The organism is Nocardia fusca NBRC 14340 (assembly GCF_001618425.1).
Classification (GTDB): Bacteria; Actinomycetota; Actinomycetes; order Mycobacteriales; family Mycobacteriaceae; genus Nocardia; species Nocardia fusca.
Genome location: NZ_BDCU01000016.1, coordinates 1 through 227,543 on the forward strand (window position 1 = coordinate 1; position 227,543 = coordinate 227,543).

The window sequence follows — 227,543 nt, forward strand, 5'->3', positions numbered from 1 at the left end:
GCCTCCATCTTGGGTTGTGCGCTGACTGTGCGTCGGTGGCTCCGGGGCTCGTGTGGTCCTCAGCCTGTCAGTCGTGCGTGGCTGTCAGGCTGGTGAAGTCGAGTCGTTCGACAGGTATCTCGTACAGGTCGCCGTCGGCCATCGAGACGAGTTCGTCCCAGGTCAGGGCGGTGTCGGTTCCGGGAATGTGCCATCCGCGGGGCCCGAAAGCCCAGGGGTCGTTGTTGTTGGTGTAGATGTCGTCGCCGTGGCGGATTCGCTCGACATTGGTGGGTTCGGGGTCGCCGGGCAGGAACTGTCGCGGGGGTGGGGTGTAGGTGCGGAAGTGCGCAACGGCTTCGGCGATGCGAGCGATTGCCCGCCGGAACCCGTTGACGCTGCGTGCTGCCTGTTCGGTGTCGTCGGTGGTCGTGGCCTCGGCGAGCCAGTTCCAGTTCTGGTCGAGGGCGCGGAGAAGACTGCGCAGGTGTAGGAGCGGTTCCGGCAACTCGCTGTCGTGCGGCGTGTAATGCAATCGCTCGACCTCGTAGTACTCGTCGGTGCCCCCTCGCCGGGTCGGACGTGCCCGGTCTGTGTTGATGGCCTCTCGCGCGCACACGGTACCGCACACCGCCCAGCGTGCCGCTGTGTTGTAGTGAGGTTTCTGTCCGAGAGTGCGCGAGTATCCTGGCTGCTCGTTGTGCGGGTCGTTGCGGTCGAGCGTTTCACTGCCGCCGATGGTCCAGCGGCGCACGATCTTCTGCGGTGGTTCCCCGCACACGGCGCAGCTCTTCAAACGCAGGTGTTCGAGGCGTCGGGATTCCCCGATACCGAATTCATCGTCGTCGTCGGGCGCGTAGTCGTCGTCGTAGCGGTCGCTGTGTGCTTCCGGGAGTCCCGGCGGATCCCAGGCCAGAGCCAGAGAGCGCAGGGTCGCCGGCAAGTGGTCTAGGGCGAGGTCGTGTTCGACGGTGGCCTCCATGACGATATTGCGGACCGTGGGATGCGAGAGCCCGACGAGTTTGGCCAGCGAGCGATAGCTGTCGCCCCCGCCGTCCCACGCCGCGATCCGGCGCAGCAGCTCGTCACGTTCGCTGCGGTCAGCGCTCATCAGCCCTGCCACGATCTGCAGGCGATCGCGCACTCGGGCACGCGCGGCATCACGCAACTCGGTCACGTACTCCATGCCGCCGTCGATCACGACCCGGTTCCCGGCCCGGCGTGGCGTGATCCGCTCCCGCACCTTGTCCACGACCGCGGGCAGGTCCTTGTCCGGCAGGTCGGCATCGACGAGCTGGACGAGTAACCTGTGGTCGGCGTCGTCGATCTCGTGGATTTCGAGGATTGGCCAGTCGGCCAGCAGCTCGGTCAGCCGACGACCGATCTCGTCGCGGGCGGCCGCGGCGTCGGGCGTGAGACGCTGGTGCCAGCCGCGTGGGGATTCGGTCACGGTCAACCCGTCCGCGACGTCGGCGGCCAAGGGGTCGATCTGTTCGGCGAGCATGGCGAAGAACTCGTCGTCGAGGACGACCCTCGGGATGGGCCACCGCACCGTCCGTGCGCGCTCGTCGTGCCGACTTGCCCGCGCCGCGTCCTCACATCGAGCGGTCAGTTCCGGGAGCTCTCCGGAATCGGGGTCGGGCACGAACAATTCGATGACCGCCGGCGGTGGCCGGTGCTCGCCGGTCTCGGGATCGAACCACTCCGGTGCATGCTCGCGGTCGGCGAAACGCAGATCCGGCCACAGCGCTTCCGGATCCGCCACACCCACCACACGCCGACCAAACACCCCGTCACGTTGCATGGAAGGAAGTGTTACATACATCAAGCGGTGCTGTGTGCGTCGGAAGAAAATTTTACACCCATGGGATTGGTTGGGTTGCTGTCCTATCGGATGCGGACACGCACCGCCGCGCTGCTGATGATCGCACCAGACCCCGACATCGACGCCTGCGCCGGAGCTTGGTGCACCCATTGCTCAGCGGGCGCAATCCCACCTGCGGTTCGGGACACCGCCTCCGGGACAGGCCATCGCGCACGTCATCGGCCGACCAGCCACACCGAAGAGCGCAGCCCGGGAAGCGACGCGGCCGTTCTTTCACTGCGCTGCTGATGCGTCCTCGGCTCCGCTGGTGATTCCTTCTTCAGAGGTGTTCAGCGGCACCGCGAACCGATGAATGGTCCCGTCATCGCTACGGAAGCGAACGACCGCGCCCCCGAACTCAGCGGCAATGGCCTCCTGGTCCATGCCGACGTTCAAGCTCTCGGGATCCGGGAACTCTTCCCCGAGAATCCGTGTAGCACCCGCCAGAATCCCCAGCACGTCTTCGTTGATGGCGTCCATCACCACGTCCAATGGGACAAACTTCTCAGGGCTGTCGTTGACCTGCAATGACGGTGAATACTCGAATGTCGGGTGGACAGCGAAGTCGGTTGAGTTGGCGGGGCGCCGAAATCTCAGACGCGCTACCACCGATCCATCCGACACTTCGCCCGCGATGCGTTCGTCGTCGATGATCTCGTACTCGCTGTCGGTGATGATCGGGCCGGCATCGAAGGCTGTCCGACCGACGATATGTACCGCGCGGTGTTTGTCCACGTTGGACAGCCAACGCAGCGAATCCAACGGGACTCGGTCGGGTTGATCGGCGTGGAACGGCTGCACTGCCTCGACCAGCTCCCAGAATTCCGGTGCCACCAGGTGCTGAAGGTCCTTGGCTTTCGACTTGAACTTGTCTTTGTCGCCGTACAGCGGGAACGTGACCAGCTGCGGTCTGGCCGGCATGCCCGTCGCGGTGATAGTGGCAGCCCAGAACGTATGATCGAGCGCCGCGCGGAGATTGGTGAGGATGTCGCCCACAAGGACGCTCCACCGTTCCGGATACGGCTGTCGGACCCGGAGCACCCAGTACATCTTCACCAGCGGATCGGACCGATTGCCAGCGTTGTCGAAGCGGATGTAGTCGTAGGTATCGCCGCGGGAGAACTCCCGCAGCTCGCGGGCCAGGCCTCGCTGGTGCTCCACACCTCTGGCCCACTTGATCCACGCCGATCGCATCACCCCGCGATCCTACGGGCGTCTCGGACAACCTCGAGGCCCAGCTCGGTCGGCGGCTACCGTGGTTCCGGTCGACTGCGGATCAGCCCTTTGTTGCGAGGTCGTGCAGGCAGTCGGCGGGCCAGGGCTATTGGCGGCTTCGAGCTTTGGCCCCTTGGGCGTCATAGTCCCTCTTATTTCAAAGGAACACCTGGACGGCCACCGCGCCCAGTCATCAGGCTCTCCACGTATCGCCACCAAGCAGCTGCACTAGCAAGCTTCCGCATCACCGGCGGCGTCGGGCCAGTTGGAAGTGCGAAGCGATTCAATTTCATTTTGCTGCATGATTCCGCGATCGGGTTTCAGGCACGCAGTCCGCAATTGTCGACCAGCGGACCTCAATCACGGAAGCGTCCTGATCGCGTGCCTTTCCACGGCAACAGGAGCAGCAGAAATAGACTCAGCCTGGCCGTCGGGTGTGGGAGTCAGTGGCCCAGGGATATGCTCACAGAACCCGATCGCACCAACTTCAAAGGGGGATTCCGCCCGTGCCCGAAAACCTTCAGCCCGCCGCGTCTTCTGGGCCGGACCCCGCAGGCGGCGCCCAGCTCGAGGATGCGCTCCGCGCCGCTGATCGAGCCGAGCCCTCGAATTTTGAGCGTCTCGTACATCTCGGCCGCTCGGACACGATGGCCAACTTCACTGCGGCGCTGATCGAAGCGAAGGGGCAGAGCAACTGATCGACACCTCCGAGAACAGCGGTCTGCCAATCCGCCAGCCACCCCGGGTGCGGACCCTCGAATTCCGGCCAGCGCTGCGCGACTGCTTCGTTCAAGGTCGGCAGCTGTTCGGCGCCGGCCCACATCGGATCCGCGGCCAGGAACCGGACCCGGCCACATCTGCTGATCATCGCCGCCGCGCACAGCGGGAACGCCAACCATGCGGCCTCGGGTGAGACGGCGATATTCCGTACTGGCGGCCACCGCCTGGGTCGGTGGGGATGGCAACAACTCCGTCAGTGCGGCTGCTGACCCACCGCCGAGTTTTTCTGACCGGAGCGCACTGACACGCAGGCCTGCCACAACACGCCCCATACCCCATCGACCATCACCGGAGAGCGGGCGGATTGAGCATGGACGAAAGCCGCCACCGCGCGCGGAGTCAGCGTCCAGACCTGTATGAATCGCTGGGCCAGCGGAATGGCCTCAGCAAAGCGCGCGTTTGAAGCTTTGGCGTCTGCCGTCGAGCTGGGGTTGCCGAACCCTGCGCTCGCCGCCCTGTGTAGCTCGGCGTGGCCGGGTGTTTCGGACCCGGGACCGACCAGCAGAGACATTTGCGGCACACCGCGATCGTCCCGGGCGTCGGGCGGGCATTCCTTGCTCAACAGACGTGCGAACGCGAACGCCAGATGGATATTCGCCAGCCCGGGGTGCTGCCGGTCCAGTGTTTGCAGCACCGGCCCAGCCAAGGCATTCGCGGCCAGCTTCGAAGCCGTCGTCGGATCCTGCCGGTTCGCATGTACGCCGAGTAGTTCCTCGGCGACGGCTCCCACCGCCTGGTCGATCGGACTCGCGTTATCCACCACCTCAGGCTACAAGGCATGGTTGAACCCGGAGAATCGATTGGCCGCCGCCGTAGCAGCTGAGTGCTGGGGTCGACCGACTGGCCGCGGGATGCGCGTGGTGGTCACACCACCGTGTAGGCCGTCACTGGCGTTCGTCCGGATCTGCACCCACTACTTCGCGCACGCCGCCTGGCTCGAAGACGGGCAATTGCTGCGTGACGCCCACCACCTCGCCGCCATACCGGGGGTACTCATCCACGGCCGCCTCGACCTGTCCGCACCATTGCGCACAGCGTGGGAGCTCGCACGCGCCTGGTCCGGCGCCGAACTACGGATCATCGAGGACTCGGGGCATACCGGCAGCCCCGAGCTGTCGGTGAGCATCCTCGACGCGATCGCCCGCTTCGCCACCTGAATCCGGCCGTCGACTGCTTCCGCACCGAGCACGGGCCTCGCGTACGCGCCCTCCTGGTCACCGCGCTCAGCAGCGTACTCGCCCGGGCCGATATCGCCGGCCGCTACTTCCGACCGGTGAGTAGCCGGCTACGGCCTTTTGTGCAGTGCGGACAAAGACACTTTACCCATTTGTGCCACGTGCCCATATATTCGGTAATTCCTGGTGAATCCATTGCGCATAAGAATCGAGCCGGAAGGTTTCTTCGACCCGGTCCCGAATTGGTGAACACTCGCACCCGCCGTCGCCACAGGCGTCCCCCACGAGAAACGTGAACAATCACTCCTGGATGTTCGACAGCCGAGTGCGCCCGAGCCTCCCATGAGGTTCGGGCGCACTACCCGATCCGGTCGTCAGGACTCGAGCGACGCGACCACACAGGCCAGGAACTGGCTGTAACCAGCGGATTCCATCATGCACTGGTCGGCGACGACATCGAGATCGACACGGGGCGGAGCGGCATCGTGGCGCTGCGCGGAGGCCGCAGCCGCCGAAATCATGACAGCAGCGGAGGCTGCCACCACGGGGAGACCGACGAATTTCACAACGGTACTGAACATGTTATTTCCCTTCGGGGACGGTCACCGGTGACGGCTGCGCACTCGGTGTCGGCGTGGTTTCCAAGATGCGGCATTGTCGCGCACAATTTGTCCACCGCGGAATATGTTATACCCGGGGGAATATTTCGGCAGCACGAGAAATTCCCACCGCTGACCGGACCTCCTTTCCGGCCGCCTGTAGGAAGCGGCGGGACACCCCCACGGGCTGCCGGCCGTGAATCTCCGTCCGTCCAGGAGAGAGCGGAGTCGATGCCCGGCCGGCGCCGGCCGCCCCGGGCCGCCACGAGCCATTCACAGATAGCGGACGCCGTGCCATACGGAATCCTTCATGATCCGCTCACCCAGATCGAGCGCATCACCGGTGAGTGCAGCGAGTTCCGCCGGAGTCGGGATGGTCTCGCTGTTCACCTGAAGCCGACCGCGATAGTCCTCCAGCAGACTCTTGTCGGCGGCCGAGATCGTCCCGCTGTCGACGACGGCGTCGAGACGGGTCCGGATATTCGCCAGGGACGCGGCGAGCAGATCGCGGCGCGAATTCCACTGATAGCCTTCCTTCGCCCAGACCAGCCCGCCGTCGTCTTCGGTTTTCACCTCGATACGGGCCACTCCGCAACGCCGGTAGTACTCCTCGAGTGACGCAGACAGCGAGCGTGCGAATCCCTGCTTCCGATACCCTTCCTTGAGCCGCATACTTTCGTTGCACACCACCAGATCTCCTCGGCTGTCCCGGCGGAAGCTTCGGAACACAGCCCCACATGGGCACCTCTGGCTGTGCACCGACCCCACCATGCACACGTCTGGATCGAAGATCAGGTAGTGATCCGCATGTTCGCAGGTAGCCGTACGCGGATCGGTCCGTTGTCTCCCGAGGCAGGACCGGCACCGTCTACCGTTGCACCCTGATGATCGACCACCGACCCCCCGAACGATACGAATCCGTACCACAGCGAGTGGTGGACGGTGTCCGCGCCGCGGCGTGGGGTGGAGTGGTGCTACCTCGGACGAGGATCAGCGACTACTTGGCATTCCCGGTGGTAGAGATCGATACACAGGTCTGGGAGGAGCGCGTCGCCGGAGGACGCGGCCCAGAACTCGATCGATCCACCCTGGGAATATGGGAATCCTGGACAACCGATATGGGGGCCTCGCCGCCCCGTCCGGCCGTGTCGATCATCGGCTTCGTCTCGGCGACTCATAAACCCGCGGACGCATTGAACGCGCTCGACTCACTCGCCGGCTACGGCGCCGGGCTATGGCTCACCTCCGGCGCCCGCGGCCCCACCGCATGGACACTGTCGGAATTCGACCTCGCCGAGGTCTGCGTTGTTCGTGAACAGACCGGCGATTTCGATGTTCTCGTAGAAGGACGACGCGGTCCGGTCACCACCGCGCGACGGATGGCATCGCTGCGGCACAAGGAGGAGCTGCTGTTCGGGTGGGCACTCACCACGGGGTACTCGCCTGCGAATGCGGGGTCGACGACACCCATGCATTGAGTGCCTTCGCCGGCCTCCACATCCCGCTTTTCCTTCTTGCGATCACCTCGTGGTTCCGCTGAGCGACAGCGCACATCGTTTTCCACTCGCTACCTCGCTCCCCGGCCGGGTACATCATGAGGCTTTTCGCCAGTTCGGCCTGAGCAGCGAGTGAGTGTTCGAAGGCCGCCTCTTCGGGATCCGTTCGGGACCAGATCCAGTCGAGTGACCGCCCCAGGCACACGCTACAGTCGCATTTCCACACCTCGAGACCTGGATTTCGGCTGATTCCATCCTCGATCGTGGTGAGCCGCTTGTAGGACAACAACGCGGGGACATACGCTGCCGGTGGTGGCATGAACCCACCAGCGCTATCTGTCACCGGATATATATGGCGAAATGCAGTTTTGGTACCTACCGATACCGCGACGGCGCCGTGTGCCAGGGCACCCAGCACGGACGTGTCCGACCGTAGCAGTAGTGCAGGCACCGGGCAGCGCAGCACGGCGATCAAGCCCGAGACCGCGGCTTCCGTCGCAAGTGGATCTCCTTCGGACTCGAGCATCAGTGCGACAGGTTTACCAGCGGCGGCGAGCTCGGTGATCAACGCTTCGTGATCGATTGTCAGCCACTGCATCGCCAGTGGTAGCGCCGTGACCAACTGCGGCGAGTCCGATCCCCAGGCGAGGACCGCACGCAGAGCGGCCAGATCGTGGGCGGGAATATACCCGGAGTCGGTGAGTGCCCACCGCAACCCGAGTTTCACCTGCAGATTGATCCACCCGGTAGTCATGCAGCGGGCGCCTATCCTGCGGGTCCTGCCGCTATAGCGATTCGCGTCGAGCAGAACGGCTGCGTGCCGGTTCACATGCCGAATACGGCGAATCGCCGTTCTCGCATCCGTCTCGCTGCGTGTGGTGATCACCGCGCCCACATTGTCGGATACGGTCAGTGACGCAAGTGCCTCTGCCGCCGACGCGGGTGCGTGCGCCATGAACGGCGGCCCGAAGTTCGGTGGCCTGTCGGATTCGTCGAAGATCAGCGCATCCTGGAATCCGTTCACGATCTCACACCCCGAGGTCACTGCGAAATATGCCCTCTCCCAAAGTAACTCGAGGGAACTACCAATTCGGGCGATATGCCGGGTTTTGACCTGCGGACGCGGGTGATTCCCAGCGGCCGGCTGCAGATCGGGCACGACGTATCACACCGGGTCGGCATCCTTCTTTGCCATACTGCCTGTATGCGGTGGCTGAGCGGAGCGATCGTCGCCGGCGGCGCCGGGATGGCCGGGTGGGGATGGTGGCTCGGACAGCGGCAGGGGCTTGTCTTCAGGTTGAACCCGGAAAGTAGCGCATCGAAGTCACTGACGACCAATGGCACCGGTCAATACCTATACCCCCTGGTGTCATTGGCCATCATGCTGCTGATAGCAGGATCGCTCCAGCGGCGCCGGGAGGACATCCGCATCGGCTGGGCGGCCTGGCGGGAGCATCCGGTGGCACTTTCCCTCGGAGCGCTCGTCTGGGCTGCCGCGCCTTGGTGTTGTTTGCTGCTCGGCCTGCTTCTTCGCGACTGGGCGGGAGGCGTGCCGGCGGGTCGTCATCTGTCCCGTTGGCTGCTGGCCGACCGGCCGTTCTTCTGGTTCATCGGCGTACTGTGCACGGTTCTGTCCGTTCACCTCATCGCGGCCGGTCCCTGGCTGACGGACTATCTCTGCCGTGTGCTGCGCTACCAGCGTCGGTTCCGGCGACTGCAGCGACAGGGAAAGCAGGAAACGCTGGCGCGGGAGGTCCTGAAGCTCGGCGAAGAGATCGCCGAGCGGCCGTATCGCGAACAGATACTGATCGGCCTGCTGCTGCGCATCGATGCCGGCGGCCCCCACCACGAACTCTGGGACAGCGTGCTACGCACGGTGTCCCGCATGCCGCGGCTGGACGAGCCGGGCCGGCTGTTCCGGCTCAGCCCACTGTGGAAAGTACAGGTGAGAATGCGTCTGGTCCTTGCCGAGGCTCTGATGAGTGAGTATCACCGCACCCAGGCAAGTCCGCACTTGGACACGGCCTTGCGGATCCTGGAGGGGCTCCACCGCTGCCCTCCGGTGCTTGCCGGACGCGCTGCGCGTGCCGGGATCGCGCTGACCCTCGCGTGGGCTCTGGGGTTGCGCCACACACGAAACCCCGGCGCCGACGCCGGAGGCCTGGGCCGGGCCCTCGCCCTGGCAGAGCAGGCCGCCATCGTGCTCCCGGCGGAGGCGGCGGGCGGGGTGGTCGGCCGGCTTCTGGTCAAGCAGTACGAGCGGCAAGCGGACGTGGCCACGCTGTCCCGCGCAATCGACGCACTCCGGTCGGCCGGCCCGTCATCCGCACTGATCTGGGCACTGGTGCTCCGGCACCGGACAGCTGCGAATGGCAGCGACCTGATGGAGGCCGGTGCTATCGCCCGGGACTTGGCCGCCGAAGCTCCGGACGGCGAGGAGGGGCTGTTCGTGCTGCTGTTCACGGCGATCCAGTCGCCGGCGTGGCGATTCGGATCGGAGCGTGCTCTGGTGGTGGACCTGCTGGACGTGCTGGACGCCCTGCCGACGGTCTCCTTTCCGCTGAACGCGGTGACCGCCATGTGCAGAGCCGCTCTCGCCCTGGACGAAGACCACGAGATGGCCCTCTCCTGGTACGAGCGGGCCCTGATGCTGACCGAACAGTCCGCCTCCCTCGGGCTGAGCCTCCATGACCGGAAGGTTGTGCTCGGCACCGGAGTCCTGTCTCCTCCTTCGGTCGCGGATATCGCCCTGTCCATGGGCCAAGCCGGGCGGGCCGTGGAGTTGCTGGAACTGAGCCGGACCGTCATCTGGGCGCAGACCCGCCGGTTGCGTCGTATCGGGCCGCCGCTCGGCGTGCCGGCACGGCTGACAGAGCTCCGCAGCGAGCTGGACAACCCACGCTATCCCGGGCCGGGAAGCCGCGATCTGCTGTCCGGGCACCGCGCGGCCAGGGCTCGTGCCGAGCTGGCCGCCGAATGGGAGAGTCTGACCGCCGAGCACGATTCCGGCCGGCGCATGGGCTTCTCCGAGCTCCGGGAGGCGGCCCACGGTGGGCCCGTCGTCATCGTCAACATCAGCGATACTGGCTGCGCCGCAGTGGTCGTGCTGGCCGATCGTGATCCCGTACACATAGGACTTCCCCTCGCGGACCACGCCGAGCTGGCCGCCCGGGCGGGGGGCCTGCTCGTCGCCACCATCCGGGGCATGAACGCCCGCGCTCTCGCCCGCCTTCTCTGGGACACCATCGCTGCCCCCGTGTTAGAGGTGGTCGAGCCGTATCTCGGCCCGGACCGCCGGGTGTGGTGGTGCCCGACCGGCCCCTTGTCCGCCGTTCCCCTGCATTTGGCCGGTCATCACGATCAGAAGAACGGCCCCGCGCTGATCGACCACGTCGTCTCCTCTTATACGCCCAGCCTGTGGGCGCTGCGGGACGCCCGCCGGACCGGGCCGGATGTCGTGGTTCCCACCCGGCCCTCGACGATGCTGGTCGCCTCGCTGCGCGAGACCCCCGGCATGCCCGAACTCGAGCACGCCGAAGAAGAGGCGGCGATCGTCTCGTCCCGATTCCCGGCGGTCAGAGCGTTGGGCGAGCAAGAGGTCACTGTCGCCGCGATACGAGCCGCGCTGCACGACCACCCGTGGGTACACATCGCCTGCCACGGCGATGAGAACGGGCTTGTTCTGCACGACGGACATCTCGGCCTGGACGAACTGGCGGATATGAAACCGACCGGTGAGCGGCTGGCGTTCCTGTCGGCCTGTGTCTCGGCGCTCCCGGACGCCCGGGCCGTGGACGAGGTGCTCCATCCGGCCGCCGCGTTCCACCTGAACGGCTTCTCCCACGTGATCGGGACCATGTGGCAGATCAACAGCGCGGACGGGCCTACAGTCGCGGACGACTTCTACCGCATGCTGCTGGCCGAGAGATGCGGCCCCGCTCTGGCACTCCACCATGCCCAGCATCGGCTCCGCGAAGGATTCCGGGCCGACCCCGCGCGCTGGGCCCCGTTCGTGCATATCGGTCCCTGAAATGGCCAGTGCTGGTGCACAGTTGGCACATGCCCTCCTTTTTCCGACGACGTGCCCGCCAGAACGAAGCCGCTCCGGCTCCGTCGCAGCCTCCGGAATCGAGTGCGCCGCCGCAGGACCCCACGCTGGCTCATGCCTGGTTCTGCGAGCGACTGCCGCACTTGCGCGCCGAAGCGGACAAGTACGGCTGGCGCCGGGAGCTGGAAGGCCAGGTGACGGCTGTACGGGACGGGCGACCTGCCGACGAGGCGCTCGCGGCACTGCTGCTGGACTCGTCCGGCACCGTTCGTGGTACCGAAGAGGTGCCCCTCCGAGACGTGTGGGACCCGAATCCGATCGGGCAACGCTTCCATTGCCCGCGTGTCCTGTGCCCACCACGTGGTCGCGGCCAGGACGCGCGCGAGCCGTGGTGTCACCTCGAAGACCGACCGTTACAGCCCACCACCTACCGACTCGACCCCTAGGTGTAATGACCATGGACGCCCTTCTCACCGGTCTGGGGGCCAAATTCGCCGAGCGGTGGATCACCCTGCTCGCACTACCCGGCCTGCTCTTTGCGCTCACGCTGACGCTGTCCTGGTGGCTGCACCCGCTCGGCGCGGCGCATGCCCTCGACCCGGCCCTGCTCAGTGACCGCCTGGACCAGGCGCCGCCACGGTGGCCGGCAAATACTTCGCACCGGGTGGTGCTCGCCGCGCTGGTGACGCTTAGCGCGGCGGCCTCGGCCGGCGCCGCTGCGGAATTGAGCCGTGCCATCGCACAACTGTGGCTGGGACGCGGTGTGCTGAGCGGCAAGATGCTGGGCGTTTTCCGCCGCCGACGCATCCGGCAGGCCCAGAACGCGGCCCCGCCGAACCATCGGGCCGGTTACCTCCCCGACCGGGCGACCCGCATCGGAGACCACCTGCGACTCGCCGAGAAGCGGGTGGACGCCCAGTACCGGGTGGCGCTGATCCGGATCTGGCCTCGATTGTGGCAACTGTGCGACGACAGTCAACGCAGCCCCGTCCAGCTTGCCTGGGACCGGTACACCACAGCCTCGGTGCGGGCGGCATGGTCCCTCGGCTACCTGGCGCTGGGCCTCCTGTGGTGGCCGACCGCCATCGTCGGAGTCACCCTCTACCTTTCGGCCTGGGCCGCCGCCCGCCGCGCGGCCGCCGAACTCGGCCTCCTCGTCGAGGCACTGACCGACGTCAAACTTCCGGAACTGGCTTCTGCCCTGGGAGTGCCTCTGCCACACGGCCGGCTCACCCAGGCCGACAGCCACGCCGTCGAAAGCATCCTGGACAAGGGCACGTACCTCCCCGGGCCCTCGGATACCGGCGATCGTCGATGAGACCGGATAGCGGCGACGGCCGCCGACCTGAAAAGCGGCCGCCGACAGCAACCAGGACCACCGGTCGACACCGGTTCGAGGCAGACGGCGTATGCCGCGATTCTGAAACTCACCCACTGGACCTTATTCCGCTGTCGGGCCTTCCTGGTGACGCGAGGAATGCTGCGGCGACCGGCCTCGATTCGCCGGGGCAGCTGGTTGCCGATCACCCCCGGGAGACAGCGATCAGGAAACCGACCGGAGGTCCGACACGGTGGGCACGATCGCCGACAGTTCGCGCCATTCCCGCAACGGCACACTGGCCGGATCGGTGCCCACGACCTGCAGGCAGACATGGTCGGCGCCCGCCGACAGATGTCGGCGCACCCGTTCCTCGATCGCATTCAGATCGCCATATGCCATGATCGCGTCGACCAGCCGGCCGCTGGGACCGGCGATATCGTCGTCACCGAAACCCAGCCTGCGCAGATTCGCCGCCTGATGCGGGGCGCCGGACGCGTATGCGGCGACATAGGATCGGGCACGCTCACGAGCGCGACCGATATCGGGGTCGAATACGATCGGTTGCTCCACGCCGAGAAACGACTCCGGGCCCATCACCGCCCTGGCATGAGCCGTATGTTCGACCGGAACGAAGTAGGGGTGCGCTCCCCAGGTCCGTTGCGCCGCCAGTGCCAGCATCTTCGGCCCCAGAGCTCCTACCACCCGCCGAACCGGAAGAGCCGGGACCGGCCCATGCGAGGGCACCGCATCCATCGCGTCCAGATACCCGCCCATCAAAGCCAAGGGCCGGCCACCGGCGGGGATCGTGAATCCACCGGCCGTGATCGGCCGGCCCCCGACACGATGTCCTCCGAGCCCCAGGAGATAACGACCGGGGAATGCTTCACCGAGCGCCCGCTCAGCCGTGGCCATCGAGATCGGGTCCCGCAGTGCGACATTGGCGATTCCCGATGCCACCACGATCCTTCGGGTGGCCGACAGCAACAGCCAGGCCTGCCCGATGGCGTCCCGGCCGAGCCCTTCGCCATACCAGAGCGCGCCGAAACCCAACTCCTCGATCTCCGCGGCGGCATCGCGCACCGCTGCCGCCGGCTGCCGATCGAAGGCCCACGTCCATACCCCGACGACACCGGGGTCCTGTTGATTCATCCGATCCTCCAGCACTCGTAACGGAGAGGTTCTCCGGTACTACCCGGATACAATATGGAGAACTTCTCCGGTTCACAAGAGGTATTGATGAGATCGCACGCGCGGCGCAACTACGACCAGATCTTGCAGGCAGCGACCGTGGTGTTCGCCGACTCCGGCCCCGACGCATCCCTCAACGAGATCGCCCGCCGGGCGGGTGTGGGGCCGGGAACTCTGTACCGGCACTTCCCGAATCGCCAGTCTCTGCAGGCTGCCGTGTTGCGAGAACGCGTCGAGAATCTGTGCGGGGAGGGCGCCGATCTCCTGCGCCTGCCCGACGCCGGCATCGCCCTGGTGCGGTGGTTGTATTTGCTACTACTGCACGCCCGTAGCGATAAAGGGCTCGGAGCGGCGGCACTCACCGGCAGCACCGATCAGAGCGCGCAGTGCCGGACAGCCATCGTGGAAACAGCCGCCCACTTGGTCGCGCGCGCAAAGGACAGCGGCACAGTCCGAAGTGACACCTCCGCCGACGACCTCGTACACCTGGTAGCCGGCATAGGCCTGGCCACCGAGTACCAGCCCGACTCCGCCCGGGCCGAACGGCTCCTCGACACCGTGCTCAGAGGAATCGGCATGGTGGAGATACCGGGCCAGGGAATCGGGTCTCGACGGCAGGCAGGAGCGGCTATCGAGCCGCCTGCATGCGGCTCAGCGCCGCGAGTGCCGCGGTGAGGTGCTCGATGTGGCGTGGGTCGCTCGACCGCAACTCCAGGAACTCGCGATCCTCGCCCGCATCACGCAGCTGTGTCAGCCACGTGACCAGCGCGGCAGTGCCCGCGGGGGTCGGGACGAAGAGGGTCCCGCCGCACGCCGGGTCCGCGAGCTGTGCGGTGTCTCCGGTGAGGATCTCGGCGAGCGCCAGGGCCGTCACGTCGTACAAATACTCGTCTTCGGTGGGATCGCCGCCGAGCAACCCCGCCGTGCGGGCGGCGTTCACCAGTTCGTCGGCCGTGACCTGATCCCGGCCCTCGGACATCTCCTCGACCAGGGCCAGCACTTCCAGACCCTCGTCGCTCTGCAGCGCCTTGACGCCCCATGCACCCACAGCCCTCACTCCAGCGACGGCCTCGGGCGGTCATCGCCCGCTCACACCGCCGACACCCGGCACGACGCCCACGCAGGTTTTCCTCCCGGCGAACGCCGCCGGCCCCGCGCCATGGCCGGGCCGCAGACGGCCCGGATCGGGCAGCAGCGGCGAACTGTCGGCGGTCACTGCGACGCGGGCGGGATACTCTGCTCGTACCGGAAGACGTTGCCGGGGTCGTACTTCGCCTTGATCCTCCGCAGCCGCTCGAAACGCTGCCTCCCCCAGTAGGCGGTCTCCCACTGCTGCATTCCGACGTTCGGCACGTTGACGTAGGCGCCATCCACGTAGGGCCGTAGTGCCTGGCTGAACTCAGCTGTCCAGGCCTGGGCCTGCGAGGTCAGCGGGTTGCCGACGCCTGGTTGCGCCGAACGGGTGCCCCAGCCTGCGCCGATCTCGCCGTAGAACAGCGCGTCGCGATGCGCGAACGCCGTGCCGCCGGGGGGCTCCCTCCGGATCGCCCCACCGAAGGCATCGACGAAGTAGTTGCTCTGCTCGGTGGGAGCGTTTCGCATGAAGTCGCCGATGATGTCGATCGCCTTCTCCGGGAAAAGCTCTTTGACGAACTGCGAGAAGAACTTCCAGTTCGCGGGCTCTTGTTCGAGCGGGAGCTGGGCTCCCGCGAAGATATCGCCCCAGTTACCGACCTGCACCGTGACATCGGGCGTGCCGGCCGACAGGATCGGAGCCAGCATCTCTGTGGCCTGTGCCGCCGCCCCCTCCACAAGCCACGCGGACAGCAGGATCTGAGATTTGCGGACCTCGAGCTCCGATCCCAGACGGCTGTCGGCGGCCGGTACCGTGCGCTGCCATCCCTCGAAGATCCGGTGCAGGTCACCGAGTCCGTCCCATGTCGCCTGCACATAGGCGAGAGACGCGAGCGGATACACCTGGTAGGTGAGTTGTGTGACGATCCCGAAGTTGCCGTTTCCCGCCCCGCGCAGCGCCCAGAGCAGGTCCGAGTGGTGCTCCGAGTCCGCGTTGATCACCTCGGCGCAGTCGTGACCCGCCGGAACGACGATTTCGGCTGCCATCAGGCTGTCGCAGGCCATGCCGAGCCGGCGATTGAGGGGCCCGAGGCCACCACCGAGTGTCGCACCGCACACGCTGACGCTGCCCTCACTTCCGGTCGTGACCGCAAGGTCGTGCTTCGCGAGCGTCGTCACCGCTTCCAGCTGGGTCAGCCCGGCGCCGACCGTCACGAGGCGAGCGCCGGGGTCGATCCGGACCGACTTCAACCGGCTGACGTCGATCACGATGCCGTTGTCGACGTTCGACCAGCCTTCGAGGGCGTGGCGGCCGCTGCGCACCCGCAGCGCGACGTTGTGCTGCCGCGCCCACGTGAGTGCGTTCACCACGTCCTGGGTTTGCTGTGCGAAGACGATGGCCAGCGGATAGTGGGAAAAGAGCTGGTCCCAGCCGAGTCGCGCCTCCGTGTACGCCGCGTCACCGGGGCGGACGATGTGGCCGGTCAGCGTCGCGGGCGGACACCCCGAGCTGTTACCCGAGTGGCCCGCGGACACAACTCCCGGGGCGCTCGTGCTCGTGGTCTCCGGGGCGTCCGCGGCCGTGAGGCCCGCAACACCGATCGCTCCGACGCCGACGGTGGCCGATGTCCTGAGCAGGTCACGGCGAGAAAGTTCGTTCAAGTTCGAATCCTCTCGATCGGGCTACGCAGTGCCCGGCTGCCGAGAGAACTCTTACCCGCCGGCCACCGGGCAGTCCTTTGTGGTCGATCCCCGCACGGTAACGGGGTGATGTGGCGGGGCCTATCACTTGGGCGGCGGGGCGTCGCCGGTCAGGCCGAGTCGAGGTCGAAGGCTGGATCAGGCACGCGCCGCGCTGGAGACGCTTCGTAGTACCCGCGCCGACGTCGACCTGCCGATGTGTCTTTTCTACCTATCCGGCGATCCTCGATTCGTCGGTGGTCAGCGGCTCCGACGTAGCGGGATCGAGGGGTTCTCGCCGCGTGCGGTCGCGAACCGCGCCACGGAACGCGTGGCGAGCCGACGAGACCCCGGCCGGCCTCCGGCCGGGACTCGGAAGATCTAAGACCGGCCTCCGCGCGGTAGGGAGGTCGGTGGAAAGGGTTGCCGTCGGTCGCGGCAGAAACTTTTCTGAGCCGGCCGACACGAACAGAAACGGTGTCTGCGATGACCGAAGTACTGCCACTGGCCTACGGGTACCTGCGCGACGATCTACTCAGCGAACGCGGCTCGGCGGAAGGCATGCTCCAAGCTGCTGCGAACGCGCTCGGCTACGAGCTGGGCACAGTGTTCCACGAACCGCGGCCGTGGCGCGAGGGGCTTCCCCCCGCGTTCGTCGATCTGCTCCTGGAATGCCGGCGGGCTGCCGCGAACGCGGTGATCACACCGCACGGCCATCTGTCCGAGACGGTATCCCGACCCGTCCTGCGGACGGCCCTGGAAGCGCATGGCGAATTGGTCGTGCACGAGGTCGGTTCCTGATGCCGGGCGCCTGCAATGGCTGAGTCACCGGTCCCACCGGCTTCGGGTGCGGTCTGGCCGGTCGGGCATGCTGTGACATTGCTGAGAGATCCGCTGGCATTTTTGTCGTCCCTGGCGAATGACGGCAGTGAGCTCGTGAAGATACGGATCGGCCCCGGGGCCGCTGTCGTGGTGTGCGACCCGGACCTCACCGATCGAGTCCTTCGTGATGATCGCACTTTCGACAAGGGCGGCCCGCTGTTCGACACAGCGCGGAAGGTGGTGGGTGACAACGTGATCACCTGTCCGCACCGTATGCATCGTCGGCAGCGATCGTTGATCCAGCCGACGTTCGCCCGCGCACGACTCGCGAATTACGGCCGAGCGATGACGGCCGAGGCCGATGCCATGACCGCCGCCTGGAACGACGGTGAGGTCGTGGATATGCTGGCCGAGACATTGCGCCTGGCCACACAAACTGTGATGGCGACCATGTTCTCCGGCGCACTGGCACCGCACGTCCGCGATCGAGCGTTGGCCGATGTCACGGTGGTTGTCACCGGGTTGTACCGGCAGATGCTGGCGCCGCCGCTGGTGAATCGGTTACCCACGCCCGGCAATCGCCGGTATGGGCGAGCGCACGCACGCCTTCGCGAGTTGATGGCGCACATTGTCGCTGAGCGGCGGATCGACGGCACCGACCACGGGGACCTGGTTTCGGCCATGCTCTCGGCCCGACTCCCCGCCGAAACAGCCGCGCCCATCGACAGCGGCGGCGGCATGACCGACAGCCAGATCTGCGATCAGCTCCTGGCTTTCTTCATCGCCGGGTCGGAGACCACCGCGAGCGCGCTCGCTTGGGCGTTGCATCTGCTCGTGGCCCATCCCGAGATAGAGGAACGGCTGCATCAGGAGACGGCCCGAGTCCTCGCCGGCGCTCCCGCCCGCTGCCGGGACCTGCCCGACCTGCCGCTGACGGGGCACATCATCACCGAAGCACTGCGGCTCTATCCACCCGGCTGGCTGTTCACCAGAACAGTCACCACCGATACTCGACTGGGCGGCTACGACCTGCCCGCCGGAACCTCTGTGGTGTACAGCCCCTATATCCTGCATCGTCGCAACGATCTCTATCGGAACCCGAATCGCTTCGATCCCGACCGATGGGACACCCCGCAACCGCCGATTCGGCGGAAGGAGTTCGTGGCATTCGGCGCCGGCCCGCGGCGCTGCCCGGGCGAGGCCTTCGCTCTCACCGAACTGTCACTGGCGCTGGCCACGATCGCCGGCCGGTGGCGGATTCGCCATCGAGTCGGCACCCGCGCCCGTCCTGCGGTGGCGATGGCACTGCACCCCCGCGACCTGCGCATCCGCGTCCATTCCGCCAGGTGTGGCGGTGCTCTACCGTCGGCGGGAGGCCACCGATGACGGTTTTCGAACAGCCTGCTCTGCCGGGGATCTTCTGCCCTATCGAATCCGACATTCATCCTGCGGTCGAGACGATCGAAAACCGGTCGATCGAGTGGTTGAGGGCCGGCAAGTTCCTCGAGGATCGCCACCAGGGGCGCGCCCTGATCGCGACCAAGTCGGCCGAGTTCATGGCGAGAATGGCACCTCACGGCTGTGCCGATCGACTGCAGATCGCTTCCGATTGGGCCTATTGGGGATTCGCATTCGACGATCGCTTCGACCGTGGCCCGCTGTCGAAGGATCTCGGTGGGTTCGTGTCCTATGCCACCAGGATCGTACGCGTGCTGGAGGCGCCGGGATCGGCGTTGCTGGAGCCCGATCCGCTGGTGAGCGGCCTCCTCGATATCTCGGCACGATTCGCCGAATGTGTGACGCCGGTTCAGCACCGTCGATGGGTTCAGGCCCACCGTGCCTGGTTGTTCGGGGTCTGCGCCGAGATGAGTGCGACGACGACGCCGAGCGTGGACGAGTACCTCGCCATCCGGATCAACAACGCCGCGGGCGAGATCGTCACCGTCATCACCGAACTGGTGAACGAATACGAACCTCCGGCGGCGGAGTTGGAGCTGCCTCGGGTCCGGGCACTCACCGAGATGGCACGGGTGCTCGCGGCCCTGGACAACGACTTGCACTCCCATCCCAAGACAGTGGCGTTGAACGAGACCAACCAACACAATCTGCTGACGGTGATCGCAGCGCGCCATGCCTGTGGGCCGGACGAGGCCATCGCACGAGCGGTGTGGTTGCGTGACCGGATCATGTGCCGGTTTCTCGTCGCGGGCGCACAGACGAGCGGGCTGAGCACCGACACCCGTCGCTATCTCCAGGGCCTGCGCCATGTGGTCCGCGGCAATCTCGATTGGGCGCTCGACGTCGAACGTTACAGAGTCGACGGTCGATCCGTGGCCGACTGTTTCACCATCAACGACTCCCCTACCGATTCCTCACCCGATCCCCCGGGGATTTCGTCGATCAACTGGTGGTGGCAGGTATGACGCGCGACCGGCCGGACAACGGCTCGCGGCAGGTGGTCCGGTACCGGCGACCACCGCGTTCTTTCGGCTATGTCCGGGACCTTGCTCCGCTAGGCTACCCGTGTGTCGGCAGGAGGAAGGTCTGTCAGCGGATTTCCGCCCGCGGCTGCCAGCGATTTCGTGGGCCGCGATCGGGAGCTGGAAAAAATCGGGATGGCGTTGCTGGGCAGTACTCGCCTGGTGACATTGATCGGTGCGGGTGGCATCGGAAAGACCCGATTGGCGACCGAGGCCGCACAGCGCTTCCAACGGGCACGGCGCGTCCCGGTGCACTGGGTGCGGCTGGCGGTACTGCCGCGGGGCGCGGAGGCGACAGCGGTGGAGGAACAGGTCGCGGGCTCGGTGATCGAGGCCGATTTCTCCGGGAGATCGGCATGGGACGCGGTACTGGGCACGCTGCGCCGCCGCGACGCGGCCGGGCGTGATGCGCAGACGATCCTGGTCATGGACAACTGTGAACATGTGCTCGACGGTGCGGGCGCAGTGATCGCCGGCCTACTCGACGCGGCACCCGGGCTCACCGTACTGGCCACCAGCCGCGAGGCGATCGGGTGGGTCGACGAACAGCTGGTGCCGGTGCCCGCGCTTTCGCATGAGCAGGCGCTGGCCCTGTTCCGTGCCCGCGCCGACCTCGTCGGGCATACCCTCGCCGATGAGGAAAGCGACCTGGCCGCCGCGATCTGCCGGCGTGTACACAATCACCCGCTCTATATCCGGCTGGCGGCCGCACGACTGTCGCGTCAGCCGCTGCCGATGATCCTGCGTGATCTCAGCGGTGAGGCGGGCGACCGGCGATTGCAGTGGCAGAACGGACCCAGAGTCGGAGCGGACGTCCGGCACCGGGGCATCCGCGATGTCATCGCGTGGTCCTACGATCTCTGCCGGGACAAAGAAAAGCTGTTGTTCGATCGCCTGTCGGTGTTCGCGGCCGGGTACGACATCGGCACCGACAGCGCCGACGCGGCCGGACAGGACGTCGGCGCCGAACTGGAAGCCATCGAAGCCGTCTGCGCCGACGACGACACCGGCCGCGCGGACGGATTGGTCCGTGCCGAGATCGAAGACCTGCTGCTGCGGTTGGTGGATCAGTCCCTGGTGTCGATCCACCTGACCGAGACCACGGTGCGTTTTTCGATGGCCGAAACCATTCGGCTCTTCGCCCAGCAACGCCTGCAAGACCACGGTGCGGAGGCCGACCGGCTGGCGCGCAGGCACCGCCGCTACTACCGCGACAAGGTGGCTGCGGCCCGAGCCGGCTGGTTCGGGCCCGACGAGCAGGCGCTGCTCGAGTGGGCCCGGGTGGCCTGGGACAATCTGCAGTTGGCCCTGGAGAGCAGTATCGCCACGCCGGGCGAGGCGGCGGTCGGACTCGAGATCGCCGCCGGGATCATCGCCTTACGCATTCCGTTCTTCACCGGCTCGCTGCGGGAACCACGCCGGTGGGCCGAGCGCGCACTCGCGGCAACCCGGGACCTCGACCCCGAGCCGGTGCCGCTGCAGGTCGTGGCGATGTCACTGATCGCCTGGATCAGCATGTGCCAGGGGGTGCACCGCGAGGCCGAACGGATGCTCGACGAATGCGTCGCCCGCTGCGTGCCCGGCGCCGCGGACCGAGCGCGCTGGCGCGCGGAACCCGAGGTGGATCTCGGGCTCCCCGCCGCGGTCGAATTCGCCCGAGGCGCCGAGCTGATGCTGATCCGCCGCGATACGCGGGCGATCACCGTGCTGGCCCGGTCGCGGGCGCGTTTCACCGCCGAGGGAGACGAGGGCGGTGCCGCGATGAGCGAACTGTTCGAAGCGCTGGCCGCCGCATTCTTCGGCACCGCCGAACAAGCGCTGGAAACCTGCCGCGCCCACCTCCGCAACGCCGAGAGCTCCGGTGCCCGGTGGGCGATCTGCTGGGCGAGGCTGGCATGGGCGATCGCGGCGAGTAAACACGGCGACGCGGGCGAGGCGCTCGCCGTGGGGCGCGCGACATTGTCCGATCAGCTCGCGATGCGCGACCGGTGGGGCGCGGTGTGGGCCGTGCACATCCAGGCGTGGACGCTGGCCCGCCTGGTCGTCGCCGCCGGCGATGAGCCCTCCGCGGCCGTGACGGCCCGGGCACGCGATATCGCCCGCCTGCTCGGCGGCGGGGCCACGCTCCGCGAAGGGCTCGGCGTGGATATCGCCCACCTCGGCCCGTTCGCCACCGAAACCGAATTCGCCGCGGACACCGCCCGGACAATACTGAACGACGACGCCTTCGCGGAGGCGGAGCGGGAAGGTGCGCTGTTGCGGCCGGAATTCGGCGAAGTGGCGCAGCTGGCACTGGGCAACCTGTCCATGGACCGTTTGCCCGTCGAACATCCGGTCCGGCGCAGCCGCCCCTCACCGTGGCAGCAACTGTCGACGGCCGAGCAGGAGGTCGCCGTACTCGCCGCGGCGGGATGGACCAATACGGCCATCGCGGTCCGGCGTGGCAGCTCCTCCAAGACTGTCGACGCGCAAATGGCCGCCGTACTCCACAAATTGATGATCGGCTCCCGAGCAGCTATCCGCTCCCTCGTCCCGGCCGATCGACAGGAGCAGGTGAACGAGGAAGCCGCACGCAGGCCACAGCGCGGCCGCCCGAATCCTCGTCTTCGCTGACCGGAGGTGGAAGGCCGCTCTGTCAGGCGGGATTGCGCCCGGGCGCCGAGTGTCGTGAATATGCTCCGATTCCGTCGCAAGCCGCGCCGCCCCCGACCGGTTCGGTCGCATATGCCTTGCGCGGACGATGATTTCGCCTTCCTACTACCGGTTCGTTGGTAACATGCGTGCGGCGAACCGGCCACTACGTCGGCGGAAGACAAGGGGCGTTGATGGAAGTGGAGGACGTCCACCATGCGTACGGCAGGCGGTCGGTGTTGCGCGGTATCGACATCGTGTTGCCCGCCGGGGCGCTGGTAGGAATCGTCGGCGAGAACGGCGTCGGCAAGTCGACGTTGTTGAAGGTGCTCTCCGGAGAGTTGCGACCGGACCGCGGGGTGGTCCGGCACCGTGGACGGTTCGGTTACTGCCCCCAACAGGTGGTTCTGAACGATGCGTTCACAGTTCGCCAGCACCTGGAATTCTTCGCCGCGGCCTACGCCGTCCCGGACCTGCGGCGGGCCGAGCGAACCATGGAAATCCTGCGCTTCTCCGAGTATGCCGGTGAGCGAGTCGCCACGCTGAGCGGCGGCACCCGGCAGAAGCTCAACCTCACGCTCGCGGTGATGCACGATCCGCAGGTCCTGTTACTCGACGAGCCGTATCAGGGTTTCGACTGGGAAACGTATCTGCGTTTCTGGGATCTGGTCGCGGAATTCCGTGACACCGGCCGATCGGTGCTGGTCGTCTCGCATCTGGCACACGACACCGACAGGCTGGATCAAGTGTGGCGGTTGCACGAGGGCGTTCTCCGGAGCAGACAGGAGACAGCCGGATGAGCGACGGTGTGCGACTTTTCCTGATCGCTACGCGCTACGGCCTCGTCGAGCACGCGCGTAACCGGTTCGCCATGGTGTTGGTGGCCGTCTTCGTTCCCGTTCTGATCACTCTGGTGCATCTGGCCGTCACGGATATCGAGGTCCCGTTCCGGCTTCGGGACACCGGTCTCGTGCTGCGCGCCGATGGGAATGAGCTCGCCCAGATCAGCGGCGCCCTCACCGCGGTCTCGCTGATCATCGGCTTCATGATGTTCGCGGCGACTTTCAGCAGCGGAGCTTTCGACCGGCGTCTGTCGATGGCCGGATTTCCCCGGGTGGCACTGGCTCTCGCGAAAATCGCCTGCCTGGTGGTGGCCTCGTTGGTGGTCTGCGCCTACGCCACCGCTGTCATCTGCTACTACTGGTCGCCGCAACGGCCGGTCCAACTCGCTGCGGCGCTGTTCTGCGCGGCGATGACCTACGGGGCGCTCGGTGTCGCCCTCGGCGCACTGCTGCGCCGCGAAGTGGAGGGCATGTTCGCCATAGCGATGATCAGCTGTTTCGACATGGCTGTGCAGAACCCCATCGCCAGCAGCGGCGCGGACAGCGAATTCGTACGCTTGCTGCCTTCCTACGGTGCGATGCAGGCCTCGACCGCCGCCGGTTTCGCCGACACCACGCCCCTCGCGGGTTTCGCCGTGCAACTGGTCTGGTTCACCGCGAGCGCCCTCGCCGGACTGGTCGCTTTCCATCTGCGCACCCGCTCGTCCCTCGGACCCACGAGGTGGATTCACGTATCCGGATTCCGTCTCGTCGGGCCGGCGAGGTCCGGTCGGCCGGCGAAACACTGAGTCCTGTCCCGGACTGTCCAGTGGTGGACAGCCCGGGACAGACGCGCTCTTGCTGTGCCGGCTGCGGGAACTACAGCACGGCAGGAGCCGGCTCGGCGGCCCGGTAGTAGACCTCACGGCGCAAGCGTTCCAGGTCGGGCGTCGCAGAAGTCGCGGAATTCGACGTCGGCGTGTACCTATCGCTCTCGCGCCCCCACAGCCCCATTCTCGCCATACTCCCGTACATCTCCGCGTAGTCCTTCCCCCGGCCCGACAGGCCGGGCAGCACGCGGAAGAGGGTGGGGAGGTAGCGGATCGCTGCCTCGAACTGGGCGCGATGCTCGGCGACCTGCCGACGCACCTGCTCGACGGCTTCGGCGCGGGTGCAGCCCGTCTCGTGACGGACCGCCCTGACCAGGTTGTAGGGGACTCGATCGGCCTCGTCCTGCGCCAACCCGACCAGGTCGTTCTCCACGAAGGTCACCCAGAAGCCGAGTTCCTCGAGACGGCGGATGACGGGGTGGTTGCGAAGTTTCGCGGGCAGTTCCCGGTCGTGATACATCTCCATGACGGCGATGGCGGTTTCCAGCCCACTGGTCGACATCCGCAGTGGCAGGTAGTCGGCCGTGGAAGGAACATAGCCGTTGATGCGATGGTGGGCTTCGCGTTCGGCGGCTTCGAACCACTCCTCGATGCCGTCGAGGAACCGCTCCTGCCAGCGGGCGGTCCGGCCCTCGCGCAGGCGCGGCCACAAGCTGGCCCACGCCGTCGGAATCGCGCCCGGCCGCCACGGTGCCTCCGGATCCTGGCGCAGTGTCGCCACCATGCCACGCCTCAGCGCGGTCACATCTTCCGGATCGGTCAGCTGCGGATCCTCGAAGAGGTCGTCCCACATGAGGACCAGCACGGCCATGCCGTAGGCGGTCTGTTCGCGGGACACGTCCGCCGCCGGCGCCAGAATTCGTGCCCGGCTCCGGATCGCTCCGGTCCACCGGTGGTAGTCGGCCTCGGCCGCAGAGGTAGCGAGGCCGGTATCGACCAACCAGCTGGTCAACCATTCCGCGACCCGCGGTGGAAGGTCGCCGACCGGAGCCTCGGGTACCCGCGTGAGGGGTTGGGAGACCGCGAGGTGAGAAGGGCGCCGGTCGAGAATCGACCGGATGTAAGCGGTCATCGCCCGGCGGGCGTCCGAGGCAACGGACAGCTCGGCGAGCCCACCGGCGGCCTTGTCCAGGAATTCGTCGGCCACCGCCCGGGCTTCGTCGACCGCGCCGGAGGCGATGACCAGCTCCCGGGCCTGTGCGGCTTGCTCCCCCGTCATTCTGCCGCGCAGCAGGCGGGCCAGGTCCCCGTCGTGGGCGGCCGCGCGGATCACCGGAAGTGTGTAGATGCCCTCGGGCAGATCCGCATTGACGGGCTTGCCCATTTCCTCGGCGGTCGAGGTCAGGTCGAGGATGTCGTCATACAGCTGGTAGGCCAGTCCGAAGTGTCGGCCGAACAGCGCCAACGCCTCTTCTTCGTCCGCGGAGCGGCCGGCCTGCATCGCGCCCACCCGGCACGCCAGCGACAACACCGCCGCCGTCTTACCGTCGATCGTGTCCAGGTAGGACTGCTCGCTGCGGGAGGGCACGTAGAGGTCGGCGGCCTCGATCACCATGCCCGCGCACATCTGCTCGCCCGCGATCGTCGCCGCGAGAACCTCGCGCGGGCCGAGTTCGGCCAGCATGCGCAGGCCCGAGAACGTCACCGCGTCCCCACCCAATACGGCCATATGCGATCCCCACACCGCGTTGGCGCTGGGGCGACCTCGGCGCTGGTCCGCGTGGTCGACGACATCGTCGTGGTAGAGCGACCCCAGATGCATCATCTCCACGGCGGCAGCGGCGCGCACCGCCCGGTCGGCCGCCGGCGTCTCGGGATCGGTGAGCAGGTAGTACGACAGTAGGGTCAGAGTCGGGCGGACCAGACGGCGCGAGGTGCCCGGCCCTTCGTCTGTGAGTGCGGTCAGTTCCGGTCTGTTCTCCAGTCGAACAGGTCCGAGAACGTCGCGGACGCGGTCCAGGTCCGCCTCCAGATGCGGGAAGACAGCCGAGTCGATTTCACGTGGCACGAGGGCACTCCTGACTTGCTGGATCGGTCATCTACGAACACCGCCGGTCAGTCTGTCACCACCCGCGCGCAAAAATGTTGGTATCGAACGACTTCGACGTTCCCCACAACGGTCCGGCGACCGCCACAGGGTGGTGGTGCCCGCCGCGCCCCGAACGCCGGCTGCGGGAGGGTCGTGACGCCGACGGCCGGTTGCGGGTGTCCCGCGGTGATTTCGCACTGGACCGGAACCCGCAGCCGGCGTGGTGGGTGCAGGCCCGACCCTCGGAATTCCGAATCGCTCGGTCACCGAGTGGCCGAGGAGGCCGCCCGGCGGCGAGCCGGCTCAGCCGGCAGTGGAGGCGCGCTCGACCAGATATGGGCGGAAACAGATGTGCTCCGGTCGCGCTGCCCCCTCTGCCGCCGCGGCGACCAGCAGGTCGACGGCGACGGAGCCGATCTCGGCCCGAGGTTGACGAATCGAGGTGAGCGGGACGACCGCGGACTGAGCGAAGTCGATATCGTCGTAGCCGACCAGCGCGACGTCGCCGGGTACCTCGACGCCGTGCAGTGTGAGGGCCTGCAGCACACCGATCGCGAGCAGGTCGTTGACGCAGAACACGGCGTCGGGCCGGTCACCGGGGGGCCGGGCGGCGATACGCTCGCCGGCGGCGCGACCGGCGAGCACGGTCATGGCCGGGGTGTCGACGACAGTGAGCGTGACGCCCGGATGTTCGGCCGCGGCGCGTCGGGCGCCGGCCCGGCGATCCGCCACCTGCGTCAGCGAGGCCGGACCTCCGATCACTGCGATGTGCCGGCGGCCGCCGGCACAGAGGTGTCGCACGGCCAGCTCGCCGCCGGCGATATCGTCCACGGCGACCGAGGAGAACGGCGTGCCCTGCCCGTCACGGTCCACCAGCACCACCGGCACACCGCGGTTGTGCAAGGCGACGAGCCGGCGCTGATCCTCCCCGGACGGCGAGATGAGGAGCCCGAAAACCCGCTGTTCGTCGAAAGTTTCGAGGTAGCGACGTTCGCGGTGCGGATCGTCGTCGCTGGAGCCCAGCAGCACGACGAGGTCGTGTTCGGCGGCGCGCTGCTGAGCGGCGCGGGCCACGTCGGAGAAGAAGGGGTTGCCGATATCGAGCACCACCAGGCCGACGCACCGGGAGCGGCCCGCCTTGAGCTGACGAGCCGCATCGTTGCGGACGAAACCCAGCCGATCGATGGCGGCGAGAACCCGGTCGACGGTGGCGGGTGCGACCTTGTCGGGCGCGTTAAGCACATTGGAGACGGTGCCGACCGAGACCGACGCCGCAGCGGCGACCTCCCGCATGCTCACCACCGGCGCCGGCACCTCCTCTGTCCGCGCAGGCCTCGCCGCGGCCTGCTCACACTCGATCTTGGCCGGGTATCGGGCGCGGGGCAAGCCTGGTCAGCTGGGTCACGTGCTGTGGGGTCAGTTCCTCCAGGCAGGTGACGCCGAGCAACCGCATGGTGCGCTCGACCTGTCCGGTGAGAATTTCCACCGCTCGGTTCACCCCGGCTTCGCCGCCGGCCATCAGGCCGTAGAGGTAGGCGCGGCCGATGAGGGTGAAGCGGGCGCCGAGCGCTATCGAGGCCACGATATCGGCGCCGGACATGATGCCGGTGTCGAGGATGATCTCGGTGTCACGCCCGAGTTCCCGGGCGACCTCGGGCAGCAGGTGGAACGGTACGGGTGCCCGGTCGAGTTGGCGGCCGCCGTGGTTGGAGAGCACGAGTCCGTCGACGCCGGTGTCCACCACCGCCCGGGCGTCGGTGAGGGTCTGGATGCCCTTGACGACCACCTTGCCGGGCCACTGGTCGCGGATCCACGCCAGGTCCTCGAAATTCACCGTCGGGTCGAACATGGAGTCGAGCAGCTCTGCCACGGTCCCCGACCAGCGATCCAGCGAGGCGAAGGCCAACGGTTCGGTGGTGAGGAAGTCGATCCACCAGCGCGGCCGGGGCAGCGCGTCGAGCACGGTGGAGGGGGTGAGTGCGGGTGGGATCGACATTCCGTTGCGGGTGTCGCGCAGCCGGGCGCCGGCCACCGGGACGTCCACCGTCACCAGCAGGGTGTCGAAGCCCGCGGCGGCGGCGCGCTCGACCAGCGCCATGGAGCGGTCCCGGTCCTTCCACATGTAGAGCTGGAACCAGTTACGGCCGTGCGGGTTCGCCGCGGCCACATCCTCGATGGAAGCGGTGCCCATGGTGGAGAGCGAGAACGGGATGCCGGTGCGGCCCGCCACCCGGGCGCCGGCGTATTCGCCCTCCGTCTGCATCATCCGGGTGAAGCCGGTGGGGGCGATACCGAACGGTAGCGAAACCGGTGCGCCGAGGACTTCCCAGCCGGTGGTGACCTTGGAGACGTCGCGCAGGATCGCCGGGTGGAATTCGATATCGCGGAACGCCTGCCGCGCGCGGTCCAGGGAGATCTCACCTTCCGCGGCGCCGTCGGTGTAGTCGAAGGCGGCACGCGGGGTACGCCGTTTGGCGATACGGCGTAGGTCCTCGATGGTGAGCGCCGCGTCCAGCCGCCGCGCAACGCCGACGCGCGGCTTCTTGAACTGCATCAGCGGCGCGAGATCACGAGGTTTGGGTAGCTGTCGTTTCATCAGCCTGCTTTCCTCACGGGTTCGGTGCGCGGCTCGTAGCGCCGCGGCGGGAATGCGGCGGTCACCTCGGCGCGCAGCGCGTCCACATCGCCGTGCAGCAGGCCGTGGGTGCGGGCCTGCACCAGTATGTTTCCGAGCGAGGTCGCCTCGACGGGGCCGGCCAGTACCGGCACACCGGCGTGCTCGGCCAGCAACCGGCACAGCAGCCGGTTGCGGGCGCCACCGCCCACCAGGTGGATCGTGCGCACCGGGATACCGGTCAACTCCTGAGCGGTCCGCACTCCGGCGGCGAAGGCGGCGGCGAGGCTCTCCACAATGGCACGCACCATCGGGACGGGGCCGTCCGGCGCCGGCAGTGCCCGGACCGTGTACCAGTCGGCGATCCGGGCGGGCATATCGCCGGGGGTGAGGAACACCGGGTCGTCCACGTCGAATACGGCCGCCGGAGCGGGAGCATCGGCGGCCGCGGCCAGCAATCGGGCGAGGTCCACTGTGTTGTCGGTGCGCTGCCAGTGCCGCACCGACTCACTGAGCAGCCACAAACCCATGACATTGCGCAGGTAGCGGGTGCGCCCGTCGAGTCCGGCCTCGTTGGTGAAGTTGGCCTCCCGACCTGCCGCCGAAACCAGCGGCGCGGGCAGTTCCACTCCGGCCAGCCCCCAGGTGCCGCAGGAGATATAGGCGGCGGTGTCCGGCGCCATCGGTACCGCGGCCACGGCGGACGCCGTGTCGTGCGAGGCGACGGTGCTCAATGTCAACGCCCGGTCCAGCCCGAAAGCCGCCGCTACTCCGGGTAGTACCGGGCCCAGCGTCGTGCCGGGTTCGACCACGTCCGGGAACAGGTTCGGCAGACTCAGCCGGGTCCGCACCTCGTCGTCCCAGCGGCCGTCCAGCCCGAGCAATCCGGTGGTGGAGGCGTTGGTGCGCTCGGTGACCCGGACACCGGTCAGCCAGTAGCCGAGCAGGTCCGGGATCAGCAACGCCTCGTCCGCGGGTTCCAGTGCGCCCGAGAGTTTCTCGGTGGCGAGCTGGTAGATCGTGGTGAAGGGCAGGAATTGCAGGCCGTTCCGCCGGTACAGCTCGTCCGGGTCCACGACCGCGTGCACTGCCGCCACACCGGCGGCCGAACGGGTGTCGCGGTAGTGGTGGGGCAGTCCGAGCGGCGCGCCGTGCCGGAGCAGACCGTAATCTATTGCCCACGAGTCGATCCCGGCGCCCAGCAGGCCCGGTTCCAACCGGGCGGCCTCGGCCAGGCCGCGTCCGATATGCCGGTACAGACCGGGAAGATCCCAGTGCAGGGCCTCTCGATCGCCGTGCCACAGCGGCAGTGGGTCGTTGGCGAACCGGGCGACCTGCCGCATGGCGATGCGGCCGGGACCGACCCGGGCCAGCATGACCCGGCCGCTGGTGGCACCGAGATCGACAGCGGCGACCGCGCCGGTGGCGCTCATCGCAGGAACGCCGCGGCGACCCCGGCGTCGACCGGCACGTGCAGCCCGGTGGTGTGCGAGAAATCCGGACTGCACAGCGCGAACGCGGCATTGGCGATGTGTTCGGGCAGCACCTCCCGCTTGAGCAGGGTGCGCTGGGCGTAGAAGGCGCCCAGTTCGGACTCCTCCACGCCGTACACGGCCGCGCGCTGCGCACCCCAGCCGCCGGCGAAGATTCCGGAGCCGCGCACCACACCGTCGGGGTTGATGCCGTTCACCTTCACGCCGTGCTCACCGAGTTCGGCGGCCAGCAGCCGCACCTGGTGCGCCTGATCGGCCTTGGCGGCGGAGTAGGCGATATTGTTCGGCCCGGCGAAGACCGAGTTCTTCGACGAGATGTAGAGGATGTCGCCACCCATGCGCTGATCGATCAGCGCCCGCGCCGCCGCCTTGGACACCAGGAACGAACCCTTGGCCATGACGTCGTGCTGCAGGTCCCAGTCCGCCTCGGTGGTCTCCAGCAGCGATTTCGACAACGAGAGACCGGCGTTGTTGACCACCAGGTCCAGGCCGCCGAACGCGAGCACCGCCGCGTCCACGGCGGCACGGACCTGTCCCGCATCGGTGACATCGGCGCCGATACCGACCGCCACGTCGGCCGAGCCGATCTCGGCGGCGACCTCGGCGGCCTTCGCTCCGTCGCGGTCCGCGACCACCACGCAGGCGCCCTCGGCGGCCAGCCGCTGCGCGATGGCCTTGCCGATACCGGAAGCCGCACCAGTGACCAGTGCGATCCGGGTGGCGAGCGGCTTGGGCTTCGGGCGCCGCGCCAGCTTGGCCTCCTCCAGTGCCCAGTACTCGATGCGGAATTTCTCCGACTCGTCGATCGGCTGGTACCGGGACACCGACTCGGCGCCTCGCATGACATTGATCGCGTTCAGGTAGAACTCACCGGCCACCCGCGCGGTCTGCTTGTCCGCACCGTAGCTGAACATGCCGACGCCCGGGATCAACACAATGGCCGGGTCGGCGCCACGCATCGCCGGCGAGTCCGGGGCGGCGTGCCGCTCGTAGTAGGCCCGGTACTCCGCCCGGTAGGTCTCGTGCAGCTCGGTGAGCCGCTGCGTGCACTGCTCGATCGAGGCGTCGGCGGGCAGGTCCAGCACCAGCGGCGCCACCTTGGTGCGCAGGAAGTGGTCCGGACAGCTGGTGCCCAGTGCGGCCAGTCGCGGATGCTCGGCGCGGGAAAGGAACTCGAGCACCGGCGCGGTATCGGTGAAATGCCCGACCTGGCGGCGGTCGGTGGAGGCCAGACCGCGCAGGAACGGCGCCAGCGCCGCCGCCTTCGCCCGGCGCTGCGACTCCGGCAGCGCCTCGTATCCGGGCAGTACCGGTCCGAACGGTTCCGGCTTCCCGTTCGCCGCCAGGTATTGCTCGATGGTGTCGATGATCTCCCGCGAGTGCGCCTCGGCCTCGTCGGAGGTATCGCCCCACGCGGTGATGCCGTGCCCGCCGAGGATCGTGCCGACGGCCTGCGGGTTACGTCGCCGGATCTCGGCGATATCGAGGCCGAGCTGGAAACCGGGGCGCCGCCAGGGCACCCACACCACCCGGTCGCCGAAGATCTTCTCGGTCAACTCCGGGCCGTCGACGGCGGTGGCCAGCGCGATCCCGGAGTCGGGGTGCAGATGGTCCACGTGCGCGGCCTCCACCAGACCGTGCATGGCGGTGTCGATGGAGGGGGCGGCGCCGCCGCGGCCGTGCAGGGTGTAGTCGAACGCGGCGACCATCTCGTCTTCACGGTCCACACCCGGGTAGACGCCGGTCAGGGCGCGCAGGCGGTCCAGCCGCAGCACCGCCAGGCCCGCCTCGGTGAGTGTGCCGAGGTCGCCGCCGGAGCCCTTGACCCACATCAGCTCGACGGGCTCGCCGGTCACCGGGTCGGTGTCGGTGCCCTTGGCGGAGGTGTTGCCGCCCGCGTAGTTGGTGTTCTTCGGGTCGGCGCCGAGCCGGTTGGAGCGGGCGACGAGTTCCGCGACCGTGGGGTGGGTCATGACAGATATTTCCTCTTTCTGGTGGTCGGTGTGGTCAGGCGCCCCAGGAGGCGGCGGGCCCGGTGCGTTCGGCGGCGAGCCGCTGCTGCTGTCCGGAGCGGGCGTAGGCGGCCATCGGGTCCTCCGGCAGGCCGCGCTCGGCGCGCCGCGCCGCCAGTCGCGGCCGGACATCGGTGTAGAAGGCGTCCATGAACACGGCGTGGGCGCCGAGCACATCCCCGGACTCCTGCGCGGCAGTAAGTGCGTCGAGATCGACCAGCGCGGCCCGCGCCGTCATCTCCTCGACATTGAGCACCGAGCGGAGCTGGCCGGGGATCTTGTCCTCGATGTTGTGGCACTGGTCCAGCATCAGGGCCACCCCGTTCTCCGGCGCCAGCCCGCCGCCGCGCAGCACCTCGAACAGGATGCGGAACAGCTGGAACGGGTCCGCGGCGCCGACGATGAGATCGTCGTCGGCGTAGAAACGGGAGTTGAAGTCGAAGGACCCCAGCTTCCGCAGCCGCAGCAACTGCGCCACGATGAACTCGATATTGGTGCCCGGCGCGTGATGGCCGGTGTCCAGGCAGACCACCGCCCGCTCCCCCAGCGCGCTGACCTGGGCGTAGGCGGTACCCCAGTCCGGCACATCGGTCATGTACATGGCCGGTTCGAAGAATTTGTACTCGAGCACCAGCCGCTGGTTCGGGCCGACGTGTTCGTAGATGGCCGACAGCGATTCCGCGAGCCGGTCCTGACGGCCCCGGATATCGCCCTGCCCCGGATAGTTGGTGCCGTCGGCGAGCCAGATCTTCAGATCCCGGGAGCCGGTCTGCGCCATGACCTCCAGGCAGGCCAGGTGATGGTCGATCGCCTTCTGGCGGATTCGCTTGTCGGTGTGGGTCAGGCTGCCGAACTTGTAGTCGTCGTCCTGGAAGGTGTTGGAGTTGATCGTGCCCAGCCGCACGCCGAGGTCTGCGGCGTATCGGCCGAGTGCGGCATAGTCGTCGACCGTGTCCCACGGGATGTGCAACGCCACGGCCGGCGCGAGACCGGTGAGCCGGTGCACGGTGGCCGCGTCGGCGATCTTCTCCTGCACCGTGCGGGCCGTCCCCGGGGTCCCGAACACTTTGAACCGGGTACCGGAATTACCGAAGGCCCAGGAAGGCAGTTCGATGGCGAGGGATTCCAGGGCGGTGTCGAGGGACACGGGCGATATTCCTTTCGCAACGGACAGGTTCGACATCTCAGTGGCCTCCCACCGGAGCGCCCTCGAGACCGCGGCCGAGCCCCGTATCGGGAAGCACCCCGGCGCCCTCGGATCCGGTGACCGGGCTGCCGTAGCGTTCCTCCTCGATCTCGCGCAGCGTCTTGCCCTGCGTGCGCGGGGCGAAGACCGCGCCGATCGCCAGGGCCACGGTGAGCAGGCCGATCAGCAGCAGACCGACCACGGTGAGCCCGGTGGCGGCCAGCATGGTGGGGAAGAAGTAACTCAGCAGGCCGGTCGCCGAGCGCACCACGAAGAACATGAAACCCTGCGCACTGGCGCGGTAGGGAGTGGCGAAGAGTTCGCTGGTCCACAGGCTGTAGAAAGCCTGCGCACCGATACCGCTGGAGACGCCCCACAACACCGCGAAGATCAGCAGCGTCGGCATCCCGGCGTCGGTGAAGAACACCAGTACGCACCAGGCCAGCACACCGAGCGCCGCGCCGATCACATACAGCAGTCGCTGGGAGATCCGGTCGGCGTAGGCCATGAACCCGAAGTAGGTCGCCGCGACGGTGCAGCCCCACACCAGCACCTGCAGCAGATTCTGCGCAACCGCGCTGTGTACCCCCGCGCTGTCGTAGACCCGCGGCATGAAGATACCGGCCTGACCGGCGACGGTGTTCCAGAAACCGTAGATGCCCATCAGCACGAGCAACGCGGTGATATTGATCCGGCGGGAGAAGAGCCCACGCAACCCCTGCCCGCCGGTGGCCGACCGCACCGGCGCCGCCGCATCGGATCCCGCTTCGTCCTGCCAGATCTTGGATTCGGCCAGACCCTGCCGGATCCACCAGACCACCGCCGCCACCACGAACAGGTGCAGGAAGATCAGTCTCGACCCGAGCAACCCCATCGGCGCCAGCACGGCGGCCAGCGCGAAACCGACCAACGGCCCGACCGACCAGGCCAGTTGCGCAGTGCCGACATGGCGGGCACGGTCGGTGGTGGGCGCCTGCTCGGCGATATAGGTCCAGGAGGCCGGCACCCCCGCACCCACCGCGATACCGGTGATCACGAACGCGGCCAGCAGCATCCCGAAGTTCATCGCGAACGTCGCGAGCAGCACGCCCGCCATGTACACCAGCAGGTCGTAGGTGTAGATCGCCTTACGTCCGAAGCGGTCGCACAGCGGCCCGCCGATACCTGCGCCGATCGCCGCACCGAAGGCGTTGGCACTCAACGCGGCCAGCAATCCGACGGCGAAATTGCTGATGCCGAACGCGTCCTGCCAGAAGGTCAGGCTCGTGGCGATGGCGATGATGGAACCCGCCTCGATGTAATTGGACATCGCGACGGATATCGTCGCTTTCCACCCGGTGGTGGTTCGTGCGCCTACCTTCATGGTCTTCCTCGGGGTTTAGCAGGGTTCTCAGGGGGAAGTCGGGGCGAGCCGTCGGCTCAGTCCAGGTGGAAGTACTCGGTGAGGCGGTGCATCGTCTCGTCCGGCCGCGCACCCGGCTCCCCCGGCGCGGGCGCCTGGAAGTACTCGGCCATCGTCGCCTGCCAGCGCGTATTGACCTCGGTGGCCGCCATCGCGGCCTGGGCCCGGGCGAAGTCCGGCGTCTCCAGGTAGCCCACGACCAGGCCGTCTTCCGGCCGGAGGAACAGCGAGTAGTTCGTCCAGCCCGCCGCTCGCAGCGCATCCAGCATGTCCGGCCACACCGTGGCGTGGGCGGCCAGATAGTCGTCGGTCCGTTCCGGGCGCAAGGTCAGCAGGAAACAGACTCGTTCGATGGTATCGGGCATCGGGGTTCCGCCTCATCGTTGAAACGTTTCAATATGTGATCGGAGCCACCGTACGGCCTGGATGGTGACGCAGTCAACCCCCGCCGGTAGCCGACCGCGGATCGGGTACCGGCTGCGCCCACACACCGCCGGTGCGCTTCCGTGCCCCCGGACCCGGACGGCCTACGGTCGACTGCGGTGAGATCGCCGATGCGGCGGTCACCGCCGGTGATCGGCAACCCGGCCACACTCCACGGTCACTCCCCCGGCTTCCGCCCGAGCGAGAAACCCAGGGGAACCGCGGTTGGGAGTCGTCGCGGCGGCGATCGGTTCCCTACGCGCCGGCCTCAGCGCAGGACGCCCGCGATCTCACGGGCGGTGACTTTGGCGAGGTCGACGAAGAACGGAACCCGCTCATCGATCATCAGCTCGACCGGCCCGCGCAGCCCGAGTGCGAACCGGACCTGTCCCGACTCGTCGCATATCGGCACACCGATGGTCCGGAATCCGTGCACGAGCTCTTCGTCGTTGAACGCGTAGCCGCGTTCCCGGGTATGAGCGAGTTCCTTGCCGAGCTCCACCGGCCCGGAAATCGACCGCGCGGTGCCACGGTCGTACGGCAACCGGGTCAACTCGTCCTCGCCGGTCTGCGCCCAGGCCAAGAGCACCTTGCCGAGTGCGCTGGCATGGAGTGGAAGCCGGAGACCTTGCAGTTCATGGCCGTCCGCTTCGCGCCAGCTGCTGGTTCCCAGCAGCACCGCGTCGTTACCGTGCCGCGCGGCGATGGAGGCTTTTGCGCCCGTGATCCTCGCCAGCTCCTCGAGGTGCGGTTCCGCGAGGTGGATGCGGTGCTGCCGATAGGCGATCTGACCGTATTCGGCCAGCGCGGTCCCCAATCGGTACCGGCTGGGTGAGTCCATCTTGTCCAGGAAGCCCGCCTCGACGAGTGCGGAGAGCAGGCGATGGGTAGTGCTCACCGGCAGGTCCAGCCGCCGCGCGATTTCGGAGACACCGAGGTCTTCGCCGTTACGGAAGCAGGCGAGGACGGCCAGAGCGCGTGTGACGGACTGGAGTTGGCCGTGGGCGGGGGATCTGGACTCCACATGGTGAAGCTAGCACGGAAGGCGAGCGATTCGGGCACCATATTTTCCGGATTGTGGAAAGACATAACTCGACCGCAACAATTTCCGGCTGCTGGTCGTGGCTCGTATCCGAGTATTTTCGCTGTTTCCGCGCACTGTGGCGAACAAACATACATCCGGTTCTCGCGTCAAGCTTTCCGGTCAACGGAATGGTAAGGGTGGGCACCCGCATGACTGCCGCATAGCTTCCTCGAGTACCAGCCCTCGCCCGACCAGGAGCCGATTCCGATGCGTCCCTACCGCCGACCACCTCGAGTGCGCGCCGCTCTCGCGATCCTCCCCGTCGTTGCGCTGGTTGCCGCCGCGTGTGGCTCCGGCGGAGCCGACTCGGACGATTCCGCAGCGGGCGGTGCACCCACCTTCGTCCTCAAGGTCACCGACGAAGGCAATTCCGGTCCGCTCGCCGTCGCCAAGCGAGACGGCACTTTCGACGAAGCGCTCGCTCCGCTGGGTGCGAAGGTCGAGTGGGTCAACGCGCCGCCTTCGTTCAGCGCCAACCTCAAGTTGTTCAACGCCGGCGAGCTCGATGTCTCCGGTGGCGCCTACAGCCCGGTCGTCGGCGCGCTCTCGAAGGATGTCGGCGTGCGGATCATCGCGGTCGCCGACCCGGTGGATCAGGATCAGGCGGGCATCATCGCCTCGCCGGACTCGGGGATCCGGAAGGTAGAAGACCTCGTCGGTAAGCGAATCGCGGTCAATCCGGCGGGTAAGGGTGAGTACATCACGCTGAAGGCATTGGAGCAGGCCGGGATTCCGTTCGACCGGGTCGAACGGGTGCCGCTGCAGATATCGGACGCCGCCTCCGCCTTCTCCACCGGACAGGTCGACGCGTGGGCATCGTTCAACGATCCGTACGCGGAAGCCAAGGCCCGCGGGGCCGTCGAGATCGCGACCGAGGCCACCGTCGGCTCGACGGACAATACGATCGTCGCGTTCCGCACCGAGGTGCTCGACAAGCGGCCGGACGTCGCCGCGAAGTATCTCGAGACGTTGCAGCACCTGGTCGAACGTCAGCGGGCCAACCCCGAGGACTTCGAGAACGTGTTCGAGAAGGCCGGGCCGCGAGCCCTGTCCGGTGAACGGCTCGAGCGTGCGATCGACCTCGGCCGGCGGGCGTCGGTGCCGCACTACCCGACCGCTGAGGACGCAGCCGACCTGCAGGGAGTGGCGGATCTGTTCTACGAGAACGGTGTGATCACCCGGCCCGTCACCGCGGCGGACGTCTTCTACCCGCTCGCGGAAAAACTCGCCGCCGCCGGAAACCGGCCCGCACCGACCACGGGGAAATGAGATGGCCGTCGTAACGACACCGCGCGCGAAAGGAGAACCCGGTCGGAGCCGCGGGGAACCCGGCCTCGAGGTGCCGCGATACCGGGCCGGCCGGCGCCGACCCCGATGGGTATCGATCCCGCTGCGTTTTCTCGTGCCCGCCCTGCTCGTCGCGGTGTGGTGGATCGGTTCGGCGACCGGAGTGATCCCCGAGGAGATCCTGGCCGGTCCACCGAAGGTGTGGACGGCTTTCGCGGAGTTGTACGAAACGGGACAGCTCGTCGACTTCTCGATCGCGTCGTTCAATCGTGCCGCTCTCGGGGTGTTGTTCGGGGTCGCGGCCGGGTTGATTCTCGGTGTCCTCTCCGGGTTGTCGAGCCTCGGTGAGGAACTCGTGGATTCGACCATGCAGATCAACCGAGCGGTTCCGTTCCTCGCGTTGGTTCCCCTTTTCATCGCCTGGTTCGGTATCGACGAGACCTTCAAGGTGCTCTTGATCGCGTTCGCCACGGTCGGGCCCATGTACGCCTACACCTATCTCGGCGTCCGCAATGTCGATCGCAAGATGGTCGAAGCGGCGCGGAGCTTCGGATCGAGGGGCCCGCGTCTGGTGTTCGAGGTGATCCTGCCGTCGGCGCTTCCCGGGGTGCTGATGGCACTGCGGATATGCCTGTCCATCGCGATCACCGGCCTGATCGCGGCAGAGCAGGTGGGAACCCGGGAAGGGATCGGCTATCTGGTGACCCTCGCACAGGAGTACAACCGCACCGACTACATGGTGCTCTGCGTAGTGCTGTACGCGGTGCTGGGCCTGATCTTCGACGGAGTGGTCCGGATCATCGAACGGTTCGCGATGCCGTGGCGCGGACAGGTGGCTACCCGATGAGCCCCGAAGCACCCTTGCCTCCGCTGTCCACCCGGACCCGGAGCCCGGCGTCGGCCACCGCCCGCAGGGCAGGTGAGCCGGTGGCGGTGTCGATCGCGGGCCTGCGCAAGAAGTTCGGTGCCACAACCGTTCTCGACGGGATAGACCTGGAGATCCGCCGGGGTGAGTTCGTCGTCCTGCTCGGTCCGTCCGGAACCGGGAAGACCACCCTGCTGCGGCTGCTGACGGGTCTCGAGAAACCGGATGGAGGAGAGATCCTCGTCCCGGCACGCCGGACGACCGTCTACCAGGAGCCGCGACTGATCCCGTCGAAACGGGTTCTCGGCAACGTCACCATCGGTCAGCGCCGCACCACCGAGACCAGGGAGCGCGCCACCCGCGCGCTGGCCGAGGTCAACCTCGAGGGCAAGGCGCGCCAGTCGCCGGCGACTCTGTCGGGCGGCGAGGCACAGCGGGTGGCGCTGGCCCGGGCTCTGGTTCGCGAACCGGAACTGCTGCTGCTCGACGAGCCGTTCGCGGCGCTCGACGCGCTGACCCGGCTCCAGATGCAGGATCTGGTGGGCGACCTCGTCGCGCGGCACCGGCCGGCGGTGCTCCTGGTGACCCACGATGTCGACGAAGCGGTCCGGCTGGCCGACCGGGTACTGATCCTCAACGAGGGCCGGTTCGCGGTCGATATCGATATCGACCTCGCCCGCCCCCGGGACCGCACCGATCCCGAGTCCCTGCGCTACCGCGCGGCATTCCTGGCCGAGCTGGGTGTCGGCCGCACCTCTTCCCCCACGACCTTTTCAAGGAGCACGCGATGACCGCTGCCGCCGACCCTGTTCTCGACACTCTCTGGTACACGCGGTGCCCCGTGCCCACCGCGAGCGGCTTGGCCCACAGTCTCGGCTGGCTGGGCGAGACCGCCGCCGCGGCCGGGATCGGCCTGGGAGTGTTGCAGGATGCCGGTCCCGAACTGGCGCCGCGACACTTCGACCATCAGCTGCCGGGCCTGATCCGCGAGGGCGGCAATGTGCCCGCCCTCGCGGCGCGGGCCGCGGGTTCACCCACCCGGCTGATCGGCCTGACCTGGATCGACGAGGCACAAGCGATCCTGGTGGCACCCGATTCGCCTGCTTCCGGACCGGGTGATCTGGCCGGGCTGCGGATCGCGGTACCCGCCTGGGCGCAGGACCGGGCACGCAGTTTCCCCCGGGCGATGGCTCTCCACGGATTCGCGAGTGCGCTCGCACTCGGTGGGCTCACCTTCGCCGACGTCCGGCCCGTCGAGGTCGCGGTCGAGCGCGACCCGCAGGTACGGGGCGAGAAAGCAACGGGTCGCAGAATCACCACCTGGGGTGTGGAGGCGCTGCTCGCCGGTGACGTCGATGCGATCTATGTCAAGGGCGCCCGCGCTCAGGAGGTCGCGCGCGAACACGGCCTGCGTACCGCGGTCGATCTCGATACCACCGAATCGAAGCGCTCGCGCGTCAACAATGGCACCCCGCGCCCGATCACCGTGCACGCGGACCTGCTGGAGTCGCGCCCCGATCTGGTGGTCGGGTTCCTCACACAGACGCTGCGGGCCGCGAACTGGGCCGCCGGCAACCTCGACGAGGTCCGCGCCGTACTGGCCGGGGAGACCTTCTCCGGCGCGGCGGGCGTCCAGGCCGCGTACGGCGACACATTCCACCGTGGCCTGCACCCGACGCTGTCCGACGAGCGGATCGAACTGCTCGACGTGCAGAAACAGTTCCTCTACACCCACGGCTTCCTCGCCACGGACTTCGATCTCGCCTCGTGGGTCGCCCCCGAACCGCTGCGGCAGGCGAGCGCGCGGCTCGCCGCCGAAAAAGAGGCATCGTCGTGACCGAGTTCCTGTGGGAGCTTCCGGTTCGCGGGGACGGCCGCCACGTCGGCTCCGTCTCCGCGCACCGCGGCGGATTCGATTTCCTCGACCAGGTCGTGCTCGCCGCCGAACTGTCCGGACTCGACGGTGTCGTCGCTCCCTACGACCCGGAGGGTGAGGAATCGTGGGTGGTCGCCGGCTCCGCCCTGCGGCAGACTCGGCACCTGCGGGTCGGCGTCGAATTCCATCCCGCGTTCGGGACACCCGTGTACGCGGCCAAGTTGTCGGCCACCCTGCAACGACTCTCGAACGGCCGGCTCGACTGGCGGTTGCGCGTCGAAACCGACGCCGGCGACGCCGCGGCTCGCGGTGACCGGGTCACCGGCGCCGATCGTTACCGACGGGCGGCCGAATTCCTCACCGTCGCACGGGGCGTGTGGAACGAGGAGCAGGTGTTGCCCGGACGGTTCGGGGGTACCGGCTTCGAGTTCGCCGGCGAATACTACGACGTCATCGATGGCGGATTTCGTGGCATCCTGTCGGGTCTGCCATTTCCCCGTGTCCATCTGTCCGGCAATTCGACCGAGGCGATCGAACTGTCGGCCGGGCACGGCGACGTGCACGTGTTCACCGAGACCGCGGACGGCGTCGACGACGCGGTGGCGTCCTTGCGGGATGCGGCGAGCAGATCCGGGCGCACCGTGCGTGCGGGACTCGCCTTGCCTGTCATCGCCCGGGAGACCGAGGACGAGGCGTGGGCGCGCGTCCTGCGCCAGTGGCGCGAGGTTCATCCGGAGGCGGATGACGCCGAGGTCCGGGCACTCGCACTCGACGACTTCCGCTGGCCGGGCTTCGACCGCATCGGTTACACCCGGTCGATCGGCCTGGTCGGCAGTTACGAACAAGTGGCGCAGGCACTCGCGGACTACCGCACGCGCGGCATCGAGACAGTCGAACTGACCGGGCACCCACACATCGAGGAACTGCACCGGGCCGGAGAACACCTGCTCCACCTCGCCGACCCGGCCGGCCGCACTCTCGCAGGACAGGAGAACCACGCGTGAGCACGGACTTCTATTGGCGCATCGGAATGGAGGGCGACCATGCGTCGTTGCGCACGCCACGTCGCTACAACCGGGGGCATGCCGGCGGCCACGGGCCGGGCAATATCGCACCCGCCATCCGGGGCGGCAGGTTGGACGGATACAGCTATATCGACCATATGGCCGCGGTGGTGAAGGCTTCGGAGTCCGCGGGATTCGTCGGTGGACTGTTGCCCTCCTTTCCGATCACCGAGGACCCGTGGGCCACCGCGTCCGCACTCGCCCGGGAAACCGATACCTACCGCTTCATGGTGGCGTTCCAGCCCGGCTTCCTGCACCCGCTGCAGGCCGCCCGGATGTCGGCGAGCCTGCAACGTGCCACCGGGGGACGCCTGGTCTACAACATCATCAGCGGCGGCGGTGGGGCACCGCAGTTGTGGTGGGGCGACAAGGTGGCGCACGACGACCGCTATGCGCGCACCTCGGAGTTCCTCGATGTGCTGCGCGGAGTGTGGGACGGCACACCCTTCGACTACACGGGGCGGTTCTTCCGGACCGAGGGCGCGGCACTGCCACCTCTGCTGGCGGGCCGGCCGTTCCCCGAGGTGTACTTCTCCGGGTCGTCCGGGGCCGCGGTCGACGCCGCGGGCCGGCACGCCGACTACTACCTGTCGTGGCTCGAACCGTTCGACGACCTGCGGGCGAAGTTCGACGGGGTCCGCGCACATTCCGAGAAATCCGGCCGCGCACCGAAGTTCGCGGTCCGCATCGACATCGTTGCCCGGCATACCGAAGAGGCCGCGTGGACGGAGATCGAGAAGGGGTGGGCATCCGTCGACCGTGCGGCAGCCGACCGGGCCGCCCAGGGCGACTCCGTCGGTGCCGCCCGGATCAAAGGCTGGGTGCCGCAGCACATCACCGGTTACCGCGACCTCGAAGTCCAGCCCAATGTGTGGTGCGGGTTCAGCCTCATCCGCGGCGGGCCGGCATTCGGGCTCGTGGGCAGCTACGAGCAGATCGCCGAACGCCTCGACCAATTGATCGATCTCGGCGTGGACGCGTTCATCCTCGCCGGCAATCCCCACCTCGAAGAGGCCTACCGCGTGGGCGAAGAAGTGCTGCCACTCCTCCGGCGCACCACTCCCACCCCGGTTCGCGCTCTTTCCACCCGATAGGAGAAACAATATGACCGGCACCGAAACCCGGGTCACCCCCGCGGTCGAGGCTTTCGTCGACGACGCGCGCCGCGCCGCCGACACCGCTTTCCGCGTTTTCCGCGAGACCGGGACCGTTTCCGCCAACGGCACCGTGAACTTCGTCGAGCGGGTCCCCGGCGAAGAACTGGCGGTCGCGCTCAACGAGCCCGGACCGTGGGCGCAGGACCGGAGCGCGAAGCCGATCCTCGCGTCGTTCGACGGAGAGGTGCTGGCCGGTGACGGTCCCGCCGGGTTCGTCACCGGTTACGCCAGGGTGTTCCGCGCACACCCCGAGATCACCTCGATCGTGCACGTGCACACGCCCTGGCTGGGCGGATGGGCCCAGACCCACCGGACCCTGCGCATCAAGTACGCGGCCTCGCAGCGGCTGACCCTTTCCCGCGATATCCCCGCACATATCGACCGCAGCCAGGCCCCCGGCGACTTCATTCTCGACCGCCTCGTCGACGATCCGGACCTCGTCGCGATCTTCGAGGCCAACGGCGGGGTCAACGTGATCGGCCGGTCGGGTCTGCTGGACCTCGCCAAATTCGTGGTCCTGCTCGAAGAGGGCGCCCGGTACCAGGCGCTCGGTGAACTCGTCGGCGGAGCTGTCGACTTCGACCCGACGAACCTCGTGGCCCAGTGGGGTCGCAGTGGATTACTCGACGAGGCCCGCCGCCGCGGTCTCGTCTGACATACAGCCGAAAAGGAGCTCTCCCATGACTATTCGTATCGGCTACTTCCCGAACAACAACTCGTTGTTCGTGCTGCGCCACAACGGCCTGCTCGAACCTCACCTTCGCGACGTCGAGTGGGTGGACCTACGCGAACTCCCGGCCCCGACTCGGGCCGATCCCCGCACCGGGCTGCCGACACTGCACTCGGACTGGTTGTTCGAGGAAGGCGGGTACGACTTCATCGGCACCGGGTTCACCCCGCCGATCACCGGCCTGGGCCAGGGACGCGACCTGGTGTATGTCGGAATCTCCGGCCCGCGCGTCGAGAACGGGCGGTTGGTGAGCCTGGCGAACTCCGGTATCCGCACCGTCGCCGATCTGCCCGGTAAGCGGGTCGGCATCGCACACGGTTCGTGGCAGACCACCCTGGCCTTGCTCGCTCTCGACCGCGCGGGCAAGCGCTGGTCCGATATCGTCCCGGTCGATATCGACGTGAACGACGGGGGCCCGGCCCTGGTGCGCGGCGATATCGACGCGTGGGCCGGTGCCTACCCGGCGCTGGCGGAGGTCGAGGCCACCGCGCAGCTACACACGCTCGTCGACACCGACGGTCTCTTCAGCCACCCGTCGTTGTGGTTCGTCCGACGCGAGTTCGCCGAGAATCATCGCCCGGAACTCGAAGCCATCGTCACGGCCCTGCGGGAATCGGATGCGTGGATCGTCGCCAACCCGCGCGAGGCGGCGCGTTTCTTCGTCGACGATGCGCAGCGGCGCGGCGGCACCGCTGATCTCGATCGCTGGGAGGCGGCGTTGCGCGGACGCCCCTTCGGGATCGGCCCGGTCACCGATGAATTCCTCGATGAGCAGCAGCGTTCGGCAGACCTGTTGCACGCCAACGGCCTTCTGCCCCGAACGGTCGATGTCCGCGCCGCGGTCCTGCCCTGGATCGGAGAGGTCGTCGCGGCCGGTCGTCCGGTCACAGCGGCCTGAATATCTAGTAGCCCTTCGGCGACCGGTTGGTCGCTGCCCGGCGTTCGGCCTCCTTGGCCTGGACCCGTTCGTCCTCGGCGCGCACGGCGGCATAGCTTTCGCGTTCGCGGATCAGCCACTCCGGCGGGTCCGCGAGAAACGCGGCGATCTCGTCGGCGGTGAGCGAATCGGATACTCCGGCCCGGGTCAGGCCACTATTGGAGATACCGAGCTTACGGGCCACGATATCGCGCGGGAACGGTCCGGTGCGGCGCAGCTCGGTGAGCCACTGCGGCGGGTTCGCCCGGAGCTCGTCCAGCTCGGCCCGGGAAATCGGGTTGTTCCGGAAATCTTCGGGAGCCGCCGGAAGATAGATGCCGAGCTTGTTCGCCGCGGTCAGCGGCTTCATCCTCTGCGGTTTCTGTTCCAGGCTCACCGGAACAGGGTATCGGGCCGCCGAGCCGGTCCGGACTCCGCGGTGCCATACGCTTGCCGGTATGAGCCGGTTCCCCTCGATCGATGTGCAGCGCCTGCGCTGGTTTGCCGCAGTCGCGGAGGAACTGCACTTCGCACGCGCCGCGAAGGCGTTGCACATCTCCCGCCAGAAGCTCAGCCACACGGTCATCGATCTGGAGACCGAGCTCGGCACGAAGCTGTTCGTACCGGGAGCGCAGCCGACCCGGCTGACCGATGCGGGACGAGAGCTGCTGCGGGAGGCGCGTGACCTCATTGCGCGTACCGAGAACGAGGCGGGCACCGCGGCGGTCGCTGCCCCGGCCACGCTGCGGGTCGGCTTCGTGCCCGGCGTCACCGTCAGCAAATGGGAGCGGATCTGGGGGCGGCGGTTCCCGGATACCCCGCTCGAGCTGGTCGCTGTGGCCCAGGCCGACCAGGAGCCGGCACTGCGCGAGGGCCGGGTCGACATGTGCTTCGTCCGCTTGCCGATCGACCGCGGCGATATGAACGCGATCCCGCTCTACCGTGAGTTGCCCGTCGTCGTGATACCCAAGGACCACGAGATTTCACTGTTCGACCAGGTCGGCATGGCCGATCTCGCGAACGAGCGCCTGCAGGACACCGCTGATATCGACGCCGCCGGAGCCACCATCGAACTGGTCGCCGCCGGAGTAGGCGTCGCCATCGTGCCGCATTCGATCGCCCGCCTGCACCACCGGCGCGACGTCGTCTACCGCACGGTGACCGATACCGACGACACCGAAATCGCCCTGGTCTGGCCGTCGGCCCGGACCACCGAGCTGGTCGAGGAGTTCATCGGGGTCGTACGCGGCCGCTCGGAACACAGCTCCCGGTCCCCCGCCGGAAAAGGCACCGAACCAGACCCGCGGAAGTCGCACGCTCCGGCGAAACGACCGCGCCCCGCGAGGAAACCGATCCCCTCCAGGAAGAAGCCGGCGCGGGGGCGCAAACGCTAGCGCCCCGCTCCACAGACCGGACAACCAGACCAGGAAAGCCGCCGTACGAGATCGGATCGACTCACCCGCCCGAAACCGCGCAACGGTGACTACGCCGAACCTGCGGGGGCATGATCCGGGAAATCGGCACTGCGGCCGACCGCGGCCCAGCGCCGGGCTTCTGCGTCACGTTCGGCACCGGCGGCCAACGCCTGTTCCACCGCGCCGCCGCCCAGCAGCAGCCGTCGCGGCGGCTCGGCAGCGCCGACCACATCGACGATGATCTCCGCTGCCCGGGCGGGGTCGCCGGGCTGCTTCCCGTCGGTCGCGCGACGCATGTCGTGTATCCGTCCCACGGTCTCGCGATAGTCCGGGCCCGGCTCACGCATCCGCATGGACGAACCCTGCCAGTCGGTGCGGAACGCACCGGGTTCCACGATGATCACCTGCACACCGAACGGTTGCACTTCGGCGGCCAGCACCTCGGAGAAACCCTCCACCGCGAACTTCGCTGTTTGATACGCCCCCATGCCCGGCGTTCCGCCGACCCGGCCGCCGACGGACGAGAACTGGACGAAGACACCGGAGCGCTGGGCCCGCAGTATCGGCAGGGCCGCGCGGGTCACGTTGACGACCCCGAACAGGTTGGCCTCGATCTGGGCGCGGAAATCGTCGAGGTCCATCTCCTCGATCGCGGCACTGTCGGCGTAGCCGGCGTTGTTGACGACCACATCGATCCGCCCGAATTCGGCGACGGCGAATTCTACGGCGGCCGCGGCCGCGGCCGCATCGGTGACGTCGAGCGGGAAAGCCCGGGCTCGACCGTCACTGCGGTCGACGACTGCCCGCAGTTGTTCCGGCTGTCGTGCCGTCGCCACGACCCGGTCCCCGTGGGCGAGCGCCGCGCGAACCAGTTCCGCGCCGAACCCCCGTGAACTACCGGTCACGAACCAGACCTTCGAAGTATCGGACATTTCCTGTGCTCCTTCCGGGCGGAATTGCGTGTCATGAGGCCGGTCCGCGTTCGGACGGCGTCGCTGATGTTCCCGGCACAGGACGAGGGGGAGGTCGATCCATCCGATCCGGTGCCGGGTTGTCGGGTGTCTTCGATGTGCTGCTGATGGGGCAGGTCCTCGCCACCCATGGGCCGATCGGTCCCGGACGAGGCGGCGGCACAGGTGTTCATCGGCGCCGATCGCGATAGGTCTCGAGCAGGCGCAGCCAGATCTCGCTGATGCTCGGGAACGACGGGACGGCGTGCCAGAGACGATCGATCGGTATCTCGCCGATGATCGCGACAGTCGCCGAGTGTAGTAGCTCGGCCACACCCGGCCCGGCGAACGTCGCACCGACGATCACGCGACGGTCCGGATCGACCAGGATCCGCGCCTGCCCTCGGTAGTCCGGGAGGTACTGCAGGGCGCCCGCGACGCGGCCGATGTCGTAGTCGACCACGTCGACCGGCCGCCCCGCCCGTTCCGCTTCCTCGGTCGTGAGGCCGACGGCGGCAACCTCCGGGTCCGTGAACACCACCTGCGGGACCGCCATCAGATCGGCGGTGCCCAGATGCCTGCCCCACGGTTCGCGATCCAGCGCGCTACCGCGAGCTCGGTCGGCGATGACGGCGCCCGCGATCCGCGCCTGATATTTGCCCTGGTGGGTGAGCAATCCCCGGCGGTTGACGTCGCCCACCGCGTACAGCCATTCGCCGGCGACCGCCGGCACGGTGAAGGTGTCGTCGGTGTGGAGCCACTGCCCCGGAATCAGACCGACGCTCTCCAGTCCGATGTCCTCGGTGCGGGGGCCGCGCCCGGTCGCGAGCAGTAGTTCGTCGGCGATGATCCGGCCGCCGTCGGCGAGGGTGAGATGCACGGTGTCGTCCGGGCCGCCCGCACGTTCGGCGTGCGTGACGGTGGTGCCGAACCGGAGCTCGGCGCCCGCCCCACGCAGCCGCTCGGCGACCAGTTCGGCGGCGAACGGTTCGACGCGCGGAAGCAGCCTGCTCTCCCGCGCGATGAGCGTGACCCGGGATCCGAGCGCCTGCCATGCCGTGGCCATCTCGGTGGCGACCACCCCCGCGCCGAGCACGGCCAGTCGGGATGGCACGGCGCGGGCGCTGGTGGCTTCCCGGCTCGGCCAGGGGCGCAGCGAGTCCAGCCCCGGCAGCGGCGGCAGCGCTGCGCGGCTGCCGGTGCATACGACCACCGCGTACCGGGCGGTCAGCTGCACGGCCGGTCCGTCGGGTGTTTCCACCGTGACCCGCCGCTCGCCGGTGATCCGGCCGTGCCCACGGAGCAGGGTGATACCCGCGGACTTCAACCAGGCGACCTGATCGTGATCGTCCCAGTCGGCGGACATCCGATCCCGGTATGCCAGGACAGCCCCGGCGTCGATCGGCCGGGCGAGTGCGGCGCCGACCCCGGGCATCCGCGCGGCTTCGGCGTAGAGCAGAGCCGGTCGCAGCAGCGCCTTGCTGGGTTCGCAGGCCCAGTAGGAACATTCGCCGCCGACCAGTTCGGATTCGACGATCACCGTACGCAGTCCGGCGGCGCTCGTCCGGTCGGCGACGTTTTCACCCGCCGGCCCCGCCCCGAGAACCACGACGTCGTAGATCCGGGAAAGGTTGTCGCTCATCGTGGTTTCGTCTCTCGCAGTGTCGAACATGATGGCTGTCGAATCGGTGGTCAGCGGCCGGGGAGCCGCTGGGTGACTTCCTGCAGGAACCAGCTGTTGCCGTCGGGGTCGGCGAAGGCGGCGAACGAGCCGTAACTGGCACGCTGCGGATGCACACCGGCCGAGCGGTGCGCGGTGCCCGCGTGATGGAACACGCCGGAATCATCGTGGAACGGGCCTTGCACCTCGACGCCGCGCTCGCGCAGTTCGGCTACCGCCCGCTCGATATCGGCGACGACCAGATGCAACCCCTGCAGTGATCCCGGCGCCGCGGTGGTCACGCCGGTGCCGAAGAGGATCGAGCAACCCGAACCGCCGCCGGGGGTCACACGGCGCGCAACGGGCCGGCGAAGGATTTGCGTAGCGAGGACGGGCCGACCAGGGGCAGCAGCGCGGCCAGGATCCGGCTCTTCAGCGTTCTCGGGGTCCGGGTCAGTTCGACCTCGACGCGGGAGCCCGCTCCCGCCGGGACGGCGCGGAAGATCCAGCCGCCGCCCGCGCCGAAGAGCTTGGAGTCCAGGGTGCGGATGGTGACGGTGGTGCCCGCCGGATCCCATTCGTAGCGGGCGCGCTCCCAAGCGGCCGCGGTGCCTTCGGTGACTTCGGCCCAGGTCTGGCCGCGGTCGTGCACCGTGAAGTGTTCGGTATCGATGGTCGGCCACGCGGCGGGGCGGGTGGGCCCGAAGTCGGTGAGGACTCCCAGCACCTCGGCGGGGCTCAGGGTGGACTGCAGATGGAAACGGATCGTGGTCACGGTGCTACTCCTCGATATCTGATGCGGGGACCGGGCCGGTCGTCGGTGGTGCGGCGGTTCCGTCTCGGCGGTTTCCGGCTACCTGTCGAGCATTGCCGGGCGGGGTGGTGCGGCGAATCCGTCGGATGACGCCGCGGTGACGTACCTCGTGCGCATCCTGCGCACCGGGACCGGCCGCGCAGAGCGTCGCCGGTGTGCGCCGCGGAGCTCTCAGAGGTGGCCGGCGTCGATGATCGCCCGGGCGAAGGGCCGCGGCGCCTCCTGCGGCACGTTGTGCCCGATCCCGTCGAGCACTCGGTGCTCGTATCGGCCGGTGAACCTGGCCCGATAGGCTGCCCCGTCCTTGGTGGCGCCGTCGAAATCGCTGGCGACGGTGACAGTGGGCACGGTGATCGCCGGGGCGGCGGCGAGCTGCAGTTCGTAGCCGTCGTACTGTGGCTCACCCGGCGCCAGGCCCAGGCGCCAGCGGTAGTTGTGGACGACGATGTCGACGTGGTCCGGGTTGTCGAACGCGGTGGCGCTGCGATCGTAGGTGGCGTCGTCGAAATCCCATGCGGGGGACGCGGTGCGCCAGATCAGCTTGTTGAACTCGTGCCGGTTGCGGAGGTAGCCGAGCCGACCGCGTTCGGTGGCGAAGTAGTACTGGTACCACCAACCGAGTTCGGCCTGTGGCGGCAGCGGCTGCTGGTTGCCGGTCAGCGAGGTGACCAGGTATCCGCTCACCGACACCAGCGCCTGGCAGCGGTGCGGCCACAGGGCGGCGACGATGTCGGCGGTGCGGGAGCCCCAGTCGAAACCACCGAGAATCGCCGCGTCGATATGCAACGCGTCCATGAGATCGACGACGTCACGGGCGATCGCCGACTGCTGGCCGTTGCGGACGGTGCGGTCGGAGAGGAATGTGGTCGGCCCGTAGCCGCGCAGGTAGGGCACGATCACCCGGTACCCCTCGGCCGCCAGCAGGGGGCCCACGTCGGCGTAGCTGTGCGGGTCGTAGGGCCAACCGTGCAGCAACAGCACGGGAACGCCGGTGGCGGGTCCGTACTCGACATATCCGACGTTCAGTAGCCCGGCCCCGGACCTGTTGCACCGCGGGCAGGCCGGTAACGGCCCCCGATCCGACCCGCAGCGCAGCACCCGGCGCGGTGGCCGGTGGCACGAACTCCTCGGCCGAGCAGGCGCCGAGCGAGGTCACCGCGACCCCGGCCGCGCCCACCGCGAGGGCTCCGCCGAACAGTCGTCGTCTGCTGATGGCCATCACAACTCCCTCGTCGAACACACGATTCGTGACCGCATCGGGCCACATCGATGACGCTAGGGAGCACAGGGGCGGCGCCGCGTCCGTCGGATGACGTAATCGGTGACGGTATGCCCGGCGACGACCCGGTCACCGTCGCGCGAACTCACTCGGTGCCGGGTGCGGCCGGCAGCACGGCGGCGAGTTCGGTGCGGGAGCTGACGCCGAGTTTGGGGAAAATACGGTGCAGGTGGGTACTGACGGTGCGATGCGAGAGGTAGAGCCGCTGCCCGATCTCCCGATTGGTCAGCCCCTGGGCGGCCAGCCGGGCGATGGCCAGTTCGTGCGGGGTGAGCCGTTCGCCGATATCGGGGCCCCGCTCCGGGCTCGCCTCGCCGGCGCCCCGCAACTCCAGGCGCGCCCGTTCGCTCCACGCGGTGAAGCCGAGCGCGTCGAAGGTTTCCCTGGCGGTGCGCAGCGGGTTCCGGGAGTCGACCACGCGCCGCTGCCGGCGCAGCCATTCGCCGTAGGCCAGGTGCGCTCGCGCACGTTCGGCCGGCCACCCGGTGAGGTCGGCCGCCAGCACCTCGGCGAACCGGTCGCCGGCGGTCTCGCCGGCGAGCAGGGCGCGGGCGTAGCGCAGTCCGATGTGCAGGGCCGGTGAGCCGGTGCGTGCCGCGGCAGGCGTCACGGTGTCCAGCAGGTTCCGCAGCGCCTCGGTGCGGCCGGAACGGACCGCCGCGTCCGCGAGGTCGGCGAGGAAGTACGCGCGCAGCGCCGGGGTGTGGGCCGGATCGGCGGGATCGTGCATGCGGGCGAGGTCGGTGTAGGCGTCGTCGGCGCGGCCCTCGCCGAGCGCTGCCAGTCCGCGTGCCAGCGCGACCGTCGCCAGCACCGGCCGCGCGCCGGAGGCCAGCCCGATCCGCTCCGCGTCCGTGGCCAGCGTCGCGGCCCGCTCGCGGTTCCCGCGCAGGGCGGCGATCTCGGCCCGCACGGCGACGGCCAGCCCACCCATGAACGGTTGGCCGGTCTCGTCGGCGAGGGCCTCGGCCTCGGCCGCTATCGGCTCGGCGGTGATCACATCGCCGAGCCGGGTCAGGCACCATGCCTGGACCGCCAGCGCGCGGGGCAGCAGCCCCAATCGCCCGGTGGCGCGCAGCCCGGGAGCGGCCGCGGCGGCATAGCGGGCGGCCAGATCGAAGGCACCGACCTGGAGTGCGGCGCTACCGAGGAACCGGTCGACCTCGGGGTCGCGCCCGGTGGCCGAGATCTGTCCACGCAGGTACCCGAGAACGGTCGTACCGCATTCGACCGGCGCGACGTAGGCGGTGATCGCGACCCGGCGCGGATCGTCCTTGGCCACCGGCAGACCCTCCACGACAGCGAGCAGGGCTCGCCGGACCTCGGGGCCCGGTTCGGACCAGAAACACCGCATGGCCGCGCCCCACAGGATGCGCAGCGCCGCGTCGTCGTGACCGTCGGCGGCGACCCGCGCCGCCAGCTCCGCCAAGTCGCCGATGCGGGAAGGGTCTTCGCGTACGCCGTCGTCGAATCCGCTGAGCAGCCGATGCGCCGTGGCGTCCTGGGGCGGGGTCAGTTCGAGGGTGCGCGCGGTGCGCACCAAACGTTCGGCGGTATCTCTGCTCCCGGAATCCACCGCCAGTTCGGCGGCGCGCAGCAGCCGGTCCGCGCGGTGCCCGGCGGAGCCGACGACAGCGGCCCGTTCCAGTGCTGCGGCCGCGGCGCCCCGGTGCCGGGCGCGGCCCGCCACCTCTTCCAGCTCTCGAGCGACCTCCTCGTCGTGACCGGCCACACCCGCCGCACGCTGCCAGGCGCGGCGGTCCGGGGCGTCGCGCAGAATCTCGGCGAGCGCCCGGTGCGCGCGCCCGCGCTCTTCGGCGGTCGCCGTGGCGGCGAGCGCGGACCGGATGAGCGGATGCCGGAATACCACCGTCCCGGAAACGAGGGCGATCAGCCGCGCCTCGACCGCCGGCGCCAGGACATCGGGCGAGAGGTCGCGGCCCAGCAGCAGCCCGGCCGCGGCAAGGATCTCGCTGCGGGCACCGCCGTCGTCGAGCGCCGCGACGAGCAGCGCTGTCGCGGCGGGCCCGGGCAGGGCCTGTGCCCTGGCCGCGAAGGCACGGCGCAGCCGGTCGGTCATCGGGAGGGTCGCCGGGAGCTCGGCGAGGTCGGCCGCCGACGTCGCCAGTTCGATCAGGGCGAGGGGGTTGCCGTCCGCTTCCGCCAGTACCCGTTCGCGTACCGGCGCGGACAGCCGCGGCGCGGCCACGCCGAGCAGCGCGGTCGCGTGTGCGGCCGACAGCGCGGTGAGGCGCATCGGAGTCAGTCCGGCGGCGGCGAGCGGTGACGTGGCACCGTCGCGTACGGTCGCCAGCACAGTGATCGGTTCGGTGTGAATGCGACGGGCGAGGAAGGCGAGGACCTGGGCGCTCGCGGAGTCCAGCCAGTGCACATCCTCGGCGACGACGAGCAGGGCCTGCTCGGCGGCGGCGTCGGACAGCAGGGTGAGCGCGGCCAATCCGACCAGGTGCACGCTCGGCTCACCCTCGGCGTCGGACAGACCGAAAGCGCATGCGAGCGCGTCGTATTGGCGGGCGGGCAGCCCCGCGAACGCGGCGCGCAGCGGATACAACAGCCGGTGCAGCCCGGCATAGCCGAAGTGCCGCTCGGCTTCGGTTCCCGCGGTCCGCAGCACCCGCACCGACGCCGCCGCCGCGACCGTCTCCTCGACCAGCGCCGACTTTCCGATTCCGGGTTCGCCCTCGATCAGCACGCCGGTGCGGTCCCGCGGATCGAAGAGGAGCGCGTCCAGCTCCTTGCGCTCGGTATCCCGGCCGAACAGCGACATCGTGGGCACTCCTGTTCCGGTCCGCGCCCGGCGGACCCGTCCGCGACCCTACTCGAGCGAACCGGTCACCCGGGGCGGCATACAGCGTGTCCGCCGGTAGTCTTCCGCGTCACCCGCCTGCTCGGGTCGGACAGGACACCGTCCGGAACCACGGCCGGGGCAGCCATGGCCGCTGTGCCGGGACAACGGTTTCCGGACTGCACGGGTCGCCCCGAGTGATTCGCTTCGCCATCGGCGCGGCTGCCCTCGGAATCATCGCGAGCGCGACGATCCGGGCAGCGCCACCGGCCTCGGCCACGGTCACCGGCATCACACCCTCGTTCACCCGCGGCACCCACAGCTACGAAACGACCTGTACCTACACCGGGAGCGTGACGGTCGACGACCGGCCGCAGTATCCGCGTGCCGAACACCGCTATCGAGCCAGCAGGGTGATGCTGGCGGCAACGATCCACGCGATCCAGCCGAGCCATCCCACCAGGCCGATCAGCGCGAGGCGGCTGGTCCCTTCGGCATTGTGCGAACTCGCCGAGGATGCGAGGAAGAGCAGCGTGGCGGCGGCGAAGCCGAGCCACTGCTGCCATGGCGGCAGGAAACCGGTCTCGGCGGCGGCGAGACCGAATCCCAGCAGCGCGATCGCCAGGAAGACCTGATTGAAGCCGAACAGCACATTGTGCAGGGCCCACAGGCCGGAAGTCGACGCGTGGTCACGTGCGGTCGCGGCGAGCCCGAACCGCAACGCCTCCACACAGCTGAAGGCGACGTTCTGCATCAGAACACCACCGAATCCCAGCAGCAGCCACATGGTGGGCGCCGCCGGAGATTCCCACATCGCCGACGCCATACCCGCAGCGAAAAGCGTGGTGCACAGCCAGGTCAGCGGGGCGAGCACCGAGGGGCGTTTCAACGCGTCACCGACCGCGGCCAGCGCGTCCACCACTTCGTCCATGCCCTGCCCCGACATCGGTAGCGGCAGCCGGGCGCGCACGTAGACGAGATTGACCACCACGGCCGTGAGCACGAATCCGATTCCGCCCAGGCCCGCTGCGCTCGACTCGATCACGGTACCGGCCTCCCATATTGGTTTTACGAATGTTATTTTGAATATAGGTAGCGGAAGATCGGAGGCGCAAGTGACCACTTCACCACCTCGCCGCAGCTACGACTCGCTGCGGCGGCAAGCGCAAGCCCAACGCACACGGGCGGAGATCGCCGAGGCGGCTCGCCGCCTGTTCGTCACGCGGGGCTGGGGGCCCACGACCGTGCGGGAAGTGGCCCAGGAGGCCGGGGTGTCGGTACCGACGGTCTATGCCGCGTACGGGAACAAGACCGGACTGGTGTGGGCCCTGGTGGAGGCGGCCGACCTACCGGCCGATCCGGCCCGGCTGCTGGGCGAGCTGGAGTCGGCGGCGGATCCGGCGCGGCAACTCGCCGCAATGGCCGGCTACGACCGCAGGCTCTTCGAACGCTCCGGTGACCTCATCGGCCTGATCCGCGAGGCCGGGCGCACCGAGCCCGACCTGGCCACCCTCTACACGCAGGTCCGCCGGGCCGCCGACCGCATCCGCGAGGAGGTGTTCTCGAGCTGGCCGGCGGGCACACTTCGCGCCGAGGTGGACCTGACCACCGCCGTCGACACCTACGCCGCACTGTGCAATATCGACGCCTACACCGTGCTCACCGGCGAACGCGGCTGGTCCCCGGAACGGGTCGAGCAGTGGTGGGGTCACGTACTCACCCGCCAGCTACTCGACCGATGACCGCGGACTGCGCCACGGGGCACCCGGCCCCCGCGATCACCACCTCGGCCGCCACCGCGCAGACGATCGCCGACGCGAACCCCGCGGCCTGTACCCGGTCGTCGCCGAGTACATCAGGTGACCGACGACTGCTCCCCGGTGAAGAAATCACCCAGGGCGCGAGCGATCGGGCCGGGCGCACTCTCGGTAGGGATATGATCGGCTCCGGGAATGCGGACCAGCCCGGTATTCGGAATCTCCGCGGCGAACTTCTCGGCATAGTGGATGCCTTCGAACCTGTCGTCCGCACCCCAGATCAGCAATTTGGGTGTCCGGCAACGCCGTAGCAGGGGCACGAGATCGAGGGTGTAGCGGTTGTCGGCCGCGCCCGCCAGTGCGAGCCAGGAGCGGCGGACCCGCGCGTCGGCCCACGGGTCCACATACTCGGTGATCAGTTCTTCGGTGGCGGCATTCGCGAGCGCCGACGCCACGGCCTTCCGGCGGGCATCCAGCAACTCTTCGGCCGTCGTGGCGGCGGCCACCACCGGGTCGCGGAATCGTGCGACATGTGGTGCGGGCCAGGAGTCGTAGAGGACCGAGTTGACCAGCGCGAGCCGGGACACCTCCAGCCCGTCGTGGACCAGGAGATGCTGGGCGACGGCGCCGCCGATGTCGTGGCCGCCCAGGGCGATCGGGCCGGTGATCCCCATCGCGGAGACGAACCGCCGCACCCATCCGGCCAGCGCGGGCACCGTGGCGGTCGCCGTGGTGAGTTCGCCTCCCGATCGCCCCAGTCCGGGGAGGTCGACCGCGAGGGGCCGCAGGCCCGCCGCCGCGAGGCCGTCCAGTATCGGAAGCCACACGCGACTCCAGTACGTTCCGTGGAGCAGCAGCACCGCGGGCCCGTCCTGCTCCACGGTCAGGTAGCCGGCCGCGGCGCCGTCGACCTGAACTGCGGTCCGCCGTACGCGCGGTGGAATGGTTGCACACATGGCTCCAGCGTGACCCGGCGGGCGTCCGCCGGACGAGAGTCCGGAAAGACATCATCGGGTACATTCCTGCCATTGCGCCGACGGCGCCGGAAAGATCACCGATTGAAAGCGCGACCTCCGGGTACGTCGCAGATATCCACCAGGACCGAACATTCGGAGGTAGATATCGTGGCCGAGAAGCAGACTGGCCCGCGGGAAGGACTGGAAGGCGTCGTCGAGGGCGTGAAGGGCAAGGCCAAGGAAGTAGGCGGCACCCTCCTCGACAACAAGGACCTGCGCGACGAGGGCATCGCCCAGCAGGACAAGGCCGAAGCACAGCGTGAGGTCGCGGAGAAGGAAGCCGAAGCCGAGAAGGCACGCTCCGAGGCCGACGTTCAGGAAGCACGGCAGCGGTCACATCAGGGGCGGTAGCAGCGATTCCGCCGACGGTGTCCCGAGCGCCTTCCACACGGCGCGCCGGCCACCGAACGCCTGACGGCGGCCGCCCGGAGAAGTCCGGGCGGCCGCCGTCGTCCTGTACGCGGGAATCCCGGCCCGAGCCGGCTCAGCGGCGGACGCGACGCCAGTTCCAGGAGCGGCCTCCGGCCCCGGCGCGCGCACCGGTACCGAAGCCCGCGAGATGCAGGGCGAGAAGCAACAGTCCGACGGTGACGAGGGTGCCGCCGGTGATGGAGTCACCGAGGCTGGCATCCGTCAGATCGAATAGGAGCGCGAGACCGAACGCGACGGCGGCGGCAATGGCGAGCATGAGAACCTCCTGATGTTCCACCGGAACCGACGACACCCGAGCGGGTTCGTCGACTTCCTATGTCGCACATACCCGCAAAACGCCCCGGCACACGGTGGGCGCCGGAATCGCCGGGCGCCGCCTGCTACGCGGTGGGCTCGTCCACGCCGAAGCGGGCGGCCAGGTCGTCCCGCTGCCGCCGGAGGAATTCCGCGTCCACCACCGCTCCGTGTCCGGGCACGTATACCCCGTCCGCACCACCCAGCTCGAGCAACCGGTCGAGCGCGGCGGGCCACTGCGTCCCGACGGCGTCGGGACCGGCCTGCGGCTCGCCCGATTCCTCGACGAGGTCACCGCAGAACACCACGGTGGGGACGCCGGGCACCACGACCGCGAGATCGTGCCCGGTATGTCCGGGGCCGATACGGACCAGCAGAATATCGCGACCGGCGCCGCGCCCCAGCGCGGTCACGTCCCGGACGTACTCGCCGGGCCGGACGAGCGCGTCGGCGGCCGCCCGGGCCGCCGCCGGGTCGAGTCCGTTGTGCACGGCGTCGGCGTACAGCTCCGCGCGCCCTTCCCGGTACAGCGCCTGCGCACCGTCGGCGGCGAAGATCGGCGCGGGCCCGAATGCCGCCGCACCGAAGACATGGTCGAAGTGATGATGGGTCAGCGCGACACCGGTGACGGCCCGGCCCGCCAGCTGCTGCACCCGGTCCCGCACCCGGGCGCCCTCCTCGAGACTCGACCCGGTATCGACCACGAACGCGAAGTCCTCCCCCACGATCAACCCGGCCGTACAGTCCCATACCGGCAACCGGCATCGGCCCACTCCCTCCGCGAGCCGCTCCCAACCCAACTCTTCCCATGTCACCGTCATAGCGAAACGCTAGCGGGCGGCCCCGCCGCGGAGAACGCGACCAGCGGGTACCGAGCGGCGGAGAGCGATCCCGAGTGAGCGTGACCGAGCGCTCATCCTAAAAGTCCATTCAGTTTCTATAACATTCCATATGGACTGTTAGTGTGGGAGGAATGAGCGAAGTAGTGGAAACCGCGACCGGCCGGGCGGGCCGCCGTGAATGGGCGGCGCTGGCCGCCCTGGTCAGCGTGGTGCTGTTGCTCGCCATCGACGGAACCGTGCTCTATCTCGCGGTACCGGCGCTGACCGCCGATATCCGGCCGAGCGCGACGCAACTCCTGTGGATCGGCGACATCTACGGATTCGTGCTGGCCGGACTGCTCATCACCATGGGCAATCTCGCTGACCGGATCGGGCGCAAACGTCTCCTGCTGATCGGCGCGGGCGCGTTCGGCGCCGCCTCCGTCCTCGCCGCACTGGCGCCGAACGCCGAAACCCTCATCGCCGCGCGGGCGCTGCTCGGGGTGGCCGGGGCAACGCTGATGCCGTCGACCCTGTCCATCGTGCGTGCCGTGTTCACCGATCCGCGGCAACGGACGACGGCGATCGCCGTATGGTCGGCCGGTGCCACCGCCGGCGCGGCGGCCGGGCCGTTGGTCGGCGGTCTGCTGCTCGAACATTTCTGGTGGGGTTCGGTGTTCCTCATCAATGTGCCGGTCATGGCCGTCGTCCTGGTGGCGGGCGCGCTGTTGTTACCGGAATCCCGCGGCACCGGCGCACATGCGGTGGACTGGCTGTCCTCGGTGCTGTCCATCGTCGCCATGGTGCCGCTGGTCTACGCGGTGAAACACTGGGCCGGCACCGGCCTCGACCCGACGGTTGCGGTGGCGGCGCTGATCGGGGTGGCCGGTGGCCTGCTCTTCCTGCGCAGACAGTCGCGGTTGGCCCTTCCGCTGGTGGATATCTCACTGTTCCGGATGCCCGCGTTCAGCGGTGCGGTGCTCTCCACCGCACTGTCGATCTTCGCGTTTCTCGGGCTGCTGTTCTTCTTCTCCCAGTACCTGCAACTCGTCCGCGGGTACGGCCCGCTGCAGGCCGGGCTGGCCGAACTGCCGACCACGCTGGCTTCCCTGGCCGTGATCGCCGTGGTCGGCGTACTGGTGGCCCGGTTCGGGGCCGGGCGGACGATCGGCGGCGCGTTGCTGGTGGCCGCCGTCGGTCTCGCCGGGATCGGCTGGGCCGCCACCTCGGCCGGTTTCTGGGGTCTCGGTATCGCGCTGGCGGTCCTGGGCCTCGGTGTCGGCGTGGCCATGACGCTGTCGACGGACGCGGTGGTCACCGCGGTGCCGCAGGAGCGGGCGGGCGCCGCCTCGTCCATTGCCGAGACCGCTTACGAAATGGGCGGCGCACTGGGTATCGCGGTGCTGGGTTCGATCCAGCTGGCGCGGTACCGCGCGAACCTGGAGCTGGGACCAGGCACCGATCCGGGTGCGGCCGCCGCGGCCCGGGATTCGCTCGCGGGCGCGGCGGGGGTCGCGGGCGATTCCGATATCTTCACCCGTGCGGCACACGCCTTCACCACCGCGCTGCAGTCCACGTCGTATCTCGCGGCGGCCCTGCTCGTGGTCGCGGGCGTAGTGGCCTGGCGCGTCATCCCGTCGCACCGGCGGGCCGCGGATAAGGAGCAGAGGCAGCATGAGCCGGTCTGACCAGGGGCTCACCCGAGACAAGGAACGCACCCGGCTGGCCGTGCTCGAGGCCGCGGAACGGATGTTCGCCGAACGCGGCGGCCGGGTGAGCCTGAGTGATATCGCCGCGGCGGCCGGCGTGACGAAGGGGGGTCTCATGCACCACTTCCCGAACCGGGACGCGCTGCTGGCCGGGGTCACCGAACATCTGATCGAGAAAGTGTGGGCCGAGGTACACGAGCGCATCGACCTGTCCGAGAACCGGCCGGGGAAATTCACCCGCGGTTATGTCCGCGCCCTGACCAACGGTAGCGAGTCCGTCGAGCGGGCGTTCAGCCCGACCGGCCTGATCGTCACCCTGGGCACCGCCCCCCACCTCGAGAAACTGTACGCCGACGACGCGCGGCGGCTGGACGAGGCATTCGCCGCCGACGGCCTCGCCCCCGGGACGACGTCGGTGATCCGCTACGCGGCCGAGGGGCTGGCCACCGCAGCCAACAGTCCCTATCTCACCGCCGCCCAGCTCGAATCGGCACGCGCGGAACTGCTCGCCATGACCGAAACCGCAGCGCCGGACAACGGGTGAGCCCGCGAATTCGCGTGCCGGTCACCGGTAGCGGCGCAGCGGTGGGTTCGCCCGCCCTCGGCCGCCCGAGCGCGGAATCGGGGTCGTAACGTGCCGGGTATGACTGATCTGCGGGCCGCTGAGCGCAGCGGCGGGACGGCACTGCGCGGACGGGCTGTAGGGATCGCCGCGGCGGCCGGGCTCGCCGCGGCGATGGGCGTGGGGCGCTTCGTGTTCACACCGTTGCTGCCCATCATGACCGCCTCGGCCGGGATCAGTGCCGGCGACGGCGCGGTGATCGCGACCGGCAACTATGCCGGCTACCTGTTCGGCGCGGTATTGCTCACTCGGCGACCGCGATTGAGCATGCGCTCGACGTTCCTGGCGTGGTCGGTGGTGCTCGTCGCCAGTGAGGCCGGGATGGCGGCTACCGCGCAGGTGGCAGTGGCGACCGGGCTCCGGTTCGTGGCGGGGGCGGCCAGCGCGGCGATCTTCATCGCCTGCGCGGCCACGGTGGCACACCACCGCCAAGAGGGTGCTTCGCCTGCCGTGGCGTTCGCGGGGGTCGGTCTCGGGATCGCGATCTCCGGTGTCTACACCCTGCTCGCCGCCCCGCTCTTGTCATGGCAGGGTCTGTGGCTCGATTCGGCGGTGCTGACCGCGCTGCTGCTCGCGCCGGCGTGGTTACTGGATATCCGCTCCGAATCCGGGCCGGCCGACAGCGCGGGCGATACCGCGATCGACACCGGGCGTACCGGTGCCGGGCAGGCGCCGCGGGCGTGGCGGCTGCTCCTGGGGTCGTACTTCGCCGAAGGAGTCGGCTACATCATCATCGGCACCTTCCTGGTGGCCGCGGTGGCCGGAACCGGGAGTTCGTCGGCGGGCGCGCTGGTGTGGACGCTCGTCGGGCTGGCCGCGGCGCCCGCCACTCTGGCCTGGCACCGCATCGCGGGCCGGATCGGGACCGGGCCCGCGCTGGTCACGGCTCTCGCGGTGCAGGCCGCGGGCGCCGCGGTCGCGGCGGCCTCGGGCAGCGTCGCCGCCGCGGCGGTCGCCGCGGTCGCGTTCGGGGCCACATTCATGGGCGTGGTGGTACTCACCCTCGACTACGCCCGCCGGCTGCACGTCCCGCGCGCCGCAGCGACGCTGACCGCGGTCTACGCGATCGGGCAGGTGCTCGGTCCGCTGCTCGTGATCCCGGTCGTCGGCCACTCCTTCGCCACCGCGTTCACCGTCGCGGCGGTGGTCATCGCGATGTCGGCGATACTGGCGTTTGCCGCCGCCCGGGCCCGGCCCGCTCCTCGATAGGACGCCGGCCGGTCGGCGGCACTACGGCGTGCGTTGTCGTCTCGCGATCAGACCCCCCGGCCGGTGCGCTGCTGGAGTTCGTCGATCAGCTGTGACGCCTGTGCCTTGGTCAGCCCCTCCGGCACCTGCTGCCCGGCTTCCTGGGCCAGGGTGTGCAGATAGGACTCCTGCGGGCCGGTCATCGGTTCGTCGCCGGTGGTCCACTGGTCCCGGTCCTTTTCCGGCTGCTGCTGCACCATCACCGCTCCTCTCCACGGCAGAACGAGTGTTCGAAACCCGCGTACCCGGATCGCCCGGCTTCAACCACACCTCCACCGCGTTGCGTCCGCGAGCGGACGGCGGCAGCCACGGCCGCGACGGTGCGGGCGCTCGTCCGGAGCCGAACACACCGGTCCGGTGTGATCCGGCCGGATTGCGGGACGCACGTCGGCGGCCCCCGCACCGAGCATTCGCGGGCCGGGGCACCGGCACTGGGAACATCGCCGGTCGCCACCGGCCGCTGTTCCGGTAGTGTCCGCGCTTCCCGTCGTTGCCCGAACCGCCGAATGTGAGGTTGCTCTTCCAGATGACGAATACCGACGACGATCGGGCACGGCGCGAATTCGCATTGCAGGTGTTCGGGCATATGCGCGCGGCAGGTATCACCGATGTCTCCTACGACACCGACGAATTCGCCGTCCGATACCACGACGGCGACGCTGTCCTGTATCTCGCGAACCTCTTCACGGAGGCGCGCGACCGATCGCCGGAGGAAACGCGGGAGTGGTTGGCCCGGATCGTGCCCGCGCTGGTGACGCCCGCGACGCCACCCGAGAGCTGGGCGGAGGTACGCCCGCTGCTGCGACCGGTACTGCGGCCTTCGACCTACGCACTGGAGGACGAGGGTTCGCGGATACGACGCCCGCTGTTCCCGTTCGTGGACGAGTTGCTGGCCATCGACTACCCGGATGTCATCGGTTTCCCCGACGAGACGAAGCTCGCCGAATGGGGGGTGACGGCGGAAGAAGCGTTGACGGTGGCCCGGGAGAACCTGGCCGCGGTGGTGCCGGTGGCGGAACTACCCGGCGACGGCATCGTGAAGATAGCGGTCGACGAGGCCGATTACCTGTCATCCTGGATCCTGGTGCCGGATTGGCTGCTCGTCTCGACGACGAACTTCGAGTATCCGCCGGTCGCCTTCGTTCCGGATCAGCGGAGCCTGCTGATCGTTCCCGGCCATCCGGAGCTGTTGTCCGAGGCCTTCGAAGCGGTCGAACAGGAGTACCGGGAGGCGGCACGGCCGCTCTCGCCCCAGGGCTACACCCTCGACGAATCCGGCCTGGTGATTCCCCTGGACCGGATGACCACCGCGAACGACGCCGAAGTCGCCCGGGCCCGCGCGGTGCTGGCCGGGGCGGAATACCAAGCCCAGCAGCAATGGCTCGAGGAGCACTATCGGGACGAGCTGGAGGTGATCTACGTGAGCAGTCTGATGGTGGCCGAACGCGAAGACGGTATCCATACCGTCACGGTCTGGGGCGAGGGTGTCGACGCCGCCCTGCCGGTAGCCGATTTCCTCGCGTTCGCCACCGACGACGAACGGACCATCATGGTGCCGTTCGACACCGCCGTCGATCTCACCGGAATCACCCCGATGCCCGGTATCCACCCGCCACGCTTCCGCACCGGCGGATGGCCCGATCCCGCGGTGTTCGAACGTCTCACGGAGGCCGCGGTCGCGTTCTGACAGCAGCGAAACGAGGGCGGTGGCCGCGGGATCGGTCCGGCGGCGCCCGCTCACTCATTCCCGGAGTTCGGAACGGATCACGTTCTTCAATACCTTGCCGACTTTCGAGCGCGGTAGATCCGGCCAGATCTCCACCTGCTTGGGAGCTTTCACGCTGCCGATACGCTGCTTGACGAACGAGATCAGCTCGTCGGTGGTCACCGTATGCCCCGGCCGCAGGCGCACCACCGCGGTGACTCGTTCACCCCACTTCTCGTCGGGGAGGCCTACCACCGCGCTCTCGGCCACCGCCGCGTGCGCGAGGACGGCCTGCTCGACTTCGGCGGAGTAGACATTGAATCCACCGGTGATGATCATGTCCTTGGCGCGGTCGACGACAAAAAGGAAATTGTCCTCGTCCAGATAACCGATATCACCGGTATGGTGCCAGCCGTACGCGCTGACTTCCGCTGTCGCGGCAGGGTTCTCGTGGTAGCCGTCCATAACCAGCGGGCCCCGCACCACGATCTCACCGCGCTCGCCGGGCGGCAGGAGCGTGCCCCGCTCGTCCATGATGGCGACCGTCGTCAGTGGCGTGGGCCGACCGGCCGAGGCGAGACGCTCGGTGGCGACCGAGCCGTCGGGCCGGAAATGATCGGCCGGTGCGAGGGTGGCGATCATATTCGGTGCTTCGGTCTGGCCGAACAACTGTCCGAGGACCGGGCCGATACGCGCCAAGGCCTCTTCGAGCCGGGTCGGCGACATCGGTGCGGCGCCGTACCACAGGCAGCGCAGCGACGACAGATCGGTGCGATCGAGATCGGGATGATCGAGCAGGCCGTAGATCACCGTCGGGGGCAGGAACGCGTGGGTGATCCGGTGTCGCGCGGCGAGGGCGAGGAACTGCCCGATATCGGGCGCGGGCATGATGACGATCTCACCGCCGAGGCCGAGGATCGGGAAGGTGAGAACGCCCGCCGAATGGGTGAGCGGCGCGAGGGCGAGGTAGCGTGGACGGTCGCCGAACGGATAGCTCATCAGCGCCAGCGCGGTCGAGGTCATCATATTGAGCTCGGTCAGCCGCACCCCCTTCGGTCGGCCGGTGGTCCCGCCGGTTCCGGCGAGCATGCACAGCCCGTCCGCCGGGCGCCGGCGCATGTCGGGTTCGGCACGGTGCGCGGCCAGCCACGTATCGAACGCGATCGCGCCCTCGGTGTCGCCGTCCAGGCAGACCAGCCACTCCAGCCGAGGTAGCCGGTCGCGGATACGGGCCACCAGGCCGGCGAAGCTCTTCTGGAAGAAGAGCAGCCGGCAGCCGAACAGGTCGAAGAGCCGACGGTTCTCCTCGGCCTCGTTGCGCGGGTTGACCGGGCACCACACCGCACCGGCGCGCGATATGCCGAAGACGCAGGTCAGGGCGAGCGGGTCGTTGGCCGACAGGACCGCGACCCGGTCTCCGGCCTCGATCCCGGTGTGCTGCAGGGCGCCGGCGACGGCCACCGAATCGTCATATACCTCACCGTAGGTGCGTGTTGTTCCGCCGGAGGTGAGGCAGGGGGCCGCGCGGCCGAGCGAGACCCCCTTGTCGAGATAGTCCGCGAGTCGCATCGTCAGCGGTGCACCGTGACGATGGGATCGAGGACGAGCCCGAACGCGCGCAGCGTGCCGAGCAGTTCCCGATGCCCGAATGCCCGGCAGCTCGAGGCGAACCCGGTCACCCGCGGGGACTCCTGCAACAGGGCGGCCGCGGCATGGGCGTTGAGCAGCGCGGTCTGTTTGTAGTTGCAGTTGCCGTGGATCAGGCAGTGTGCCCGGCCCAACGGCCCGGAGGCGTACACCGAGTCGAGCGAGGTGTTGATCCGCGGATTCTCCCGCGGCGGCATCTCGCTGCGGATGGCGGCGGACTGTTCGTCGATGATGCGGTACTTCTCCGCCTCCGACTTCCCGTCCATCTGCGCCAGGGCCGCCGCCACCAGTTGTGGCACACCGAGCATCAGCGGGCGGTTCATGACACCGCCGAGCGCGCGCACATTCGCGACCCGCGGATCGTTCTTGAACCACACCGGATGCGAGGTACCGCCCCACGGCAGCGCCAGGCCGAGTTCGTGCTGCCCGGGCACCACCACCTGGTAGAGCCCTTCGTCGACCGGCCACTCCACGTACTCGTTCTGCTCGAGGTAGTAGGCCTCGGCGAAAGCGGCATTGGTGAGGATCGTGTTGGTGGAGGCGACGGTCGGGTGCCCTTTCCAGAACACCTCGATATCGAGGGTGTCCAGGCCGGGGTTCTCCAGGCAGATATTGGCCGCGATCTCACCGATGGTGTACATCTGCGCCAGGCCCGGGGTGAGCAACAGTGCGCGGGAGGCGAATTCGGCACCGTACCGTTCCTGGGCGTCGATCATCCAGTTCTGCTCACCGTTGGTATCGGTGTAGTGCGCGCCGATCTCCAGGCACGCCTCGACCACCGGATGCCCGTACCGGGCGAACGGACCGACCGTGTTGAGCACGACCCGCGCGCCCCGGAATGCCTCGGCCAGCGCCGCGCTCGTGTGCTCGACCTCGGCGATCTCGTGGTCCACGGTGTCGATACCGGGCACCGCGTCGACCGCCGCTTTCAGCCGCGCGTGGTCGCGGCCCGCGGCCAGGAAGGGAATACCGTACTCGCGCAGGTATTCACAGATCAGCCGGCCGGTGTAGCCGGAGGCGCCGTAGACGACGACCTGTTTGTCGGTAGGCATGGTGGTGTTCTCTCCTCGTCATCGGATGGAAGGTGAGCGGTGGGCGGAACGGGGCTGTCGCTACATGCCCATTCCGCCGTCGACCGGCAGTCCGGCACCGGTGATGAACTTCGCCGCGTCGGAGGCGAGGAATACGACCGCGTCGGCCATATCGTCGACCTGGCCCAGCCGGCCCAGCGGCGTGAGTTCGGCGACCGCCTGCGCCGCGGCCTCCGGGGAGGGGAACAATCCCAGTTCGGCACAGTCGACAGCGAGTTTGTTCCCCATCGCGGTGGGGGTCAGGGCGGGATAGATCGAGTTGACGCGCACGCCGTAGCCGAGTTTGCCGGACTCCGCGGCAGCCACCCTGGTCAGCCGGTCGATCCCCGATTTGGTGGCCGAATAGACGCTGATCCCGGGAAACGCGATCGTCGCGGCGACCGAGGCGATGTTCACCACGGCCCCACCGCGCCCGGCGGCCCCGCCCGGCCGCATGGCCCGGAACGCGTGTTTGATACCGAGCGCGGTGCCGAGCAGATTGACATCGAGCATGGTGCGGGCCTGTTCGGGATCGAGATCGGCCAGCAGGCTGGTGACCTCCACACCCGCGTTGTTGACCACGATGTCCAGCCCGCCCAGCGCGCCGACGGTCGTGGTGACCGCACGTTCCCACGCGCCGTCGTCGGTGACGTCCAGCGAGACGAGTTCGGCCCGGCTCCCCTGCGCCCGCAGTTTCTCGACCATCGCGGCGCCGCCGTCGGCGTCGATATCGGCGATCGCCACCGCCGCGCCGGCCTCGGTCAGCGCTTGGGCCATCCCCGCCCCCAGCCCGCGCGCACCCCCGGTGACCAGCGCAGCGCGTCCGCCCAGGTCGTAACTCGTCATATCCGTTCCTCTCTCGAAAGCAGGCGACACTGTGATCTGAGCCACAAAACCGACGTGGTGTGTCGCAAGCCACAGTAGGGCGGAATCTTGACAGTCGTCAAGGAAAATCTTGACAGTCGTCCAAAGGTTGGCAGTCGTCGTGGCCTTACACTCAGGAGGAGCCGGGCAGATGAGATCCGAACCGAGAAGATTGCAAACGAGTGACACAGGCCGCTGATCCCAGATCCCGCATAGACGAGCGCGCTCGCGACAAGTTCGCGGCGAAGCGCACCGAGCTCGCGCTGGCCACCCTGCACACGCTCGCCGAGCGTGGCTACGCCCATACGAGCCTGCGGGAGATCGCGCAGAACTCCGAATACTCCCACGGGGTCCTGCACTACTATTTCCGCGACAAGATCGACCTGCTCGTGCATGCCGTCCGGCAATACGAGGCGGTCTGCGTGACCCGCTACGACGATGTCATCGCCTCCGCGCACGACGCCGACGAGCTGCGCGCCGAGTTCATCGCCACGTTCTCGGCCACGCTCGTGGCCGACGCCGCCATCCACCGGCTCTGGTACGACCTGCGCAACCAGAGCCTGTTCGACAATTCGTTCCGCGACGACGTACTCGAGATCGAGGCCCGCCGCGAGGACATGATCTGGCGGGTCGTCTCCCGCTACTGCGAACACCGGGGCAGCGCCCCCACACTCACGCCCGCCGTCGCGTACACGACCATAGATGGGATCTTCCAGCGCGCGCTGCTCCACCAACTGGCGGGACGCACCGACGGCGCCGAGACCGTGCGCGATCAGCTGGATTCGGTATTCGCCCTGCTCGGCGCCCCGCAGTAGCAAAGCGGGACGGCGCCGAGCGCGCTGCTACCTCAGCGCTACTCCGCGGCGGCGGACCGGCGGAAATATCCGCGGGCGGAACCGGGTATCCACAGCAGCGTGAGCACCACCGCGGAGACCGTCCACCCGAAGATCAACGCCGCGTGTACGCCGGCGTCCGGAAAAAGTACCCACACCACGAAACGTCCGGCGAGCTGGCAGCCCACAACACAGTCACAGTGACACGCGCCCAGCTGCGGCCGCGCAGGAGCGCGGCATAGATCGGGGCGCCGATCTAGACCGTGCCGATATTCCATCCCACCGGTGGGACGAGTAGGACGAGCACGTGATCGACGGCGTGCACGCCGATACCCGCGGCGGCGAGTCGCACGGTGAGCGGTGTGGCCATGGTGGAACCTTCGGGTGCGTAAGCGAATGCACACGCTCGGGCACTTACACTCGCCATCATGAGTAGCTGGGTACTTCCCGCCTTCCTGGGGTTGGGACTCGCGGCCGCCTGCGGCTTCCGCGCTTTCCTGCCGTTGCTGGTACTCAGCGCTGCCGCGCATTTCGGTGTGCTCGGCCTGGATCTCAACGAGTCGTTCGCCTGGCTCGGCTCGACCGGGGCGCTGCTCGCGTTGTCGGTCGCGGCCGCTGCCGAGATCCTGGGCGACCTCATCCCGTTCGTCGACAATTTCTTGTCGCTCATCGGCAATGTCAGCGGCCCGATCGCGGGAGCGATAGCCGCCGGGTCGGTGTTCGAGGCGGCAGATCCGGCCACCGCGGCGATCGCGGGAATCATTGTCGGCGCCCCCACCGCACTCACCTTCAGCGCGACCCAGACCGGTGTCCGCGCGGCCAGTACCGCCACGACGGGCGGCATCGCGAATCCGGTGGTGTCGATCGTCGAGGATGTGCTGGCCTTCCTCCTGGTCGCCCTGGCGATAGTGCTGCCGGTCCTGGTGCCGGTCGTGCTGGGGGCGTTGCTGTTCGTCGCGTGGCGCGCGGTGCGCAGATTCCGCCGCCGGAAACCGGCGTCCGCGCGGCCGGTCGTGACGCAGTCCTCGCGATCGAGCTAGATCCGGGCTCCACCACCGGTCGCCCGATTCGAGGTCGAGAGGCGCTCGAGTTCTTCCATCGCCATCTCGGACGGGGCCGCACCACCACGAGCCCGACGGGCCCCGGCGATCGGCGACCGCGGTCAGGAGTCGGAATCCGGCAGGTCCTCGGTGGGGATATACCGGTTCAGTCGATCCGGATCGAGGTCGAGCTCGGCCTCGGTGACCACGCCGTCGGCCAGCATGTGCAGTACCCATTGCGACTTACCGTTGTTCTTGGCGCGGTAGAGACCTGTATCGGCGGCATCGATCAGGGTTTCGGCCTGGCCGCTCTGCACAGTGGTCAGCACGGCGCCGATACTGGCCGAAACCTGCACCCGGTGGCTGTTGGTGGTCACCGGATCGGCCAGGGCGCCCAGCAGGCTGTCCGCCACCCGGCCCATCTTCCAGGCGTCGACCGGCGGCGGCACCAACGCGACGAATTCGTCGCCGCCGATCCGGGCCACCAGGCAGTCCATGTCCTGCACACTCGTGTGCAGGCGGTCGGCGACCGCGGTGAGCACCCGGTCGCCGGTGCCGTGGCCGTATCGGTCGTTGATGTGTTTGAAGCGGTCCAGGTCCACGAAGCACAAACCGATCTGCTCGTGGCCTCCCGCCTCGTTCATCACGGCGTCGAGCCGCTCCAGCAACTGGCGCCGGTTGGGTAGGCCGGTGAGTGGGTCGTGCCGGGCCTGGCGGTGTAGTTCCTGGCGCATGCGGTGCTGTTCGGTGACATCCTCGCCCACCGCCAGCAGGTAGTTCGGGTGGCCCGCCGCGCCCTCGACGAAGGTGATGGAGAAGGAGGCCCATCCGTAGCTGCCGTCGACGCGGCCGATCTGCTGTTCCAGTTTCACCGTGCCCCCGCGCTTGGGCACCAGCTTTTCATAGACGAGCCTACGGATACGCTCCCGGTCCTCGGGGTGGGCGAATTCGTAGACCGAGATACCGCGGAGCTCATCGACCGGGACGCCGATCATATCGGCGAGCTTCTGGTTCGCGTCGAGCAGAATGCCGTTGGTGTCGCCAACGGCGATGGCCACTGCCGCGTTCTCGAACACCACCCGGTAACGCGCGTCCGACTGCCGGGTCGGCTCGGCCTGTTCGGCGTGGTGGGCGGCGATCCGCCGCTGCCGGTGTGTTCCGTACCCCTCGCCCAGTTTGGTGAGGAGAATCGACATCCGCGTCACGGCGGTCGGGCCGGCATCCGGCTCGAGGAGACCCCACAGGATCGGTGCCGAAACGGCGGGTACATCGTCGACACCCACCTCCATGGTGGCCAGGGCCGCGCCGACCCTGGCCCCCGCGGTGGCGTCGAACTGGGTCGAGGTGAGGGCTTTTGCCAGATCGTCGACCAGCCAGTGCAGGAACTGGTCGGCAGCCGGGTCGGCCGGGGCGGAGTCACCGGGCGCCCGCAGTGCCCGCGACCACGAGCGGACCAGTTCATCGTGCCCCGAACCGTCCATCACACCCCTTCGTTCATCCAGTGCCCGACACCACCGCAGCTACAGGTCACCCCTGCCGGGCATCACCACCCCGACTGAGGCCATCCTTCCCTATCACGCCGCACCGTTGCTACTCGGCCGGAGGTTGTTCTCGGCAAATATGCCGACGCCTTTGTACCGGGTCGTCATCAATTGCCACACCCAGGTGGCCTGGACACAGCCGTCCAGGTCGGCGAGATGGGTCCGGACCGGCCCCGCCAGGCCGCTGTCGGTGATACCGGGTTCGGCGCAGCGCGCCGTGAGCGCGGCGTGCAACCCGCGGAACTCGGTGAGCCGGTCGCGGATCACGCCGGCGGCGGCGTGCACGGCATCGGCCAGCGTCGCCTGCGGGTCGTTCAGGAAGCACACCGGTATCAGATTGAAATCGGAGCGGTCGACTATGCACTCCTTCTCGAAGGAGAACATATCGTTCATCAGGGCACCGATCTCTGCCGTCAGCACCTGTAATCGGTGCACATCGTCCGCGAGCCCCGCCGCGGCCAATCGCTCCCGGTCGAGGTAGCTGTCCCGCCCGAATTCGCACAGGGCGATGGCCGGGAACATGCCCGACACCTGGGCCCGGAGATCGATGTATTCGTCCGTGGCCAGCAGGTCACGGCGGGACCGAGCGTTCTGGTCCCGGATCGCGGTGCGCAGATGCTCGACGGTCGACTCCAGGAACAGATCGAGCCACTGCTGATCCGCGTCCTGAGCGTGCAGCCGGGAGAGGAACTCGACCGTCGCCGTTTCGATCGGCGAGGCGTCCTCCGGCGCGGTGCGCGATTCGAGCAGGCGGCACAGCCGGTCGAGTTCGGTTCGTGCCCGGTGTTGTTCACCTCTGGACAGATGCCCGAACTTCTCCCGGCCCACAGTATCGTTGAGCCAGAACAGGATCGCGTTGAACAGGCCGATGGTGGTCAACCGGTCCGCGCTGATCGGGCCCGGATGTAGATACGGCGTCATACTGTTGTAGTGCGCGCCGCCCGGCTCCAGCCAGATGCCCCGGGCGCGGCAATATTTCTCCACCTCCGCGCAGGATTGCGCGCCGAATTGACTCGGCCTGAATTCCCTGCTGTACTCTGCGATATCGCAGTCGGGCGTGCTGAACAGTTCCTGTAACGACCAGGGCCTGTCCGCGTGAACCCGAGTGTCTCGTTGCGCGCGCATATCCGCGATTCTCCGCTCGAGCGCCGGTGTGTATCGAGAAGCCACGACGACTCTCCTCCCGCATGATCCAAACCCTTCCAGCTTGGTACACAGCGGCGGTTGTGTCACCCCATCGGTCTTCCCGCACACAGGATCCCGCACAGCGCGGTCCCGCCGAGACGCGGGACCCGGCTCCTCCGCTAGCCTCGATAGACCTCGACATAGGCGTTGGTCGCCACCGCGACGACACCGGGACCCATTCCCGTACAACCCGTCGTGATGCGCTGACCCGTCGGCGTGAAGGGATAGCTGAGCGCCGCGTAGGGGCCGACGGCGTACAGCGGGAACGGTCCACTGGCGTAGAGGCCGACACAATCGACGTGCAGGACGTAGTTGCTGCCTCCGTCGGGTCCGCAGGTTGCCGACGCGCCGAACAGGTCTCGCTCGACGACGCAATCCTGCGGCGCCGCCGTCGCTGTGCCGGAACCGACGACCGCGACGAAGGCCAGGCCCGAAATACCGGCGGCGGCAACGCGTGCGGCGGCAAAAATCTTCTGTTTCATAAGGACTCCTCTCGAAAGAGCTTCGGCCGGGAACGGCTCCACGTTACTGCGGCGGGGATCCTGCACACTCCGCCGCGAGGTCGGGCAGCCTGTCGGGCGGCCGCTCTCGGCCGGGGGCGGCGGGTACGGCCGGCCGGTGACCACCCCGGGCGCCACCGCCCCCGGCGCTGTCACCGGATGCCGCCACCTGTACCGGATGGCCGTCGTCGTCGGTGAGGAACGACGCCAGTTCCCGTCCTTGTTCGGCGACCGCGGCACGTTCGGCTCGGGAGAGGCGGCGCAGCGGCGTGACGGTCAGGGCATCGGCACGGCAGGTCCAGGTCGCCGCGACCCGGCCGTCGACCAGCACGACCCGCTCGCCGGCGACCGAGAGGCCGCGGTGGGCATGGTCGATGATCCGGCTACGGTCGTGGTAGCCGAGGATCGCGTTGTCGAACGCGGGCAGGAACCGCACCGGGGCGGGGGTGTCCGGATCAGGGCGTGGTGCGTCCGGGAGGTCGAGGAGTTCGCGGCCCTGCTCGTCGCGGAAGGTGAGCAGCTCGTCGCGGGTCGCGGCCACCGCGGCGGGAAGCCCGGCGAGGCCGCACCATGCGCGCAGATCGGCCACCGCGGCGGGCCCGAACGCGGCGAGATAGCGCTGTACCAGCGCTTTTCCGACAGGATCGGTGCCGTCCGGGGCGGGTGGGTCGACCTCGCGCCCCAGCCAGGCGGCAAGGGGCACGGTGCGTGCGCCGGACGTGCGGCGCCACAACCCGCGCGGCGGCAGCTGCACCGTCGGGACGAGTGCGGCGATCACCAGTTCGCCGAGTGGCCGCGGCCCGGCGGCCGGCCAGCGTACGGCGAGTTCCCGGCCGAGTTCGGGCATGGTGCGGGATCGACCGTCGGCCAGCAGTTCTCCGGCCGCGGTCGCCAGTTCATCGAGGTCCACTCCGGTGAGCTCGCGGCGGTAGACCCCGATCACCTTCTGGCGCAGCATGGTGTCGTGGCGGGCCCGCCACGCCAGCGCGTCGGCAGCGGTGACCAGATGAACCGTGCGGCGCATGAGCTGGGTACGCACCACCTGCCGTGTCGTGAGCAGCTCATCGAGGTGCGCCGGATCGAAGGCACGTAGCCGCGACCACAGCCCGACGAAGGGTTCCTGCGGTTCCTGGGCCTGTAATCCGCACAGATGTGCGACAGCATCGGACACCGGCAGATCGGCACGGTCCAGCAGGAACTGCCGGGCGAGAGTGGCCCGGTTGAGTGCGCGGGCGGACAGGACGGTCATCGGGTCAGGCCGCCGCTCGCTCGGCGGCCGGACGCCACCGTAACGCGGGGAGTTCGACGGCGGGTGGTACGTACGCCACATCGAGCGGGCCGAGATCCGTACCGGGCGCGACGATGCGATCTATCCGGTCGAGCACCTCGTCGTCGAGGGTGACCGCGGCACCGGCCAACAGATCGTCGAGCTGCGCCGGGGTGCGCGGGCCGATGATCGCGGAGGTGATCTCGGGATGGGTGACGGCGAACGCCATCGCCGAATGGGCCGGGGAGAGGCCGGCTTCGGCGGCCGGCGGGACGAGTTCTTCCACGGCATCCAGTTTGCGCTCTTCCGAGATACCGCCGGGTCCGTACACGTCGGCGGTATCGACGAAGTCGATCCCCGCGTCCAGTGCGCGATGGACGATCCGGACGGATTGGGCACGGTCGAAATTTTCCGCCGGACCGAACATCATGGTGCCGAGGCAGTAGGGGCCGACCTGTATTCCGGTGCGACCGAGGGGGCGCGTTCTCATCGTGGCGGTGTCCTGTCGGTGTCGTTTCCTGGGCATGGCGGACAGCGATGGGCCACCGGCGCGGATGCCCCGGTGGCCCACCGGATCACCCGTTGTATTCGCTGACGACGTCGAGGACCCAGACGACACCGAAACGGTCCTGCAGCATCCCGTAGACGGGCGCCCAGCCCGCCGGGCCCAGCGGGACGACCACTGTCGCCCCCGCGGTGAGCTTTTCCCAATACCCGGTGACTTCTTCGACCGTCTCACCGCGCACAGAGACGAAGAACGCGTTCTTGCCGGGGTCGTGGGCGATCGACGAGGGAACGTCGTAGGCCATCACGTGGAACCCGTTGTCGGCCTGCACCTGGCCCCACGAGATCTGTTCGGCCTCGGCCTCCGCGGTGACGCTGCCGGCGTCTTTGTGGGTGACGGCGGCGAGGTGACCGCCGAACACCGACTGATAGAACTCCAGCGCCGCGCGGGCGTCGCCGCGGAAGTTCAGGTGAGTGGTGGTGGTGAGGGACACGGTTGCTCCTGATTCGGCTCGGTGGCTTACCGGAGCAACATTCGCAGGGGTAGTGGACAGGATGTGTCCTCTACTTCGGCGAGAATGAAAAAATGCCGAAAACCTCCGCCCGGCTGCTGGCGCTGCTGTCCCTGTTGCAGGCACGCCGGGACTGGCCGGGAACGCAGTTGGCCGAACGGCTGGAGGTCAGTGCGCGGACCGTACGCCGCGATGTCGACCGTCTGCGCGAACTGGGCTATCCCATCGTCACCACCAAGGGCCCGGACGGCGGATACCGGCTCGGCGCCGGCAGCCGGCTCCCCCCGCTGCTGTTCGACGACGAGCAGGCCGTCGCCCTCACCGTCGCACTGCAGCTCGCCACCAACGCGGGCGCCGGCATCGAAGAATCCGCGGCGCGCGCGCTGAACACGATCCGCCAGGTGCTGCCCGCGCACCTACGCCACCGCATCGACGCCCTCCGGATCACCACCGTCGCACCACCGGCGAGTCGGCCCGCGCCGGAGGTGCGCACCGCCGTACTCACCACTCTGGGCACCGCCGTCCACCACAGCGAAGTGCTGCGCTTCGACTACACCGCCACCTCACCACAGACCCGTGACGACCAGGCGCCGATCCCGCCCCGCCGGGTGGAGCCCCACCATCTCGTCAGCTGGAGTGGACGCTGGTACCTCGTCGCCTGGGACCTCGACCGCGCCGACTGGCGGACCTTCCGGGCCGACCGGATCGACCCGCGCACCCCCACCGGCCCGCGCTTCACTCCGCGCGCACTCCCGCCGACGGGCGATATCGCGACCTTCCTGATCAGCAGATTCCGCGGCACGGACGCGACCGGCGACTGGCCCTGCCGCGGCGAGGTGATCCTGCACCTCGCCGCGGCCGACGTGGCACCGTACCTGCACGACGGGGTAGTGGAGGCACTGAGCCCCGACCGGTGCCGGGTCGCCGTCGGCTCGTGGTCGTGGACGGCGCTCGCCGGCGACCTGGGCAGGTTCGACGCCGATATCGAGGTCCTGGGCCCACCCGAACTCACCGCCGCGTTCGCCCGGCTGGCCCACCGCTACACCGGAGCGGCGAACAGCGGATCCAGCGCGTGCTCGACCCCGGCACCTGCACGGGAAGGCGAACCATGAGGTCGTCCGACCGCGCTCCGTGAACGCTGGGCCCCGGGGTATCGGCCACCGCCGCGAACAGCGTCGGTAGCGCACCGTCGTCGCTCTGCGCCGGCAGGCCGGCCACGGCGTTCTGCACGCGGTGACGCACCCGCGGCCGGCTGGCCGTCGGGTTTCAGCAGGTTCTCGGCGAACTCGTGGACATCGCGGCCGAACAGTTCCCGCGCGGAGCCCGGCCCACCTGGACTCTCCCGGCCCCGCTGCCGCGGGCAGGCGCGGGCCTGTCAGAAGCCGCCGCCATCGAAACCACCGCCATCGAAACCGCCCCCATCGTCGTGACCGCCGTCGCCGCCGCCCGGTCCGCCGTAACCCTGATCGCCGGCGGCGAGTCCGTCCGCATAGCCCTCCCCGAAGCCCTGTTCGAAACCTTCGGCGCCGTAACCCACGCCGGCCATCCCCGAGAACAGCGAGGTGAACAGCAGGGCCGAGCCGACTCCCCAGACACCGGCGACCATCGCCGGTTTCCACCAGGGCTCGGAATACCAGCCGGCGGGGACAGGACGGCCCGCGACGCGCCCGCCCGGGTAGTAGTTCGGCGTCCCGGCCGAAGGACGCGGAGACGCGGCGATCCGGCGATTGTCGAAGTCGATCACCCGATCTTCGCTGACCTCACCCGCGGTGGCCTGCCCCGCCAATTCGGGTACGGCGGGGCCGGGATCCATCTCCATGGCGATCCGCGCGGCCCGGATGTAGTAGAGCCCCTCGACCGCGGTCTGTTTCGCCAGCCGGGCCTGAACCGGGGTTCTGGCCTGGTCGACCTGCGAACCCGCCGCGGTGTGGCGTTCCGCGGCGTCGGCGAGTGCTTGCTGCGCGGCCGGGTTGCTGCCGGACAGGTGGTAGATCTGACCGCCGAGGCGCTCGTTGACCTGGCGGGCCTCGGCGAGCGCATCGGCCAATTCGGTCGCCGCGCGCAGACTGTTCTGCCGGGACCGCCACACCAGGATCGACGCCACCAGCACGACCGCCACCGCGATCAGTAGCCACTCCATGGTCACGCACTCCTCTTGTCGGCGGAGTACCGTGCCGACCAGCGTACTCGCCGGACAGCAGCCCACGACCCGCACGGACGGACGGTCCAGCGGGGACCGAGCGGGGCGGGATCCGGGGATCTTTACGAGGGGTTCACCCGCTGTGTCGGCCCGGGCAGGGCGTGGTGTGCGGAGAACGCCGCAGCAAGTAAGGATAGGGTAACCTTTTTAGAGACGATCTTGGTGTGCCGGACGCCGCGGCAGGCCATCCACTGAAACGAGGGGGTTCCCGATGACCGCCGGCCAGACACTCGACCGCGCCGAAAACGCTTCCGGCAGAGACCAGGACCTGGCCATCGATATCGGCCTGCTGATGCTGCGGCTGGCTTTCGGGCTGCTGTTCGCCGCCCACGGCGCACAGAAGCTGTTCGGCTGGTTCGGCGGCGAGGGACTCGCGGCCAACAATGCCGGGTTCGAGCAGATGGGCTTCGACCCCGGCGCCTTGTTCGGCACCCTGGCCGGGCTCAGCGAACTCGCCGGCGGGCTACTGCTGGCCTGCGGAGCATTCACTCCCCTGGGGGCAGCGATGGTATTGGGCACCGGGATCGTCATCATCCATACCGGATTCGGCAAGGGGCTTCTCGGCGGCTACGAGATGGGCCTGCTCTTCGCGGTGGTCGCGGCAGCGGTCGCGTTCACCGGGCCCGGCCGGCTGTCCGTGGACGCGGGCCGCCCCTGGGCGCGCACCGGGCCGGCCTGGGGCGTGATCTCGGTGGCCCTCGCCGTGGTGGCCGCGGTGATCACTCTGGTTTTCAAGGCAGTGCTGTAACCCGTGGACGGTTCGCGCTGAATTCGACCGCACCCGACGGGAAGATCAGGTGCGACTCCCGGAGAAGACGCGGCGTCACGGCGATTCGGAGCGAATCGTCACAACACCTGCCGCACAGACGATCTCGAATGCACAACGTGGCGGGAAAGCTCAAAAGTTGATCTAGATTGCGGTCCTCTTCGTTGCTAGGCTGTTGCTGCCGACGAGGACGGTCACATCCACTCGGCGGCACGAACCCAGTTGGTACCAGGAGCCTTTCACCACGCGTCGCCGTCCGGCGATCCGTCACCCATTATTCGGCAACGTGTCCGAAAGGCGTCCTATCGAGGAAGAAGGCCGCGGAGATTTCGAGACGAGAATGCTCCGCCGGTCCAGGAGTTTCCACATGAATCTGGACGACGCACTACGTGAGGGCATGGCCGTGGACGGTGCGATCGGTATCGCACTCGTCGATGCGGGCAGCGGAATGCTGCTGGCGAAACAGGGTGGCAGTTCCGTTTTCGATCTCGATGTCGCCGGCGCGGTGAACACCGAGGTCCTGCGCGCGAAGCTGCGCGCGATCGAGGCATTGCAATTGAACGACTCCGTCCAGGACATCCTCGTTTCCCTCGACGCCCAGTACCACATCATCATGCCGCTGGCGCGCCACGCCGAAGAGCAACTCTTCCTCTATCTGGCGCTGGACCGCTCCCGTGCCAACCTGGCTCTCGCCCGCCACCAGCTCCGTCGCGTCGAACAAGCGATCAGACTATGAACAGCGGGCCCGGACGCCGGGATGTGCTGCTCAGCGACCCCGCGATCGTGGGCCGTCTGTTGCAGCAGGCGTGCGACGAGATCGACGGCATCGAGCACGCCATCATGACCAGCCGCGACGGTCTCCTCATCGCCGCGAACAAGGAATCCACTGGCGACGACACCGCCGATACCCTCGCGGACCGCGCCTCGGCGATGGCCGCGGCCGGTGCGGGAATCGGTGACCATTTCACTCAACTGGTATCCCACGGCCGGCTCCAGGGTTCCATATTCGAGGCCGAACAGGGCTGCGTGGGCGTATTCCCGATCAGCACCACCCTGCTGCTCGTCGTGACCAGCCGGACCTCGGTCAGCATGGGCCGTTTCAGTGTTGCCGCCAAACGGACATTGCAGTTACTGCAATCCCCCGACCCCTGACCCGGGTGCGATGACAGGTTGCCGCCATCGTCGGTGCCGAGGATGTCCACGTCGTCGTACGGCGGGCGCCCGACGGGCCGGGCAGGTGGACGGGCAGAATATGCCCGGTGAGCGCAACCTTGCAGGCCAGCGGTCTGTCGGCCGGACACGCCGAACGCACCCTGTTCGCCGACCTCGATTTCACCCTCGCACCCGGCGACGTGGTCGGCCTGGTCGGCGTCAACGGTGCCGGTAAATCGACGCTGTTGCGCATACTCGCCGACGGCGCCCCGGACGAGGGCACGATCACCCTGAGCCCGCCGGATGCCACCGTCGGCTACCTGGCGCAGGAACCCGAACGGATCGACGGCGAGACCGTGCTCGGGTTCCTGGCTCGCCGCACCGGCGTCGCGCATGCCCAGCGGGACATGGACACGGCCGCCGAACGACTCGGCGAGGGCGGCGCCGACGACTACTCCCCCGCCCTCGAACGCTGGCTCGCGCTCGGCGGAGCCGACCTCGACCAGCGCGCCGGGGAGATCGCCGCCGAACTCGGGCTCACCGGCAACCTCGCGGGCGGATTGGATACGCCGATGACCGGTCTGTCCGGCGGGCAGGCGGCCCGCGCCGGTCTCGCCTCGGTACTGCTGTCGCGCTTCGATATCCTGCTGCTCGACGAACCCACCAACGACCTCGATCTGGACGGTCTCGAACGCCTCGAACGTTTCGTCACCGGGGTCCGGACCCCGCTCATGATCATCAGCCACGACCGGGAATTCCTGACCCGCACCGTGAACAGCGTGCTCGAACTCGATCTCGCCCAGCAGCAGATCGGCTTCTACGACGGCGGCTACGACGTCTACCTGGCGGAGCGCGAGATCGCGCGCCGGCATGCCCGCGAATCCTACGACGAATACGCGGCCACCCGGGCCGGACTGGAAGCCCGGGCACAGATGCAACGCAACTGGCTGGAACACGGTGTGCGCAACGCACGCCGTAAGAGCAAGAACGACTCCGACAAGGCCGGTCGCAAAACCCGCGCCGAATCCACCGAGAAGCAAGCCGCCAAGGCCCGCCAGACGCAACGGCGTATCGAACGGCTCGACGTGGTGGAGGAACCGCGCAAGGAGTGGGAGCTGCGGATGACGATCGCGACCGCGCCGCGCAGCGGTACCGTCGTCGCGACGGCCGGGGCTGCCACCGTCACGCGCGGAGAATTTACGCTCGGGCCGGTGACCACCCGGATCGACTGGGCCGACCGCATCGTCGTCTCCGGCGCGAACGGCTCCGGCAAATCCACTCTGCTGGCCCTGTTGCTCGGCAAGATCGCCCCCGAAACAGGCACCGCGGCACTGGGTTCCGGCGTGCGGATCGGCGAGGTCGACCAGGCACGCGGCCTGTTCCGCGGGGAGGCCACTCTCGCGGCCACCTTCGGCGCGGCAATGCCCGACCTGCCGGATGCCGAGGTGCGCACCCTGCTCGCCAAGTTCGGTCTGCGCGGCCCGCACGTCAACCGCGCCTGCGACACCCTGTCCCCCGGCGAGCGCACCCGGGCCGCACTGGCACTGCTCCAGGCCCGCGGCGTGAACCTGCTCGTCCTGGACGAGCCGACCAACCATCTCGATCTGCCCGCCATCGAGCAGCTCGAGCAGGCCGTCGACTCTTTCACCGGCACACTCCTGCTGGTGACGCACGACCGGCGGATGCTGGACTCGGTGCGCGCGACCCGGCGCTGGCACCTGGCCGACGGGCAGCTCATCGAGGAGTAGGTGGGTGCCGAGGGCAGCCCCGGCACCGTCCTCGGCGTCGTACGGTTCGTCGGTCAGTCCGGACAGGGCCTCCCCCGACGCGAACGCGGCCGGCTCGTCGCCGACCGATTCGTGCGTCTTCTCCTCGGGGACGCGGCCGAACCAAACCCCGGGAGCAGCGGTTTTTCGTGCGGCCCGATGGTGGATATCGCGGATCCGGGCCGATGCCGCAGACTGACCGGTAATGGAACTGCCCGCACTCCCCGACCTACCGATTCGTGACGTTCTCGATCATATCGTCGAGACGTTGACCGAACGCGGGACCGCCGTGCTGGTCGCGCCGCCGGGGACCGGGAAGACGACCCTGGTGCCCTTGGCGCTGGCGCAGCGCGCCACCGGGCGGGTGGTCGTGGCCGAGCCGCGACGGTTGGCGGCTCGGGCCGCGGCCGGGCGGATGGCCGCGCTGCTGGGCGAGCAGGTGGGTGAGACCGTCGGCTACTCGGTCCGAGGGGATCGACGAGTAGGGCGGCAGACCCGCATCGAGATCGTCACGTCCGGATTGCTGGTACGCCGGCTACAGGACGATCCCGAATTGACGGGGGTCGAGGTCGTCGTACTCGACGAGTGTCACGAACGGCATCTCGACGCGGATCTGCTGCTGGCGCTGCTGCTGGACGCCCGGGCCGGATTGCGACCGGAGCTGCGGGTGCTCGCGACCTCGGCGACCGTTGCCGCCGAACGCCTGTCGACGCTGCTCGACGGGAACCCCGCGGCGCCGGTCGTGCAGGTCCGGGGTCGCACCCATCCGGTGGATACGACATATCTTCCGTCGTTACCACGGGAGCGGATCGACGCACACGTCGCGCGCGCCACCCGGTCCGCGCTCGCCGCGACCGTGGGCGATGTCCTGGTCTTCCTCCCCGGAGCGGCCGAAATACGCAGGGTGACAGCATTGCTGGCCGGCCTCGACGATGTCGATATCGTGCCGTTGCACGGCAGACTCTCCGCAACGGCGCAGGACACGGCGTTACGGCCCGGGCTCCGGCGGCGGGTGGTGCTGGCCACCGCGGTGGCGGAGTCGAGTCTGACGGTGCCGGGAGTGCGGGCGGTGGTGGATTCGGGACTCGCCCGGGTGCCGCGCATCGATCGGGCCCGGGGGCTGTCCGGTCTCGCCACCGTACGGGTCTCGGCGGCAGTGGCCGAGCAGCGCGCCGGGCGGGCCGGGCGTGAGGCACCCGGGCGCGTATGGCGATGCTGGCCCGCATACGAGCACGGCACCCTGCCGGCCTTTCCGGAGCCGGAGATCCGGACAGCGGATCTGACGCGTTTGGCGCTGGAACTGACGTGCTGGGGCACAAGCGACGGACAGGGCCTCACCTGGTGGGACGCGCCGCCGGCCGGTGGATTGACAGCCGGCCGGGAGGTATTGCGCGCATTGGGGGCTGTCGGCACAGACGGTGCGGTGACCGACCGTGGCCGGCGCATGGCCCGGATCGGACTGCATCCCCGGCTGGCGCGGGCGTTGCTCGACGGCGCGGCCGTGGTCGGTCCGCGGGCGGCCGCGGAGGTCGTCACCGTCCTCGACGACGACACTCATCTGTCCGGTGTCGATCTCACGGCCGGCCTCCGGGCGCTGCGCCGCGAACGGCCGGCGCGCTGGCGGCGGGAGGTCGAACGGCTGGCCCGCTCGGTCGAGGGGCCGGAGGGGGACGACGATCCGGCTCTCATCGTCGCGCTGGCCCATCCGGAACGGCTGGCCCGGCGGCGCGGTGCGGGTTCGAGCAGTTATCTCATGGCCGGCGGTACCGCGGTGACGCTGCCGCCCGGAGCCGGAACAGGTGATGCCGAGTGGCTGGCGATCGGTGTCGCGACACGCGATCCCGGCCGGGCCGAGGGCGTCGTACGGTTGGCCGCGGTCGCCGATGAACAGCTGGCCCGCCGAGCCGCATCGAACCTGCTGACCACCGTCGACGAAATAGATTGGCTCGACGGTGAGGTGGTCGCGCGGCGTATCGAGCGCCTGGGTGCGATCACGTTGTCGGCCGGCGCGATATCCGACCCCGACCCCGAACTGCTCGGCGCGGCGATACGGCGCGGGCTGAACTCGACCGGTCTCGGTCTCCTGTCCTGGAATTCCGAGGCGATCGCCCTACGTCAGCGCCTCGACTTCCTGCACCGGACGCTCGGCGCCCCCTGGCCGGCGGTCGACGACGCGTCACTGCTCGCCGCCGCGGACACCTGGCTCGGCCCCGAACTCGCCGCCGCCCGCCGGCGCGCCGACCTCGAACGTATCGACGCCGGCCAGGCGCTGCGTCGCCTGCTGCCCTGGCCGGAGGCCGCCCGCATGGACGAGCTGGCTCCCGAACGGACAGAGGTCCCGTCCGGTAGCCGCCCCCGGCTCGACTACTCGGCCGACCCGCCGGTACTCGCGGTCAAGGTGCAGGAAGTCTTCGGCTGGACGGACACGCCACGCCTGGCCGACGGCCGGGTGCCCATCGTGCTGCATCTGCTCTCCCCCGCCCAGCGCCCGATCGCGGTGACCGCGGATCTCACCTCGTTCTGGCGGACCGGCTGGCCCGGGGTCCGCGCCGATCTACGCGGCCGCTACCCCAAACATGCCTGGCCGGAAGACCCGGCCACCGTGCCCGCCCACCGGGGCACCGCCCGCAATGCCGGGCGTGACCGGCCGGGATCTCCGCGCTGACCCCACGCTCCGGCCGCTTACACGGCCCGCCGGCCCTCGCTCTCCGGTGACGCCGCCGGCGGCGACCGGCCGAAGGCAGCGGGGTGATTGCGCCGTGATTGCCGGTACGCGCAGACTTGAGTCCGGGCAACGGTCCGGCTCAGCGCGCACCGGGAGGTCAGGGGTGACGATTCATCGCACACTCACGCTCATCGCAGCCGTGTTGCTCGCCGTGGCGGGCTGCGGTGACGATACCGGCCCCCGGACCGGTGACGCAGGAGCTCCGGCGGCGCCCACTCCGCCGCCGGAGTTCTGGTCGCAATCCGCCGCCACCCCGCAGCAGCATGCGGCCGTCGCCGAAGCGACCCGGCAGATCGACGTCTGCGCGCTGATCCCCCGCGACACCCTCGATGAGCTGGGACTCGGTGATATCCAGAGCGTTACCGTCGGCCTGTACTCGTGCCGGGCCGCTCTCGGTCCCGCTGCTGCGGGTGACGCCGCCACGCTCACCTGGCATTCGACCTTGCTGCCCACCCTCACCCCGAACCGCGGGCGCAGCGAACAACTCGGCGATGTGAGCACCCTGGTCGTCCCGGGCCGTGACGACGATCCACGCGCTTGCGGCGCCACCGGCCGCTTCCCGGCAGGCGCCGCGTTCTACCTCAGCGTCTCGGTTCCGGACCGCGATTCATGCGCGGTAGCCGACAGTTTGCTACCCGGTATGATCGAGCGCTGGCGGCAGTCACCGGCCCAGGGCACCTCACCCGATACCGTGCCCACGGTGCTGCTCGGCGCCGACCCGTGCGCGGTGCGCACGAAACTGATCGGCACCGCCGATACCGATGAGCGCCGGCTGACCCAATGCCTGTTCCGGTACCGCGACGAAACCGTCACGGTGGTCTACGACTACCGTGTTCCCGACCAGTTGCGGACCCGCAGCACCGAAGAGAAGATCGACGACCGCGTCGTATTCCGCACCACTTCGCTCTACGACAGCAGTATCCCGATCTACTCGACCGTTGTCGGTCCCGAATTGCCTTCCGGCAGTACTGCTTTCGTCTCCCGAATTCCGGTGGTCGAGGTCACCTCGGCCACCGATGACGTCGCCCGCGAGGTGATGTCGCGGGTTCTGACACTCTTCCCGCAGTGAGAGTCCCGGCGGCCCGGCCCTCGTACGCGCGCGTGCCGCTCCGGACCTACCGCGGCAGGAACTGATAGTCCAGGAGCCCGCATAGTCGGGGAGCCGGGGTCCGGCGGCGATCGAGCCCTGGGCCCCGGCCCAGGTACCGAGTTCGGTGAGCTTCGCGGCGAGATCCGCATTCAATTGCAGACGCCACCGGCACCGGCGAGATCTGCGCCCGGGCGCGGGTCCCCGCGGCCTGGGTGCACAACAGCCGCGGCGATACCGAGGTACCGGTCGTCGGCGGCGACCATGTCGGCGCCGGCCGGCTCGCCGCCGGCCATCTCATCGACGTACACCGGTGCGAGAAGCTGGTTTTCGTCGGCGGCTTCACCGCCGGGGACGTGCGCCACGGTGACCGCGAAACCGTCGCGCAGCGATTACGGGGCTTCACCGCCGCTCTCGGCGGCCACGGCCACGCCATCCGCACCGACCTGACCGCCGCCACTGCGTACACCGCGGTCGGCACCTATCTACGCGGATGCCCGGAGCCCCCGCAGGGCATGGCGTCGGAACCCAGCGCCCAATCCGCCGCCGCGATGCGCGCGGTCACCGACGCCGGACTGCGCATACCGGAGGATGTACGAATCGTCGGATTCGACGGCGCGACCGCCGACTACTTCGGGCAGATCACCCTCACTTCGGTGCGCCGGCCGGTCGACCTCATCACCCGTCGTGCGCTCGCCCGCCTGCTCGACCCGCCGGACGGCCGTGGCATGGAGCGATCCGGCCCGAAGGATGTCGCCCTCGGTGTCGGCGAATCGTGTGGGTGCCACCCCCTGCCGGCACACCTCGGCGCCCACTGAGAGCTGTCCGCCCCGAGCGGCACGAATCCGGCACGGCGACTACCCGACCGGTCCGTCCGCCGCACCGCGGTCGGCGCGGTGGTCTCGGTGCTCGGGGCCGGCCGCGCGGGACCGGGACGGACCGCCGGAGCACGGACGATCGCGGGCCACGTGGACACCGGTGCCGCGGCCCCCGGTGCGCGGAGCCAACCTCACCGCTGTTCATGATGCCCACGGCACCGGCCGTGGTGGCCGGAACCGGGCCGGTATGCCCGGAACCACCTGTCGGGCGCGGTTCACGGCTCGGGATCGCCCGGGCGAGGATCGGCCCCGGGGGGCTCGGCGCGCAACGCGGCGAGTGCGAGCCGGGCATAGCGACGCCAGATATCGGGATCCCGGATATCGAGATCGATCAGGGCGCGCGCCGCACCGGAGACCAGGACCTGGATATCCATTCCGGTGGCGTCGGCGCGCAGGCTGCCCTGCGCGCGCCCCAGCGCCAGGATCTGCTCCAGATGCTGTTCCAGGCGTTCGTCGCCGAGCCCTTCGACCCCGCTGAGCACCTCGATCATCAGCCGGTCCTCGGCCAGCCGGGTGGTGACCTGTTCCAGCAGCGCCTCGAGCGCGCGGTAGGCGTCGGTGCGCGCCGCCTCGGCGGCGTCGGTGGCGAGCTGGTGGAACCAGTCGAGGTGCATCCGCGCCAGCGCGCGCACCAGGTCGGATTTGGTCGGGTAACTGCGGTAGACGGTCGCCTTGCCCACGCCGGCGCGCGCGGCCACCTGCGGGATGGTGGCCCCGATTCCGTACTCGGTGAACACTTCGATCGCCGCGGTCAGCACGCGTTCGTGGTTCTGCCGGGCATCGGCCCGGCGCCCGGCCCAGCTCGCGGCGTCGTCGGTGTTCGTCGCGTCGCGCTCGGAAGTCGGCATGGTGGTCATCGTGCCGCCCGCACGCCCGCCGGATGCGACGGGTCGGATTGAGACCCACGTCTCATCGCGGGGGTCGAGGTGAGTTGCTCCACATCCGCCTCCCTGAAGTGGACCCTCGGGTCCGGTTGCTCCTACCCTCGAGCATAACCGGACTACATGGTCCACATAGTCACTTGGAGGAGCACGCATGGCGTGGCAGTTGTTCCGGCTCGGCCGGTGGTCGTTCGTCCACCGCAGGGTGGTAGCGGCCGTCTGGGTGGCGCTGCTCGCCGTCCTGGCGGTCGGGGCGGCGACATTGTCGGGGAAGACGAGCGAGAAGTTCGAGCTGCCCGGTATCGAGTCCACGCAGGCGTTCGAACTCATCGAGGAACGCAGTCCGCAGGCGAAACCCGACGGCGCGACCGCGCGGGTGGTATTCGAAGCGCCCGCGGGCCGGTCGCTGACCGAACCCGGCTACAGCTCGGCGATCACCGCGGCACTGCGCGGGCTGACCACCGAGAATGTGCAATCGGTGACGGATCCGGTCACCGGGGGCACCATCTCCGAGGACGGCCGGGTCGGCTACGCCGCCGTCAGTTACAGCAAGACATCCAACGAACTCCTCGATTCCGACCGGACCGCGCTGGAGAACGCCGCGCACACCGCACAGGACGCGGGGCTGCACGTCGCCGTCGGCGGTGACGCGCTCACCGAATTCGAGATGCCCCTCGCCGAGGTGATCGGCGTCGCGGTCGCGCTGGTGGTACTGGCGATCACCTTCGGATCGCTGGTGGCCGCGGGTATGCCGCTGCTGACCGCACTGGCCGGAGTCGGAATCGGGATGCTCGCCATCACCACGCTGACCGGATTCGTCGAGCTCAGCTCGGTGACACCGGCACTGGGCACCATGCTCGGACTGGCGGTCGGCATCGACTACGCGCTGTTCATCATGTCCCGGTACCAGAGCGAGGTCCGTGCGGGCCGCTCACTGGAGGAGGCCGCCGGCCGCGCGGTCGGTACCGCGGGCTCCGCGGTGGTCTTCGCCGGACTCACCGTCGTCATCGCCCTGGTCGGACTGGCCGTGTGCAATATCGGGTTCCTCACCCAGATGGGTCTGGGCGGCGCGTTCACCGTCGCGATCGCCGTGCTCATCTCGCTCACCCTGCTCCCGGCCATCCTCGGCTTCGCCGGCGACAAGGTCATGCGCGGACGCCCGCGCTACCTGGCGAAGGAAACCGGCGGCGCGGAGTTCCGCACCCACGGTCGCCGCTGGGTGGAGGGGATCTCCCGGCGTAAATGGCCCGCGCTGGCCGGCGGTATCGCTCTCGCCGCCGTGGCCGCCCTCCCGATGACGTCCATGCAGCTGGCGCTCCCCGACGACTCCAGCAAGCCCGCCGGGAGCGACGCCCGGGTGGCCTACGACCTGATCGCCGACAACTTCGGCGCCGGCGCCAACGGTCCGCTCGTCGTGGTCGTCGACACCGCGAACGCCCCCGACCCGGCCGCGGCCGTGCAGACGGCCACCGGCCACCTGCAGGCGCTGGCCGCGCGGGCGGGCTCGGATATCGCCACCGTCGTCCCGGCGGTCACCAGCGCCGCCCCGCAGGCCCAGCAGGCCTTCACCCAGCAACTCGCGACGGTCCGGTTCGCCACTCTCACGGTGATCCCCGCCTCCGGTCCCTCGGACCAGGCCACCAAGGATCTCGTCGCCGAGATCCGCGCCGCCGTCGCCGATCTGCCCGCCGAGACCGGCGCCCGCGCACTGGTCACCGGGCAAACCGCGGTCGGGGTCGATATCGCCGACAAACTGACCCAGGTGTTCCCGATCTACCTCGCCGTGGTGGTGGGGCTGGCGATCTTCCTGCTGATCGCGGTGTTCCGCTCGATCTGGGTACCGATCAAGGCGGCGCTGGGCTTCCTGCTCTCGGTCGGCGTCTCGCTCGGCGCCACCGTCGCGGTCTTCCAATGGGGCCGGCTGAACCAGCTCATCGGCCTCGACAGCACCGGGCCGGTCCTGTTCATCCTGCCGATCCTGTTGACCGGCATCCTGTTCGGTCTCGCCATGGACTACGAGGTGTTCCTGGTCAGCCGGATGCGCGAGGCCTACGTCCACGGAGCTCCGGCCCGCCGCGCCGTGCTCGAGGGGTTCACCCACAGTGCCCGCGTGGTGGTCGCCGCCGCGATCATCATGGTCGGCGTCTTCGCCGGGTTCGCGCTCACCGACGATGTCATCCTCAAGACCATCGGTTTCGCGCTCGCGGTCGGCGTGCTCGCCGATGCCTTCCTGGTGCGCATGCTCATCGTGCCCGCGTTCATGTTGATCGTGGGCGAGCGGATCTGGTGGATGCCGAAGTGGCTGGCCCCGCTCGTGCCCACCTTCGATATCGAGGGCGAGAAACTCACCGAACGGCTCGACGGCTCCTCCGGTGCGCCCACCGAGGAACGGGTGCTGGCCGCCCACTGATCCGGCCCGGCCGCGCCGATCCATTGCCCGATCGGCCGGATCGGTCTGCTCGCCGCAGTGTTCCGGTGCTGCCGCGGTCGCCTCGGACGAGGCGACCGCGGTCCGGGCACGTTCCGGACCCCGGCGATCCCCGACCCCCGCAACTCGCCGAGTACCTCCGGCTGCGCTCGGCCGAGACCGGGCGCTTTCGACACCGCGGTGATGCTGCGCTCGGATGCAGGGATACGCCGAGCAGCGGCGGGCAAAGGCAGAGCGTGGCGCGAGGATTAGGACTCGCCTACGCCGGTGGATTTCTCGACGCGCGAGACCGACCGGCCGGCGCCCGCAGGCCTGGCTCCGTCCTCGATTCGCCGGGCCGGGCACCGCGGTTCGGCTTGACCTGGAGTGCGCTCCAACTTCTAGCCTGTGGTCATGCGATTCGCGTTCAAGACCTCACCGCAGGACACCACCTGGGCCGATATGCTGGCCGTCTGGCGGGCCGCCGACGATATCGAGATCTACGAATCCGGATGGACCTTCGACCACTTCTATCCGATCTTCTCCGATTCCACCGGGCCGTGCCTGGAGGGCTGGACCACGCTGACCGCGCTGGCCCAGGCCACCGAACGCCTGCGGCTCGGCACCATGGTGACCGGCGTGCACTACCGGCATCCTGCGGTGCTGGCCAATATGGCCGCCTCGCTCGACATCATCTCCGGCGGTCGTCTCGAACTCGGGATCGGCGCCGGCTGGAACGAGGAGGAGTCCGGCGCCTACGGCATCCCGCTCGGCACGATCACCGAGCGCATGGACCGGTTCGAGGAGGCCTGCCAGGTACTCATCGGACTGCTGAGCCGGGAAACCACCGATTTCGACGGCACGTTCTATCAGCTCACCGGCGCCCGCAACGAACCCAAGGGCCCGCAGCGCCCGCATCCGCCGATCTGCATCGGCGGCAACGGTGAGAAGCGCACCCTCCGGATCACCGCCCGCTACGCCCAGCACTGGAATTTCGTCAACGGCACCACCGAGGAATTCGCGCGCAAACGCGATGTCCTGGCGGCGCACTGCGCCGATATCGGCCGCGATCCGAAGGAGATCCTGCTCTCGGCGCAGCGACGGCTCGACCCGGGCCTCGGCTACGGAGAGCTGATCGAGTGGGCGGCCGCGCTGGGTGCCGAAGGGCTGGATCTCGCGATCGTCTACCTGCCGCCGCCGCACGATCCGGCGGTGCTGGAGCCGCTGGCCGAGGCCATCCGGGATTCCGGGCTCGCGTCGTGAACCGGCCCCGGACGGCTCACCCCCGTATCTGCTGAACAGTTGTGCGTCGTGGGGGCGAGCCTGCGGACGCGCTCAGGTGGTGCGGGCGATGACCTGCTCGGCGAACCGGGACAGGTTGGCGATCTTGGTGTCCAGGCTCTCGGTGTCCTGCTCGCGGGTGTAGGGGTTGCGGAAGCCGACGATCACATCGGTGACACCCTTGTCCTCCAGACGCTTCACGCCGTCCACGGTGAAACCGTCCAGCGAGATGACATGGACCTCGAAATCGTCACGCGTTCCGTATTCCGCGCGCAACGCGTCGAGTTCGGCGAGCAGCCGGTCCAGTTCCGCCGGATCGCCGCCGGCGTGCATCCAACCGTCACCGTGCCGGGCGGCCCGGCGCAGCGCGGGACGGCTGTGCCCGCCGATGAGCAACGGAATCGGCGCGGTGGGTACCGGCGCGATCTTGATCGGCGGCAGGTCGTAGAACTCACCGTGGAATTCGAAATAGCCACCGGCGGTGAGCCCGCGGACGATCTCGAGACATTCGTCCATGCGCTTACCGCGCTTGTCGAACGGCACGTCGAAGATCTCGAAATCGTCGGGCCACGGGCTGATCCCGACACCCAGCCCGAGCCGGTTGCCGCTCAGCGCCGCCACCGACGCCGCCTGCTTGGCCACCAGCACCGGTGGGCGGATCGGCAGCTTCAGGACGAACGGGGTGAACCGCAGGGTGGTGGTGGCCGCGGCCAGGGCTGCGGCGAGGACGAAGGTCTCGACGAAGGGCTTGTCCTCCAGGAAATCCCGGCTGCCGTCGGGGGTGTAGGGATAGCTGGCATCGGAATCGCGCGGATAGGCGATGCTGTCGGCCAGCACCATCGAGGTGTACCCGGCCGCCTCGGCGGCCTGCGCCAAGGGGATGTAGTAGGACGGGTCGGTCATGGTCTCGGCGTAGGTGAACCGCATAATCGGCCTTTCTGCTGATCGGTCGGGTGAAGTAGAACACGTGCTAGTTTTTCGCGATGGCAAAACTGATCATCGCGCTGCACGGCACCGGCCTCGGCGCCCGGCTGGCCGCGCCGGAACTCCGGAACGCCCTGGCCACCGCGGGGGCGACGGCCGTCGCGCTGAACCTCGACGACGCCGATGTGGCACCCGCGATGATGCGCTTCGGCCCCGCCGCACGGATCACCGCGCTGGTCTCGGTATGGACCGACGGCGACCCCGCCGCCGCTGTCGACGTGGTGTCCGACGCGGCCGAGGAACCCGCCCCGCACGCTTATCGGGTCCGCGAACACATCCGCCTGGACCCGCTGCCGGTACCCGACGGCACCCGCAGCGACGCCCTGGCCAATATCGCGCTGCTCCGCCGGCCCGAGTCGATGCCCCGGGCGCAATACCTGCGGTACTGGCTGGTCCACCACACCCCGATCGCGATCCGCACCCAGAACACCGTGGCCTATATCCAGAACGTCGTCGAGGAGGCACTCACCCCGTCGGCACCGGATATCGCGGCCGTCGTCGAGGAACATTTCCCCATGGCGGCGATGACCGACCCGCACGCGTTCTACGGCAGCGGTGGTGACAAAACCGAACTCGACCGCCGGATCACCGAACTGATGGCCAGCGTCGCCCGCTTCGGCGCGGACACCGGGCTGGATCTGGTGCCCACCAGCCGCTATCACTGGAACCTCTGAGAACACGGCTCGGCGGCGGCCGTCGGCGCTGTAGTGGCATCCGTGAGCGCGAGCCGGTGGCCGCCGACCGCGAGGGTGTCGACGGCTCCGGCCGTGGGAGCCCGGCTCGGGGCGCGGACGGAAAGCCCCTACCCGCCGGGGCGGTGCCGGGGCGGCCCGCTCACCCGCCTTGCAGATCACCCGAGTGAAGAATCGGCAACCTCGCGAGTTCCCGGCCCGCGGCGTGTGGGTCACGCACGAAGTTGGTCGTGGTCGGCGACGAAGGCGAGGAAACGCGGAATGATCTGTCCCGGATTCGCCCACAGCAGATCGTGTCCCACGCCGGGGTAGATACCGGTTTCGGCCGCCGGCATGTGCGTGCGAGCGCGAGCCGCCCCGCGTTCGGGATCGCTGACGACCGTTTCGGCGCCGAAGAGCACCAGAGCGGGGACGGTGATCGCGGCCAGCTGTTCGTCTGTGAAGGGGCGATCCCAGGGCATCGCTGCCCGGAATTTCCGGATCGCGGTGGCGAGTTCGAACTCCTCGTCGGTCATCTCGTAACCCGGCATCAGCCACCGGTTGAACTTGCGCATCCGCTCGGGCGTCGGCCGCGCCCCCGCCATGATGAACTTGAACAGCAGACCAGGGCGTGGCTTGGCGAAGGTCGCAGCGCTCGGCTCCAACATGGTCAGGCTCGCCAGGCGATCGCAACGGTGCACCGCGATCGCGCCGGCCAGCCAGGCCCCCAAGGAGTTCCCGGCCAGATGGACGCGATCTTCCCCCAGCCCGTCGAGCACGTCGGCCATCCACTGCGCGATATCGCCGGTGTCGCGCAGTGGTGCGGTCTGCACGCAGCATCCGGCCCAGCCGATGACGTCCGGTGTGTACACGACGCGGTCGCGCGCCAGCTCCTCGACGAACCGGAACCACACCTGGCCATTGCCCCCGATACCCGGCAGCAGCACGATCGGTGCGCCGTCCCCCGCGCCGGACTTGCGTACCCGTGTCGTTCCGAAAGCTGTTTCGACGTCGATATTCGTCGACGGCACCGGCCACTTCGCGGCCACAGCGTCGTAGGCGCGCAGAAAGGCAGTCTTCGCTTCCGCACTGGTGAATTGCCCGATCCTCGGCATGATCTCCCTCTCCCGGCTTTTGATATGAACATACCATAAAAATGGTATGGGTATACCATCAAAGCTTCGGGGCAAACCGACCCGAGGGAAGGCGAGGACTCGTGCCACGATTGGTCGACCACGAAGCGCGCCGGCGGGAAATCACCGATGCGGTCCGCCGCGTGATCGTGTCCGGGGGTCTGACCGCGGTCACTTTCCAGACAGTCGCCGCCGAAGCCGGTATCTCGGTCCGGCTGGTGCAGTACTACTTCGGCACCAAGAAGGAATTCCTCCTGGCCACCCATCAGTCGGTGATGTACGACGCCGGCACCCGCTTCGCCCAGCGAATGGCAACGCACTCCGGGGACACCTCACCCCGCCAGATCATCCGCATGGTGCTGATCGAACTGCTCCCCCTGGACGAACAGCGCCGACAGGAGGCCATCGTGCTGGGAGCCTTCAACACCGCAGCGATCGCCGGACAAGGCATCACCGCCGACGAAACGTTGACAGCGCCCCGCGCCCTGGTCACGATCATCGCCGACCAACTCGGCAAGGCCGGGCGCGCCGGCAGGCCCCCCGAACGCGCCGAACTGGATGCCGAACTCATCCTCGCGACCATCGCAGGGATCGCCCAAGGAATGCTGCCCGGCCACTACACCGCCCGGACCGCGGTCGAACTCGTCGACCGTCTCCTCGATCTCACCTTCGCACCGACATCCGGTATCGAACCGGATACCCGGGCGCCGGGAACTACTTGACCCACGCGCCCGAAGGGCGAGAACCGCTCTCGGACTCGATCGGTCAGCGCGCACAACAGTGCCGCATCGGCCATCACCGAGCGATCACCTGCGCAGCCGGGGAGGGAACCGGTGACCTCGTTTCGCCGGTGCGTGTCCGGGCACGGTAACCGAACCCGTCCCGGCGGTTCAGCGAATTGTGCCCGCCCCCGCGATGAGCGGTAGATCGAGGGGCGTGACCCAGCCGGGCGGCAGTTCGTTGACGGCCGGGACGGCGTTGAGGGCGCGCATACCGGTGGCCAGGCAGCCCGCGATCGCCGGGGTGCGGCCCGAACCATCGGTGAAACGGAACGAGGTCTCCTGCGAAATCGACGGGCTGCCGACGATATCCACGCGATAGACGTCGTCGCGGGTGCCCGACGGCCAGTCCGGCGCGGCATCGTGACCGATCCGGTTGACGTGTTCGAGGGTGATCACCTCGCGGCCGCGGTGGATACCGTTGATGGTGAACCGGATGGCCGCGACCGTGCCCGCCCGGACGGCGCCCTTCGCCGACGGGCGGTCCACGGGGGTGACCCACTTGTCCCACGTCGTGGTGATGCGGTCCAGCTGTATCCCCGCGGCCTCGGCGATCATCGGCACGGTCGGGCCCCACGCCATGATCAGCAGATCGGGATGTTCGAGCAGGGCGGTGAATTCCGGGGGTTTGCCGATACCCATCTCGAATTCGTAGTCGCCCTCGTAATCGGTGTAGTCCAGCAACTCCGAGGCCCGCACCGACTGCACCTCACCGCACAGGCCCATCAGGGTCATCGGGAACAGGTCGTTGGCGAATCCCGGATCGATACCCGTGGTGAAACAGGAGGCTCCGCCCACCAGGCAGGCCTCGGTGATCGGGTCCCGCCAGGCGCGGGGTGTCTTGTCCATCGCCGGCCAGACCCAGGGCGTCATGGCGGTGGAACACACATCTATTCCGGCGCGCAGGAATGCTTCGATCACCCGGATGTTCTCGTCGGCGAACTGGGCGGTGGGGCCGTAGTGCACCACCGCGTGGGGTCGCAGGGCGATCAATTCGCCGATCGAATCCGTCGCCACCGTCCCGGTTTCCGGGGCGCCGCACAGGTCGCCGGCGTCGAGGCCGACCTTCGCCGGGTTGCTCACGCCGACCCCGGCCAGCTCGAATCGCGGGTGGCGCAGGATCTCGGCCAGCACCATCGATCCGACGGTGCCGGTCCCCCACAGCACGATCCGCTTCTTGTCCTCGGTCACGGTTGCTCCTCACCCGGTCAACGATGGAATTCGCCACAGTCCACGGTCAGCATCTGCCCGGTGACCGCGCTGGCCAGATCGCTGGCGAGGAAGAGTGCCGCGCGGGCGACTTCTTCCGGTCCGGCGAGGCGCAACAGGTCCGTGGGCGCGGCCTTCTCGCGGTAGATATCGTCGTGGCTCACTCCGGCCTGCGTGGCCAGCCAGTCGAAGTACGCCTTGTTGATGTCCTCGTACACGTACGACGGTGCGACGCTGTTGACCCTGATACCGCGCGGACCCAATTCCGTCGCCAGCGACGAGGCGAGATGCGCCAGTGCGCCTTTCGACAATTTGTACCCGGAGTACTCGGGTTGTGAACTGTAGGACACGCACGAGTTGAGCATGATGATCGAGCCCCGGGTCGCCGCGAGCGCGTCCGCGAACAGCGCCGACAGACGCAACGGCGCGAAGACGTTCGTCTCGTTGGCGGCGCGCAGCGCGGCGAGATCGATCCCGGTGATCGGGTCCATGGGCGGGATGGCGAAGGCATTGTTGATCAGGCAGTCGACCCGGCCGAATTCGGCCTGTACCCGCTCGGCCAGACCGGCCCGCTGCTCCTCGTCGGTGATATCGGCCGGGACCGGCACCACCGTCGCGCCGTCCGCCCGGATCTTCTCGGCCAGCCGCTCGAGCTTGCGCTCGGTTCGACTGACCAGCACGAGGTGGGCACCCATGGCAGCGGCCTCTACGGCGAGCGCGGTGCCCAGACCTGGACCGACGCCGGAGATCACGACGACTCTGTCCTGTAGCAGGGGTACCGGCCGATAGGCCCGATCGGCGGTGGCGGGGTCAGCGGACACGCCTGCTCCTCCCAGTACACAGCGGTTACACAGTGTAACGACTTTGTTGTGACAGACTGTAACGACTCCTGCTCCTGTGAACAAGGACCGATTCTGTGACCGCACGCCATCGTCTGGGCCCGCACCGCGACCCCGCCGTGGACCGGGCGGTACTCGAGGCCGCCCGCGATCTGCTGGTCGAGCGGGGTTACACCGCGACCTCCATCGATGCGATCGCCACCCGGGCGGGCGTCAGCCGGCCGGCGATCTACCGGCGCTGGCCGTCCAAGGCACACCTGATCGCCAAGGCCGTGTTCCCCGATGTCGGCACGGCGGAGGTCGCCCCCGACCTGGTCACCGAGGTGCGCAAGGTGATCCGGGGGACGATCCAGTTGTTCGGCTCGGCCGAAGCCCGCGCGGCCATGCCCGGCCTCATGTCCGATATGCGCGCGGATCCGAGCCTGTACGAGAAACTCTCGGCCCGGCTGGATACGCCGACCCGGCAGGAGCTGGCGGACTATCTGGCGGCGGGCCGCACCGCCGCCGGCCCCGTGGCGGATGCGAACACCCTGCTGGACACCATCGCGGGGGCGGCCCTGTTCGCCATGTGTATCCGCGATATCGACAATCTGGACGGTTTCGCCGCGGCGCTGGAAGACCTACTGCTCCACGGGATCGCCGGACGACGCGACGACGCCGCCCGATCCGGCGATCACGGTGGAGCGGAGAGCTGAGGCCTGCGACGGCCGGTCGGTCACCCCGCCGGACGGCGGGTCGTGAGCCGACGCACCCGGCCGCCCCGGGACACCGTCCGGCAGGGAATTCGCCGGTGTGACAGGATCATTCGGTTCGTGATGCCGTACCGAGAAGGGCCCTGGTTTGGATCTGCGTTTCGGAGCCGACACACTGCACCGGGTCCGGCGCGCCGTACTGGCGCTCGCGGTCGGCGCCGGAGTCCTCGGTGCACCGGCGCCGGCCGTCGCCGAGGACGGTATCGACCCCTATCTCGACCGCGCCGCCGAATCGGCGGACACCCCGTCGCTGTTCTGGTCCGACTGCCAGGACGGGTTCCAGTGCGCGACCGCCCAGGTGCCGCTGGACTACAACCGGCCGCGGGATGAGCGGATCGAGTTGGCGGTCATCAAACTGCCCGCCACCGATCCGGGCCGGCGCATCGGCACCCTCTTCGTGCACTTCGGCGGCCCCGGGGCCTCCGGGGTCGACCGGCTGCGCGAACGAGGCCGGTGGTCGTGGCTGTTCTCCGAGGAATTACGGGCCCGATTCGACGTGGTCTCGTGGGACACCCGTGCGGTGTCGCGTAGCGCCCCGGTGCACTGTTTTCCGACGGAGGACGAACAGACGGCCTTCCTCGCCGCCATGCCGGCGATGCCGGCCACCCCGGCCGAGGAGCCGCCGTTCTACGACTGGTCCGCCCGGTTCGCCGAGCGCTGCGCGCAGCAGGCGGGGCCGATCCTGAACCATGCGTCGACCGCCGACACCGCCCGCGATCTCGACCTGTTGCGCCGCGCGGTCGGCGACCCGCTGCTCACCTATCACGGCATCTCCTACGGCACCCAGGTCGGTGCCGTGTACGCGAATATGTTCCCCGGCCGGGTCCGGGCCATGGTGTTCGACGGATCGCTGGACTTCGAGGGCAATGTCGACGGCCACGACGGACAGGGCACCAAGGTGCCGCTGGACACCCGGCAGAACGTGGCCGACGCCATCTCCGCCACGTTCGACGCTTTCCTGCGCCAGTGTTCGGAGGCCGGTCCGGGCTGCGCGTTCTCCGCCGGCGATCCGAAACTGAAGTGGATCACACTCATCGAGCGGGCCCGGCTGGCCCCCATCGAGCTGGACGGCCGCGCGTGGACGTATTCGACGATCGTCAACGCGGCCGCCGGCCTGTCACAGCCGTCCACCTTCCCCGACCTCGCCACACTGCTGCAGCGATTGTTCGACGCGGGCACCGCCCTCCCGGGCCTGGTGCGGGCCAGTGCCTCGTACACGGGCAATCGCACCGAGGCCTACCACGCGATCCAGTGCACCGACAGCACCGTGCCCACCGACCTCGGCGTCTACAGTCGCGCCGCGGTCTCGGAGGACCAGCGGGTGCCCTACTTCGGGCGCGTCGCTGTGTTCAGCAGTATCACCTGCGCGTTCTGGCACGGTCACGCCGCCGACCGGTACACCGGGCCGTGGAACCGGCACACCGCGGCACCGATCCTGGTGCTCAACAACAGGTTCGATCCGGCGACACCGCTGGCCGGCGCCTACGACGGCGCCGCACAGCTGGCCCGGGCCCGGGTCGTGGTCACCGAAGGGGTGGGCCACAGCAGCATGTACGTGCCCAGCACCTGCACCGAACTGGTCAAACGGGAGTATCTGTTCACCGGCGGCCTCCCACCCGAGGACACCCACTGCGCGGCCGACGGGTCGCCATTCGACCGGGGCCCTGTCCGGTAATTCATCGCAACCACAGCACGATCGCGGCGATGGTTGTCACCGGCTTGGCGCCCGGTGATCAGTGCGCGCATCGGCAGACCGCGGCCATCGACGGCGAGGTGGATCCGGTGCTCAGCCCGCCTCGTGACCGTCCGAGCGCTACACCGTCGAGGCCGACCCCGGCGCCACTCAGTGATGACCGCCGATGGCGCGACCCCGGTTCGTCTCGGCGGCGGCGTCCCCATCGGCATCGTATGGATCGCTGGGCACCTTACTGCCTGGCGATGACGCGGCACCTGATTCGTGCCGAACAGCCTAGGATCATGTACCAAATGGATGGTTCGGATTTCCTCGGCCTCGACCCGGCCACGGCGCCCACACGGGGCCGGACGGCCTGGCTGGCCCAGCAGATCCGCACCGCGGTCGCGGACGGCACACTCACACCAGGCGCCCGACTGCCCGCAACCCGCGAGCTGGCAAAAGAGCTGTCGGTGTCACGCGGGACCGTGGTCGAAGCGTACCGCCGCCTCACCGAAGAAGGGCTGCTGGTCACCAATGCCGGCGGAGGTACCGCCGTCGCCGGCCTCGTTCCCGCCCCGGCCGTCGTAGCAACGCCGACTCCGGAGCCAGGGCGATCGAGCGAGCTGCTGAACATCTCCGAAGGGGCGCCCGACCTGAGCGCCTTCCCGCGTGCCGCCTGGTTGCGAGCAGAACGCCGAGTGCTCGCCACAGCGACCGCGCGTGATCTCGGGTACGCCGACCCGCAAGGAACACCCCAGCTCCGCGAGGCGTTGGCCAGGTGGTTGGCGCGGAGCCGTGGCATCCGCGCCGCACCGGAACGGATCATTGTCACCGCCGGCGTGACCGGCGCACTGAGCCTGCTCTCCCAGACACTCTGTGATCGTGGGATCACTGGATGTGCTGTCGAAGACCCTGGTGCGGAGGGTAACCGCCGCATCCTGAACTATTGGCTGGATACCCTCCACCCGATCGCTGTGGATGAGGACGGACTCGACGTGGCCGCACTCGCCTGCACGAGCGCGCGGGTCGCCCTGGTCACGCCGGCGCATCAGTTCCCGACTGGAGTGGTCCTTTCGCCGGGACGGCGCCGGGAGTTGATCGCCTGGGCCGAGAACATCGACGGGTTCGTGATCGAGGACGACTACGACTCCGAATACCGCTACGACCGGGCGCCCGTACGGGCCATGCACGCAATGGCGGCCCAGCGGATCGTCCACATCTCCAGCCTGTCCAAGGTGCTGGCCCCCGCCTTACGGATCGGGTGGATGATCGCCCCGGACAGCCTGCACCCTGAGCTGGTCTGCAAACGCTGGGCCACCGACCTCGGCTCACCGGCACTCCCGCAGCTCACCCTGGCAGAACTCATCGACACCGGTGTACTGGAACGTCACCTGCGCAGCATGCGTCTGCGGCACCGGCGGCGCCGCGATGCCGCCGTCGCCGCCGTTCAGCGGTATCTCCACGGTTGCCGAGTCGAAGGCGTCGCGGCGGGTCTGCATCTCCTCGTGCTGCTACCCGACCACGTGGATGATGCCGCCGTCGCGGGACGGGCGCGTGCGGCGGGAATCGCGGTGCAACCTCTGTCCGCTCATCGCTTCACCCGAGGAGGGCCGGGCCTGGTGATCGGATACGGGCCCCACTCTGCGCCTCGACTTGAAGCAGCGATCAAAATCCTCGGTGAACTCACCCCCGGTGGATGAGTAGAGCATCTGTCATCGCCCAGCCAGGGCGAGCATCACAGCCGGCACCACGAAGGTCGCCGCGAAGCCGCGCCCCAGCCACCGCATCACCATCGGACGGCCGACCACATACCGTCGCAGCCATCCCGCGCACACCCCGTAGGCGGCGAAGATCACCACCGTGATCGCCATGAACACCAACCCCAGCATGAGCATACGCAGCACCGCGCCGCCCGCCGCAGGGGTCACGAACATCGGCAGGAACACGAAGAAAAAGATCGTCAGCTTCGGGTTCAGCAAGTTCGCCAGCACCGCGCTGCCGATCACGCGCCACGCCGACCGCGACTCCGACGACATATCGGTGTCGGTCTCAGGGGCAAATACGCCGGTCTGCCGCCACATGCCCCAGGCCATGTACAGCAAATAGGTGACGCCCAGCCACCTGACCGCCTCGAACGCCACCGGACTCGCCGCCAGCAGAGCCGCCGCGCCCGTCAACGCCAGCGCCATGTGCGGAACAATCCCCAGCGTGCATCCCAGCGCAGCGATCAGGCCGGCCCGCGCGCCGCGAGCCATCCCGGCCGCGGCCGTGAACAACGCCCCCGTCCCCGGCGTTGCCGTCACCACAATCGAAGTCACCCAGAACTCAACACTCACCCCCATGAGAGTGCCAACGATATGGACCGGTACTCAGCTCCAATCATGTTCTGAATTAGTAGACCAAATCTGTCATCCGGCCGGTCGGCTCGCACTACCTGCCGCAAACCACCTACCCGTCCGAGACCCACAGAAGTGCTCACCGGGCGCGATCCGGTCGCCGTTCGACCAGCGCTGCGGCGCGCGCGGTACCGGGTGAAGCCCTGCCCGCGGCAACGATCCCACCCCCGCTACAGCAGTCCTATATCCGAGCTCGTAACGCCGACCTGCGATCATCGTATGGAGACACTATCGCGGTGTCCGAACGTATGCCTCGAGACCATTGGTGCGGGTGTCCGAGACCCTCCGGCTCGGAACAACCGTGCTCATGCTGTCCGCACCAGCACGGACGTGATTCGGCGGACGATCGGCAGCACGAGCAGCAGGGTGGGGAAGGCGATGGGCCACGATACGGCCCAGGACCGCAACCACACGCCGACCGCGAGCCCGTCACTCATCAGGGTGCTGACAAGCGAGACGAGGCAGGTCATCAACAGGGACAGCAGCAGCGGCAACACCAGCGATGCGGCGCGGGCGGGCAGCTTCAACCGGTCGAAGTCGAGGGGGGAAGGAAGATTCGCGGAATTCATCGATGCTCCGTAGCGATCGTCGGCAGCGGACATACCAGGTGGCAGGGCCGGTGCGTTGGTTGACGTGAACGCTTACGGCGACTGAATATCGCGGGTCCGAGCATAAGCGGACCGATTTCCGAAACGCAACCCCGCCGGCCCCACTCGGCCCACCGATAGGCATGGCGGCGCTGCCCCAGCCGCCCCAGTGCAGACAACTTTTCTCAGCCGCGAGAAGCGGTTGGGCGGTGGTGGGCCCTATTTCGGTGTCAGGAAGCCGCCGATCTTCTGCTCGAGGAGTTCGGCCAGCCGTAGCGGGGTGCGGTCCTCGAACATCGGACCGATGAGCTGCACTCCCACCGGCAGACCCGCGGGGGACCGGCCCGCGGGTATGGCGGTGGCGGGCAGGCCGGGCATGGTGGCCACACCGGCCCAGACGAGCTGGTCGAAGTACGGGTACTCGACGCCGTCGATGTCGATGTGCCGGTTCTCCAGACCTCCGTGGTGGTCGTGTGGGAAGGCGGGCGTGGGCGTGATGGGGCATACCACGGCGTCGAATTCGGCGAACAGCTGCCGCCAGCCGTGGCGGTGGAGTTCGCGACGGTTGTTCGCCTCGACCCAGTCGCGGTGGCCGAGCACCATGCCGCGCAGCCGCGCCGCATCGAGACTCCGGTCGTCCGCGCTCAGGGCGGCGGCGTGGGTCCGCAGCTGTTCGTATACGTCGATGGGAAGGCTTGCGGCGGCGTTCGACATCATCAGCAGCATGTAGAGCGTCGCCGCTTCGGTCGGATCGGGCAGCAGGGGACTGCGCCGTTCGACCCGGGCGCCTTCGTCCACGAGCGCCTCGGCGACCCGGTTCACGCCCGCCCGCACCGCCGATCCGGTTGGAATGAGTGGATGGTCCTCGATGATCAGGACACGGAAGTCGGCAAGCCGGTCGTGCCGCGCGGGCGGCAGTGCGACATCGTAGGCGACGCCGTGGGTCAGCGGGTCCGGTCCGGCCATCACGTCGAGCAGCAGCGCGAGGTCGCGGGCGGTGCGGGCCATCGGACCGACGACAGCGAGGTCGTGGTCGACCGGCAAGGCCGGCGCGGACGGCGCGACCATGCCGCGGGTCGGCGCCAGCCCGAGTGTCGGCTTGTGCGCGTAGATGCCGCAGAAATGCGCGGGGGTGCGCAGCGAACCGGCCAGGTCGGAGCCGATGGACAGCGCGCCGAAGCCGGACGCCAGGGCCGCCGCCGAACCGCCGGACGACCCACCCGACGTACGGCCGTGATCCCACGGATTGTTGGTGGTGCCGTAGATCTCGTTGAAGCTCTGGATATCTCGCAGCATCAACGGCACATTGGTCTTACCGAGGACCACCGCGCCGGCCGCCTTCAGCCGCGATACCTGTACCGCGTCCTCGGTCGGTACGTAGTTCGCGTGCTGCGGCATGCCCCAGGTCGTGGGCAGCCCGGCCATGTCGTAGGACTCCTTGACCGTCACCGGAATGCCGAGCAGCGGCCGGTCCTCGCCGCGGGCGCGCGCCTGGTCGGCATCGCGTGCGGCGGCCCGCGCGCGGTCGAAGTCCGGTACACAGATCGCGTTGATCGCTGGGTCGTCGCGCTCGATACGGGCGATCGCCTCATCGGTCAGTTCCACCGACGTCACTTCACCGGCATACAAGGCGGCCGCTAGTTCTTCCGCCGACCGAAAATTCCACTCCATGAATTCGACGTTATTGGCCTGCCGGAGAGGGCATAAAATGCCGCTTCGCACAATGGAAAGTCGAACGAATTACCTGCACCGGTGAAGTCACCCGCTCGTTCTGTCATCGAGGACATCCCACCCCAGGTCACAGCGTCGGCAGCGGGCCGAGTCCATGAGCACAGGGCATAAGAATGCGGCGCCGTACAACGGGATAGATGTCTCAATACTCATTCACGTTCCTCAGGAGCAGGCTTCCGATCGGCTTTCCGAGTTGTTGACCGAAACCATTGCCCGGACTCGCTCATGCACCGTTCGCGGTGAACCGCCGGTGCGGCCGGGGCAGTGAGATGGTGTTTTCCTGGGAAAACTGGCACGCTGCCGCCATGCTGCACGTTCCGTACCGGGGGTCGGGCCCCTACTGCTACGCGAATTCGCTGGCCATGATGATGGGCGTTGATGCCCCTGAACCGGCGGTGATCGAGACCGTGACCGGCAGCCCGTTCGGTATGCAACTCGTCGGTGGCGCGCTGCCGTTCTTCGATCCTTACGGCTGGACTCCCGAAACCGGTGTGCAGGATGCCCTGGCCGCGCTCGGCTGGACCGCGCGCACTCTCAGCGACGGCGAGCCCGGGGCTGCGCTCGGCCGACTCGCGTCGCTGCTGGAGGCCGGGCCGGTCATGGTGGGCCCGATCGAAATGGGACATCTGCGTTATCAGCCGGGCATGACCGGCCCCATCGGCGCCGACCACTACCTCGTCGCCGTCGGTATCGAGCGCGATCACCTCACTGTGCACGATCCGCAGGGCTACCCGTACGCACGGCTGCCGCTGCCCGACTTCATGAACGCCTGGCGCGCCCACACCCTGACCTACGGCCGGCCGTACACGACACGCACCGAGTTCACCCGGCTCGCCCGCGTCAGCGCCGATGCCGCTATCACTGCGGTGCTGCCGCGAGCGGTAGCCTGGCTCGCCGCCGAGCCGACTCATCCCATGCCGGCGGGCAGCCTCGCCAACGGTGACGCCGCTCTCGCGCTGGCCGACCTACTCGACGCCGGCGACAACGACGTTCGCGAACACCTCGTCCACTTCGCCATCCGTGTCGGCGCGCGGCGCCTCACCGATGCCGCCACCTGCCTGCACCGGGCAGGATTCACCGACGCGGCAGCCACGATAGACCGCCAGGCCCGGCTCGTCGGCTCCCTTCAGCAATCCGTGGTCACCGGTGACACCCCTACCGCCGTAGACACTTTGCGCGCGCTGGCGCCGACCTACGACAACCTGCGGACCGACCTCCAACACAGCCTCTGAGCTCGCGAACCGGGCTCCGTGTCGCCGCGGTCTGGGCAGCGCTCTGCTCAGCGATGCGTGCCACGCCTCTGGATAGGGTGGTCGGGTGGGTGTTTACCGTGAATATCGGCCGCCGACCGGGTTGGAGGCGGTAGCGGCCTGTGTGTGGGAAAGTGACGCTCTGGTCGGCGGGACGCAGCGTGTGGTTCCGGATGGGTGCGTCGACCTGGTCTGGCTCGGTACCCAGCTCCTTGTGGTCGGCGCCGATACGAAACCGCTGGTGTGGCAGGCGACCGGCGAGTCCGCCGGCGGTATCCGGCTCCGGCCGGGAATGGCCGGTGCCGTCCTGGGCATCCCCGCCGATGAAGTACGCGACCAGCAGATTCCGCTGTCGCTGCTCTGGCCGGGCGTCGCGGACTGGGCCGATGAGCGCGCGACCGCGGACCTATCGACGCGTCTCCGGCTGCTGACCGAGGCCGTGTTGGACAGGAAGGCCGGACCGGACCCGCTCGTCGACGCCGCTGTCTCCCGGTTGAGCATTTGTGGTGCGCGTGTCGCGGCTGTCGCCGATGACCTGGGTGTCAGCGAGCGCCACCTCCACCGCCGAGTCACCGCGGCGGTCGGCTACGGTCCCAAGTTCTTGGCCCGGGTGATCCGGCTGCGCGGACTCCTCGCGCTGGGGGCGGGCTCACTGGCCGACCGCGCGCATGTAGTGGGTTATGCCAGCCAGGCGCATATGGCAGCGGAAGTGCGGCGCCTCACCGGCCTCACGCCTGTCCGTTTCTTGAAAGACGCCACGCTCACCGCCGCCTAGCCTCCGGTGCATGAGTATCGACCTGCAAGCCGCCCGGCATTTCATCGAATCCGGCGCCCGTGTCCTGGAACGCCACCAGCTCACCGTCCTTCTCGACAACGGACCCGTCGAGCCGGTACTGACCGCGCTCGCGGCGTATCAGAACGACGACGGCGGATTCGGCCATGCCCTGGAACCGGACGTGCGGTGCCCCGACAGCCAGCCCGCGGCGGCACTGGCGGCCCTCGACGTGCTCACCCACATCAACGCCACCCATACCCCCATGGTCACCGCGGTCGCCGACTGGATCGCCACCATCGCCCACCCCGACGGTGGTATCCCTACCGTGCTGCCCTCGGCAGACGGTCACCCCCACGCGCCCTGGATGACACCGAGCCCCGAGTCGGGATTCCTCACCTACGCCCTCGCCGCCGGACTGTGGCAACTCGGCGCACGGACTTCGTGGCTCGACACAGCGACGACCTGGTGCTGGAACCAGATCGAGGCAATCGACAAGCCGGTCGGCTACACCGTCGAATTCGCCCTGCAGTTCCTCGACGCGGTCCCCGACCCCGCCCGCGCCGCCGCAGCCATCGAGCTGCTACGTCCGGCGATCCGCGCCGACGGCACGGTGCCCGTCGAAGGAGGAATCGAGAACGAACACATCAAACCCCTCGATCTTTCCCCTCGGCCCATCGCGCCGAGCCGGGCCCTGTTCGACGACACAACGATCGCCGCCGAACTCGATCGACTCGAACACGAACAACTCGCCGACGGCGGCTGGGACTTCCACTTCCTGCACTACTCCCCCGGCCAGACCGTGGAATGGCGCGGCCTGACCACACTGGCCGCGCTCCGAACCCTGCACGAACACCGACGGATCTGACCCGCACCACTGTTTTCCGGGCGGAGCGGAGAACAGTGTGCCGTACCGTTGTGCCGGGGCGGGCTATGTGAAGGAGTTTTCTGAGATGGCCGGACGCCCGTTGTCCGTCGCGGAATGCGACAGCCTGTGGCAGGCCTGGACTCCCGCCGAAGCCGCTGAACGGCTCGCGGGCACCGCGCCATGCTGGTATGTCGCAGCCGGGTGGGCGCTGGACCTGTTTGTCGGTGGTCTCGGACGTGCGCACTCCGATCTCGAAATCGGCGTCTCGAGTGAGCGGTTCGGCGAAATTCTGAACGCGTTCCCGGGCTTCGAATGGGACGTCGTCGGCGACGGATGTGTTTGGCCGTTTCCCGAGGAAGCGGACAGTCAGCATCAGACATGGCTACGCGAACCGACGACCGGACTGTATCGCCTGGACGTGTTCCGCGAGCCGTACCTGGGCGATCGATGGGTGTGCCGCCGCGACGCCTCGATCACCTTGCCCTACGACGAGCTGATCCTCCGTACCGCCGAGGGCATCCCCTATGTGATCCCTGAGGTCGTTCTCCTGTTCAAAGCGAAAGCCCGGCGAGCCAAAGACGAGAGCGACTTCCTGCGTGCGCTCCCCGCGATGGACCGGTCCCGGCGATCTCGACTGTTCGGGTGGCTATCGCGAGTTCACCCCGGCCATCCATGGCTGGCTACGCTTTCGGCCCACGGGAGTTGACAAATGCTCGCCGCCTGGCAGCACTCGGTCGGTGCAGGGCAGCGGTCCGCCTGCCATAGCGACGAGGCCCAGGATCGAGAGAGTCTGTGCCACTGGGGCGAGACGCGGGGCCTGCGGCCTGATCGGCCGGTTGTGGAGTTCAAAGGAGCCTCCGGCGGACTCGACCCATGTGTGAAGCATGACGGCTCACTCTTTGTTCGTTCGTCTGCCGGTTTCTTGCGCCGGTCATTGTCAACCACTTGTGCCCTTTATGAACGCCGGGTGTGTGCGGTGTCGCGCTCCGGGTGATCGAGCCGAGGCGGGTGCGGTGGTTACCGGCAGCAGTTGGGGTCGAGGACGACGCAGAGTGCGGCCAGGGCGTCGCGGTGGACGCGGTGGATAACGCTCATGCCCTGGCGTTCGGAGTTCACCAGCCCGGCTTTGCGGAGCTGACCGAGGTGGTGGCTGACCGTCGATTCGGATAACCCGACCGCGTCGGCGAGTTCGCCGCCGTTGCACCCGGTTTCCGAGCTGGCCAGCAACAGCGACATGAGTTTGACCCGGACCGGGTCGGCGAGAGCTTTCAGCCGCAGTGCGACATGCAGGGCGGCCTCGTCGTCGACAGGGCCGGCGGCCACGGGCGGGCAGCAGACCGGTGCGGTCATGTCGATCACAGGCAGCGCTTTGGGCATGAAATCCATCCTACCGGTGATATTGACTTATGTCGAAAAGGTGGCAGACTGGCGGCTGCCAGTAATTCGATATATGTCACACAGGTGGTGGTCATGATGTCACGTGTTCAGCTCGCACTCAACGTCGACGATCTGGAACAGGCCGTCGAGTTCTACTCGACCCTGTTCGGCACCGAGCCGGCGAAACGCAAGCCCGGCTATGCGAACTTCGCGGTCGCCGAGCCGCCGCTGAAGCTGGTGCTCATCGAGAACCCCGGTCACGGGGGCAGCGTGAACCATCTGGGGGTGGAGGTGGAGTCCTCGGAGAAGGTGCACGCCGAGATCGCGCGCTTGTCGGATGCGGGTCTGTTCACCGAAGAGCAGATCGCGACGACGTGTTGTTTCGCCACGCAGGACAAGGTGTGGGTGACCGGCCCGAGCAAAGAGCGGTGGGAGGTTTACACCGTGCTGGCCGATACCGAGCATTTCGGTACCGAACCGCGGTTCGCCGGGAAGGACGATGAGGAGGCGGTGCAGGCGTGCTGCGGCACCGGCGGCCCCGGCGAAGCCGCACCCGAGACGGAGGCCGAGTCGAAGGTGGCGTGCTGCGGACCGGCCGCCGCCCACTGAACGCCCGGGTCTCGGCGTGACCGATGTGGAGACCGCGCCCGCGGCAGCGGTGGAGGGGTTGCCGCGGGCGGGGCGCCGCCGGGTGCTGGCGGTGCTGTGCCTGACCCAGATCTCGAGTTGGGGGATCTTGTATTACGCGTTTCCGGTGTTGTCGGTGTCGATCACCGCCGAGACGGGGTGGTCGGCGCCGGTGATCACCGCGGCGTTCTCGCTCGGTCAGCTCGCGACCGCGCTCACCGGGATCCCGGTCGGCGCGCTCATCGACCGGACGGGCCCGCGGCGGGTGATGACCGCCGGATCGGTTCTCGGTGTCATCGCGCTGGTGGCGATCGCGGCCGCGCCGAACCTGCTCGTGTTCTATCTGGGCTGGCTGCTAGCGGGGGCGGCGATGGGGGCGGTGCTGTATCCGCCGGCGTTCGCGGCGCTGACCCGCTGGTGGGGGCCGCAGCGTGTGACCGCGCTGATGATCCTGACTCTGGCCGGTGGCCTGGCGTCCACGGTGTTCGCGCCGCTGACGGCCGCACTGGATGCGCACATCGAGTGGCGCGCCACCTATCTCGTCCTTGCTGCGGTCCTGGCGGTGGTGACGGTGCCGGTGCACTGGTTCGGATTGCGGGCGGTATGGCCGGACCCACCGGCCCCGACAGTGGCTGCGCATGCCGACCACCGCGGGATCGCGCGCAGCCCACGCTTCGCCGCGCTGGTCGTCACCATGTGTTTGGCCGCGTTCGCGAGCTTCGCCGGCATCTTCAACCTCGTCGCCCTGCTCCGGGAGCAGGGCTTCGGCCCGGGTTTGGCCGCGACCGCGCTCGGGCTCGGCGGCGCCGGGCAGGTTTTGGGCCGGATCGGGTATCTGCCGCTGGCCCGCTACACCGGTGTCACCGCCCGCACCGTGCTGGTCTTGGCCGCACTCGCCGCCTCCACCGCGCTGCTCGGGGTGGTGTCGGCGGTGATCGTGTTGATCGCGGTCGCGATCGGCGCCGGGCTGGTGCGCGGGATATTCACACTGATCCAGGCCACCGCGATCACCGACCGGTGGGGCGCCACCCATTACGGGCGCCTCAACGGGTTGTTGTCGGCGCCGGTGGTGATCGTGTCCGCGCTGGCTCCGTGGGCGGGCACGGTGCTCTCGGCCTGGACCGGCAGCTACGCCCACGCCTACCTCGTTCTCGGTGCGGTCGCCGCTGTCGCCGCGGTGCTCGCGCCCCTCACCGGTATCACCATTTCGAAGAAAGAGATCTTGTGACAGACGAATACGCATATGACGCGGTGGTCATCGGCGGCGGCCAATCCGGGCTGGCCGCCGCCCACTACCTCACCGGCCAGGGCTCGAGCACCGCGGTCCTGGAAGCCGCACCGGAAGCGACCGGTTCGTGGCCGCGCTATTACGACAGCCTGACCCTGTTCTCCCCGGCCCGCTACAGCAGTCTGCCCGGACGCCGGTTCCCCGGCGATCCGGACCGGTATCCGCACCGCGACGAGGTGATCGACTATCTGCGCTGCTACGCCGCGGGCCTGGACGCAGACATCCACGCCAGCACCCCGGTCGAGGCGGTGAGCGTCAGCGACGGTGCGGGTTTCGCGGTGACCACCGGATCCGGGGCGGTGTTCACCGCGCCGCGGGTGATCGCGGCAACCGGGTCGTTCGGTTCACCGTCCTTGCCTGCCATTGCCGGCCGGGAGGAGTTCGGGGGCAGGATCCTGCACGCCGGCGAGTACCGCAACCCAGCCGAGTTCGCGGGCCGGCGGGTGGTCGTGGTGGGAGCCGGGAACTCCGCGGTGCAGATCGCGGCCGAGCTGGCCGAACATGCCGAGGTGGTGTTGGCCAGCCGGGCGCCGGTGAAGTTCGTGCCGCAGCGCCCGCTGGGCCGCGACATGCACTTCTGGTTCACCATCACCGGATTCGACGCCGCCCCGCTGGGGCGGATCGTGAAGGAAGCACCGACGCAGCCGGTCTTCGACACCGGCCGCTACCGTGCCGCGCTGGACGCCGGGCGACCGGAGCGCCGGGAGATGTTCACCGCATTCGAACCTGAGGGTGTGGTGTGGCCGGACGGCACCCGCACGCCGGTGGATGCGGTTGTCTTCGCGACCGGGTACAACCCGCACCTGCCCTACCTGGTGGGGTCGGGGGCGCTGACCGATACCGGGATCCCGCGGCAGCGCCAGGGTGTGTCGACCACGCATCCCGGGCTGGGATTCCTCGGGTTGGAATGGCAACGGACCCCGTCGTCGAATTCGCTGCGCGGGGCCGGTCGGGACGCGGCCTACCTGGTACGCCGTCTGCAGCCCGCGGCACTGCGCCGCGGCGAGCACGCACGATGACCGCACCATCAGGATCGCTGGTGCGGGGCGGGGAGGTGATGTCGGCTGATGGCACCCCGACTGCGGTACCGAGCATCTCCGCGCGATACCGGGCAGCCGGATGTTCACCGGTCACCAGCGTCTCCTCGACCGTACGAACCGGGAGGTTCAGGCGTGAGCGGGCAGCAGCTCGGCGATGAGCGCTTCGACCCGCGCTCGGATTTCGTCGCGGATCGGGCGGACCGCTTCCACGCCTTTCCCGGCGGGGTCTTCCAGGTCCCAGTCGCGGTAGCTGATGCCGGGGAACACCGGGCAGGTGTCACCGCAGCCCATGGTGATCACCACATCCGAGGACTGCACCGCGTCGGAGGTGAGGATTTTCGGGGCCTGGGCGGTGATATCGATCCCGACCTCGGCCATGGCCTCGATCGCCGCGGGGTTGAGGTGTTCGGCGGGGGCGCTACCGGCGGAGCGGACCTCGATCGCCCCGTCGGCGAGGTGGGTGAGGAATCCGGCGGCCATCTGGGAGCGACCGGCATTGTGGACGCAGACGAACAACACACTCGGTGTGGTCACGGAAACAGCCTCTTTCACGCGATGGGGACGTCGAGCTCGGCGAGCAGGGCACGCACACGGGCGGCGATATCGTCACGGACCAGCCGCATCCGCTCCATACCCTCGATCCCGCGCTGCGAGGGTTCGGCGGTCTCCCACCGCCGCACCTGAACCCCGGCAGGGGCGTCGAGGTCGGCTTCGCGGCCGAGGACGATCACCAGGTCCACAATGTGCAGCAGCAGCGGATCCACCGCTTTCGGGTGCTCACCGCCGATATCGACCCCGGCCTCGGCGAGAGCGGCCACCGACAACGCGTTGAGCTTCGTGCCCGGGTCCGTGCCCGCTGACAGCGCGAGGACCTTCTCGCCGGCGGCCTGGCGCATCAATCCGGCCGCCATCTGCGACTTTCCGCTGTTGCGCACGCACACGAACAGCACCGTCGGGGCCGTGGTCACCGCGACCCCACCTCGGTCATCACCGCAGGAGTGCGGAACCGGTTACGCAGGGCCACCGACACATACACCAGCGCCACCAGGACCGGGACCTCGATAAGCGGGCCGACCACACCAGCCAAGGCTTGGCCGGAAGTCGCACCGTAGGTGGCGATCGCCACCGCGATGGCGAGCTCGAAGTTGTTGCCCGCCGCGGTGAACGCCAGCGTGGTCGTGCGCTCGTAACCCAGCCCCATCACCGCGCCCAGCAAGTAGCCCCCGCCCCACATGATCGCGAAATACGCCAGCAGCGGGACCGCGATCCGCACCACGTCGAGAGGCTGAGCGGTGATCCGCTCGCCTTGCAGGGCGAACAACACGACGATGGTGAACAGCAACCCGTAGAGGGCCCACGGCCCGATCCTCGGGATCAGCGTGGATTCGTACCAATCGCGGCCCTTGGCGCGTTCCCCGAACCGGCGGGTGAGATATCCCGCGAGCAGCGGGATCCCGAGGAAGATGAGCACCGATTTCGCGATCTGCCACGGTGAGGCCTCGATCGTGGTCTGCTCCAGACCCAGCCATCCGGGCAGCACCGAGAGGTAGAACCAGCCCAGGACCGCGAACATGACGACCTGGAAGATCGAGTTCAACGCCACCAGCACCGCAGCGGCTTCGCGATCGCCGCAGGCCAGGTCGTTCCAGATGATCACCATCGCGATGCAGCGCGCCAACCCGACGATGATCAGCCCGGTCCGATATTCGGGCAGGTCCGGCAGCAGCAGCCAGGCCAGGGCGAACATCAGCGCCGGGCCGAGCATCCAGTTCAGCACCAGCGACCCGATCAGGAGTCGGCGGTCACCGGTGACGGTGTCGAGGCGGTCGTAGCGGACCTTGGCCAGCACCGGATACATCATGATCAGCAACCCGAGCGCGATCGGCAGCGAGATGCCGTCGATCTCCACCGCGGCGAGCGCGTCGCCGAGGCCGGGGATCAGCCGGCCGAGCAGGAGCCCGGCGGCCATGGCGACACCGATCCACACCGGCAGGAACCGGTCCAGCGTCGACAGCTTGCCCACCACACTCTGCTCGGCGGCGGTGTCGGTGGCGCTCACGCAGTCACCGCCGCGGTCTCGCCGCTTTCCAGCAGCAGCGCGTCGGAGACCCGCTGCAATGCCTGCGGGACGACGCGGTAGTACACCCAGGAGGCGCGGCGTTCGCTGGTCAGCAGCCCGGCGGAGCGCAGTACCTTCAGGTGATGGGAGATGGTCGGCTGGGTGAGGTCGATGCCCTCGGACAGATCGCACACGCAGGCTTCCTGGCCGGCCCGCGACGCGATCGAGCTCAACAGTCGCAGCCGCACCGGGTCCGACAGCGCCTTGAACACCGTCGCCAACTCCACCGCGGCATCCACCGACAGCGGCTCCCGCACGCGCGGGGCGGGGTGGCAGGCCTCGACCGGTATCACCGGCAACTGCGACTTAGACATGAATCGATATTGACAAACATCTATACCATGACGCAAACAAACATCCGGTGAACACCCCACGCGCACGACCACGGCATCACGCGCCACCAGCGATATGCCTGATCGGCGGCGCGGTTACCAGGTACGCACCCCACCCGGCCCGACCGGAACAGTATCGGGTGAAACCCGCGTCCGATCAACGCCAGGACCGCGACCGCGAACGCGGCGTCGGTGGCCATCGGGATCCCCCACCCCCGGGCGGCGTCCCCGTGACCGAATGTGAACGCGACGAAAACCACGGCCGGAACGACAGCGCCGGTGACCGCGGCGACCATCGGCACCAGCGCCTGACGGATATCGCGGAACGCGCCGTGCACGAACTCCTGTTTCAGCTCCTGGGGAGTCTTCCCGCTCCAGCGATCCGCCTGCGGCCCCGTGCGAACATCTACCCGCGCTCCGGCCTGTAAGAGTGCTTGGACGCACTCGGGAGAACCGCAGTCTGCCGCCGCGCACAGCGGCGGCCAGTCGGCCGGCAGATCCGGGTGCATGCCATGGTCGAGTAGGAGCCGCACTGCCTTGGCATGGCCCTTGTGCGCGGCTTTCTCGAGGGCCCTCGGATCCACTTCGATACCCTGGGCCAGCAGGTAAGTGAGAATTTCGGTTCTGCCCCATTCCGCGGCCCAACCGAAAGAGACCCTCCCGGCGTAGTGACACTCGCCAGGTCGACACCCGTGTCGTGGGCACGTCGCACCTCGCCGGTGTCGGCGTGTATGACAGCCATGACGAGATCCAACTCTGCTGCACCGGCCACTGCATCAGCATCCCCTGGCCCGGCCTTCGCGGCCACCTCACACATTCGGATAGCCGAACGACTGGTAGGCGCCGGCCGGCGCGATATGCGGTGGCCCGTGGGGCGTGCTGTGAGCAGAATGCGGTTATGCCAACGAACTCGGTGCTGTCAAGAGCCCACGCTCTATGGGAAGGACTGGCTGCGGCACCGGTTTCGTTCTCCTCGACCGACCCCGTGGATGTGGCGATCTCGCCGCGAGCGATGATCTGCCCGCAGGGCTGGGCCGGCTTCGTCGTGCTGCAGGGGCGGGCAATCGTGACCGTGCCCAGTGCGTCCGCGGCAGCGGCGGTTCGCAGCGCCGTCGCAGAGTTGTCCGTCGAGGACCTCGTGGATCCCGGAATGCTCGGCCGTGTCCTGCCCCTGGCAGAAGTGCTGGGTCCGGCCACGCTGGCCTACCTCGACGAGCACGATTTCCGACAGGCGCCAACGGGTTCGGTGTCGGTCGATCGGCTTTCTGCCGAGCATCCCGATCTACGCCGGCTCGAAGTTCTGGCGGGTGAGTACGAATCGGAGGAAAGCGGGCTCCGCGAGATAACCTCCCCGGCCTTCGCCATCCGGATCCATGACGAAGTGGTCGCTGCCGCCGGATATCGCATGTGGCCGAGCCGGACTGCTCATTTGAGTGTGCTGACCGCTCCCGAGAACCGGGGGCGGGGATTGGCGCGCCTGACGGGTTCTGCGGCAGTGGCGCACGCACTGGAGGCTGGGCTGCTTCCCCAGTGGCGGGCCCGTGCTCCGCAGTCCAAACGTGTCGCGCTCGCTCTGGGATTTCGCGAACTCGGTGCCCAACTCAGCGCCAGACCGAGTTGACCGCTCCGCCGAATCGGCGTTCCGACACTCGGTGCAGTCCACCGGTGCTGTCCAAGAAATGATGGCGGCCTCAAAGGTCAGTGCATCACCGCTGTCCAGGTGTTCAGCGTTGACCTCGGCAGGGCTGCGGTATCCGTGGATCCTGCGGGGCCGGTGGTTGAGTTCGAGTTTCCTCTTTCTCGGTCCCTTCGGCGGCTCGGGCCGGCCGCGGGAACGGCCTGGTCTTTCGGCACGGCCGATACCAGAAACCACCGCAGGGCCGGAGTCCGGTCGGGGCCGGTCGCGGCGTGGTGCCGGCCGGGCCTCTACCGAATCAATCCGTTGCGGGGCCGGCCTCGGCCTCGATGCTCGCGCGGAGTCCGAGGATTTCGGCTTTCTGGGCCCTGAGGCGGGCGATTCCAGCGTCCAATCGGCTTACCCGCTCGTCGAGTTGTGTCAACGCGGTGTGCCGGTCGGCATCGGAGGCGCCGGCGGGATCGATGCATGCGACCTGCAGTATCGCAGATGCCTCGGACAGCGACAGGCCGGATGCCAGCAAGCAGCGTATGTGGTCCACGATCTGGATATCGTCGGCGCGGTAGTTGCGGTACCCGTTGGAGTCGCGTTCGGGCGAGAGAATCCCGGCTCCCTCATAGTGCCGGAGCATTCGCGGGGTCGCCCCGGTGGCATGGCTCAAATCGCGTATCCGCATCCAGCTGCCTCTCCTTGACATTGACGTTAGCGTCATACTTTAGTTTGGCCGGCATGACGAACGAAAGCAGTCGACCGAAGGTGATGCTCGTAGTTGCGCATCCGGACCACGACTCGGCTACCTGGGCCATTGCCCGGGCCATCGAGCAGGGCATCGAGTCCGATGGAAATACCACCGCCATAATCAATGACTTGGTGGCATCCGGTTTCGATCCGGTTTATCGAAAGGCGGATCTGGCGCACCACCGAGGGCTTTCGGAACTTCCCGCCGACGTCAGGCATGAGCAGGAACTGCTCGAATCGGCCGATGTGACCGTCGTCCTCTTTCCGGTCTACTGGTGGTCCATGCCAGCACTGGTCAAAGGCTGGTTCGACCGAGTGTTCGGGGCCTACGACGATGTTTCGCACGGTAGCCCCAGCGTGGTGAAGCAACTACATCTCGTCGCAAGTGCCGGTCTCGGTGAAGGTACGTTCGCACGGCACGGATACAAGACGGCGTTGACGACCCAGACGATGCACGGCATAGCCGACTACTCGCAGATCAGCGACTCATCCATCGAGTTTCTCTACGACACCGAATCCAAGGACTCGGCAGTCCACGAGCAACTGATCGCTCAGGGATACAAAATCGGCGTCGCGATGGCGCAGCGTGCGCACCTTGCGTACGACCCGGTCGCGGTCCCGTGAACGGGCGCCACGACCCAGACGCACGCCTACTCGCCTCGACCACGCCCGCGGCCTCCCGGAATCGCCGGCCGCCTCACAACACAGACTGCCGGCGGCCGTGACGTTCACCGGCGCTTCCTGGGCCGCCATATCGGTGATGGGAACGTGATTGGTTGCGGCCGTGCGAGGTTGGCAGAATGTGCGTGGTGACGGCAGGGGATGCGCAACGCGCGAGCGAGGGTGTCGACGGCTCACGGCGGCCGGACCCGGGTGAACACGAGGCGGGGGCGACAGCTACGACTTCCGAGGGGCGGCCGACCGCGGAAGCCGCGGCTTCGCCGGTGTCAGCGGATGGGGACCGGTCACCGGAATCGGCGTCGCGCACGGCCGGCCCTCAGGAGACGGCCGCGCCATCCGGTACGAAGTGGGTGAAGGCGGCCACGGTAGCGAGTGCTGCCGGCACGGTGATGGCCGCGTTCGCTGCGATGGGAGCGCTCTATTTCTCCAACAGCACGTTGAGCGCATCCAATGACCAACTCGGTCTGGCGCGCCAGACTGCACAATCCGAGCTACTCAAGTCAGCCGCCGAGCAGTTGGACTCGGACAAGGAAAGCGTCCGCCTCAGCGGGGTCTACCTGCTCGAACGCCTTGCTCAGGACTCAGCGGCCGATCAACCCACCGTCCGGCGGTTGCTCGAAGCATTCGTCCGCACCGAGACGACGACCAGGCGCTGCGAGATTCCCAGACAAGAAACGCCGGTGGACACCCAGGCCGCCTTGGACGTCATCGCGAAGTACGCTACCCTGCCGGACCCAACACCGCGGGTGAAACTTCAGGGAGCCTGCCTCGCCCAGGCCCACCTGTACAACGTGCAGCTCACCGGCGCGAACCTGGCCGGAGCGAACCTCACCGGCGCTGTGCTCAACGTCTCGCAGCTCCACGAGGCGAACCTCGAAGGCGCCTTGCTCCAGTTCTCGCATTCGGTCGCCACGATCTTCTCGGAAGCGAACCTCGCCGGCGCGAACCTTGCCGGCGCGAAACTTGCCGGCGCCAACCTGACCGGCGCTGATCTCGACAATGCGAACCTTCAAGGCGCCGACCTCTCCGGCGCAAACCTGGCCGGCGCGGACCTCTCGAACGCGAACCTCACAGGCGCGACCCTCTGGAACGCGAACCTGACCGGTGCGGATCTCCGCAGTGCGAACCTGACCGACGCCGCACTTCTCAGCGCAAACCTGGCCGGCGCGGACCTCATCGGCGCGCAGCTCCACAGCGCGCACCTCAACGATGCGCATCTCGATAATGCAATCCTCGCCGGCGCGAACCTGACCGGCGCCGATCTCACTGGCGCGGATCTTGATGGCACCAACCTCACTGACGTGGTCTACGACTTTCAGACCCGATGGCCTGATGGCTTCACCCCACCCTGATGTCCGGAACGTACTTGCACAGCGTGGTTCGCGAGACCCCAGCAGCCGAGCAATCGAGGACACCGACTCATCCGGCCGGGTCAGCAGTGCACACGCCTGCCGAACCTGTTCCTCGCTCGTGGCCGGTGGCCGGCCGAGTCGCTGCGAAGACGAGGAACGCCAACCGGCCCCCGGTGGTGGTGTCGAGGGCTTCGTGCAGCGACGCCGGTGACAGTGACGACGCCGCCAAGGGGCCCAGTGGGCTACTCGGCCGTGGGCATGGTGGCGGCGGTTGAGTCTCGATCGTCCAAGGCCGTCGGGAGGCCGGTGTCGTAGAGCGACAGCACATCTGATGTGCTTCTGAGGGCGTTCACGACCGAGGCAGCCGGGGAAACCATCAACTGCGGGTAGTCGATCTCGCCGACAGTGGGATCGATCGGCCACGCCAGCCGTTCATCGGTCAGGGAGAACTCGGCAGTGACCCCCCTCCTTGTTGCCCCGAGGATCCTGGCGATGCCAGCTGCCCTCCAGATACACGGCCACCAAGCCATGGAGGACGTAACCGTCACCGTGCGTGAGGCGCTGGTAGCAGAGCCCGGTTGGGATGCCTGCCACCCGCAGCAAGGCGGCGAGGAGATGGGACTTCGCGTAGCAGAGGCCGACCCGCTCGCGTAGTACTTCGCCGGCGGTCAAGGTCACCCGGGGGTCCCGAACGTCGTAGGAGTGCCCGACTTCGTCCCGCACCCAATGGAAGGCGGCCTGGGCGAACTCGATGTCATCAGAGGCACTTCGCCGCAGGTCATGAGCTAGCGAGAGCACAGCCCCGTCGTCGAGTTGAACGACGGAATCGCCGTCGAGGTACGCAGCTGGATGCTGAGCCTGGAGGGCAAAGGATCGTCCTGTCACACCGAAATTGTAGTTTCCGTGGGAGCGCCGGAACCTGGGCGATGCCCCGCCGATCATCGATGATCGAAGTCGTAGCAGTGTGCCGGGATGTCGAGGCGGGGATGTGCACAACATCGGACAGATCGGCGAGCATCGGGTGTGAGCGGCTGCGATCGAGCAGATAGGCCCACTTACGGCACCACTGCGGTCATCGCCGTGGAAGCCGCCCGGCGCCTCGCCTACCGGGTCACAGAGTCGGATACCACTCCCGGGATTGCGGACAGGAGCTGACCTATCTGCCCTTACGGTCGAAAGCGTGCAACGAAGCCGAAGTGGGAAGTGGCGCAGAAGATCTGCGTATCCGGCGACACCTGTCGGACTTCTGCACCAGGTCACCGCGACCGGCCCGACACGGGCTCATATCAATTCTCGACGATGGAGGTTCTCGAGATGCTCGATCATCTCGCAGTTCAATGTGCCGATCTCGCGGCCAGTGCCGCCTTCTACGATCGGGTACTCGCCCCGTTGGGAGGAACCCGGCTGGTCGACTTCGGCGAAGTCATCGGCTACGGGAATGCGAGCCCGCCCCAGCCCGTGTTCTGGTTGGGACCGCTGTCCGCCGGAGGCGGGTTCCGTGAATCGCATATCGCTTTCACCGCACCGAGCCGAACCGCGGTGCGCGCGTTCTTCCAGACAGCTGTGGACGCCGGCGCGCAGATTCTGCACGAGCCCCGGATCTGGCCGGAGTACCACTCGTCGTACTACGGGGCGTTCGTGCGAGACCCCGACGGCAACAACGTCGAAGCCGTATGTCACCACCCTGAATAACATCGGGTGACACGTGTCCATACATCGGGGCACAAGCGCTTCAACCTGCCCCAGAGGGCCGTCAGGATTTGAGACACGGTTCGACCGTGGGCCTTCGCTGCTCATTAGGCCGGAAACTGTCCTATATCGGCAGCACACTCGAATCATGAGCGAAACCGAATCGACCCTGAATCAGACCGACATCACCGACTACAACGATCCGAACGCGCCGTGGAACCAGGCGTGGGACCAGGAAGGCGGCATTGCCAACTGGAACGATGATGTGATCAAGGAGTTCCGGGAGAACTCGGGCAAAGGTGGGCGGCGCTTACGCGGGCGGGGACCTCATCCTGCTCACTACCACGGGAGCCAGGAGCGGTAAGCGACACACGACTCCGCTGGGACCCCTGTACCGGGACGACACCATGTATGTGAGTTCGTTCATCGAGGACAAGTACCCGGCCTGGTGGTACAACATCAAGGCGAATCCGCAGGTCACCATCGAGCTTCGGAACAAGACCTACCAGGCGACCGGCAAGGTGCTCGAAGGCGCGGACTACGACGAGTTCGCAGCCTGGGTGCTGGCCAACAACCCGCTGCTGGCGGATTTCCAGTCCAAGGTGGACCGGCCGATTCCGCTGGTCGTGTTGTCCCTCGACGGCGAGGGCTGAGCGGTCCCAGGAACCTCCGGCGGCGGTGCGTCGAATGGCACGCACTGGGCTGCGCAGCAGAACCAGGATGCCGCCGGAGGTCGCACTCAGTAGGTCGGTCATCCCGACAGCACGAGGGTAGAACTCGGCGGCAGCCACCGGATCGGCGCTCAGATGCTGTAACCGCCGCGGCGCCGCAACAGTTTCCGGCGCGTGCGTCCAGCCCCGCCGCGGGGCCCGTTGCCACAGCGACACCGCCGCACCGAGCGGATCGAGCAGTGTCGCGATCCGGCCGTCATCTCCGGCGTCGAAGGGCGGCAGGCAGCAGTCAGGGCTTGGACGAGACGATACGGACCGTCTTGACATTGAATCCAGCGAGACGTAGCGTCTTGTCTCGCCACAATGGATCGAGGAAGAGGAGGTGGAGTCAATGACCCGGGTATGGCTCATCACAGGAGCGTCACGAGGACTGGGCCGGGCGTTCACAGAAGCGGCGTTACAGGCGGGCGATCGGGTGATCGGGGCCGCGCGCAACGTCGAACCCCTCGCCGACCTGCTCCAGCAGTATCCCGACGACCTGGTACGGATACCGCTCGATGTCACCGACCGCGCGGCCGTGTTCGCGGCCGCGGAGCAGGCGGTCGCCGCCTTCGGGAGGCTCGACATCGTGGTCAACAACGCCGGCGCCATGCTTTTGGGCATGGTGGAGGAGGCGAGCGAGGAGCAGATCAGAGCCCACTTCGACGTCAACCTGTTCGGCGCAGTGTGGGTGACCCAGGCTGTACTTCCGTACCTGCGCGCGCAGGGCGGTGGGCGCATCCTGCAGGTCACCACGATGGGCACCGGTGGCGGGTTCCCCATGGTCGGCATGTACGCGGCCGGCAAGTCGGCGCTGGACTCGGTGAGCGAGGCCGTGGCGATGGAGGCCGAGCAGTTCGGCGTCAAGCTCACCATCGTCCAGATGGGCGGCTACGACACCGGCCTGTTCACCAAGGGCACCACGATGACGACGCCCGACCCGCACTACCAGGAACTGCGCGACAAACTGGTCGAGATGTGGGGCGAGGACGCCGGTCCCGCACCGGAGACCGCCGCTCCCGCCATCATGGAGCTGGTAGGCCTGGCGGACCCGCCGCGGCGCCTGATCGTCGGCTCCGAGTCGTTCGATGTGGTCCAACAGGACCTACAGGACCGCATGGCGCAGTATCGCGCCTGGGAGCACCTCAGCCGCACAGTGTCCGGGTGACCCTTACATCACGAACAGTCAACCCAACCGGCAGGGCCGATACCAGAACCGGCTACCGGCACCTCACCGGAAAGCCTCGACGTTCTCCTCGGCCCATTGCGCGAAGGTCCTGGCCACTGATCCCGTCACCCGTGGGACCGTGTCGCGCACCTGCAGCAGAGCGTCGTTGACGTCGCCGCCGGTCACGTCCAGGACTGCGTCGGCGGCTTCTTCGCCGAAGACCGTGACCATGCTCGGCCGGGCATCCTCCCGGGCGATCTCGGTGAACTCGATGTCCCGATTCAGCAGCCCGGCGATGGTTCCGACCTGCTGACGCGCACTGACCGATGCGGGGCCGGTCAGTGCATACCGTTGCCCCCGGTGGCCGGGCTCGGTCAGCGCGACCCGGACCACCGACGCAATGTCAGCGGGGTGAATCGTGGGGAGCCCGATGTCGGCATAGGGCGCCTGAACGGGCTGACGCGCTTGAATAGTCGATGCCCACATCAGGGCATTGGATGCGAACTGCGTCGGCCGCAGGATCGTCCAATCCATTCCACTGGCCTCGAGGAGCTTCTCGACCGCCGCGTTGTCGGCAGCGGGACCGAGGTGGGGATGGGTCTCCACGGTGATCGACGACACCAGCACCACATGCTCGACACCGGCCCGGCGAGCGAGGTCGATGATCTCGGCATCCGGTCCGAGTCGCGGCATGAGGAACATCGACAGCACCCCGTCCAGCGCGGCCGTCAGTGCGGAGAGATCGGCCAGATCGCCCTCGATTGCCTCGACGCCGGCCGGAAAGGCGGCTCCAGCGGCGTCACGGGTGAGTGCCCTGATCGGCCCGGAGCCGAACGCGCGCAACTCCTTCAGCAACGAACGTCCGATGTTCCCGGTGGCTCCCGTGACCAGAATCATGAGCATGTCCTCTCGTGTGGTGATCAACTGGACGCCACGCTAGAACCTCAACCTTTATATAGGTCAAGAAATGACCGATCACCCGACCGGCCGGACCCGTGCATCGTCGTGCGCACTCATGATCGATTCATGCCCTGGCGGCGTTCGTACCAACCTTGAAAACCCGCCACCACCAGAGCAGCGACGCCCACAGGCACGTAGTAGACCAGCACTCCGAACATCGAGTCCGTCGCTGGTAGCGCCAGCAGCGAAACCAGCAGAATCATCACGGCGACCAGCCACGAACACCCCCGCAACGCGGGTATGGCGGGCGTCGCGCAGAGAACTACCGGCACCGCCAGCAGCACGCCCAGCCCGGCGCCGTAGTGGGCGAACACAGAACGACCACACGCGGCATCCATATTCACGACTTCGCACGAAGAGATTTGGTACAGCGGCTCGGCGGCAACGAACACACCACCCCATACAGCGGTCGCGGCAGCCAGGACCAACCACACCATTCGCGGCCATGCCATGAACCGATTACACCTCATCGCTCCGCAACGGCCCGGCCCGCCGCCGGAGTACCTGCCACGAGGGTACGTACGCAAAATACTGCGCGTCCAGCCGTATTCTGCTGTGCCAGTGGCGTTCACGAGGCAACGCTGCCGGTCGCGAGGATTCGTGCGCATCGCTACGATCCGGGGTGACCCACCCGGAGCCGATCCGATGAAGGAACCCGCCGATGATCACCGACCCTACTCTCACCCGGATCGGCGAGGCGGTGACGCTGCACCATCACCAGGGGCAGCGTGCGGCCGCGCATGAGATGTTCGCGCAGATCTGGGACGATATCGGCGGCGAGCAGGGCGACCCCCTGCACATCTGCGTCCTGGCCCACGCGATGGCCGATGTGCAGAACGATGTGCGCCAGGAACTGACCTGGGACCTGCGTGCGCTCGCCGCCGCCGATCTGGTCACCGCCGAGCGGGTGGCGGAGGCCGGGGTAACGCTCTCGGTGACCGGCTTGTATCCATCGTTGCACCTCAATGTGGGCGAGTGCTATCGCAAGCTGGGCCATCTCGACCGTGCCCGGGAGCATCTCCAGCGGGCGCGAGAGACGATCGGCGCGCTCGGCGACGACGATTACGGGCAGCTAATCAGGGGTGGTCTGGAGCAACTGGCGCAACAGCTGTCCACCGAGTGATCACGGGGGCGGCCGCGCGATGCCCGGCGGCGGTACCTGCGCCTGCCGCCTCGTTGCGGGCGGCTCCGACGTCTCCCCCGATGTCCGGCCGGTAGGCGAGTTCATCTGCCGCTGGGTGTAATTCATGTGGTAGAGAGTGATGAGTTGGTGGGCGGCCAGCGAGTTCGTGATCATCTCCGGCCGTCTACGGGAGGATCAGCGGTGGGGCGGGCCGGAAGGTGACCGGAAGGGCGGTCAAGGCCCGGTGGAAAGGTCCGGGACGCCACCGCAAGTCCGTGACCGGACACGCGAGTTCCATATCGGGGAGTGCGTCCAGGAGATGGTCGATTGCGTCTTGGACGATGAGGTAGGCGATCGACCGGGCGGGGCAGCTGTGCGGTCCCGTGCTCCAGGCCAGGTGGGAGCGGTTTCCGGTCCGGTCGCGACCGGAGACGGCGGGGTCGGTGTTCGCGGCGGTGAGGCTGATCAGCACCGGCCGGTGCGCCGGTAGCCAGGTATCGCCGACCAGCACGGGGGTTCGGGGGTAGGTGGTGCAGAAGTTGGCCATCGGTGGGTCGTTGAACAGTACGTCGTCGAGTGCGTCGCGGGTGGAGAGGCTGCCGCTGATCAGGCCGCCGCCGAAGCGGTCGTCGGTGAGCATGAGTAGGACCGTGTTGGTGATCAGGTTGGACTGGGCTTCGCCGCCTGCTCCGTAGAAGCTCATCAGTTGCGCGAGGACTTCGGTGTCGTCGAGCCGGTGGGGGTGGGCGAGCAGGCGTGAGGTGGCGTCGTCGCCGGGGTGGGCGCGCTTGGCCGCGATCAGTTCACTCAGCGCGGTATGTACCAGCCGCATCCCCTCCGTGGCACCGACGGTATCGAAGCGGGCGGCCATCCCCGCCGTCACACGCTCCCCTATCTCGGGCGCACAGCCCATGATCCGGTTCAGGACCGCGAAAACCAGTGGGCGGGCGTAGTCGGTGACCAGGTCCGCGGTCCCGGACCGGCAGAAGCCGTTGATCAGCGAGGTCGCCGACCGTGCCACAGTGGACCGCAATTCGTGGCCGTCGACGGCGTCGATACTGCTTTTCGAGGCTTTTCGGTAGCGGTCGTGGGCGACCCCGGTGCTGTACCGCGCGGCCGGGAGCCAGCGCATCATCGGCAATACCGGTGAGTCGACGGGCACGGTGTCCTGCCAGGTGCGGGGGTCGGCGGGGAAATGCTCGGAATCGTGCAGGATGCGTACAGCTGTCTCGTATCCGAGCACCAGCGTGGCCGGTACTCCGGGCGCGAGTTCGACCGGTGCCAGGTCGCCGAATCGCTGTCGCATGGTGCGGTACGCGTGGTGCGGGTCGGCGGCGAATTCCGGGGTGTACAGGGGCACGCGCGGTCCGGAGGTGTCCGACGGCGAGACATGCGTGACCGGGCAGCGACCTGCCGGTCCCGTGGCGGGGAACGAGATCGAAGGTGGTGATGAAGACATGGCGGTTTCTTTCAGAGATGTCGGGGGCCCGGGCGCGGAACCGCTGCCCGGGCATGCTGACGACCGGCCCGCGTCCCTGGGCAGGGAGCCGAGGTGTGTCAGATCAAGCCGAGATCGCTCGAGAACGAGGCCAGCAAAGCGTCCTGTTCGCTCAACCGGCAGCGTCGGCTGATGTAGCCGTCGGGCCGGATCAGGCACAGGGCGTCGCCACCGGGTGTGCCGTACAGGGTGTGGACCCGGCGGCTGTCAGCGGTGAGGGCACCGTCCGGGGCGGGGGCGTGGTGGCCGGGTGGCGTGATGACAACCGGTTCGATCCGAGTCCTGAACAACTGGCGGGTACGGGTTATCAGCTTCGAGATGTCCGCGGCCGCCGGGGGTTCGCGATGGAGCACCAGCAGGGTGTACCCGGGGTGCTGTAGCAGCTGATGCAACCGCAGGTGCGGGCTGATTTCGACGTCGGGGGCCCGGCCGCCGGCGGCCGGGCCGTCCAACGGCCGGTGTGGCGATGTCGCGGTGCCGGCCGCGCTCTCGTAGCGGTAGGCGATGCCGGAGATCCGGGCCACCGCGCGTTCGGTGAAGCCGGGCGCGCAGGCGATGGCCAGGCGCTCGGCGATCGGGATGCCGTGGTTCATCAGCACCGAATGCAGTTCATGGGTGCCCGCGATGACCTGTTCGGCGATCGGTCGCCGCTCCGCCTCATAGGTATCGAGCAGGGTTTCGGCGGCTTCGCCCTTCACCACCGCCGCCAGCTTCCAGCCGAGGTTGAACGCATCCTGCATCGACGTGTTCTTCCCCTGCCCGCCCGCCGGCGAACGCTCGTGACCGGCATCCCCACACACCAGGACCCGGCCGTTGCGGTATCGCGAGGTAATTCGTCGCCGCGTCCGGAACACCGACGTCCACTCCGGCTCCCCCACCTCGATAGTGCCCGCGAAATGCGCATCGAGGACTTTCCCGAACGCCTCCACGGAGGTGTCGGCGTCGCGGCCGTCACTCTTCTCGCTGATCAGGACGCGCCACGCACCGCCCGGCAGCGCGGTGGTCAACAGCATGTGGTCCAGCGCGATCCGGTAATCGACACCGCCGACCTCGACCGCGCAACCCTGCAACCGCACGTCCATCATCCGCATCACCGTGTCGGCGTATTCGGCGCGGCTGACTTCGGCGCCCAGAGAGGCGGCGACGGTACCGTGCACGCCATCGCAGCCGATCAGCCAATCCGGCCACACCGTCTCCATCGCGCCGGTGACCGTATCCCGCAACGTGGCGGTCACCTCGCCGTCGTGATGGACGGTGGCCGAGACCAGTTCGGTGTGCCAGTCGATGACCCCACCCAACCTCGTAAAGCAGCGGCGCAGGATTTCCTCGGTGTCGCGCTGGCTGATGATCCGGTAATACGGGTAGTGGCTGTCGAGGCCGGTGAAATCCAGCCGCACCTTCTCCTCGGCGCCGGTGAAGTGGTAGTCCATCCACTCCCCGCGCAACCCTCGGTCCTGGAACTCCTCGACCACCCCGGCCAGCTCCAACAGCTCGAGAGTACGAGCGTGCACGGTGAACGACCGTGATGTCGTGACCGGTGCGCAGAGTTTGTCGATCACACGGCAGTCCACGCCGCGGCGCAATAATTCGATACCGAGGGTCAGGCCGCTCGGGCCCGCGCCGACGATCAGGACACCGAGATGAGAAGCAGACGAAAATGGCATGGCGCAACGCCCTCCAATAGCTCGAAATGGAGAAGGAATCGCGTGTCCCCCTGCGACACGCATGCGAAACGCTGTCGCGGCTACCGCAGCGACAGCACAGAAGTGGGTTTGTAGGCGAGCCCGCCCAGCATCAGAGCCTCCGGCGGACGAGCCTGCAAGGCCGGACCGGACGGCCACCAGTCATCCAGGCGTACCAAACCCGGCTCCAGTAATTTCAACCCACAGAAATAGGCGCAGATCTGTTCACGGGTTCGATACCAGCCCGACCCCAAACCACACTCGACGAACGCTCGCTGCAACCGCACCGCGAGACGGTGGAGTTCCGGATCTTCTTCGGCGGGATCCCAGAAATGGCTGATCGCCACATAGGACCCCCGGGGAAGCCGCTCGATGTATTCGCGCATCACCCCGGCCGGATCGAGAGCAGCATGCAGGTGGTGCAGCAGCCCGCACACGATCAGGCCGACCGGCCGATCCAGCTCGAGGTAGCCGAGCACCTCTCTGTTCTCCAGAAGCGTGCCCTTTTCCAGCAGATCGCCGCATACGAAATGGGTAGATGCGTTTTGTGCCAACATCGCTCGACCATGCGCAGCGCACAGAGGGTCGTTGTCTACGTAGACGACGCGGACTCTCCGATTTCCCAGCTGGGCGACCTCATGGGTGTTGACCACAGTCGGAAGCCCGGCGCCAACATCCAGGAATTGATCGATCCCGGCCTGCCCGGCCAGGTAGCGCACAACTCGATACAGCCAGTCCCGGTTCATCCGTGATACTTCGCGCTGCTGCGGTGCGACCGCCACGACTCGTTCAAAAGCCGCGCGATCGACGTCGTAGTTGTCTTTACCGCCCAAGCTGTAGTCGTAGACCCGGGCGACACTCGCTCGAGTTGTATCCGCGCCGACCGGGGCACGAGCGCCCGTCTCAGGTACGCGGATGGTTCGGGACATGAGGTCTGACCTCCAAAGTGGCGCTGGTCGAATGGGGTAGCCGATCGATATGGCGTCGCTGCCGCCGTTGCTGGTGGGCATGCGAGCGCCGTAGCCTCAATGCAACCGGCGACAGGTGGGCCCGGACCAGAGCAAGATCGCTGCAATGCTGTCTCGAGGTTGTCGCACGTAGCGTTCTGACCAGCGTATTCACTGTTCGAAGATCAGCAGGGGACATGGCATGGGTGTACGACGAAAGCGCTTCGCGCAGCGTCGCAGAGCCGTTGGCTTCAGCCAGGAACGATTCGCAGAACGACTGCGGGTCGACCGTTCTACTGTCGCCCGTTGGGAGGCGGGAGAGAACGAGCCGCTGCCGTGGTTACGCCCTGAACTCGCCCGTGTACTTCGCGTATCCGTCGACGAACTCGATGAGCTGCTCACAGAATCAGAAGAAGATGGTATGCCCGTGGACGGGCCGCTGCGTTACGCCTTGGATCATCCCGCCGGTGTCGATCTCCATGCTGCGGCGAGCCTGCGCGAGCGCGTGCAGAAGCTCGACCAGCGCTACGACAAGGTTGCCTCCACCACGCTGCTGGCAGACACCGGTCAATGTCTGGGCCAAGTGTCGTTCCTTCGGGCGCATGCTGCCACCAACCGTGTCCGGCGCGAGCTGTATGCGATCGAGGTAGAAGCGGCGACGCTCATGGGCCAACTCCTCTGGGACGCTTCCCAGCGCCGCGACCACAGCACCGCCTGCATGTACTTCAACCAAGCAATTGCAGTCGCCCGACAACTACACGACGCTGATGCGGAAGGGCTGGCGTTGCTCCGCATGAGCTTCGTCGCCCTGTACGGCGAAAAGAAGGACCCGCGCACCGGACTCGACCTGGCACTGCGGGCAGCGCAGGTCACCGACCGAACCAGCCACGTGCTGGCCGGACTGGGCGTTCTCCACGCCGCGGAGGCGTACGCCATGATCGGGCAGCGGCAGGACTGTGAGCGGTCCTTGGCCGATGCCGAAACGCATTTCGAGCAGATCAGCATGACCGATGCCGCAATGGACCTGTTCTCACCCACTCAGCACGGTCGCTTGGCCGGCTCGTGCTACCTGTTCCTCGAGGACGCCAAACGCGCCCAGCCGATCCTCGAGTCCACCGCCAAAAGGCTGCAAGATCAGTCGAAATCCCAAGCCATCGTGCTGGGCAACCTGGCAGTGGCCTATATCCGACAACAGAAAATCGAGGAGGCAGCCGCCGCTCTGCACAAAGCGATAGACGTCGTGGAGACCACCCGAGGAGGTGGCGGCATGAACGTTGTTTTTGGCGCCGCGCAAAGCCTTCGCCCATGGCGGAACGTCGCCGAAGTACAGGAAGTGTGCGATCGGCTACTCGGGCTGATGGTCTCGGCGTGAAGGATTGAAGATATGGACAGCACACGAACCAAGTACGCCATTCGGGAGCGTATGTGGGCACTGTTGGAGCAAGAGCAGGCGGCGCCGCCGGGTGTGCACGGTTACATACCGAGCTTTTTCGGGGCCGAGGCTGCCGCAAACCGCTTGGCCGAGTTGCCCGTGTGGAAGGGGGCGCGAGTAGTGAAAGCGGTACCGGACACAGCGCAACTCCCAGTCCGGGTCCGAGCCCTGGCCGAGGGCAAACTGGTCTACATGGCGGTGCCCAAGCTGGCCGAGCCACTGCCCTTTTACCTCCTGGATCCGCAGAACCTGACAGTGCCTGCGGACGAGGCGGCGTCGAGCGCGGTAGCAGCCTTCGTCGCCCCCAAGATCGGTGTCGAGGACATGCAGCCGGTCGACTTGATCATCTGCGGCAGCGTCGCCGTGAACCGGCGCGGGGTGCGGCTCGGAAAGGGTGCCGGTTACTCCGATATCGAGGTGGCGCTCCTGCAAGAAGCTAACTTGATCGGCCCGAGAACCACCATCGTCACTACAGTGCACCCGCTGCAGGTCGTCGACGAGGATCTTCCCGAAACCGGCCACGACTTCAGTGTCGACCTGATTGTCACGGCCGATGAGGTCATAGAATGTCGTCCCCCGCGCCGTCCCCACGGTTTGGTCTGGGACGAGTTGCAGCAGCATCAGATCGCATCGATTCCTGTCCTGGATGCGAGGCTGAAACAGCGTTCGAAATCCAAAGGAAATCCATCACAACGTTGACGCCTTCTTCCATCAACCGCGCAGGAATGCGAGAGTCGTAAAGCCTCGCGGGGAGACGTCCTGTCTGGCAGCCCCGAAAATCGGTGGCCTGGTGGCGGCGAGAACGGTTGACTGCTCAACCATGATTCCACTCGATACCCGTCCGCTGTTCCGGCGTGACAGGCAGTTGCTGCTCGGGCTGCTCCGGTCGTTGGACCCGGCCGACTGGAAGAAGCCGACGGTATGTCCCGGCTGGAGTGTGGCCGATGTGTCCGCGCACATACTCAACGACTACCTGCGGCGGATCTCGGGCAACCGCGACGCGCACGGCGGGGCCGTGTTCGCCGATGACGAGACCCTGCCGGCCTACTTGGCGCGCGTGAACGGGGGCCAGTCGCGGGATCACCGTCGAGGAGGGGCGTCAGCGCGCTGAACTGCGTGGTGACCCGGAACTGACGGAGTCGGCGACGACACTGCTCGCCGTGGTCGCCTGAATCGATACCCGGCTATAACAAGACCCAGGCGGACCGAGCGGTACCGCAATCTCCACTGCCGAGCCGACGATCGTCAGCGGAGTCGGTCGGCAAGTCGGGGCAGCAATGGCCGCTGGCCGGTGGTCAGCTTGTCGTGCGCGGTGGTCAGATCGAACCATTCGACCCGATCGACCTCGGGGAAAGCGCGGTACTCGCCCGATCGCGGCGGCCATTGCATCTCGAATGTCCCCGGCACCACCCGAGCCGGATCGAGCTCGCCTTCGACCGCCCACACCGTGACCTGCTTCTTGCTCCGCCCGCTGCCGTACCGCACCTCACCCAGCGCGATCCACTCCCCGTCGGGCACCGGCACGCCCAACTCCTCGTCGAATTCGCGGCCCGCGGCGGCACGGGCCTCCTCGGTCGCCGGCTCGTACTCACCCTTGGGGATCGACCACGCCCCCGAATCCTTACGCGCCCACAGCGGCCCGCCCATATGCCCCAGCAGCACTTGTACCTCCGGCTCACGACGAAAAAGCAGAACTCCGGCGCTGTACTTCATGGCGTGCAGTCTGCCGGAATGCATCCCCGATCAGTGCGAGGCCACGGGTCGTTTCAGCGCCGCGAGCAGTTTCGCGCGGTCCTCGGGCGAACCGGTCCACTGCGCATCGTCCTCGACGATATCGACCAGGGCGCGGAACACCACGTCGAGCAATCCGGGGAACCGGGCCTGCAGATCCGCGTAGCGCAGGCGCATCACCCTGGTACGTCCGGTGACCGTCGTCCGGGTGATACCTGCTTCGCGCAGGACCCGGTAGTGATGCGAGAGCGTGGACTTGTGCAATTCGATGTGCTGGCTGAGTTCGCCGCAGTTCTCGCCCTCGTCGGCGGCCAGGCAGGCCACCAGCTGTAGCCGGATCGGGTCGGACAGCGCGTGCATGACCGCTGCCAGCTCGAGGTCTGCGGTATCCGGGTGCGACAACTCGGCGGGCACGAACGCGCCTCCCCTCAGCTCTTGACAGTTTGAGAATCATACAACAATTATTGTTGGACAATTTTCAAACAATCAGGAGGCAGTATGTCCGGCAAAGCAGGCACACCCGTCGCGGTCCTGGGGCTGGGACTCATGGGTTCGGCGATCGCGAAGACCTTCCTGGCCGCGGGGCATCCGACGGTCGTGTGGAACCGCACCGGAGCGAAGGCCGATGCGCTGGTCGAACTCGGTGCCACCCGGGCGCCCTCGGCGGCCGCGGCCATCGCGGACGCTCCCCTCGTCGTCGTCTCGCTGCTCGACGACGACGCGGTGGGCGCGGCATTGCGCGACGCGGGTCCGCGGCTGCGCGGGCGGGTGCTGGTGAACCTCACCTCCTCGACTCCCGAGCAGTCGAGAAGGCGCGCCGAATGGGCCGGCCACCACGGTGCCGAGTACGTGGACGGCGCCGTCATGGCGGTGCCGCAGGGCATCGGCACACCGGACGCGGTGCTGCTGTACTCGGGCTCCGAAAGCGGTTACCGCGCAGCGGAACCGGCACTGAGCACACTCGCCGAAAAGGGCACCTACCTGGGCGCGGACCATGGGCGCGCGGCCGCGTTCGACGCCTCGCTGGTGCCGGTGTTCTGGCTCTCCTACTTCGGGGTGGCCCTGGGCATCGCACTCGCCGAGGCCGAAGGGATCAAAGGCAGCGAACTCGCCCCGTTCACACCCGCGGTGGTCTCACTGCTGCCCGATATGGCGGCGCAAACCGCCGCACAGGTCGAAGCCGGGCACTATCCCGGCGACGACACATCCATTTCCTCGGCCTACACCGCGTTCACCACACTCCGCGAAGTGATCGCGCGCCACGGCATCGACACCGGCGTACTCGACGCCACGGGCCAGGTCTTCCAGCGCGCGCTGGCGGCGGGCCACGGAGCCGAGGGGCTCGCCCGCCTTGTCCCGGTACTCGCCGGGGACCGCTGAGGGTTCACACCGACCTCGACGCCGAACGACTACCTGAACCCGATCGCCCATCAGGAGCTTTCGTGTAGTCCGGTCGCCGCGGCCCCTCGGAGCGACCACCGCTCGCAGGGCCGGGACGACCGGACTCCATCACCGGCCCCGGGCGGAAGCGGGGACGCGGGTGCGCGGAGGGATATCGATACTCTGGATCGGCTGCCCGGGCGTGCGGCGGATATCGGAATCCTCGCCGGTAGGTTGCGGGCTTTCCAAGTCCGCCGCCGCAACCGGAGTGCCGGCGGAGCCGGTCTCGTAGGCGCCGGCGACCAGCGCGGCCCGGAGGTGCCACAGGTCATCGGCGCTGGCGGGGTCCAGACCGGTGTACCGGGCGATACGCCGCAACCGGTAGTCCAGGGTGTTGGCGTGGATGCCCAGTACGCGGGCGGTGCGCCGGCGGTTGCGATCGTTGTCCAGATGCGTGGCCAGGGTATGCAGTAGGTCGGCATGGGGCAGCAGCGGTTCCAGGACTGTCGCCAGCCGCTTACGCGCGGGCCCGGGGCGGCTGATCTGGTATTCCACGGCCAGATCGGCCAACCGGTACAGACGGGCGGGCCGGCGCAGCCGCTGGGCGAGGTCGAGCAACTCGTGCGCGCGGCGCGTCGCGTCGGGCACGTCGTCGTGCCGCGCGTGGACCACGGTGGCGAGCAGCGGTCCGCGCACCGCGCTCTGCAGCCCGTCGAACAACCGGATGACGGCGAGATCATCGTGCGCCCGATCGGGAAGCAGGACCGTGCCACCGGCTTCACTGAGCCGGGCCAGCGGCATATCGCCGCCGCGGGCGAGTTCGGCGCGCACCCGGCGCAGCCGGCGCTGCGCGTACGCGGGGCCGTGCCCGTCGTCGCCGGCCTCGCCCGCCGGGCCCGTGAGGTCCAAGGCCAGGACCGCATAGGCCGTCGCCTCCCGGAAACCGCTCTCGCGCGCCGTTCCCGCCGTGCTCGTACCCGAGATCAGCGCGGTGGTCAGCGCCTCGGCACCGGCGTAGCGCGCGACGGTATGGGCCCGGAACTCACGCAGATAGGCCTGGGTGAAGGTGGTGATGACGCGATCGAGTACGTCGCCCAGGCGTTGACCCACGACCACCATCGCCGGACCGTCGGCGGTCCGGGCCCGCCGGGCGAGCAGATCCAGCACGAATCGGAACCCGCGGTGGATCGAATGCTGCACCGCCTCCAGTGCCACGCCCTCCGCGGCCCAATCCTCGATCTTCCGGTGCAGTGGTGCGGGCACCTCCCCCACGCCGCCGTCCTGTAGCGCCGCGGCCACCAGGTCCAGGCATCCGGCCACCACCTCGGCCGCGTCACGCCGCCCCACTCCGCACGGCATCAGCGCCGCCGGCTCGGCCCCGCCCTCGTCAGGGGCCAGATGGTCCAGTAATTGCTGGGACAATCGGTGACCACGGTGCAGATGCCCGACCGCGGGTATCCCGGCGATCTCCAGTTCCCGAGTTGCGTAAGGGCTGCCCGTCAGCACCGACCTCGACCTCCTTTGCCGACGCGTGCCCGGAGCCGGCGACAGCACCCGAACCCACGTCCATATCAGCAAAAACTGTAACCGGCGGTGAGCTGTACCACAACGCGCACTGTGTTCGCCCCGGTGGACGGGGACAGTTTCGAACCAACTACCTATTTGAATCAGCATCTACTGAGACAGTGTGGTTGAGTTAACCGTGATTCGGCTGGCGGACCGGTGCGCAGGAGGACGATGACGACTCAGCCCACACAGGAATACCGGGTCGCGGAACTGGCCGAAGCGGCCGGTGTCGCGGTGCGGACGATCCGCTACTACCAGGAGCGGGGCCTGCTCGACGCGCCACGGCGGCAGGGCCGCCACGCCTACTACAACCACACCCACCTCGAGCGGCTCCGACTCGTCGCCGATCTGCTCGCCCGCGGCCACAGCCTCGAAGGCATCGCCGACCTGCTCAGCAGCGCCGAGCGCGGCGGCGGGGTCTCCGAACTGCTGGGATTCGAATCGGCGGCCGCGGAGGCATGGGGCGACGAGGAGGTCACCATCGACCTCGAGCAGATGCTGATCCGCTTCGGCGACCAGGCCACCCCGGAGGCCATTTCCGAAGCCATCGCGCTCGGCTACCTGCGTGTGGAGGAGGACCGCTTCGTCTACTCCAGCGGACGGCTGCTCGAGGCCGCCACCGCGTTCGTCGCCACCGGAATTCCGCTGCGCTCGATACTCGCGCTGAGCTGGGAACTGGAGGCGGCGTTCGACCGGATGGCCTTCGCGTTCGTCCGGGAGTTCCGGACCCACCTACTCGGCCGGGTACTGGAGGACCCCTCCCCGGAACGGGTCGACCAACTCGCCGACGCCCTCGCCCGGCTCCGCCCGCCCGTGCGCCTGGTCGCGGACGAACTGCTGGCACGCGCCATGGACCGCCGTATCCACGCGGACTTGCCCGAGGTATCCCAGCAGCTCAGCGAGGCCGCCGCCGACCTCCCGCCGGATGGACCCCGCCCGTGATCGAATACGTACTGGCGGCGGCCGTCGTCGCGGAGGCCGCCGGCCTGATCGTGCTGTGGCGGTTGCTGGTGCGCAGCCGCCACGAAGTGGCCGAACTCCAGCGCAAGCCGGACACGCGACAGCTGTTGATGAACAGCGGGCGGGAGGCGGTGAAGACCGTCTGGCAGACCGCGAGCCTCGTGCGCGCGAAAGGTTTTCGCGCGGCGGTACTCAGCTCGATCGAGGACCTGGCCGGCTGGGCACAGGTCGAACGCCCAGATCTCGCGCGGCTGACCGCCGAGGGCGATGTCGTGATCGCCTTCTCCGATATCGAGGGATCGACCGCGCTCAACGAGCGGCTGGGTGACCGGGCCTGGGTCGCGCTGCTCGGCCGCCACGATCGGCTGATCCGCAGATCGGTCGCGGCACGCGGCGGTCATATCGTGAAAAGCCAGGGAGACGGCTTCATGATCGCCTTCGGCGACGCCGAGCAGGCGGTGCGGTGCGGCCTCGACGTCCAGGCGGCGATCGGCACCATCGCCGGGCGCGCGGGCGGTGTGCGCGTACGTATCGGTATCCACCTGGGCAGATCGGTGCGGCGTGGCGACGGCCTCTTCGGACGGAATGTGGCCATGGCCGCCCGGGTCGCCGGTCAGGCGCACGGCGGCGAGATCCTGGTCAGCGAGGAAGTACGCGACGCCGTGGCCGCTACCCCGGGTATCGCCGTCGCCGCCGCCCGCGAAGCCGAACTCAAAGGGTTTCGCGGCAGCTACCGCCTGTATGCGGTCGCCCCGGCGGATTGAAACCCGTCCGGGCCCGGCCGCGCGAAGGAGCCGGATCAGTTCGCCGGGGGCTCCGTCGGGAGCGGCAGCTGCTGCTCGCAGACGTGCTCGACGAATTCGCCCGTCGTCGCCGCGGGCAGGTGCCGCGCGATATCGGCCTCGGTGACGATCCCGATCAGGCGGCCTTCCTCGGTCACCGGCAGCCGCCGCAGCTGATACCGCTGCATCATCGACAGCGCGTCGGCCACGTCGATATCGGCGGCCGTCGTCTGCAATTCGTCGGCCTGGGCGAATTCTCCGGCGGTGGAGGTCGCCGGGTTGTGCCCGAGCGCCACGCAGTTCACCACGATGTCCCGGTCGGTCACGATCCCGACCGGCCGCCCCTCGCCGTCGCAGATCGGCAGAGCGCCCACATCGCGCTGCCGCATCTGCTGGGCAGCGGTGGCCATGGTGTCCCGCACGCTGATGCTGACCACTCCCGGATGCATGATGTCACGCACTGTGGTCATACTTCCTCCTTGTTTCGAGGTCGTTGCCTGTTGTCGCTCATCACGCTCCGGCGGTGCCGGCGCGGCGCCACCCGGTCGACTCCGGAAGGCCGCGCCCTCCTGGAACGCCTGGTGATAGGTCACCCCGTCCGCCGGCTACCAGCTCCCGAACACTTGCCGGGCACACTGAATACTCGCCTCGTTCTCCGCTGCGGAGCCGTTCCAACGATACGTCCACGAAACCACGAATTTCATCTGTCTCCCAGAGATGTTCCGAAGATGTTGTTCTCGCGCCGGGCGGCCCCCGGAAACGCGGACCACCGATGCGCCGGGCCGGACCCGGCTCCTTTCCCGCGCCTGTCCCGGCCCTGCTCACACCGTCGCCGCGATACCGCTGTGGACGGCCCCCGCGACGGCCGGGTAAGAGATTCCTCACCGAGCTGAACGCACGACTCTCCCGCCGAACCCGGGATCGGCACGGTGGACGTGGCCTCCGACCACGCCGCCGTCTACGCCGATATCGACATCTCCTGAGCAGCCCGCCGCCTCACCCGGCCGACAGGGACGCCAGGAAACAGGGCAGGGTCGGCGGATACTGCATGGTGCAGACGAGCCCGGTCTCCACAGCGGGGTTCTCCTGCTCCGTCACCCCGGGCTGCTCGAGTGGTAGGGCCGGAGACGGCGTCGCGGTGGCAAGAGGAGCCGCCAGGAGAAAAGCGGCGAGAATTCCGCCGCGAACAGCATTGCGCACGATGCTTCCTTTCCGAGTGACGTCCCGACCCGCGTATGTTCCAGTGTGCCGGAAGCAGACGCGCCCACACGGCAGACCCGTGTCGGCACCGAACGGATTGCGGCGCCGGGTTCGGGGAACTCCTGGACAACCGACTACATCCGAACGAATGGTTCCCGGTGGTCGGCCGCACGACTACGCGGCGTCACCCGAACAGCAGGAGGTGTTGCGTTGTCTGTGGACCGGCGCGACGGAGAGGCCGTCACAAGCGTCGAACAGCCCGGCGACCCGGCCCGGCCCCGGGCGGCCGCCGAACGGTTCGCCGTCCGGAGCGCCGCGGCGTTGCTCGCGACGGTGGGCGCCGGGATCGGGTTCGGAGTACTCACGGCACTGGTCCGGGTGCGGTGGCAACCGTTGCAGACCGCGGATCAAGCAGTCGCCGACCGGGTGACCGCAGTCGTCGCCGAACACCCGGTCATGCGCGATATCCTCTTCGCCGTCACCGATCTCGGCGCGACGCTCACGTTGGTCGGAGTACTCGCCGTGGGCGTGCTGTGGCTGCTCCTGCGCCGTCTCCCGCGGCTGGCGGTTCTCGTGACGCTCACCGGCGCGGGCGGATTGATCCTCAACCCCGTCGTCAAAGAGCTCGTCGCGCGGCTACGGCCGGTGGTGGAAACTCCGGTCTACCGCACGGACGGGTGGAGCTTCCCCAGCGGTCACGCCATGAGTTCCCTGGTGTGTTACGGCATTCTCCTACTGGTTTTCGCCCCGGTCCTGCACACGAGGGCCCGGCGCGTGGTCGTCGGGTGCGCGGTCCTGCTCGTGGCGGCTGTCGGGCTCAGCCGGGTAGCGCTGGGCGTGCACTACCTCACCGATGTCCTCGCGGGCTGGCTGCTCGGGTCATTGTGGCTCGCCGCGATCACCGTCGCGTTCCACCGCTGGCGGGGCGACGCCGGACTCGGCGACGCCGGTCCACTGCCCGGCGATGTAGCGCCGGACGAGCGAGACGATCTGCGGCCGGTCCCGGATCGGCACGCCGCCACCATGCCCCACCCCTGGCGCGGGCTCGGCGAACTCGCGGTCGCCTGGGTTCTGCTCGTAGGACTGCTCATCGGGATGGGCAAGCTGGTACGCGTCGCCGGAACCGGCGGCCCGGTCGCCCGCTGGGATCACAGTGTCGTGGCCGCACTGGCCGGGCACCGCGGCCCCGCTCTGACCTCCCTACTCGACGTGTTCGGCGAAATCGGCAACACCGCCGCGGTCGTCATCGTCGCCCTCGTCGTCGCCGTACTCGCGCTGGCGGTCCTGCGCAGCCGGCGACCGGTATTGTTCCTCGGCGTCGCGCTGCTGGGCGAGGTCACGCTGTTCCTCACCACCTCCGCGCTCGTCGACCGCCCACGCCCGCAGGTGACCCCGCTCGACCCCGCACTGCCGCCGACCTCGAGCTTTCCCTCAGGGCACCTCGCCGCATCCCTGACTCTCTACGCGGGCACCGCCGCACTGCTGTGGTGTTCTACGCACCGCCGGCCGTATCGGCTTCTCGCCGCCGCACTGATCCTGATCCCCGCCCTGGTCGCGGCACAGCGACTGTATGCCGGTGCGCACCACCCCACCGACCTCCTCGGCTCGGTCCTGCTGGCATCGATATGGACCACCGTCGCCTGGTGGGTCGTCCGGCCGGTGCCGGCCCGCGCGGCGGCTACCAGCGAAGTTTCAGCAGCAGGTAGGCCGCCATGGACGGCCCGTCGGTGAGCACCCCGGTACGCAGCATCTCCTCCACCTCCGACCGGGGGAACCACTGCTGGCGCATATCCTGTTCGGTGTGCTCGCGGTTCGGTTCGCCGGGCGTCAACTCGGTGGCGAGGAACACGTGACAGCCCTCCCCGGTCATTCCGTTCGCGCAGTGCAACCGGCCGAGCTGTTCCAGCCGGCCCGCCGTGAATCCGGTCTCCTCGGCGAGTTCGGCCGCGGCCAGTTCCTCCGGGCTGCCGGTCACACCCTCGGGAAAGGCCCCGGACGGGAACTCCCACGACCGGGACCGCACGGGATAGCGGTACTGCTCCACGAGGTGGAAACCGCCGTCCTCCCACGGGATGACGAGCGCGAAATCGGGTTTGTCGATCACCGAGTAGAGCCCGGGCGACCCGTCCGCGCGCTCGATCCGGTCCTCGCGCAGCGACAACCACGGATTCCGGTAGACGACCCTGGAAGACAACGTTTTGATGGACACTTCTCCAGTTTGACGTCCTTCCGGCAGCACCGAGCCACCACGACGGGTTCGGTGCTGCCCGGCGAGGATGATCGTCGGCGCGGTGCGGAACCGGGGCGGAATTGTTTTCGTTGGCATGGTGTCCGACTGTGCGCGGCCGAGTTCACGGCGACAAGACCCACGATATGGGGTCGGGCGCGAACGTCGGCAACGGTGTAATTATCGACCGCCGTTGGCAACACAACCATAAATAGTGTTGCCGTGTTACATTCGAAAGGGCCCTCGAGGGCGACCGTTCGGTATGTGATGGAGGCGCGATGATGACCGATACCGCCCTCTCGCTCGGTGTCCAGCCGGTCGGCGCGGACACCGACCGGCCCAGCATCCCCCGCGCCTACGACTACAGCCTGGGCGGCAAGGACAACTACGAGGTGGACCGTTCGGCCTTCGAGCGGATCCGGCGAATAGCGCCCCGGCAAGGCGATGTGCACGTCACGAACCGGCGCTGGCTGACCCGTGCCGTGCGATCGCTGGCCGAGGGCGCCGGGGTCCGGCAGTTCCTGGATCTCGGCGCCGGACTGCCCACCCGCGATCCCCTCCATGTCGTCGCGCAGGAATGCGGGCGCGGTGACGTGGCATTCGTGTACATCGACAACGACCCGCTCTGCGTCGCCCACGGCCGGGCGATGCTGGAGCGCAACGAGAACACCCATTACCTCCCCGGCGACCTCACCGATCCCGCGGCGACAGTGGACAAGGCAGGCCGTCACCTGGACCTGCGGCAGCCGGTCGCGGTCCTGCTGGGCGCGGTCCTGCACCACCTCGCCGACAACGACGATCCGGCGGGCATCGTGGCCCGGTACATCGATCTGCTCCCGGCCGGTTCGTACGTGGCGATCACGCATTACTGCGATCCCGGCCCCGGTCACCCCGAACTCCACGAACTGGCCCGGGAACTCGAACGGGCCCATGTTCAGGAGGTATTCGGCTCGGGACGGTACCGCAGCCCGGAGCGCATCCGTGCGCTCTTCGGCTCGCTGGACCTGGTGGAGCCGGGACTGACCGCACTGGACGACTGGTGGCCGCAAGGGCCGCCGGTCCGCGCCGCGGCACCCGAAGAGCACCTCATCTTGGGCGGACTCGGGCGCAAGCCGGGGCGCCACCTCGAGCCCCTTCGGCTCGTCGGCCGATGAGATCCGCGGCGCCCGGGCCTCAGCCCACGTAGCGGCGAGCCGGGGACCGGCGCTGCGACTCCTCCAGCCGGACCAGACCTTCTTCCACGCACGGCGGCACGACCTTGCGCTCCCGCAGCACCCAGGGCAGTCCGCGCAATGTCTCCAGCACGGCCGCGGCGGTCGCCCGGTCGGCCGGAGCGGAACCGAGCACCACCGCGGTCCGGCGGGCCGCACTGCGCACCGGGCGGCGCAACCACAACGTCCACAGGGTGTTCCGGATCCCGAGGCCGCGGCGACGCGTCGAATCCCTTTTCCCGGAGGGGGCGTGGTGGATCACCATGTCCGGGATCCAGCACATCCACCAGCCGTGTGCCGCGAGATCCAGTGCGAGCAGCTCCTCCTCCCCGCCGAACCACAGCCGCGGCGAGAAACCACCGACCTCGGTGAAGGCGCTGACGCGGAAGGCGGACAGACCCGCCATGATGCCGAGCAGCGCCGGCCCCGGTAGCCAGTCCGGGCCGGAGACCGGGGAATCACGCAGCTCCGGGGTGATCGGGTCCTCGCGCAGGTCGGGCTCGACGAGACAGCGACCGGTCACCGAGCCCAGACCCGGATACTCGTCGAGCAGGTCCGCGGCGCGGGTCAGTGCGCCCGGTTGCCACTGCGTATCGTCGTCGCAGAACGCCACATAGGGTGTGCGCACCCGCTGGACGGCGATATTGCGGGCCACCGCACCGAGATTCTCGGTGGCGCGGATCAGTTCGACCTCGGGAAACCGGGCAGCCACCGCGTCCGCGGTGCCGTCGGAGGACGCGTTGTCGACCAGGATGATCGGCGCCGTGTCGGGCAGTGTGGTCATATGCGCCAGCGTTTCCAGCAGCTGGGTACGCCGGTCGCGGGTGATGATGACGACCGTCATCCGATCGGTGGCCATCGGCTCATTTCCTTCCGTCGGCGAGTTCGAGGATTCTGGCCCGGTTCTCCACATCCGGCGGTAGCCGGCGCCGCTGCGCCAGCGCCCACGGCAGCCGGCGGATCACTCCCGCGACCGCGAGCAACGCCCCGGGTTCATAGGCGGTCCGGCCGAGCAGCCGGACGGTTTCGGCCGCGCACTGCCGGATCGGACGCCGCATCCAGGTGATCAACGCGTTGTTGCGCTGTTCGGCCCGGCGGCGCCACGCCGGCGGGGGACGGTGCGTGGAGGGGTGGTGGTGGGCTCGCACCGCGGGCACATAGCAGAGATGCCAGCCGTGGGTCGCCAGATCCATTGCCAGCAAACGCTCTTCGGCGCCGAAATGCAGCAGCGCGCTGAACCCGGCGGCCTCCCGGTACGCTTCCCGCCGCACGATCGCGGCGCAGGCCAGGAAGCCGAGCACCGAGGGGCCGGGCAGCTCGGCGGGATGCCCCAGCGGGCTGGCCGCCATCCGCTCGTTGACCGGATCGTCGCGGTGGTCGCCACCCACCAGCGTGCGCCCCGCGACCAGACCGAGTCGCGGGAAGCGGTCGAGGACCCGTTCGGCTTCGGTGAGCGCGTCACCGGCCCACCACGAATCGTCGTCGCTGAACGCGACATACGGAGTGCGGGCGACGGCGACGCCGACGTTGCGCGCCGCCGCGCCGAGATTGCGGTGCAACCGGATGACCTTCACCCCCGGGAAGCTCCGGGCTCGTCCGGTGGTGTCGTCGTCGGAGGCATTGTCCAGCACCACGATCGGCGGTTGCGGCCGCAGCGCGCACAACTCGGTCAGGGTACGCGTCAGCTCCGCGGCGCGATTGCGGGTCGCGATCACGACCGTGGTCTTCGGGGTGCCGCCGGGCGCGTTCATACCGGTCCTTCCCCGAGCAACTCACCGAGCAGTTCGTCGGTCAGCGCATCGGTCGTGGGCAGGTTCTGCCGGCGCGCCCTTTCCCGCCCGGAAGGCGACAGACACCACGTCCACCAGTGGTCCAGTGTGTCCGGATCCGCGACTTGTTCGGCGGCCACCAACGCGGGCCAGCCCAGCGCCCTCGCCTGGGCCGTGACCTTCCCGCCGCCCGCGACGGGATCCACCGCCAGCACCGGGGTCCCGGCGCGCAGCGCGAACACCAGACCGTGCAACCGGGTCGTGACGACGGCGTCGAGGCGGGCGAAAACCGAGGCGAGCTGGTCGGGGGTGGCGCAGTGCTGCCAGTCGTCGGTCGCCAGCCGGGTATCGAGTGGTACCCGGGCGCAGTCGAGGCCGGCCAGCCAGCGCCCGAGCGCCTCGTGCACCGGGCGATGCCGGCGCGCGGCACCGTATTCGGCCTGTCCGGGCGCGAGAACCACGCCCGCCACCGCGACACAGGCGGTGCGCGCCGACACGGCGAGATCGGGCCGGCTGGTGGTGCGATCGTCGCGGGCCAGCACCCGGTGGAAACCGGTGACCGCCGCGTCGGCCGGGTCCACGACGGTGACCCCGACCGCGATACGCCGGCAGTCCGCGTACCGTTCGTGCAGAGAACGGACCTGTTCGCCGTGGATGGGCCCACAGACGAAGACGAGATGCGAATAGCGGCCGGCGTCGGCGTCGTCCAGGTGCAATGCCTCGGCCCGGAACCGCGGACTCCACGCCGTATCGTGCGGTATCCCGGCGGCGGTGAGGATCTCGCTCACATGGCGCATACTCAGCACATCCCCGGCCGTCGCCTCACCGTGCACGAAACTGGACCAGCCGGTCACCAGGACCCGTGTGGTCGGCGCGGACTCCGTCCGGCCGAGCGGGGCGGGCGGAGCTGTGGGGGCGTCTCGCGCGGCGGCGGCCACCGAATTCACCGCGGCGCGGAGTTCAGGTGGACGACCTTGGTCTGCGTCATCTCGTCCAGCAGTTCGGGCCCGTATCCGTAGCCCGTACCGCTGGCGCCGCGCGGGTGTGCCGCGCCGCCCGGCGCACCACCGAATACCGCGTTGATCTTCACCGTGCCCACCGGAAGTTCGCGCCAGGCACGCTGGGCATGCGATAACGACGATGTCAGCACCGTCGCGGCCAGCCCGTAGTCGTCGCGGGCCGCTTCCACGAGTCCTCGGTCGAAGGATTCGACCTGCCGCACCGGCGCGACCGGGCCGAAGGTCTCCTCGCGCATGATGCGCATATCCGGTGTGCAGCCGGCCAGTACCGTGGCCGGATAGTGCGCCCCGGTGCCGTCGGGCACGACACCGCCCGTCACGCACTCGGCTCCGGCGGCCACCGCCTCGTCCACCTGGGCGTGGACGAGGTCGCGATGGCGCCGGTCGACCAGCGGCGCCAGGGTCCGGGACTCGGCCGCCGCCGCCAGCGCGGCCAGAAACGGCCGCGCGATCGCCTCGTGGACGAAGATCCGCTCGACCGATACACAGATCTGGCCCGAGTTCGCGAACGCGCCGAGCGCGGCCTGCTCCGCGGCCCAGCCGGGGTCCACCCCGGCATCGACCAGCAGTGCGTCGTTACCGCCGTTCTCCAGCAATGCTTTCGCGCCGGTCACCGCGGTGCTGCGCGCGATCGACCGTCCGGTGGCGGTACTTCCGACATGCGCGACGACATCCACATCGGCCCGGGCGGCCAGCGCGGCACCGACGGCGCCGTCACCCTGCACCGTCTGCAGCACGCCCTCGGGCAGCGCGCGGGCGAGCAGTTCGCCCAGCAGCGCGCCGGTGTGCGGCGCCCGCTCGCTCGGCTTATACACCACCGAATTGCCGGTGACCAGGGCGGCGCCGATCAGGCCGCACGACACCGCGACCGGATCGTTCCACGGCGTCAGCGCGACGACGACGCCGCGCGGCTCCCACACCATGAAGTCGGTCGCGTCGACATCGCCCTGCAGGCTCTTTCCGCGATGCACCGGGCCCAGCTCGGCGTACTGCTCCAGGGTCGCGGCGCCGGCCGCGACGCCCTCGGCGCCCGCGGCGCGCGGGCGACCGGTTTCGGCCTCGGCGGTCGCGGCGAGTTCCGCGACGTATTCGCGCAGCAGGGCAGCGCCCGCCCGCAATGCCGCGGCGCGTTCGGTGACCGGGGTGCGCGCCCATCCGGGTTGGCTCCGGCGGGCCAGGGCGATCTGCCTGTCGCGTTCGGCGGCGTCGGTGATGGGCACCGTGCCGACGGGGGCGCCGGTAGCGGGGTCGACGATCTCGATCGCCTCGGTCACCGGCGTCCGCGTGGGTTCTGTGACTGTGCTCGATCGGCTCATACCGGCGCGCTTTGCCCCGCACCGGCGGTTCAAACCCGGCTCGGCGAGTCGCCACGCCGAGCCGCCCGGTAGATCGCCCCTTTACCGCGGTCGCGTTTGAACCTGCTCGAACAGGTAAGAGCCAGCGCATGGCGGAGACGGTGAACCGGCTCGACATCCTGCTGTGGCACGTGCACGGCTCGTGGACCAGTTCGTTCGTCCGGGGAAGACATCGCTACCTGCTGCCGGTGCTGGCCGAGGGCGGGCCGTGGGGGCGCGGGCGCTGCGGGCGCGAATGGCCGTCCGCCCAGGAGATCCCGGCCGGGGAGCTGCGCGAGACCGAACCCGATGTCGTGGTGCTCCAGCGACCCGAGGAGCTCGGCCTGGTCGAACGCCGGCTCGGCCGCCGCCCCGGTAGCGATATCCCGGCGGTGTACGTCGAGCACAACACACCGCGCCCGCACGCGGCCACCACCCGGCATCCACTGGCCGACCGCGCCGATATCCCGCTGGTGCACGTCACCCATTTCAACGACCTGATGTGGGACAACGGCCGCGCGCCCACACGCGTCGTCCCCCACGGCATCGTCGATCCGGGCGCACGGTACACCGGGGAGATCCCACACGGTGTCGCCCTGATCAACGAGCCGCTGCGGCGTGGGCGGATCACCGGAACCGATCTGCTGCCGGCCTTCGCCCGGGCCGGTCCGATCGATCTGTACGGGATCGGCGCCGCCGAATTCACCACCGAAAACCCTACCCCGCACCCCGTGCGGGGTATCGCCGATCTCGACCAGGCCGCTCTGCATCAGGCGATGGCGCGGCGGCGCGTCTATCTGCACACCGCGCGCTGGACCTCACTCGGCTTGTCCCTGCTCGAGGCCATGCATCTGGGGATGCCGGTGGTCGCCCTGGCGACCACCGAGGCGGTCCGCGCCGTCCCCCCGGAAGCGGGAGCCCTGTCCACCGATATCGCCGTACTCACCGCGCGGTTCGACGAATACCTGCACGAACCCGACCTGGCGGTGCTCGCCGGGAAATCGGGACGGCAGTACGCACTGGAGCACTACGGTCTCGATGCCTTCCTGCGCCGCTGGGATGGTCTGCTCGCCGAGATCACCGCATAGGCAGGCACGCCGGATCGGAAAGGCGGACCCATGAAGATCGCGATGGTATCCGAACACGCCAGCCCGCTGGCCGCGCTCGGCGGCGTCGACGCCGGTGGCCAGAATGTCCATGTCGCCGAACTCGCCACCGGGATGTCCCGGCGCGGACACGATGTCACCGTCTACACCCGGCGTGAAGAGGCCGCCGCACCCACCACTGTGCGGACCGAACAGGGGTATCGCGTGACCCGGGTGCCGGCCGGCCCGCCGGAGATACTGCCGAAGGACGAACTGCTCCCGTTCATGGACGAATTCGGGGAGTTCCTCCGGCAGGACTGGCAGCGGGAGGCGCCCGATGTGGCACACGCCCACTTCTGGATGTCCGGTCTCGCGACGCTCGCGGCCGCACCCGCGCTCGGCGTTCCGGTGCTCCAGACCTTTCACGCGCTCGGCGTGGTCAAACGTCGATACCAGGGCGCCGCCGACACCAGTCCGCCGGCGCGGGTGGAGCTGGAACAGGGCATCGCCGACCGGGCCGACCGCGTCATCGCCACCTGTACCGACGAGGTGTTCGAACTGGTCCGGATGGGACTGCCGCGGACCCGCACCTCGGTGATTCCGTGCGGGGTGGACCTCGAGCGGTTCACCCCATACGGTCCGCGCGCCGCCAGGTCGGCACGGCATCGGATCGTCAGTGTGGGCAGGCTGGTGCCGCGCAAAGGTTTCGATATCGCGATCACCGCGGTGGCGCGGCTGCGCGACACCGAACTCCTGCTGGTGGGCGGACCCGACGACGGGCGACTCGCCGACGACCCCGAAGCGCAACGACTCTCGGCGCTGGCCGACGATCTGGGGGTGGCCGACCGAGTGCACCTGCTGGGCCAGGTACCGCGGACGGAGATGGCACCGCTGCTGAGATCGGCGGATGTGGCCGTGTGCACCCCGTGGTACGAACCTTTCGGCATCACCCCGCTGGAAGCGATGGCCTGCGGGGTGCCGGTGGTGGCCGCCGCGGTGGGCGGGCTCACCGACACTGTCGTGGACGGCGTCACCGGCAGACTGGTGACACCCCGGGAAGCCGGCGAACTGGCCGACGCGATCGATGGCCTGCTGAACGCGCCGGAGACCAGGGCGAACTTCGGGCGCGCCGGGCGTGAGCGGGTCCGGGCGCGCTATTCGTGGGACCGGATCACCGCGGAGACCCTGCGGGCGTACCGCCGGGTGGTCGACGCGGCCGTAGGCGCCGAACCCGGCCGGGAAGAGGCCCGATGAGCGGGCGGGTGAGCGGGCACCGCGCCGGGCACGACCGGCGGGTGCTGGTGACCGGTGGCGCCGGTTTCGTCGGCTCGCATCTGTGCGAACAGTTGCTCGACGCGGGCGCGTCCGTGGTCGCGCTCGACAATTTCGCCACCTCCGCGCCGGAAAACATCGCCGGACTGGTGGACCGGCCCGGTTTCGCGCTCATGCAGCACGATGTGACCGAATCGTTCTCCGGCCTCGGCTGGTTCGATATCGTCTTCCACCTCGCGTCGGCCGCCTCGCCGCCCGACTATCTGCGGCTACCGATCGAGACGTTACGAGCCGGTTCGCTCGGTACCGCGAACGCCCTCGATCTCGCCGAACGCACCGGCGCCCGGTTCGTCCTCGCCTCCACGAGCGAGGTGTACGGCGATCCAGGTGTCCACCCACAGCCCGAGGGCTACTGGGGCCATGTCAATCCGGTCGGACCGCGCAGCGTCTACGACGAGGCGAAGCGGTATGCCGAGGCATTGACCATGGCGTACCGCCGGGAGCGCGGCGTGAACACCGGAATCGCCCGGATCTTCAACACCTACGGCCCCCGGATGCGCGCCGACGACGGCCGGATGGTGCCCACGTTCATCGCCCAGGCGCTGGCCGGCGTCCCGCTGACCGTGGCCGGCACCGGCGAGCAGACCCGGTCGCTGTGCTACGTCGAGGACACGGTGCGTGGACTACTGGCGCTGGCGCGCACCGATCATCCCGGACCGGTCAATATCGGCAATCCCTGCGAACTCTCGGTCCGGTCACTGGCCGAGGAGATCCGCGCGGCGACCGCGAGCCACTCCACGCTCGAATACGTGGACGGGGTGACCGACGACCCACAGCGCCGGTGCCCGGATATCTCCCTGGCCCGGCAGGCTCTCGGCTGGCAGCCCACCATCGACCGGACCGACGGCCTGCGCCGCACGATCGACTGGTTCGCCGGGCGGACGGGACCGCCGGGTGGTCCGCCGCGCCCGGTAACGAAACGGCAGCCCGGTTTGGCGGTGAATTCCACGGGTAGCGCGTAGACGACCTCGTGGTACTAGCCCGTATCCCCTGAGGAGAGGCGGCCCAGTGCGCATTCTCGGTGTCAACGCGGTATTCCACGATCCCGCTGCCGCGCTCGTCGTGGACGGTGAAATCGTCGCCGCCGCGGAAGAGGAGCGGTTCACCCGCCGCAAGCACGGTAAACGGCCGGTTCCCTTCGCGGCCTGGGAGATGCCCGAGCAGGCCGCGGCGTGGTGCCTGGAGCGCGCGGGTCTGCGGCCCGACCAGCTCGATGCGGTGGGCTACTCCTACGACCCCGCGCTCGTGGACCATTCGCTCGGCGGTCTCGACCCGTCGAGTGAGGAACTCCGCACCGACTACGCGCGCCGGGCCCCGGCGTTCCTGCGTACCGCGCTCCCCGGTCTCGACCCCTCGATCGTGCGTTTCGTCCGGCACCATCTCGCCCATGCCGCCTCCGCGGCGCTCGCGGCGCCGCTCGGCGATGCCGCGGTGCTGGTGGCCGACGGGCGTGGTGAGAGCAGTTCCTATCTCGCCGGGGAGTACCGGGACGGCAAATTCGTCGAACTCGCTGCCCAGCGACTACCGCATTCGCTCGGCCTGATGTACGAGGACCTCACGGAACACCTGGGTTTCGCCCGTTCGAGCGACGAGTACAAGGTGATGGCGCTGGCCTCCTACGGCACGCCGCGCTTCCTCGACGAATTCCGGGAACTCCTGTACACCACCGGTGACGGCGGCTTCCGGACCGAACCGGTGGACTGGGCGCGGTACGCCCCGGCGGTGACCGGCGGTCGACTCGGCCCCGACCACGCCGATCTCACCGCGAGTGTGCAGCGGCGACTCGAGGAGGTCCTGCTGGAGCTGACCCGGTGGCTGCATCGGCAGACCGGGCAACAGGATCTCACTCTGGCCGGCGGTATCGCGCTCAACTGCGTCGCCAACACCCGGCTGCACGCCGAAGGACCGTTCGACCGGATCTGGGTGCAGCCCGCCTCGGGTGACGCGGGCACCGCGCTGGGGGCCGCACTGCAACTGGCGGCCGAGTTCGGGGAGCGGGCCGCGCCGATGCACCGCGCCGACCTGGGCCGCGAGTGGACCGACGCGGAACTGGAAGCCGTATTGCGGACGGCCGACCTCCGGTACAGCAGGCCGGCGGATGTGGCGGCCGAGGTCGCGGCGGCGCTCGCCGCCGATCAGGTGGTCGCCTGGTTCCAGGGCCGGGCCGAATACGGTCCGCGCGCCCTCGGGCACCGGTCGCTGCTCGCGCATCCCGGCCGGGCGGCCAATCTGGAACGCCTCAACGATGTCAAGGGCCGGGAACAGTTCCGGCCGGTCGCGCCGATGGTGCGGGCCGACCGGGCGGGTGAGATCTTCGGCCGCGGGCCCCTGCCCAGCCCGTACATGCTGTTCGTGCACGATGTGGCACCGGACTGGCAGGACCGGATCCCGGCGGTGACCCATGTGGACGGGACGGCGCGGGTGCAGACCGTCGATCCGGCGGACGACCCCTTGACCGCACGTATGCTCACCGAATTCGACCGTCGCACCGGGGTCCCGGTGGTCGTCAACACCAGCCTGAACACCGCGGGCCGGCCGATGGTGGACTCACCGCGCGACGCGCTCGAATGTTTCGGTTCCGCGCCGATCGATGTGCTCGCCATCGGTCCGTTCCTGGTGCGTCGCCGGTGAACCGCCTCGACTACAGCATCGTCGTTCCGACCACGGGCCGGGACAGTCTCCGGCTGCTGCTGGAGGCGCTGGAAACCGCGACAGGGCCGCGTCCCCGGGAGATCGTCGTGGTGGACGACCGGCGCGGTGGCGGTGAGCTCCCGCTGCCCGACAGCAGCACACCAGTACACGTGGTCCGCTCGGGCGGCCGCGGCCCGGCCGCCGCGCGCAACGCCGGGTGGCGGCACGCCACGGGAACCTGGATCGCCTTCCTCGACGATGATGTACTCGTCGCCGCCGATTGGCCGGACCGCCTGGCCGCGGACCTGCTCGGGCTCCCCGCGGACACCGCCGCGAGTACCGCGCGCATCGAGGTCCCGCTACCGGCACACCGCCGGCCCACCGACGACGAACGCGGCACCGCCGGACTGGCCACCGCCCGCTGGATCACCGCGGATATGGCCTACCGCCGATCCGTGCTGGTCGCTGTGGACGGGTTCGACGAGCGATTCCCCCGGGCCTACCGCGAGGATGCCGATCTGGCCTTACGCGTCTGCCTCGCCGGTTACGCCATCGCCTCCGGGCAGCGCGTCACCGTCCACCCGGTCCGCGCCTCCGGGCCGCTGGCCAGTGTGCGGGCCCAACGCGGTAACGCAGACAACGCGCTGATGCGGCGTAAATACGGTGCGCACTGGCGGCGGCGTATCGGCGAACGACGCGGTCTGCTCCCCCGGCACGCGCTCACCACGGCGGCGGGCGCGGCGGGCCTGGCGTTCGGCGCGGCCGGCCGGCCGCGCGAAGCCCTCGCCTGCGCCGTGGCCTGGGCGACGCTCACCGGCGAGTTCGCGCTGCGGCGTATTGTGCCCGGTCCGCGGACCCCGCGCGAGATCGGACGGATGGCGGTCACCAGCGCACTCATCCCCCCGGCCGCGTGCTGGTACCGGATAAGCGGCGAACTGCGCCACCGCCGCGTGACCCATCCCGCCCCGCACGCACTGCTTTTCGATCGCGACGACACGTTGATCGTGGATATCCCCTACCTCGCCGACCCCGCCGGCGTGCGGCCGGTGCCGGGGGCCGTCGACGCCCTGCGGCTGGTGCGGGCGGCCGGAATCCAGCTGGGTGTCGTCAGCAATCAGTCCGGGGTCGCGCGCGGTCTGATCAGTCCGGGCCAGCTCGCCGCGGTCAACGACCGGGTCGAGGAACTGCTCGGCCCGTTCGGGACCTGGCAGGTCTGCGTACACGGCGAAGACGACGGCTGCGTGTGCCGCAAACCCGCGCCCGCGATGGTGCGGCGCGCCGCGGCCGAACTCGGCGTCGATATCGAACGCTGCGTACTGATCGGCGATACCGGCGCCGATGTGGCCGCCGCGCTGTCGGCCGGCGCCCGGGCCGTCCTCGTACCCACGGCACGCACCCGGCCCGAAGAGGTACGCCACGCACGGGCCGCGGCGATGGTCGCGCCGGATCTCACCGAAGCGGTCCGGATGGCGATGGCGGGTTCGTCATGACGGGCCGGGTCCTGGTGGCGCGGATGGACAACGTCGGCGATGTGCTGCTGGCGGGGCCTTGTGTTCGCGCGGTCGCGGCACACGCCGCATCGGTGACGCTGCTGGCCGGGCCGCGCGGCCGCGCGGGCGCCGAACTGCTCCCCGGCGTGGACCGCGTGCTGACCTGGTGCGCACCCTGGATCGACCCGGAACCTCCGGCAGTGACCGCGTCGGATATCGACGCCTTCGTCGAGGAACTACGCGGCCTGGAACTGGAACGCGCGCTGATCCTCACCTCTTTCCATCAGTCGCCGCTGCCCCTGGCGCTGGTGCTGCGGATGGCCGGGGTCGGCTGGATCGGCGCCATCTCCGAGGACTATCCGGGTTCGCTGCTGGATCTGCGACACCGGGTCACCGGCGACCTGCCCGAGGCCGAACGCGCGCTCTCGCTGGCCACCGCGGCCGGGTTCCGGCTACCGCCGGGCGACGACGGCAGGTTGGCGGTGCGCGGCCCACTCCCGGACGTCGGCCATCTCACCGGCGCGCCCGGATATATCGTCGTGCACCCCGCCGCATCGGTACCGGCTCGTCAACTGTCCCCGGCGCGCTCGGCGGCCGTCGTCGCCGCGCTCGCGAGCGCCGGTTACCGGGTGGTCGTCACCGGCGCCGCCGCCGACCGGCCGATCACCGGCCCGGTGGCCGGTGGTCACGCCGTCGACCTCGGCGGCGCGACCACCCTGCCCGAACTCGCCGCGGTACTGCGGGACGCGAGCGTCGTGGTGGCACCCAATACCGGGCCGGCGCATCTGGCCGCGGCCGTCGGATCACCGGTCGTCTCCCTCTTCGCGCCGGTGGTCCCCGCGGCCCGGTGGGCGCCCTACGGGGTGCCGGTGTCGGTGCTCGGCGACCAGGACGCAGCGTGCCGGGACAGCAGAGCGCGGGAATGCCCGATCGCCGGACATCCGTGTCTCGAGTCGATTTCCCCGGACGACGTCGTGCTGGCGGTGAAAGAACTCAGTGCAGGCGGGTGCACCGGTCTGCGGACAGGAGGTGTGTCGTGATGGAGGAACATTTCGCGGCGCTGTGCAAGGCACTGCAACGCACCAGTTCCCACGCGCCGGAGATCCACGGGTGGGGACGCGAACTGGCCACGGTGTTCCGCGCCGGCGGGCGGCTGCTCGCGTGCGGTAACGGCGGCAGCGCGGCCGAGGCCCAGCATCTGACCGGGGAACTGGTCGGCCGTTTCCGCAACGAGCGACGACCGCTGTCGGCGATCGCGCTGCACGCCGACACCTCCGCGGGGACCGCCATCGTGAACGACTACGGGGAGCACGAACTGTTCGCCCGGCAGGTCCGCGCCCACGGCCGGCCCGGCGATATCCTCGTCCTGTTGTCCACCAGTGGCACCAGTCAGAATGTGGTGGCCGCCGCGAAAGCCGCGCACGATATCGGCGTCACCACCTGGGCCATGACGGGACCGGCGCCCAATCCGCTGGCCGCCCTGTGCGATCGCGCCATCGCCGTGCAGGCGCCGAGCACCGCCACCGTGCAGGAAGTGCATCTCGCCCTGGTGCACACGCTGTGCGCGGCGCTCGACGAAGCATTGGGAATTCCGGCGTGAAACCGCTGATCGTCCTCGGTGACAGCCTGCTCGACGTCGATGTCGAAGGCGACGCGACCCGGTTGTGCCCGGAGGCGCCGGTTCCCGTGGTCGATGTCCGGAGCAGGCGGTTGCGGCCGGGGGGCGCCGGGCTGGCCGCGATCCTGGCCGCCCGGTCGGTGGCCGAGGTCGTGCTCGTCACCGCGACCGCCGACGACGACGGCGGTCGCAGCCTGCGGCGGCTGCTCGACCCGGAGGTCGAGGTGATACCGATGGCGCTGCGCGGCGAAACGGTACGCAAGACCCGCATCCGCGCGGGCGGTCAGTCACTGGTCCGGCTGGACACCGGCGACGGCACCGCGGAGGCCGGTCCGCTCGGCCCCGCGATCGTGCGTGCCCTGCGCGCGGCGGGGGCGATCCTGGTCGCCGACTACGGACGCGGGGTGGCCGCGCACCCCCGGATCCGCCGGTTGCTGACCGAACTCGCCCCCTCGGTGCCGGTGGTCTGGGACCCGCATCCGCGGGGGCCGGCACCGGTACCGGGTGCCGCGCTCGTCTCGCCGAATATGAGCGAGGCGCGGCAGTTCGCGCCCGGGTACGCCGAGCCGGACGAACTGGCGAAGGTGCTCCGCGACGAGTGGACCGCGGATTCCGTGGCTGTCACGCTCGGCGCCGACGGGGCCGTCCTGGCCAACGGTAAACGACTGGCCACGGTGCCGGTCCCCGCCGAGGTCCGCCCTGGCTCCGCCACCCACGACACCTGCGGTGCGGGCGATCGGTTCGCCTCGGCCGCGGCGGCGGCCCTGCTGGATGGATCGACGGTGGCCGAGGCGGTGGATCGGGCGGTGGGCATCGCGGCCGGATTCGTCGCCGACGGTGGCGCGGCGGCGTTGTCGCGCAGCGACGCCCGCGAACCCGCGAGCACCGCCCGCACCGAGAGCGCCGGTTCGGCGTTCGAGGTGGCGGCGGAGGTCCGGGCGCGCGGCGGCCGCCTCGTCGCGACCGGCGGCTGTTTCGATCTGCTGCATCCCGGTCATGTCAGCCTGCTGCGCCAGGCCCGCGCCATGGGCGACGCGCTGATCGTCTGCCTCAACTCCGACGACTCGGTACGGCGGTTGAAGGGGCCGAGCCGTCCGATCGTCGCCGAACGCGACCGCGCCCGGCTGCTCGGCGAACTGGCCTCGGTCGACGCCGTCACGATCTTCGACGAATCCTCCCCGGCCGCGCTGCTGGAGCGACTGCGCCCCGATGTCTGGGTCAAGGGCGGTGATTACGCCGAAGCGGATCTGCCCGAGGCCGGCGTCGTCCGCCGGCACGGCGGTGAGATCGCGCTGATTCCCACGGTCCGCGGCTATTCGACAACTCAGCTGGCCACCCGGTCCCGCGGCTGACCCGAGAACGAAGGAGTGCGATGCGAAACCCTGGAAACATCCTGATCACCGGCGGCGCTTCCGGCCTCGGCGCCGCGGTCACCGCCGCAGTGCTCGAACACGGGGGCCGCCCCCTGGTGATCGACCGGGACCAGCCCGAGACCACCGTCGATTTCGTCCGGGCCGATCTGGCCGATACCGCCGCCGCCGACAATGCCGTGCGCGAGCTCCTCGACACCGCCGGCGGCCGGATCGACGGTGTCTTCACCGCCGCCGGAACCGACGCCTGCGGGCCGCTCGACCAGGTGCCCGCCAAGGACTGGGAACGGGTGGTCCAGGTGAACCTGCTGGGCACGGTGGCCGTGGTCCGCGCGGCGCTGCCCACCCTGCGGCAGCACCGGGGCACGGTGGTCACCTGCGCTTCCACCCTCGGCCTCCGCGCCGCGAGCGATGCGACCGCCTACTGCGCATCGAAGTTCGGGGTCATCGGCTTCACCCGAGCGCTCGCTGCCGAAACCGCGGGGGAGGTCGGGGTGACCCTGCTCGTCCCCGGCGGAATGCACACGGCGTTCTTCGACGGGCGCGCCGAGAAGTACAAGCCGCCACCGGACGCGAAACTGAATCGGCCCGCGGATGTCGCGAACACGGTGCTGTTCGCGCTGGGCCAGCCGCCCGGATGCGAAGTCCGCGAGCTCGTGGTCTGCGCCTCGGAAGAGGGGTCGTGGCCCTGAGCGGCACGATTCTCGTACTGCGCGCGCTCGGCCTGGGCGATCTGCTGACCGCGGTGCCCGCACTACGGGCGCTGCGGGCCGCCTGTCCGGACGACCGCCTGGTGCTGGCCGCGCCGGAACCACTGCGCGGACTGGTCGACCTCATCGAGGCGGTGGACGAGCTGCTGCCGACGCCCGGGCTGGGTGCGCTGCGCCGGCCACCCGAACCGCCGCGCCTGGCGGTCAACCTGCACGGCCGGGGCCCGGAGAGCATCCGTGACCTGGTGGCGACCGGGCCGGGCGCGCTGCTGACCCACCGTCATCCCGATTTCCCGGACCGGGGCGGACCGGCCTGGCGCACCGACCTGCACGAGGTCGATCGCTGGTGCCGGCTGCTGGAGTACGCGGGCATCCGGGCCGATCCCACCGCACTCGGGCTGCGGCCGCCGCCGGTACCCACGCCGGTACCGGACGCGGTCGTGATCCACCCGGGCGCCGCCTATCCCGCCCGGCGCTGGCCACCCGAACGTTTCGCGCGCGTGGCCCGTGAACTCGCCGCCGACGGCCGCCCGGTGGTGGTCACCGGTTCCCCCGAGGAGGTGCCGCTGGCACAGGCGGTCGCCGGCCGGGCCGGGCTCCCGGACTCCGCGGTGTACGCGGGGCGTACCGATGCGGCCGGGCTGGCCGCATTGGTTGCCGGTGCGGCGCTGGTCGTCTGCGGCGATACCGGTGTCGGGCATCTCGCCACCGCGTTCGGTACGCCCTCGGTACTGCTGTTCGGGCCCACCTCGCCGGGCACCTGGGGTCCGCCGCCCACCGCCGAGCGTCATATCGCGCTGTGGGCGGGGCGTCTCGGCGATCCGCACGGGAACCGTACGGATACCGGGTTGCTCATGGTGCGACCCGAACGTGTGCTCGGCGCCGCGGCCGAGGTCATCGGAAAGGGAGCACACCATGGGTAGCCGTGTCGGGGTGGTCGGCGCCGGATATGTGGGACTCACCAGTGCCGCCTGCCTGGCCCACCTGGGTCACCACGTGATCTGTCTCGACAACGACGAGACCAAGATCGAACAACTGCGCGCGGGCCGGGTGTCGATCGTGGAGCCGGGGCTACCGGAACTGGTCCGGGCGGGACTCGACGAAGACCGGCTCGTCTTCACCACCGACCCGGAGTCGCTGGCCGAGGCCGAAGTGGTCCTGCTGTGCCTGCCCACCCCCAAGGGTGACGGTGGAGCAGCCGATCTGGGTGTGCTCGACACCGCTCTCGCCACGCTCTCCACCGTGCTGCGCCCGGACTGCACCCTCGTCACCAAATCCACTGTGCCGGTGGGGACGGCTGCCCGGCTCGCGGCGCGCCACGGCCGCGCCGGAGCAGCTGTGGTGAGCAATCCGGAATTCCTCCGGGAAGGCCGTGCGGTACAGGATTTCCTGCGGCCCGACCGCGTGGTCATCGGCGCGGCGGAGCAGGACGCGGAATACGCCGACCGGGTCGAAGAGCTCTACGCCGGAACGGGTGCCACGGTATTGCGCTGCGATACGGCCGGCGCAGAACTCGCCAAGTACGCCAGCAACGCTTTTCTGGCGGTGAAACTGTCGTTCGTGAACACGCTGGCCGAATTGTGCGAACGCGTGGGCGCCGATATCACCGAGGTCACCGGCGCGATGGGGATGGACGACCGGATCGGGCCGGATTTTCTCGCGCCCGGACCCGGCTGGGGCGGCTCCTGCCTGCCCAAGGACACCCACGCCCTGCTGCGCGCCGCGGAATCGGCGGGCGTGGACTTCGCCATCCTGCGCGACGCCGTGCGCGCCAACGACCGGCAGCACGCCATGGTGCTGCGCAAGGTGCGGCGCGCGGTCACCGGCTCGATCGACGGTTCACTGGCCGGGGCCCGCATCGGCGTACTGGGGCTCGCGTTCAAGGCCGGGACGGGGGATCTCCGCGACTCCCCCGCGGTCGCGGTGGCGCGTCAGCTCTGCCGGCACGGCGCCACGGTGACGGCCTACGACCCGTGCGTCCCCGACAGCACTCCCGGCCTCGATCCGGTACAGGTGGTGGACGACCCGTACCTGGTCGCGGAGGGCGCGGCCGCGCTCGTGATCCTCACCGAATGGCCCGAATTCCGCGCTCTCGACTGGTCGCGGTTGAAGACCCGAGCCGACCGGGCGATCATCGTGGACAGCCGCAACCTGCTGGACCGCGACGCTCTCCACGGAACAGGTTTCGAGGTGGTGGGTATCGGTACCGGCGCCGACTGACCGCGCCGATATCGCCGGCCCCGGTGCGCCCGGCCGGTTTGCCGGTATCGGGCTCGGGTAGGGCGACGATATGACCGGAGGTGTCACCGATACCGAGTCCACCGCGGAAGCGGCGGTCCGGGCCGCGGCCCTGCCGTTGCCCGGCGGAGTGCCGACCGACGCGGAATTGCTCGATTTCGTGGGCGGGGCCCGGTACGTATTGTTCGGCGAGGCCACCCACGGTACTGCCGAGTTCTATGCGACCCGCGCGCGGATGACGCGTACCCTCCTCGATCGCGGCGGTTTCCGAGCCGTGGCCGTCGAGGCCGACTGGCCCGACGCCTACCGCGTGAACCGGTATGTGCGCGGTCGGGGCGACGATCGCGACGCGGTGGACGCGCTGCGCGGTTTCACCCGGTTCCCGATGTGGATGTGGCGCAATACCGTCGTCCGCGATTTCGTCGAATGGTTACGCGAGCACAACCGCCGGGACCCCGGACGTGCCGCCGGTTTCTACGGGCTCAATCTGTACAGCATGTTTCGCTCGGCGGCGGAGGTGATCGGCTACCTCCAGGGGGTCGATCCGGCGGCCGCCGACCGCGCCCGCGAACGCTACGCATGCTTCGATCAGCACCTCGACGAACAGCGTTACGGTTACGCCGCCGCGTTCGGCGCCGGGCAGGACTGTGAGGACGCCGCGGTCGAGCAATTGGTGGACCTGCAGCGAATTACTACCGGGCAACTGCCCGGCGACCGGCCGCTCGATCCGGACGAGCGGTTCTATGCCGAGCAGAACGCCCGCCTGGTCACCGCGGCCGAGCAGTACTACCGCGCGATGTTCGGTACCCGGGTGGATTCGTGGAACCTGCGCGACGCGCATATGTTCCAGACATTGACCGCGTTGGGCGACCATCTGCGCCGGGATCACCCCGACGAGGCGAAAATCGCGGTGTGGGCGCACAACTCCCATCTCGGCGACGCGCGGGCCACCGAAATGGGCGCGGCCGGCCAATGGGATCTGGGACAGCTCGTCCGGGAGAATCTCCCCGGCGTGGCGCGGATCCTCGGCTTCACCACGCACACCGGATCCGTGCTGGCCGCCGCGGAGTGGGACGGTCCGCCGCGAGTGGAACGGGTGCGCCCGTCGCTGCCGGGCAGTGTGGAAAATCTCCTGCACCGGGCGGGTGGCGACCGTTTCCTCCTGCGATTCGATCGCGAACCGGTGCCCGAACACCTGCGTTCGGCATTGCTCGAGCGCGCGATCGGGGTGGTGTACCGACCGGATACCGAGCGGCAGAGCCACTATTTCCATGCCCGCCCCGCCGACCGGTTCGACGCGCTCATCCATGTCGACGAGACCACCGCGCTCGCACCCTTGGACCCGGTCACTCGGCCGGGGACCGAAGAGCCCGGCGAGACCTATCCCTTCTCCGTATAGCGAGCCGGCGCCGGCCGACGGGACAGGTCCGCCCGGGTTCGGCAGATGGACCGGGCCGGGGCGCCTCGGCGGCACGACTCCGGCCCGGCTGCTGCCCGGTTTCTCAGAAGATCGCCTTGCTGACCGAGTCCGGGCCGTCGAAGGACCGGTCCGGTAGACCTCCGAGGACGTCGAGCACATCCGCGTCGGCTCCGTTCTTCTTCGCCGTGGAGACGAGGCCGTCGCGATCACAGGGATAATCGACCCCGGACAGGTACTTCTGCACCTGCACAGGACTGATCTGGCTCATACTGCGCTCCCTTGCTCGAAACTGTTGTCGGCACGGCGATTCGACTCGCCGCGGTCACGAACTCTGCGCCGGCCCGCCCGGCCGGCACCCGGTGCTCCGCCGCCGAGACGATCAGCTCAGACGGCGGGCGAGTAACGCCTTCGCCTGCTCGGCACCCTTACGGCTCTCGCCCTGCGCCCGCCGGAAGAATTCGGCGAGCTCGGTATCACCGGCCCGCTCGGCGTCCTGGCTGTAGACCTCCATACGCAGTGCGTTGCTCAGCGACGCCTCGGCGAACCAGAGCAGGTCGTAGTCCTTGTCCTTGGTTCCGGTGATCTGGCCGGTTTCCTGATCGATCGGCATATCTCCCGCACCTCCTGAACCTTGTTGCCGATGACGGCTGCTTGCCGTCACCCGGCCGCCTACCCGGGGCCGGTCCGGGCAAACACCCTTGCGCCGCGGGAAACGGCGCCGTGCCCGCGACTCGCCGCGTCCAGCGGGGAACCCCGGCGCGTAGGGTGAGGAGAGACGGGTTCACGTTCGCCTTGAGATTCCAGGGTCGACCCGGCCACGATGCCGTAGCGCATCTCGACTGATCCAGGTCCTCATGAAGCCATTCAATTCTTCCGCTGTATTTCTCGTTCCCGCTGCACCGCTGCCGTCCAGATCGCCCGGTGACCAGCTGACATTCCGGACTCTTCGGCGCGGCGACATCGTCGTGCTGGCCGCCCGCGGCGAAGCCGACGCGTTCACGCTGGCCCTGTGGCGCCGGAAGGTGCGCGAAGCGGCCGATAGCGCTGCCACCGGAGGTGGAGCGCTGATCATCGATGCCACCAGACTCGGTTTCCTGTCGTTGCGCACACTGGAGGCATTGGCGGCCGACGCGGCGGATTACCGTCGCGACGGCGTGGAGATATGCCTGGTGACCGGTAACCCGAGGCTCGCGCGTCTCGCCGGCACGGACCCCCGGACCGCGAGCCTGCCCATCCGCGCCACCGTCGTCGCGGCGGTAACCGTACTGCGGCCTCCGCCGGAGACCGCGGCCCCGCGACCGGGCCGATTTCGAGCCCCGCCCATCAGCGGGGACGAGCCGGGCATCGACCGGTCCGCCTATCCGGCCGGCGAGATAATTCCCGGGGACGCGGCCGGTCTCCCGGACACCGTGATCGGTTCGGCCATGCCGCGCCGCCGGTAATTCACAGTCCGTCCGCAACCGGCCGAAATCGCGGCCGCCCGGACCACCGTCCTCGCCCCCGGCACCCACAGCCCGGCGCCGGCCCCCACCACCCCGGCGTCACACCCCGTCGGCGCCTCCCCTGCCGGGAACTGCCAGGGCCTGTGGTCCGCGGCCGGGGCATCCACGTGGCCCGGTCAAGCCGATGGCACCATCGCTTCCCCCACTGCCGCCACGGCGAGTTGCCCACTCGGCGGTAGCTCGGGCCGGGAGTGTGCGGCGTCGTCCGGGCCCGACTGTGCACCGGCACACAATCCTTCAACCACGCTGAAGGAACTGCTAGGCTTCAGCTCACCTGAAGGTCGAGAGGGAGCTGTCCATGCACAACCTGCTGCTGTCGGTCCATGTCCTGGCAGCGATCGTTTTCATCGGGGGCTCGGCCGTGGCCACCAGTCTGTTTCCCCGCTACGCGCCGGTAGCGGGAACCGGCGGCACGACACCGGAACGTCAGCACGCCGTCGCCGCCGTCCTGCACCGGATCACCGGCACCTACGCTCGGCTCGGCCTGACCGTCCCCGCCGTCGGCATCGTCCTCGCCACGCTCCAGAACCGCATGGGTGAAATCTGGATCACCATGGCGATCGTTCTCACCGCGTGCGCCGCCGCGATCATCATCACGACGATCCACCCGATGCAGCGCCAGGCGCTCGAGGCGCCCGACGACGGGCGGCGACTGCGCACCCTCGGCATGCTCACCGGCGGTTACAACGTGCTGTGGCTCATCGACGTAGTGCTCATGATCGTGCGCCCCGGCGCCGCCTGACCCGGCACGACCGGCGAGAAGGTCACCGTGCCCACCTCCCGACGATATGAGGACGAACTCCCGTGAGCATCCGCCACTACCTGTACCGCGCACCCTCCCTCTCCGCACGAGAGGCGATCGACGCCGTCCGCGACGGCGCACTGATCGTGGATGTGCGCCGGCAGTTCGAATGGAATCGCACCCACATTCCCGGCGCGGTGCACCTACCACTCGAACAGTTGACCGCAGAATGCGAACAGTTGCCCGACGATCGGCTTCTGATCACCTTCTGCACCGGCGGACTACGGTCCTACGGCGCCGCGAATCTCCTCGTCGAACACGGCTTCGAGGCCAAGAACATGTCGGGCGGCCTGGTCGAATGGCGTGCCGCCGGTGGCGCACTCGAGGCAGGTGGGCGACCGGACCGGTGACGGCCGCCGGGTCCGGATACCGCAGGGTGCGCGGCGTCGAGACCCTGGACACCCAGCCGTGACAACTCCGATTGTCAGCAATCGGACGGCCAACGCTTTCTTACCGCGTACGGGCCGGACCCATTGATATCGGTTCCAGCGCATGTGGATGGGCGCCGCGAATATCCCCGCCTTCCACGGGCCGAACTGCCAACATTCCGCAAATACCGGAACTGCGGATTCTTTGTCAACGGTGGTTAAGTTCTCGTTGATCGTCTCCTCCCACAGCCCGGAAAGTGATCGAATGTTCTGTACCGGAGGAGAGAAGTAATATCGTCCGGGCCCGCGCCCAGGAGGTTGTCACCGTGACCGAGACCAGCGGCGCCACGCTGCGTCCGTCCGCACTGGACCGGTTGGTCCAGCTCGACGAAAACGAGGCACTGTCCGTCGAAGATGTGCGGTCCGCGGCGCGCGAGCTAGGTCTGGCCGAGGGGCAACTACACCAGTGGCTGACAGTCCACAGAGCGCGGCGCACCCCGCACGCGCCCCAGAAGGTACCCGAAGCCGCCACTCGCATAATGGGTTACCGCGACGCCGAACCCCAGGACCGGGCCGCCGACGTCGTACTCACCACCGGTGACGACGCACTCCCCCGGATTCCGGACAGCGATGTCACCACATTCCGCGCCGACGCGCACCGCGAGCTGACCGCGCCGGAATTCGCCCGTCTCGACGCGGTCTACACCGAAGGTATCGACGCGACCTGCCGCTGGCTCGCCGCGCGCACCGGCCGTCCATGCGTACACCACCCGGGCGGCACCGCCGCGGCGATACCGTTCGGTGAACCCGGAACCGCCGGATACTTCTGGGATCGTTCGCTGTCGATCACCCGCCCCGGGCTGCCCGAGGCGAACCACCCCAGCGACCGGCGCGAAATCCTCGGGCTGTACCGGTTTCTCGGCGAGCTCGTCTGCGGCAGCCCGGGCCGTGGGCACACCGTGGCCCGGCTGCGCGGGGCACAGGCGGGCTTCCTGCTGCACGGTATGCGGCTGAACCTGCCGCCCGACCTCAACTACTCGGTGGGCCCCGGGTTGACCACCGCGTGCGTCGAGGACGGCACCCTCGCCCGGATCCGGGCGCGCGCCACGAACCCCGTCGACGCGGCAGCCCTCGCCACGGCGTTGTGTACCGGCGCCACCACGGTGGAACTCGGTTCGGTGCCGTGTACGGGACTCACCCGCGACGGACTCGTCTTCACCGGGCCGATCGGTTACGCACAGCCCGCCGACCTTTACGTATGGGTTCTACCGGGTTCGGTGCGAGCGCTGTTGCACGAGGCCCGCGCGCACCAGGAAGCCCGCCCGGAGCCCGTGTCGAAACTGTTCGCCGGCGGCATCGGCGGTGCCGGTCGCCGCCTGCGCCAGACCGCCGCGCGTTGTGCGGTGACGATGCCGGAACTCCATCACTGGCACCACAGCTGGATCCGCGGGGCCGGGTTGCTGCGGGGGGCCGACTCGCCGGAGCCCGTGTACAACACCGATCTGTTGTTCGCGCTGCGGCTCGCTCCGAATCCCGCGCCGCCGCGACCCCGTTCGGTCTGATACCGCGGCGGGACGGTTCCGGGCGCACGGGGAGTCACCCGGACCATGGGCCTTCCGGCACCGGTAGGGAGCCGGTGGTGTGCGCGGGTATGGAAGGCACGGCGGGCCCTCCGCGCCCGGGGAGGACTGTCGACAGTGCCCCGAGCACATCGGCCGTCTGGTCCGCGGGACCACCGCGGGTGTGCGCGGCCACCGTGAAACCCGGGCCGAACGACGCCGAGGCGACTTCCTGCGGCGGGGCATCCGACCAGCCCCATTTGGTGCCCTGGACGCCGGGCAGCGTGGCCGTACCCCAGTTCTGTTCGGTGCCGTCGGCGGCGCGGGGTGCGGCGGTGGCCATCCAGGACAGGATCGGGGAGGCCGGATCGGTACGCAGTTTGGCGTCGAGGAAATCGGCCACATCGGCGGTACTGGTGGTGGAGCTGCCCCAGTTCGCGCCCGGCCGGGTTTCCGACAGCCCGTATTCCGCGGCGACCATCGCGATGGCCCCGGGATATTTCGCCGCCACCGCGTCGGCGGCGGCATCGTCGGAATACCGGATCATCCGCTCACCGTGGGCGAGGTCACCGGCCGAACCGTCACCGTGGCGCAGTGCGTAATCGGTGAGGTAGAGCTTGGCCAGCGACAGCGCGCTGCGCACCTGATGCTCGTCGGCGGTGCCCCAGCTCAGGCCGGTGAGCGAACGGACCGAGATGGCCGTGCGCCGCGCGGGCTCGCCCGCGGCGGTGGGTGGGACCGGGTCGGGTACCGGCGCCGCCTGCGCGACAGGCGGACCGAGAGCGCAACAGGTGACGAGTGCGGCGAAGGCAAGGGCGCGGTAGTCCATGGCCTCTCCCGGCGTCGGTGCGGGCACGGTCGGCCCGCGTCATCGACCACTTTCCCTGGGGCACGGAGCACAAACTCCGGTCACGACTCATCGAGGTAACAGTCGGGAGACGGTAGATCCGCCCCGGCACTCCGCCGGACCGAACGGCCCGGTCCTCCGGCCCCTCGATCGAGCCCGGTTTCCCGGCGACCCCCGATCAGGTCCAGTTTTCCGGCGACCCCCTGATCAGGCCTGGTTTCCCGGCCCTCGGGTCAGACCCGCCCGGCCACCGCCACCGCCACCGCCGGCGCGCCGGCCCGCGGTCGCCGTGCGGCACCGCACAGGAGTGCCGCCACCACACACAACCCCGCGGCCACGAAGAAGGCGAGATCATAGGAACCGTGGGCGTCGCGAATGAAACCCGCGCCGAACGCGGCCACCGCGGCACCGAGCTGGTGCGCGGCGAAGACCCAGCCGAACACCACCGGAGTCGAGGCACCGAACCAGCTGCGGCAGATCGCGATCGTCGGGGGCACGGTGGCGACCCAATCGAGACCGTAGAAGACGATGAAGACCCACGTGCTCGGCTCAGCACTCGGGGAGAGCAGCGCCGGCAGCAGGAGCAGTGACGCCCCGCGGCCGAGGTAGTAGATCACCAGCAGTACGCGGGGATCCACGCGATCGGTGAGCCAGCCGGAGAAGACCGTGCCCGCGACGTCGAAGATCCCGATGGTCGCCAGCAGCGACGCGGCCACGGTGACCGGCATACCGTGATCGTGCGCGGCGGGTATGAAATGCGTGCCGATCAGTCCGTTCGTCGTCATCCCGCAGATGGCGAAACTGCCCGCGAGCAACCAGAACGCGGGAACCCGGGCGCCCTGCCCCAGCCCGGCCAGTGCCGCCGTGAAGGTGCCGCCCGGCAGCGGCTCGGCGGCGGGCTCGGATTCGCCGCCGTAGGCGGTGAGGCCCATATCGCCGGGACGGTCCCGGATGAACAGCACGACCAGCGGGATCACCGCCAGCGCCGCGAGGGTCACGATGATCGAGGCCCAGCGCCACCCGAACGCATCGGTGACCCCCGCGACCACGGGCAGGAACACGAGCTGGCCCGTCGCGCTCGCGGCGGTGAGCACCCCGGTGACCAGCCCGCGCCGGGCCACGAACCACCGGGTAGAGACGGTCGCGACGAAACCCATGGAGAGGGACCCGGTACCGAGCCCCACCAGCACACCCCACAGCAACACCAGCTGCCAGCTCGCGCTCATGACCGTGCCCACACCGGTCCCCGCGGCGATCAGCAGCAGCGCACCGGTGAGGATCGGACGCACGCCGAATCGGTCCATGAGCGCGGCGGCGAACGGGGCGGTGACGCCGAACAGCACCATGTTCACCGACATCGCGGCGCCGATCGTGGCATGCGACCAGCCGAATTCCTGGTGCAGCGGGGTCATCATCACACTCGGTACCGCCCGGAACCCGGCGGCGCCCAGGATCGCCACGAAACTGACGCCCGCGACGATCCAGGCGAAATGCAGGCGTGGTCGCCGACCGGCGCGCGCGACCGCGGCGCCGGGATCGATCTTCGTCATCACGATGATCAGATTCCCGTAGCCGCCGCCGCGCCACCAGTGGCAGAATCGACAATATGCGTGAAGATCGTGCCAATGGCGGTTCTCCCCGGCGCCCGCATACCGTCGCCGTGCTGTTGCTCGATCCGGTGGTCGGTTTCGACGCCACCATCCCCTCCCTGGTGTTCGGCGAGGCCACCGACGAGGACGGCAACCCGCTCTACCGGGTCGTGACGTGCTCCCTCGACGCCGCGCCCGTACCGGCCACCGCGGGATATTCGATGGTCGCCGCGGCCGGGCCGGAAGCGCTCGCCACCGCCGATACAGTGATCCTGCCGGGCACCAGGTACCGCGCCGCCCGCTCCGGCGGCGAACTCGGCCCCGCCCTCGCCGCGGCACTGGCCACGGTGCCCGCCGGAGCCCGGATGGTGTCCATCTGCACGGGCGCTTTCGTGCTCGCCGCCGCGGGGGTCTTCGACGGCCGCCGCGCCACCACCCATTGGCGCTACGCCGATGATTTCCGCCGGCTGTTCCCGGCGGTCGAACTCGACGAGACCGTGCTGTTCGTGGACGAGGGCGCGGTGCTCAGTTCGGCGGGCCTGGCGGCCGGAATCGATCTGTGCCTGCACGTCATCCGCCGCGATCACGGCGCCACCGTGGCCAACCGGGCCGCTCGATACTGCGTCGTACCACCCTGGCGCGAGGGCGGGCAGGCCCAGTTCATCGAACATCAGGTGCCCGGCCCCGACGACCTCAGCACCGCCGCGACCCGGGCATGGGCGCTGACCCGGCTGGCCGAGCCGCTCGGCGTCACGACCCTCGCCGCGCACGCGCGGATGAGCCCCCGTACCTTCAGTCGCCGGTTCCGGGCCGAGACCGGGCTGTCCCCGGGCGCCTGGCTCCGCGACCGCCGGATCGATCTGGCACGGGAACTGCTGGAGTCGGCGGATATCCCGGTGGACGAGGTCGCCCAGCGGTCCGGCCTCGGATCACCGGACAACCTGCGCCACCATATGCGGCGCGGTCTGGGGATGTCGCCCTCGGCGTACCGGAAGACGTTCGCCGGCCCCTGATCCGGCGCCCGCACCGCCCAGGGTTCGGCCCGCGGCGATCGCGGCCGTGAACCACTGGATCACCACGGTCGACCTTTGACGCGGCCGGGCTCAGGCCGGATGACCGGGCCGCAGGCCGGCGACATCGTGGAGGCGCAGCACGGTCGGCGCGGAGACCGGGGCCTCGGCGTCCTCGGGCGCCAGCACCAGGCCGACGTGGTCCCCGAAATCGTGCCGGGTGAGGATGCGACCCCAGAACCAGGCCACGGCGTCGAGCAGGATCGGGACCCCGTGCGGGCCGGAGCGCCAGCGGCACCGGTCGAATTTGTCGATCTCGTCACCGGTCTGCGTGCCGAACAGCACCGCGAGTTCCGCCTGGCGCGCACCGACCAGGTGCACGGCGGCGAACTCCGCGCCCCGCGCGACCCGGAAGGTGTGATTGGTCTCGGACAGGCAGACCAGGAACCGGGCGGGGTCGATCCCGACCTGGGACGCGAATCCGACCAGGCACCCGGACCGTTCACCGCCCGCGGCCAGGGTGACGATGTACACGGGGGCGTCGGCGGCGGCGACCAGATCGTCGAAGGCGTCGGACTCGGAGCGTGTGTTCGCCGGCATATGCCGTGTATATCAGGACGGCCCCGCCGACAGGACCGCCGTCAGTAGTAGACCGGGCCCGGGACACCGCTGCCCACCGCGACAGCGTCGCCGCTGATCGCGATACTGCGCGGGGATGCCAGGAAGGTCACCTCGCGGGCATCGACCGTCACGTTCACACCGGCGGGGCCGAGTTCGTCGGCGAGGTTCTCGGTCAGCGCGGACACGCTGATATTGCGCACGGTCTGGGCGATCGAATGGGCCTGCCGGGCACCGAGTCCGCTGGTATTGCCGGCCAGTTCTCGAAGCCACGCGCGGCGTACGGGCGGGGGGTACACCGGCCGCACCGCACTGCGGCCGGCGTATCTCCGTGCTCAGCGGGGACGGAGGAGGCCGGCCTGCGCTTGGAGGGCGCGGGTGGCATTCTCCAGGTCGCGTGGTTCGGCGATCGTGGTGTTGCGCTCGTAGGTGACGCCCGCAGGCACGTCGTCGCTGCCTTGGGGGTCGGCGTCCCAGAAGTTGTCCCGGTAGACGACGTTCTCCAGTGGCGGCGTGACCTGCAGGACTGCGGTGCTGTCGGCGCGCATGACGACGTTGTTCTCTATGGTCGCCCAGGAGACGCCGTATGCGTCCCCGGATGAGTTGCCCGGTCATCGGGCTCAGTGCGACAGCCTCGGCAGGTGGTGCCGTGCCAGCCAGCACCCGGGAGATCGTGCGGGGACGGGCATCTGCCGAATCGGCACCGATACAGAACAGATAGCCCTATGGTCCGCAGGTGGGGTCACGCGGTAAATCCGCCGTCTATGTTCAGGCTGGAGCCGGTGATGTAGGCGGCATCGGGACCAGCGAGATAGGACACGAAGGCGGCGACTTCGGCCGTGGTGCCGTATCGGTCCAGTGCCATGACGCCGAGCATGCTCGGTGCGGCGGGCCCGGCGGCCGGGTTGGCGTCGGTGTCGATCGGGCCGGGCTGGATGTTGTTGATGGTGATGGCACGTGGCGCCAGCTCGTGCGCGAGACCGCGGGTCAGGCTCGCCAGCGCGCCCTTGGTCATGGCGTAGATCGATTGGCCGGGGAACGGTGTGCGGTCGGCGTTGATACTGCCGATGTTGATGATGCGCCCGCCGTCGCTCATATGTGCCAGGGATTCGCGAATGGCGACGATCGCGGATCGGACGTTGATCGTCAGCATCGCGTCGATATCGCCCATCTTCAGGTCGACGATCGGGGCGAAGGTGCCGACGGCGGCGTTGTTTACGAGGATGTCCAGGCTGCCGAAGTGGTCGACGGTCTGCGCGACGGCGGCCTCGACATCCGGCTCGTGCAGGCTGTCGGCGTGGATCGGGTGTGCGGTGCCGCCCGCCTCGTCGACCGCAGCCGCCACGGCCTGCGCCCGCTCACCGGAGCGGGCGTAGGTGAACGCCACTTTCGCGCCGTCTGCGGCCAGCTTGGCGACGATACCGGCGCCGACTCCCCTGGACCCCCCGGTTACCAGCGCGGTTTTGCCTTCGAGTGGTCGTGTGGTCATGTGCGGTGCCCTCTCGACTAGATATTGAATGACCACTCAAATACACAGCGCTCCGGGCTGTTTGTCAAATTTGAACGATCACTCAATAATTGGTATCGTTCAGTCATGGCCAGGCCGAGGAAGTTCGATGAGCAGGCCGTCCTCACTGCCGCGCGAGATACGTTCTGGCGCTGCGGTTACGCCGCCACGTCGGTTCAGGACCTCACCGACGCGGCAGGACTGGGGACGCAGAGTCTCTACGGGGCGTTCGGCAGCAAACACGACCTGTTCCTGCGGGTCCTCGACGACTACTGCGCCTACCAGTCCGCCGGGCTCGAGGCCGCCGTCACCGCGGACCCGAGCCCGTGGCACGGGATCACCTCCGCCGTCACTTTCGAAGACGGCGGTCGCTTGGACTTGCCGGCGCAAGGCTGTCTGATGGCCAACAGTGCTGCGGCTCTGAGTGCTCAGGACGAGGAGGTCCGGTCCCGCGCGTGCCGGGTCTACTCCGAGACTTTCGCACTGTTCACCCGGCAGATCACCCAAGCTCAGGAGCGCGGCGAGATCGACGCCGACATTGATCCGGAGGCGACCGCGCGTGCCTTGATCGCAGTCATGCAAGGGATCGAATTCCTGCACAAGTCCGGCATCGGCGAGGACGAGATGCGGCTCGCCAAAACCGCCGCGCTCGAAATGATCGAACGCTCCGTCGGGCGCTGACGGGCCCATCGACCAACGCTCGGGGTGTACCCACTCATGACAACGATCGGCATTATCGGTGGTGGGCCCGCTATGGCCTACGCGTGTGAAGCCGGCCCGGGGACGTCTCTTCTCCGCATGGATCAGCGCCGACTTGTCCTCGTTGGTTCGCGCTCCTGATGGTCGACGCCGGCGGACGGGCGGTGGGTGGCCGTCATTTCCGGCTGCGGGGCGCCCGCAACGCGTGGGAGGGCTTCGGTGGTGGGATGTGTGTCCTGTCCGCCGCGCGTGGCTTGTTGCGGCGGTTGTGATCGGTCGAGTCGGTGTAGTGCGAAGGCCGACAGTGCGCCGATGAGGCCGAGTCCGGCCCATACCGCCCAGTCCGCGCCGGCGGCTCGGGCGGCGCCGACGACGGCGCCGGTGGCGAGGTTGCCGGCCAGGATGCCGATGCCGACGATCGTGTTGTAGAAGCCGTAGTGGGTGGCGACCAATTTCCCTCCGGCGAGTGAGACGACGGTGTCCATTTCGAAGGGGAACACCGCGGCGGTGCCGACCGCGAGCACTGCCGTGGACAGCAGCAGCGCGATGATCGCGGCGGCGACACCGAATCGTCCGGGCCCGGGCACTGCGAGGAGCGGCAGGAACGCTGCGGCCAGTATCGCCATACCCACCGCGAGACTGCGTCCGGTTCCCCAGCGGGCCTCGAACCACCCGGTGATCCGCAGCTGGCCCGCCACGGCGACGATTCCGGAGACCACGAACAGTGCCGAGACCAGCACCTGCGCGCGCGCACCTGCCAGGTATTCGGCCTGGAGCGGTAAGGCCAGATACACCTGGAACGACAGCACATAGGAGCCGATCATCGTCAGCGAGAACCACAGGAATCGGCGGTTGGCCGCCACTGCGCGCCAGTCCTGCAGCACCGAGGTCTGTTCACCGGGCGTCTGCTCGCGGCGGGCGGGCAGGGCCGATAGCTGTGCGACGGTCAGGACCGCGAACACGACTGCTGCGGCTGCGGCGGTGACGCGGAAGTCGAGGAACATCAGAGCCAGGCCGACCAGCGGTCCGGCCAGGATGCCGGCTTGGTAGAAGATGTTGAACATCGCGAACGCTTCGACGCGGCGCTCGCCGGTGTCGGCGGCCAGATAGGCGCGCACGGCCGGGTTGAACAATGCGCCGGCGAAACCGGTAGCGGCGGAGGCGATCAGCAGCCACGGCAGGGTGGTCGCGAATATCAGCAGCGCGAAGCCGCCGGTGCGCAGCAGACAGCCCGCGACGATCAGGGGTTTGTAGCCGAGCCGGTCGGCCAGTGTGCCGCCGATGAGGAACATGCCCTGCTGGGAGAAATTACGGACACCGAGTACCAGCCCGACCGCCCACGCCGCCAGCCCCAGGGGTCCGGCGAGGTAGCCGGCCAGGTACGGCATCAGCATGTAGAAGCCGAGGTTGATGCCGAACTGGTTGATCATCAGCAGCCGCGCGGCGAGGTCGAAGCTGCGGAAGCTCCTCAGTACGGTCACGATGTGCTCTCTCCTGCCGAGTTGCCGGTGTGCGGGTCGATGATGGTGGTGGTGCGGGTCCACGAGTGCACCACCTGCTGGTCCGGGTGTGTGATGACACCGGGTTCGATCGGCGGGGTGGCGTCGAGTAGTCCGTACTGGCGGCAGTAGTCGTCGTTGTAGATGGTGTCGAAATAGCGGTGGGGACCGTCGGGGAATACTGCGGCGATCCGGGTATCGGCCGGGAAGGTGCGCGCGGCCCATCCGGCGACCAGCGCGACGGCCCCCACGCTCCAGCCGCCGGTCACGTAATGGGTACCTGCCAGGGCGCGGCAGGCCCAGACCGCTTCCGCCGGTGCCACCCAGTGCACTTCGTGGAAGGCGGGATAGTCGACGTTGCGGGGAAAGATGCTGGAGCCGAGCCCACGCATGACCCGCGGGCCGGCGGGCTGGCCGAAGATCGTGGACGCGACCGTGTCCACGCCGATCAGCTTCAGATCAGGATTGAATCGGCGCAGCACCCGCGCCACACCGGCCGAATGACCGCCGGTGCCGACAGCACACACCAGCACGTCGACTCTGCCCAGTTGTTGCGTCAACTCCAGGCCAAGGGATTCGTATCCGTCGACGTTGTCGGGGTTGTTGTACTGGTCGGGGCACCACGCACCGGGCTCGGCCGCCAGGAGTTCCTCGACACGGTCGCGGCGGGCCTGCTGCCAGCCACCGCTGGGGTGCGGCTCGGCCACCACCTCGACGCGGGCGCCGTAGGAGGCGAGCATGCGCTCCACAATCGGTTCCAGACCCGGATCGGTAACCACAGTGACAGGATGATGGAACACCGCTCCTGCCAGCGCCAGCCCCAGTCCCAGAGTGCCGCTGGTGGATTCGATGATGCGCGCCCCGGGCGCCAGGTCACCGCGCTGCTTCGCGCGCCGGACCATGTGCAGTGCGGGCCGATCCTTCATCCCACCGGGGTTGAACCCCTCCAATTTCGCCCAGAACCCGCGGCCGGTAGGCGCCAGCGGCGCCCCCACCCACAGAACCGGGGTATTGCCGACCAGCGAACTCGACTCCCGCACCGGAGCGGGCGGGTTGAGCACAGCCGCAGCAGACGCAGCGGACTTGCCGGACACGACGTTGTTCATGATCGTCGCTTTCTGTATCCGAACCGCCACACAGGCGGTTGAGACGGTGAGCAGGCAGCGAACACCGGCCGACAGCACACGACGGCCTGGCGCTGACCTGTCAGCGTCGGGAGATACAGAAATTCGTGAGAATGGCCTGCCCGTTCAACGCGGGTAAACCGGTACCCGGCGGCCCACGGATGCCCTGGGCGCCGCCGGTGAACATCACGGTCACCGTGGCCAGGGTGACCACGCCGATCAGCACCATCCACAGCAATGGCGCTACGGTCGCGCCACCGGAGGGCAGCAGCGACTTCTCGACGCAGAAGATCATGTGCTGATCACCGTGGTGACCGACAGGGCCGCTCATACCGTGCGGGTGATCGGTCTGCGCGCTACCGACGGACAACGCGGCCACCGCACCAGCGGAGTGGGCGTGGGCGTGCTCGTCGACCCGGTCCAGGGTGCAGTGCAGGATCGGGACGATCAGCAGCACCGCCATCAGCAGTAGCACCACCGACGTACGCCGTGGACCGGGCGATGTCTTCACCGCGGACCACTCGGATCCGGGCCGCCGCAGGCGGCCGCGGGCATACGCGCCGCTCACCCCAGGTGGTGCACCGGCGTCGCCGCGTCGGACACCGTCTGCGCGTCCGAGCGAAACAGCGGCATGTGCGAACATCCCGCTCACCTGCACCACCTCCTTGTCTTCATTGTTCTCGCGCTGCGGCCGGAGCGGCGGAGCAACACCGCAACGGTCGCGAAACAACGCAATCGTCACCGCCGCCCTCCCTCGCCATCCTGTGACCGAGCCACCGGTGGCACCCATGGGAGACACGAACGGGTATAGGGCGCCAAACCGGTGGTGAGCCGACAGTCGCATCGACCGCGAAGAAGCCACCCAGAAAGCCGTCGGTGTTGAGGCGTTCCGGCGGTGGATGGGCACCGTTGAGTTACTCGTGGACCTGAGTGTTCCTTGTGGGATGCGCGTGACCATTGTCCGCGTCGAGGCCCGCGAGCAGGCGCAGACCGTCCTCGGCGGGGCTGCCGGGGGCGGCGGATAGCACCAGCAGCTCCATACCTGTTTCGTTCGGGAGTGCGAAGTTCTCCTGGTGCAGTTCCAGCAGTCCGACCAGGGGATGCCGGTAAGCCTTGCGTCCATGTGTGCGGGCGCGCACGTCCGCGCGGGCCCAGAGGCGGCGGAATCGCTCGCTGCCCATTGCCAACTCGCCGATGAGCGAGGCCAGGCGGGGGTCCTCGGGGTATTTGCCGGCCGCCAGGCGCAGGTGCCCGACCACGTCGAGGGTGCATTTCTCCCAGTCCGCGTATAGGCCGCGCTCGGCCTCCTCGAGGAAGATGTGCCGGGCGGTGTTCAGGCCCGGCATCGACCGGCCATAGAGGAGTCCGGCGAGGCGGTTCCCGGCGAGCACGTCCAGGCGGTGGTCCATGATCAGCGCGGGTGCATCGGCGACCAGATCGAGGACGCGCAGCAGCTCCGGCCGGACCCGCCCGCCCGGTGCCTTCGCGCGCCGACGGCGCTGCCGGGCGAGCCGGTAGAGGTGCCCGCGTTCGGTCTCATCGAGGCCGAGGACGCGGGCGAGTGCGTCGAGGACCTGCGCGGAGGGCTGGGTCGCGCGGCCCTGTTCCAGGCGTACGTAGTAGTCGACGCTGACTCCGGACAGGTGCGCGATCTCTTCGCGGCGTAACCCTTCGACCCGGCGACGGCTGTCGGTGGGGATGCCGGCGGCTGCCGGGTCGACCCGGGAACGCCGGGTACGCAGGAAGCCCGCGAGGTCGTCCATGCGCCCAGTATGAACGACAGCGACGCCGACGAAGGTGGTCCTGTCGTTACCAGGAAGTCCAGTCCGATGGAAGATGCGCCCCTGAATGCCGGGCGCTGCGACAGCCAGGCTCGAAGGACCCCGATCCGAAGGAGTTCTGATGAAGACGCTGATTGTTTATGCCCACCCGGAGCCGAAGTCGCTGAACAACTCGCTGAAGGACCTCGCAGTGTCCACCCTGGAGGCCGCCGGGCATGAGGTACGGGTGAGCGATCTGTACGCGATGAACTGGAAGGCGGTCGTGGACGCCGCAGACTACGGCCCCGACGCCTCGAGTCCGCTGAAGGTCGCCCTGGACTCGGGCAGGGCCTTCGACGCCGGGACGCTCACCCCGGACGTCCGTGCCGAGCAGCAGAAGCTGCTGTGGGCCGACACGATCATCTTCCAGTTCCCACTGTGGTGGTACGCGATGCCCGCGATCCTCAAAGGCTGGGTGGACCGGGTGTTCACCTACCATTTCGCGTATGGGGTCGGCGAGCACAGCGACACCAAGTATGGTGAGCGCTTCGGTGAAGGCACCCTCGCGGGCAGGAAGGCGCTGCTGTCGGTGACCGCCGGCGGCCCTGAGTCGCATTACGCGGCCCGCGGTATCAACGGCCCCATCGATGATCTGCTGTTCCCAATCCAGCACGGCGTCCTTTACTACCCGGGCATCGAGGTGCTGCCGCCGTTCGTGCTGTACGGCACCGACCGGATGACCGACGATGCCTACCCGGACGTCGCCAAGGCCTGGGAGCAGCGCCTGCTCACCTTGGACTCGACCGAGCCGATCGCGTTCCGGCAGCAGAACTTCGGTGACTACGAGATCCCCTCGCTGCACCTGAAGGAAGGACTGGAGCTCGCGGGCCGCACGGGTTTCGGACTGCACGTGCGCGCCTAACCGTAGGAAGCCAGTACAGCTACCTGCGCAGGGCGATCCAGCCGAGTGCCATCTGGCCTGGTTGCCTGGCCTGAACGAAGTCGGCCACCGTCACGAAGTGCTCAGTCGGGACGTAGGCGGTGGTGACGCCGAGCCCGACACCACCGCGCTGCAGAATCCCCGGGCCCCGCTCGTCGACGGCGGCCACGGCATCCCGGTGGCAAGGGCCGCAGGCCCGCGGCAGTACCTCTCGAACCGGGCCACGCCGGCAGCTGTGCCACGGCTCCTATCGGTGGGCGGGTGCACCATCGAGAGCATGAGCGACGCGCTGTGCACATTGCCGTGGTTGGGGTCGTGCCCGATCGCGTGGTCACCGACCCGCCGGTCGCGGTGGCACGTCCGGCCGAGCAGCCGATCGCGGTAGCTCGACGGGTTCAGTCCGCTATGCGAGTGTTCTGGAAGCTACTGAACAGCCAGCCCCCATTGCTCCGCACGGCGACCCGGGTCTGAATGGATTTCGCGCTCGGATCCGGAGTCGTATCGGGTGGTACCGGACGCCCTGCCCGGGTGGTCAGGACGGCGGTGGCCGGTGCCGGAGTGCGCAGGCTCAGTATCTCCGGTTTCGGCATCCGGGTCCCTTTCATGAACCCGTTCAGTCCCTCCTGCACGGTCGGGGCGATGGCGTGGCGTCCCTGCAGGTATTCGCCGAATACCGAGACGAAGACGGCATCTTCGGTGAAGGTCGCGGCAAAGGCAGATCCGTCGCCGGCTGCCCAGGCATCGATCTGCGCCTGCAACAGGGCGTGTATTTCTTTTTCGACCTTCTTGTCGATGGCCACGATTTTCCTCTCTCGGTTATGCCCAACGGCTCGGTACAACGATGCCCGGACAGGCTCAGGGGCTCAATGACCTCCAAGGTCATATATCGACTGGGAACAGGTCCGGCCTGCCCCAAAGGCGAAAATCACCACTTCTCGACATCGTGGGCGGCCGCAAGGCATCCCGTGCGCAGGTGGTCCGCGCGCTCGCGCGCGGCAGGTCACCGGGCCCCGATGTGCCCGGAAACATCACGGCGATGAGTGTGTCAGCGGCCAGTGGAAACTCACCACCGGCGGCCACGTAGTGGGGAGCTATTGGCCGTCAAGGCAATCCCCCGCAACAGAGTGGGAAGTCCTCGGTAGCAGCTGTATGAGATGAGACGTCGTGCCGGTTCGACTTGACCTCAACCATGATCGAGGTTTGATTATCGAGGGATGAGCATTTTGTTCCACAACACCATGCGGATAACCGACGGTCATCTCGAACAGTTCGAGGAGGCCGTACAGCGGGCGGTTGCGTTCGTCGAAGAGCATGGCCCGCAACTGATGGTGCAGGTCTTTCTCGACGAGGACCGCGGGCTTGCACACAGTTTCCAGCTCTATCGCGACTCGGAGGCAGTGCTCGCACACTGGAAGTTGTCCGACCCCTACATCCAGGATGTGATGGAGCACTGCAGCATTCAGTCGTTCGAGACCTACGGCGAGATGTCCGACGAGGTGCTCGACGGGCTGCGTGCTGGACCCGTCGGCGAGGTGACGGTACGGCGAGCGCTCACCGGCTTCCATCATTCGGACGCCGGATCGCAATCTGCCGCGCCGACTCCGTGGTGACCCCGTGCGCTACCACCCGGATGCGGTGTCGCCGCACTCGTGTCGGTCGTTGCCGTGTTCGGCGTGCTCGCCCTGGCCGTGCATGGGCTCTTTTGGATCGTGCCGCGCTCGCGGTCGCCATCTACCTGCTCAGCGGCGCTGAGGGCCCTCGGCCGTAGAGGGCCCCGTAATCCTGAAACTGTCAGGAAGTGCAAAGTAGGGGCCAACGGCTCTCTGGTGGGTCGCTCTTACCGCAGTGCGGAATGCCGTACAACGCCACCGCGTCCCAGCCGACCACACCGATCCCGGATGATGACGGGTCCACGCCGAGCGCGGTATCCGCTCGCGCGGCCACGGTCGCCGATCCCGCTCGGGCCGATCCGAATTCCCGAGGGGGGCGGCGGCTTGCGCCGGACTGTCGCCCGGCCGCCGCCGCACCGGGCCCGGTACCGTGGATCAGGCGGCCGTGGTGATCGAATCGGCCTCGCCGGGCTCGGCCATCGCCTGTTCACGCAGGGTCCGCAGCGTTTTGGCGAGGATCCGCGACACCTGCATCTGCGAGATATCGAGCCGTTCGGCGATCTGCACCTGGGTCATGTTCGCGAAGAACCGCCAGACCAGGATCTGCCGCTCCCGCTGCGGCAGTTCCGCGATCAGCGGGCGCAGTGTCATCGCGTCCTCGAGCAGCCGGTAGCAGGGGTCCTCCCCGCCGAGCCGGGCCAGTACCGCCGGCGGCGAGACATCGTCGTCCTGGTCGTCGGTGGGGGCGTCGAGAGAGCTGCTGGTGTGCGCGTTACCGGCGATGAGCGCCCGGGTGACGTCGGTGAGATCGGCGTCGAGTTCCGCGGCGATCTCCCGCGCGGTGGGCATCCGGCCCAGCCGCTGGTACAGCGTCTCGGTGGCCGGGCCGATCCGCAGATGCAGTTCCTTGGTGCCGCGCGGCACCCGCACGGCCCAGGTGTGATCGCGGAAGTGGCGGCGCACCTCGCCCATGATGGTCGGGATGGCGAAGGACAGGAACGAGCTGCCCCGCGACCCGTCGAAGCGGTCCACCGCCTGAACCAGGCCCAGCCGTGCGATCTGGAGCAGATCGTCGAACGCTTCGCCGCGGCCGGAGAAACGGCGCGCGATATGTTCGGCCAGCGGCAGGCAGCGGTGCACGATCTGCTCGCGTAGCGCCCGCCGGCGCGGATCCTCGGGTGCGAGCGCCGCCAGTTCGGCGAAGAGTGGTTCGATATTGTCGTAGCTGTCGCCGGGGCCGGGCACATGGGCGGTACGTGACGCACCTTCTCCGGCGTGCCGGTCGGTCATGGCTTCGGTCGTTTCGTTCACCGGATGCTCCTCGGGCTTTCGCAAACCTCGTTGGTCGTGGGATACCCCCGCGACACGGTGATCGAAACGTGATCTGAAAATCACGCGAGTGTGAACCGGGCGCCGCCGGTGGCGGGCCGGGGCCGGGAGCGGTGTTTCGGACGGCCGAAAACGGTCATGCGCACCATGACGGGCGCCGTAGCCGGCAGACAGTCGTGCGGCGCGATCGCCCAGGCGAGAGAACGGAGGACCGATGACCATCCAGGACACCATCGCTCAGCTGCACCAGGACATCACCACGGCCGAGGACGCGGGTGACGAAGCCACCGCGGCGCGGTTGCGCCGGGAACTGGAAACCGCACTGCGTACCGCCGAGGACCCGGACACCGGGCAACAGGGCGCGCAATAGCGTGTCGGAAAACCGGCGGGGGCACCCGGCGCGGGTGTCCCCGCCGGCCGTCAGCGCGCCCGGGGCGCGACAGTGGTCGTGCAGAAGGTCTGGCACTGTCCGGGGGTGGGAGTCACCTGCGCCGGTTGCTCACCGAAATCGGCGGTGCTCACCAGGATCATCACCAGTAGCGCACCCCCGACCACCAGGCCGAAGATGAGCAGCGTGGGCCACAGCCAGGTCCGCATCGGCTGTTCGTCGGCAATCGGTACCACCGGCACCACCGTGCCCGCCGGGTTGATCGCGTCCTCGGGGTCCACCGGGTTCGCGGGATTCACCGGGCTCGTCGGGTCGAGTGGGTCCGCCGGATTGAACGGGCTCACCGAGCCGGGCGCGCTGCCCTCGTCTTCGGCCTTCACACAACACCTCCAGTGGGTCTCATGTGCCGGATACCCCGAAAACGGCTCCGCTCACGCCCAGTTCGCCGGGACCCGTCCAGATCAGGACGAAATGTAGATACTCCAGTCGGGGAAGCCCCACCGGCCGTTGCGCTCGCCGCGTTCGATACCACCGCCGTAGGTGCCGCGGCAGCCGATGCCGTTCCAGAGTTTGACCTTCCGGTCGGTGAGGTTGCGCACCGACACCCGGCCGACGACCCCGACCGCGCTGAGATCGATACAGCCGCTGGGGTTGTCGATGACCTTCTCCACCCGGCTCCCGCCGGCGACCCACCGGAGTGCGACCTGCCCGCTCGCGGCGTGCGCGCTACTGTCCACTGCCGATGTCACCGCTATCGCCATCGCGGCCGAACCCAGAGCCATCACGAAACGACGCATACGAGAACCTTCCTGAACGGGAGGACATCACACACGGAAACCGATCGGGCGCCGACCATTACAGCCGAACCGCCCCCGGTGCCCCCGCCGACGCGCCGATGTCCACACCGGAAAATGCGGGCCCGCTGGGTGTTCGGGCCGCACACCGCCGCGACTCCGCTGCCCGGCGTACCCTCTGACCAGCCGATACGAACAGGACAGCGGTCCGAGCTTCCGTCACCGCCGCGCGGAGCCCGCCAACACACCACCGGGTACACCACGGCTCGAACAACCCTTACCTCGACAAGAACTACGCCGGTGTCCTCATCGTCTGGGACCGCATGTTCGGCAGCTACGCCGAGGAGATCGAGCCGGTCCGGTACGGCCTGGTGCACGTTATCGAGACCCGCAACCTGCTGCAGGTGAACTACGGCGAGCTCGCCGCCATGGTCGGCGATATCCGGAATGCGCGCACCTGGACAGGTCGGCTCGGATACCTGCTCGCCCCGCCCGGATACCGGGAAGCTCCCGGTTCACCGGCCCCGGTCGGGCCGGACGCCGAGTGCGCCCGTACCGCAACGCGTGCCCACGTCGAGGCGGCGCTTCCCGCCGATCCGATCGCCCCGGATGCCATGATCGACCCCGCCGATGCGGCCGATGCACGCAACGGATCACCACTGGCCTCGACCGCGCGGTGACCGGATCGCCCACGCCCGGTGACGGCCGGAGCGGGCACGGGCCGTTGTCCCACCGCGACGCACACGACTCCGAGCCCTCGACGCCGGGTCAGCGCTTGCGCCGCCGGGCCCGTTCCAGTTCGACCGTCGCCGCCCGGACCGCGTCCCGGGCGGCGCGCTCGGCGTTGCGGGCGAATCGGTGCCGGTCTTGCGCCGCGGCCAGTTCGTCGCGCAGTTCGGCCAGCCGCGCGGTGGCGGCCTCGAGATCTTCGGCCGCCCGCCGCGCTTGCTCCTCGGCCGCGGCGAGGGTGGCGCGCGCGGCGGTTTCCGCGGCGCGGAGTTCTTCCTGCGCGCGCCGCCGGTCCGCCTCGGCGCGCACGTCACGCGCGCGTTCGCCCTCGGTGGGTTCGGCCGGTTTCTTCTTCCGCCGCGGCTGGGCCCCGGCTGTCTTCGGCTCCTCCCGGACCACGGTGAGATCCGGATCCACCGGACCGAAACCCGCATAGGTCTGCGCGGTGGCCAGCGTGCCGGCGCGGACCTGCTCGGCGATATCGGAATCGGCGAGCGCGGCCGTCAGCGTCTCGCTCACCTGACGCAGTACCGCCTCGGAAACAGGCCGGCCCTGGCCGGCGGCCACTTCACCCGCCCGTTCGGCCAATGCGTCCACCACCTGCCGGCGCTGCCGGGTCAGTTCGCGCAGCCGGGCACCGGACAGTTGCCGCTGCGCCGTCCGCAGCTCGGCGCCGAGCCGCAGCAGGGCGTCCACCTCGCGGGGTGCCGCACGCACCAGCGTGTTCACCGCCCACGCCGCCACCGTGGGTTTGCGCAGGGCCGTGATCGCCGCCGCCATGTCCCGATCCCCGGATTCCTTTGCCGCACCGGCGCGGGCGTCGCGCGCGGCGACGAACTCCGCGGGCGCCAGCCCGTACAGGTCGGCGGCGACTTCGCCCAGGCTCATACCGCCCGAGCCTAGCCGCGCAGGGCGTGCCGGGGCCGGTACGCGGGAGCTGGTCAGTGCGCCTCGATCGTGCCGCGGAGGATCCGCAGCAGGCCCTCGGGGTCGTCCCGCATCAGGTTGTGCCCACCGTCCTGGTAGAGGCCGACCGGCCCAGCAGGTACGCGGACAGGAAGGTGATGTAGGTGATGTACCCGGCCGCGAACAACGCGTAGGCCGGCACGGTCGAGCGCAGCGCGCGCCACCGCACGCGCCCCGCGCTCGGGGCGACCGGAACCGGTTCACCGCCGGCGGGCCAGCTCACCGCGGCGGCGACGGCCGCGGCGGCGGGCGCCGACCCGGCGGATCGCCTGGCCGCCGTCTTCGGCGCGCTGGGCGAGTAGTACCTCGAACCGGACTTCCGCGGCTGCGCCATGATCAACGCCGCGACCCAGCACTACGACCCCGAGGTCCGGACGATCACGGCCCGGCATCTGGACCGGTGCCTGGCCCTGTTCAGCGATATCGCCGTCCGGGCCGGCTCCGCCGCACCGGACGATCTGGGACGCCGGCTGCTCATCCTGATGGAGGGCGCGACCGCGGTGGCGGCACACCGGGGCCCGGACCACGGCCACGAACAAGCCTGTGCCGCCGCGCTTTCCCTCCTGAACACGGCCGCTCCCGCGCACGACGACTGACCGCCGCCCCGGCCGTACCGCGAATGCGACCATCCCGGGCAGCTATGTCGAGTTCATCGACCATGTCCTGCCCGTACTGCGCACCCCGCGGCCTCGCGAAGACCGGGTACGCCGAGGGGGCCCCGCGCCGGTAGGCCACCGGACGCGACCGGTTGCCCGCATCGCACCCGGCGGCGGCCTACCGGGGCGCGTTCACCCCGCGCTGAGCGGCCCGATGCGGCGGCGGTCTCGATCATGCGTCGTTTCCGCAGGTCGCGACGGCGACGCCGGGTCGGTTGATGAAAACTGTGGGAATGGGTGCGCCCACCACGGAGGTACCGGCCGCGCAACGGCATCGCAGGCTGCTGCGCAGTGGGGTGTGGTCGGCGTATCTGCTCGCGCTTCTCGTGGTCACCGTGCTCTTCGGCCCGCCGACGCAGCGGATCTATCAGGCGCTGTGGATTGTCGCGGGTATCGCGGCCTTCGCACCGGACCGTCCGTGGCGGGAACACGTACGCATTCTCGTCGACTGGGTTCCGCTGATCGCCGCGCTGGTCGTCTACGACCACACCCGCGGTATCGCCAACACCCTCGGGATGCCGCTGCGGGTCCACGAACCGGTCGCGGTGGAGCGCGCCCTGTTCGGTGGGACCCTGCCCACGGTGTGGTTACAGGAGGAACTGGACGGTGACGCCGGACGGCCCTGGTGGACCGTACTCACCGGCCTCGTGTACACCAGCCATTTCCTGGTGCCCTGGCTGATCGCCGCGATTTTCTACGTCCTGTCGCGGGAGCGCTGGTCGAAATATATGCGCCGGATCCTGCTGCTGTCCTATCTCGGTCTGGTGACCTATGTCCTGCTGCCCGCCGCGCCGCCCTGGTACGCCGCCCGCGCCGGGGTGATCCAGGGCGAGATCCACCGGAGCACCGGTTTCGGGTTCCGGCTGCACTCGGTCGATATCGGCGCGGACTGGCTGGCCGCGCACAGTAACCCGGTCGCCGCGATCCCGTCGCTGCACGCGGGCTTCGCACTGCTGGTCGCGATCGCACTGTGGCCGTCGGCCGTCCACTGGTGGTGGCGGGTCCCGTTGGCCGCGTTCCCGGTGGCAATGGGTTTCACCCTGGTCTACGGGGGTGAGCATTATGTGATCGATGTGCTGCTGGGCTGGGTGTACGTCGGGCTGGCGATCGGGCTGGCCACCGCCTGGGAGCGACGCCGCGCACCGGCCGGACCGGCCCCGGCGCCCACGGTCGCGGCACCGGGCGGTGACCGCGGCGGCTAGCCCGCCGGACGGCGGGACTCCCAGGGCGCCAGCAGCAGAGTGGCGGCCCGGCGCATATCGGCCACCGCCTGTTCCGCACTCAGCTGACCCGCCGTCGCCCAGGTCAGGATCCCGTAGGCGCACTGTTCGGCGAGCCGGGCCAGCTGCCGGTCCGCCTCGTCCGCCTCGCCGATACCGGCGGCGGCGAGGATGCGGTCGCGCAGCGTGGTGTCGACCGCCACCGGCCCGGCCGAGCGCACGGCATTCGCCGAGACCAGCATGGCGCGGCCGAGCAGGGGGCGCCGGAGCAGCCCGGTCACCGCCGATTCGAGCAGGTCGGCCACGGCGCCCACCGGATCGCCCGGTACCGCCTCCGGAACGGGCAGGTCCGCGACGGCCGACTCGAGTACGCCCGAGTAGAGATGATGTTTGGACGGGTAGTAGCGATACAGCGTCCCCAGCGCCACCCCGGCCGCCGCCGCGATATCGGACATCTGGACGTGTTCGAGGCCCTGGTCGGCACCGAGCCGGGCGGCGGCGCGCAGGATGGCGCGCCGGCGCTCGCGCTGGGGCGTGGTGGTCGGCCGGCCCGGCTCCCGGGGTTCGGCGATCCGCGGCACTGGATACCTCCGTTCGGAAAACTAGAATTGACTCTAGTATTTCCCTGCCGCCGGTTGTAGAACTGGGTGTGGCCCGATCCCGAATTCCGAACGGAGACCCAGCTATGACCCCAGTCGATCCCGGGCGCTACGGCCCGTGGGCGGTGATCACCGGCGGTTCCGAGGGCGTGGGCCGGTCGTTCGCCCGGCAGCTCGCGGAATCCGGTATCCACCTGCTGCTGGTGGCCCGGCGGCCCGGTCCGCTCGAAGACACCGCCGCGGAATGCCGGGCACTGGGGGTGACGGTCCGCACCCTGGCCGCCGACCTCGCCCACCCGGACGCCACGGCGGCGGTGCTCGACGCCGTCGCCGATGCCGAGGTCGGGTTGCTGGTACACAATGCCGGCGCCAACACCCACAGCGCCGCGTTCCTCGACGGTGATCCCGCAGCTTTCCAGCGCGTCGTCGAACTCAACATCACCACCCCGCTCGCGCTGATCACCGGGTTCGGGGGCGCGATGCGCGACCGGCGGCGCGGCGGGATCCTGCTGGTGGGTTCGCTGGCCGGCTATCTGGGATCGCGACGGCACACGGTCTACGGCGGAGTGAAGGCATTCGGCCGGATCTTCGCCGAAGGTCTCTGGCTCGAACTGCGCGAACACGGCGTGGACGTCCTCGAGCTCGTGCTCGGGGTCACCCGCACCCCGGCGATGCAGCGGGTGGGTCTGGACTTCGACATCCCCGGAATGCCGGTCTCCGAACCCGACGAGGTCGCGACGGAAGGTCTGGCGGCGCTGGGCCGGGGCCCGGTCCACATCATCGGCGCCCATGAGCGACTCGCGGCCCGGCGCAGCGACCCCGATCGCGCGGCGGCCGTGCTGGGAGCGGACCGGATGATGCGCCGGCTCATCGGCGCGACCGAAGACCCGCCGCGGTGAGAGTCGGGCTGTCCACCCCGATCGTGGTCCGGACGCCCGGTACGGCCTCGCCGTGGGAATCCGGGGGCGGCACCGCCGAACTCGTCCGGATCGCCGAACTCGCCGACGAACTCGGTTTCGATCATCTGACCTGCTCCGAGCACATCGCGGTCCCGGCGGCCGATATCGCGACCCGCGGTTCGGCCTACTGGGATCCGCTGGCGACACTGTCCTATCTCGCGGCGCGGACCAGCCGGATCCGCTTGGCGACCTCGGTCGTCGTGCTGGGGTACCACCATCCACTCGCGCTGGCCAAGCGTTACGGCACCCTCGATCGGCTCAGCGGCGGCCGGGTGGTGCTCGGGGTGGGCGTCGGCTCCCTGGAAGCCGAATTCGCCCTGCTCGATGCCGAATGGCCGGACCGCGGGGCCGCCGCGGACCGCGCTCTCGAGCAATTACGGGCCGCATGGGGGCGCCGGGAGGTCGGCGATTTCGTCGTCGACCCGCCCGCCACGTCGACCACGGCGCCGCTGTGGGTCGGCGGCCGCACCCGCCGCTCGCTGCGCCGGGCCGTGACCCTGGGTGTGGGCTGGGTGCCGTTCGGCCTGTCCGCGGACACGCTGGCGGCGCACCTGGCAGCGGTACCCCCGCCACCCGATTTCGAGGTGGTACTCAGCCCGGGCCGGGCCCTGGACCCGCTCGCCGATCCCACCGGCACCCGGCGGCGGCTGACCCGATTGCGCGATATCGGTGCCACCGTGGCCGGCTGCGCCCTGCGGGCCACCGATATCGACCACTACTGCGAGCAGCTCGCGGCGCTACACGAGATAGCCGCGCCGCTCTGACGACGGCGGCGGAAAGGAAAGCCATGGACGAGGATCGGTTCGCGCGTCTGGAAGCACGGGTCCGCCGGCTCGAGGACGAGGTAGAGATCACCCGGCTGCTCGCCTCCTACGGCCCGTTCGTCGATGCCGGGGCCGCCCCGGAGGTGGCGAATCTGTGGACCGAGAACGGTGAATACGATGTCGAGGGCTGGTCGATGCGCAGTCGCGCGGATATCCGCGCGATGGTCGAATCGGCGGCCCACCACTGCCTGATCGACGCGGGCTGTGCGCATTTCCTCGGACCTGCCCGGGTCGTCATCGACGGCGACACGGCCACGGCGGTCTGCGAATCACTGCTGGTGCGCCGGTACGACGACGGCTACCGGGTGTGGCGAGCGGGGGCGAACAGTTTCCGGCTCACTCGCACTCCGCAGGGCTGGCGGATCGCCCGCCGCGTCACCCGGGCCCTCGACGGGGGCCCGCAGGCCCGGGACCTGTTGCGTGCAAACCTCTCCGCGTCGGCGGACTGAGCCGCACGGCACCCCGCCGCACCGGGTCCCGGCACATGAGGTCCAGATTCGAGAAATCGGGCGTCAACGCGAGCTACAGGTCGCCGACCGCCTGAATCCTTTATCTGTTCGGGGCAATTCGCTCTGCTCGACGAGTGCGGTTCGGGCGTGGGGTGGTTGCACAGCGATACTCCGGCCGGCCTCGGTTATCGTTCCGGACCGGATACCCTGCAACCATTTCGATATGCAGCACCAGCTCGGCATCAGGGGTAGGCCTCCACGCTCAGCCTGACTCTTCTCCGGATGCTCCTCAACCCCCCATTACTGCGCGGTACTCGCGGTGGGGGCCTGGAATGTGCGGATCGCGGGCAGTAGTCGCCCGGCCTCGTCGGTCGTCTGCTCCAGGGCGAGGGCCGCGATATCGGTACCCGGAAGAACTTCCGGTTTGGCGATACCGGTCGGCGCATGGATATCGCTGACTACACCTCCCTCGCCGTGCATATAGGTAGCGAACTCCTGCGCACCCGAAGCACCGGGCTTGCTGCTGTTGCACGACAAAAGCACCATCGGCCGCTGCGGTCCGTCCGTGATCGCCCGGTGAAGATCTGGATGGCTTCGAACGAGGCGACCGAACGTCTCCCCGTCCACCACCACCTTCTTCCACACCGGGTTCTCGGCAGTACCGACATTGGCATCAACGCTGTAGCCGTGAAGACCCGCATGGGCATCGAGGTAGATGGGCGGAGTGCCGTTGCGCCGAACTGCCGCCCCCCAGGCCGCCTCTCGGGAATGGCCCCATTCCCAGATCGATCGGGAACCGCGTATCGGTAGCTCCCGGCGCACCGCCGGTGAGTATTCCGTGTCGGCCAACCGGTCCGACTGTGCCCACGTGCGCATGTACGCGCTCTCGGCGGCATCATCGATACCGGGCTGGGTGCTCAGCACTCGAAGCCCTCCGCCGCTCCGGTGAGGTTGCCATTCGCGCCCGACTTGATGCCCTCGACAGGTTTCTGAATCGCCCTGACGGCTGCGAGCATCAACTCCTGCAGTCGTCGGCTCATATCACAAAGTTTGCTCTCGACCTGTCACACGATCCAACCCCGGAGAGTCAGGGCCCCAGCACGAACCCGCACCTACCAGGCACCTTCGCCACATCCGCCCGGTTTTCGGCCACCACTACCGGAACCAGCACCAGCCGGCTGCTTACGTCAGGTGACACTTTAGCTCGGCAACTGGCAGGTCGAAGTCGCAGGCGTCACCGATTGCGCTGGCGCTGATGCCGGGAAGCGGGACGCCCGGGATCGACACCGTCGGCCCGCATCAACCGGGACAGGATCTCCGTGCGGGGTCCTTCGAACAGATCCGCGGGCGGGCCGAGTTCGGCGATCCGCGTGCGGTGCAGCACCACGATGCGATCGCAGCGAGCAAGCCGACCGCGTAGATCGTGGCTGATCGACACCACTGCCGCGCCGCTGCGGGCGCGGTAGTCGTCCAGCCGATTCAGGACGTGCCGGGCGGTGGGTTCGTCGAGCGCGGTGGTCACTTCGTCGCACAGCAGCAACCGCGGACCGGCCAACAGCGCCCGTGCCAGCGCGGCACGCTGCAGCTGCCCACCGGAGAGCCCGGCCGGCGGGCGTCCGGCCTGCGCCTCGTCGATTCCGAACTCCGCGAGCAGGTCCAGTGCGGCGAACCGGGCAGCCGTACGGGTCATCCCGCGCAGTCCGGTGCCTGTGGCGGCGACCTGATCGAGGACGCTACGGCGGGTGTCGAAGGTGGCCGCCGACTCCTGCCACACATATTGGATACGGGCGAGCTGTCGGCGCGACCTGCGCCGCAACGCCGGCAGCCTTTCTCCCCACGCCACGATCGCCCCGGCGTCCGGGCGGGTGAGCCCGGCGATACAGCGGGCCAGTGTCGTCTTACCCGCGCCCGACAGTCCGACGAGCCCGAGATGTTCGCCGCTGTACAGGTCCAGGTCCACGCTGTCCAGAACCGGGCGCCCGTGGCGGCGCACCGTCAGACCGTGGACACGCACGGCGGGCTCGGCGGGCAGGTGAGCGACCGCCGGTGCCGGGGAGACGTGGTTCGGTTCGATCGCACCGTCCGCGGTGAGTCGCCCGTCCTGTACGAACAGGACACGGTCACCCAGCCGTTCGACGGCGAACGAATCGTGGGTGATCAGCACCACCGCGGTGCCTGCCGCGCGCACACCGCTCAACCCAGTGAGCAAGGCGGCCCGCGCGAGCGGATCCAGTCCGGCCGTCGGTTCGTCGACCACGAGCACATCGGGGCGGGCCGCCAGCACCTGCGCCAGCGCCAGTCGCACCCGCTCGCCGCCCGAGAACTCGAACGGGTACTTCCGTAGCGCTTGGTCGAGTTCGCGGTCGTCGAGGTCGAAGGCCGCGGCGGCCAGGAGCCGGGCGATCCCCGCCCGCCGCTGCGGCCCGCGCAACCTGCCGCCACCCGCGCGCCGGTGCTGCAACCCGACCAGTTCGCCCAGGGCCGCGCCGATCCGGCGCGCCGGGTTGAGGGTGGATGCCGCGTGCTGCGGCAGGTACCCGACCCGGACTCCCGGGGCGCGGCGGACCGCGCCGGCCAGTTCGATCCCGGGTCCCACCGCATCGGCCAGCGCGGTCGCGATGGTCGTCTTACCCGCGCCCGACGGCCCGAACAACGCCACGATCTGCCCGGCCTCGATATCGAAACCGATATCGCGCAGGATCACCGCCCCACCGGCGCGGGCACTCAACGCGTGTACCGAGATCAGTGGCCGGTCAGCCATGGCCACCCGCCCGGCGCAGATCTCCCGCCGCGACAGCGCGCGGATCGGCGAGCAGATCGTCCACCAGGAGATTGGTGCCCACCACCAGCAACACGATCAACGCACCGGGCAAGACCACCGACCACGGCGCGATCAGCAGCGCGTCCTTGTTCGCCGCGACCGATACCGCCCAATCGGTGGAGGTGGTGTCGAATCCGAGTCCGAGGAAATTGGCGGAGGCGAGGAAATAGATCGCGGCGGTGAAGCGGACCCCGAAATCGGCCGCGAGCGGCCGCGAGATCTCGCGCGCCGCATAACTGCCGTACCGGAACGACCGGCTCTGCCCCTGCATCCGGAGCGCGTCCATCACCGGTCCGTGCACCACACCGGCCGCCGCCGCCCGGACGAAACGTGCGATCGGTGCCACCAGCGCCAGCCCGATCGCGCAGGCGATCACCACCGCCGAACCGCGGCCGCGCAGCGCCGCCACCATGATGATCAGCAGCGACGGAATACATAGCAGCACATCGATCGGGCGCATCAGCAGATCGTCGAGCCAGACCCGCGGCGCGGCCGCCGCGGCCATTCCGATCAGGAATCCCACCAGATATGCCCCGAGCACGGTCAGCAGTCCGGTCAGGAGAAAGGTCTGGCCGCCGGTGAGCGCGGCCGCCAGGACATCCCGCCCGAGCCGGTCGGTGCCCAGCGGCGACCATTCGGACGGACCGAACGGCGTCGCGCGTTCGGCCGGCGCGGCCCGGGCGAGCACGGGACCGGCGATCACGAATACCAGCGGTACCGCGATCAGCGCCGAGTACAACCACCGCCGTATCCTCATCCGCGCTGCTCCGCCGCCATCTGCGGATTCATCCGGTACCCCGCTATATCGATCAGTGTGTTGACCACGACCGCGAGCGTCCCGGTGACCGCGACGATCGCCAGTATCACCGGATCGTCCCGGTTGCCGATGGCGCCGATCAGTTCCGACGCGATACCCGGCACCGCGAAAACCGCCTCGACGATCAGCACTCCCGACAGCAGCCCGTCGCCGGTGCGGCCGAATTCCTGCATCGCCGGGGCGAGGGCGTTGGGTGCGATATGCCGGGCCAGCAGCGATACCCGGCCCACGCCCAGGCGGCGGGCCGCGGCGATATACGGCCGGTCCATTACATCTATGACACCGGCTCGCACCAACCGCACCAGCGGGGCCGCCACCCGGGCCACGGTGACGACCAGCGGCAGCACCAGATATTCGGGCCGGGCCGCCAGCGCGGCCGGATCGACGCCGAGGAAGGTCGCGGGCAGCAGATCGAGACGGATCGACAGGAAGGTCACCAGCAGGACCGCGAGGACGAAATCGGGGATCGAATCGAATCCGATACTGATCGCGGTGATCACGCGGTCGCGCGCCGAACCGGGGCGCGTTCCCGCCGCGAAACCCGCGGTCACCGCGAGGGGCACCAGCAGGACCAACGCCGACCCGGCGAGCAGCGCGGTGACCAGGAACGGGCCCGCGATCATGGTGCCGACCGGTGCGCCACTGGCATAGGAGGTGCCGAAATCCCCGCGCACCGCGGCGCCGAGCCAGTCGAGGAACCGGGTGACCGGTGCGACGTCGAGCCCGAGCAGGTGCCGGGCGGTCTGCTGCTGCGCCTCGCTCAGGAGGGTGTTGTTCTGGATATCGGCGGCATCGCCCGGCAGCAACAGCGACAGCACGAATACCAGGACCAGCAGGACCAGCAACTGCCCGGCGCCCCACCCGGCCCGGCGCAGCAGCAGTCGCGGCAACGGCCGTGAATTCCCGGCCATCGGGCCGCTACCGGATCCCGACCACGACACGGTCGTCGCCGTACTGCCAGACAGTCCCGGCCTCGGCGAAACCGGCGGCGCGCAGGAATGCGGTGTAGTCGCCGGCGGTGGGCCGATCGGTGACCGTGTGCTCGAATCCGCCGTCGCGCAGGCGCACCAGCTCGGCGAGTTCGTCGGCCGCTCCCACGGCCGCCCACCACGCCGCCCAGTCCTCGCCCACGGCCGAGCCCACCCGCTCGGCTCGGCGGGCGGTCAGCGCCCGGCCCAGTTCGTCCAGTCGCGGACCGTCCAGCCCCTCGTACAGATGGTCACCGTCGACGAAGACCCCGCCCGGCGGCAGTGCCCGGGCGCAGGTCTCGATCAGCGCGCGCAGCGGTGCCCGGTTCATCCAGTGCAGTGCCGTGGTGCTCACGAACGCGTCGGGGGCGCGCGCGAGATCCAGCGCGGCGAACCAGCCGGGCTCGCGCAGATCGGCGGATACGGTCCGCAAGCGCGGCGAACCGTAGACGGTGTCGGCCAGCGCCAGCAGCAGCGGGTCGGCGTCGACACCGACGACGGTGGCGCCGGGGATCCGGGCGAGCAACCGGGCCGCCAGGGTCCCCGGGCCGACGCCCAGATCGACGATCAGGGGATCCGGCCGGACGAGCAGTTCGGTCAGCACATCACCGATCACCTCGAACCGGGCCTCCCGGTCGGGCATGTAGTACTCCTGCTGGCGATCCCAGCGTTCGACCCAGTACCGTGCCCGCTCCGGATCGAGTCGCGCGGGGGTCATCGGGCCGACACCCCGTCGAAGCGCGCCCAGTCGTGCGAATTGGGTACGGCGGCCGGGAGCCGCCGGAACCGGTCACCGGCGGCGCTGTTCCAGTGCGTGGTGCCGAAGAACACGAAGCCCCCTCGATCGTGCAGTATTTCGTGCATGCCGCGGTAGAGCGCAGCCCGGCGGTCCGGATCCGGGGTGGCCTGCGCGGTCGTGTAGAGCGCGTCGAACTGCGGATCGGACCATTTGGTGCGGTTCTGCGGCGACCCGGTGAGCAGCCGCGAGGCGAAATGGTTGGGGATCGGCAGCGGCCCCGACTGTCCCATCGTGAGATGTCCCGTCCGCAGCGCGTCGGTGTAGTAACTGTCCTTGGAACCCAGCACCACGTTCACCCGGACTCCGCATTCGGCGGCCTGATCGGCGAACAGCCGGGCGGCTTCGACGAACCCGTAGGCAACGGGGGCGGTGAACAGATCGAAACTCAGCTCGCGCACCCCGGCCCGGCGCAGCAGCCGGCCGGCCTCGTCGGGGTCGTACTCGTGCTGCGGCAGATCGGCGTAGTACTGGTAGCCCTTACCGAAGACATCGTTGCCGACCTCCCCCTGGCCTTCGAACGCCACCTTCACCAGTTCCGGCCGGTCGACCATCCGCATGACGGCGCGCCGCACATCCGGGTGGTCGAACGGCGGCCGGTCGGTCTTCATGGCGAAGAAATGGATTCCGCTCCCGGGGGTGGACACCAGCGTGACGCCGGGGTGTCCCGCCAGCGTCCGCGCGGCCGACGGCGTGAGGTTGTCGGCGTAGTCGATCTCGCCGCCGCGGACCGCGTTCACCCGGGCGTCCGCCTCCGCGCTCACGATCCGCAGCTGCCCGATGGCGGGCGCGCCGTCCCAGTAGTTCTCGTTACGGTGCGCGGTGAACTGCCGGCCGGCCTCGAAGGAGTCGAAGACGAAGGGCCCGGTGCCCACCGGACGGGCGAAATCGGCGGCACCGTCCTGCACGATCTTGGTGCCGTACACCGACAGTGCGATGAGGAACTCGAACGAGGGCCGCTTCAGCACGATCTCGACGGTGCGGTCGTCGATCGCGCGACTGCCGGCCAGGTCCACCTGATCCAGTGAGGACGCGGCGATGAACGGACGCTGCGGCGCGGGCCCGAGCACCCGCGAGAAGGTGTACAGCACATCGCGTGCGGTGAACTTCTTCCCGTCGTGCCAGGCCGCGTCCCGCAGCTCGATCCGCCACCGGGTGCCGTCGGCATTCGGTTCGGCCGATTCCGCCAGCCGCGGGATCGGTGTCATCGAGCCGTCCACTTCGAACAGGCCATCGTAGACGGCCTTCATCCGGGCTTCGTCGATGAAGAGGGTGTTCACGCCGGGGTCGATCCCCTCCCCGGCGCCGGAGCCCTGGAAGGCGGCGGTGAACGTATCGGTACCGGCGGAGGAGCCGCGGCCACAGCCGAGGGTCAGCGCTCCCGCGGCCAGCACACTGCCGACCAGAAACGATCGGCGGCTCGACTCCGGTGGTGCACAACGCATATCCGACTCCCGTCGCGTCAGGCAGGCTCACGCGACGAAGACATGCGAAACGGACCGCTCGAGCGGTCCGTTCGGCGCATCGACCATACCCACGTGATCATGACCGTTTCTGGTTCATCCGCAGGTATCTGGCTGCGGCCCGCACGCGAGCCACACAGTTGCGGGACAGCGCCGGATTCGCACCGGACTTCCCTACGAACATCGGTCACATTACCCAAGCGCCCCGCGGGGGACCATCGTCTCGCCCACGCGATCCCCGTCCGGGGAGGTGGCGGACGGTACGGCCGCGCCGGGCGAATGCACAGCGTGTGATGCAGGCCGCCACCGGCCCACGTTTGCCGCCGGGTACCAGGTGGTAGTCATCCAAGGAAATGCTCTCGTCGTGGTTCGTTCCTCGCCAGGACGGTTCGGGACGGAGCGGCACAACGGGCAACAGGTGGCTAGGAGAGTCGGGTGTCGGTAGTTCTCGTGCTTCAGGCACGCGGTCTCGGTGATCTGCTCACCGCTGTTCCGGCATTACGTGCACTGCGCCGGGCTCGCCGCACCGATCATCTCGTGCTGGCCGCGCCGCACCGTCTGCGTCCCATCGTCGATGTGATCGCCTGCGTGGACGAGTTCGTGCCCATCGCCGATCCGCAGGGCCTGCGCTGGGACGGGCCGCCGCCGAAACTGGCGGTGAACCTGCACGGCGCCGGTGCCGCCCCGATCGTGCAGCTCGGCAAGACCGGGGCCGAACGTATCCTCACGTATCGGAATCCGGCCTTTCCGGAGATCCCGGCACCCGATTGGCAGCCCGACCACCATCCGATCGACCGCTGGTGTCATCTGCTCGAATTCGACGGGATCGGTGCGGATCGGCGCAATCTGGGCCTGGTGCCGCCGGTGGCGACCACCAGCCATCGCGACAGCGTGGTCGTTCATATCGGCGCGAGCGCGGCCGCCCGGCGCTGGCCCCCGGACCGATTCGCGGCGGTGATCCGGCATCTGCTGGTGCTCGGCCACGAGGTGGTGCTCACCGGTGACGAGAGCGACCGGGAGAACGCGCTGGGGATCGCGGCCCGGGCCGGACTGTCCGGCCAGCGGGTGCTGGCCGGTATCCAGAACCTGATCGAGCTGTCGGCGACGGTGGCCGAGGCCTCCGTGGTCCTGTGCGGTGACACCGGCGTCGCCCATCTCGCCACCGCCTTCGGCACCCGCACCGTGCAACTGTTCGGTCCCACGGCCCCGGGTCAGGGCGGGCCGCCGCGGCACCTGATGAACCGGCACGAGGTGCTGTGGGCCGGGCGAATCGGCGACCGTCATGCCCCCACCACCGATCCCGGCCTGCTACAGATCGGCTCGACCGAGGTGATCGCGGCCCTCGACCGGCAGCTGAGCAAACGCCGCGGCGAAGTGGGCGTGACCGGCAGTACGGCGTACCGCCGGGTCGGCTGAAGGGCCGGCGCTACCGGTCGTCCCGGTTCGCGGCCTCGCTGAGCGCGGCGGCGTAGGCGGCCAGGGCGCTCTGCCAGAACTGTTCGAGGTAGTCGCGGGCATCGCTGAGGCCGCGGGGGTCCAGTGAGTAGAGGCGGCGGTTGCCCATCGGCCGCATCATCACCAGCCGCGCGTCCCGCAGTACCCGCAGATGCTGCGATACCGCCGAGCTGGTGATCCCGACCTGGGCGGCGAGCTCTCCTACCGAGCGCGGCCCGGCGGGCAGCGCTTCGAATATCGCGCGCCTGGTGGGGTCTGCCAGGGCGATCAGCGGCGCGACTCTGTTAGCGACCACTGAAACAGTGTCGATCTTCTGGCACACTTCGGTCAAACTAGATCAATGTCTCACTTGCGCAGCTCGGGGGGCGATATTTCCGGTTCCGTTATCGGACGGTAATACGCGACCTGCGCTTATATGATCTCGTGACAGTTGCCACATAATTGCTGCCTCGGCGTGTCGGTCCCCTAACTTGTAACCATGCCCGTGACCCTTCCGTTACCTTTCCGTAAGCTCACGGTGTCGTCGATCGGCAGTCGCCCCATCACGACACAGGTTGTCGCCACCTCGACAGCCCTCTGCGCCGGTTTCGCCCTCTTCGCCGCGGGAGCCGATTCCGGTAACGAACAGATCACCCCGGTGGCCGCCACTTCGGAGGCGCCGGCCGACCCCGCCGACCGCGCACCCGCCGAGCGGCCCGCGATCTCGCACGACCCCGCCGCGTGGGCCCCGCATCAGGCCGCCGACGACAATCAGCCCGTTCCGGTGTCCTTCCCGTTCTTCGAGCCCCCGCGCCAAACCACGGTACAACCGGCCGACGGCGTCGTGTCCTCCGGCTTCGGGGCACGCTGGGGCACCAACCACAACGGCATCGACTTCGCCGCGAACATGGGTTCACCGATCCGGTCGGTCACCGACGGTGTCGTGATCGAGGCCGGCCCGGCCACCGGCTTCGGCCTGTGGGTCCGCGTCCAGCAGGACGACGGCAGCGTCGGCGTCTACGGCCATATGCAGGATATTCTCGTCTCGGTCGGCCAACAGGTACAGGCCGGTGACGTGATCGCCACCGTCGGCAGCCGCGGCCAGTCCACCGGACCGCACCTGCACTACGAGGTCCACCAGCCCGGCATCGGCCCGGTCGACCCGCTGCCCTATCTCGCCGGTCGTGGGCTCGTCCTGAACAACCCCGGCTGACCCTTACCCTCGGCCGATCCGACGGCCCCCGGCATACCGGGGTACCGGCCGCACACAGTCCTGTAGTGGGACGCGACGGCCGGACCCCCGTTCCTACCGTCGGAACATGTCCGCACTGCTCCCCGGCGTCCCGGCTTCCGGACGCCCCACGACTTCCGATCCATGTCGGGTGATCGGACGCCTGCACCGGCCATTGCTGCTCAGTTCCGCGGCAATGGCCGGTCTGGTGTTTACCGGCCTGATCGCGATGGTCGTCGACGACCGCGTCCTGCTCGGCGAATCGGTCTGGCTCAAACCGGTCAAATTCGGGCTGGCGTTCCTGCTGTACTCGCTGACCCTGGCCTGGCTGTTGTCGCTACCCCACCGCGGCCGGCGGGTGACCTGGTGGCTGGGGGTCGTGTTCTCCGTCACCGCGTTCGTGGACGTGGGGTTCATCGTGGTCCAGGCCGCGCGTGGCACCTTCAGCCATTTCAACACCGAAACCGACGCGGTCAACGAAATCGGGCAGATGATCTTCGCCTCGGGAGTCCCGGGTCTCTTTTTCGCGAATCTGCTGATCGCCGTGATCGTTTCGATACGTCCCGGCGCGGATCGGCCCACCGTGTGGGCGATTCGCGGCGGGCTGGCGATGGGGGTGGTCTCGATGGCACTGGGATACCTCATGGGTTTCACCGGGACCCAGCTCACCCGCACCGCGGACGGCCGGCTGGTCGAATTGGCCGCCGGGCACACCGTGGTCGACGCCGGAACCCGGCAGGCCGTCGGCGCACCGGACGCGGTGACGGGTATGCCGATCACCCACTGGAGCACCCTGGGCGGTGACCTGCGCATTCCCCATTTCGTGGGATTACACGGAATCCAGGTGGTACTGGCCGCGGTGGTGATCCTCGCCTGGTGCGCGCGGCGTTACCCCCGGCTGCGCCCGGTCCGGACCCGCAGCAGGTTGATCGGAGTGGTGATCCTGGCCTGGGGCGGTCTGCAGGCCATCACATTCTGGCAAGCGATGCGCGGACAACCGCTGCCGCACCCGGACACCGCCACCCTGCTCGCGCTGCTCGGCCTGGCCGTCGCGGTCACTGTCCTCGCCGCGGTGAGCGTCGGGTCCACTCCGGCGGTCGGCGGCGAGACGATCTCGCCGCCGCGCGCACAGCACGATTCGACGCAGGTCAGCGCAACCGTTCGGCGTCCCGGGCGAGTTCGACCAGAACCGCGCTGAGCCGCGCGAGCTCGTCCCGGTCGGCGCCCTCGTCGACCGCTGTCGCCACATCCTCGGCCGCGCAGCGCGCGGCGAACCACCGGTCGGCCAGGGCGGTGGCCTCGGCGGCACTGAGCACCACCGAATCGGCGGGGATCCCAGTGCCCTTCACATTGTTGCGATGCTCATAGGCGCGCTGGCGGCAGGACTGCCGGCAGTAGCGGCGCCGCCGCCCCGCTTCCGAATCCACTATTTCCCGACCACACCACAGGCACGACTCCAACCGGCGCGACATGACCCGACACCCTAATAGGAACTCTCGCAGCAGCACACACCGCACACCGCGCGGGGCCCCTCAGCCGAACCCCGTACAATTACAAGGCTTGGGAACGGAAAGACCCTGACGAACGTTGACATGAACAGGGCGCACGGCCTGGACCGGCACGAATCCCCGATTCGTGGCAGCACCAACGGCCCGCGCACGTGACCCGAACGGCCGGCGGGCGACAACGGCCGGCGAACGCGACCCACCAGGTCGCGGTAGCAAGACAACAAGGGGTCGACCCATCGGTTCGCACCCCGGCGCGGGTTTCGGTGCCCCGCAGCGGATACACCGTCGGTGTTTTCGCTCCGGTGTTCCGGAGCTCCGCGGCAGGGAACCGCGGACCCGCGCGCGGCAACGCGCCGACAACACAGAGAGGACCTGTACAGATGGCAGATCGCGTACTCCGGGGCAGCCGGCTCGGAGCGGTGAGCTACGAAACCGACCGCGACCATGATCTGGCTCCCCGCCGGATCGCCCGGTACCGGACCGACAATGGTGAAGAGTTCGATGTTCCGTTCGCCGACGACGCCGAGATCCCGCCGACCTGGTTGTGCCGCAACGGCCAGGAAGGTGTGCTGATCGAGGGCACCACGCAGGAGGCGAAGAAGGTGAAGCCGCCGCGCACGCACTGGGACATGCTGCTCGAGCGGCGCAGCAAGGATGAGCTCGAGGAACTGCTCAAGGAGCGGCTGGAACTGCTCAAGACCCGTCGCCGGGGCTGAGCCCGGACGACCCGAAGTGACATAGCAAGGACGTGCCCGCCGGATATCCGGCGGGCACGTCCTTTGTCATGGTCAGTGACTGGCCACCCGGCGGTACTGCAACAGCGCCAGCGGTATCGCGATCAGCAGAATGGCCGCCGAGCACAGGACCGAGTATTCGACGCAGTGTTCGGCCGGCCAGCCGGTAGCGGAAGGGAACATCGGTGGCGCGCTGTTGTGGAACAGTTTCCGTCCGGTCGCCGCGACCGCGGTGATCGGATTCCATTCGGCGATGGTGGCCAGCGGCCCGGGCAGGGTCTGGGCCGAGATGAACGCCGAGGAGATGAACGACAAGGGGAACAGCCAGATCAGGCCGGCGCTCTGGGCGACCTCGACGTTCGGGGCGAGCAGACCGGTGAGCGCGCCGACCCACGACATGGCGAAGGCGAACAGCAGGATCACCGCGTAGGCGAGTACGGCCTCGGCCAGGCTCCCGTTGATGCTCCAGCCGACGATGTACCCGCACACGGTCATCACCACCAGGCTGACCATGCTCACCACCAGATCGGAGAGCGTGCGCCCCATCAGCACCGCCAGCCGCGACATGGGCAGCGAGCGCATCCGGTCGATGATGCCCTTCTCCAGGTCGCCGGCCAGCCCCACGGTGGTGAACGCGGCACTGAAGGCGACGGTCTGGGCCATGATCCCGGCGATCAGGAATTCCCGGTACTGGCCACCACCCAGCGAGGCGCCGAACACGTAGGCGAACAGGAAGACGAACATCAGCGGCTGCACCGTGGCCGTGACCAGCAATGTCGGCACCCGCATGATGGTGATCAGGTTGCGATGCGCGACGATCGCGCTGTCGCGGAAGAACCGCATACGCGGTTCGGTGGACTTCGGAATCCGGTGCGAGCCGGGCGCGTGTGGCAGTTCCGCCTCCGTCTCATCGGTCGGGCCGGTGGTTTGATCGACTGCCACTTCTGCGGTGCTCACGACATGATCTCCTCGGGGACGTCACTGGTTTCCGGCTCGGATTCCGCCGCTGCCGGGGAGCCGGTGATGGACAGGAAGACATCGTCGAGGCTGGGCCGGTGCACCCGGGCGTCGACGACGTTCACGTCTGCGTCATCGAGCCGGCGCAGGGCTTGGACCATGGTGCGGGAGCCCTCACCGACCACCACCGACACCTCGTCGGCGCTCGCCTCGTGTGCGGGTTCGCCGATTCCGATCTCGGCGAGGACCCGCAATGCGGGCGCCGGGTCCTGCCCGGGGCTCAGTGTGACGGTGAGCCGGTCCCCGCCGATCGAGGATTTGAGTTCGTCCGCCGAACCGCGGGCGATGACCCGGCCCTTGTCGAGCACGGTGATCTGATCGGCCAGCCGGTCGGCTTCCTCGAGATACTGGGTGGTCAGCAGGACCGTGGTGCCGTCGCGGACGAGTTCGCCGATAACCCGCCACATATCGTTGCGGGCCCGCGGATCCAGCCCGGTGGTCGGTTCGTCGAGAACCACCACGGGCGGACGGGCGACCAGGGCACCGGCCAGATCGAGGCGCCTGGTCATCCCCCCGGAATAGGTCCCGGCCCGGCGGTCCGCGGCATCCTCGAGCCCGAATTCCCCGAGCAGTTCCCGGGCCCGCGAGACCGCGCGTTCGCGCGACATCCCATAGAGCCGCGCGACCATCCGCAAATTCTCGTAGCCGGTGAGATTGGCATCCACCGCCGCGTACTGACCGGACAATCCGATGAGTTTGCGGGCCGCCGCCGGATCGTGCAGGACGTCGACATTCGCGACCCGGACGGATCCGGCATTCGGGCGCAGCAGGGTGGTGACGATCCGTACAGCGGTGGTCTTACCCGCGCCGTTGGGACCGAGCAGCCCCAGTACCGTGCCTTCGGGGATTTCGATATCGACCTCGTCCAAAACGCGGACGCGGCCGTAGCACTTCACCAGACCGGTGATCTGTACCGCGGGCTTCACCGAGCGTTCTCCTTCGTTTCGATACCGGGCTGCGCTGTCGTGGCCGCCCCGCGCAGATGTTCCCGGAGCACGGGTCCGAGCACCGCCAGGGATTCCGGGGTCGTCATCTCCGCGTGTGTGCACGCCAGTTCCCGGGCGTGCACGGCACCGGTGACGAAGCCCTGCCAGGCCTCCGGGCGCCGATCGGGCGCGGCCAGGTTCACCGGGTCGGCGCCGGCGGCGAAGAACAGCAGATCGCCGTCGAACACACCGGGCCGGAAACCATTGGCCTGGACGGTGCCGTCGGCGTAGCCGGCGTACAGCCGTTCCAGATGGTCCACCGTGAGTGCCGCGAACGGGCCGGGACGCGACCGCAACAGTTCGGCGGCCTCGGCCAGGGTCGGTTCCGTCCCGTCGGCGACGAGGTCGCCGCCGAATTCGCCGAGGATCTCGGCGACACCGGGCACGGCTTCGGCGGCCAGATCATCGGAGAGCCGGTAGCTGTCCAGCATGGTGAGCAGCGCGACCTCCTCGCCGGCCGCTTGCAGTCGCACGGCGATCTCGTGCGCGATCAGACCACCAAGCGACCAGCCGAGCAGCTGGTACGGCCCATGCGGTTGCACGGTCCGGATATGGGCGATGTAGTGCTCGGCCGCTTCGCCGATCGATCCGAATCCCGGTTCACCGCCGGCCTGCGGTGCCTGCAGACCGTAGACCGGCTGGTCGGCGGGCAGTTCGGCGAGCAGGCCGGCGTAGCACCAGGACAACCCGATCGCCGGATGCACACAGAACAGCGGGGGCCGGCCGGTACCGGTGCCGGGGCGCAACGGCAGCAGCGGAGCCAGCGCCAGCTCCATGGCATCGGCGACGGTACCGTCGCCGAGCCGGGCAGCCAGCGCGGCCGGGGTGGATTCGCCGAACAGCAGCTGCATCGGCAGGTCGTACCCGGCCTCCCGGGCCCGGCCGACCACCTTCGTGGCGAGCAGCGAATTACCGCCCAGCTCGAAGAATCCGTCTCCGGCGCCCACCCGGTCGACCCCGAGAACCTCCGCGAAGATCTCGCACAGCGCGGCCTCCACCGGGTTGGCGGGCGCCCGGTAACCCTCCGCGGCGGTGAACACCGGTTCGGGCAGGGCGGACCGGTCGAGTTTGCCGACCGGAGTGAGCGGCAGCCGGTCGATCAGCATGATCGACTGCGGAACCATGTAATTGGGCACCAGTTCGGACACATGCGCGGTGAGTTCGGCGGCGGTGGCGCCCGCCGCGGCCTTCACATACGACACCAGGGCGGTCGCGCCCGCGGCCGTGCGATGACCGGCGGTGTAGGAGAACTCGACCGCCGGATGCCGGCTCAACGCCGCGTCGATCTCGCCCAGTTCGATCCGGAAACCGCGGATCTTCACCTGATGGTCGGTACGGCCGACGTATTCGATATCGCCGGGGCCGCCGTCGCGCGCCGTGCGGATCCGCACCAGATCGCCGGTGCGGTACATCCGCTCCCCCGGTTTCCCGAAGGGATTGGCCACGAAACGCTGGGCGGTGAGCCCGGGCCGGTCGTGGTATCCGCGGGCGAGCGCACCACCGGCCAGGTACAACTCGCCGGTGACCCCGAGCGGCGCCGGGCGCAGCCGGGCGTCGAGAACCATGGCCGCGACACCGCGGATGGGTTCACCGATCGGGATCGGACCACCCGGTACCAGCGGCGGCGACATGACGGTGACGATGGTGGTTTCGGTCGGACCGTAGACGTTGTGCAGGTTGCGGCCCGGCGCCCAGCGCGCCACCACTTCGGCCGGGAGGGCCTCGCCACCGACCAGGACGTGCTGGAAATCGGTGACGCCTTCCGGGTCCACCGTCGCCAGGGCCGCCGTGGTGATGAAGGCGTGGGTGATCCGTTCCGCGATCAGTACCCGGGCCAGTTCCGCACCACCGACCACTCCCGGCGGGGTGAGCACCAGGGTGGCCGCACCGCCGAGCGCGAACAGCAGGTCCAGCATGGCGGCGTCGAAACTGGGGGTCGCGAAGTGCAGGATGCGACTGTCCGGCCGGACATCGAAGCGATGGGCCGTCTCCGCCGCGAAATTGGAAAGTCCGCGATGGGTGACCACCACGCCCTTGGGGGTTCCGGTGGAACCCGAGGTGTAGATGACGTAGGCCGGGTTGTCCATCCGCAGCGGGGTGATCCGGTCCGCGTCGGTGAGCGGAGCGCTGGACGCCCGCAGCACCTGTTCGCGGACCTCGGCATCGTCGAGGGCCAGCCAGTGGGCTCCCTCGGGCAACTGCTCCCGGTATTCGGCCAGGGTGAGCCCCAGGGCCGCGCCGGAATCGGAGAGCATATGGGCGATGCGCGCGGCCGGGTAGCCCGGATCCACCGGGACGAAGGCGGCGCCGGTCTTGGTCACCGCCAGGACCGTGGCGACCGATTCGGCCGTACGCGGAATACCGAGTGCCACCAGTGTTTCCGGACCCACCCCGTAGCCCACCAGCACCCGGGCCAGCCGGTTGCTCCAGCGGTCGAGGGCGTCGTAGGTGATCTCCACGCCCGCACCGGCCAGCGCCACCGCCTGCGGGTCGACGTTCGCCGCGGCGGCGAAGACCTCGGCCAGGGTGCACGGCTGGTCCGGATCGGCGCGACGCAGCGGCGCCAGCGCCGACCATTCCGCGGGGTCGAGCAGTTCGAGGTCACCGATGACCACGGCGGGGTCGGCGGCGATCGCGCCGAGCAGCCGAACCAGGCGGCGGCCGAGCCGGGCCGCTGTCGGTGCGTCGAAGAGATCTCCGCTGTAGTTCACCGCCACGCCGATACCGTCCGGCGACCGGTCGGCGCCGCGGCATTCGGTGAAAGTGAACTGGAGATCGAATTTGGCGATACCGGCGTCGATATCCATCGCCTCGATGCTCAACCCCGGAAGTTCCAGGGTGCGTACCGGTTCGTCGCGCACCGACAGCATCACCTGGAAGAGCGGGTGATGCGCCTGGGAACGGACCGGGTTGAGCACCTCGACCAATCGCTCGAACGGCAGATCCGCGTGCCCGAACGCGTCGAGATCGGTATCGCGCACGGAATCGAGCAGATCGGTGAACCGATCGTTGTGGGCGACCGGGGTCCGCAGGACCAGCGTATTGACGAACATGCCGATCATCCGGTCGAGTTCGGGCCGCCCACGGCCGGCAACCGGGGTACCGACGGCGATATCGCCGACGCCGGTCAACCGGTGCAGCAGCACCGCCAGCGCGGCGTGCAGCACCATGAACAGGCTCACATCGTGGCGCGCGGCGAGACCGCGCAACTCCCGGTGTATCCCGGCGTCCACCCGCTCTTCGACGGTGCCGCCCCGGTAGGAGGGCACCGGTGGACGCGGGCGGTCGGCAGGGACGGCGAGCAGTTCGGGCAGGCCCTCCAGCCTGGTGCGCCAGTAGTCGAGCTGCCGGCGGATCGGGGAGGTGGGATCGTCCTCGCTGCCGAGCAGTTCCCGTTGCCACAGGGTGTAGTCGACGTACTGGAGTTGCTCGGCGTCGACCTCCGGCCGGGCGCCGAGCCGGATCGCCCGGTAGGCCGTCGCCACATCGGCGGCCAGCGGTTCCAGCGACCAGCCGTCCATCGCGATGTGGTGCACCACCAGCACCAGGATGTGCTCGTCCGGCGCCACCACGAACAGCGCTGCCCGCAGCGGGATCTCGGTGGACAGATCGAATCCGGGGGTGATGAACCGTTCGATCGCCGCCCCGTGACCCGCGTCGCCGGCCACCGGTGTATGCAGCGTGACGGCGGCGTCGGCCGCGTCGAGCACCCGCTGCACCGGCTCCCCGTCGATCTCCGGGAAGACCGTCCGCAGGGTCTCGTGCTGTTCCTGCACCCGGTACAGCGCGCCGCGCAGCGCCGCGTGATCGAGTGGACCGCGCAACCGCAGCACCACCGGGATGTTGTACGCGCCGCCCGCGGTGTCCGAGCCGCCGAACCGGTTGAGGAACCACAGCCGCTGCTGGGCCGGGGACAGCGGAATCCGCTCGGGCCGCACCCGGCGCACCAGAGCGGCCCCGGTGCCGGCGGATTCCCCGTCGAGCCGGGCCGCGAGTTCGGCGACCGTCGGGGCGGCGAACACCGCCCGCACCGGCAGTCGAACTCCGGTGGCCGCGTCCAGGCGACCCACCAGCTGGGTGGCCAGCAGCGAGTTGCCGCCGATATCGAAGAAACTTTCGTCCGCGGCGGTGACTGCGACGCCCACCAGTTCGCCCATGATCGCGGCGACCCGGCGTTCGGTATCCGAACCGAGCGCACGACCGCGGGCGGTGGGCAGGAGCCGGGGTTCGGGCAGCACGGCGATATCCAGTTTGCCCACCGGGGTGAGCGGGATCTCGTCGAGCAGCGTGAACGCGGTCGGAACCATATGCCGCGGCAACCGGCTGCTCAGATGGTCGCGCAGTTCCTCGGGTTCGGGACGCCGCGCGGGATCGGCCGGCTGGACGTAGGCGACCAACCGGTCCGAATCGCCGAGCCGGCGCACCTCGGCATGGGCGAAGTGCACCGCCGGATGCGCGGTGAGCGCGCCGGCGATCTCGCCGAGCTCGATCCGGAAACCGCGCATCTTCACCTGGTTGTCGCTGCGGCCCAGATAGCGCAGCCCGCCGTCGCGGGTCCAACGCACCACGTCGCCGCTGCGGTAGAGCCGGGCGCCGGGCGGGCCGTAGGGGTCGGCGACGAACCGGGCCGCGGTGAGCCCGGACCGTCCGTGATAACCCCGGGCCAGCCCCGGACCACCCAGATACAACTCGCCTGGGACCCCCGCGGGCACGGGTCGCAGCCGTTCGTCGAGCACCAGGGCTCGGCTGCCACGGATCAGGTCACCCAGCTCGGGCGGGTGACCGGCGGCTACCGGCGTCACCGAGACCACGACAGTGGTTTCGGTGGGTCCGTAGACGTTGCACATCCGCCGGCCGGGCGCCCAGCGCGACACCAGCTCCGAACCGACGCGTTCGCCGCCGACCATGAGACCACGTAGCGCCGGCAGTGGCCAGCGTTCGTGGTCGATGGTGGCGAGTGCGGCGGGAGTGATGAAGGTGTGCGTGATCTCGTGGCGGGTCATGAATTCGCCCAGCTCGTCACCGCCGTACACCTCCGGCGGCACGATGACCATGGCGGCGCCGGCCCCGATCGCGAGCAGCAGGTCCAGGACCGCCGCGTCGAAACTCGGTGACGAGAAATGCATGGTGCGCGCGGCCGGGTGCACCGCCAGCCGGTCCCGGAACTCGTCGGCGAGATCGGCGAGCGCACCGTGGGTCGCGATGACGCCCTTGGGTTTACCGGTGGACCCGGAGGTGTAGATGAGATAGGCCGCATCGGTGATCCGTATCGGGCGCAGCCGGTCGCCGTCGGATACCGGGCCCGCGGCCTCACCGCCGATCTCATCGCGGCCGGCGGGGGAATCCAGCAGCAGCCAGTCGATCTCGCTGCCGCCCGCCGCGCGCAGCCGTTCGGCGTGGCCGCTGCGGGTGATACCGACCGAGCAGCCGGAGTCGGCGAGCATATGCGCGACCCGCTCGGCCGGATAGTTCGGATCCACCGGGACGAAGGCGGCTCCGGATTTGGCGACGGCGAGCATGGTGGTCACCGAATCCATCGACCGGGTGAGCCCGAGGGCGACCTTGTCGCCGGTACCGAGTCCGCGCCGGATCAACGCGCGCGCCAGGCGGTTGGCGCGACGTTCGAGGTCGGCGTAGGTGAGTACCGTCTCGTCCTCGTACAGCACCGGGCGCGGGCCGTGGGCGAGCGCGGTGGCACCGAACAGGGCGCCCAGGGTGCGCGGGATCCCGGGGGCGGGGCCGCGGGCCGGGCACAGGGTGTCGCGTTCGGCATCGGTGCGGGTGTCGATATCGCCGACCGGCACGGTGGGCCGGGCGCCGATCGTGGCGAGCACCCGCAGGAAGCGGTCCGCGAGCGTCTCGACGGTGGCCGCGTCGAACAGTTCGTCGGCATAGACGAATTCGAGGTCGCCGTCGCCGAGGTCACCGGCGCGCAACTCCAGATCGAACTTGGCGCGCGCGATATCGAGCGGGGCCGCCCGCACCACCAGCCCGGGCAGTTCCAGTTCGGGCACGGGGGTGTCCTGCACCGTGAGCGCGACCTGGAACAGCGGGTGGCGCGCGGTGGCGCGCGGATCGTGCCCGAGCGCGGCAACCACCTGTTCGAAGGGGATATCGGCATGGGCGAGGGCGGCGAGTTCGGTATCCCGATCCCCCCGCAGGAGGTCGGTGAACGGGCGGGCCGGATCGACCGGAGAACGCAGCACGAGCGTATTGACGAACATCCCCACCAGTTCGCCGAGCCGTTTGTCCGTGCGTCCGGCGACCGGGGTACCGATGGCGATGTCCCGGCCACCGGTGATCGCCCGCAACAGTACCGCGAGCGCCGACCGCAGCAGCATGAACGTGCTCACACCCTCGGCGTGGGCCAGGTCCACCAGGGCCGTGCGCACCGGCTCCGGAATACTGCGGTGGACCGAGGCCGCCGTCTGCTCGGGTTCGGCGGGGCGGGGCCGGTCGTAGGGCAGGGGTAGCTCATCGGGTAGGCCCGCGAGCTGGTCCCGCCAGTAGCCGAGCTGGCGAGCGGCGAGGCTGTCCGGGTCGGTCTCGCTACCGAGGTGCTCCCGCTGCCAGAGACCGAAGTCGGCGTACTGCACCGGCAGTGGTGACCACTGCGGCGCGGCCGCGGCGTGGCGAGCCTGGTAGGCCAGCGCCAGGTCGTGGATCAGCGGCCCCATCGACCAGCCGTCGGCGGCGATGTGGTGCAGTACCACGCCGAGCCGGTAGCGATCCGCCCCGGTGCGCAGCAGTGTCGCCCGCAACGGTGTTCCCGCGGTGAGATCGAAACCGGTGGTGGCCGTTACCCGGAGCGCGGCGTCGGCTCCGGCGTCATCGGTCTCCTGCGGCTCCAGAGTGGGCAGTGCCCACGCGGCGGGCAGGATGCGCTGCTGGGCGCCGTCACCGTCGGCGGGGAAGACGGTGCGCAGGATCTCGTGCCGTTCGACGATATCGCCGAGCGCCGCCCGCAGCGCGGGGACGTCCAGCGCACCGTCGATATCGAGAACGAACGCGATGTTGTAGGCGCTGGACTCGGGAGCGAACCGGTTGAGGAACCACAGCCGCTGCTGCGGCAGCGACAACGGCAGCCGTGCCGGCCGCGGATCGTAGGCGGCCAGCGGGACCCGGGAGGTGGCCGGAGTCCGCAGCAACTGTTCGGTCAGCTCCGCGACGGTGGGGGCATCGAACACCGTGCGGACCGGCAGGTCCACCCCGAACCGGTCGTAGAGTTCCCCGACCAGCCGGGTCGCCAGCAGCGAGTTGCCGCCCAGGTCGAAGAACGGGTCCTCGGCGCCGGTCACCGCACAGCCCAGCACCTCCGAGAAGACCTCCGCGACCCGGCGCTCCGCCTCGGTGGCGGGGGCGCGGGAGGCGCTGCCCGTGTTCAGGAACACCGGTTCGGGCAGCGCCTTACGGTCCAGCTTGCCCGAGGGCGCCTTCGGGAACTCCGGCAGCACGGTGACCGCGTCGGGGACCATGTACGCGGGCAGCTGCCTGCGTACGGCCGCCCGGACCGCGGCGGGATCCACTGTGCTGTCGGCGACGAGATAGGCCGCCAGCCGCTGCCGGGCGTGCGCGTCGGTGTGCACCACCGTCAGTGCCGACCGCACCCCGGGTTGGCCGCGCAGTACATGGTCGATCTCCGACAGTTCGATCCGGAAGCCGCGCAATTTCACCTGATCGTCGGCGCGACCGAGGAACCGCAGCCGTCCGGTCCGGTCGGCCACCACCAGATCGCCGGTGCGGTACATCCGTTCACCGCGCCGCCCGTACGGGCTCGCCACGAAGCGGGCCGCGGTCAGGCCGTGCCGGCCCAGATAGCCGCGGGCCACGCCGGGGCCCGAGACGTACAGCTCCCCCGGAGTACCGGGCGGTACCGGACGCAACCGGGAGTCCAGCAGGAACAACCGCATACCGCGCACCGGATGGCCCAGCGGCACCGGGCGGCCGGGCCGCATCGGGCCGGATACGGTGGCGGCCACCGTCGCCTCCGACGGGCCGTACATATTGTGCATGCGATACCGGTCGGCCCAGGCCGCCACCAGTTCGGGACTGCACGCCTCACCGCCGACCATCACACTGCGCAGCTGCGTCGGCCCGGAGGGGTCGACCGTGGCCAGTGCGGCAGGGGTGACGAACGCGTGCGTAACGGCTTCGGCCCGCAGCAGCTCGGCGAGTTCGGCACCACCGTAGACATCCGGCGGCGCGATCACCACGGTGGCCCCGCAGACGAACCCGAGCAGCAGTTCGAGCACCGAGGCATCGAAACTCGGTGAGGAGAAGTGCAGGGTGCGCGCGGCCGGGGTGACGCCGAACAGATAGCACTGTTCGGCGGCGAAGGAGGACAGTCCGGCGTGGGTGACGACGACGGCCTTCGGCGTGCCGGTGGAACCGGAGGTGTAGATCAGGTAGGCCGGATGCGCGGCGCGCAACGGCGCGATCCGGTCGGCATCGGTGATCGGCGCCGCGGAGACGGCGGCACAGTCGATTTCGACATCCGGCGAGCCGAGGATCAGCCACGATTCCACGGCGCCGGGCACCTCCGCCAGCGCCGCGACCTGTTCCCGGCCGGTGACCCCGAGCCGGGCGCCGGAATCGGTGAGCATATGGGCGATCCGATCCGCGGGATAGCCCGGATCGACCGGGACATAGGCGGCGCCGGTCTTGGCGACCGCCCAGACCGCGGTGATCGCGTCCAGACCTCGCGGCAGCGCCAGCGCGACCACGGTTTCGGGTCCGGCCCCCTGGTCGATCAGCAGCCGGGCCAGCCGGTTCGCGCGTTCGTCCAGTTCCCGGTAGGTGGTGTCCAGTCCGCGGTAGCGGACGGCGACCCCGTCGGGGTCCTTGACCGCCGACCGGCCGAACAGTTCGGCCAGCAACACCGGCGGTTCGGCGGGTCCACCCGCCAGCGGAACGAGGTTGGCGCGCTCACGCCGCTCCAGCACCTCGATATCGCCGACCGGCCGCCGGGGGTTGCCGACCGCCGCGTCCAGCACCGCGACGAACCTGCGCGCGATCGCCGCGACGGTCCGCTCGTCGAACACATCGTTCGCGTAACCGATTTCGGCGTGCAGTTCACCGCCGGCATTGTCGTCGTGGATCTCGAGCTGGAGGTCGAATTTCGCGATGGCCCCGTCCAGCGGCAGGATCTCGGTGCGCACCCCTGGCAGCTCCAGCTCGAGTTCCCCGGCGTTGTCGTAGGACAGCATCACCTGGAACAGCGGATGACGTGCCCCGGAGCGCTCCGGGTTCACCATCTCGACCAGCCGCTCGAACGGAACATCGGCATTGGCGAAGGCGTTCAGATCGGTTTCCCGGACGATATCGAGCATCTGGTCGAAATCGGCGCCGGGATCGACCTCCGTGCGCAGCACCAAGGTGTTGACGAACATCCCCACCAGTTCGTCCAGCGCGGGATCGGTGCGGCCCGCGATGGGGGTGCCGATCACGATATCGGTGCTACCGCAGATACGAGCCAGTAGCGTGGCCAGCGCGGCGTGCACCACCATGAACATGCTCGCCCCGCGCGCGGCCGCCAGTTCCGCGGCCGCGCGGCGGGTTCCGGCCGGGATGGTGAACGAGACCCGCCCGCCTCCGGTGGAGCGGTGGGCGGGACGCGGCCGGTCCAGCGGAAGGTCGAGCTGATCGGGCAGCCCGGCCAGTTCGGCCCGCCAGTGGGTGATCTGCCGGCTCAGCGCGCTGCCCGGATCGGATTCCTCGCCGAGCAGTTCTCGCTGCCACAGCGCGAAATCCGCGTACTGCACCGGTAGCGGAGTCCACTGCGGCGCCCGGCCGGCGACCCGTGCCTCGGCCGCGGTGGTCAGGTCCCGGGCCAGCGGCGCGACCGACCAGCCGTCTCCGCAGATGTGATGCAACACCAGCACGAGTACATGGCTGTCGTCGTCCAGTGCGTACAAGGCGACCCGGACCGGGAACTCGGTGCGCAGATCGAACGGCCGGGACACGAACTCGGCGGCCAGACCGGTGATCCGGGCGCTGTCGGCTTCGATCACCTCGAGCGAGAGCCCGGCGTCGGCGGCCGGATGGACCTGCTGGTAGGGGCCCTCGCCGGACTCGGGGAAGGTGGTCCGCAGGCTTTCGTGCCGCTCCAGCACGTCCAGCAGCGCGGCCTGCAACGCCTCGATATCCAGGATGCCGTCCAGCCGGACCGCGAGCGGCATGTTGTAGGCGGCGGCATGCTCGGCGAAGCGGTTCAGGATCCAGAGCCGCTGCTGCGCCGGTGAGAGCGGGATCCGCGCGGGCCGGACCATCGGAACCAGTTGCGGTGAGGCGAGGTCCGGTTCGCGGACGGAGAACCGATCGGTCAGCTCGGCGATGGTGCCGGCCTCGAACAGATCCCGGATGGTCAGCGCGGTACCGAGCGCGGTGTTGATCCGCGCGACCGCGCGGGCGGCCACCAGCGAGTTGCCGCCGAGTTCGAAGAATCCGTCCTCGATTCCGACCTCGGGCACGCCCAGCAGTTCGGCGAATATCGTGGCCAGGGCTTCTTCCACCTCATTGCGCGGCGCGGTCCGGGCCCGCTGTTCGGTGGGGCCCGGGGCCGGCAGCGCCGCCCGGTCGATCTTGCCGTTGCTGTTCAACGGCAGTTCGTCGAGCACGGTGACCGTGGCGGGCACCATGTAACCGGGCAGCGCGCGGGCCAGCTCCGCGCGGACCGCGGCCGGTTCGAGAGTCGCCCCACCACGCGCCACCACGTAGGCCGCGAGCCGGTCGCCGGCGGGGGTGCGGTGGGCGACGCAGACCGCGCGGGCGATCCGCTCGTCGGCCAGCAGTGCGGATTCGATCTCGCCGAGTTCGATGCGCAACCCGCGGATCTTGACCTGGAAATCGGTGCGGCCCAGATATTCCAGTACCCCGCGGCGGCTTCCGGCGGACCCGAGTTGCCAGCGGGACAGATCGCCGGTGCGGTACATCCGCGCGCCCGGTGTGAACGGATCGGCCACGAACCGTTCGGCGGTCAGCGACGCCTGGCCGCGGTAGCCGCGCGCCAGCTGCACACCGGCCAGGTACAGCTCCCCCACCGCGCCCGGCGGGACCGGGTGCAGCGCCGCATCGAGTACATAGGTGCGGGTATTCCACACCGGCGAACCGATCGGGACGGATTCGGGGTCCGGCGGGCAGTGCCAGTAGGTCACGTCGACCGCGGCCTCGGTGGGCCCGTACAGGTTGTGCAGGTCCGGGCCCGGCAGCGCGGCATGGAAATCGCGCACGGTGGCCGGCGGCAGCGCCTCACCGCTGCAGAACACCCGGCGCAGCGACGCGCAGTCGCCGACCTCGGTATCGGTGACGAAGACCGACAGCATCGAGGGGACGAAATGTGCTGTGGTGATGCCTTTCTCGCGGATGACCCGAGCCAGGTAAGCCGGATCGCGGTGTCCGTCCGGGCGGGCAACCACCAGCCGGGCCCCGGTCTGCAGCGGCCAGAAGAATTCCCATACCGAGACATCGAAGGTCGCCGGGGTCTTCTGCAGCACGGCGTCGGTGTGGTCGAGCGGGTATTGGTGCTGCATCCAGCGGAGCCGGTTCACGATCGCCTCGTGGGTGATGCCGACTCCCTTCGGGGCGCCGGTGGAACCGGAGGTGTACAGCACATAGGCCAGATGGTCACCGCGCAGCGGCGAGATCCGGTCGGCATCGGTGACGGGCGCGGGATCGAAACCGGAGAGATCGGCGGTGTCGACCGCGAGCAGTTCGGCATTGCCGGGCAGTTCGAGGCCGTCGCGGATGGCGACCAGCAGCGCGATCGGACGGGCCCGGTCCACGATCCCCGCCAGCCGCGCGACCGGATGCTCCGGATCCAGCGGAAGGTAGGCGGCACCGGTCTTGATCACGGCGTACATCGCGACCACCAGCTCGATACTGCGCCGCAGGCACAGCCCGACCACCTGCTCCGGTCCGGCGCCTGCCGCGATCAGCTTCCGGGCCAGGCGGTTCGCCCGGGCATCGAGTTCCCGGTAGGTCAGCGCCGCCCCCTCGAACTCCACTGCCACGGACTCCGGCCAGTGCCGCACCCGGTCGGCGAAAATCCCGGCGAGCGTGCCGGTGTGGACCTCGGCCGCCGTATCGTTCCAGGTGTGCAGCACCTGGCGCTGTTCGGCGTCGGTGAGCACGGGTAGCTCCCGGACGGGGGTGTCGGCTCCGGTGGTGAGGAAACGGTCCAGGAAGCCCAGGAACCGGCGGTGGTGGGCGGCGACCTCGTCGTCGCTGTAGAGCAGCGGGTTGGCCTCGAAATCGAGATGGACCCGGCCGCCGTCACCGTTGTACAGGTTGACCGAGAGATCCTCGACCGGCCCGGTGGCCAGAATATGGACCGACACCTCGCATTCGGCGAAGTGCAGCGGCTTGCTGAACAGCATGATGTTGATCATCGGGCCGAAGAAACCGCGGGTGTCGCGTTCGTAACCGCAGTCGCGGCGGATATCGTCGTGCCGGTAGCGCTGGTGCCGGAGGGCGCCGGTGATCTGGCGTTCCACTACCCGTACGACATCTTCGACGGTGGTCCCGGGCTCGAAGCGGATCCGCAGCGGCACCACATTCGACACCACTCCGGCGGAACGGCGCAGCGATACGGTGGTGCGCGCGGATACCGGCAGGCTCAGTACCACGTCGTTCTCCCCGGTCATGGACCGGACGTAGCAGGCCATGGCCGCGGCGTACAGGATCGGATCGGTCGCGTTGCGTTGCGTTGCCGCCGCCGCGACGGACGCCTCGGTGGCCTCGCTCAGGACCGCGGTGGCGAGCCGGCGGCCCGCGTCCGCGGTGGCCGGCGGATTGGCCACGGTGGACAGACTGACGACCTCCCCTACACCGTCGAGGATTTCGCTCCAGTAGGCGCGGTCGTTGGTGAACCGCTGTGTATTCCGGTACTCGCGCTCCCCCTCGTACAGCTCGGCCAGCGGGGTGGCGCGCGATACAGTGGGTTCCCGGGACTCGTGGTAGGCCGTATAGATCTCCGCGGTGCGGACCAGCGCGTTCATCGCCGCATAACCGTCGATGACGATGTGGTGGGCCCGGGAGTACCAGATGTAGTCGCGATCTCCGGTGCGCAATACGGCATTGAAGACAAGCGGGTCGTGGTCGAAGTCGACCGGAGTGCGCGCGTCGTTGTTCATCCAGGCCAGGGCCGCGGCGTGCGGGTCCGGCTCGGACCGCAGATCCAGTCGCGCCCACCCCGGTCGCGCCGCCGGATCGACCACCTGATGGGGGACTCCGTCGATCTGGACGATGCGCTGGAGGCCGACCTCGGTCTCCACGCCGAAACGCTCGATCGCATACAGCAGCAGACCCGGATCGAGATCACCGTGGAACTTCACGTACTCGACGACGACAAGAGGGATCTCGGGCTGAATCCGCTGGGCGTACCACATCGCTGTCTGTGCGGGTGTGAGCGGAAACGGTTCGGCCGAAACTTCCGCCGACGAACTGCTGCTATCGACCCCGGTGGCCGACGATCTCATCAATCACTCCGTTCTACAGCTCGACACTCCCCGAACAGCCCGCAACCGGCCTGTACCGGCCGTGGGGTGTGATTCACGACTGGTTATTCGGAGCATCACGGTGAATGGATTGCAGTCGAAACCGAATGGTTACCTGGATCCGGAACAGCTATCGGACCACGGTGTCCGATTTCCGGCACGCTGGTGACGCCGAGACGCGGAAGATCACTTCACTTCTGACCCGGCGGGGCCGGGCGTTGCCTAGATACTACGCATAAAGGGCTCGCGTGCTTACCCATCGGTATCACAAAGTAAACACAGCGCAAATCGGAAGGACCGTCGACAGCCCGCGCGCCATCACGGACTCGCCGGTGGCGACGGGAATCCGATTCGGCGGTCAGCCGGACACGGGCGCCGTGGAGGTCTCGGCCGGTCCGTGAGCGACTCGCCGCCGGACGATCGAGAGCACCACACCGGCCGCCGTCACGAACACGGCGACCAGCTCCGGCCAGGGCCCCAGCACCGTCGCCGGGGTGTGCGAATCACGCAGCGGCACCTCGGCTACCAGCGCCTCTGGTGTGAACAACGCGCTCTCCTGCCGCACCGTGCCGTCCGCGGCGATGAGCGCGCTGACCCCCGAGGTGGCGGCCACGACCAGCGAGCGCCCGTGTTCGACAGCCCGCACCCTGGACATCGCCAGTTGCTGGTATGTCATTTCACTGTCGCCGAAAGTCGCATTATTCGTAGGGACCGCGAGCAATTGTGCTCCCGAGTGCAACGAATCTCGGAAAGCCCGGTCGAAAGCGACCTCGTAACAGGTTGCGACCCCGATTTCCGTACCTGCGGCCCGAATTGTTCCGTCTCCGTGACCCGGGACGAAGTATCCCGCCCTGTCCGCATAGTCCGAAAAGAGCCGGAAGAATCCGCGCATCGGCAGGTATTCGCCGAAAGGCTGTACTATTTTTTTGTCGTGACGGTCCCCCGGGCCGCTTTCCGCGGTCCACACCATCACCGAATTCGTCGTGGTGCCGTCCCCGTTGACCAGCACCGCTCCCACCAGAATCGGCGCCGAGATCCGCCGGGCCGCCCCCGCGATGAGCGCGGCCGCGTCGGAATTACGCAACGGGTCGATATCGGAGGAATTCTCGGGCCACACGACCACATCCGGCGCCGGAAACAGACCGCTCGCCACCTCATCGGCCAGTTGTTCGGTCCGGCGGACATGATTGTCGAGCACGGCCCGACGCTGCGCATTGAAATCGAGGCCGAGACGGGGCACGCTGCCCTGGATAGCGGCCACGGTGATCGTCCGGTCCCCCTCGAGCGGACCGGGCAGTGTCGCCCCGAGCCCGAGCCCGGCCGCGGCCAATAGCACGCAGGTCGCCGCGGCGGCCGCTGTCGCCACCCGGCCACCGCGCCCCGCGGCGCTGTCGCTCGCCGAATCTGCGCGGCCGTCGGCGCCGGTCTCCTCCGCACGGCCCGCAGCGGCGCTCCCGGCAGCACGGCTCGCTGCTCCTCGGGGCCCGGCGCTCGCCGCAGCCGGGCGCGCACCTGCCTGCCGGAGCAGCCCGAGGACCACGGCGGCCCCGCACGTACCGCTCAGCGCGACGACGAAGCCCACCAGTGGCGCGCCACCGTAGGCGGCCAGCGGCAGGAACCAACCGTCGGCCTGGCCGAAGGCCAATCGACCCCAGGGAAATCCACCGAACGGGAAACTCGACCGGCCCCATTCGGCCGCGGTCCAGGCCAGGGCGAGCCACAGCGGCCATGCCGGCAGCCGACCCAGTATCCGGCCGAGCACCCCGAACAGGCCCAGATACCCCGCGCACGCGGTGGACAGCGCGAGCCACGGCAGCGGGCCCACATAGATCCCGGTCCACGGCAGGAGCGGAAGGAAGAAACCGAGGCCGGCGAGGAAGCCGTAGCCGAAACCGGCCCGCAGGCGGGGCCCGCTGCGCACGACCAGGGTCAACAGCGCGATCCCGGCGGGGGCGAGGAACCACCACGGCCGCGGCGGGAAGCTGCCGAACAACAGGACACCGGCGAACACCGCGGCCACCGACCGCACCACCACCGGGTAGCGGGCGAGCCCGCCGGTCCACCGGATCGCCGGCCCGTCACCCTGTTTCACTGCTGCATCCTGTTTCGCTCGAGCCGAGATCACGCCTGGTAGATGGGGACACCGTCGCGCACGGTGCGCAGACAGCGCGGCAGGTCGGCGTCCGGGGCCAACGACGGCAGTCCGGGGACCCGGGAGCGGGGGTCGGTGGACCAGCGCTGGACCGTATCGGTGGGCGCGGCGACCACCAGCTCACCGGCCTCCCATATCGCGTACGACGCGGGCGCCCCGGGCACCAGGGTCCCGGCGACGCCGTCGCGCACGCCGCCCGCCCGCCACGCGCCGCGGGTGGCGGCGGCGAAGGCGGCCCGCGGCGAGAGACCGTGCCCGGGGGTGCGATGGTGCACGGCCGCGCGGACCGCCGCCCACGGGTCGAGGGCGGTCACCGGCGCGTCCGAGCCGATGGCCAGCGCGACACCGGCCGCCGCCATGGCGGCGAACGGGTTCAGGGCCGCGGCGCGGGTGGCGCCGAGTCGTTCGGCGTACATTCCGTCGGGTCCACCCCAGGCCAGATCGAACGCGGGTTGCACACTGGCGATCACACCCCAGGCGGCGAGGGCCTCGATCTGTGCCGCGTCCAGCAGTTCCGCGTGTTCCACCCGATGGCCGCGCGCGGCCACGGCCGGACCACCGAGTTCGGCGACCACCTGACCGAACCCGGCCACGACCGCGTCGAGCGCCGCGTCGCCGATGGCGTGGAAACCCGCTTGGACGCCCGCCTCGGTACAGGCCCGCACATGGGCGGCGATATCCCCGGCGTCCAGGTAGGAGACCCCGGTCCCGGGGTCGTCGGCGTACGGGTCGCGCAACCCGGCGGTATGCGAGCCGATGGACCCGTCCACGAACAGGTCACCGGCGAGCCCGTGCGCCCCGAGGTCGGACAGCAGGGTGCGCGCCTCGTCCGCGGTGCGCACCGCCTGACCCCAGTAGGCCCGCACCTGCACACCGTGCTCGAAGGCGAGCAGTTCGCGCAGATCGGTTTCTCCTTCTATATCGGGGCCCGCACATTCGTGCACGACCGCTACCCCGTGCGCGGCCGCGGCGTCCAGCGCGACCCGCCGGGCCGCGTCCCGCTGTTCCCGGGTGAGCCGGGCCCGGGCCGCGGCGCGTACGAGATGGTGGGCGGCGGCCCGCACCGGCTCCCCCGGGGCGAACCCGGACGCGGAACGCAGCCCCGGCACCTCGTCCAGCAGCGCCGAGGAGGCCACCGCGGAATGCGCGTCCACCCGCGCCAGATACACCGCCTGCCCGGGCCGGGCGGCGGCGTCCACTTCGGCGACCGTCGGGGGGCGGCTCTCCGGCCAGCGGGTCTCGTCCCAGCCGTCGGCGAGAATCGCGCCGTCGGGGTGACGAGCAGCGTATTCGGCGACCAGTTCCAGGCAGTGAGTGAGCGAACGGGCGGCGGAGAGGTCGAGGCCCGCGAGTTGCAGGCCGAGCGCGGTGGTGTGCAGATGGGGTTCCACGAAGGCGGGGGTCACGAAGGCGCCGTCGAGCTCGACGACCTCGGCATCCGGGTGCAGGGCACGTCCCACGTGGTCGGCGCCGAGCCATACGACGACACCGTCGGTCACCGCCAGGGCGGTGGCATCGGGCGCACTCGAACTGTATATCCGGCCTCCGACCAGCAGCTGCGTACTCACGAGAGTCCAGTCTGCCGCACCGGTGCCCGGGTGGCGCGGGCCGGTCCGGGCGTGAGCGGGCAGGGCGGGCCCGCGGCGGCACCGGATCACCGGGACCAGGGTGGACATGGCGGTGGTTTTCCCGATCCCGGCCGGGGAGATCGCCACCGGCCGGTGAACCGCTGTGTCAGCTGTTCATGCCGCCCGCGAAGGGCATCCGCTGCCAGTGGTCGACAGCCGGTTCGAGGTACTCCATCAGCTCGGGCAGCTGCGGCACCAGCGTGAGGGTGGCAACTACCCGCAGCATGCCCACAGCGTTGACGAAGCCGAGAACCTCCGCGTCGAGTTGCCTCGTGCCGTTACGCCGCGCGCCGCGGTTGTAGGCGGACTCGTGCTCGGGTCCGAGGGCGGCGAGGTCCCATTCGACGGGCCCCAGCGTGACCAGTTCGAAGTCGGCGTAGAGGTCCCCGTCCGCCCCGGAGAAGATATTCGCGGGTGGGGAGTCGCCGTGGATCGGCTGGAGGCCGACACCCGGGAACCGCTCCTGGAAGGCCGGGCGTGAGCGCACGAAGGGTTCCAGGATGTGCCACTCGCGGCGGGCGCGGTCCAGGTCGGCCGCACCGATCAGGGTGGGATGCCGGTCGAGCCGGGCAAGGCTTTCGGCGATGAACTGCGGTTCGGCCGCGGACAGAAATCCCAGGCTGCCCGGATAGGGGCGCATTGCCGCGTGCAGGTCGGCGACGCTCTCGGCATTCGCCACATAGTCGGGTTCCTTGTTCCGGTCCCGCGGGACGAACGACCACAGTGTCATCGAGAAACCATCGCGTTGCACGGGTTCGGGCGGCACGAGCGGGCTGGGCGCGATCACGGGAACGCCCTGGTCGGCGAGCCAACGTGTGACATCCAGCTCATCCTGCTGGCGGCGCGCGAGGACGGTGAGGTCCTCCGGGTGCGGCAGGACGGTGGGAATCCGGGCCACAACCGGCGCGGGCGCCAAGTGGACGACCACAGAGAAGACATCGTGGAGAACTGTCGGATCGGTGACGGTCAGGCCGAGCTCACGCCCTGCCGCGACGGCGGCGTCGACGGCGGCGGAGGTGCGACCGGCGCGCTGTCGCGGTGTCAGGAAGGTGGTCATGGCTTCATCGTTTCAGCGAGGGATCCGGGCAGCTACGCCATATCCGATGTTCTCCGCGCGATTACGCTGACTCCATGACCAACACGCTCGGTGCGGTCGGTGCCGCCGACTACGTTCTGCTCACCACCTTCCGCAAGGACGGCACCCCGGTGCCGACACCCCTGTGGGCGGTGGCCGAGGACGGCAAGCTCTACGTCTGGACCGTCACCGACAGCTGGAAGGTGAAACGGCTGCGGCGCAACCCGGAGGTGACGCTGCAGCCGTGCGATTACAAGGGCACCCCGCGCGGTGCGGTCGTCCACGGCACCGGCCGGGTCCTCGATGCCGACGGCAGCGCGCTGGTCCGCCGGCTGATCCGCCGCAAGTACCGGCTCACCGGGCCACTGGTGGTGTTCGGCAGTGTCCTGCGCCGCGGGAAGTCGGGCACCGTCGGCATCGAACTCACCCCACGCGCCGAGGCGGCCGTCCCGGACTGACGTCCGGATACAGTCCGGTCCAGACGGGGTTTCCCGAGCGCCACCGCCCGGGTGCGACAGGTCAATCGGCTTGTGGCCGTAGCCATTCCTCGAGGTCGTCTGCCGCGCCGAGCTCGGCGGCGAGTTCGGTCCGTTCGGCCTCGGTCAGTCCGAGCGCCACCAGATCGGCGCGGCGCTCGGCGGCCTTGTCCGGGTTTCCGCGCGCGACCGCGAGTTCGGCCAGCGCCGCCAAGGCGCGCGCCCGGTCCAGCACACCGGCCGCCGCGCCGTGGCGGCGCAGCCCGGACTCGAGCGCTCGTTCGGCGGCCTTGTCGTCGTTCTTGGAATCGCGCAGGATCCGCGCGTTGTCGAGCACACGGGCAAGACCGGACAGTTTCGCCGAACCGCCGTACTCCATTTCCATCGGCTCCGTGCGCGCGATATAGATCACTCGGTTGCCGTCCGGGTCGATGAGGCTGAACCTGGTCTGGCCGGCGCGGAAGCGGGTGATCCGCCCGGGACCCTGCGTGGGGATCCGCCCGAACCGTTCCCGTAGCGCGGCGCCGAAGTGGCGATGCCGGTCCGCGACGTCGTCGACCATGACCAGACAGCCCGCCTCCTCCCTTGCCGCGTGTCCCGCGGGAGCGGAGGTGAAGTGGATGTCGCAGTCGTGCGCCGAGATCGCGCCGTAGACATATGGCTTCGTCTGTTCGTAGGTGACCGTGTAACCGAGCACCCGGTAAAAGTCGAGCGTGCGGGCCAGATCGTGGGTGGGCAGCACCGGTACCGCGGTATCTCCCATGAGAACCCTCTCAATAGTCAAGTTTGACTACGCGAGGCTAAGCCGCGCGGCGATCGGAAGTCAAATTTGAGTACCGTACTGTTCCGGTAACGGAAGGAGCGACGATGGCGGCGGTGCGGTTGCTGGTTCTGGGGGTGGCGCGGCGGCAGCAGCCGACCCACGGTTACGCGGTGCGCCGCGAACTGCTGTCCTGGCGCGCCGATACCTGGACCACTGTGCAGCCCGGCTCCATCTATCACGCCGTGAAACAGCTCACCCAGGAGGGAAAGTTGCGCACCCTGGGGACCGAGGAGGGCGGGCGGGGGCCGGGCCGAACCTTGTTCGAACTCACCCCCGCCGGCGAAGCGGAGTTCCTGGAGCGGATGGACGAGGCGCTGACCAGTGTCGACATGGAAGAACTCGGCGCCGGCATCGCGTTCATGGACGCTCTGCCGCGCGCCCACGTGATCGCGAAACTACGTGAACAACGCGAGGGCAGCCGCGCGATCCGCGACGACCTGCGGGCCATGGTCGGCGACTATCCGGGCCGCTACGAGCCTCCGCACGCCACCGATCTGCTCGAACTGTGGGGCGGCGTCTTCGACAATCTCACCGGCTGGACCGCCGGTGTGCTGGACCGGCTGGAACGAGGCGAGTACCGGATGGCCGACGATTCCTAGATCCGGTGCTGTTCCGCCGGCGGAAGCCGCTTTTCCAGGACAGTGCTCGATTGCGGTCGCTCGTCGGTGTACCACTCACTCACCACGACACCGTCCACGACATCGGCGTCGATCACCGTGGGCCGGTACGGCGCGGTCGCCGCGATCTTCGCGACCCGGCGCGCGGCCAGCGCAGCGAGCACCGGGCGGAACAGCGCGCGGGTCGGCGGGATGAGCATCAGCAGCCCCACCACCGAGGTGACCAGGCCGGGAACGAACATCAGCAGGCTGCCCGCGCCCACGAGCGCACCATCGGCGACCGCGGCGCCCGGGGTGATCTCACCGCGCGAGGCGCGGCGGAACTGTTCCCCCACCCGACGCCACTGCGAACCGAGCAGCAGCATGCCCGCGGCGGAGCTGGCGATGAGCAACAGGATGGCGGAAACCGCGCCGAGCCAGGTGACGGCGGCGGCGAAAACGGCGATCTCGACGACGAGATAGACGAGGAAACCGAGGACGGGCATGGGCGAACCTTTCGGTCGGGCTGCCCGTACAACGAACGAGATGTCCGAATTTCTCCCGAGGCCGTGGATTGCCCGGGTCCCGCCTGCTCAGCCGCCCGGACGCACCACGCCGGTTTCATAGGCCAGCACCACCGCCTGCACACGGTCACGCAGACCCAGTTTGGTCAAGACCCGGCCGACGTGGGTCTTCACCGTGGCTTCGGACAGGAAAAGCTGGCCCGCGATCTCGGCGTTGGACCGCCCGGCGGCGATCTGTTCGAGTACTTCGCGTTCGCGGGCGGTGAGCACCTGCAGGATCTCGGGGTCGCGCGAGGGCGTGGGTTCTTCGGCGATCAGCCGGTCGAGGAGGCGTTTGGTGACCTTCGGCGACACCACCGCGTCCCCGGCCGCGACGCTGCGGATGGCCGAGATCAGGTCTTCGGGCGGGGTGTCCTTGAGCAGGAACCCGCTCGCACCGGCGCGCAGCGCGCCCAGGGCGTGTTCGTCGAGGTCGAAGGTCGTCATCACCAGGACCCGGGTGCCGTGGTCGGCCTCGAGGATGCGCCCGGTGGCGGTGACGCCGTCCACGACCGGCATCCGGACGTCCATGAGCACCACGTCGGGGGTCAGCTCGGCGGCCCGGGCGACCGCGGTGGCGCCGTTGTCGGCTTCGCCGACCACCTCGATATCGGGGTGTGCGCCGAGCACCATCTTGAGTCCTACGCGCATGAGTTCCTGGTCGTCCACAACGAGCACGGTGATCGGCACGGATTCCAATGTAGTGGCGGCGGCCGCCTATTCCCGATCCGGTGCGGACAGCGGAATCCGCGCGTACACCCGCCAGGCGCCGTCGGGACGGCGCCCGGCCTCGAGACTGCCGCCGAGCACCGCCATCCGTTCGCGCATCCCGGCCAGGCCCAGGCCGCTGCCCTGGATCCGGTCCTCGGGCCGCACCGGGACCCCGCCGGAGTCGACGACCTCCACCTCGATGTGGTCGGCGTGCCGCCGCACCCGCACCCATGCCTTGGGGTGGGCGCCGGCGTGCCGGAGGGTGTTGGTCAGCGCTTCCTGCACGATGCGGTGCGTGCCCAGACTGATCTCGGGCGCGACACCGTCCAGTTCACCGGCCAGTTCCAGTTCGACCGCCAGGCCCGCGTCCCGCATCAGCTGCACCACCGCCGCGAGCCCCGCCGTCCCGTGCTGGGGGACTTGGTCGGGGGCGTGTTCGGTGCGCAGCAGCGCGACGGTGCGGCGGAGTTCGCGCAGTGCCTCGCGTCCGGTCCCGGCAATGGTGACCAGCGCCTGTTCGGTGGTGTCGGGGTCGGTGCGCAGGGCGAAGCGCGCGCCGTCGGCCTGAACGATCATCACGCTCACGGCGTGCGCGACCACATCGTGCAGTTCCCGGGCGATCCGGGTGCGCTCGGCCGAGACCGCGTCGTGCGCACGGCGTTCCCGGTCGGAGTCGGCGACCGCCAGCCGGGCCGCCACCTCGGCGTCGTAGGCACGGCGGGCGCCGGTGAATTCGCCCAGCGCCCAGCACAGCGCGAAGAACACCGACACGAACGCGAGATCACCGGCCCGGAATCCGCTGAGCAGCGCCATCCCGTACGCGGCATCGGCGACCAGTGCCAGCACGTACCAGAGTCCGGCGCGCCGGCCGACATAGGCGACCAGCGTGTACAGCATGACCCCGTGGCCGATCAGCGCGGCGTGCCCGGTGGGGTCGCCGACGAGGTAGCCGATGGTGGTGGCGCAGATCGACAGTGCCATGAAGGTCACCGCCATCGCTCGCGGATAGATGCGGCGCAGCACGATCGGGAGCGGGATGAGCACCGAGAACACCACGAAAGCGGCGAGGTGGGTGCTGTCGCGGGCCATGGCGAGGTCGAATACCAGCAGCGCCGCCGCGAGCGCGGAATCCGCGACGACAGGGTTGTCTCGAAGCCACAGAATGAACCGGCGCACCCGCCCAGCCTAGGAGGCTGCCCCCGGCCTGGATCCGTGAGCGGGTGATCTCCACCCGCGGACCGTCTGGTTTGCTTGGCCGGTGGATGTGACCGATTGGCTGATGCTGCTACCGGCCGCGGCCGCCGCCGGCTGGGTGGACGCCGTGGTGGGCGGTGGCGGTCTGATCGTGCTGCCGACCCTGCTGCTGGTGGCCCCCGGCCTCGCCCCGCAGACGGCACTGGGCACCAACAAGCTGGCGGCGGTCGCGGGCACCGCCACGGCGGCGGCCACCTTCGCCCGGAAGGTTCCGCTTCAGTGGCGGCTGCTGATACCCGCCGCCGTGCTGGCGGCGATCACCGCGGCGGCGGGCGCGGCAGCGGTGGCGCTCATCGACCGGGACCTGTTCATCCCGATCGTGCTGGTGGTGCTGATCGGGGTGGCGGTCTTCGTCACGGCCCGGCCCTCGATCGGGATCACCCTGGCCACCCATCCGCCGTCGCGGCGCAAGGTCGTCCTGGTGGTGGCGCTGGCCGCGGGTCTGGTCGGCGCCTACGACGGACTGCTCGGGCCCGGTACCGGCACCTTCCTGATCATCACCTTCGCCACCCTGCTCGGTACCGAGTTCGTCCGGGCGGCGGCGATGGCGAAAGTGATCAACTGCGGCTCGAATATCGGGGCGCTGATCTATTTCGGTGCCACCGGGCATGTGCTGTGGGCACTGGGCGCGGCGATGGCGCTGGCCAATATCGCGGGCGCCGTACTGGGTTCGCGGATGGCGCTGGACCGCGGCGCGGAGTTCGTGCGCGCGGTACTGCTGGTGGTCGTGGTGGCCATGGTGATCCGGCTGGGCTGGCAGCAGTTCGGCTGAGCGCACCGCCCGTGATCCGGCGCGGCGGACTAAGTTGTGCAGGGTGACGGCGACAATCTCCACCGAATCGGACGGCCTACCGTCCGGGCACGATATCGATCCGGAGTTCGCGGACCTGCCGCTGGCGGCGCTGGCGGAGTCGGCGCTGGCCACGGCCCGCGCGGCCGGGGCCGAGCACGCCGATCTACGGGTGCACCGATTGTGTACGCAGACACTGCGGTTACGTGACGGCCGGGTGGAGGCACTGACCGATACCGTCGAACTCGGGTTCGCGGTCCGCGTCATCGTCGACGGCACCTGGGGTTTCGCCTCGCACGCGGCGCTGACCCGGGAGACCGCGGCCGAGGTCGCGCGGTCCGCGGTGGCCGTGGCGACCACCCTGCGCGACCTGAACCGGGAACGCGTCGAACTCGCCGACGAACCCCGCTACGACAACGCCCGCTGGATCTCCGACTACCGGATCGATCCGTTCACTGTGGCCTCGGCCGACAAAGTGGCGCTGCTCCAGGACTATTCCGGCCGGCTGACCGCCGCCGACGGCGTCGACCACGTCACCGCGTCACTCCTGCAGGTCAAGGAGCAGACCTACTACGCGGACACCGCCGGTTCCTCGATCACCCAGCAGCGGGTGCGCCTGCACCCGCAACTGGAGGCGATCACCGTCGACACCGCCTCCGGCGCGTTCGAGACCATGCGCACCCTGGCGCCCCCGGTCGGCCGCGGCTGGGAGTACGTCACCGGCGCCGACGAGGTCTGGGACTGGGATACCGAACTGGCCCGGATCCCGGAATGGCTGGCCGAGAAGGTGAAGGCGCCGACCGTCACCGCGGGCCCGACCGATCTGGTGATCGACCCCACCAACCTGTGGCTCACCATCCACGAATCCATCGGTCACGCCACCGAGTACGACCGCGCGATCGGCTACGAATCGGCCTACGCCGGGACCTCGTTCGCGACCCCGGATCTGCTGGGTACGCTGCGCTACGGCACGCCGATCATGCACGTCACCGCCGACCGGGTCCAGCCGCACGGGCTGGCCACCGTCGGCTACGACGACGACGGAGTGGCCGGTCAGCGCTGGGATCTGGTGCGCGACGGGGTCCTGGTGGGTTACCAGCTCGACCGGGTGTTCGCACCGCGGCTGGGCCTGGACCGCTCCAACGGCTGCTCCTACGCCGATTCCCCGCACCACGTACCGATCCAGCGGATGGCCAATGTCTCACTACAGCCCGATCCCGACACCGATACCAGTACCGCGGAGCTGATCTCGCGGGTTGCCGACGGCATCTATATCGTCGGTGACAAGAGCTGGTCGATCGATATGCAGCGCTACAACTTCCAGTTCACCGGGCAGCGTTTCTTCCGGATCCGCAACGGGGAGCTGGCCGGCCAGTTGCGCGATGTCGCCTATCAGGCGACCACCACGGATTTCTGGGGCTCGATGGAGGCGATCGGCGGACCGTCGACCTGGCAGCTGGGCGGTGCGTTCAACTGCGGTAAGGCGCAGCCCGGCCAGGTCGCGGCGGTCAGTCACGGCTGCCCGTCGGTGCTGGTGCGCGGTGTGAACGTCCTCAACACCCGGACGGAGGCAGGACGATGACGGTGATCGGTGCGGGTGTGCTGCCCGCGGGTGCGGTGGTCGAGCGGGCCCTCGGCACGTCCCGGGCCGACGAGGCGATCGTGATCGTCAGCGACGAGTACGAGGCCTCGCTGCGCTGGGCCGGCAACTCCATGACCACCAACGGCGCCTCCGTCTCGCGGCGCTGGTCGGTGGTTTCGGTGTTCCGGGACGGGCCGCGCTCGGCGCGCGTCGGCAGCGTGGCCTCGACCAGTGTCGACCCCGCCGATATCGCGGCCGTGGTGCGGGCCAGTGAGGAGGCCGCCCGATCCGCCGAACCGGCCCGCGACGCCATGCCGCTGCTCGATGCGGACGCGGTTCCGGCAGCCCCGGATTGGGAGCAGGCTCCGGCCGTCACCGGGATCGATGTGTTCACCGGGCTCGCCGCCGATCTGGCCACCGGTTTCGACGGCGGCGACCGGCTCTACGGTTTCGCGCACCATCAGGTACAGACCACCTGGCTCGGGACCTCCACCGGTGTCCGGCGCCGCTACACCCAGCCCACCGGGTCGATCGAGATCAACGGTAAACGCGGCGACGGCGCGGCGCCGGCCAGTGCCTGGGTGGGCGCGGGCACCGCCGATTTCACCGATGTGGACACCCCCGGCCTGCTGGCGGAGCTGTCCCGGCGGCTGGACTGGTCGGCGCGGCGGGTGGAACTGCCCGCCGGACGGTACGAGACCCTGCTGCCGCCGTCGGCGGTCGCGGATCTGCTCATCTACATGTACTGGTCCATGGAGGGCCGGGGCGCGCAGGAGGGACACACCGCGTTCGCCGCGGCGGGCGGTACCCGGGTCGGTGAGAAGCTCACCGATATCCCGCTGACCCTCTTTTCCGATCCCGAGGCCCCCGGATTGCAGTGCCTGCCGTTCGTGGCCACTCCGGCCTCGTCGGAGACGGTATCGGTCTTCGACAACGGGCTGTCCGCGCCCCGGGTGGACTGGTTGCGCGACGGCGTGATCGCCGATCTGGTGTATCCGCGCGCCACCGCCGCCGACTACGCCGCCTCCCCCACCGTCCCGGTGCAGAACCTACTGCTCACCGGCGGCTCCGCGACGACACTGGACGAGATGATCGCGCGCACCGAACGCGGTTTGCTGCTCACCACTCTCTGGTACATCCGGGAGGTCGACCCGGCCACCCTGCTGCTCACCGGTCTCACTCGCGACGGTGTGTACCTCGTCGAGAACGGGGAGGTCACCGCGGCGGTGAACAACTTCCGGTTCAACGAGAGCCCGCTGGACCTGCTACGCCGGGTCACCGAGGCCGGGGCCACCGAACTCACGCTGCCGCGGGAATGGAAGGACTGGTTCACGCGCACGGCCATGCCGCCGCTGCGTATCCCGGACTTCCACATGTCGTCGGTGAGCCGGGCGACCTGAGCCGCCCGGTCACGCGGCCACGGTCAGCACGCGGGGCCCGTCGGCGGTGATCGCGACGGTGTGCTCGGAATGGGCGGTGCGGGAGCCGTCGGCCGAGCGGATGGTCCAGCCGTCGGGATCGGTGACGATCCGGTCGGTGGTCGCGGCGAACCACGGTTCCAGGGCGAGGGTGAGGCCGGGCCGCAGCCGGAAGCCGCGGCCCGCGCGTCCGGCGTTGGAAACGTGCGGGTCCTCGTGCATGGTCCGCCCGAGCCCGTGACCGCCGAACTCGGTGTTGACCGGATAGCCGTACGCACCGGCGACAGCGGAGATCGCCGCGGAGATGTCACCGATCCGGTTACCCGGCTGCGCGGCCTCGATCGCCGCGGCCAGTGCCTCCTCGGTGGCCCGCACCAGGCGCAGATCCGCGGCGGCGGGTGTGCCGACGATGACGGTGGTGGCGGCGTCGGCGACCCAGCCGTCGATACTCAGCGCCAGGTCCGCGGTCAGCACATCACCGTCGCGCAGCGCGTAGTCGAAGGGCAAACCGTGCAGAACGGCGTCGTTGACCGACAGGCAGACCGTATTGCGGAACGGACCGCGCCCGAACGAGGGCGCGTAATCCCAGTAACACGACACCGCGCCCCGCTGCCGGATCCGTTCGCGCACGATCATCTCCAGCTCGAGCAGGTTCACACCCACCGCCGCGACCGCCCGCAGTTCCGCCAGGATCTCGGCCACGAATGCCCCCGCGACGCGCATCCGCTCGATCTCCTCGGGCGATTTCAACTCCACCATCACAACCTCCACAGCCAATGGTATTTCTATACCGTCATTGCGGTACATTAATACCACTCTTTAGAGTGGAGTCATGGTCCGCCTGCCCCTCACCGCCTCCCAGATCGACGCCGGCCGCCGCCTCGGAGTCCGGTTGCGTACCGCCCGCGACGGGCGCGACCTCGCCGAGGTCGCGCGCGCGGCCGGCATCTCCCCGGAGACCCTGCGCAAGATCGAGACCGGTCGCCTCCCCTCCCCGGGCTTCGGCACGGTCGTCTCGCTGAGCCGCGTCCTCGAACTCCCCCTCCAGGAGCTGGCCGAGATCTGGACCGCGGACAATCTCGCCGAATCCGCCTGAGCGGCCCGGAACTGCCCGGGCACCCGCCCCTTTGCCGCCTTCCGGCACGCGCTTACACCGCACCGTCACGCCCCGGACCGTCGCAGCCCTCGGCAGACCACCGCAAGGGCCTCGTCGAGGACGGCCCGCGAGCGATCGCACCCCGGAAAGGTCCGCGAGCGTGCCGGAAGCAGCAGGTGACCGACCTTCGAATCGAGCCGGAGATCGGGCCCCGGGCACACCCGCCGGGACCTACGCGCCGTCGTCGCGGACAGGACGGTAGCCCGCGAATTCCCACCGCGCGATCCGGCCGATCGCACAAGCCAACGCAGCCCAGGTCGGACGTTCCAGATCACCCAGAAAATCCTGGACGTACCGGCGAATCCCGGCCGTATCGACACGGTCGAGCACGAGCGCGCGATCGGCCGGGCGGAACCCGCACCCGCCCGCACCCCCGGCACTGCCGCCCGAGGCCCGGACGACGAGATCGAACGCCTCCTCCCCCACCTCATCCACCGGGCCGATCATCAACTGCACCAGCACCTCGTCGGCCGCGCACACAGCATCCGGATCCGCGAGATCGACATCCGGACTGTGCATCCCCTTCAGTTCCGCTCTCATCACTCCTCCTCGACTTCCAGATGCGCGTTGCTCTCCCAGTGCCGGCCGGTCTCCGACCGCGACTCGTAATTGGCCTCCACGCCCCGCCCGGACGGTTTCTGCTGGGGCGGACGGTACTGCCGCAATCCGTCTTCGCTGACCCAGCGATGGGTGTTGCCGTAGGGCAACCGCCTGGCCTCGGCCCCGACCCAGGCCAGACCGGCGGCGTCCGCCTCGGCCCACCCGGCCCGGCCGATACCGAAATTGCCGGCGCCCGTCCCCGCACGGTGCACGATTTCGACCACCCGCCGCCGGTCCGGCCGAGCCGGTGCCGGCTTTTCCCCGTCCCCCCGCGGGATCGCGGCGGCGCCCCCGCCCGTAGCCTCCGCACCGGCCCGCCGCCCGGCGGCGGCCGGCCCGTCCCCCGGGATGCGCCCCGCTCCCGCCGCGTCCTCGGCCACCAGCCTCCCCGGACCGGCACCGGTGCCGAGTCCGATCAGACCGTCGACTTCGGCCCGGACCTTCTGGACGTAGGCCTGGACATAGCCGGACAAACGGTTCGCGAATGCGACGTACTCGTGCGGGACCCGCGACACCGGCAGCCTCTCAGAAATCCGAAACGCCGTTGAGTCTATTTTACGGTGTCGAATCGATACTCACCGGCTATCGATACCGGTAGAAGCCCTGGTGACACCGAGCCAACAAGCCGATCGGCGGTCACCGAAGTGATCAGCCGCGCCCGGGATCCCGGGCGAAACGGATATAGGCGCCGACGACCTCGGAGCAGACCCCGTCGCCCACCGTGAGCGCCATACTGCTCGAGACCGGGGCGGCCTCCGGATTTCTTGCTGCCCCGCACCGCGACCATGCCCCGGCCGGGGCCGAGCCGGCGCGGCACTCGAACCGACTCGACAGTGCGCGGAACCGGAGTTGCGAAACGGACACGGCGGCGGACCGCCTACCGTGCCACCTATGGGGTTTCGAGATACCGATGCCGCGCGCGAACCAGGCGAGCGGATACCGGGGCAACGCGCCGGACGCGATCGCCGCGTCCGCGCTGCCGAGGCGCGAGCGCACCGTGGTACAAGGTGGATTCGGCCGGCGGTCGTCCTGCTCACCGGCCTACTCGTATCCGCGTGCACCGGGGAATCGCCCGCCCCGGCGGCAACCGACGATGTCCTGGGCGCCGTCGTGCACGACACCTTCACGGCGTTACGCGAGGCCCACGATATTCCCGGTATCGCCGTGGGGCTGGTCCACGGGGACCGAACCCGGCTCTTCGAGTTCGGCACCACCGCGCCCGGCGGTGATCACCCGGTCACCGAGCAGACGATCTTCGAGATCGGCTCGGTCAGCAAGTTGTTCACCACGTTGCTGGCCGGTTCCGCCGCGGCCCAGGAGCGGCTCGACTTCGGCGACACGCCCGGCCGGTACCTGCCGCAGCTGCGGGATCACCCGATCGACAGCGCGCGGCTCAGGGATATCGCGACATACACCGCGGGCGGTCTGCCGCAGCAGTTCCCCGCCGAGGTGACGACCGAGGACGAGATCTGGCGCTACTTCCAGCAGTGGCGCCCGACATACCCGGTGGGGACCACCCGCGTCTACGGCAATCCAGGTATGGCCCTGCTGGGGCAGGCGACCGCCGCGGCGCTCGGCCGCCCGTTCGAGGACGCGATGCGTGCCGAGATACTCGAGCCGCTCGGCCTCCGGCACACCTACTTCGATGTACCGGAACCCGAGCAGGACAACTATGCCTGGGGGACGGCGCAGTCGGGCGCTCCGGTACGGGTTTCTCCCGGTCCGGGAGATACCGAAGCCTACGGATTGAAGACGACCGCGTCCGACCTGCTGTCGTTCGTCGCGGCAAATATGGACAGCCGGCGCGCTCCGCTCGCCCTGCGTGGACCGCTGGATGCGACCCGGCACGGCTACTACCGAGTCGGCTCGATGACACAGGCCCTGGGCTGGGAACGTTTCGACCACCCCACCTCACTCGAGGCGCTCCAGGCCGGTAACTCGGCCGAAATCGTCAACCGGCCCCAGCCGGTGGAACCGGCCGCGGCCGCATCCGGTCCGGCGTTGTTCGACAAGACGGGGTCCACCGGCGGGTTCGGCGCCTACGTCGTTTTCGTACCGAGCCGGTCCCTCGCCGTCGTCGTCCTGATGAACCGGAACATCCCGATACCCGCCCGGGTCGCCGCCACCCACCGGGTCATCGAAGCGCTCGGCTCCGCGTAGCGATCACCGGCGGTGTCGCCCGCGAAGCCTGAACTCCTCAGTGCGACCGCGCGGGTCCACCGGCGTCGAGGGCGCCGTCCAGCCGCTGCCAGGCGACGAGCGTGATGACGGCCATGGCGCCGAATGCCGTCCAGAACGGTCCGGTGAGCCCGGTCCAGCGGGCCAGGAAACCCCCGAGGACGGTGCCGGCGGCGACCCCGGTGAAGTCCAGGAGGTTGTGCACACCGGCGATCCGGCCCTGCAACACGTCCGGAACCAGGCGTGCCTTCACGGTCGAGACCACCACGCCCCAGATCGTCGCGTGCACACTGAACAGCGCCAGCGCTACCCCGGCGACCCAGGCGCTGGTGGTGAGCGCCAGCACGAGATGGGTGGCGGTCTCGATCAGCAGCCCCGCCCGGAGCAGCGCGGCGGCACCGAACCGCCGTTCGAGCCGGGCCGCCCCCGCCGCCCCGACCATCGCTCCGGCGGCATGGGTGCTGACCAGCAGGCCGAACCCGATTTCGCCGAGGCCGAGCCGCTCCCGGGCGTAGAGGACGAAGGTGGCGAAGGCCGCGCAGAACGGGATCTGCACGAGCCCCATCGTCACCATCAGTACCCGCAGCGGACTGTGCCGCCGGATCCAGTCGACCCCCTCGCGGATATCGCCGAGCAACCCACCGGGTACGCGGGGCGGTGACGAGTACGGGCGCATGGTGGCGGCGATCCATGCCGCCAGGACGAACGCGGCCGCGTTGACACCGAAGGGCACCGCCGCCGCGGTCGCGAACAGATAGGCGCCCAGGGGTTTCGCCAGCCACATATTGATCACCGAGAAGGTCAGTCCGAGGCGGGCGTTCGCCTGGGCGAGCAGGTCGGGCGCGACCACGGCGGGCAGCCGGCCCGCCGCCGCGGTGTCGGCGAGGGTTTCGCCGGCACCCAGCATGAACAACAGGCAGTACAGCAGGGCGAGGGAGACCGTATCGGTGGCGATCGCCACGGCGAGTACGCC

Annotated in this window: 219 protein-coding genes, 5 pseudogenes and 1 riboswitch (1 of these 225 running past the window's edge); of the genes and pseudogenes, 106 read left to right on the forward strand and 118 right to left on the reverse strand. The window is 69.0% G+C overall.

All coding sequences use genetic code 11. From position 1 onward, the window contains the following. Window positions 1-67 precede the first annotated feature (67 nt). A complete protein-coding gene (locus NF4_RS05000; protein ID WP_063126126.1) occupies window positions 68-1,753 on the reverse strand; it encodes a hypothetical protein in 1,686 nt (561 codons plus the stop codon). Between the two features lie 324 nt (window positions 1,754-2,077). Next, window positions 2,078-3,040 carry a hypothetical protein gene (locus NF4_RS05005; protein WP_063126127.1) on the reverse strand — a complete coding sequence of 321 codons (963 nt, stop codon included), beginning with the start codon at window positions 3,038-3,040 and terminating at the stop codon, window positions 2,078-2,080. Window positions 3,041-3,564: 524 nt separating this feature from the next. Between NF4_RS05005 and NF4_RS05010 the strand changes: the two genes are divergently transcribed. Continuing rightward, window positions 3,565-3,756 carry a hypothetical protein gene (locus tag NF4_RS05010; protein WP_063126128.1) on the forward strand — a complete coding sequence of 64 codons (192 nt, stop codon included), beginning with the start codon at window positions 3,565-3,567 and terminating at the stop codon, window positions 3,754-3,756. 275 nt (window positions 3,757-4,031) lie between these two features. Here NF4_RS05010 and NF4_RS05015 read toward each other — a convergent pair whose 3' ends face one another. Continuing rightward, on the reverse strand, window positions 4,032-4,598 hold the full coding sequence (locus NF4_RS05015) for a hypothetical protein (protein ID WP_157119985.1): 567 nt from the start codon (window positions 4,596-4,598) through the stop codon (window positions 4,032-4,034). Window positions 4,599-4,644: 46 nt separating this feature from the next. Between NF4_RS05015 and NF4_RS05020 the strand changes: the two are divergent. Then, window positions 4,645-4,995: pseudogene (locus NF4_RS05020) on the forward strand (alpha/beta fold hydrolase); the annotation flags it as partial. 392 nt (window positions 4,996-5,387) lie between these two features. On the opposite strand, the gene NF4_RS05025 reads toward NF4_RS05020, so the two are convergent. Together NF4_RS05025 and NF4_RS05030 are read right to left on the reverse strand one after the other, a co-directional pair. Then, the gene (locus NF4_RS05025; protein WP_063126131.1) at window positions 5,388-5,594 is read right to left on the reverse strand and encodes a hypothetical protein; all 207 of its coding nucleotides are present in this window, start codon (window positions 5,592-5,594) and stop codon (window positions 5,388-5,390) included. 291 nt (window positions 5,595-5,885) lie between these two features. Further along, the gene (locus NF4_RS05030) at window positions 5,886-6,302 is read right to left on the reverse strand and encodes a hypothetical protein (protein WP_063126132.1); all 417 of its coding nucleotides are present in this window, start codon (window positions 6,300-6,302) and stop codon (window positions 5,886-5,888) included. Window positions 6,303-6,496: 194 nt separating this feature from the next. Here NF4_RS05030 and NF4_RS05035 point away from each other — a divergent pair, with 194 nt between their 5' ends. Next, on the forward strand, window positions 6,497-7,090 hold the full coding sequence (locus tag NF4_RS05035) for a hypothetical protein (RefSeq protein ID WP_063126133.1): 594 nt from the start codon (window positions 6,497-6,499) through the stop codon (window positions 7,088-7,090). On the opposite strand, the gene NF4_RS05040 is transcribed toward NF4_RS05035, so the two are convergent. Continuing rightward, window positions 7,038-8,267, reverse strand: a complete 1,230-nt coding sequence (locus tag NF4_RS05040) for a hypothetical protein (protein ID WP_157119987.1) — start codon at window positions 8,265-8,267, stop codon at window positions 7,038-7,040. The two genes, NF4_RS05035 and NF4_RS05040, sit on opposite strands and share 53 nt — an antisense overlap. Window positions 8,268-8,312: 45 nt before the next feature. Between NF4_RS05040 and NF4_RS05045 the strand changes: the two genes are divergently transcribed. From NF4_RS05045 to NF4_RS05050, 3 genes are read left to right on the forward strand one after another with little or no spacing between them, the layout of a single operon-like run. After that, window positions 8,313-11,138: a CHAT domain-containing protein gene (locus tag NF4_RS05045; protein WP_198165220.1), complete on the forward strand. Its 2,826-nt coding sequence runs from the start codon at window positions 8,313-8,315 to the stop codon at window positions 11,136-11,138. Window positions 11,139-11,167: 29 nt separating this feature from the next. After that, on the forward strand, window positions 11,168-11,602 hold the full coding sequence (locus NF4_RS37505) for a hypothetical protein (RefSeq protein WP_157119991.1): 435 nt from the start codon (window positions 11,168-11,170) through the stop codon (window positions 11,600-11,602). 11 nt (window positions 11,603-11,613) lie between these two features. Further along, on the forward strand, window positions 11,614-12,474 hold the full coding sequence (locus NF4_RS05050; protein ID WP_157119993.1) for a hypothetical protein: 861 nt from the start codon (window positions 11,614-11,616) through the stop codon (window positions 12,472-12,474). 225 nt (window positions 12,475-12,699) lie between these two features. Here NF4_RS05050 and NF4_RS05055 read toward each other — a convergent pair whose 3' ends face one another. Continuing rightward, window positions 12,700-13,626 (reverse strand): TIGR03620 family F420-dependent LLM class oxidoreductase, encoded by a 927-nt coding sequence (locus tag NF4_RS05055; protein ID WP_063126357.1) that lies wholly within the window; start codon window positions 13,624-13,626, stop codon window positions 12,700-12,702. 87 nt (window positions 13,627-13,713) lie between these two features. Between NF4_RS05055 and NF4_RS05060 the strand changes: the two genes are divergently transcribed. Next, complete coding sequence (locus NF4_RS05060; protein ID WP_198165221.1) at window positions 13,714-14,340, forward strand: TetR/AcrR family transcriptional regulator; 627 nt, start codon at window positions 13,714-13,716, stop codon at window positions 14,338-14,340. Here the strand turns inward: NF4_RS05060 and NF4_RS05065 are convergent. Both NF4_RS05065 and NF4_RS05070 read right to left on the reverse strand, forming a co-directional pair. Next, window positions 14,294-14,713 (reverse strand): hypothetical protein, encoded by a 420-nt coding sequence (locus NF4_RS05065; RefSeq protein WP_063126137.1) that lies wholly within the window; start codon window positions 14,711-14,713, stop codon window positions 14,294-14,296. The genes NF4_RS05060 and NF4_RS05065 overlap by 47 nt on opposite strands. Before the next feature lie 164 nt (window positions 14,714-14,877). Further along, window positions 14,878-16,401 carry an FAD-binding oxidoreductase gene (locus NF4_RS05070; protein WP_063126138.1) on the reverse strand — a complete coding sequence of 508 codons (1,524 nt, stop codon included), beginning with the start codon at window positions 16,399-16,401 and terminating at the stop codon, window positions 14,878-14,880. Between the two features lie 504 nt (window positions 16,402-16,905). On the opposite strand from NF4_RS05070, the gene NF4_RS05075 reads away from it, so the two are divergent. From NF4_RS05075 to NF4_RS05100, 6 genes are all read left to right on the forward strand, one after another. Beyond that, the gene (locus tag NF4_RS05075) at window positions 16,906-17,220 is read left to right on the forward strand and encodes a hypothetical protein (protein ID WP_063126139.1); all 315 of its coding nucleotides are present in this window, start codon (window positions 16,906-16,908) and stop codon (window positions 17,218-17,220) included. Between the two features lie 15 nt (window positions 17,221-17,235). Then, the gene (locus NF4_RS05080) at window positions 17,236-18,627 is read left to right on the forward strand and encodes a cytochrome P450 (RefSeq protein WP_063126140.1); all 1,392 of its coding nucleotides are present in this window, start codon (window positions 17,236-17,238) and stop codon (window positions 18,625-18,627) included. Beyond that, complete coding sequence (locus tag NF4_RS05085; protein WP_063126141.1) at window positions 18,624-19,664, forward strand: terpene synthase family protein; 1,041 nt, start codon at window positions 18,624-18,626, stop codon at window positions 19,662-19,664. The genes NF4_RS05080 and NF4_RS05085 overlap by 4 nt, the downstream gene beginning before the upstream one ends. Window positions 19,665-19,766: 102 nt before the next feature. Then, entirely contained in the window at window positions 19,767-22,334 is a 2,568-nt protein-coding gene (locus NF4_RS05090) for a helix-turn-helix transcriptional regulator (protein ID WP_157119995.1), read from the forward strand. A 212-nt stretch (window positions 22,335-22,546) separates the two neighbouring features. After that, complete coding sequence (locus NF4_RS05095) at window positions 22,547-23,152, forward strand: ABC transporter ATP-binding protein (RefSeq protein WP_063126143.1); 606 nt, start codon at window positions 22,547-22,549, stop codon at window positions 23,150-23,152. Further along, a complete protein-coding gene (locus NF4_RS05100; RefSeq protein WP_063126144.1) occupies window positions 23,149-23,982 on the forward strand; it encodes an ABC transporter permease in 834 nt (277 codons plus the stop codon). The genes NF4_RS05095 and NF4_RS05100 overlap by 4 nt, the downstream gene beginning before the upstream one ends. 70 nt (window positions 23,983-24,052) lie before the next feature. Here NF4_RS05100 and NF4_RS05105 read toward each other — a convergent pair whose 3' ends face one another. The 9 genes from NF4_RS05105 to NF4_RS05145 all read right to left on the reverse strand — a co-directional run bounded on the left by NF4_RS05105 (window position 24,053) and on the right by NF4_RS05145 (window position 36,246). Further along, window positions 24,053-26,071, reverse strand: a complete 2,019-nt coding sequence (locus tag NF4_RS05105) for a polyprenyl synthetase family protein (protein WP_198165222.1) — start codon at window positions 26,069-26,071, stop codon at window positions 24,053-24,055. A gap of 324 nt (window positions 26,072-26,395) precedes the next feature. Continuing rightward, the gene (locus NF4_RS05110) at window positions 26,396-27,385 is read right to left on the reverse strand and encodes a LacI family DNA-binding transcriptional regulator (protein ID WP_063126145.1); all 990 of its coding nucleotides are present in this window, start codon (window positions 27,383-27,385) and stop codon (window positions 26,396-26,398) included. A gap of 55 nt (window positions 27,386-27,440) precedes the next feature. Further along, window positions 27,441-28,688 carry an alpha-hydroxy acid oxidase gene (locus NF4_RS05115; RefSeq protein WP_198165223.1) on the reverse strand — a complete coding sequence of 416 codons (1,248 nt, stop codon included), beginning with the start codon at window positions 28,686-28,688 and terminating at the stop codon, window positions 27,441-27,443. Then, the gene (locus tag NF4_RS05120) at window positions 28,688-30,139 is read right to left on the reverse strand and encodes a rhamnulokinase (protein ID WP_063126146.1); all 1,452 of its coding nucleotides are present in this window, start codon (window positions 30,137-30,139) and stop codon (window positions 28,688-28,690) included. The genes NF4_RS05115 and NF4_RS05120 overlap by 1 nt, the downstream gene beginning before the upstream one ends. Then, window positions 30,136-32,172, reverse strand: coding sequence for a bifunctional rhamnulose-1-phosphate aldolase/short-chain dehydrogenase (locus NF4_RS05125; protein WP_063126147.1), 2,037 nt, complete (start codon window positions 32,170-32,172; stop codon window positions 30,136-30,138). Before NF4_RS05125 ends, NF4_RS05120 begins: the two co-directional genes overlap by 4 nt. Window positions 32,173-32,206: 34 nt before the next feature. Then, entirely contained in the window at window positions 32,207-33,394 is a 1,188-nt protein-coding gene (rhaI, locus tag NF4_RS05130; protein ID WP_063126148.1) for an L-rhamnose isomerase, read from the reverse strand. A 1-nt stretch (window position 33,395) separates the two neighbouring features. Beyond that, window positions 33,396-34,760 carry an MFS transporter gene (locus NF4_RS05135; protein ID WP_063126149.1) on the reverse strand — a complete coding sequence of 455 codons (1,365 nt, stop codon included), beginning with the start codon at window positions 34,758-34,760 and terminating at the stop codon, window positions 33,396-33,398. Window positions 34,761-34,816: 56 nt separating this feature from the next. Then, entirely contained in the window at window positions 34,817-35,164 is a 348-nt protein-coding gene (locus tag NF4_RS05140) for an L-rhamnose mutarotase (RefSeq protein WP_063126150.1), read from the reverse strand. Window positions 35,165-35,490: 326 nt separating this feature from the next. Beyond that, on the reverse strand, window positions 35,491-36,246 hold the full coding sequence (locus tag NF4_RS05145) for an IclR family transcriptional regulator (RefSeq protein ID WP_063126151.1): 756 nt from the start codon (window positions 36,244-36,246) through the stop codon (window positions 35,491-35,493). A 267-nt stretch (window positions 36,247-36,513) separates the two neighbouring features. Between NF4_RS05145 and NF4_RS05150 the strand changes: the two genes are divergently transcribed. Genes NF4_RS05150 through NF4_RS05185 form a run of 8 tightly spaced genes read left to right on the forward strand, consistent with a single transcriptional unit; the run spans window position 36,514 to window position 44,183 of the window. Continuing rightward, entirely contained in the window at window positions 36,514-37,575 is a 1,062-nt protein-coding gene (locus NF4_RS05150) for an NrtA/SsuA/CpmA family ABC transporter substrate-binding protein (RefSeq protein WP_063126152.1), read from the forward strand. 1 nt (window position 37,576) lies between these two features. Beyond that, window positions 37,577-38,440, forward strand: coding sequence for an ABC transporter permease (locus tag NF4_RS05155; RefSeq protein ID WP_063126153.1), 864 nt, complete (start codon window positions 37,577-37,579; stop codon window positions 38,438-38,440). Continuing rightward, entirely contained in the window at window positions 38,437-39,249 is an 813-nt protein-coding gene (locus NF4_RS05160; protein ID WP_063126360.1) for an ABC transporter ATP-binding protein, read from the forward strand. The genes NF4_RS05155 and NF4_RS05160 overlap by 4 nt, the downstream gene beginning before the upstream one ends. After that, on the forward strand, window positions 39,246-40,295 hold the full coding sequence (locus NF4_RS05165) for an ABC transporter substrate-binding protein (RefSeq protein ID WP_063126154.1): 1,050 nt from the start codon (window positions 39,246-39,248) through the stop codon (window positions 40,293-40,295). The genes NF4_RS05160 and NF4_RS05165 overlap by 4 nt, the downstream gene beginning before the upstream one ends. Next, window positions 40,292-41,338, forward strand: a complete 1,047-nt coding sequence (locus NF4_RS05170; protein WP_063126155.1) for an LLM class flavin-dependent oxidoreductase — start codon at window positions 40,292-40,294, stop codon at window positions 41,336-41,338. The genes NF4_RS05165 and NF4_RS05170 overlap by 4 nt, the downstream gene beginning before the upstream one ends. After that, on the forward strand, window positions 41,335-42,492 hold the full coding sequence (locus tag NF4_RS05175) for an LLM class flavin-dependent oxidoreductase (protein WP_063126156.1): 1,158 nt from the start codon (window positions 41,335-41,337) through the stop codon (window positions 42,490-42,492). Before NF4_RS05170 ends, NF4_RS05175 begins: the two co-directional genes overlap by 4 nt. A gap of 10 nt (window positions 42,493-42,502) precedes the next feature. Beyond that, window positions 42,503-43,210, forward strand: a complete 708-nt coding sequence (locus tag NF4_RS05180; protein ID WP_063126157.1) for a class II aldolase/adducin family protein — start codon at window positions 42,503-42,505, stop codon at window positions 43,208-43,210. Between the two features lie 25 nt (window positions 43,211-43,235). Continuing rightward, window positions 43,236-44,183: an ABC transporter substrate-binding protein gene (locus NF4_RS05185; protein ID WP_063126158.1), complete on the forward strand. Its 948-nt coding sequence runs from the start codon at window positions 43,236-43,238 to the stop codon at window positions 44,181-44,183. Window positions 44,184-44,187: 4 nt separating this feature from the next. Here the strand turns inward: NF4_RS05185 and NF4_RS05190 are convergent, their stop codons facing one another. Beyond that, the gene (locus NF4_RS05190; RefSeq protein WP_063126159.1) at window positions 44,188-44,598 is read right to left on the reverse strand and encodes a DUF5997 family protein; all 411 of its coding nucleotides are present in this window, start codon (window positions 44,596-44,598) and stop codon (window positions 44,188-44,190) included. A 61-nt stretch (window positions 44,599-44,659) separates the two neighbouring features. On the opposite strand from NF4_RS05190, the gene NF4_RS05195 reads away from it, so the two are divergent. After that, window positions 44,660-45,595 (forward strand): LysR family transcriptional regulator, encoded by a 936-nt coding sequence (locus NF4_RS05195; RefSeq protein WP_063126160.1) that lies wholly within the window; start codon window positions 44,660-44,662, stop codon window positions 45,593-45,595. Between the two features lie 89 nt (window positions 45,596-45,684). Here the strand turns inward: NF4_RS05195 and NF4_RS05200 are convergent, their stop codons facing one another. The 7 genes and pseudogenes from NF4_RS05200 to NF4_RS05230 form a co-directional block, all read right to left on the reverse strand. Further along, a complete protein-coding gene (locus NF4_RS05200; RefSeq protein WP_063126161.1) occupies window positions 45,685-46,548 on the reverse strand; it encodes an oxidoreductase in 864 nt (287 codons plus the stop codon). Window positions 46,549-46,756: 208 nt separating this feature from the next. After that, entirely contained in the window at window positions 46,757-48,238 is a 1,482-nt protein-coding gene (locus NF4_RS05205) for a dihydrolipoyl dehydrogenase family protein (RefSeq protein ID WP_439956734.1), read from the reverse strand. A 20-nt stretch (window positions 48,239-48,258) separates the two neighbouring features. Next, window positions 48,259-48,576, reverse strand: coding sequence for a VOC family protein (locus NF4_RS05210; RefSeq protein WP_232330325.1), 318 nt, complete (start codon window positions 48,574-48,576; stop codon window positions 48,259-48,261). Then, entirely contained in the window at window positions 48,573-49,001 is a 429-nt protein-coding gene (locus tag NF4_RS05215; RefSeq protein ID WP_063126162.1) for an SRPBCC family protein, read from the reverse strand. The genes NF4_RS05210 and NF4_RS05215 overlap by 4 nt, the downstream gene beginning before the upstream one ends. Before the next feature lie 210 nt (window positions 49,002-49,211). Continuing rightward, window positions 49,212-50,259 (reverse strand): annotated as a pseudogene (locus NF4_RS05220) (alpha/beta fold hydrolase). 145 nt (window positions 50,260-50,404) lie between these two features. Beyond that, window positions 50,405-53,107, reverse strand: coding sequence for a helix-turn-helix transcriptional regulator (locus NF4_RS05225; RefSeq protein WP_063126163.1), 2,703 nt, complete (start codon window positions 53,105-53,107; stop codon window positions 50,405-50,407). 415 nt (window positions 53,108-53,522) lie between these two features. After that, on the reverse strand, window positions 53,523-54,170 hold the full coding sequence (locus tag NF4_RS05230; RefSeq protein WP_063126164.1) for a hypothetical protein: 648 nt from the start codon (window positions 54,168-54,170) through the stop codon (window positions 53,523-53,525). A gap of 70 nt (window positions 54,171-54,240) precedes the next feature. Between NF4_RS05230 and NF4_RS05235 the strand changes: the two genes are divergently transcribed. After that, complete coding sequence (locus NF4_RS05235) at window positions 54,241-54,867, forward strand: TetR/AcrR family transcriptional regulator (protein WP_063126165.1); 627 nt, start codon at window positions 54,241-54,243, stop codon at window positions 54,865-54,867. Between the two features lie 113 nt (window positions 54,868-54,980). Here NF4_RS05235 and NF4_RS05240 read toward each other — a convergent pair whose 3' ends face one another. Further along, complete coding sequence (locus NF4_RS05240; protein ID WP_063126166.1) at window positions 54,981-55,838, reverse strand: alpha/beta fold hydrolase; 858 nt, start codon at window positions 55,836-55,838, stop codon at window positions 54,981-54,983. A 168-nt stretch (window positions 55,839-56,006) separates the two neighbouring features. Here NF4_RS05240 and mbp1 point away from each other — a divergent pair, with 168 nt between their 5' ends. Further along, the gene (mbp1, locus tag NF4_RS05245) at window positions 56,007-56,249 is read left to right on the forward strand and encodes a microaggregate-binding protein 1 (protein ID WP_063035182.1); all 243 of its coding nucleotides are present in this window, start codon (window positions 56,007-56,009) and stop codon (window positions 56,247-56,249) included. A gap of 133 nt (window positions 56,250-56,382) precedes the next feature. Here mbp1 and NF4_RS05250 read toward each other — a convergent pair whose 3' ends face one another. Together NF4_RS05250 and NF4_RS05255 are read right to left on the reverse strand one after the other, a co-directional pair. Next, a complete protein-coding gene (locus tag NF4_RS05250; RefSeq protein ID WP_063126362.1) occupies window positions 56,383-56,586 on the reverse strand; it encodes a hypothetical protein in 204 nt (67 codons plus the stop codon). 124 nt (window positions 56,587-56,710) lie between these two features. Next, complete coding sequence (locus NF4_RS05255) at window positions 56,711-57,445, reverse strand: MBL fold metallo-hydrolase (protein WP_063126167.1); 735 nt, start codon at window positions 57,443-57,445, stop codon at window positions 56,711-56,713. A 152-nt stretch (window positions 57,446-57,597) separates the two neighbouring features. Between NF4_RS05255 and NF4_RS05260 the strand changes: the two genes are divergently transcribed. The 3 genes from NF4_RS05260 to NF4_RS05270 all read left to right on the forward strand — a co-directional run bounded on the left by NF4_RS05260 (window position 57,598) and on the right by NF4_RS05270 (window position 60,985). Then, window positions 57,598-59,133 (forward strand): MFS transporter, encoded by a 1,536-nt coding sequence (locus NF4_RS05260; protein WP_063126168.1) that lies wholly within the window; start codon window positions 57,598-57,600, stop codon window positions 59,131-59,133. After that, on the forward strand, window positions 59,120-59,698 hold the full coding sequence (locus tag NF4_RS05265) for a TetR/AcrR family transcriptional regulator (protein ID WP_063126169.1): 579 nt from the start codon (window positions 59,120-59,122) through the stop codon (window positions 59,696-59,698). The genes NF4_RS05260 and NF4_RS05265 overlap by 14 nt, the downstream gene beginning before the upstream one ends. Window positions 59,699-59,797: 99 nt before the next feature. Next, complete coding sequence (locus NF4_RS05270; protein WP_063126170.1) at window positions 59,798-60,985, forward strand: YbfB/YjiJ family MFS transporter; 1,188 nt, start codon at window positions 59,798-59,800, stop codon at window positions 60,983-60,985. A 47-nt stretch (window positions 60,986-61,032) separates the two neighbouring features. Here NF4_RS05270 and NF4_RS05275 read toward each other — a convergent pair whose 3' ends face one another. Then, a complete protein-coding gene (locus tag NF4_RS05275; RefSeq protein ID WP_039824965.1) occupies window positions 61,033-61,224 on the reverse strand; it encodes a DUF3072 domain-containing protein in 192 nt (63 codons plus the stop codon). A gap of 326 nt (window positions 61,225-61,550) precedes the next feature. Here NF4_RS05275 and NF4_RS05285 point away from each other — a divergent pair, with 326 nt between their 5' ends. Next, window positions 61,551-62,711: a DUF1444 domain-containing protein gene (locus tag NF4_RS05285; RefSeq protein WP_063126172.1), complete on the forward strand. Its 1,161-nt coding sequence runs from the start codon at window positions 61,551-61,553 to the stop codon at window positions 62,709-62,711. 54 nt (window positions 62,712-62,765) lie between these two features. Here NF4_RS05285 and NF4_RS05290 read toward each other — a convergent pair whose 3' ends face one another. The 3 genes from NF4_RS05290 to NF4_RS05300 are packed head-to-tail and all read right to left on the reverse strand — an operon-like array spanning window position 62,766 to window position 66,292. Continuing rightward, complete coding sequence (locus tag NF4_RS05290) at window positions 62,766-64,298, reverse strand: acyl-CoA synthetase (RefSeq protein ID WP_063126173.1); 1,533 nt, start codon at window positions 64,296-64,298, stop codon at window positions 62,766-62,768. A 2-nt stretch (window positions 64,299-64,300) separates the two neighbouring features. Further along, on the reverse strand, window positions 64,301-65,428 hold the full coding sequence (locus NF4_RS05295; protein WP_063126174.1) for a DUF5938 domain-containing protein: 1,128 nt from the start codon (window positions 65,426-65,428) through the stop codon (window positions 64,301-64,303). A 60-nt stretch (window positions 65,429-65,488) separates the two neighbouring features. Beyond that, entirely contained in the window at window positions 65,489-66,292 is an 804-nt protein-coding gene (locus NF4_RS05300; protein ID WP_063126175.1) for an SDR family NAD(P)-dependent oxidoreductase, read from the reverse strand. Window positions 66,293-66,492: 200 nt separating this feature from the next. Between NF4_RS05300 and NF4_RS05305 the strand changes: the two genes are divergently transcribed. Next, the gene (locus NF4_RS05305) at window positions 66,493-67,125 is read left to right on the forward strand and encodes a TetR/AcrR family transcriptional regulator (RefSeq protein ID WP_063126176.1); all 633 of its coding nucleotides are present in this window, start codon (window positions 66,493-66,495) and stop codon (window positions 67,123-67,125) included. A 38-nt stretch (window positions 67,126-67,163) separates the two neighbouring features. Here NF4_RS05305 and NF4_RS37510 read toward each other — a convergent pair whose 3' ends face one another. Further along, window positions 67,164-67,331 (reverse strand): hypothetical protein, encoded by a 168-nt coding sequence (locus NF4_RS37510; RefSeq protein ID WP_157119997.1) that lies wholly within the window; start codon window positions 67,329-67,331, stop codon window positions 67,164-67,166. A 240-nt stretch (window positions 67,332-67,571) separates the two neighbouring features. Between NF4_RS37510 and NF4_RS05310 the strand changes: the two genes are divergently transcribed. Then, window positions 67,572-68,183, forward strand: coding sequence for a DUF4126 domain-containing protein (locus NF4_RS05310; RefSeq protein ID WP_063126177.1), 612 nt, complete (start codon window positions 67,572-67,574; stop codon window positions 68,181-68,183). A gap of 122 nt (window positions 68,184-68,305) precedes the next feature. Here NF4_RS05310 and NF4_RS05315 read toward each other — a convergent pair whose 3' ends face one another. From NF4_RS05315 to NF4_RS05340, 6 genes are all read right to left on the reverse strand, one after another. Beyond that, on the reverse strand, window positions 68,306-69,664 hold the full coding sequence (locus NF4_RS05315) for a sensor domain-containing diguanylate cyclase (protein WP_063814506.1): 1,359 nt from the start codon (window positions 69,662-69,664) through the stop codon (window positions 68,306-68,308). Between the two features lie 93 nt (window positions 69,665-69,757). Then, entirely contained in the window at window positions 69,758-70,708 is a 951-nt protein-coding gene (locus tag NF4_RS05320) for a terpene synthase family protein (protein WP_232330326.1), read from the reverse strand. 320 nt (window positions 70,709-71,028) lie between these two features. Then, on the reverse strand, window positions 71,029-71,391 hold the full coding sequence (locus tag NF4_RS05325) for a hypothetical protein (protein ID WP_063126179.1): 363 nt from the start codon (window positions 71,389-71,391) through the stop codon (window positions 71,029-71,031). 43 nt (window positions 71,392-71,434) lie between these two features. Continuing rightward, window positions 71,435-72,658: a winged helix DNA-binding domain-containing protein gene (locus NF4_RS05330; protein WP_084532869.1), complete on the reverse strand. Its 1,224-nt coding sequence runs from the start codon at window positions 72,656-72,658 to the stop codon at window positions 71,435-71,437. A 4-nt stretch (window positions 72,659-72,662) separates the two neighbouring features. Continuing rightward, a complete protein-coding gene (locus tag NF4_RS05335; protein ID WP_084532870.1) occupies window positions 72,663-73,166 on the reverse strand; it encodes an aldo/keto reductase in 504 nt (167 codons plus the stop codon). A gap of 85 nt (window positions 73,167-73,251) precedes the next feature. Beyond that, complete coding sequence (locus NF4_RS05340; RefSeq protein ID WP_063126181.1) at window positions 73,252-73,674, reverse strand: VOC family protein; 423 nt, start codon at window positions 73,672-73,674, stop codon at window positions 73,252-73,254. 92 nt (window positions 73,675-73,766) lie between these two features. On the opposite strand from NF4_RS05340, the gene NF4_RS05345 reads away from it, so the two are divergent. Beyond that, on the forward strand, window positions 73,767-74,804 hold the full coding sequence (locus NF4_RS05345; RefSeq protein WP_063126182.1) for a helix-turn-helix transcriptional regulator: 1,038 nt from the start codon (window positions 73,767-73,769) through the stop codon (window positions 74,802-74,804). Between the two features lie 263 nt (window positions 74,805-75,067). Here the strand turns inward: NF4_RS05345 and NF4_RS05350 are convergent, their stop codons facing one another. Continuing rightward, a complete protein-coding gene (locus NF4_RS05350; RefSeq protein WP_063126183.1) occupies window positions 75,068-75,832 on the reverse strand; it encodes a hypothetical protein in 765 nt (254 codons plus the stop codon). 271 nt (window positions 75,833-76,103) lie between these two features. On the opposite strand from NF4_RS05350, the gene NF4_RS05355 reads away from it, so the two are divergent. The 7 genes from NF4_RS05355 (at window position 76,104) to NF4_RS05385 (ending at window position 84,206) form a co-directional block, all read left to right on the forward strand. Beyond that, window positions 76,104-76,640, forward strand: coding sequence for a DoxX family protein (locus NF4_RS05355; RefSeq protein ID WP_063126184.1), 537 nt, complete (start codon window positions 76,104-76,106; stop codon window positions 76,638-76,640). Window positions 76,641-77,025: 385 nt separating this feature from the next. Further along, window positions 77,026-77,394 (forward strand): hypothetical protein, encoded by a 369-nt coding sequence (locus tag NF4_RS05360; RefSeq protein WP_063126185.1) that lies wholly within the window; start codon window positions 77,026-77,028, stop codon window positions 77,392-77,394. After that, window positions 77,391-77,810: a roadblock/LC7 domain-containing protein gene (locus NF4_RS05365; RefSeq protein WP_063126186.1), complete on the forward strand. Its 420-nt coding sequence runs from the start codon at window positions 77,391-77,393 to the stop codon at window positions 77,808-77,810. Before NF4_RS05360 ends, NF4_RS05365 begins: the two co-directional genes overlap by 4 nt. 161 nt (window positions 77,811-77,971) lie before the next feature. After that, a complete protein-coding gene (locus NF4_RS05370) occupies window positions 77,972-79,558 on the forward strand; it encodes an ABC-F family ATP-binding cassette domain-containing protein (protein ID WP_439956740.1) in 1,587 nt (528 codons plus the stop codon). Window positions 79,559-79,781: 223 nt separating this feature from the next. After that, entirely contained in the window at window positions 79,782-82,241 is a 2,460-nt protein-coding gene (gene hrpB, locus NF4_RS05375; protein WP_063126188.1) for an ATP-dependent helicase HrpB, read from the forward strand. Window positions 82,242-82,404: 163 nt separating this feature from the next. Beyond that, window positions 82,405-83,370, forward strand: coding sequence for a peptidase (locus NF4_RS05380; protein WP_157120002.1), 966 nt, complete (start codon window positions 82,405-82,407; stop codon window positions 83,368-83,370). Between the two features lie 233 nt (window positions 83,371-83,603). Beyond that, entirely contained in the window at window positions 83,604-84,206 is a 603-nt protein-coding gene (locus tag NF4_RS05385; RefSeq protein ID WP_063126189.1) for a substrate-binding domain-containing protein, read from the forward strand. A gap of 275 nt (window positions 84,207-84,481) precedes the next feature. On the opposite strand, the gene NF4_RS05390 is transcribed toward NF4_RS05385, so the two are convergent. Next, window positions 84,482-85,114 (reverse strand): TetR/AcrR family transcriptional regulator, encoded by a 633-nt coding sequence (locus tag NF4_RS05390; RefSeq protein WP_198165225.1) that lies wholly within the window; start codon window positions 85,112-85,114, stop codon window positions 84,482-84,484. A gap of 187 nt (window positions 85,115-85,301) precedes the next feature. Between NF4_RS05390 and NF4_RS05395 the strand changes: the two genes are divergently transcribed. After that, on the forward strand, window positions 85,302-87,557 hold the full coding sequence (locus tag NF4_RS05395) for an MMPL family transporter (RefSeq protein ID WP_063126191.1): 2,256 nt from the start codon (window positions 85,302-85,304) through the stop codon (window positions 87,555-87,557). A 411-nt stretch (window positions 87,558-87,968) separates the two neighbouring features. Continuing rightward, window positions 87,969-88,817, forward strand: a complete 849-nt coding sequence (locus NF4_RS05400; protein ID WP_063126364.1) for an LLM class F420-dependent oxidoreductase — start codon at window positions 87,969-87,971, stop codon at window positions 88,815-88,817. A 72-nt stretch (window positions 88,818-88,889) separates the two neighbouring features. On the opposite strand, the gene NF4_RS05405 is transcribed toward NF4_RS05400, so the two are convergent. Beyond that, complete coding sequence (locus NF4_RS05405; RefSeq protein ID WP_063126192.1) at window positions 88,890-89,762, reverse strand: TIGR03619 family F420-dependent LLM class oxidoreductase; 873 nt, start codon at window positions 89,760-89,762, stop codon at window positions 88,890-88,892. Between the two features lie 56 nt (window positions 89,763-89,818). Here NF4_RS05405 and NF4_RS05410 point away from each other — a divergent pair, with 56 nt between their 5' ends. Further along, entirely contained in the window at window positions 89,819-90,493 is a 675-nt protein-coding gene (locus tag NF4_RS05410; RefSeq protein ID WP_063126193.1) for an EthD domain-containing protein, read from the forward strand. 230 nt (window positions 90,494-90,723) lie between these two features. Here the strand turns inward: NF4_RS05410 and NF4_RS05415 are convergent, their stop codons facing one another. Further along, complete coding sequence (locus tag NF4_RS05415) at window positions 90,724-91,605, reverse strand: alpha/beta fold hydrolase (RefSeq protein WP_063126194.1); 882 nt, start codon at window positions 91,603-91,605, stop codon at window positions 90,724-90,726. Window positions 91,606-91,706: 101 nt separating this feature from the next. Here NF4_RS05415 and NF4_RS05420 point away from each other — a divergent pair, with 101 nt between their 5' ends. Continuing rightward, complete coding sequence (locus NF4_RS05420) at window positions 91,707-92,345, forward strand: TetR/AcrR family transcriptional regulator (RefSeq protein ID WP_063126195.1); 639 nt, start codon at window positions 91,707-91,709, stop codon at window positions 92,343-92,345. A gap of 168 nt (window positions 92,346-92,513) precedes the next feature. Here the strand turns inward: NF4_RS05420 and NF4_RS05425 are convergent, their stop codons facing one another. Continuing rightward, window positions 92,514-93,539, reverse strand: a complete 1,026-nt coding sequence (locus NF4_RS05425) for an NAD(P)H-dependent amine dehydrogenase family protein (RefSeq protein ID WP_063126365.1) — start codon at window positions 93,537-93,539, stop codon at window positions 92,514-92,516. Window positions 93,540-93,610: 71 nt separating this feature from the next. Further along, complete coding sequence (locus NF4_RS05430; protein WP_198165226.1) at window positions 93,611-94,432, reverse strand: SDR family oxidoreductase; 822 nt, start codon at window positions 94,430-94,432, stop codon at window positions 93,611-93,613. 95 nt (window positions 94,433-94,527) lie between these two features. Here NF4_RS05430 and NF4_RS05435 point away from each other — a divergent pair, with 95 nt between their 5' ends. The 3 genes from NF4_RS05435 to pdxR all read left to right on the forward strand — a co-directional run bounded on the left by NF4_RS05435 (window position 94,528) and on the right by pdxR (window position 98,577). Next, entirely contained in the window at window positions 94,528-95,145 is a 618-nt protein-coding gene (locus NF4_RS05435; RefSeq protein WP_063126196.1) for a TetR/AcrR family transcriptional regulator, read from the forward strand. A gap of 145 nt (window positions 95,146-95,290) precedes the next feature. Beyond that, on the forward strand, window positions 95,291-96,877 hold the full coding sequence (locus NF4_RS05440) for an alpha/beta fold hydrolase (protein WP_063126197.1): 1,587 nt from the start codon (window positions 95,291-95,293) through the stop codon (window positions 96,875-96,877). A 311-nt stretch (window positions 96,878-97,188) separates the two neighbouring features. Next, window positions 97,189-98,577 carry a MocR-like pyridoxine biosynthesis transcription factor PdxR gene (gene pdxR / locus NF4_RS05445; RefSeq protein ID WP_063126198.1) on the forward strand — a complete coding sequence of 463 codons (1,389 nt, stop codon included), beginning with the start codon at window positions 97,189-97,191 and terminating at the stop codon, window positions 98,575-98,577. Window positions 98,578-98,589: 12 nt separating this feature from the next. Here the strand turns inward: pdxR and NF4_RS05450 are convergent, their stop codons facing one another. From NF4_RS05450 to NF4_RS05460, 3 genes are all read right to left on the reverse strand, one after another. Continuing rightward, a complete protein-coding gene (locus tag NF4_RS05450; protein WP_439956735.1) occupies window positions 98,590-99,219 on the reverse strand; it encodes a LysE family translocator in 630 nt (209 codons plus the stop codon). Between the two features lie 359 nt (window positions 99,220-99,578). Then, window positions 99,579-99,842 (reverse strand): DUF2798 domain-containing protein, encoded by a 264-nt coding sequence (locus NF4_RS05455; RefSeq protein WP_063126368.1) that lies wholly within the window; start codon window positions 99,840-99,842, stop codon window positions 99,579-99,581. A gap of 237 nt (window positions 99,843-100,079) precedes the next feature. Beyond that, window positions 100,080-101,531, reverse strand: coding sequence for an amidase (locus NF4_RS05460; protein ID WP_063126199.1), 1,452 nt, complete (start codon window positions 101,529-101,531; stop codon window positions 100,080-100,082). Window positions 101,532-101,896: 365 nt separating this feature from the next. Between NF4_RS05460 and NF4_RS05465 the strand changes: the two genes are divergently transcribed. From NF4_RS05465 to NF4_RS05480, 4 genes are all read left to right on the forward strand, one after another. Then, a complete protein-coding gene (locus NF4_RS05465) occupies window positions 101,897-102,823 on the forward strand; it encodes a YobF C-terminal domain-containing protein (RefSeq protein ID WP_063126369.1) in 927 nt (308 codons plus the stop codon). An 85-nt stretch (window positions 102,824-102,908) separates the two neighbouring features. Continuing rightward, on the forward strand, window positions 102,909-103,616 hold the full coding sequence (locus NF4_RS05470; protein ID WP_063126200.1) for a DUF6597 domain-containing transcriptional factor: 708 nt from the start codon (window positions 102,909-102,911) through the stop codon (window positions 103,614-103,616). Window positions 103,617-103,626: 10 nt separating this feature from the next. Next, window positions 103,627-104,481: a hypothetical protein gene (locus NF4_RS05475; RefSeq protein ID WP_063126201.1), complete on the forward strand. Its 855-nt coding sequence runs from the start codon at window positions 103,627-103,629 to the stop codon at window positions 104,479-104,481. Window positions 104,482-104,566: 85 nt separating this feature from the next. Further along, complete coding sequence (locus NF4_RS05480; protein WP_063126202.1) at window positions 104,567-105,187, forward strand: hypothetical protein; 621 nt, start codon at window positions 104,567-104,569, stop codon at window positions 105,185-105,187. Between the two features lie 311 nt (window positions 105,188-105,498). Here the strand turns inward: NF4_RS05480 and NF4_RS05485 are convergent, their stop codons facing one another. Then, a complete protein-coding gene (locus NF4_RS05485; RefSeq protein WP_063126203.1) occupies window positions 105,499-105,858 on the reverse strand; it encodes an Rv2640c family ArsR-like transcriptional regulator in 360 nt (119 codons plus the stop codon). 96 nt (window positions 105,859-105,954) lie between these two features. On the opposite strand from NF4_RS05485, the gene NF4_RS05490 reads away from it, so the two are divergent. From NF4_RS05490 to NF4_RS05500, 3 genes are read left to right on the forward strand one after another with little or no spacing between them, the layout of a single operon-like run. Continuing rightward, window positions 105,955-106,467: an ArsI/CadI family heavy metal resistance metalloenzyme gene (locus NF4_RS05490; protein WP_084532890.1), complete on the forward strand. Its 513-nt coding sequence runs from the start codon at window positions 105,955-105,957 to the stop codon at window positions 106,465-106,467. Window positions 106,468-106,483: 16 nt separating this feature from the next. After that, complete coding sequence (locus NF4_RS05495) at window positions 106,484-107,713, forward strand: MFS transporter (RefSeq protein ID WP_439956736.1); 1,230 nt, start codon at window positions 106,484-106,486, stop codon at window positions 107,711-107,713. Beyond that, the gene (locus tag NF4_RS05500) at window positions 107,710-108,792 is read left to right on the forward strand and encodes a flavin-containing monooxygenase (protein WP_063126204.1); all 1,083 of its coding nucleotides are present in this window, start codon (window positions 107,710-107,712) and stop codon (window positions 108,790-108,792) included. The genes NF4_RS05495 and NF4_RS05500 overlap by 4 nt, the downstream gene beginning before the upstream one ends. 147 nt (window positions 108,793-108,939) lie before the next feature. On the opposite strand, the gene NF4_RS05505 is transcribed toward NF4_RS05500, so the two are convergent. From NF4_RS05505 to NF4_RS39745, 6 genes and pseudogenes are all read right to left on the reverse strand, one after another. Further along, window positions 108,940-109,347 (reverse strand): arsenate reductase ArsC, encoded by a 408-nt coding sequence (locus NF4_RS05505; RefSeq protein WP_084532872.1) that lies wholly within the window; start codon window positions 109,345-109,347, stop codon window positions 108,940-108,942. Between the two features lie 14 nt (window positions 109,348-109,361). After that, the gene (locus tag NF4_RS05510) at window positions 109,362-109,781 is read right to left on the reverse strand and encodes an arsenate-mycothiol transferase ArsC (RefSeq protein ID WP_063126205.1); all 420 of its coding nucleotides are present in this window, start codon (window positions 109,779-109,781) and stop codon (window positions 109,362-109,364) included. Then, a complete protein-coding gene (gene arsB, locus NF4_RS05515) occupies window positions 109,778-110,872 on the reverse strand; it encodes an ACR3 family arsenite efflux transporter (RefSeq protein ID WP_063126206.1) in 1,095 nt (364 codons plus the stop codon). The genes NF4_RS05510 and arsB overlap by 4 nt, the downstream gene beginning before the upstream one ends. Next, window positions 110,869-111,246, reverse strand: a complete 378-nt coding sequence (locus NF4_RS05520) for an ArsR/SmtB family transcription factor (RefSeq protein WP_063126207.1) — start codon at window positions 111,244-111,246, stop codon at window positions 110,869-110,871. The genes arsB and NF4_RS05520 overlap by 4 nt, the downstream gene beginning before the upstream one ends. A gap of 20 nt (window positions 111,247-111,266) precedes the next feature. Then, window positions 111,267-111,617 (reverse strand): Na+/H+ antiporter NhaA, encoded by a 351-nt coding sequence (locus NF4_RS39950; RefSeq protein ID WP_369690915.1) that lies wholly within the window; start codon window positions 111,615-111,617, stop codon window positions 111,267-111,269. 54 nt (window positions 111,618-111,671) lie between these two features. Beyond that, window positions 111,672-111,896, reverse strand: a pseudogene (locus NF4_RS39745) (ankyrin repeat domain-containing protein); the annotation flags it as partial. A gap of 266 nt (window positions 111,897-112,162) precedes the next feature. On the opposite strand from NF4_RS39745, the gene NF4_RS05530 reads away from it, so the two are divergent. Next, window positions 112,163-112,885 (forward strand): GNAT family N-acetyltransferase, encoded by a 723-nt coding sequence (locus tag NF4_RS05530; protein ID WP_063126209.1) that lies wholly within the window; start codon window positions 112,163-112,165, stop codon window positions 112,883-112,885. A gap of 313 nt (window positions 112,886-113,198) precedes the next feature. Here NF4_RS05530 and NF4_RS05535 read toward each other — a convergent pair whose 3' ends face one another. After that, window positions 113,199-113,576, reverse strand: a complete 378-nt coding sequence (locus NF4_RS05535) for a MerR family transcriptional regulator (RefSeq protein WP_063814507.1) — start codon at window positions 113,574-113,576, stop codon at window positions 113,199-113,201. Window positions 113,577-113,629: 53 nt separating this feature from the next. On the opposite strand from NF4_RS05535, the gene NF4_RS05540 reads away from it, so the two are divergent. Both NF4_RS05540 and NF4_RS05545 read left to right on the forward strand, forming a co-directional pair. Beyond that, window positions 113,630-114,262: an NAD(P)H-dependent oxidoreductase gene (locus tag NF4_RS05540; protein ID WP_084532874.1), complete on the forward strand. Its 633-nt coding sequence runs from the start codon at window positions 113,630-113,632 to the stop codon at window positions 114,260-114,262. Window positions 114,263-114,447: 185 nt separating this feature from the next. Continuing rightward, window positions 114,448-115,671, forward strand: coding sequence for a pentapeptide repeat-containing protein (locus NF4_RS05545; RefSeq protein WP_157120004.1), 1,224 nt, complete (start codon window positions 114,448-114,450; stop codon window positions 115,669-115,671). Window positions 115,672-115,913: 242 nt separating this feature from the next. Here NF4_RS05545 and NF4_RS38450 read toward each other — a convergent pair whose 3' ends face one another. Both NF4_RS38450 and NF4_RS39955 read right to left on the reverse strand, forming a co-directional pair. Beyond that, window positions 115,914-116,201 (reverse strand): hypothetical protein, encoded by a 288-nt coding sequence (locus NF4_RS38450; RefSeq protein ID WP_198165243.1) that lies wholly within the window; start codon window positions 116,199-116,201, stop codon window positions 115,914-115,916. Next, window positions 116,104-116,670 carry a transglutaminase-like domain-containing protein gene (locus tag NF4_RS39955; protein ID WP_369690912.1) on the reverse strand — a complete coding sequence of 189 codons (567 nt, stop codon included), beginning with the start codon at window positions 116,668-116,670 and terminating at the stop codon, window positions 116,104-116,106. Before NF4_RS39955 ends, NF4_RS38450 begins: the two co-directional genes overlap by 98 nt. 315 nt (window positions 116,671-116,985) lie before the next feature. On the opposite strand from NF4_RS39955, the gene NF4_RS05555 reads away from it, so the two are divergent. The 4 genes from NF4_RS05555 to NF4_RS05565 all read left to right on the forward strand — a co-directional run bounded on the left by NF4_RS05555 (window position 116,986) and on the right by NF4_RS05565 (window position 119,238). Further along, complete coding sequence (locus NF4_RS05555; RefSeq protein WP_063126374.1) at window positions 116,986-117,363, forward strand: VOC family protein; 378 nt, start codon at window positions 116,986-116,988, stop codon at window positions 117,361-117,363. A 145-nt stretch (window positions 117,364-117,508) separates the two neighbouring features. Beyond that, window positions 117,509-117,724: a hypothetical protein gene (locus tag NF4_RS39960; protein ID WP_369690913.1), complete on the forward strand. Its 216-nt coding sequence runs from the start codon at window positions 117,509-117,511 to the stop codon at window positions 117,722-117,724. Further along, the gene (locus NF4_RS05560) at window positions 117,660-118,013 is read left to right on the forward strand and encodes a nitroreductase/quinone reductase family protein (RefSeq protein ID WP_369690914.1); all 354 of its coding nucleotides are present in this window, start codon (window positions 117,660-117,662) and stop codon (window positions 118,011-118,013) included. Before NF4_RS39960 ends, NF4_RS05560 begins: the two co-directional genes overlap by 65 nt. Before the next feature lie 409 nt (window positions 118,014-118,422). Then, window positions 118,423-119,238, forward strand: coding sequence for an SDR family NAD(P)-dependent oxidoreductase (locus tag NF4_RS05565; protein ID WP_063126212.1), 816 nt, complete (start codon window positions 118,423-118,425; stop codon window positions 119,236-119,238). A 63-nt stretch (window positions 119,239-119,301) separates the two neighbouring features. On the opposite strand, the gene NF4_RS05570 is transcribed toward NF4_RS05565, so the two are convergent. Both NF4_RS05570 and NF4_RS05575 read right to left on the reverse strand, forming a co-directional pair. Next, on the reverse strand, window positions 119,302-120,162 hold the full coding sequence (locus NF4_RS05570; protein WP_198165230.1) for an NAD(P)H-binding protein: 861 nt from the start codon (window positions 120,160-120,162) through the stop codon (window positions 119,302-119,304). A gap of 89 nt (window positions 120,163-120,251) precedes the next feature. After that, window positions 120,252-120,635 (reverse strand): hypothetical protein, encoded by a 384-nt coding sequence (locus tag NF4_RS05575; protein ID WP_063126213.1) that lies wholly within the window; start codon window positions 120,633-120,635, stop codon window positions 120,252-120,254. A gap of 224 nt (window positions 120,636-120,859) precedes the next feature. On the opposite strand from NF4_RS05575, the gene NF4_RS05580 reads away from it, so the two are divergent. After that, a complete protein-coding gene (locus tag NF4_RS05580; protein ID WP_063126214.1) occupies window positions 120,860-121,321 on the forward strand; it encodes a hypothetical protein in 462 nt (153 codons plus the stop codon). Here NF4_RS05580 and NF4_RS37515 read toward each other — a convergent pair whose 3' ends face one another. From NF4_RS37515 to NF4_RS05595, 4 genes are all read right to left on the reverse strand, one after another. Next, window positions 121,322-121,495: a hypothetical protein gene (locus tag NF4_RS37515; protein WP_157120005.1), complete on the reverse strand. Its 174-nt coding sequence runs from the start codon at window positions 121,493-121,495 to the stop codon at window positions 121,322-121,324. Between the two features lie 10 nt (window positions 121,496-121,505). Beyond that, complete coding sequence (locus tag NF4_RS05585) at window positions 121,506-122,780, reverse strand: cytochrome P450 family protein (protein WP_063126215.1); 1,275 nt, start codon at window positions 122,778-122,780, stop codon at window positions 121,506-121,508. Between the two features lie 98 nt (window positions 122,781-122,878). Continuing rightward, window positions 122,879-124,483, reverse strand: coding sequence for an FAD-dependent monooxygenase (locus NF4_RS05590; protein WP_198165231.1), 1,605 nt, complete (start codon window positions 124,481-124,483; stop codon window positions 122,879-122,881). Between the two features lie 80 nt (window positions 124,484-124,563). Then, complete coding sequence (locus NF4_RS05595) at window positions 124,564-125,511, reverse strand: SAM-dependent methyltransferase (RefSeq protein ID WP_232330327.1); 948 nt, start codon at window positions 125,509-125,511, stop codon at window positions 124,564-124,566. A gap of 139 nt (window positions 125,512-125,650) precedes the next feature. Here NF4_RS05595 and NF4_RS05600 point away from each other — a divergent pair, with 139 nt between their 5' ends. From NF4_RS05600 to NF4_RS05610, 3 genes are all read left to right on the forward strand, one after another. Continuing rightward, a complete protein-coding gene (locus NF4_RS05600; RefSeq protein ID WP_063126218.1) occupies window positions 125,651-126,820 on the forward strand; it encodes a helix-turn-helix domain-containing protein in 1,170 nt (389 codons plus the stop codon). 12 nt (window positions 126,821-126,832) lie between these two features. Next, window positions 126,833-127,579, forward strand: coding sequence for a 5-formyltetrahydrofolate cyclo-ligase (locus tag NF4_RS05605; RefSeq protein ID WP_063126219.1), 747 nt, complete (start codon window positions 126,833-126,835; stop codon window positions 127,577-127,579). A 121-nt stretch (window positions 127,580-127,700) separates the two neighbouring features. After that, a complete protein-coding gene (locus tag NF4_RS05610; RefSeq protein WP_063126220.1) occupies window positions 127,701-127,991 on the forward strand; it encodes a maleylpyruvate isomerase N-terminal domain-containing protein in 291 nt (96 codons plus the stop codon). Window positions 127,992-128,125: 134 nt separating this feature from the next. Here the strand turns inward: NF4_RS05610 and NF4_RS05615 are convergent, their stop codons facing one another. Both NF4_RS05615 and NF4_RS36060 read right to left on the reverse strand, forming a co-directional pair. Then, a complete protein-coding gene (locus NF4_RS05615) occupies window positions 128,126-128,593 on the reverse strand; it encodes an NUDIX hydrolase (RefSeq protein WP_084532893.1) in 468 nt (155 codons plus the stop codon). Between the two features lie 30 nt (window positions 128,594-128,623). Next, complete coding sequence (locus tag NF4_RS36060; protein ID WP_063814508.1) at window positions 128,624-129,025, reverse strand: ArsR/SmtB family transcription factor; 402 nt, start codon at window positions 129,023-129,025, stop codon at window positions 128,624-128,626. Between the two features lie 84 nt (window positions 129,026-129,109). Here NF4_RS36060 and NF4_RS05625 point away from each other — a divergent pair, with 84 nt between their 5' ends. Continuing rightward, the gene (locus NF4_RS05625) at window positions 129,110-129,991 is read left to right on the forward strand and encodes an NAD(P)-dependent oxidoreductase (RefSeq protein WP_063126222.1); all 882 of its coding nucleotides are present in this window, start codon (window positions 129,110-129,112) and stop codon (window positions 129,989-129,991) included. A 129-nt stretch (window positions 129,992-130,120) separates the two neighbouring features. Here NF4_RS05625 and NF4_RS05630 read toward each other — a convergent pair whose 3' ends face one another. Then, the gene (locus NF4_RS05630) at window positions 130,121-131,497 is read right to left on the reverse strand and encodes a PucR family transcriptional regulator (RefSeq protein WP_063126223.1); all 1,377 of its coding nucleotides are present in this window, start codon (window positions 131,495-131,497) and stop codon (window positions 130,121-130,123) included. Window positions 131,498-131,728: 231 nt separating this feature from the next. On the opposite strand from NF4_RS05630, the gene NF4_RS39035 reads away from it, so the two are divergent. Together NF4_RS39035 and NF4_RS39040 are read left to right on the forward strand one after the other, a co-directional pair. After that, window positions 131,729-132,499: a MerR family transcriptional regulator gene (locus NF4_RS39035; protein ID WP_063126224.1), complete on the forward strand. Its 771-nt coding sequence runs from the start codon at window positions 131,729-131,731 to the stop codon at window positions 132,497-132,499. Next, on the forward strand, window positions 132,496-133,281 hold the full coding sequence (locus NF4_RS39040) for an adenylate/guanylate cyclase domain-containing protein (RefSeq protein ID WP_063126225.1): 786 nt from the start codon (window positions 132,496-132,498) through the stop codon (window positions 133,279-133,281). Before NF4_RS39035 ends, NF4_RS39040 begins: the two co-directional genes overlap by 4 nt. A 35-nt stretch (window positions 133,282-133,316) precedes the next feature. Here the strand turns inward: NF4_RS39040 and NF4_RS05645 are convergent, their stop codons facing one another. Beyond that, window positions 133,317-133,769, reverse strand: coding sequence for a CBS domain-containing protein (locus NF4_RS05645; RefSeq protein WP_063126226.1), 453 nt, complete (start codon window positions 133,767-133,769; stop codon window positions 133,317-133,319). A gap of 526 nt (window positions 133,770-134,295) precedes the next feature. Then, window positions 134,296-134,499 carry a hypothetical protein gene (locus NF4_RS37520; protein ID WP_157120007.1) on the reverse strand — a complete coding sequence of 68 codons (204 nt, stop codon included), beginning with the start codon at window positions 134,497-134,499 and terminating at the stop codon, window positions 134,296-134,298. Window positions 134,500-134,715: 216 nt separating this feature from the next. Between NF4_RS37520 and NF4_RS05650 the strand changes: the two genes are divergently transcribed. Then, a complete protein-coding gene (locus tag NF4_RS05650; protein ID WP_063126227.1) occupies window positions 134,716-136,230 on the forward strand; it encodes a phosphatase PAP2 family protein in 1,515 nt (504 codons plus the stop codon). Here NF4_RS05650 and NF4_RS05655 read toward each other — a convergent pair. Then, entirely contained in the window at window positions 136,178-136,825 is a 648-nt protein-coding gene (locus NF4_RS05655) for an NUDIX domain-containing protein (RefSeq protein ID WP_084532876.1), read from the reverse strand. The two genes, NF4_RS05650 and NF4_RS05655, sit on opposite strands and share 53 nt — an antisense overlap. A 179-nt stretch (window positions 136,826-137,004) precedes the next feature. Between NF4_RS05655 and NF4_RS05660 the strand changes: the two genes are divergently transcribed. Beyond that, the gene (locus tag NF4_RS05660) at window positions 137,005-137,880 is read left to right on the forward strand and encodes an SAM-dependent methyltransferase (protein WP_232330328.1); all 876 of its coding nucleotides are present in this window, start codon (window positions 137,005-137,007) and stop codon (window positions 137,878-137,880) included. A gap of 19 nt (window positions 137,881-137,899) precedes the next feature. Here NF4_RS05660 and NF4_RS05665 read toward each other — a convergent pair whose 3' ends face one another. From NF4_RS05665 to NF4_RS05680, 4 genes are read right to left on the reverse strand one after another with little or no spacing between them, the layout of a single operon-like run. Further along, entirely contained in the window at window positions 137,900-138,796 is an 897-nt protein-coding gene (locus NF4_RS05665) for a glycosyltransferase family 2 protein (protein ID WP_063126229.1), read from the reverse strand. 4 nt (window positions 138,797-138,800) lie between these two features. Then, window positions 138,801-139,688: a glycosyltransferase family 2 protein gene (locus NF4_RS05670; RefSeq protein ID WP_063126230.1), complete on the reverse strand. Its 888-nt coding sequence runs from the start codon at window positions 139,686-139,688 to the stop codon at window positions 138,801-138,803. Then, window positions 139,685-140,644 (reverse strand): polysaccharide pyruvyl transferase family protein, encoded by a 960-nt coding sequence (locus NF4_RS05675; RefSeq protein WP_232330329.1) that lies wholly within the window; start codon window positions 140,642-140,644, stop codon window positions 139,685-139,687. The genes NF4_RS05670 and NF4_RS05675 overlap by 4 nt, the downstream gene beginning before the upstream one ends. 5 nt (window positions 140,645-140,649) lie before the next feature. Beyond that, window positions 140,650-141,999: an aldehyde dehydrogenase family protein gene (locus NF4_RS05680; RefSeq protein WP_232330330.1), complete on the reverse strand. Its 1,350-nt coding sequence runs from the start codon at window positions 141,997-141,999 to the stop codon at window positions 140,650-140,652. Window positions 142,000-142,169: 170 nt separating this feature from the next. Between NF4_RS05680 and NF4_RS05685 the strand changes: the two genes are divergently transcribed. The 12 genes from NF4_RS05685 to NF4_RS05740 all read left to right on the forward strand — a co-directional run bounded on the left by NF4_RS05685 (window position 142,170) and on the right by NF4_RS05740 (window position 155,932). After that, window positions 142,170-143,147 (forward strand): glycosyltransferase, encoded by a 978-nt coding sequence (locus NF4_RS05685; protein ID WP_063126232.1) that lies wholly within the window; start codon window positions 142,170-142,172, stop codon window positions 143,145-143,147. A 30-nt stretch (window positions 143,148-143,177) separates the two neighbouring features. Then, the gene (locus tag NF4_RS05690) at window positions 143,178-144,398 is read left to right on the forward strand and encodes a glycosyltransferase (protein ID WP_063126233.1); all 1,221 of its coding nucleotides are present in this window, start codon (window positions 143,178-143,180) and stop codon (window positions 144,396-144,398) included. Continuing rightward, window positions 144,395-145,438, forward strand: coding sequence for a UDP-glucuronic acid decarboxylase family protein (locus NF4_RS05695; RefSeq protein WP_084532877.1), 1,044 nt, complete (start codon window positions 144,395-144,397; stop codon window positions 145,436-145,438). Before NF4_RS05690 ends, NF4_RS05695 begins: the two co-directional genes overlap by 4 nt. A gap of 46 nt (window positions 145,439-145,484) precedes the next feature. Beyond that, the gene (locus NF4_RS05700; RefSeq protein ID WP_063126234.1) at window positions 145,485-147,107 is read left to right on the forward strand and encodes a carbamoyltransferase family protein; all 1,623 of its coding nucleotides are present in this window, start codon (window positions 145,485-145,487) and stop codon (window positions 147,105-147,107) included. After that, the gene (locus NF4_RS05705) at window positions 147,104-148,597 is read left to right on the forward strand and encodes an HAD-IIIA family hydrolase (protein WP_063126235.1); all 1,494 of its coding nucleotides are present in this window, start codon (window positions 147,104-147,106) and stop codon (window positions 148,595-148,597) included. Before NF4_RS05700 ends, NF4_RS05705 begins: the two co-directional genes overlap by 4 nt. Beyond that, window positions 148,594-149,637 (forward strand): glycosyltransferase family 9 protein, encoded by a 1,044-nt coding sequence (locus NF4_RS05710; RefSeq protein ID WP_063126236.1) that lies wholly within the window; start codon window positions 148,594-148,596, stop codon window positions 149,635-149,637. Before NF4_RS05705 ends, NF4_RS05710 begins: the two co-directional genes overlap by 4 nt. After that, window positions 149,634-150,197: a D-sedoheptulose-7-phosphate isomerase gene (locus NF4_RS05715; RefSeq protein WP_063126237.1), complete on the forward strand. Its 564-nt coding sequence runs from the start codon at window positions 149,634-149,636 to the stop codon at window positions 150,195-150,197. Before NF4_RS05710 ends, NF4_RS05715 begins: the two co-directional genes overlap by 4 nt. Next, window positions 150,194-151,567, forward strand: coding sequence for a PfkB family carbohydrate kinase (locus tag NF4_RS05720; RefSeq protein WP_063126238.1), 1,374 nt, complete (start codon window positions 150,194-150,196; stop codon window positions 151,565-151,567). Before NF4_RS05715 ends, NF4_RS05720 begins: the two co-directional genes overlap by 4 nt. Before the next feature lie 20 nt (window positions 151,568-151,587). Continuing rightward, entirely contained in the window at window positions 151,588-152,277 is a 690-nt protein-coding gene (locus NF4_RS05725; RefSeq protein WP_063126239.1) for an SDR family oxidoreductase, read from the forward strand. Further along, window positions 152,268-153,218 carry a glycosyltransferase family 9 protein gene (locus NF4_RS05730; RefSeq protein ID WP_063126240.1) on the forward strand — a complete coding sequence of 317 codons (951 nt, stop codon included), beginning with the start codon at window positions 152,268-152,270 and terminating at the stop codon, window positions 153,216-153,218. Before NF4_RS05725 ends, NF4_RS05730 begins: the two co-directional genes overlap by 10 nt. After that, window positions 153,211-154,515, forward strand: a complete 1,305-nt coding sequence (locus NF4_RS05735) for a UDP-glucose dehydrogenase family protein (protein ID WP_063126241.1) — start codon at window positions 153,211-153,213, stop codon at window positions 154,513-154,515. The genes NF4_RS05730 and NF4_RS05735 overlap by 8 nt, the downstream gene beginning before the upstream one ends. Window positions 154,516-154,585: 70 nt before the next feature. Continuing rightward, complete coding sequence (locus NF4_RS05740; protein WP_063126242.1) at window positions 154,586-155,932, forward strand: erythromycin esterase family protein; 1,347 nt, start codon at window positions 154,586-154,588, stop codon at window positions 155,930-155,932. Window positions 155,933-156,035: 103 nt separating this feature from the next. On the opposite strand, the gene NF4_RS05745 is transcribed toward NF4_RS05740, so the two are convergent. Continuing rightward, the gene (locus NF4_RS05745; protein WP_063126243.1) at window positions 156,036-156,221 is read right to left on the reverse strand and encodes a DUF2795 domain-containing protein; all 186 of its coding nucleotides are present in this window, start codon (window positions 156,219-156,221) and stop codon (window positions 156,036-156,038) included. Between the two features lie 111 nt (window positions 156,222-156,332). Further along, a complete protein-coding gene (locus tag NF4_RS05750) occupies window positions 156,333-156,563 on the reverse strand; it encodes a hypothetical protein (protein WP_063126244.1) in 231 nt (76 codons plus the stop codon). Between the two features lie 244 nt (window positions 156,564-156,807). Here NF4_RS05750 and NF4_RS05755 point away from each other — a divergent pair, with 244 nt between their 5' ends. From NF4_RS05755 to NF4_RS05770, 4 genes are all read left to right on the forward strand, one after another. Continuing rightward, a complete protein-coding gene (locus NF4_RS05755) occupies window positions 156,808-157,395 on the forward strand; it encodes an STAS domain-containing protein (RefSeq protein ID WP_157120011.1) in 588 nt (195 codons plus the stop codon). Between the two features lie 358 nt (window positions 157,396-157,753). Next, window positions 157,754-158,197 (forward strand): hypothetical protein, encoded by a 444-nt coding sequence (locus tag NF4_RS05760; RefSeq protein WP_063126246.1) that lies wholly within the window; start codon window positions 157,754-157,756, stop codon window positions 158,195-158,197. Window positions 158,198-158,259: 62 nt separating this feature from the next. Next, window positions 158,260-158,607 carry a rhodanese-like domain-containing protein gene (locus tag NF4_RS05765; protein WP_063126247.1) on the forward strand — a complete coding sequence of 116 codons (348 nt, stop codon included), beginning with the start codon at window positions 158,260-158,262 and terminating at the stop codon, window positions 158,605-158,607. A 344-nt stretch (window positions 158,608-158,951) separates the two neighbouring features. Further along, window positions 158,952-160,187 carry a hypothetical protein gene (locus NF4_RS05770; protein WP_157120013.1) on the forward strand — a complete coding sequence of 412 codons (1,236 nt, stop codon included), beginning with the start codon at window positions 158,952-158,954 and terminating at the stop codon, window positions 160,185-160,187. A 34-nt stretch (window positions 160,188-160,221) separates the two neighbouring features. Here NF4_RS05770 and NF4_RS05775 read toward each other — a convergent pair whose 3' ends face one another. Together NF4_RS05775 and NF4_RS05780 are read right to left on the reverse strand one after the other, a co-directional pair. Then, a complete protein-coding gene (locus NF4_RS05775) occupies window positions 160,222-161,013 on the reverse strand; it encodes a hypothetical protein (protein ID WP_063126249.1) in 792 nt (263 codons plus the stop codon). Window positions 161,014-161,264: 251 nt separating this feature from the next. After that, window positions 161,265-162,581, reverse strand: a complete 1,317-nt coding sequence (locus NF4_RS05780; RefSeq protein ID WP_063126250.1) for an MFS transporter — start codon at window positions 162,579-162,581, stop codon at window positions 161,265-161,267. A gap of 56 nt (window positions 162,582-162,637) precedes the next feature. On the opposite strand from NF4_RS05780, the gene NF4_RS05785 reads away from it, so the two are divergent. Continuing rightward, window positions 162,638-163,633 (forward strand): GlxA family transcriptional regulator, encoded by a 996-nt coding sequence (locus NF4_RS05785; protein WP_063126251.1) that lies wholly within the window; start codon window positions 162,638-162,640, stop codon window positions 163,631-163,633. Window positions 163,634-163,723: 90 nt separating this feature from the next. On the opposite strand, the gene NF4_RS05790 is transcribed toward NF4_RS05785, so the two are convergent. From NF4_RS05790 to NF4_RS05805, 4 genes and pseudogenes are all read right to left on the reverse strand, one after another. Further along, window positions 163,724-164,230, reverse strand: coding sequence for a flavin reductase family protein (locus tag NF4_RS05790; protein WP_063126252.1), 507 nt, complete (start codon window positions 164,228-164,230; stop codon window positions 163,724-163,726). 41 nt (window positions 164,231-164,271) lie between these two features. Continuing rightward, window positions 164,272-164,553, reverse strand: a pseudogene (locus tag NF4_RS05795) (short-chain dehydrogenase); the annotation flags it as partial. 30 nt (window positions 164,554-164,583) lie between these two features. Then, window positions 164,584-164,796, reverse strand: a complete 213-nt coding sequence (locus tag NF4_RS05800) for a hypothetical protein (RefSeq protein ID WP_063126254.1) — start codon at window positions 164,794-164,796, stop codon at window positions 164,584-164,586. 194 nt (window positions 164,797-164,990) lie between these two features. Then, window positions 164,991-165,737 carry an SDR family oxidoreductase gene (locus NF4_RS05805; protein ID WP_063126255.1) on the reverse strand — a complete coding sequence of 249 codons (747 nt, stop codon included), beginning with the start codon at window positions 165,735-165,737 and terminating at the stop codon, window positions 164,991-164,993. Window positions 165,738-165,842: 105 nt separating this feature from the next. Between NF4_RS05805 and NF4_RS05810 the strand changes: the two genes are divergently transcribed. Further along, window positions 165,843-166,436, forward strand: a complete 594-nt coding sequence (locus tag NF4_RS05810; RefSeq protein WP_063126256.1) for a TetR/AcrR family transcriptional regulator — start codon at window positions 165,843-165,845, stop codon at window positions 166,434-166,436. A gap of 122 nt (window positions 166,437-166,558) precedes the next feature. Here NF4_RS05810 and NF4_RS05815 read toward each other — a convergent pair whose 3' ends face one another. From NF4_RS05815 to NF4_RS05830, 4 genes are all read right to left on the reverse strand, one after another. Beyond that, a complete protein-coding gene (locus NF4_RS05815; RefSeq protein ID WP_439956737.1) occupies window positions 166,559-167,935 on the reverse strand; it encodes an MFS transporter in 1,377 nt (458 codons plus the stop codon). Beyond that, window positions 167,932-169,059, reverse strand: a complete 1,128-nt coding sequence (locus NF4_RS05820) for a PLP-dependent cysteine synthase family protein (protein WP_084532897.1) — start codon at window positions 169,057-169,059, stop codon at window positions 167,932-167,934. The genes NF4_RS05815 and NF4_RS05820 overlap by 4 nt, the downstream gene beginning before the upstream one ends. 100 nt (window positions 169,060-169,159) lie before the next feature. After that, the gene (lpqS, locus tag NF4_RS37525; protein ID WP_157120015.1) at window positions 169,160-169,555 is read right to left on the reverse strand and encodes a putative copper homeostasis (lipo)protein LpqS; all 396 of its coding nucleotides are present in this window, start codon (window positions 169,553-169,555) and stop codon (window positions 169,160-169,162) included. 436 nt (window positions 169,556-169,991) lie between these two features. Continuing rightward, complete coding sequence (locus tag NF4_RS05830; protein ID WP_063126258.1) at window positions 169,992-170,840, reverse strand: helix-turn-helix transcriptional regulator; 849 nt, start codon at window positions 170,838-170,840, stop codon at window positions 169,992-169,994. A 139-nt stretch (window positions 170,841-170,979) separates the two neighbouring features. Here NF4_RS05830 and NF4_RS05835 point away from each other — a divergent pair, with 139 nt between their 5' ends. Then, entirely contained in the window at window positions 170,980-171,759 is a 780-nt protein-coding gene (locus tag NF4_RS05835; RefSeq protein WP_063126259.1) for an NAD(P)H-dependent oxidoreductase, read from the forward strand. Between the two features lie 19 nt (window positions 171,760-171,778). On the opposite strand, the gene NF4_RS37530 is transcribed toward NF4_RS05835, so the two are convergent. Beyond that, a complete protein-coding gene (locus NF4_RS37530; protein WP_157120017.1) occupies window positions 171,779-171,946 on the reverse strand; it encodes a hypothetical protein in 168 nt (55 codons plus the stop codon). 226 nt (window positions 171,947-172,172) lie between these two features. Next, window positions 172,173-172,577, reverse strand: coding sequence for an SgcJ/EcaC family oxidoreductase (locus NF4_RS05840; protein WP_063126260.1), 405 nt, complete (start codon window positions 172,575-172,577; stop codon window positions 172,173-172,175). A 414-nt stretch (window positions 172,578-172,991) separates the two neighbouring features. Between NF4_RS05840 and NF4_RS05845 the strand changes: the two genes are divergently transcribed. Beyond that, a complete protein-coding gene (locus tag NF4_RS05845) occupies window positions 172,992-173,387 on the forward strand; it encodes a hypothetical protein (protein WP_063126261.1) in 396 nt (131 codons plus the stop codon). Window positions 173,388-173,822: 435 nt separating this feature from the next. Here NF4_RS05845 and NF4_RS05850 read toward each other — a convergent pair whose 3' ends face one another. After that, window positions 173,823-174,677, reverse strand: a complete 855-nt coding sequence (locus NF4_RS05850) for an RNA polymerase sigma factor SigF (protein WP_063126379.1) — start codon at window positions 174,675-174,677, stop codon at window positions 173,823-173,825. Window positions 174,678-174,930: 253 nt separating this feature from the next. On the opposite strand from NF4_RS05850, the gene NF4_RS37535 reads away from it, so the two are divergent. Continuing rightward, a complete protein-coding gene (locus NF4_RS37535) occupies window positions 174,931-175,086 on the forward strand; it encodes a hypothetical protein (RefSeq protein WP_156058531.1) in 156 nt (51 codons plus the stop codon). A gap of 50 nt (window positions 175,087-175,136) precedes the next feature. Here the strand turns inward: NF4_RS37535 and NF4_RS05855 are convergent, their stop codons facing one another. Together NF4_RS05855 and NF4_RS05860 are read right to left on the reverse strand one after the other, a co-directional pair. Then, the gene (locus NF4_RS05855) at window positions 175,137-175,484 is read right to left on the reverse strand and encodes a hypothetical protein (protein ID WP_063126262.1); all 348 of its coding nucleotides are present in this window, start codon (window positions 175,482-175,484) and stop codon (window positions 175,137-175,139) included. A gap of 81 nt (window positions 175,485-175,565) precedes the next feature. Further along, window positions 175,566-175,901: a hypothetical protein gene (locus tag NF4_RS05860; protein WP_063126263.1), complete on the reverse strand. Its 336-nt coding sequence runs from the start codon at window positions 175,899-175,901 to the stop codon at window positions 175,566-175,568. A 236-nt stretch (window positions 175,902-176,137) separates the two neighbouring features. Between NF4_RS05860 and NF4_RS40245 the strand changes: the two are divergent. Further along, window positions 176,138-176,443 (forward strand): annotated as a pseudogene (locus NF4_RS40245) (sterol desaturase family protein); the annotation flags it as partial. 223 nt (window positions 176,444-176,666) lie between these two features. Here NF4_RS40245 and NF4_RS05870 read toward each other — a convergent pair. Together NF4_RS05870 and NF4_RS05875 are read right to left on the reverse strand one after the other, a co-directional pair. Beyond that, on the reverse strand, window positions 176,667-177,515 hold the full coding sequence (locus NF4_RS05870; RefSeq protein WP_063126265.1) for a hypothetical protein: 849 nt from the start codon (window positions 177,513-177,515) through the stop codon (window positions 176,667-176,669). A 112-nt stretch (window positions 177,516-177,627) separates the two neighbouring features. After that, on the reverse strand, window positions 177,628-177,927 hold the full coding sequence (locus tag NF4_RS05875) for a hypothetical protein (RefSeq protein ID WP_063126266.1): 300 nt from the start codon (window positions 177,925-177,927) through the stop codon (window positions 177,628-177,630). On the opposite strand from NF4_RS05875, the gene NF4_RS05880 reads away from it, so the two are divergent. Further along, on the forward strand, window positions 177,926-178,189 hold the full coding sequence (locus NF4_RS05880; RefSeq protein WP_063126267.1) for a hypothetical protein: 264 nt from the start codon (window positions 177,926-177,928) through the stop codon (window positions 178,187-178,189). The two genes, NF4_RS05875 and NF4_RS05880, sit on opposite strands and share 2 nt — an antisense overlap. A gap of 278 nt (window positions 178,190-178,467) precedes the next feature. Continuing rightward, window positions 178,468-179,451 carry a phosphatase PAP2 family protein gene (locus NF4_RS05885; RefSeq protein ID WP_439956738.1) on the forward strand — a complete coding sequence of 328 codons (984 nt, stop codon included), beginning with the start codon at window positions 178,468-178,470 and terminating at the stop codon, window positions 179,449-179,451. Here the strand turns inward: NF4_RS05885 and NF4_RS05890 are convergent. Further along, window positions 179,448-180,050 carry a TetR/AcrR family transcriptional regulator gene (locus NF4_RS05890; protein ID WP_063126269.1) on the reverse strand — a complete coding sequence of 201 codons (603 nt, stop codon included), beginning with the start codon at window positions 180,048-180,050 and terminating at the stop codon, window positions 179,448-179,450. The two genes, NF4_RS05885 and NF4_RS05890, sit on opposite strands and share 4 nt — an antisense overlap. 104 nt (window positions 180,051-180,154) lie before the next feature. Here NF4_RS05890 and NF4_RS05895 point away from each other — a divergent pair, with 104 nt between their 5' ends. Genes NF4_RS05895 through NF4_RS05905 form a run of 3 tightly spaced genes read left to right on the forward strand, consistent with a single transcriptional unit; the run spans window position 180,155 to window position 182,300 of the window. Continuing rightward, on the forward strand, window positions 180,155-180,967 hold the full coding sequence (locus tag NF4_RS05895) for an SDR family NAD(P)-dependent oxidoreductase (protein ID WP_063126270.1): 813 nt from the start codon (window positions 180,155-180,157) through the stop codon (window positions 180,965-180,967). Next, window positions 180,964-181,791 carry a TIGR03619 family F420-dependent LLM class oxidoreductase gene (locus NF4_RS05900; protein WP_063126271.1) on the forward strand — a complete coding sequence of 276 codons (828 nt, stop codon included), beginning with the start codon at window positions 180,964-180,966 and terminating at the stop codon, window positions 181,789-181,791. Before NF4_RS05895 ends, NF4_RS05900 begins: the two co-directional genes overlap by 4 nt. 23 nt (window positions 181,792-181,814) lie before the next feature. After that, window positions 181,815-182,300 carry a nuclear transport factor 2 family protein gene (locus NF4_RS05905; RefSeq protein ID WP_063126272.1) on the forward strand — a complete coding sequence of 162 codons (486 nt, stop codon included), beginning with the start codon at window positions 181,815-181,817 and terminating at the stop codon, window positions 182,298-182,300. A 300-nt stretch (window positions 182,301-182,600) separates the two neighbouring features. On the opposite strand, the gene NF4_RS05910 is transcribed toward NF4_RS05905, so the two are convergent. The 7 genes from NF4_RS05910 to NF4_RS05935 all read right to left on the reverse strand — a co-directional run bounded on the left by NF4_RS05910 (window position 182,601) and on the right by NF4_RS05935 (window position 189,147). Further along, the gene (locus NF4_RS05910) at window positions 182,601-183,224 is read right to left on the reverse strand and encodes a hypothetical protein (RefSeq protein ID WP_063126273.1); all 624 of its coding nucleotides are present in this window, start codon (window positions 183,222-183,224) and stop codon (window positions 182,601-182,603) included. Then, entirely contained in the window at window positions 183,218-183,340 is a 123-nt protein-coding gene (locus NF4_RS39750) for a hypothetical protein (RefSeq protein ID WP_269749582.1), read from the reverse strand. Before NF4_RS39750 ends, NF4_RS05910 begins: the two co-directional genes overlap by 7 nt. Before the next feature lie 194 nt (window positions 183,341-183,534). Next, window positions 183,535-185,061 carry an ABC transporter ATP-binding protein gene (locus tag NF4_RS05915; RefSeq protein WP_063126275.1) on the reverse strand — a complete coding sequence of 509 codons (1,527 nt, stop codon included), beginning with the start codon at window positions 185,059-185,061 and terminating at the stop codon, window positions 183,535-183,537. Continuing rightward, complete coding sequence (locus tag NF4_RS05920; RefSeq protein ID WP_063126277.1) at window positions 185,054-185,878, reverse strand: ABC transporter permease; 825 nt, start codon at window positions 185,876-185,878, stop codon at window positions 185,054-185,056. Before NF4_RS05920 ends, NF4_RS05915 begins: the two co-directional genes overlap by 8 nt. Further along, window positions 185,875-186,849: an ABC transporter permease gene (locus NF4_RS05925; protein WP_063126279.1), complete on the reverse strand. Its 975-nt coding sequence runs from the start codon at window positions 186,847-186,849 to the stop codon at window positions 185,875-185,877. The genes NF4_RS05920 and NF4_RS05925 overlap by 4 nt, the downstream gene beginning before the upstream one ends. 7 nt (window positions 186,850-186,856) lie before the next feature. Next, window positions 186,857-187,624, reverse strand: coding sequence for a class I SAM-dependent methyltransferase (locus tag NF4_RS05930; RefSeq protein ID WP_063126280.1), 768 nt, complete (start codon window positions 187,622-187,624; stop codon window positions 186,857-186,859). Continuing rightward, on the reverse strand, window positions 187,621-189,147 hold the full coding sequence (locus NF4_RS05935) for an ABC transporter substrate-binding protein (protein ID WP_063126281.1): 1,527 nt from the start codon (window positions 189,145-189,147) through the stop codon (window positions 187,621-187,623). The genes NF4_RS05930 and NF4_RS05935 overlap by 4 nt, the downstream gene beginning before the upstream one ends. Window positions 189,148-189,249: 102 nt before the next feature. Next, window positions 189,250-189,393, reverse strand: a riboswitch (cobalamin riboswitch). 207 nt (window positions 189,394-189,600) lie between these two features. Here NF4_RS05935 and NF4_RS05940 point away from each other — a divergent pair. Next, the gene (locus NF4_RS05940) at window positions 189,601-190,581 is read left to right on the forward strand and encodes a glycosyltransferase family 9 protein (RefSeq protein ID WP_063126282.1); all 981 of its coding nucleotides are present in this window, start codon (window positions 189,601-189,603) and stop codon (window positions 190,579-190,581) included. A 10-nt stretch (window positions 190,582-190,591) separates the two neighbouring features. Here the strand turns inward: NF4_RS05940 and NF4_RS05945 are convergent, their stop codons facing one another. Continuing rightward, entirely contained in the window at window positions 190,592-190,915 is a 324-nt protein-coding gene (locus NF4_RS05945) for an ArsR/SmtB family transcription factor (RefSeq protein WP_063126283.1), read from the reverse strand. Window positions 190,916-191,098: 183 nt separating this feature from the next. Here NF4_RS05945 and NF4_RS05950 point away from each other — a divergent pair, with 183 nt between their 5' ends. Next, window positions 191,099-191,812, forward strand: coding sequence for a M23 family metallopeptidase (locus NF4_RS05950; protein WP_063126284.1), 714 nt, complete (start codon window positions 191,099-191,101; stop codon window positions 191,810-191,812). Window positions 191,813-191,918: 106 nt separating this feature from the next. After that, window positions 191,919-193,028, forward strand: coding sequence for a hypothetical protein (locus NF4_RS05955; protein WP_063126285.1), 1,110 nt, complete (start codon window positions 191,919-191,921; stop codon window positions 193,026-193,028). Here NF4_RS05955 and NF4_RS05960 read toward each other — a convergent pair. Further along, window positions 192,979-193,302, reverse strand: coding sequence for a hypothetical protein (locus NF4_RS05960; protein WP_030519041.1), 324 nt, complete (start codon window positions 193,300-193,302; stop codon window positions 192,979-192,981). The genes NF4_RS05955 and NF4_RS05960 overlap by 50 nt on opposite strands. A 416-nt stretch (window positions 193,303-193,718) precedes the next feature. Here NF4_RS05960 and NF4_RS05965 point away from each other — a divergent pair, with 416 nt between their 5' ends. Beyond that, a complete protein-coding gene (locus tag NF4_RS05965; RefSeq protein ID WP_030519040.1) occupies window positions 193,719-194,054 on the forward strand; it encodes an RNA polymerase-binding protein RbpA in 336 nt (111 codons plus the stop codon). Window positions 194,055-194,126: 72 nt separating this feature from the next. Here the strand turns inward: NF4_RS05965 and NF4_RS05970 are convergent, their stop codons facing one another. The 6 genes from NF4_RS05970 to NF4_RS06000 all read right to left on the reverse strand — a co-directional run bounded on the left by NF4_RS05970 (window position 194,127) and on the right by NF4_RS06000 (window position 214,405). After that, a complete protein-coding gene (locus NF4_RS05970; RefSeq protein ID WP_063126380.1) occupies window positions 194,127-194,915 on the reverse strand; it encodes an ABC transporter permease in 789 nt (262 codons plus the stop codon). A 110-nt stretch (window positions 194,916-195,025) separates the two neighbouring features. Further along, on the reverse strand, window positions 195,026-196,015 hold the full coding sequence (locus NF4_RS05975) for an ATP-binding cassette domain-containing protein (RefSeq protein ID WP_063126286.1): 990 nt from the start codon (window positions 196,013-196,015) through the stop codon (window positions 195,026-195,028). After that, the gene (locus NF4_RS05980) at window positions 196,012-209,550 is read right to left on the reverse strand and encodes a non-ribosomal peptide synthetase (protein WP_084532880.1); all 13,539 of its coding nucleotides are present in this window, start codon (window positions 209,548-209,550) and stop codon (window positions 196,012-196,014) included. Before NF4_RS05980 ends, NF4_RS05975 begins: the two co-directional genes overlap by 4 nt. A gap of 376 nt (window positions 209,551-209,926) precedes the next feature. Then, window positions 209,927-211,660, reverse strand: coding sequence for an apolipoprotein N-acyltransferase (gene lnt / locus NF4_RS05990; protein WP_232330331.1), 1,734 nt, complete (start codon window positions 211,658-211,660; stop codon window positions 209,927-209,929). A 29-nt stretch (window positions 211,661-211,689) separates the two neighbouring features. Continuing rightward, window positions 211,690-213,288: an amidohydrolase gene (locus tag NF4_RS05995; protein ID WP_063126383.1), complete on the reverse strand. Its 1,599-nt coding sequence runs from the start codon at window positions 213,286-213,288 to the stop codon at window positions 211,690-211,692. A 166-nt stretch (window positions 213,289-213,454) separates the two neighbouring features. After that, the gene (locus NF4_RS06000) at window positions 213,455-214,405 is read right to left on the reverse strand and encodes a phosphotransferase (RefSeq protein WP_063126288.1); all 951 of its coding nucleotides are present in this window, start codon (window positions 214,403-214,405) and stop codon (window positions 213,455-213,457) included. Window positions 214,406-214,479: 74 nt separating this feature from the next. On the opposite strand from NF4_RS06000, the gene NF4_RS06005 reads away from it, so the two are divergent. After that, the gene (locus tag NF4_RS06005) at window positions 214,480-214,881 is read left to right on the forward strand and encodes a PPOX class F420-dependent oxidoreductase (protein ID WP_063126289.1); all 402 of its coding nucleotides are present in this window, start codon (window positions 214,480-214,482) and stop codon (window positions 214,879-214,881) included. Between the two features lie 61 nt (window positions 214,882-214,942). Here the strand turns inward: NF4_RS06005 and NF4_RS06010 are convergent, their stop codons facing one another. Continuing rightward, window positions 214,943-215,662, reverse strand: a complete 720-nt coding sequence (locus NF4_RS06010; RefSeq protein WP_063126290.1) for a DUF8817 family protein — start codon at window positions 215,660-215,662, stop codon at window positions 214,943-214,945. A 104-nt stretch (window positions 215,663-215,766) separates the two neighbouring features. Between NF4_RS06010 and NF4_RS06015 the strand changes: the two genes are divergently transcribed. Next, window positions 215,767-216,321, forward strand: a complete 555-nt coding sequence (locus tag NF4_RS06015) for a PadR family transcriptional regulator (protein WP_063126291.1) — start codon at window positions 215,767-215,769, stop codon at window positions 216,319-216,321. Here NF4_RS06015 and NF4_RS06020 read toward each other — a convergent pair. From NF4_RS06020 to NF4_RS06030, 3 genes are all read right to left on the reverse strand, one after another. Further along, window positions 216,318-216,824, reverse strand: a complete 507-nt coding sequence (locus tag NF4_RS06020) for an FxsA family protein (protein WP_063126292.1) — start codon at window positions 216,822-216,824, stop codon at window positions 216,318-216,320. The two genes, NF4_RS06015 and NF4_RS06020, sit on opposite strands and share 4 nt — an antisense overlap. Before the next feature lie 87 nt (window positions 216,825-216,911). Further along, window positions 216,912-217,571 carry a response regulator gene (locus NF4_RS06025; protein WP_063126384.1) on the reverse strand — a complete coding sequence of 220 codons (660 nt, stop codon included), beginning with the start codon at window positions 217,569-217,571 and terminating at the stop codon, window positions 216,912-216,914. Between the two features lie 27 nt (window positions 217,572-217,598). Continuing rightward, window positions 217,599-218,768, reverse strand: coding sequence for a sensor histidine kinase (locus NF4_RS06030; RefSeq protein ID WP_063126293.1), 1,170 nt, complete (start codon window positions 218,766-218,768; stop codon window positions 217,599-217,601). Between the two features lie 82 nt (window positions 218,769-218,850). Here NF4_RS06030 and NF4_RS06035 point away from each other — a divergent pair, with 82 nt between their 5' ends. The 3 genes from NF4_RS06035 (at window position 218,851) to NF4_RS06045 (ending at window position 222,618) form a co-directional block, all read left to right on the forward strand. Further along, window positions 218,851-219,618: a TSUP family transporter gene (locus tag NF4_RS06035; protein ID WP_063126294.1), complete on the forward strand. Its 768-nt coding sequence runs from the start codon at window positions 218,851-218,853 to the stop codon at window positions 219,616-219,618. A gap of 94 nt (window positions 219,619-219,712) precedes the next feature. Continuing rightward, complete coding sequence (locus NF4_RS06040) at window positions 219,713-221,218, forward strand: TldD/PmbA family protein (protein WP_198165241.1); 1,506 nt, start codon at window positions 219,713-219,715, stop codon at window positions 221,216-221,218. Window positions 221,219-221,235: 17 nt separating this feature from the next. Continuing rightward, entirely contained in the window at window positions 221,236-222,618 is a 1,383-nt protein-coding gene (locus NF4_RS06045; protein ID WP_063126385.1) for a metallopeptidase TldD-related protein, read from the forward strand. A gap of 9 nt (window positions 222,619-222,627) precedes the next feature. On the opposite strand, the gene map is transcribed toward NF4_RS06045, so the two are convergent. Beyond that, window positions 222,628-223,395 (reverse strand): type I methionyl aminopeptidase, encoded by a 768-nt coding sequence (map, locus tag NF4_RS06050; RefSeq protein ID WP_063126387.1) that lies wholly within the window; start codon window positions 223,393-223,395, stop codon window positions 222,628-222,630. A gap of 73 nt (window positions 223,396-223,468) precedes the next feature. Between map and NF4_RS06055 the strand changes: the two genes are divergently transcribed. Continuing rightward, window positions 223,469-223,732: a helix-turn-helix transcriptional regulator gene (locus tag NF4_RS06055; protein WP_063126295.1), complete on the forward strand. Its 264-nt coding sequence runs from the start codon at window positions 223,469-223,471 to the stop codon at window positions 223,730-223,732. Window positions 223,733-223,963: 231 nt separating this feature from the next. Here the strand turns inward: NF4_RS06055 and NF4_RS06060 are convergent, their stop codons facing one another. Together NF4_RS06060 and NF4_RS06065 are read right to left on the reverse strand one after the other, a co-directional pair. Next, entirely contained in the window at window positions 223,964-224,332 is a 369-nt protein-coding gene (locus tag NF4_RS06060) for an Imm8 family immunity protein (RefSeq protein WP_063126296.1), read from the reverse strand. Next, window positions 224,332-224,907 carry a hypothetical protein gene (locus tag NF4_RS06065; RefSeq protein ID WP_063126297.1) on the reverse strand — a complete coding sequence of 192 codons (576 nt, stop codon included), beginning with the start codon at window positions 224,905-224,907 and terminating at the stop codon, window positions 224,332-224,334. The genes NF4_RS06060 and NF4_RS06065 overlap by 1 nt, the downstream gene beginning before the upstream one ends. A 376-nt stretch (window positions 224,908-225,283) precedes the next feature. Between NF4_RS06065 and NF4_RS06075 the strand changes: the two genes are divergently transcribed. Further along, window positions 225,284-226,552, forward strand: a complete 1,269-nt coding sequence (locus NF4_RS06075) for a serine hydrolase (protein WP_084532881.1) — start codon at window positions 225,284-225,286, stop codon at window positions 226,550-226,552. A 37-nt stretch (window positions 226,553-226,589) separates the two neighbouring features. On the opposite strand, the gene NF4_RS06080 is transcribed toward NF4_RS06075, so the two are convergent. Continuing rightward, window positions 226,590-227,543: the 3' portion of an MFS transporter gene (locus tag NF4_RS06080; protein ID WP_063126300.1), read on the reverse strand. The gene runs 270 nt beyond the window's last position; the window shows 954 of its 1,224 coding nt (coding positions 271-1,224); its start codon lies off the right edge, out of view; its stop codon occupies window positions 226,590-226,592.

What these genes read in the sequence shown, in the direction of transcription:
- NF4_RS05025 (WP_063126131.1), bottom strand. Translation starts at nt 5,594, where the DNA reads ATGTTCAGTACCGTTGTGAAATTCGTCGGTCTCCCCGTGGTGGCAGCC.
- NF4_RS05035 (WP_063126133.1), top strand. Translation starts at nt 6,497, where the DNA reads ATGATCGACCACCGACCCCCCGAACGATACGAATCCGTACCACAGCGA.
- NF4_RS05045 (WP_198165220.1), top strand. Translation starts at nt 8,313, where the DNA reads ATGCGGTGGCTGAGCGGAGCGATCGTCGCCGGCGGCGCCGGGATGGCC.
- NF4_RS37505 (WP_157119991.1), top strand. Translation starts at nt 11,168, where the DNA reads ATGCCCTCCTTTTTCCGACGACGTGCCCGCCAGAACGAAGCCGCTCCG.
- NF4_RS05050 (WP_157119993.1), top strand. Translation starts at nt 11,614, where the DNA reads ATGGACGCCCTTCTCACCGGTCTGGGGGCCAAATTCGCCGAGCGGTGG.
- NF4_RS05055 (WP_063126357.1), bottom strand. Translation starts at nt 13,626, where the DNA reads ATGAATCAACAGGACCCCGGTGTCGTCGGGGTATGGACGTGGGCCTTC.
- NF4_RS05060 (WP_198165221.1), top strand. Translation starts at nt 13,714, where the DNA reads ATGAGATCGCACGCGCGGCGCAACTACGACCAGATCTTGCAGGCAGCG.
- NF4_RS05075 (WP_063126139.1), top strand. Translation starts at nt 16,906, where the DNA reads ATGACCGAAGTACTGCCACTGGCCTACGGGTACCTGCGCGACGATCTA.
- NF4_RS05080 (WP_063126140.1), top strand. Translation starts at nt 17,236, where the DNA reads ATGGCTGAGTCACCGGTCCCACCGGCTTCGGGTGCGGTCTGGCCGGTC.
- NF4_RS05085 (WP_063126141.1), top strand. Translation starts at nt 18,624, where the DNA reads ATGACGGTTTTCGAACAGCCTGCTCTGCCGGGGATCTTCTGCCCTATC.
- NF4_RS05095 (WP_063126143.1), top strand. Translation starts at nt 22,547, where the DNA reads ATGGAAGTGGAGGACGTCCACCATGCGTACGGCAGGCGGTCGGTGTTG.
- NF4_RS05100 (WP_063126144.1), top strand. Translation starts at nt 23,149, where the DNA reads ATGAGCGACGGTGTGCGACTTTTCCTGATCGCTACGCGCTACGGCCTC.
- NF4_RS05110 (WP_063126145.1), bottom strand. Translation starts at nt 27,385, where the DNA reads ATGCGGGAGGTCGCCGCTGCGGCGTCGGTCTCGGTCGGCACCGTCTCC.
- NF4_RS05115 (WP_198165223.1), bottom strand. Translation starts at nt 28,688, where the DNA reads ATGAAACGACAGCTACCCAAACCTCGTGATCTCGCGCCGCTGATGCAG.
- NF4_RS05120 (WP_063126146.1), bottom strand. Translation starts at nt 30,139, where the DNA reads ATGAGCGCCACCGGCGCGGTCGCCGCTGTCGATCTCGGTGCCACCAGC.
- NF4_RS05125 (WP_063126147.1), bottom strand. Translation starts at nt 32,172, where the DNA reads ATGACCCACCCCACGGTCGCGGAACTCGTCGCCCGCTCCAACCGGCTC.
- rhaI (WP_063126148.1), bottom strand. Translation starts at nt 33,394, where the DNA reads ATGTCGAACCTGTCCGTTGCGAAAGGAATATCGCCCGTGTCCCTCGAC.
- NF4_RS05135 (WP_063126149.1), bottom strand. Translation starts at nt 34,760, where the DNA reads ATGAAGGTAGGCGCACGAACCACCACCGGGTGGAAAGCGACGATATCC.
- NF4_RS05140 (WP_063126150.1), bottom strand. Translation starts at nt 35,164, where the DNA reads ATGCCCGATACCATCGAACGAGTCTGTTTCCTGCTGACCTTGCGCCCG.
- NF4_RS05150 (WP_063126152.1), top strand. Translation starts at nt 36,514, where the DNA reads ATGCGTCCCTACCGCCGACCACCTCGAGTGCGCGCCGCTCTCGCGATC.
- NF4_RS05155 (WP_063126153.1), top strand. Translation starts at nt 37,577, where the DNA reads ATGGCCGTCGTAACGACACCGCGCGCGAAAGGAGAACCCGGTCGGAGC.
- NF4_RS05160 (WP_063126360.1), top strand. Translation starts at nt 38,437, where the DNA reads ATGAGCCCCGAAGCACCCTTGCCTCCGCTGTCCACCCGGACCCGGAGC.
- NF4_RS05165 (WP_063126154.1), top strand. Translation starts at nt 39,246, where the DNA reads ATGACCGCTGCCGCCGACCCTGTTCTCGACACTCTCTGGTACACGCGG.
- NF4_RS05180 (WP_063126157.1), top strand. Translation starts at nt 42,503, where the DNA reads ATGACCGGCACCGAAACCCGGGTCACCCCCGCGGTCGAGGCTTTCGTC.
- NF4_RS05185 (WP_063126158.1), top strand. Translation starts at nt 43,236, where the DNA reads ATGACTATTCGTATCGGCTACTTCCCGAACAACAACTCGTTGTTCGTG.
- NF4_RS05195 (WP_063126160.1), top strand. Translation starts at nt 44,660, where the DNA reads ATGAGCCGGTTCCCCTCGATCGATGTGCAGCGCCTGCGCTGGTTTGCC.
- NF4_RS05200 (WP_063126161.1), bottom strand. Translation starts at nt 46,548, where the DNA reads ATGTCCGATACTTCGAAGGTCTGGTTCGTGACCGGTAGTTCACGGGGG.
- NF4_RS05205 (WP_439956734.1), bottom strand. Translation starts at nt 48,238, where the DNA reads ATGTTCGACACTGCGAGAGACGAAACCACGATGAGCGACAACCTTTCC.
- NF4_RS05225 (WP_063126163.1), bottom strand. Translation starts at nt 53,107, where the DNA reads ATGTCGCTGTTCGGCCGGGATACCGAGCGCAAGGAGCTGGACGCGCTC.
- NF4_RS05240 (WP_063126166.1), bottom strand. Translation starts at nt 55,838, where the DNA reads ATGTGTGCAACCATTCCACCGCGCGTACGGCGGACCGCAGTTCAGGTC.
- NF4_RS05250 (WP_063126362.1), bottom strand. Translation starts at nt 56,586, where the DNA reads ATGCTCGCCATTGCCGCCGCCGTCGCGTTCGGTCTCGCGCTCCTATTC.
- NF4_RS05255 (WP_063126167.1), bottom strand. Translation starts at nt 57,445, where the DNA reads ATGACGGTGACATGGGAAGAGTTGGGTTGGGAGCGGCTCGCGGAGGGA.
- NF4_RS05260 (WP_063126168.1), top strand. Translation starts at nt 57,598, where the DNA reads ATGAGCGAAGTAGTGGAAACCGCGACCGGCCGGGCGGGCCGCCGTGAA.
- NF4_RS05265 (WP_063126169.1), top strand. Translation starts at nt 59,120, where the DNA reads ATGAGCCGGTCTGACCAGGGGCTCACCCGAGACAAGGAACGCACCCGG.
- NF4_RS05270 (WP_063126170.1), top strand. Translation starts at nt 59,798, where the DNA reads ATGACTGATCTGCGGGCCGCTGAGCGCAGCGGCGGGACGGCACTGCGC.
- NF4_RS05275 (WP_039824965.1), bottom strand. Translation starts at nt 61,224, where the DNA reads ATGGTGCAGCAGCAGCCGGAAAAGGACCGGGACCAGTGGACCACCGGC.
- NF4_RS05285 (WP_063126172.1), top strand. Translation starts at nt 61,551, where the DNA reads ATGACGAATACCGACGACGATCGGGCACGGCGCGAATTCGCATTGCAG.
- NF4_RS05290 (WP_063126173.1), bottom strand. Translation starts at nt 64,298, where the DNA reads ATGCGACTCGCGGACTATCTCGACAAGGGGGTCTCGCTCGGCCGCGCG.
- NF4_RS05295 (WP_063126174.1), bottom strand. Translation starts at nt 65,428, where the DNA reads ATGCCTACCGACAAACAGGTCGTCGTCTACGGCGCCTCCGGCTACACC.
- NF4_RS05300 (WP_063126175.1), bottom strand. Translation starts at nt 66,292, where the DNA reads ATGACGAGTTACGACCTGGGCGGACGCGCTGCGCTGGTCACCGGGGGT.
- NF4_RS05310 (WP_063126177.1), top strand. Translation starts at nt 67,572, where the DNA reads ATGAGTAGCTGGGTACTTCCCGCCTTCCTGGGGTTGGGACTCGCGGCC.
- NF4_RS05315 (WP_063814506.1), bottom strand. Translation starts at nt 69,664, where the DNA reads ATGGACGGTTCGGGGCACGATGAACTGGTCCGCTCGTGGTCGCGGGCA.
- NF4_RS05325 (WP_063126179.1), bottom strand. Translation starts at nt 71,391, where the DNA reads ATGAAACAGAAGATTTTTGCCGCCGCACGCGTTGCCGCCGCCGGTATT.
- NF4_RS05330 (WP_084532869.1), bottom strand. Translation starts at nt 72,658, where the DNA reads ATGACCGTCCTGTCCGCCCGCGCACTCAACCGGGCCACTCTCGCCCGG.
- NF4_RS05335 (WP_084532870.1), bottom strand. Translation starts at nt 73,166, where the DNA reads ATGAGAACGCGCCCCCTCGGTCGCACCGGAATACAGGTCGGCCCCTAC.
- NF4_RS05345 (WP_063126182.1), top strand. Translation starts at nt 73,767, where the DNA reads ATGCCGAAAACCTCCGCCCGGCTGCTGGCGCTGCTGTCCCTGTTGCAG.
- NF4_RS05350 (WP_063126183.1), bottom strand. Translation starts at nt 75,832, where the DNA reads ATGGAGTGGCTACTGATCGCGGTGGCGGTCGTGCTGGTGGCGTCGATC.
- NF4_RS05355 (WP_063126184.1), top strand. Translation starts at nt 76,104, where the DNA reads ATGACCGCCGGCCAGACACTCGACCGCGCCGAAAACGCTTCCGGCAGA.
- NF4_RS05360 (WP_063126185.1), top strand. Translation starts at nt 77,026, where the DNA reads ATGAATCTGGACGACGCACTACGTGAGGGCATGGCCGTGGACGGTGCG.
- NF4_RS05365 (WP_063126186.1), top strand. Translation starts at nt 77,391, where the DNA reads ATGAACAGCGGGCCCGGACGCCGGGATGTGCTGCTCAGCGACCCCGCG.
- hrpB (WP_063126188.1), top strand. Translation starts at nt 79,782, where the DNA reads ATGGAACTGCCCGCACTCCCCGACCTACCGATTCGTGACGTTCTCGAT.
- NF4_RS05390 (WP_198165225.1), bottom strand. Translation starts at nt 85,114, where the DNA reads ATGCCGACTTCCGAGCGCGACGCGACGAACACCGACGACGCCGCGAGC.
- NF4_RS05395 (WP_063126191.1), top strand. Translation starts at nt 85,302, where the DNA reads ATGGCGTGGCAGTTGTTCCGGCTCGGCCGGTGGTCGTTCGTCCACCGC.
- NF4_RS05400 (WP_063126364.1), top strand. Translation starts at nt 87,969, where the DNA reads ATGCGATTCGCGTTCAAGACCTCACCGCAGGACACCACCTGGGCCGAT.
- NF4_RS05405 (WP_063126192.1), bottom strand. Translation starts at nt 89,762, where the DNA reads ATGCGGTTCACCTACGCCGAGACCATGACCGACCCGTCCTACTACATC.
- NF4_RS05410 (WP_063126193.1), top strand. Translation starts at nt 89,819, where the DNA reads ATGGCAAAACTGATCATCGCGCTGCACGGCACCGGCCTCGGCGCCCGG.
- NF4_RS05415 (WP_063126194.1), bottom strand. Translation starts at nt 91,605, where the DNA reads ATGCCGAGGATCGGGCAATTCACCAGTGCGGAAGCGAAGACTGCCTTT.
- NF4_RS05425 (WP_063126365.1), bottom strand. Translation starts at nt 93,539, where the DNA reads ATGGTGCTGGCCGAGATCCTGCGCCACCCGCGATTCGAGCTGGCCGGG.
- pdxR (WP_063126198.1), top strand. Translation starts at nt 97,189, where the DNA reads ATGGATGGTTCGGATTTCCTCGGCCTCGACCCGGCCACGGCGCCCACA.
- NF4_RS05450 (WP_439956735.1), bottom strand. Translation starts at nt 99,219, where the DNA reads ATGGGGGTGAGTGTTGAGTTCTGGGTGACTTCGATTGTGGTGACGGCA.
- NF4_RS05455 (WP_063126368.1), bottom strand. Translation starts at nt 99,842, where the DNA reads ATGAATTCCGCGAATCTTCCTTCCCCCCTCGACTTCGACCGGTTGAAG.
- NF4_RS05460 (WP_063126199.1), bottom strand. Translation starts at nt 101,531, where the DNA reads ATGGAGTGGAATTTTCGGTCGGCGGAAGAACTAGCGGCCGCCTTGTAT.
- NF4_RS05465 (WP_063126369.1), top strand. Translation starts at nt 101,897, where the DNA reads ATGCTGCACGTTCCGTACCGGGGGTCGGGCCCCTACTGCTACGCGAAT.
- NF4_RS05475 (WP_063126201.1), top strand. Translation starts at nt 103,627, where the DNA reads ATGAGTATCGACCTGCAAGCCGCCCGGCATTTCATCGAATCCGGCGCC.
- NF4_RS05480 (WP_063126202.1), top strand. Translation starts at nt 104,567, where the DNA reads ATGGCCGGACGCCCGTTGTCCGTCGCGGAATGCGACAGCCTGTGGCAG.
- NF4_RS05485 (WP_063126203.1), bottom strand. Translation starts at nt 105,858, where the DNA reads ATGCCCAAAGCGCTGCCTGTGATCGACATGACCGCACCGGTCTGCTGC.
- NF4_RS05490 (WP_084532890.1), top strand. Translation starts at nt 105,955, where the DNA reads ATGTCACGTGTTCAGCTCGCACTCAACGTCGACGATCTGGAACAGGCC.
- NF4_RS05520 (WP_063126207.1), bottom strand. Translation starts at nt 111,246, where the DNA reads ATGTCTAAGTCGCAGTTGCCGGTGATACCGGTCGAGGCCTGCCACCCC.
- NF4_RS05530 (WP_063126209.1), top strand. Translation starts at nt 112,163, where the DNA reads ATGCCAACGAACTCGGTGCTGTCAAGAGCCCACGCTCTATGGGAAGGA.
- NF4_RS05535 (WP_063814507.1), bottom strand. Translation starts at nt 113,576, where the DNA reads ATGCGGATACGCGATTTGAGCCATGCCACCGGGGCGACCCCGCGAATG.
- NF4_RS05540 (WP_084532874.1), top strand. Translation starts at nt 113,630, where the DNA reads ATGACGAACGAAAGCAGTCGACCGAAGGTGATGCTCGTAGTTGCGCAT.
- NF4_RS38450 (WP_198165243.1), bottom strand. Translation starts at nt 116,201, where the DNA reads ATGGCTTGGTGGCCGTGTATCTGGAGGGCAGCTGGCATCGCCAGGATC.
- NF4_RS39955 (WP_369690912.1), bottom strand. Translation starts at nt 116,670, where the DNA reads ATGTTGTGCACATCCCCGCCTCGACATCCCGGCACACTGCTACGACTT.
- NF4_RS05555 (WP_063126374.1), top strand. Translation starts at nt 116,986, where the DNA reads ATGCTCGATCATCTCGCAGTTCAATGTGCCGATCTCGCGGCCAGTGCC.
- NF4_RS39960 (WP_369690913.1), top strand. Translation starts at nt 117,509, where the DNA reads ATGAGCGAAACCGAATCGACCCTGAATCAGACCGACATCACCGACTAC.
- NF4_RS05565 (WP_063126212.1), top strand. Translation starts at nt 118,423, where the DNA reads ATGACCCGGGTATGGCTCATCACAGGAGCGTCACGAGGACTGGGCCGG.
- NF4_RS05575 (WP_063126213.1), bottom strand. Translation starts at nt 120,635, where the DNA reads ATGGTGTGGTTGGTCCTGGCTGCCGCGACCGCTGTATGGGGTGGTGTG.
- NF4_RS05580 (WP_063126214.1), top strand. Translation starts at nt 120,860, where the DNA reads ATGATCACCGACCCTACTCTCACCCGGATCGGCGAGGCGGTGACGCTG.
- NF4_RS37515 (WP_157120005.1), bottom strand. Translation starts at nt 121,495, where the DNA reads ATGATCACGAACTCGCTGGCCGCCCACCAACTCATCACTCTCTACCAC.
- NF4_RS05585 (WP_063126215.1), bottom strand. Translation starts at nt 122,780, where the DNA reads ATGTCTTCATCACCACCTTCGATCTCGTTCCCCGCCACGGGACCGGCA.
- NF4_RS05590 (WP_198165231.1), bottom strand. Translation starts at nt 124,483, where the DNA reads ATGCCATTTTCGTCTGCTTCTCATCTCGGTGTCCTGATCGTCGGCGCG.
- NF4_RS05595 (WP_232330327.1), bottom strand. Translation starts at nt 125,511, where the DNA reads ATGCCCACCAGCAACGGCGGCAGCGACGCCATATCGATCGGCTACCCC.
- NF4_RS05600 (WP_063126218.1), top strand. Translation starts at nt 125,651, where the DNA reads ATGGGTGTACGACGAAAGCGCTTCGCGCAGCGTCGCAGAGCCGTTGGC.
- NF4_RS05605 (WP_063126219.1), top strand. Translation starts at nt 126,833, where the DNA reads ATGGACAGCACACGAACCAAGTACGCCATTCGGGAGCGTATGTGGGCA.
- NF4_RS05610 (WP_063126220.1), top strand. Translation starts at nt 127,701, where the DNA reads ATGATTCCACTCGATACCCGTCCGCTGTTCCGGCGTGACAGGCAGTTG.
- NF4_RS05615 (WP_084532893.1), bottom strand. Translation starts at nt 128,593, where the DNA reads ATGAAGTACAGCGCCGGAGTTCTGCTTTTTCGTCGTGAGCCGGAGGTA.
- NF4_RS05625 (WP_063126222.1), top strand. Translation starts at nt 129,110, where the DNA reads ATGTCCGGCAAAGCAGGCACACCCGTCGCGGTCCTGGGGCTGGGACTC.
- NF4_RS39035 (WP_063126224.1), top strand. Translation starts at nt 131,729, where the DNA reads ATGACGACTCAGCCCACACAGGAATACCGGGTCGCGGAACTGGCCGAA.
- NF4_RS05645 (WP_063126226.1), bottom strand. Translation starts at nt 133,769, where the DNA reads ATGACCACAGTGCGTGACATCATGCATCCGGGAGTGGTCAGCATCAGC.
- NF4_RS05655 (WP_084532876.1), bottom strand. Translation starts at nt 136,825, where the DNA reads ATGCCAACGAAAACAATTCCGCCCCGGTTCCGCACCGCGCCGACGATC.
- NF4_RS05660 (WP_232330328.1), top strand. Translation starts at nt 137,005, where the DNA reads ATGATGACCGATACCGCCCTCTCGCTCGGTGTCCAGCCGGTCGGCGCG.
- NF4_RS05665 (WP_063126229.1), bottom strand. Translation starts at nt 138,796, where the DNA reads ATGGCCACCGATCGGATGACGGTCGTCATCATCACCCGCGACCGGCGT.
- NF4_RS05670 (WP_063126230.1), bottom strand. Translation starts at nt 139,688, where the DNA reads ATGAACGCGCCCGGCGGCACCCCGAAGACCACGGTCGTGATCGCGACC.
- NF4_RS05685 (WP_063126232.1), top strand. Translation starts at nt 142,170, where the DNA reads ATGGCGGAGACGGTGAACCGGCTCGACATCCTGCTGTGGCACGTGCAC.
- NF4_RS05690 (WP_063126233.1), top strand. Translation starts at nt 143,178, where the DNA reads ATGAAGATCGCGATGGTATCCGAACACGCCAGCCCGCTGGCCGCGCTC.
- NF4_RS05695 (WP_084532877.1), top strand. Translation starts at nt 144,395, where the DNA reads ATGAGCGGGCGGGTGAGCGGGCACCGCGCCGGGCACGACCGGCGGGTG.
- NF4_RS05710 (WP_063126236.1), top strand. Translation starts at nt 148,594, where the DNA reads ATGACGGGCCGGGTCCTGGTGGCGCGGATGGACAACGTCGGCGATGTG.
- NF4_RS05725 (WP_063126239.1), top strand. Translation starts at nt 151,588, where the DNA reads ATGCGAAACCCTGGAAACATCCTGATCACCGGCGGCGCTTCCGGCCTC.
- NF4_RS05735 (WP_063126241.1), top strand. Translation starts at nt 153,211, where the DNA reads ATGGGTAGCCGTGTCGGGGTGGTCGGCGCCGGATATGTGGGACTCACC.
- NF4_RS05740 (WP_063126242.1), top strand. Translation starts at nt 154,586, where the DNA reads ATGACCGGAGGTGTCACCGATACCGAGTCCACCGCGGAAGCGGCGGTC.
- NF4_RS05745 (WP_063126243.1), bottom strand. Translation starts at nt 156,221, where the DNA reads ATGAGCCAGATCAGTCCTGTGCAGGTGCAGAAGTACCTGTCCGGGGTC.
- NF4_RS05750 (WP_063126244.1), bottom strand. Translation starts at nt 156,563, where the DNA reads ATGCCGATCGATCAGGAAACCGGCCAGATCACCGGAACCAAGGACAAG.
- NF4_RS05755 (WP_157120011.1), top strand. Translation starts at nt 156,808, where the DNA reads ATGAAGCCATTCAATTCTTCCGCTGTATTTCTCGTTCCCGCTGCACCG.
- NF4_RS05760 (WP_063126246.1), top strand. Translation starts at nt 157,754, where the DNA reads ATGCACAACCTGCTGCTGTCGGTCCATGTCCTGGCAGCGATCGTTTTC.
- NF4_RS05775 (WP_063126249.1), bottom strand. Translation starts at nt 161,013, where the DNA reads ATGGACTACCGCGCCCTTGCCTTCGCCGCACTCGTCACCTGTTGCGCT.
- NF4_RS05780 (WP_063126250.1), bottom strand. Translation starts at nt 162,581, where the DNA reads ATGACGAAGATCGATCCCGGCGCCGCGGTCGCGCGCGCCGGTCGGCGA.
- NF4_RS05785 (WP_063126251.1), top strand. Translation starts at nt 162,638, where the DNA reads ATGCGTGAAGATCGTGCCAATGGCGGTTCTCCCCGGCGCCCGCATACC.
- NF4_RS05790 (WP_063126252.1), bottom strand. Translation starts at nt 164,230, where the DNA reads ATGCCGGCGAACACACGCTCCGAGTCCGACGCCTTCGACGATCTGGTC.
- NF4_RS05800 (WP_063126254.1), bottom strand. Translation starts at nt 164,796, where the DNA reads ATGCGCGCCGACAGCACCGCAGTCCTGCAGGTCACGCCGCCACTGGAG.
- NF4_RS05805 (WP_063126255.1), bottom strand. Translation starts at nt 165,737, where the DNA reads ATGACCACACGACCACTCGAAGGCAAAACCGCGCTGGTAACCGGGGGG.
- NF4_RS05810 (WP_063126256.1), top strand. Translation starts at nt 165,843, where the DNA reads ATGGCCAGGCCGAGGAAGTTCGATGAGCAGGCCGTCCTCACTGCCGCG.
- NF4_RS05820 (WP_084532897.1), bottom strand. Translation starts at nt 169,059, where the DNA reads ATGAACAACGTCGTGTCCGGCAAGTCCGCTGCGTCTGCTGCGGCTGTG.
- NF4_RS05830 (WP_063126258.1), bottom strand. Translation starts at nt 170,840, where the DNA reads ATGGACGACCTCGCGGGCTTCCTGCGTACCCGGCGTTCCCGGGTCGAC.
- NF4_RS05835 (WP_063126259.1), top strand. Translation starts at nt 170,980, where the DNA reads ATGAAGACGCTGATTGTTTATGCCCACCCGGAGCCGAAGTCGCTGAAC.
- NF4_RS05845 (WP_063126261.1), top strand. Translation starts at nt 172,992, where the DNA reads ATGAGCATTTTGTTCCACAACACCATGCGGATAACCGACGGTCATCTC.
- NF4_RS05850 (WP_063126379.1), bottom strand. Translation starts at nt 174,677, where the DNA reads ATGACCGACCGGCACGCCGGAGAAGGTGCGTCACGTACCGCCCATGTG.
- NF4_RS37535 (WP_156058531.1), top strand. Translation starts at nt 174,931, where the DNA reads ATGACCATCCAGGACACCATCGCTCAGCTGCACCAGGACATCACCACG.
- NF4_RS05860 (WP_063126263.1), bottom strand. Translation starts at nt 175,901, where the DNA reads ATGCGTCGTTTCGTGATGGCTCTGGGTTCGGCCGCGATGGCGATAGCG.
- NF4_RS05870 (WP_063126265.1), bottom strand. Translation starts at nt 177,515, where the DNA reads ATGAGCCTGGGCGAAGTCGCCGCCGACCTGTACGGGCTGGCGCCCGCG.
- NF4_RS05880 (WP_063126267.1), top strand. Translation starts at nt 177,926, where the DNA reads ATGATCAACGCCGCGACCCAGCACTACGACCCCGAGGTCCGGACGATC.
- NF4_RS05875 (WP_063126266.1), bottom strand. Translation starts at nt 177,927, where the DNA reads ATGGCGCAGCCGCGGAAGTCCGGTTCGAGGTACTACTCGCCCAGCGCG.
- NF4_RS05885 (WP_439956738.1), top strand. Translation starts at nt 178,468, where the DNA reads ATGAAAACTGTGGGAATGGGTGCGCCCACCACGGAGGTACCGGCCGCG.
- NF4_RS05895 (WP_063126270.1), top strand. Translation starts at nt 180,155, where the DNA reads ATGACCCCAGTCGATCCCGGGCGCTACGGCCCGTGGGCGGTGATCACC.
- NF4_RS05905 (WP_063126272.1), top strand. Translation starts at nt 181,815, where the DNA reads ATGGACGAGGATCGGTTCGCGCGTCTGGAAGCACGGGTCCGCCGGCTC.
- NF4_RS39750 (WP_269749582.1), bottom strand. Translation starts at nt 183,340, where the DNA reads ATGAGCCGACGACTGCAGGAGTTGATGCTCGCAGCCGTCAGGGCGATT.
- NF4_RS05915 (WP_063126275.1), bottom strand. Translation starts at nt 185,061, where the DNA reads ATGGCTGACCGGCCACTGATCTCGGTACACGCGTTGAGTGCCCGCGCC.
- NF4_RS05920 (WP_063126277.1), bottom strand. Translation starts at nt 185,878, where the DNA reads ATGAGGATACGGCGGTGGTTGTACTCGGCGCTGATCGCGGTACCGCTG.
- NF4_RS05925 (WP_063126279.1), bottom strand. Translation starts at nt 186,849, where the DNA reads ATGGCCGGGAATTCACGGCCGTTGCCGCGACTGCTGCTGCGCCGGGCC.
- NF4_RS05930 (WP_063126280.1), bottom strand. Translation starts at nt 187,624, where the DNA reads ATGACCCCCGCGCGACTCGATCCGGAGCGGGCACGGTACTGGGTCGAA.
- NF4_RS05935 (WP_063126281.1), bottom strand. Translation starts at nt 189,147, where the DNA reads ATGCGTTGTGCACCACCGGAGTCGAGCCGCCGATCGTTTCTGGTCGGC.
- NF4_RS05950 (WP_063126284.1), top strand. Translation starts at nt 191,099, where the DNA reads ATGCCCGTGACCCTTCCGTTACCTTTCCGTAAGCTCACGGTGTCGTCG.
- NF4_RS05955 (WP_063126285.1), top strand. Translation starts at nt 191,919, where the DNA reads ATGTCCGCACTGCTCCCCGGCGTCCCGGCTTCCGGACGCCCCACGACT.
- NF4_RS05960 (WP_030519041.1), bottom strand. Translation starts at nt 193,302, where the DNA reads ATGTCGCGCCGGTTGGAGTCGTGCCTGTGGTGTGGTCGGGAAATAGTG.
- NF4_RS05965 (WP_030519040.1), top strand. Translation starts at nt 193,719, where the DNA reads ATGGCAGATCGCGTACTCCGGGGCAGCCGGCTCGGAGCGGTGAGCTAC.
- NF4_RS05970 (WP_063126380.1), bottom strand. Translation starts at nt 194,915, where the DNA reads ATGCGGTTCTTCCGCGACAGCGCGATCGTCGCGCATCGCAACCTGATC.
- NF4_RS05980 (WP_084532880.1), bottom strand. Translation starts at nt 209,550, where the DNA reads ATGAGATCGTCGGCCACCGGGGTCGATAGCAGCAGTTCGTCGGCGGAA.
- NF4_RS06000 (WP_063126288.1), bottom strand. Translation starts at nt 214,405, where the DNA reads ATGACCACCTTCCTGACACCGCGACAGCGCGCCGGTCGCACCTCCGCC.
- NF4_RS06005 (WP_063126289.1), top strand. Translation starts at nt 214,480, where the DNA reads ATGACCAACACGCTCGGTGCGGTCGGTGCCGCCGACTACGTTCTGCTC.
- NF4_RS06010 (WP_063126290.1), bottom strand. Translation starts at nt 215,662, where the DNA reads ATGGGAGATACCGCGGTACCGGTGCTGCCCACCCACGATCTGGCCCGC.
- NF4_RS06015 (WP_063126291.1), top strand. Translation starts at nt 215,767, where the DNA reads ATGGCGGCGGTGCGGTTGCTGGTTCTGGGGGTGGCGCGGCGGCAGCAG.
- NF4_RS06020 (WP_063126292.1), bottom strand. Translation starts at nt 216,824, where the DNA reads ATGCCCGTCCTCGGTTTCCTCGTCTATCTCGTCGTCGAGATCGCCGTT.
- map (WP_063126387.1), bottom strand. Translation starts at nt 223,395, where the DNA reads ATGGTGGAGTTGAAATCGCCCGAGGAGATCGAGCGGATGCGCGTCGCG.
- NF4_RS06055 (WP_063126295.1), top strand. Translation starts at nt 223,469, where the DNA reads ATGGTCCGCCTGCCCCTCACCGCCTCCCAGATCGACGCCGGCCGCCGC.
- NF4_RS06060 (WP_063126296.1), bottom strand. Translation starts at nt 224,332, where the DNA reads ATGAGAGCGGAACTGAAGGGGATGCACAGTCCGGATGTCGATCTCGCG.
- NF4_RS06075 (WP_084532881.1), top strand. Translation starts at nt 225,284, where the DNA reads ATGGGGTTTCGAGATACCGATGCCGCGCGCGAACCAGGCGAGCGGATA.